Annotated in this window: 243 protein-coding genes, 8 tRNA genes and 1 riboswitch (2 of these 252 only partly in view); of the genes, 156 read left to right on the forward strand and 95 right to left on the reverse strand. The window is 55.7% G+C overall.

Annotated elements, in window-relative coordinates; all coding sequences use genetic code 11:
• Positions 1-336, forward strand: partial view of a HEAT repeat domain-containing protein gene (locus SYNCC9902_RS09610; RefSeq protein WP_011360660.1) — the final stretch only. 546 nt of this gene lie to the left of the window's left edge; only the last 336 of its 882 coding nucleotides appear in the window; its start codon lies beyond the left edge, outside the window; the stop codon is at positions 334-336.
• A gap of 71 nt (positions 337-407) precedes the next feature.
• Here the strand turns inward: SYNCC9902_RS09610 and cpeA are convergent, their stop codons facing one another.
• Together cpeA and cpeB are read right to left on the reverse strand one after the other, a co-directional pair.
• A complete protein-coding gene (gene cpeA, locus SYNCC9902_RS09615) occupies positions 408-902 on the reverse strand; it encodes a class 1 C-phycoerythrin subunit alpha (protein ID WP_011360661.1) in 495 nt (164 codons plus the stop codon).
• 53 nt (positions 903-955) lie between these two features.
• A complete protein-coding gene (gene cpeB / locus SYNCC9902_RS09620; RefSeq protein ID WP_011360662.1) occupies positions 956-1510 on the reverse strand; it encodes a class 1 C-phycoerythrin subunit beta in 555 nt (184 codons plus the stop codon).
• Positions 1511-1880: 370 nt separating this feature from the next.
• Between cpeB and SYNCC9902_RS09625 the strand changes: the two genes are divergently transcribed.
• The 10 genes from SYNCC9902_RS09625 (at position 1881) to SYNCC9902_RS09670 (ending at position 8005) form a co-directional block, all read left to right on the forward strand.
• Positions 1881-2114 (forward strand): hypothetical protein, encoded by a 234-nt coding sequence (locus SYNCC9902_RS09625; protein WP_011360663.1) that lies wholly within the window; start codon positions 1881-1883, stop codon positions 2112-2114.
• Positions 2111-2728, forward strand: coding sequence for a phycobiliprotein lyase (locus SYNCC9902_RS09630; protein ID WP_011360664.1), 618 nt, complete (start codon positions 2111-2113; stop codon positions 2726-2728). Before SYNCC9902_RS09625 ends, SYNCC9902_RS09630 begins: the two co-directional genes overlap by 4 nt.
• A gap of 2 nt (positions 2729-2730) precedes the next feature.
• Positions 2731-3438, forward strand: coding sequence for a 15,16-dihydrobiliverdin:ferredoxin oxidoreductase (locus tag SYNCC9902_RS09635; protein ID WP_011360665.1), 708 nt, complete (start codon positions 2731-2733; stop codon positions 3436-3438).
• Positions 3435-4208, forward strand: coding sequence for a phycoerythrobilin:ferredoxin oxidoreductase (locus SYNCC9902_RS09640; RefSeq protein ID WP_011360666.1), 774 nt, complete (start codon positions 3435-3437; stop codon positions 4206-4208). The genes SYNCC9902_RS09635 and SYNCC9902_RS09640 overlap by 4 nt, the downstream gene beginning before the upstream one ends.
• 184 nt (positions 4209-4392) lie before the next feature.
• Positions 4393-4911 carry a phycocyanin subunit beta gene (locus tag SYNCC9902_RS09645; RefSeq protein ID WP_011360667.1) on the forward strand — a complete coding sequence of 173 codons (519 nt, stop codon included), beginning with the start codon at positions 4393-4395 and terminating at the stop codon, positions 4909-4911.
• 42 nt (positions 4912-4953) lie between these two features.
• Positions 4954-5442 (forward strand): phycocyanin subunit alpha, encoded by a 489-nt coding sequence (gene cpcA / locus SYNCC9902_RS09650; RefSeq protein WP_011360668.1) that lies wholly within the window; start codon positions 4954-4956, stop codon positions 5440-5442.
• Between the two features lie 82 nt (positions 5443-5524).
• A complete protein-coding gene (locus SYNCC9902_RS09655; protein WP_011360669.1) occupies positions 5525-6127 on the forward strand; it encodes a chromophore lyase CpcT/CpeT in 603 nt (200 codons plus the stop codon).
• Positions 6127-6897 carry a HEAT repeat domain-containing protein gene (locus SYNCC9902_RS09660; protein WP_011360670.1) on the forward strand — a complete coding sequence of 257 codons (771 nt, stop codon included), beginning with the start codon at positions 6127-6129 and terminating at the stop codon, positions 6895-6897. The genes SYNCC9902_RS09655 and SYNCC9902_RS09660 overlap by 1 nt, the downstream gene beginning before the upstream one ends.
• The gene (locus tag SYNCC9902_RS09665) at positions 6897-7529 is read left to right on the forward strand and encodes a HEAT repeat domain-containing protein (protein ID WP_011360671.1); all 633 of its coding nucleotides are present in this window, start codon (positions 6897-6899) and stop codon (positions 7527-7529) included. Before SYNCC9902_RS09660 ends, SYNCC9902_RS09665 begins: the two co-directional genes overlap by 1 nt.
• Positions 7526-8005: a low molecular weight protein-tyrosine-phosphatase gene (locus tag SYNCC9902_RS09670; protein ID WP_011360672.1), complete on the forward strand. Its 480-nt coding sequence runs from the start codon at positions 7526-7528 to the stop codon at positions 8003-8005. The genes SYNCC9902_RS09665 and SYNCC9902_RS09670 overlap by 4 nt, the downstream gene beginning before the upstream one ends.
• Here the strand turns inward: SYNCC9902_RS09670 and SYNCC9902_RS09675 are convergent.
• Both SYNCC9902_RS09675 and SYNCC9902_RS09680 read right to left on the reverse strand, forming a co-directional pair.
• Positions 7989-9470, reverse strand: coding sequence for a bifunctional pantoate--beta-alanine ligase/(d)CMP kinase (locus tag SYNCC9902_RS09675; RefSeq protein ID WP_232179300.1), 1482 nt, complete (start codon positions 9468-9470; stop codon positions 7989-7991). The two genes, SYNCC9902_RS09670 and SYNCC9902_RS09675, sit on opposite strands and share 17 nt — an antisense overlap.
• A 41-nt stretch (positions 9471-9511) precedes the next feature.
• Complete coding sequence (locus SYNCC9902_RS09680; RefSeq protein ID WP_041425540.1) at positions 9512-10066, reverse strand: septal ring lytic transglycosylase RlpA family protein; 555 nt, start codon at positions 10064-10066, stop codon at positions 9512-9514.
• 319 nt (positions 10067-10385) lie between these two features.
• Here SYNCC9902_RS09680 and purM point away from each other — a divergent pair, with 319 nt between their 5' ends.
• Both purM and SYNCC9902_RS09690 read left to right on the forward strand, forming a co-directional pair.
• Positions 10386-11423 (forward strand): phosphoribosylformylglycinamidine cyclo-ligase, encoded by a 1038-nt coding sequence (gene purM, locus SYNCC9902_RS09685; protein WP_011360675.1) that lies wholly within the window; start codon positions 10386-10388, stop codon positions 11421-11423.
• Between the two features lie 118 nt (positions 11424-11541).
• Positions 11542-12162, forward strand: coding sequence for a hypothetical protein (locus SYNCC9902_RS09690; RefSeq protein WP_011360676.1), 621 nt, complete (start codon positions 11542-11544; stop codon positions 12160-12162).
• 7 nt (positions 12163-12169) lie between these two features.
• On the opposite strand, the gene SYNCC9902_RS09695 is transcribed toward SYNCC9902_RS09690, so the two are convergent.
• Positions 12170-13153, reverse strand: coding sequence for an aldo/keto reductase (locus SYNCC9902_RS09695; protein WP_011360677.1), 984 nt, complete (start codon positions 13151-13153; stop codon positions 12170-12172).
• Positions 13154-13179: 26 nt separating this feature from the next.
• Here SYNCC9902_RS09695 and SYNCC9902_RS12795 point away from each other — a divergent pair, with 26 nt between their 5' ends.
• Positions 13180-13344 carry a hypothetical protein gene (locus tag SYNCC9902_RS12795; RefSeq protein ID WP_011360678.1) on the forward strand — a complete coding sequence of 55 codons (165 nt, stop codon included), beginning with the start codon at positions 13180-13182 and terminating at the stop codon, positions 13342-13344.
• 179 nt (positions 13345-13523) lie between these two features.
• Here the strand turns inward: SYNCC9902_RS12795 and SYNCC9902_RS09705 are convergent.
• A tRNA-Cys gene (locus SYNCC9902_RS09705) sits at positions 13524-13594 on the reverse strand.
• A 60-nt stretch (positions 13595-13654) separates the two neighbouring features.
• Here SYNCC9902_RS09705 and SYNCC9902_RS09710 point away from each other — a divergent pair.
• On the forward strand, positions 13655-14863 hold the full coding sequence (locus SYNCC9902_RS09710; protein ID WP_011360679.1) for a lipid-A-disaccharide synthase-related protein: 1209 nt from the start codon (positions 13655-13657) through the stop codon (positions 14861-14863).
• Positions 14864-14888: 25 nt separating this feature from the next.
• Entirely contained in the window at positions 14889-15146 is a 258-nt protein-coding gene (locus SYNCC9902_RS09715; RefSeq protein WP_011360680.1) for a hypothetical protein, read from the forward strand.
• A gap of 14 nt (positions 15147-15160) precedes the next feature.
• Here the strand turns inward: SYNCC9902_RS09715 and SYNCC9902_RS09720 are convergent, their stop codons facing one another.
• Positions 15161-15805, reverse strand: a complete 645-nt coding sequence (locus tag SYNCC9902_RS09720) for a ribonuclease D (RefSeq protein WP_011360681.1) — start codon at positions 15803-15805, stop codon at positions 15161-15163.
• Between the two features lie 114 nt (positions 15806-15919).
• Here SYNCC9902_RS09720 and SYNCC9902_RS09725 point away from each other — a divergent pair, with 114 nt between their 5' ends.
• The 3 genes from SYNCC9902_RS09725 to SYNCC9902_RS09735 all read left to right on the forward strand — a co-directional run bounded on the left by SYNCC9902_RS09725 (position 15920) and on the right by SYNCC9902_RS09735 (position 17762).
• Positions 15920-16303 carry a helix-turn-helix transcriptional regulator gene (locus tag SYNCC9902_RS09725; protein WP_232179216.1) on the forward strand — a complete coding sequence of 128 codons (384 nt, stop codon included), beginning with the start codon at positions 15920-15922 and terminating at the stop codon, positions 16301-16303.
• A gap of 65 nt (positions 16304-16368) precedes the next feature.
• Positions 16369-16926: a cofactor assembly of complex C subunit B gene (locus tag SYNCC9902_RS09730; protein WP_011360683.1), complete on the forward strand. Its 558-nt coding sequence runs from the start codon at positions 16369-16371 to the stop codon at positions 16924-16926.
• A 5-nt stretch (positions 16927-16931) separates the two neighbouring features.
• Positions 16932-17762, forward strand: a complete 831-nt coding sequence (locus SYNCC9902_RS09735) for a hypothetical protein (protein WP_011360684.1) — start codon at positions 16932-16934, stop codon at positions 17760-17762.
• Here SYNCC9902_RS09735 and hemF read toward each other — a convergent pair.
• A complete protein-coding gene (gene hemF, locus SYNCC9902_RS09740; protein WP_011360685.1) occupies positions 17755-18843 on the reverse strand; it encodes an oxygen-dependent coproporphyrinogen oxidase in 1089 nt (362 codons plus the stop codon). The genes SYNCC9902_RS09735 and hemF overlap by 8 nt on opposite strands.
• A 116-nt stretch (positions 18844-18959) precedes the next feature.
• Here hemF and SYNCC9902_RS09745 point away from each other — a divergent pair, with 116 nt between their 5' ends.
• From SYNCC9902_RS09745 to SYNCC9902_RS09780, 8 genes are all read left to right on the forward strand, one after another.
• Positions 18960-20042 (forward strand): Mrp/NBP35 family ATP-binding protein, encoded by a 1083-nt coding sequence (locus tag SYNCC9902_RS09745; protein ID WP_011360686.1) that lies wholly within the window; start codon positions 18960-18962, stop codon positions 20040-20042.
• 2 nt (positions 20043-20044) lie between these two features.
• Positions 20045-21283 (forward strand): rod shape-determining protein RodA, encoded by a 1239-nt coding sequence (rodA, locus tag SYNCC9902_RS09750; RefSeq protein ID WP_011360687.1) that lies wholly within the window; start codon positions 20045-20047, stop codon positions 21281-21283.
• Positions 21280-22647 carry a sensor histidine kinase gene (locus SYNCC9902_RS09755; RefSeq protein ID WP_011360688.1) on the forward strand — a complete coding sequence of 456 codons (1368 nt, stop codon included), beginning with the start codon at positions 21280-21282 and terminating at the stop codon, positions 22645-22647. The genes rodA and SYNCC9902_RS09755 overlap by 4 nt, the downstream gene beginning before the upstream one ends.
• Before the next feature lie 113 nt (positions 22648-22760).
• Positions 22761-23192 carry a photosystem I reaction center subunit II PsaD gene (locus SYNCC9902_RS09760; protein ID WP_011360689.1) on the forward strand — a complete coding sequence of 144 codons (432 nt, stop codon included), beginning with the start codon at positions 22761-22763 and terminating at the stop codon, positions 23190-23192.
• Between the two features lie 58 nt (positions 23193-23250).
• Complete coding sequence (locus SYNCC9902_RS09765) at positions 23251-24771, forward strand: anthranilate synthase component I (RefSeq protein ID WP_011360690.1); 1521 nt, start codon at positions 23251-23253, stop codon at positions 24769-24771.
• On the forward strand, positions 24768-25910 hold the full coding sequence (gene gshA, locus SYNCC9902_RS09770) for a glutamate--cysteine ligase (protein WP_011360691.1): 1143 nt from the start codon (positions 24768-24770) through the stop codon (positions 25908-25910). Before SYNCC9902_RS09765 ends, gshA begins: the two co-directional genes overlap by 4 nt.
• Positions 25911-25940: 30 nt before the next feature.
• Positions 25941-28928, forward strand: coding sequence for a phosphoenolpyruvate carboxylase (ppc, locus tag SYNCC9902_RS09775; RefSeq protein WP_011360692.1), 2988 nt, complete (start codon positions 25941-25943; stop codon positions 28926-28928).
• A 3-nt stretch (positions 28929-28931) separates the two neighbouring features.
• Positions 28932-29387 carry a hypothetical protein gene (locus SYNCC9902_RS09780; RefSeq protein ID WP_011360693.1) on the forward strand — a complete coding sequence of 152 codons (456 nt, stop codon included), beginning with the start codon at positions 28932-28934 and terminating at the stop codon, positions 29385-29387.
• Between the two features lie 17 nt (positions 29388-29404).
• Here SYNCC9902_RS09780 and SYNCC9902_RS09785 read toward each other — a convergent pair.
• Positions 29405-29478 (reverse strand) — tRNA-Arg (locus SYNCC9902_RS09785).
• A gap of 85 nt (positions 29479-29563) precedes the next feature.
• On the opposite strand from SYNCC9902_RS09785, the gene recF reads away from it, so the two are divergent.
• The gene (gene recF, locus SYNCC9902_RS09790) at positions 29564-30679 is read left to right on the forward strand and encodes a DNA replication/repair protein RecF (RefSeq protein WP_071818416.1); all 1116 of its coding nucleotides are present in this window, start codon (positions 29564-29566) and stop codon (positions 30677-30679) included.
• A gap of 30 nt (positions 30680-30709) precedes the next feature.
• Positions 30710-31171, forward strand: a complete 462-nt coding sequence (gene speD / locus SYNCC9902_RS09795; RefSeq protein WP_011360695.1) for an adenosylmethionine decarboxylase — start codon at positions 30710-30712, stop codon at positions 31169-31171.
• 8 nt (positions 31172-31179) lie between these two features.
• On the opposite strand, the gene larE is transcribed toward speD, so the two are convergent.
• Positions 31180-32058, reverse strand: a complete 879-nt coding sequence (gene larE, locus SYNCC9902_RS09800) for an ATP-dependent sacrificial sulfur transferase LarE (RefSeq protein WP_011360696.1) — start codon at positions 32056-32058, stop codon at positions 31180-31182.
• 53 nt (positions 32059-32111) lie between these two features.
• On the opposite strand from larE, the gene SYNCC9902_RS09805 reads away from it, so the two are divergent.
• Complete coding sequence (locus SYNCC9902_RS09805) at positions 32112-33260, forward strand: cob(I)yrinic acid a,c-diamide adenosyltransferase (protein WP_011360697.1); 1149 nt, start codon at positions 32112-32114, stop codon at positions 33258-33260.
• 243 nt (positions 33261-33503) lie between these two features.
• On the forward strand, positions 33504-34259 hold the full coding sequence (locus tag SYNCC9902_RS09810) for a hypothetical protein (protein ID WP_011360698.1): 756 nt from the start codon (positions 33504-33506) through the stop codon (positions 34257-34259).
• A 424-nt stretch (positions 34260-34683) separates the two neighbouring features.
• On the opposite strand, the gene moeB is transcribed toward SYNCC9902_RS09810, so the two are convergent.
• Complete coding sequence (gene moeB / locus SYNCC9902_RS09815; RefSeq protein WP_011360699.1) at positions 34684-35850, reverse strand: molybdopterin-synthase adenylyltransferase MoeB; 1167 nt, start codon at positions 35848-35850, stop codon at positions 34684-34686.
• The gene (locus tag SYNCC9902_RS09820; RefSeq protein WP_232179217.1) at positions 35807-36373 is read right to left on the reverse strand and encodes a M67 family metallopeptidase; all 567 of its coding nucleotides are present in this window, start codon (positions 36371-36373) and stop codon (positions 35807-35809) included. Before SYNCC9902_RS09820 ends, moeB begins: the two co-directional genes overlap by 44 nt.
• On the opposite strand from SYNCC9902_RS09820, the gene SYNCC9902_RS09825 reads away from it, so the two are divergent.
• Positions 36360-36758, forward strand: coding sequence for a CAAD domain-containing protein (locus SYNCC9902_RS09825; RefSeq protein WP_011360701.1), 399 nt, complete (start codon positions 36360-36362; stop codon positions 36756-36758). The genes SYNCC9902_RS09820 and SYNCC9902_RS09825 overlap by 14 nt on opposite strands.
• A gap of 4 nt (positions 36759-36762) precedes the next feature.
• On the opposite strand, the gene SYNCC9902_RS09830 is transcribed toward SYNCC9902_RS09825, so the two are convergent.
• Positions 36763-37656 carry a fructosamine kinase family protein gene (locus SYNCC9902_RS09830; RefSeq protein ID WP_011360702.1) on the reverse strand — a complete coding sequence of 298 codons (894 nt, stop codon included), beginning with the start codon at positions 37654-37656 and terminating at the stop codon, positions 36763-36765.
• Positions 37657-37706: 50 nt separating this feature from the next.
• Here SYNCC9902_RS09830 and crtD point away from each other — a divergent pair, with 50 nt between their 5' ends.
• A complete protein-coding gene (gene crtD, locus SYNCC9902_RS09835; protein ID WP_041425186.1) occupies positions 37707-39209 on the forward strand; it encodes a C-3',4' desaturase CrtD in 1503 nt (500 codons plus the stop codon).
• On the opposite strand, the gene SYNCC9902_RS09840 is transcribed toward crtD, so the two are convergent.
• Complete coding sequence (locus tag SYNCC9902_RS09840) at positions 39199-40074, reverse strand: prephenate/arogenate dehydrogenase (RefSeq protein ID WP_011360704.1); 876 nt, start codon at positions 40072-40074, stop codon at positions 39199-39201. The two genes, crtD and SYNCC9902_RS09840, sit on opposite strands and share 11 nt — an antisense overlap.
• An 83-nt stretch (positions 40075-40157) precedes the next feature.
• Between SYNCC9902_RS09840 and SYNCC9902_RS09845 the strand changes: the two genes are divergently transcribed.
• The 3 genes from SYNCC9902_RS09845 to SYNCC9902_RS09855 all read left to right on the forward strand — a co-directional run bounded on the left by SYNCC9902_RS09845 (position 40158) and on the right by SYNCC9902_RS09855 (position 42348).
• Entirely contained in the window at positions 40158-41603 is a 1446-nt protein-coding gene (locus tag SYNCC9902_RS09845; RefSeq protein WP_011360705.1) for a helicase, read from the forward strand.
• Positions 41604-41669: 66 nt separating this feature from the next.
• Positions 41670-41918 carry a DUF2839 domain-containing protein gene (locus SYNCC9902_RS09850; RefSeq protein ID WP_011360706.1) on the forward strand — a complete coding sequence of 83 codons (249 nt, stop codon included), beginning with the start codon at positions 41670-41672 and terminating at the stop codon, positions 41916-41918.
• 85 nt (positions 41919-42003) lie between these two features.
• On the forward strand, positions 42004-42348 hold the full coding sequence (locus SYNCC9902_RS09855) for a DUF1815 family protein (protein ID WP_011360707.1): 345 nt from the start codon (positions 42004-42006) through the stop codon (positions 42346-42348).
• A 6-nt stretch (positions 42349-42354) separates the two neighbouring features.
• Here SYNCC9902_RS09855 and recA read toward each other — a convergent pair whose 3' ends face one another.
• From recA to SYNCC9902_RS09885, 6 genes are all read right to left on the reverse strand, one after another.
• Entirely contained in the window at positions 42355-43485 is a 1131-nt protein-coding gene (gene recA / locus SYNCC9902_RS09860; RefSeq protein WP_011360708.1) for a recombinase RecA, read from the reverse strand.
• Positions 43486-43571: 86 nt separating this feature from the next.
• On the reverse strand, positions 43572-44321 hold the full coding sequence (locus SYNCC9902_RS09865) for an HAD family hydrolase (protein WP_011360709.1): 750 nt from the start codon (positions 44319-44321) through the stop codon (positions 43572-43574).
• Positions 44322-44332: 11 nt separating this feature from the next.
• Positions 44333-44404, reverse strand: a tRNA-Gln gene (locus tag SYNCC9902_RS09870).
• 90 nt (positions 44405-44494) lie between these two features.
• Positions 44495-46114 carry an AAA family ATPase gene (locus tag SYNCC9902_RS09875; RefSeq protein WP_011360710.1) on the reverse strand — a complete coding sequence of 540 codons (1620 nt, stop codon included), beginning with the start codon at positions 46112-46114 and terminating at the stop codon, positions 44495-44497.
• Positions 46115-46136: 22 nt separating this feature from the next.
• Positions 46137-47168, reverse strand: coding sequence for an LdpA C-terminal domain-containing domain (locus SYNCC9902_RS09880; protein WP_011360711.1), 1032 nt, complete (start codon positions 47166-47168; stop codon positions 46137-46139).
• The gene (locus SYNCC9902_RS09885) at positions 47135-47596 is read right to left on the reverse strand and encodes an NAD(P)H-quinone oxidoreductase subunit N (RefSeq protein WP_041425548.1); all 462 of its coding nucleotides are present in this window, start codon (positions 47594-47596) and stop codon (positions 47135-47137) included. The genes SYNCC9902_RS09880 and SYNCC9902_RS09885 overlap by 34 nt, the downstream gene beginning before the upstream one ends.
• Positions 47597-47982: 386 nt before the next feature.
• On the opposite strand from SYNCC9902_RS09885, the gene rplC reads away from it, so the two are divergent.
• The 30 genes from rplC (at position 47983) to prfA (ending at position 64441) form a co-directional block, all read left to right on the forward strand.
• Positions 47983-48639 (forward strand): 50S ribosomal protein L3, encoded by a 657-nt coding sequence (gene rplC, locus SYNCC9902_RS09890; protein ID WP_011360714.1) that lies wholly within the window; start codon positions 47983-47985, stop codon positions 48637-48639.
• Positions 48639-49274, forward strand: coding sequence for a 50S ribosomal protein L4 (gene rplD, locus SYNCC9902_RS09895; protein ID WP_011360715.1), 636 nt, complete (start codon positions 48639-48641; stop codon positions 49272-49274). The genes rplC and rplD overlap by 1 nt, the downstream gene beginning before the upstream one ends.
• The gene (locus SYNCC9902_RS09900; RefSeq protein WP_009788932.1) at positions 49267-49569 is read left to right on the forward strand and encodes a 50S ribosomal protein L23; all 303 of its coding nucleotides are present in this window, start codon (positions 49267-49269) and stop codon (positions 49567-49569) included. The genes rplD and SYNCC9902_RS09900 overlap by 8 nt, the downstream gene beginning before the upstream one ends.
• Before the next feature lie 15 nt (positions 49570-49584).
• Positions 49585-50448, forward strand: a complete 864-nt coding sequence (gene rplB / locus SYNCC9902_RS09905) for a 50S ribosomal protein L2 (RefSeq protein ID WP_011360716.1) — start codon at positions 49585-49587, stop codon at positions 50446-50448.
• A gap of 35 nt (positions 50449-50483) precedes the next feature.
• On the forward strand, positions 50484-50759 hold the full coding sequence (gene rpsS, locus SYNCC9902_RS09910) for a 30S ribosomal protein S19 (protein WP_009788930.1): 276 nt from the start codon (positions 50484-50486) through the stop codon (positions 50757-50759).
• A 4-nt stretch (positions 50760-50763) separates the two neighbouring features.
• The gene (gene rplV, locus SYNCC9902_RS09915) at positions 50764-51129 is read left to right on the forward strand and encodes a 50S ribosomal protein L22 (RefSeq protein WP_011360717.1); all 366 of its coding nucleotides are present in this window, start codon (positions 50764-50766) and stop codon (positions 51127-51129) included.
• An 18-nt stretch (positions 51130-51147) separates the two neighbouring features.
• Positions 51148-51876, forward strand: coding sequence for a 30S ribosomal protein S3 (gene rpsC, locus SYNCC9902_RS09920; RefSeq protein WP_011360718.1), 729 nt, complete (start codon positions 51148-51150; stop codon positions 51874-51876).
• A 16-nt stretch (positions 51877-51892) separates the two neighbouring features.
• A complete protein-coding gene (gene rplP / locus SYNCC9902_RS09925; protein WP_011360719.1) occupies positions 51893-52369 on the forward strand; it encodes a 50S ribosomal protein L16 in 477 nt (158 codons plus the stop codon).
• Positions 52370-52371: 2 nt separating this feature from the next.
• Positions 52372-52581, forward strand: a complete 210-nt coding sequence (gene rpmC / locus SYNCC9902_RS09930; protein ID WP_011360720.1) for a 50S ribosomal protein L29 — start codon at positions 52372-52374, stop codon at positions 52579-52581.
• A gap of 15 nt (positions 52582-52596) precedes the next feature.
• Entirely contained in the window at positions 52597-52884 is a 288-nt protein-coding gene (gene rpsQ / locus SYNCC9902_RS09935; RefSeq protein WP_006169854.1) for a 30S ribosomal protein S17, read from the forward strand.
• Positions 52881-53246, forward strand: a complete 366-nt coding sequence (rplN, locus tag SYNCC9902_RS09940; protein WP_006169852.1) for a 50S ribosomal protein L14 — start codon at positions 52881-52883, stop codon at positions 53244-53246. The genes rpsQ and rplN overlap by 4 nt, the downstream gene beginning before the upstream one ends.
• Before the next feature lie 2 nt (positions 53247-53248).
• Positions 53249-53605, forward strand: coding sequence for a 50S ribosomal protein L24 (gene rplX, locus SYNCC9902_RS09945; RefSeq protein WP_006169851.1), 357 nt, complete (start codon positions 53249-53251; stop codon positions 53603-53605).
• Between the two features lie 41 nt (positions 53606-53646).
• Complete coding sequence (gene rplE / locus SYNCC9902_RS09950; protein WP_011360721.1) at positions 53647-54186, forward strand: 50S ribosomal protein L5; 540 nt, start codon at positions 53647-53649, stop codon at positions 54184-54186.
• 19 nt (positions 54187-54205) lie between these two features.
• On the forward strand, positions 54206-54607 hold the full coding sequence (gene rpsH / locus SYNCC9902_RS09955; protein ID WP_011360722.1) for a 30S ribosomal protein S8: 402 nt from the start codon (positions 54206-54208) through the stop codon (positions 54605-54607).
• Between the two features lie 14 nt (positions 54608-54621).
• On the forward strand, positions 54622-55161 hold the full coding sequence (gene rplF, locus SYNCC9902_RS09960; protein WP_011360723.1) for a 50S ribosomal protein L6: 540 nt from the start codon (positions 54622-54624) through the stop codon (positions 55159-55161).
• 33 nt (positions 55162-55194) lie between these two features.
• A complete protein-coding gene (rplR, locus tag SYNCC9902_RS09965) occupies positions 55195-55563 on the forward strand; it encodes a 50S ribosomal protein L18 (protein WP_011360724.1) in 369 nt (122 codons plus the stop codon).
• Between the two features lie 14 nt (positions 55564-55577).
• The gene (rpsE, locus tag SYNCC9902_RS09970) at positions 55578-56225 is read left to right on the forward strand and encodes a 30S ribosomal protein S5 (RefSeq protein ID WP_011360725.1); all 648 of its coding nucleotides are present in this window, start codon (positions 55578-55580) and stop codon (positions 56223-56225) included.
• A gap of 6 nt (positions 56226-56231) precedes the next feature.
• Entirely contained in the window at positions 56232-56687 is a 456-nt protein-coding gene (gene rplO / locus SYNCC9902_RS09975; protein WP_011360726.1) for a 50S ribosomal protein L15, read from the forward strand.
• A 106-nt stretch (positions 56688-56793) separates the two neighbouring features.
• Positions 56794-58113 (forward strand): preprotein translocase subunit SecY, encoded by a 1320-nt coding sequence (secY, locus tag SYNCC9902_RS09980; RefSeq protein ID WP_011360727.1) that lies wholly within the window; start codon positions 56794-56796, stop codon positions 58111-58113.
• Positions 58114-58159: 46 nt separating this feature from the next.
• The gene (locus SYNCC9902_RS09985; protein WP_011360728.1) at positions 58160-58711 is read left to right on the forward strand and encodes an adenylate kinase; all 552 of its coding nucleotides are present in this window, start codon (positions 58160-58162) and stop codon (positions 58709-58711) included.
• 46 nt (positions 58712-58757) lie between these two features.
• Positions 58758-58871, forward strand: a complete 114-nt coding sequence (gene rpmJ, locus SYNCC9902_RS12185; protein ID WP_006173336.1) for a 50S ribosomal protein L36 — start codon at positions 58758-58760, stop codon at positions 58869-58871.
• A gap of 106 nt (positions 58872-58977) precedes the next feature.
• Positions 58978-59343, forward strand: a complete 366-nt coding sequence (rpsM, locus tag SYNCC9902_RS09990) for a 30S ribosomal protein S13 (RefSeq protein WP_011360729.1) — start codon at positions 58978-58980, stop codon at positions 59341-59343.
• A gap of 36 nt (positions 59344-59379) precedes the next feature.
• Entirely contained in the window at positions 59380-59772 is a 393-nt protein-coding gene (gene rpsK / locus SYNCC9902_RS09995; protein WP_011360730.1) for a 30S ribosomal protein S11, read from the forward strand.
• Positions 59773-59818: 46 nt separating this feature from the next.
• A complete protein-coding gene (locus SYNCC9902_RS10000) occupies positions 59819-60757 on the forward strand; it encodes a DNA-directed RNA polymerase subunit alpha (protein WP_011360731.1) in 939 nt (312 codons plus the stop codon).
• Between the two features lie 46 nt (positions 60758-60803).
• Positions 60804-61154 carry a 50S ribosomal protein L17 gene (gene rplQ / locus SYNCC9902_RS10005; protein WP_009788913.1) on the forward strand — a complete coding sequence of 117 codons (351 nt, stop codon included), beginning with the start codon at positions 60804-60806 and terminating at the stop codon, positions 61152-61154.
• A 26-nt stretch (positions 61155-61180) separates the two neighbouring features.
• Positions 61181-62083 (forward strand): tRNA pseudouridine(38-40) synthase TruA, encoded by a 903-nt coding sequence (truA, locus tag SYNCC9902_RS10010; RefSeq protein WP_011360732.1) that lies wholly within the window; start codon positions 61181-61183, stop codon positions 62081-62083.
• Between the two features lie 139 nt (positions 62084-62222).
• Positions 62223-62675, forward strand: coding sequence for a 50S ribosomal protein L13 (gene rplM, locus SYNCC9902_RS10015; RefSeq protein WP_011360733.1), 453 nt, complete (start codon positions 62223-62225; stop codon positions 62673-62675).
• Positions 62672-63073 (forward strand): 30S ribosomal protein S9, encoded by a 402-nt coding sequence (gene rpsI, locus SYNCC9902_RS10020; protein ID WP_009788910.1) that lies wholly within the window; start codon positions 62672-62674, stop codon positions 63071-63073. The genes rplM and rpsI overlap by 4 nt, the downstream gene beginning before the upstream one ends.
• Before the next feature lie 15 nt (positions 63074-63088).
• Positions 63089-63328: a 50S ribosomal protein L31 gene (gene rpmE / locus SYNCC9902_RS10025; protein WP_011360734.1), complete on the forward strand. Its 240-nt coding sequence runs from the start codon at positions 63089-63091 to the stop codon at positions 63326-63328.
• A 15-nt stretch (positions 63329-63343) separates the two neighbouring features.
• A complete protein-coding gene (prfA, locus tag SYNCC9902_RS10030) occupies positions 63344-64441 on the forward strand; it encodes a peptide chain release factor 1 (RefSeq protein ID WP_011360735.1) in 1098 nt (365 codons plus the stop codon).
• Positions 64442-64446: 5 nt separating this feature from the next.
• On the opposite strand, the gene SYNCC9902_RS10035 is transcribed toward prfA, so the two are convergent.
• Positions 64447-64947, reverse strand: a complete 501-nt coding sequence (locus tag SYNCC9902_RS10035) for an HNH endonuclease (RefSeq protein ID WP_041425187.1) — start codon at positions 64945-64947, stop codon at positions 64447-64449.
• 72 nt (positions 64948-65019) lie between these two features.
• Between SYNCC9902_RS10035 and alr the strand changes: the two genes are divergently transcribed.
• The gene (gene alr / locus SYNCC9902_RS10040; RefSeq protein WP_011360737.1) at positions 65020-66147 is read left to right on the forward strand and encodes an alanine racemase; all 1128 of its coding nucleotides are present in this window, start codon (positions 65020-65022) and stop codon (positions 66145-66147) included.
• A gap of 38 nt (positions 66148-66185) precedes the next feature.
• A tRNA-Ser gene (locus tag SYNCC9902_RS10045) sits at positions 66186-66274 on the forward strand.
• Positions 66275-66328: 54 nt separating this feature from the next.
• On the opposite strand, the gene SYNCC9902_RS10050 is transcribed toward SYNCC9902_RS10045, so the two are convergent.
• On the reverse strand, positions 66329-67222 hold the full coding sequence (locus SYNCC9902_RS10050) for a serine hydrolase (RefSeq protein ID WP_011360738.1): 894 nt from the start codon (positions 67220-67222) through the stop codon (positions 66329-66331).
• 17 nt (positions 67223-67239) lie between these two features.
• On the opposite strand from SYNCC9902_RS10050, the gene SYNCC9902_RS10055 reads away from it, so the two are divergent.
• Together SYNCC9902_RS10055 and SYNCC9902_RS10060 are read left to right on the forward strand one after the other, a co-directional pair.
• Positions 67240-67968 (forward strand): C40 family peptidase, encoded by a 729-nt coding sequence (locus SYNCC9902_RS10055; RefSeq protein WP_011360739.1) that lies wholly within the window; start codon positions 67240-67242, stop codon positions 67966-67968.
• Between the two features lie 71 nt (positions 67969-68039).
• Positions 68040-69002: a glycosyltransferase family 2 protein gene (locus SYNCC9902_RS10060; protein ID WP_011360740.1), complete on the forward strand. Its 963-nt coding sequence runs from the start codon at positions 68040-68042 to the stop codon at positions 69000-69002.
• Here the strand turns inward: SYNCC9902_RS10060 and SYNCC9902_RS10065 are convergent.
• Positions 68960-69424, reverse strand: coding sequence for a HEAT repeat domain-containing protein (locus SYNCC9902_RS10065; RefSeq protein ID WP_011360741.1), 465 nt, complete (start codon positions 69422-69424; stop codon positions 68960-68962). The genes SYNCC9902_RS10060 and SYNCC9902_RS10065 overlap by 43 nt on opposite strands.
• Positions 69425-69513: 89 nt before the next feature.
• On the opposite strand from SYNCC9902_RS10065, the gene SYNCC9902_RS10070 reads away from it, so the two are divergent.
• The 3 genes from SYNCC9902_RS10070 (at position 69514) to SYNCC9902_RS10080 (ending at position 73404) form a co-directional block, all read left to right on the forward strand.
• Positions 69514-69630 (forward strand): photosystem I reaction center subunit VIII, encoded by a 117-nt coding sequence (locus tag SYNCC9902_RS10070; protein WP_009788901.1) that lies wholly within the window; start codon positions 69514-69516, stop codon positions 69628-69630.
• A gap of 43 nt (positions 69631-69673) precedes the next feature.
• The gene (locus tag SYNCC9902_RS10075; RefSeq protein WP_009788900.1) at positions 69674-70165 is read left to right on the forward strand and encodes a photosystem I reaction center protein subunit XI; all 492 of its coding nucleotides are present in this window, start codon (positions 69674-69676) and stop codon (positions 70163-70165) included.
• A gap of 107 nt (positions 70166-70272) precedes the next feature.
• Positions 70273-73404, forward strand: a complete 3132-nt coding sequence (locus SYNCC9902_RS10080; protein WP_011360742.1) for an efflux RND transporter permease subunit — start codon at positions 70273-70275, stop codon at positions 73402-73404.
• A 391-nt stretch (positions 73405-73795) separates the two neighbouring features.
• Here the strand turns inward: SYNCC9902_RS10080 and psaB are convergent, their stop codons facing one another.
• Both psaB and psaA read right to left on the reverse strand, forming a co-directional pair.
• A complete protein-coding gene (psaB, locus tag SYNCC9902_RS10085; protein ID WP_011360743.1) occupies positions 73796-76003 on the reverse strand; it encodes a photosystem I core protein PsaB in 2208 nt (735 codons plus the stop codon).
• 21 nt (positions 76004-76024) lie between these two features.
• Positions 76025-78328, reverse strand: coding sequence for a photosystem I core protein PsaA (psaA, locus tag SYNCC9902_RS10090; protein WP_011360744.1), 2304 nt, complete (start codon positions 78326-78328; stop codon positions 76025-76027).
• On the opposite strand from psaA, the gene SYNCC9902_RS12590 reads away from it, so the two are divergent.
• The 5 genes from SYNCC9902_RS12590 to SYNCC9902_RS10115 all read left to right on the forward strand — a co-directional run bounded on the left by SYNCC9902_RS12590 (position 78321) and on the right by SYNCC9902_RS10115 (position 85044).
• Positions 78321-78476 carry a hypothetical protein gene (locus SYNCC9902_RS12590; protein ID WP_156771122.1) on the forward strand — a complete coding sequence of 52 codons (156 nt, stop codon included), beginning with the start codon at positions 78321-78323 and terminating at the stop codon, positions 78474-78476. The genes psaA and SYNCC9902_RS12590 overlap by 8 nt on opposite strands.
• A 258-nt stretch (positions 78477-78734) precedes the next feature.
• On the forward strand, positions 78735-80168 hold the full coding sequence (locus SYNCC9902_RS10095) for a hypothetical protein (protein WP_041425188.1): 1434 nt from the start codon (positions 78735-78737) through the stop codon (positions 80166-80168).
• Between the two features lie 177 nt (positions 80169-80345).
• The gene (gene cobJ, locus SYNCC9902_RS10100; RefSeq protein WP_232179218.1) at positions 80346-81965 is read left to right on the forward strand and encodes a precorrin-3B C(17)-methyltransferase; all 1620 of its coding nucleotides are present in this window, start codon (positions 80346-80348) and stop codon (positions 81963-81965) included.
• A gap of 516 nt (positions 81966-82481) precedes the next feature.
• Positions 82482-83105 carry a Crp/Fnr family transcriptional regulator gene (locus tag SYNCC9902_RS10110; protein ID WP_011360747.1) on the forward strand — a complete coding sequence of 208 codons (624 nt, stop codon included), beginning with the start codon at positions 82482-82484 and terminating at the stop codon, positions 83103-83105.
• Positions 83106-83469: 364 nt separating this feature from the next.
• Positions 83470-85044: an iron uptake porin gene (locus tag SYNCC9902_RS10115; protein WP_011360748.1), complete on the forward strand. Its 1575-nt coding sequence runs from the start codon at positions 83470-83472 to the stop codon at positions 85042-85044.
• Positions 85045-85253: 209 nt separating this feature from the next.
• Here the strand turns inward: SYNCC9902_RS10115 and SYNCC9902_RS10120 are convergent, their stop codons facing one another.
• Both SYNCC9902_RS10120 and SYNCC9902_RS10125 read right to left on the reverse strand, forming a co-directional pair.
• Entirely contained in the window at positions 85254-85547 is a 294-nt protein-coding gene (locus SYNCC9902_RS10120) for a hypothetical protein (RefSeq protein ID WP_083756844.1), read from the reverse strand.
• A 23-nt stretch (positions 85548-85570) separates the two neighbouring features.
• Entirely contained in the window at positions 85571-86239 is a 669-nt protein-coding gene (locus tag SYNCC9902_RS10125) for a Fe2+-dependent dioxygenase (protein ID WP_011360750.1), read from the reverse strand.
• 121 nt (positions 86240-86360) lie between these two features.
• Here SYNCC9902_RS10125 and SYNCC9902_RS10130 point away from each other — a divergent pair, with 121 nt between their 5' ends.
• From SYNCC9902_RS10130 to SYNCC9902_RS10155, 5 genes are all read left to right on the forward strand, one after another.
• Positions 86361-87374 (forward strand): extracellular solute-binding protein, encoded by a 1014-nt coding sequence (locus tag SYNCC9902_RS10130; protein ID WP_041425192.1) that lies wholly within the window; start codon positions 86361-86363, stop codon positions 87372-87374.
• Between the two features lie 154 nt (positions 87375-87528).
• Entirely contained in the window at positions 87529-88116 is a 588-nt protein-coding gene (locus tag SYNCC9902_RS10135; protein ID WP_011360752.1) for a ferritin, read from the forward strand.
• A 216-nt stretch (positions 88117-88332) separates the two neighbouring features.
• The gene (locus SYNCC9902_RS10140) at positions 88333-89016 is read left to right on the forward strand and encodes a histidine phosphatase family protein (protein ID WP_071818417.1); all 684 of its coding nucleotides are present in this window, start codon (positions 88333-88335) and stop codon (positions 89014-89016) included.
• A gap of 290 nt (positions 89017-89306) precedes the next feature.
• Positions 89307-90080, forward strand: coding sequence for an alpha/beta fold hydrolase (locus SYNCC9902_RS10150; RefSeq protein ID WP_011360754.1), 774 nt, complete (start codon positions 89307-89309; stop codon positions 90078-90080).
• Complete coding sequence (locus SYNCC9902_RS10155; RefSeq protein WP_011360755.1) at positions 90073-91032, forward strand: NAD(P)/FAD-dependent oxidoreductase; 960 nt, start codon at positions 90073-90075, stop codon at positions 91030-91032. Before SYNCC9902_RS10150 ends, SYNCC9902_RS10155 begins: the two co-directional genes overlap by 8 nt.
• A gap of 53 nt (positions 91033-91085) precedes the next feature.
• On the opposite strand, the gene fldA is transcribed toward SYNCC9902_RS10155, so the two are convergent.
• From fldA to SYNCC9902_RS10175, 4 genes are all read right to left on the reverse strand, one after another.
• The gene (fldA, locus tag SYNCC9902_RS10160) at positions 91086-91595 is read right to left on the reverse strand and encodes a flavodoxin FldA (protein ID WP_011360756.1); all 510 of its coding nucleotides are present in this window, start codon (positions 91593-91595) and stop codon (positions 91086-91088) included.
• A gap of 118 nt (positions 91596-91713) precedes the next feature.
• Positions 91714-91944: a hypothetical protein gene (locus SYNCC9902_RS12595; protein WP_156771123.1), complete on the reverse strand. Its 231-nt coding sequence runs from the start codon at positions 91942-91944 to the stop codon at positions 91714-91716.
• Positions 91945-92249: 305 nt separating this feature from the next.
• The gene (locus tag SYNCC9902_RS10170) at positions 92250-92540 is read right to left on the reverse strand and encodes a hypothetical protein (RefSeq protein WP_156771124.1); all 291 of its coding nucleotides are present in this window, start codon (positions 92538-92540) and stop codon (positions 92250-92252) included.
• 5 nt (positions 92541-92545) lie between these two features.
• Entirely contained in the window at positions 92546-93094 is a 549-nt protein-coding gene (locus SYNCC9902_RS10175) for a Crp/Fnr family transcriptional regulator (RefSeq protein ID WP_037988725.1), read from the reverse strand.
• 373 nt (positions 93095-93467) lie between these two features.
• A riboswitch (cobalamin riboswitch) is annotated at positions 93468-93615 on the forward strand.
• Positions 93616-93732: 117 nt separating this feature from the next.
• On the opposite strand from SYNCC9902_RS10175, the gene SYNCC9902_RS10180 reads away from it, so the two are divergent.
• The 3 genes from SYNCC9902_RS10180 (at position 93733) to SYNCC9902_RS10190 (ending at position 96263) form a co-directional block, all read left to right on the forward strand.
• A complete protein-coding gene (locus SYNCC9902_RS10180; protein WP_232179220.1) occupies positions 93733-94257 on the forward strand; it encodes a HupE/UreJ family protein in 525 nt (174 codons plus the stop codon).
• Positions 94258-94350: 93 nt separating this feature from the next.
• Entirely contained in the window at positions 94351-95907 is a 1557-nt protein-coding gene (locus tag SYNCC9902_RS10185; protein ID WP_011360761.1) for an iron uptake porin, read from the forward strand.
• Between the two features lie 68 nt (positions 95908-95975).
• Entirely contained in the window at positions 95976-96263 is a 288-nt protein-coding gene (locus SYNCC9902_RS10190; RefSeq protein ID WP_011360762.1) for a hypothetical protein, read from the forward strand.
• Between the two features lie 96 nt (positions 96264-96359).
• Here the strand turns inward: SYNCC9902_RS10190 and SYNCC9902_RS10195 are convergent.
• Positions 96360-96433 (reverse strand) — tRNA-Pro (locus SYNCC9902_RS10195).
• Positions 96434-96505: 72 nt separating this feature from the next.
• Between SYNCC9902_RS10195 and lipA the strand changes: the two genes are divergently transcribed.
• Positions 96506-97375 carry a lipoyl synthase gene (lipA, locus tag SYNCC9902_RS10200; RefSeq protein ID WP_041425196.1) on the forward strand — a complete coding sequence of 290 codons (870 nt, stop codon included), beginning with the start codon at positions 96506-96508 and terminating at the stop codon, positions 97373-97375.
• Here the strand turns inward: lipA and SYNCC9902_RS10205 are convergent.
• Positions 97353-97661: a YciI family protein gene (locus SYNCC9902_RS10205; RefSeq protein WP_011360764.1), complete on the reverse strand. Its 309-nt coding sequence runs from the start codon at positions 97659-97661 to the stop codon at positions 97353-97355. The two genes, lipA and SYNCC9902_RS10205, sit on opposite strands and share 23 nt — an antisense overlap.
• A gap of 22 nt (positions 97662-97683) precedes the next feature.
• Positions 97684-102285 carry a glutamate synthase large subunit gene (gene gltB / locus SYNCC9902_RS10210; RefSeq protein ID WP_041425197.1) on the reverse strand — a complete coding sequence of 1534 codons (4602 nt, stop codon included), beginning with the start codon at positions 102283-102285 and terminating at the stop codon, positions 97684-97686.
• Between the two features lie 101 nt (positions 102286-102386).
• Here gltB and SYNCC9902_RS10215 point away from each other — a divergent pair, with 101 nt between their 5' ends.
• The 9 genes from SYNCC9902_RS10215 to SYNCC9902_RS10255 all read left to right on the forward strand — a co-directional run bounded on the left by SYNCC9902_RS10215 (position 102387) and on the right by SYNCC9902_RS10255 (position 110878).
• Positions 102387-104072 (forward strand): phosphodiester glycosidase family protein, encoded by a 1686-nt coding sequence (locus tag SYNCC9902_RS10215; protein WP_041425551.1) that lies wholly within the window; start codon positions 102387-102389, stop codon positions 104070-104072.
• Between the two features lie 37 nt (positions 104073-104109).
• Positions 104110-104436: an AIR synthase gene (locus tag SYNCC9902_RS10220; RefSeq protein ID WP_041425198.1), complete on the forward strand. Its 327-nt coding sequence runs from the start codon at positions 104110-104112 to the stop codon at positions 104434-104436.
• Between the two features lie 74 nt (positions 104437-104510).
• Positions 104511-104885 carry a 30S ribosomal protein S12 gene (gene rpsL / locus SYNCC9902_RS10225; protein ID WP_011360768.1) on the forward strand — a complete coding sequence of 125 codons (375 nt, stop codon included), beginning with the start codon at positions 104511-104513 and terminating at the stop codon, positions 104883-104885.
• Between the two features lie 48 nt (positions 104886-104933).
• Positions 104934-105404: a 30S ribosomal protein S7 gene (rpsG, locus tag SYNCC9902_RS10230; RefSeq protein WP_009788869.1), complete on the forward strand. Its 471-nt coding sequence runs from the start codon at positions 104934-104936 to the stop codon at positions 105402-105404.
• Positions 105405-105493: 89 nt separating this feature from the next.
• On the forward strand, positions 105494-107569 hold the full coding sequence (gene fusA / locus SYNCC9902_RS10235) for an elongation factor G (protein ID WP_011360769.1): 2076 nt from the start codon (positions 105494-105496) through the stop codon (positions 107567-107569).
• Between the two features lie 42 nt (positions 107570-107611).
• Entirely contained in the window at positions 107612-108811 is a 1200-nt protein-coding gene (tuf, locus tag SYNCC9902_RS10240) for an elongation factor Tu (RefSeq protein WP_011360770.1), read from the forward strand.
• Positions 108812-108929: 118 nt separating this feature from the next.
• Positions 108930-109250, forward strand: a complete 321-nt coding sequence (gene rpsJ / locus SYNCC9902_RS10245) for a 30S ribosomal protein S10 (protein WP_009788866.1) — start codon at positions 108930-108932, stop codon at positions 109248-109250.
• Positions 109251-109307: 57 nt separating this feature from the next.
• On the forward strand, positions 109308-109946 hold the full coding sequence (locus SYNCC9902_RS10250) for an LON peptidase substrate-binding domain-containing protein (protein WP_041425199.1): 639 nt from the start codon (positions 109308-109310) through the stop codon (positions 109944-109946).
• Positions 109946-110878 (forward strand): methyltransferase domain-containing protein, encoded by a 933-nt coding sequence (locus tag SYNCC9902_RS10255; RefSeq protein ID WP_011360772.1) that lies wholly within the window; start codon positions 109946-109948, stop codon positions 110876-110878. Before SYNCC9902_RS10250 ends, SYNCC9902_RS10255 begins: the two co-directional genes overlap by 1 nt.
• Here the strand turns inward: SYNCC9902_RS10255 and pheA are convergent.
• Positions 110859-111707, reverse strand: coding sequence for a prephenate dehydratase (gene pheA, locus SYNCC9902_RS10260; RefSeq protein ID WP_011360773.1), 849 nt, complete (start codon positions 111705-111707; stop codon positions 110859-110861). The two genes, SYNCC9902_RS10255 and pheA, sit on opposite strands and share 20 nt — an antisense overlap.
• A gap of 32 nt (positions 111708-111739) precedes the next feature.
• On the opposite strand from pheA, the gene SYNCC9902_RS10265 reads away from it, so the two are divergent.
• Positions 111740-112294: a DUF1997 domain-containing protein gene (locus tag SYNCC9902_RS10265; protein WP_041425200.1), complete on the forward strand. Its 555-nt coding sequence runs from the start codon at positions 111740-111742 to the stop codon at positions 112292-112294.
• On the opposite strand, the gene SYNCC9902_RS10270 is transcribed toward SYNCC9902_RS10265, so the two are convergent.
• From SYNCC9902_RS10270 to SYNCC9902_RS10280, 3 genes are all read right to left on the reverse strand, one after another.
• A complete protein-coding gene (locus SYNCC9902_RS10270; protein WP_011360775.1) occupies positions 112283-112882 on the reverse strand; it encodes a ribonuclease HII in 600 nt (199 codons plus the stop codon). The genes SYNCC9902_RS10265 and SYNCC9902_RS10270 overlap by 12 nt on opposite strands.
• A gap of 3 nt (positions 112883-112885) precedes the next feature.
• Positions 112886-114826, reverse strand: a complete 1941-nt coding sequence (locus tag SYNCC9902_RS10275; RefSeq protein WP_011360776.1) for an Rne/Rng family ribonuclease — start codon at positions 114824-114826, stop codon at positions 112886-112888.
• 249 nt (positions 114827-115075) lie between these two features.
• Positions 115076-117760 carry a TIGR03960 family B12-binding radical SAM protein gene (locus SYNCC9902_RS10280; RefSeq protein WP_011360777.1) on the reverse strand — a complete coding sequence of 895 codons (2685 nt, stop codon included), beginning with the start codon at positions 117758-117760 and terminating at the stop codon, positions 115076-115078.
• Between the two features lie 22 nt (positions 117761-117782).
• Here SYNCC9902_RS10280 and SYNCC9902_RS10285 point away from each other — a divergent pair, with 22 nt between their 5' ends.
• The 4 genes from SYNCC9902_RS10285 to SYNCC9902_RS11810 are packed head-to-tail and all read left to right on the forward strand — an operon-like array spanning position 117783 to position 122087.
• Positions 117783-119009, forward strand: coding sequence for an LL-diaminopimelate aminotransferase (locus tag SYNCC9902_RS10285; protein WP_011360778.1), 1227 nt, complete (start codon positions 117783-117785; stop codon positions 119007-119009).
• Positions 119010-119060: 51 nt separating this feature from the next.
• Positions 119061-119375 (forward strand): ATP-dependent Clp protease adapter ClpS, encoded by a 315-nt coding sequence (gene clpS, locus SYNCC9902_RS10290; protein WP_011360779.1) that lies wholly within the window; start codon positions 119061-119063, stop codon positions 119373-119375.
• 2 nt (positions 119376-119377) lie between these two features.
• On the forward strand, positions 119378-120241 hold the full coding sequence (locus SYNCC9902_RS10295; RefSeq protein WP_011360780.1) for a CPBP family intramembrane glutamic endopeptidase: 864 nt from the start codon (positions 119378-119380) through the stop codon (positions 120239-120241).
• A gap of 28 nt (positions 120242-120269) precedes the next feature.
• The gene (locus tag SYNCC9902_RS11810) at positions 120270-122087 is read left to right on the forward strand and encodes a tetratricopeptide repeat protein (protein WP_011360781.1); all 1818 of its coding nucleotides are present in this window, start codon (positions 120270-120272) and stop codon (positions 122085-122087) included.
• A 34-nt stretch (positions 122088-122121) separates the two neighbouring features.
• Here SYNCC9902_RS11810 and SYNCC9902_RS10305 read toward each other — a convergent pair whose 3' ends face one another.
• The gene (locus tag SYNCC9902_RS10305) at positions 122122-123699 is read right to left on the reverse strand and encodes a photosystem II high light acclimation radical SAM protein (protein ID WP_041425201.1); all 1578 of its coding nucleotides are present in this window, start codon (positions 123697-123699) and stop codon (positions 122122-122124) included.
• A gap of 182 nt (positions 123700-123881) precedes the next feature.
• Here SYNCC9902_RS10305 and psbA point away from each other — a divergent pair, with 182 nt between their 5' ends.
• The 5 genes from psbA to aroC all read left to right on the forward strand — a co-directional run bounded on the left by psbA (position 123882) and on the right by aroC (position 128539).
• Positions 123882-124961, forward strand: a complete 1080-nt coding sequence (psbA, locus tag SYNCC9902_RS10310) for a photosystem II q(b) protein (protein ID WP_009788850.1) — start codon at positions 123882-123884, stop codon at positions 124959-124961.
• A gap of 169 nt (positions 124962-125130) precedes the next feature.
• Entirely contained in the window at positions 125131-126096 is a 966-nt protein-coding gene (locus SYNCC9902_RS10315; RefSeq protein WP_011360783.1) for a hypothetical protein, read from the forward strand.
• Between the two features lie 46 nt (positions 126097-126142).
• Positions 126143-126925 (forward strand): aspartyl/asparaginyl beta-hydroxylase domain-containing protein, encoded by a 783-nt coding sequence (locus SYNCC9902_RS10320; protein WP_011360784.1) that lies wholly within the window; start codon positions 126143-126145, stop codon positions 126923-126925.
• Positions 126922-127380 carry a cupin domain-containing protein gene (locus tag SYNCC9902_RS10325; protein ID WP_011360785.1) on the forward strand — a complete coding sequence of 153 codons (459 nt, stop codon included), beginning with the start codon at positions 126922-126924 and terminating at the stop codon, positions 127378-127380. Before SYNCC9902_RS10320 ends, SYNCC9902_RS10325 begins: the two co-directional genes overlap by 4 nt.
• A gap of 64 nt (positions 127381-127444) precedes the next feature.
• Complete coding sequence (gene aroC, locus SYNCC9902_RS10330; RefSeq protein ID WP_011360786.1) at positions 127445-128539, forward strand: chorismate synthase; 1095 nt, start codon at positions 127445-127447, stop codon at positions 128537-128539.
• A 3-nt stretch (positions 128540-128542) separates the two neighbouring features.
• On the opposite strand, the gene SYNCC9902_RS10335 is transcribed toward aroC, so the two are convergent.
• The 7 genes from SYNCC9902_RS10335 to SYNCC9902_RS10365 form a co-directional block, all read right to left on the reverse strand.
• Positions 128543-128986, reverse strand: a complete 444-nt coding sequence (locus SYNCC9902_RS10335) for a hypothetical protein (protein WP_011360787.1) — start codon at positions 128984-128986, stop codon at positions 128543-128545.
• 62 nt (positions 128987-129048) lie between these two features.
• Entirely contained in the window at positions 129049-129750 is a 702-nt protein-coding gene (locus SYNCC9902_RS10340; protein ID WP_232179221.1) for a bifunctional 4-hydroxy-2-oxoglutarate aldolase/2-dehydro-3-deoxy-phosphogluconate aldolase, read from the reverse strand.
• Entirely contained in the window at positions 129722-131575 is a 1854-nt protein-coding gene (gene ftsH / locus SYNCC9902_RS10345; protein ID WP_011360789.1) for an ATP-dependent zinc metalloprotease FtsH, read from the reverse strand. The genes SYNCC9902_RS10340 and ftsH overlap by 29 nt, the downstream gene beginning before the upstream one ends.
• A 45-nt stretch (positions 131576-131620) precedes the next feature.
• Complete coding sequence (sat, locus tag SYNCC9902_RS10350) at positions 131621-132793, reverse strand: sulfate adenylyltransferase (RefSeq protein WP_011360790.1); 1173 nt, start codon at positions 132791-132793, stop codon at positions 131621-131623.
• A gap of 108 nt (positions 132794-132901) precedes the next feature.
• Complete coding sequence (locus SYNCC9902_RS10355; protein WP_011360791.1) at positions 132902-133729, reverse strand: photosystem II manganese-stabilizing polypeptide; 828 nt, start codon at positions 133727-133729, stop codon at positions 132902-132904.
• Positions 133730-133829: 100 nt separating this feature from the next.
• Positions 133830-135122: a bifunctional phosphopantothenoylcysteine decarboxylase/phosphopantothenate--cysteine ligase CoaBC gene (gene coaBC / locus SYNCC9902_RS10360; RefSeq protein WP_156771206.1), complete on the reverse strand. Its 1293-nt coding sequence runs from the start codon at positions 135120-135122 to the stop codon at positions 133830-133832.
• Positions 135123-135126: 4 nt separating this feature from the next.
• Positions 135127-135327 carry a DUF2555 domain-containing protein gene (locus SYNCC9902_RS10365; protein WP_049749493.1) on the reverse strand — a complete coding sequence of 67 codons (201 nt, stop codon included), beginning with the start codon at positions 135325-135327 and terminating at the stop codon, positions 135127-135129.
• Positions 135328-135389: 62 nt separating this feature from the next.
• Between SYNCC9902_RS10365 and SYNCC9902_RS10370 the strand changes: the two genes are divergently transcribed.
• The 5 genes from SYNCC9902_RS10370 to SYNCC9902_RS10385 all read left to right on the forward strand — a co-directional run bounded on the left by SYNCC9902_RS10370 (position 135390) and on the right by SYNCC9902_RS10385 (position 137981).
• Positions 135390-135462: transfer RNA gene (locus tag SYNCC9902_RS10370), tRNA-Ala, on the forward strand.
• Between the two features lie 5 nt (positions 135463-135467).
• Positions 135468-135608, forward strand: coding sequence for a hypothetical protein (locus tag SYNCC9902_RS12600; RefSeq protein ID WP_156771125.1), 141 nt, complete (start codon positions 135468-135470; stop codon positions 135606-135608).
• A 45-nt stretch (positions 135609-135653) separates the two neighbouring features.
• Complete coding sequence (locus SYNCC9902_RS10375) at positions 135654-135854, forward strand: hypothetical protein (protein ID WP_006850779.1); 201 nt, start codon at positions 135654-135656, stop codon at positions 135852-135854.
• Positions 135855-136041: 187 nt separating this feature from the next.
• A complete protein-coding gene (locus tag SYNCC9902_RS10380; protein WP_011360794.1) occupies positions 136042-136374 on the forward strand; it encodes a DUF565 domain-containing protein in 333 nt (110 codons plus the stop codon).
• A gap of 74 nt (positions 136375-136448) precedes the next feature.
• Complete coding sequence (locus tag SYNCC9902_RS10385) at positions 136449-137981, forward strand: NAD(P)/FAD-dependent oxidoreductase (RefSeq protein WP_011360795.1); 1533 nt, start codon at positions 136449-136451, stop codon at positions 137979-137981.
• On the opposite strand, the gene SYNCC9902_RS10390 is transcribed toward SYNCC9902_RS10385, so the two are convergent.
• Together SYNCC9902_RS10390 and SYNCC9902_RS10395 are read right to left on the reverse strand one after the other, a co-directional pair.
• A complete protein-coding gene (locus tag SYNCC9902_RS10390) occupies positions 137921-138970 on the reverse strand; it encodes an aspartate carbamoyltransferase catalytic subunit (RefSeq protein WP_011360796.1) in 1050 nt (349 codons plus the stop codon). The two genes, SYNCC9902_RS10385 and SYNCC9902_RS10390, sit on opposite strands and share 61 nt — an antisense overlap.
• Entirely contained in the window at positions 138967-139635 is a 669-nt protein-coding gene (locus SYNCC9902_RS10395) for a DNA-3-methyladenine glycosylase (RefSeq protein ID WP_011360797.1), read from the reverse strand. The genes SYNCC9902_RS10390 and SYNCC9902_RS10395 overlap by 4 nt, the downstream gene beginning before the upstream one ends.
• A gap of 110 nt (positions 139636-139745) precedes the next feature.
• On the opposite strand from SYNCC9902_RS10395, the gene SYNCC9902_RS10400 reads away from it, so the two are divergent.
• The 5 genes from SYNCC9902_RS10400 to gatC all read left to right on the forward strand — a co-directional run bounded on the left by SYNCC9902_RS10400 (position 139746) and on the right by gatC (position 143061).
• A complete protein-coding gene (locus SYNCC9902_RS10400; protein ID WP_156771126.1) occupies positions 139746-140486 on the forward strand; it encodes a queuosine precursor transporter in 741 nt (246 codons plus the stop codon).
• Between the two features lie 40 nt (positions 140487-140526).
• On the forward strand, positions 140527-141720 hold the full coding sequence (locus SYNCC9902_RS10405) for a glycosyltransferase family 2 protein (protein WP_011360799.1): 1194 nt from the start codon (positions 140527-140529) through the stop codon (positions 141718-141720).
• Between the two features lie 65 nt (positions 141721-141785).
• Complete coding sequence (locus tag SYNCC9902_RS12800) at positions 141786-141929, forward strand: hypothetical protein (protein ID WP_011360800.1); 144 nt, start codon at positions 141786-141788, stop codon at positions 141927-141929.
• Between the two features lie 53 nt (positions 141930-141982).
• Entirely contained in the window at positions 141983-142771 is a 789-nt protein-coding gene (locus SYNCC9902_RS10410; protein WP_011360801.1) for a creatininase family protein, read from the forward strand.
• Positions 142768-143061: an Asp-tRNA(Asn)/Glu-tRNA(Gln) amidotransferase subunit GatC gene (gene gatC / locus SYNCC9902_RS10415; protein ID WP_011360802.1), complete on the forward strand. Its 294-nt coding sequence runs from the start codon at positions 142768-142770 to the stop codon at positions 143059-143061. Before SYNCC9902_RS10410 ends, gatC begins: the two co-directional genes overlap by 4 nt.
• A gap of 9 nt (positions 143062-143070) precedes the next feature.
• On the opposite strand, the gene crtR is transcribed toward gatC, so the two are convergent.
• Positions 143071-144102, reverse strand: a complete 1032-nt coding sequence (gene crtR / locus SYNCC9902_RS10420) for a beta-carotene hydroxylase (RefSeq protein WP_041425558.1) — start codon at positions 144100-144102, stop codon at positions 143071-143073.
• 54 nt (positions 144103-144156) lie between these two features.
• Positions 144157-144238 (reverse strand) — tRNA-Leu (locus tag SYNCC9902_RS10425).
• A 58-nt stretch (positions 144239-144296) separates the two neighbouring features.
• Here SYNCC9902_RS10425 and SYNCC9902_RS10430 point away from each other — a divergent pair.
• Positions 144297-144839: a Ycf66 family protein gene (locus SYNCC9902_RS10430; protein ID WP_011360804.1), complete on the forward strand. Its 543-nt coding sequence runs from the start codon at positions 144297-144299 to the stop codon at positions 144837-144839.
• 24 nt (positions 144840-144863) lie between these two features.
• Complete coding sequence (ileS, locus tag SYNCC9902_RS10435; protein ID WP_011360805.1) at positions 144864-147785, forward strand: isoleucine--tRNA ligase; 2922 nt, start codon at positions 144864-144866, stop codon at positions 147783-147785.
• Here ileS and SYNCC9902_RS10440 read toward each other — a convergent pair.
• Positions 147770-148063: a hypothetical protein gene (locus tag SYNCC9902_RS10440; RefSeq protein ID WP_011360806.1), complete on the reverse strand. Its 294-nt coding sequence runs from the start codon at positions 148061-148063 to the stop codon at positions 147770-147772. The genes ileS and SYNCC9902_RS10440 overlap by 16 nt on opposite strands.
• The gene (locus SYNCC9902_RS10445; RefSeq protein WP_011360807.1) at positions 148063-148698 is read right to left on the reverse strand and encodes a DUF3177 family protein; all 636 of its coding nucleotides are present in this window, start codon (positions 148696-148698) and stop codon (positions 148063-148065) included. The genes SYNCC9902_RS10440 and SYNCC9902_RS10445 overlap by 1 nt, the downstream gene beginning before the upstream one ends.
• 45 nt (positions 148699-148743) lie before the next feature.
• On the opposite strand from SYNCC9902_RS10445, the gene SYNCC9902_RS10450 reads away from it, so the two are divergent.
• The 4 genes from SYNCC9902_RS10450 to SYNCC9902_RS10465 are packed head-to-tail and all read left to right on the forward strand — an operon-like array spanning position 148744 to position 152994.
• Positions 148744-150021, forward strand: a complete 1278-nt coding sequence (locus tag SYNCC9902_RS10450; protein ID WP_011360808.1) for an FIST signal transduction protein — start codon at positions 148744-148746, stop codon at positions 150019-150021.
• Positions 150022-150025: 4 nt separating this feature from the next.
• Positions 150026-150736, forward strand: coding sequence for a tRNA (guanosine(46)-N7)-methyltransferase TrmB (gene trmB / locus SYNCC9902_RS10455; RefSeq protein ID WP_011360809.1), 711 nt, complete (start codon positions 150026-150028; stop codon positions 150734-150736).
• Between the two features lie 3 nt (positions 150737-150739).
• The gene (locus tag SYNCC9902_RS10460) at positions 150740-152056 is read left to right on the forward strand and encodes an IctB family putative bicarbonate transporter (RefSeq protein WP_011360810.1); all 1317 of its coding nucleotides are present in this window, start codon (positions 150740-150742) and stop codon (positions 152054-152056) included.
• A complete protein-coding gene (locus tag SYNCC9902_RS10465; RefSeq protein ID WP_011360811.1) occupies positions 152056-152994 on the forward strand; it encodes a BadF/BadG/BcrA/BcrD ATPase family protein in 939 nt (312 codons plus the stop codon). Before SYNCC9902_RS10460 ends, SYNCC9902_RS10465 begins: the two co-directional genes overlap by 1 nt.
• Here the strand turns inward: SYNCC9902_RS10465 and glmM are convergent.
• Positions 152981-154375 (reverse strand): phosphoglucosamine mutase, encoded by a 1395-nt coding sequence (glmM, locus tag SYNCC9902_RS10470; protein WP_011360812.1) that lies wholly within the window; start codon positions 154373-154375, stop codon positions 152981-152983. The two genes, SYNCC9902_RS10465 and glmM, sit on opposite strands and share 14 nt — an antisense overlap.
• A gap of 53 nt (positions 154376-154428) precedes the next feature.
• Entirely contained in the window at positions 154429-154620 is a 192-nt protein-coding gene (locus SYNCC9902_RS10475; RefSeq protein WP_041425203.1) for a hypothetical protein, read from the reverse strand.
• Positions 154621-154668: 48 nt separating this feature from the next.
• Here SYNCC9902_RS10475 and SYNCC9902_RS10480 point away from each other — a divergent pair, with 48 nt between their 5' ends.
• On the forward strand, positions 154669-156771 hold the full coding sequence (locus SYNCC9902_RS10480) for a lytic transglycosylase domain-containing protein (RefSeq protein ID WP_011360813.1): 2103 nt from the start codon (positions 154669-154671) through the stop codon (positions 156769-156771).
• Here the strand turns inward: SYNCC9902_RS10480 and SYNCC9902_RS12190 are convergent.
• On the reverse strand, positions 156661-157164 hold the full coding sequence (locus tag SYNCC9902_RS12190) for a hypothetical protein (protein ID WP_011360814.1): 504 nt from the start codon (positions 157162-157164) through the stop codon (positions 156661-156663). The two genes, SYNCC9902_RS10480 and SYNCC9902_RS12190, sit on opposite strands and share 111 nt — an antisense overlap.
• Before the next feature lie 63 nt (positions 157165-157227).
• On the opposite strand from SYNCC9902_RS12190, the gene SYNCC9902_RS10485 reads away from it, so the two are divergent.
• Both SYNCC9902_RS10485 and thyX read left to right on the forward strand, forming a co-directional pair.
• Positions 157228-157785, forward strand: a complete 558-nt coding sequence (locus SYNCC9902_RS10485; RefSeq protein ID WP_011360815.1) for a thioredoxin domain-containing protein — start codon at positions 157228-157230, stop codon at positions 157783-157785.
• Between the two features lie 58 nt (positions 157786-157843).
• On the forward strand, positions 157844-158569 hold the full coding sequence (thyX, locus tag SYNCC9902_RS10490) for an FAD-dependent thymidylate synthase (RefSeq protein ID WP_011360816.1): 726 nt from the start codon (positions 157844-157846) through the stop codon (positions 158567-158569).
• A 55-nt stretch (positions 158570-158624) separates the two neighbouring features.
• Here thyX and dcd read toward each other — a convergent pair whose 3' ends face one another.
• Both dcd and SYNCC9902_RS10500 read right to left on the reverse strand, forming a co-directional pair.
• Positions 158625-159218: a dCTP deaminase gene (dcd, locus tag SYNCC9902_RS10495; RefSeq protein WP_011360817.1), complete on the reverse strand. Its 594-nt coding sequence runs from the start codon at positions 159216-159218 to the stop codon at positions 158625-158627.
• Positions 159218-159829 (reverse strand): cob(I)yrinic acid a,c-diamide adenosyltransferase, encoded by a 612-nt coding sequence (locus tag SYNCC9902_RS10500; protein WP_011360818.1) that lies wholly within the window; start codon positions 159827-159829, stop codon positions 159218-159220. Before SYNCC9902_RS10500 ends, dcd begins: the two co-directional genes overlap by 1 nt.
• 141 nt (positions 159830-159970) lie before the next feature.
• Here SYNCC9902_RS10500 and rph point away from each other — a divergent pair, with 141 nt between their 5' ends.
• From rph to SYNCC9902_RS10520, 4 genes are all read left to right on the forward strand, one after another.
• Complete coding sequence (rph, locus tag SYNCC9902_RS10505; RefSeq protein ID WP_011360819.1) at positions 159971-160702, forward strand: ribonuclease PH; 732 nt, start codon at positions 159971-159973, stop codon at positions 160700-160702.
• 75 nt (positions 160703-160777) lie between these two features.
• Positions 160778-161494: a global nitrogen regulator NtcA gene (ntcA, locus tag SYNCC9902_RS10510; RefSeq protein WP_041425204.1), complete on the forward strand. Its 717-nt coding sequence runs from the start codon at positions 160778-160780 to the stop codon at positions 161492-161494.
• 27 nt (positions 161495-161521) lie between these two features.
• A complete protein-coding gene (locus tag SYNCC9902_RS10515) occupies positions 161522-162673 on the forward strand; it encodes a DUF3084 domain-containing protein (RefSeq protein WP_011360821.1) in 1152 nt (383 codons plus the stop codon).
• Complete coding sequence (locus SYNCC9902_RS10520; RefSeq protein WP_011360822.1) at positions 162670-163116, forward strand: resolvase; 447 nt, start codon at positions 162670-162672, stop codon at positions 163114-163116. Before SYNCC9902_RS10515 ends, SYNCC9902_RS10520 begins: the two co-directional genes overlap by 4 nt.
• Here the strand turns inward: SYNCC9902_RS10520 and SYNCC9902_RS10525 are convergent.
• The 4 genes from SYNCC9902_RS10525 to psbH are packed head-to-tail and all read right to left on the reverse strand — an operon-like array spanning position 163094 to position 164421.
• Positions 163094-163351, reverse strand: a complete 258-nt coding sequence (locus SYNCC9902_RS10525; protein ID WP_009788807.1) for a DUF3146 family protein — start codon at positions 163349-163351, stop codon at positions 163094-163096. The genes SYNCC9902_RS10520 and SYNCC9902_RS10525 overlap by 23 nt on opposite strands.
• Positions 163351-163968 (reverse strand): aminoacyl-tRNA hydrolase, encoded by a 618-nt coding sequence (gene pth, locus SYNCC9902_RS10530; RefSeq protein ID WP_041425205.1) that lies wholly within the window; start codon positions 163966-163968, stop codon positions 163351-163353. Before pth ends, SYNCC9902_RS10525 begins: the two co-directional genes overlap by 1 nt.
• A gap of 9 nt (positions 163969-163977) precedes the next feature.
• On the reverse strand, positions 163978-164211 hold the full coding sequence (locus SYNCC9902_RS10535; protein ID WP_011360824.1) for a TatA/E family twin arginine-targeting protein translocase: 234 nt from the start codon (positions 164209-164211) through the stop codon (positions 163978-163980).
• A gap of 9 nt (positions 164212-164220) precedes the next feature.
• Entirely contained in the window at positions 164221-164421 is a 201-nt protein-coding gene (psbH, locus tag SYNCC9902_RS10540) for a photosystem II reaction center phosphoprotein PsbH (protein WP_006849996.1), read from the reverse strand.
• 86 nt (positions 164422-164507) lie between these two features.
• On the opposite strand from psbH, the gene psbN reads away from it, so the two are divergent.
• Positions 164508-164648, forward strand: a complete 141-nt coding sequence (gene psbN, locus SYNCC9902_RS10545; protein ID WP_011360825.1) for a photosystem II reaction center protein PsbN — start codon at positions 164508-164510, stop codon at positions 164646-164648.
• Here psbN and SYNCC9902_RS10550 read toward each other — a convergent pair.
• The gene (locus tag SYNCC9902_RS10550; RefSeq protein WP_011360826.1) at positions 164636-167575 is read right to left on the reverse strand and encodes an alpha-mannosidase; all 2940 of its coding nucleotides are present in this window, start codon (positions 167573-167575) and stop codon (positions 164636-164638) included. The two genes, psbN and SYNCC9902_RS10550, sit on opposite strands and share 13 nt — an antisense overlap.
• Before the next feature lie 71 nt (positions 167576-167646).
• On the opposite strand from SYNCC9902_RS10550, the gene SYNCC9902_RS12195 reads away from it, so the two are divergent.
• A complete protein-coding gene (locus tag SYNCC9902_RS12195) occupies positions 167647-167766 on the forward strand; it encodes a photosystem II reaction center protein I (RefSeq protein ID WP_006042333.1) in 120 nt (39 codons plus the stop codon).
• Between the two features lie 160 nt (positions 167767-167926).
• The gene (locus tag SYNCC9902_RS10560; RefSeq protein WP_011360827.1) at positions 167927-170806 is read left to right on the forward strand and encodes a DUF3769 domain-containing protein; all 2880 of its coding nucleotides are present in this window, start codon (positions 167927-167929) and stop codon (positions 170804-170806) included.
• Here the strand turns inward: SYNCC9902_RS10560 and SYNCC9902_RS10565 are convergent, their stop codons facing one another.
• The 7 genes from SYNCC9902_RS10565 to SYNCC9902_RS10595 form a co-directional block, all read right to left on the reverse strand.
• Positions 170807-171277, reverse strand: a complete 471-nt coding sequence (locus SYNCC9902_RS10565; protein ID WP_011360828.1) for a pentapeptide repeat-containing protein — start codon at positions 171275-171277, stop codon at positions 170807-170809.
• Positions 171278-171301: 24 nt separating this feature from the next.
• The gene (locus SYNCC9902_RS10570; RefSeq protein ID WP_011360829.1) at positions 171302-171916 is read right to left on the reverse strand and encodes a 3-isopropylmalate dehydratase small subunit; all 615 of its coding nucleotides are present in this window, start codon (positions 171914-171916) and stop codon (positions 171302-171304) included.
• Entirely contained in the window at positions 171916-173334 is a 1419-nt protein-coding gene (gene leuC / locus SYNCC9902_RS10575) for a 3-isopropylmalate dehydratase large subunit (protein WP_011360830.1), read from the reverse strand. The genes SYNCC9902_RS10570 and leuC overlap by 1 nt, the downstream gene beginning before the upstream one ends.
• 26 nt (positions 173335-173360) lie before the next feature.
• On the reverse strand, positions 173361-174620 hold the full coding sequence (locus SYNCC9902_RS10580; RefSeq protein ID WP_011360831.1) for a competence/damage-inducible protein A: 1260 nt from the start codon (positions 174618-174620) through the stop codon (positions 173361-173363).
• A complete protein-coding gene (locus SYNCC9902_RS10585; protein ID WP_041425561.1) occupies positions 174613-175755 on the reverse strand; it encodes a glycosyltransferase family 4 protein in 1143 nt (380 codons plus the stop codon). Before SYNCC9902_RS10585 ends, SYNCC9902_RS10580 begins: the two co-directional genes overlap by 8 nt.
• Positions 175756-175863: 108 nt before the next feature.
• Positions 175864-177153 carry a serine hydroxymethyltransferase gene (gene glyA / locus SYNCC9902_RS10590; protein ID WP_011360833.1) on the reverse strand — a complete coding sequence of 430 codons (1290 nt, stop codon included), beginning with the start codon at positions 177151-177153 and terminating at the stop codon, positions 175864-175866.
• 97 nt (positions 177154-177250) lie between these two features.
• Positions 177251-177324 (reverse strand) — tRNA-Arg (locus SYNCC9902_RS10595).
• A gap of 88 nt (positions 177325-177412) precedes the next feature.
• Between SYNCC9902_RS10595 and SYNCC9902_RS10600 the strand changes: the two genes are divergently transcribed.
• From SYNCC9902_RS10600 to SYNCC9902_RS10610, 3 genes are all read left to right on the forward strand, one after another.
• Entirely contained in the window at positions 177413-177658 is a 246-nt protein-coding gene (locus SYNCC9902_RS10600; RefSeq protein WP_011360834.1) for a hypothetical protein, read from the forward strand.
• Between the two features lie 30 nt (positions 177659-177688).
• Positions 177689-177976 carry a DUF3181 family protein gene (locus SYNCC9902_RS10605; RefSeq protein WP_011360835.1) on the forward strand — a complete coding sequence of 96 codons (288 nt, stop codon included), beginning with the start codon at positions 177689-177691 and terminating at the stop codon, positions 177974-177976.
• A gap of 80 nt (positions 177977-178056) precedes the next feature.
• Positions 178057-178317: a hypothetical protein gene (locus SYNCC9902_RS10610; protein WP_011360836.1), complete on the forward strand. Its 261-nt coding sequence runs from the start codon at positions 178057-178059 to the stop codon at positions 178315-178317.
• A 42-nt stretch (positions 178318-178359) separates the two neighbouring features.
• On the opposite strand, the gene SYNCC9902_RS10615 is transcribed toward SYNCC9902_RS10610, so the two are convergent.
• On the reverse strand, positions 178360-179976 hold the full coding sequence (locus tag SYNCC9902_RS10615; RefSeq protein WP_011360837.1) for a DUF3352 domain-containing protein: 1617 nt from the start codon (positions 179974-179976) through the stop codon (positions 178360-178362).
• A 17-nt stretch (positions 179977-179993) separates the two neighbouring features.
• On the opposite strand from SYNCC9902_RS10615, the gene SYNCC9902_RS10620 reads away from it, so the two are divergent.
• Positions 179994-180347, forward strand: coding sequence for a rhodanese-like domain-containing protein (locus tag SYNCC9902_RS10620; RefSeq protein ID WP_011360838.1), 354 nt, complete (start codon positions 179994-179996; stop codon positions 180345-180347).
• The gene (gene hrcA, locus SYNCC9902_RS10625) at positions 180347-181321 is read left to right on the forward strand and encodes a heat-inducible transcriptional repressor HrcA (protein WP_011360839.1); all 975 of its coding nucleotides are present in this window, start codon (positions 180347-180349) and stop codon (positions 181319-181321) included. The genes SYNCC9902_RS10620 and hrcA overlap by 1 nt, the downstream gene beginning before the upstream one ends.
• 16 nt (positions 181322-181337) lie before the next feature.
• Here hrcA and trpB read toward each other — a convergent pair whose 3' ends face one another.
• Positions 181338-182594, reverse strand: a complete 1257-nt coding sequence (trpB, locus tag SYNCC9902_RS10630) for a tryptophan synthase subunit beta (protein WP_011360840.1) — start codon at positions 182592-182594, stop codon at positions 181338-181340.
• 177 nt (positions 182595-182771) lie between these two features.
• Here trpB and SYNCC9902_RS10635 point away from each other — a divergent pair, with 177 nt between their 5' ends.
• Both SYNCC9902_RS10635 and cysC read left to right on the forward strand, forming a co-directional pair.
• Positions 182772-183098 carry a translation initiation factor gene (locus tag SYNCC9902_RS10635; RefSeq protein WP_041425563.1) on the forward strand — a complete coding sequence of 109 codons (327 nt, stop codon included), beginning with the start codon at positions 182772-182774 and terminating at the stop codon, positions 183096-183098.
• Between the two features lie 48 nt (positions 183099-183146).
• A complete protein-coding gene (gene cysC / locus SYNCC9902_RS10640; RefSeq protein WP_041425207.1) occupies positions 183147-183767 on the forward strand; it encodes an adenylyl-sulfate kinase in 621 nt (206 codons plus the stop codon).
• Here the strand turns inward: cysC and SYNCC9902_RS10645 are convergent.
• The 3 genes from SYNCC9902_RS10645 to purE are packed head-to-tail and all read right to left on the reverse strand — an operon-like array spanning position 183727 to position 186011.
• The gene (locus SYNCC9902_RS10645) at positions 183727-184818 is read right to left on the reverse strand and encodes an AI-2E family transporter (RefSeq protein ID WP_011360843.1); all 1092 of its coding nucleotides are present in this window, start codon (positions 184816-184818) and stop codon (positions 183727-183729) included. The two genes, cysC and SYNCC9902_RS10645, sit on opposite strands and share 41 nt — an antisense overlap.
• Positions 184819-185454: a hypothetical protein gene (locus SYNCC9902_RS10650; RefSeq protein WP_011360844.1), complete on the reverse strand. Its 636-nt coding sequence runs from the start codon at positions 185452-185454 to the stop codon at positions 184819-184821.
• Positions 185454-186011 (reverse strand): 5-(carboxyamino)imidazole ribonucleotide mutase, encoded by a 558-nt coding sequence (gene purE / locus SYNCC9902_RS10655; protein WP_011360845.1) that lies wholly within the window; start codon positions 186009-186011, stop codon positions 185454-185456. The genes SYNCC9902_RS10650 and purE overlap by 1 nt, the downstream gene beginning before the upstream one ends.
• Positions 186012-186044: 33 nt before the next feature.
• Here purE and SYNCC9902_RS10660 point away from each other — a divergent pair, with 33 nt between their 5' ends.
• Together SYNCC9902_RS10660 and bchM are read left to right on the forward strand one after the other, a co-directional pair.
• On the forward strand, positions 186045-187220 hold the full coding sequence (locus SYNCC9902_RS10660) for an N-acetylglucosamine-6-phosphate deacetylase (protein WP_011360846.1): 1176 nt from the start codon (positions 186045-186047) through the stop codon (positions 187218-187220).
• A gap of 27 nt (positions 187221-187247) precedes the next feature.
• Positions 187248-187961 carry a magnesium protoporphyrin IX methyltransferase gene (gene bchM, locus SYNCC9902_RS10665; protein WP_011360847.1) on the forward strand — a complete coding sequence of 238 codons (714 nt, stop codon included), beginning with the start codon at positions 187248-187250 and terminating at the stop codon, positions 187959-187961.
• A gap of 90 nt (positions 187962-188051) precedes the next feature.
• Here bchM and SYNCC9902_RS10670 read toward each other — a convergent pair whose 3' ends face one another.
• From SYNCC9902_RS10670 to SYNCC9902_RS10680, 3 genes are read right to left on the reverse strand one after another with little or no spacing between them, the layout of a single operon-like run.
• The gene (locus tag SYNCC9902_RS10670; RefSeq protein WP_011360848.1) at positions 188052-188999 is read right to left on the reverse strand and encodes a pseudouridine synthase; all 948 of its coding nucleotides are present in this window, start codon (positions 188997-188999) and stop codon (positions 188052-188054) included.
• On the reverse strand, positions 188999-189736 hold the full coding sequence (locus tag SYNCC9902_RS10675; RefSeq protein WP_011360849.1) for a response regulator transcription factor: 738 nt from the start codon (positions 189734-189736) through the stop codon (positions 188999-189001). Before SYNCC9902_RS10675 ends, SYNCC9902_RS10670 begins: the two co-directional genes overlap by 1 nt.
• A gap of 39 nt (positions 189737-189775) precedes the next feature.
• The gene (locus SYNCC9902_RS10680; RefSeq protein WP_011360850.1) at positions 189776-190390 is read right to left on the reverse strand and encodes a hypothetical protein; all 615 of its coding nucleotides are present in this window, start codon (positions 190388-190390) and stop codon (positions 189776-189778) included.
• 36 nt (positions 190391-190426) lie between these two features.
• Here SYNCC9902_RS10680 and SYNCC9902_RS10685 point away from each other — a divergent pair, with 36 nt between their 5' ends.
• Positions 190427-191491, forward strand: a complete 1065-nt coding sequence (locus SYNCC9902_RS10685) for a cysteine desulfurase family protein (RefSeq protein ID WP_011360851.1) — start codon at positions 190427-190429, stop codon at positions 191489-191491.
• A gap of 43 nt (positions 191492-191534) precedes the next feature.
• Entirely contained in the window at positions 191535-192341 is an 807-nt protein-coding gene (locus SYNCC9902_RS10690) for a hypothetical protein (RefSeq protein WP_011360852.1), read from the forward strand.
• On the opposite strand, the gene rsmH is transcribed toward SYNCC9902_RS10690, so the two are convergent.
• Complete coding sequence (rsmH, locus tag SYNCC9902_RS10695; protein WP_011360853.1) at positions 192328-193212, reverse strand: 16S rRNA (cytosine(1402)-N(4))-methyltransferase RsmH; 885 nt, start codon at positions 193210-193212, stop codon at positions 192328-192330. The genes SYNCC9902_RS10690 and rsmH overlap by 14 nt on opposite strands.
• 55 nt (positions 193213-193267) lie before the next feature.
• Here rsmH and SYNCC9902_RS10700 point away from each other — a divergent pair, with 55 nt between their 5' ends.
• On the forward strand, positions 193268-194452 hold the full coding sequence (locus tag SYNCC9902_RS10700; RefSeq protein WP_011360854.1) for an NAD(P)H-quinone oxidoreductase subunit H: 1185 nt from the start codon (positions 193268-193270) through the stop codon (positions 194450-194452).
• Here SYNCC9902_RS10700 and SYNCC9902_RS12805 read toward each other — a convergent pair whose 3' ends face one another.
• A complete protein-coding gene (locus SYNCC9902_RS12805; RefSeq protein WP_011360855.1) occupies positions 194453-194959 on the reverse strand; it encodes a DUF6790 family protein in 507 nt (168 codons plus the stop codon).
• Positions 194960-195082: 123 nt separating this feature from the next.
• Between SYNCC9902_RS12805 and SYNCC9902_RS10710 the strand changes: the two genes are divergently transcribed.
• Positions 195083-195418, forward strand: a complete 336-nt coding sequence (locus tag SYNCC9902_RS10710; protein WP_011360856.1) for a DUF2752 domain-containing protein — start codon at positions 195083-195085, stop codon at positions 195416-195418.
• A gap of 1 nt (position 195419) precedes the next feature.
• Here the strand turns inward: SYNCC9902_RS10710 and SYNCC9902_RS10715 are convergent, their stop codons facing one another.
• On the reverse strand, positions 195420-196097 hold the full coding sequence (locus tag SYNCC9902_RS10715) for a hypothetical protein (RefSeq protein ID WP_011360857.1): 678 nt from the start codon (positions 196095-196097) through the stop codon (positions 195420-195422).
• A 60-nt stretch (positions 196098-196157) separates the two neighbouring features.
• Between SYNCC9902_RS10715 and SYNCC9902_RS10720 the strand changes: the two genes are divergently transcribed.
• Positions 196158-196607: an acyl-CoA thioesterase gene (locus SYNCC9902_RS10720; RefSeq protein ID WP_011360858.1), complete on the forward strand. Its 450-nt coding sequence runs from the start codon at positions 196158-196160 to the stop codon at positions 196605-196607.
• Here SYNCC9902_RS10720 and SYNCC9902_RS10725 read toward each other — a convergent pair.
• The 3 genes from SYNCC9902_RS10725 to menA are packed head-to-tail and all read right to left on the reverse strand — an operon-like array spanning position 196578 to position 199653.
• Complete coding sequence (locus SYNCC9902_RS10725) at positions 196578-197744, reverse strand: AMP-binding protein (RefSeq protein ID WP_011360859.1); 1167 nt, start codon at positions 197742-197744, stop codon at positions 196578-196580. The two genes, SYNCC9902_RS10720 and SYNCC9902_RS10725, sit on opposite strands and share 30 nt — an antisense overlap.
• Positions 197741-198712: an o-succinylbenzoate synthase gene (gene menC / locus SYNCC9902_RS10730; RefSeq protein ID WP_011360860.1), complete on the reverse strand. Its 972-nt coding sequence runs from the start codon at positions 198710-198712 to the stop codon at positions 197741-197743. The genes SYNCC9902_RS10725 and menC overlap by 4 nt, the downstream gene beginning before the upstream one ends.
• The gene (menA, locus tag SYNCC9902_RS10735; protein ID WP_011360861.1) at positions 198709-199653 is read right to left on the reverse strand and encodes a 2-carboxy-1,4-naphthoquinone phytyltransferase; all 945 of its coding nucleotides are present in this window, start codon (positions 199651-199653) and stop codon (positions 198709-198711) included. Before menA ends, menC begins: the two co-directional genes overlap by 4 nt.
• Positions 199654-199724: 71 nt before the next feature.
• Between menA and SYNCC9902_RS10740 the strand changes: the two genes are divergently transcribed.
• Positions 199725-201152 (forward strand): isochorismate synthase, encoded by a 1428-nt coding sequence (locus SYNCC9902_RS10740; protein ID WP_011360862.1) that lies wholly within the window; start codon positions 199725-199727, stop codon positions 201150-201152.
• Between the two features lie 23 nt (positions 201153-201175).
• Here SYNCC9902_RS10740 and gshB read toward each other — a convergent pair whose 3' ends face one another.
• Both gshB and grxC read right to left on the reverse strand, forming a co-directional pair.
• Positions 201176-202099 carry a glutathione synthase gene (gene gshB, locus SYNCC9902_RS10745; RefSeq protein WP_011360863.1) on the reverse strand — a complete coding sequence of 308 codons (924 nt, stop codon included), beginning with the start codon at positions 202097-202099 and terminating at the stop codon, positions 201176-201178.
• A gap of 3 nt (positions 202100-202102) precedes the next feature.
• On the reverse strand, positions 202103-202360 hold the full coding sequence (gene grxC / locus SYNCC9902_RS10750; protein ID WP_011360864.1) for a glutaredoxin 3: 258 nt from the start codon (positions 202358-202360) through the stop codon (positions 202103-202105).
• A gap of 76 nt (positions 202361-202436) precedes the next feature.
• On the opposite strand from grxC, the gene prfB reads away from it, so the two are divergent.
• From prfB to SYNCC9902_RS10775, 6 genes are all read left to right on the forward strand, one after another.
• Positions 202437-203565, forward strand: a protein-coding gene (gene prfB, locus SYNCC9902_RS10755; protein WP_156771127.1) for a peptide chain release factor 2 whose coding sequence is annotated in 2 segments (ribosomal slippage) — positions 202437-202511 and positions 202513-203565 — 1128 coding nt in all. Because the reading frame shifts where the segments join, the coding sequence is not laid out codon by codon here.
• 6 nt (positions 203566-203571) lie between these two features.
• Complete coding sequence (locus SYNCC9902_RS12200) at positions 203572-203748, forward strand: DUF3285 domain-containing protein (protein WP_009788763.1); 177 nt, start codon at positions 203572-203574, stop codon at positions 203746-203748.
• Positions 203749-203751: 3 nt separating this feature from the next.
• Positions 203752-204294, forward strand: coding sequence for an rRNA maturation RNase YbeY (gene ybeY / locus SYNCC9902_RS10760; RefSeq protein WP_011360866.1), 543 nt, complete (start codon positions 203752-203754; stop codon positions 204292-204294).
• Between the two features lie 66 nt (positions 204295-204360).
• Positions 204361-204762, forward strand: coding sequence for a diacylglycerol kinase family protein (locus SYNCC9902_RS10765; RefSeq protein ID WP_011360867.1), 402 nt, complete (start codon positions 204361-204363; stop codon positions 204760-204762).
• 27 nt (positions 204763-204789) lie between these two features.
• Positions 204790-205383, forward strand: a complete 594-nt coding sequence (locus SYNCC9902_RS10770; RefSeq protein ID WP_011360868.1) for an anthranilate synthase component II — start codon at positions 204790-204792, stop codon at positions 205381-205383.
• 35 nt (positions 205384-205418) lie between these two features.
• Positions 205419-206141, forward strand: a complete 723-nt coding sequence (locus tag SYNCC9902_RS10775) for an MBL fold metallo-hydrolase (protein WP_011360869.1) — start codon at positions 205419-205421, stop codon at positions 206139-206141.
• A 722-nt stretch (positions 206142-206863) separates the two neighbouring features.
• Here SYNCC9902_RS10775 and SYNCC9902_RS12810 read toward each other — a convergent pair.
• Complete coding sequence (locus tag SYNCC9902_RS12810) at positions 206864-207079, reverse strand: hypothetical protein (protein ID WP_198001739.1); 216 nt, start codon at positions 207077-207079, stop codon at positions 206864-206866.
• On the opposite strand from SYNCC9902_RS12810, the gene SYNCC9902_RS11815 reads away from it, so the two are divergent.
• The gene (locus SYNCC9902_RS11815; protein ID WP_049749457.1) at positions 207072-207389 is read left to right on the forward strand and encodes a DUF3104 domain-containing protein; all 318 of its coding nucleotides are present in this window, start codon (positions 207072-207074) and stop codon (positions 207387-207389) included. The genes SYNCC9902_RS12810 and SYNCC9902_RS11815 overlap by 8 nt on opposite strands.
• Positions 207390-207555: 166 nt before the next feature.
• Here the strand turns inward: SYNCC9902_RS11815 and SYNCC9902_RS10785 are convergent, their stop codons facing one another.
• The 6 genes from SYNCC9902_RS10785 to mnmE all read right to left on the reverse strand — a co-directional run bounded on the left by SYNCC9902_RS10785 (position 207556) and on the right by mnmE (position 215720).
• Positions 207556-209337 (reverse strand): hypothetical protein, encoded by a 1782-nt coding sequence (locus tag SYNCC9902_RS10785; protein WP_011360871.1) that lies wholly within the window; start codon positions 209335-209337, stop codon positions 207556-207558.
• 123 nt (positions 209338-209460) lie between these two features.
• Positions 209461-210453 (reverse strand): asparaginase, encoded by a 993-nt coding sequence (locus SYNCC9902_RS10790; RefSeq protein WP_011360872.1) that lies wholly within the window; start codon positions 210451-210453, stop codon positions 209461-209463.
• Positions 210450-211553, reverse strand: a complete 1104-nt coding sequence (locus SYNCC9902_RS10795) for a pyridoxal phosphate-dependent aminotransferase (RefSeq protein WP_011360873.1) — start codon at positions 211551-211553, stop codon at positions 210450-210452. The genes SYNCC9902_RS10790 and SYNCC9902_RS10795 overlap by 4 nt, the downstream gene beginning before the upstream one ends.
• A 97-nt stretch (positions 211554-211650) precedes the next feature.
• Positions 211651-213423, reverse strand: a complete 1773-nt coding sequence (gene argS / locus SYNCC9902_RS10800; protein WP_011360874.1) for an arginine--tRNA ligase — start codon at positions 213421-213423, stop codon at positions 211651-211653.
• 76 nt (positions 213424-213499) lie between these two features.
• Positions 213500-214339 carry a carboxylating nicotinate-nucleotide diphosphorylase gene (gene nadC, locus SYNCC9902_RS10805; protein WP_011360875.1) on the reverse strand — a complete coding sequence of 280 codons (840 nt, stop codon included), beginning with the start codon at positions 214337-214339 and terminating at the stop codon, positions 213500-213502.
• Between the two features lie 25 nt (positions 214340-214364).
• Positions 214365-215720, reverse strand: coding sequence for a tRNA uridine-5-carboxymethylaminomethyl(34) synthesis GTPase MnmE (mnmE, locus tag SYNCC9902_RS10810; RefSeq protein ID WP_011360876.1), 1356 nt, complete (start codon positions 215718-215720; stop codon positions 214365-214367).
• 62 nt (positions 215721-215782) lie between these two features.
• Here mnmE and SYNCC9902_RS10815 point away from each other — a divergent pair, with 62 nt between their 5' ends.
• Positions 215783-216271, forward strand: a complete 489-nt coding sequence (locus tag SYNCC9902_RS10815; RefSeq protein WP_011360877.1) for a DUF2062 domain-containing protein — start codon at positions 215783-215785, stop codon at positions 216269-216271.
• Here SYNCC9902_RS10815 and SYNCC9902_RS10820 read toward each other — a convergent pair.
• Together SYNCC9902_RS10820 and SYNCC9902_RS10825 are read right to left on the reverse strand one after the other, a co-directional pair.
• On the reverse strand, positions 216229-217665 hold the full coding sequence (locus tag SYNCC9902_RS10820) for a protein adenylyltransferase SelO (RefSeq protein WP_011360878.1): 1437 nt from the start codon (positions 217663-217665) through the stop codon (positions 216229-216231). The two genes, SYNCC9902_RS10815 and SYNCC9902_RS10820, sit on opposite strands and share 43 nt — an antisense overlap.
• A 10-nt stretch (positions 217666-217675) precedes the next feature.
• Positions 217676-220006, reverse strand: coding sequence for a RelA/SpoT family protein (locus tag SYNCC9902_RS10825; protein WP_011360879.1), 2331 nt, complete (start codon positions 220004-220006; stop codon positions 217676-217678).
• A gap of 20 nt (positions 220007-220026) precedes the next feature.
• Here SYNCC9902_RS10825 and SYNCC9902_RS10830 point away from each other — a divergent pair, with 20 nt between their 5' ends.
• A complete protein-coding gene (locus SYNCC9902_RS10830) occupies positions 220027-221667 on the forward strand; it encodes a dipeptide ABC transporter ATP-binding protein (RefSeq protein ID WP_011360880.1) in 1641 nt (546 codons plus the stop codon).
• Between the two features lie 218 nt (positions 221668-221885).
• Here the strand turns inward: SYNCC9902_RS10830 and SYNCC9902_RS10835 are convergent, their stop codons facing one another.
• A protein-coding gene (locus tag SYNCC9902_RS10835) for an RluA family pseudouridine synthase (RefSeq protein ID WP_011360881.1) crosses the window boundary here: on the reverse strand, positions 221886-222756 show its 3' portion. The gene runs 149 nt beyond the window's last position; the window shows 871 of its 1020 coding nt (coding positions 150-1020); its start codon lies beyond the right edge, outside the window; the stop codon is at positions 221886-221888.

Here is a 222756-nt window from a genome sequence, read left to right on the forward strand (position 1 = left end):
GCAATTTCGGCCCTTGGAAGTCAAATACAATCCCTCGATGACGATCAAGCAAAGGAATTACTCACCAATGCATTGGGCGACCCTTGTTCAGAAATTCGTTCTGAAGCGGCAACTTTATTAGGCAAACTCGAAGATTCTGAATGGGCCGAACCACTACTTATTCCAGCCTTATCCGACCCTGACAATTGGGTTCGAAAAAATAGTGCTCTGGCGCTAATGAAGTTAGGCGCTATTAATTCGATTCCACACCTAAAGGGCCGGATCGCAATTGAAAACGATCAAATTATTCGCAACGTACTAGATCTTTCGATCAACCAGTTGGAAAAAATGAAGTAGAGCTAAAAAATAAGGTCAAAAAAAATGGGGTGCTCACGCACCCCATAACGACGATTCGATGTGATATTGGCTCAGGAAAGAGCGTTAATCACATAGTCCAGGTAGCTCTTGAATTCATTCAGAGCCTGAGGACCCATGTCACGAGGAGCGCAAGCGCGGTCGCGGGTGTAGGTCAAAGCTTCGACGTAAGGGCCGGTGGGAAGTCCCAAGCTGCGGTAAACCTCACGTGCACCTGCAATGCCCCACTCATCGAGAGGGCCGGTGCCACCAACAACTAAGCAGTAGTTGATGAGGCGCAGATAGTGGCCGAGGTCGCGGTAGCACTTGTCCACCTTGACCTGGTTTTCACCAGCTTCACCAGGCTGCTTGAGGTAGGCGTACTTGTTGAAGCAAGCATCGCCCGCTTCACGAGTCACAGCGTCAAGACCAGCAGCAAGCTTTTCAGCAGCTTCCAAACGTGCAGCTGCACGCTGGATATTGCCCTGAACAGCCTCGAGATCGTTCTGAGAGGGGAAGCGACCTGCTGCGTCAGCAGCAGTCACGACGGTGGTAACGACAGACTTCATTGTTGGATTCCTTTAAGAGGGAGAGTGTCTAAGAAGAAGGCGAGAAAGACCGTTCAGGAAATGGCGCCGATCACGCGATCGAAGTAGGCACCGGCTTCAGCAACCAAAGCGGAGCAGTCACCTTGTGTGGTCTCCATCTTGCGGAAACGCTTACCACCCAAGCCTGGGGTGTTGGTTTCGCCAATGTGAGCAGTGGCAGAAGCCTTCATGATGGCGACGGCACGACCTGCGGACTGGGTAGGAACGCCCAGAGCGATATAGGTCTCCTTGAGACCATTCAAGCAACGGTCATCGAGCACGGAAGCATCGCCAGCCAGCAGGGCGTAGCTGATGTAACGCAGAACGATTTCTCCGTCGCGCAGGCAAGCTGCCATGCGGCGGTTGGGATAGCAATTACCACCAGCCTGGATCAGGCCAGTGTTCTCGCAAATCATGCCTGTTACTGCATCAGAAACGATGCAGGAGGCGTTGGATGTAATGGCGTTAACAGCGTCAAGACGCTTGTTGCCTTGACTGACATAGGAGCGCAGACCAGCGAGGTCGCTACCACCGACAGGTGCAGTTTTGGCGTCAGCGCTGACGACCGAACGGGAAAATGCGTCGAGCATTGGGGCCAGACAGTTTTAGGGGGAGGGGGGCTTCTGGTGCCGCGAGTAGTCGAAGGAGAAGCATTCAACGAAGAAGCCTTGACCAGCGACTAATGAACTCAAAGGACTTGAAGCGCTCTAGAAAGGTAAACCGGTTGAACCGAGCAGTGGCAGTGGATCTGCGGATCACGCAAAAGTTCGTCATCTTCTGAGCTTCAACGTCCATCCAGTGGTATCGAGGTTTTATCTCTAAAGCTCTGCCAACAAACCCACGGATCATCCTTTGAGGCAGCCGCCTTCGTCAGTCGATCACCAATCGCAACGCTGAAGGCTCTTCAACGAAGGCTGGCGGGTTAATCTTCCAAAACTGGTTTACTTAGTAGTAGTCCGAATGACGGATCAAGCTGATCAGGCACCATCAGTAGAAGAATTGCAGGAGTCAATTGATGAACTTTCTGCTTACCGAGAGCGTCTTTATAACGATGTGATCGGCTTAGGCAAAAAGCTTCGATTATCCCAAAAGAAAATCGATGCAACGGTTAATGAGCATCCGGAATTAACGCGGATTGATGAGATCCTCAATCAACTCAAGCATCAGCGCGACAACCAGGCTCTGAGCTCATGAAGCCTCTGGTTTCTCCACCAATGACAATGGCGGACTTCTTTGAGGCGAGCCGTGGCACCTGGCTGAATCGACGCGTTGTTCATCATTTGGATAGCCAAGATGATGAGTTTGCCGATTCAAATTTGATCATTGAACCATTTGATTCGACAGATCCTGTTGTTGAAAACGTTTGCCAAGCTCTGAATATCAGTTCAAGCGAAGCCAACGGAGGCGCAAGATTTTGGTGGGAGAGCAACCTCATGAAAGAAGCCCAAAACGACGATTACGCAGCGGTCGTTGTTGATGCACCCAACCCAGATGACCCAACAAAGGGCTTTTTACTGAGAGATAAAGGATATGTAGAAAAAAAATCGGTTGTCAGTACCTATTACTTCGCAGACGATGGCGTGCTCACCATCAAAACCCGCTACGACACCAACGTTGGAATCGAACGCTGCTGGTTCGTGAGTGACCAGATCAGGATGCGCGTGAGTTCGATCCAATTTCTAGACGGTGTTGCCATGACGACGTATTGCACAGAATTTCGCTGCCCAAGCCAGTCCGACATTGTTGAGCTATCAGCCGCAGCGAAAGCACGAGCTGATGCTTCTCCTTCCGAAACCGCGAGGAATTAGCCGTGTTTGATCCTTTTCTCGACCAATTACACGCCGACATCACCGCACGGGGAGGAACACCGGCCGAGGTGCCTGATGGCTTAGCCGAATGTCATTCAGCAAAAGGAGCCAGCGTGATTCGAAGTTGGCTATGGCAAGTCCCGGGCTTCCGCCGCTGGCGCGTCACCCGCCTGGATGCAGGCGAAAGCCTTCAGGTGTTGAATTCTGTGGCCTATCCCGATTACGGCTTTGATCACCCATTAATGGGAGTTGACCTGCTGTGGTTTGGCGCCAGACAGAAACTTGTCGCAGTGCTGGATTTTCAACCGCTTGTTCAAAACGAGGCCTACTTCGATCGATACTTCGACGGGCTTAAAGCTTTGAATCGTCAATTTCCAGACCTCAATGGCGAAGAAACCATGCGGTCCTTCGATCCAAATCAATATTTCTCCTCTTGGCTGCTGTTTTGTCGTGGCGGAGCGGAACAAGCTCAAACGTCACTTCCACCGGCCTTCAGTGCTTTTCTGAAGGCTTACTGGGCGCTGCATGATGCCGCGAAAAACAATCCAGCAACGATCGCCGCGGATGAAGTGAAGCGGTTGCAAGAGAACTACGACGTGTACAGCGCTGAACGCGATCCAGCCCATGGGCTATTCACCAGCCATTTCGGCAAGAACTGGTCTGACCAATTCCTGCATGAGTTTCTCTTTCCTGCATCAGGCCAGTCATGACCACCACACGACACAGCAGCACTGATTCCGTCAACATTCCAGGCTGGGGTTGGCAACCTTTTCTTGAGGATGCCGTCCAAGCCCTTCAACCGCTGAATCTTGAGCCTTACCCAGTCGCGAACGACTTTTTATATAAGCAAGACCAAACGGGCTCAAAGGCAAAACCCATCACGGTGACCACCGCCACCTGGGCATGCAAAACAGACAAATTTCGCCAGGTGAGAGCAGCCTGCGTCTATGGAGGAACTGCCGCATCAGTTCTGAATTTCGTCATCAACCCATCCGCGAGGTTCGACCTTCCATTTTTTGGCGGAGATCTCGTCACACTGCCGTCTGGCCATCTTCTCGCCCTTGATCTTCAGCCTGCAGACAAATCGGATGAAGCCCACACCCAGCAAGTCTGGGAAAAACTGATTCCGATTTTTGAGCGTTGGCGCTCCAAGCTTCCCGATGGTGGGCCAATCCCTGAAGAAGCTCAACCCTTCTTTTCTCCAGGTTTTCTCTGGACGCGATTACCTCTGGGAGACGAAGGCGACCAACTCATCAACAGCGTCGTACGCCCAGCCTTCAACGACTACCTCAGCCTTTATCTGGAGTTGGCCGAAGCAGCGAAACCAGTCGGCGACGATCGCCGCGACCACCTGCTTAAAGGACAACGGCGCTACACCGATTACCGAGCCGAAAAAGATCCGGCCCGGGGCATGCTGACTCGGTTCCACGGGAGCGACTGGACCGAGAAATACATTCATACGGTGCTGTTCGACCTCTGATCCTTGGTGGATCACGGAAGGCCCGCAAAATCCCTGTCTCAGAGAGGGGGTTAAGCATTATGAACAGCAGTCGAAAGGCCCCAGTCCACTTCGAGAGAATGTTGAGAGACCCAGCAGGGACCTTCTCAAGATGTCCTTCTGGTATCTGTGATACCCACTTAGACGCAGCCAAGAGGAGTTCAAAATGTTCGACGCCTTCACCAAGGTTGTCGCCCAGGCAGACGCCCGGGGACAGTTCATCAGCACCAGCGAGATTGATGCTCTCGCCGCCGTCGTCTCCGACAGCAACAAGCGTTTGGACGCTGTGAGCCGGATCTCCAGCAACGCTTCGACCATCGTTGCGAATGCTGCCCGTCAGCTGTTTGCTCAACAGCCTGCGCTGATCGCTCCAGGTGGCAACGCTTACACCTCCCGTCGGATGGCTGCTTGCCTGCGCGACATGGAAATCATCCTCCGCTACGTCACTTACTCAGTGTTCACTGGCGATGCTTCCGTCATGGAAGACCGCTGCCTGAATGGCCTGCGCGAGACCTACCTGGCACTCGGAACTCCTGGCGCATCCGTCGCATCAGGCGTAAATCTGATGAAAGACGCTGCTCTCGACATGGTGAATGACCGCAGTGGCATCACCGCTGGAGACTGCGCATCACTCAGCAGCGAAATCGGCGTTTACTTCGACCGTGCCGCCGCTTCCGTCGCCTGATCAGGGCACAAGTTTTTCGTCTAAATCTTCTAACTCCCCACCATGAAAACTCCCCTTACCGAAGCTGTTGCAGCGGCTGATTCCCAGGGCCGTTTCCTGAGCAACACAGAAGTCCAAGCCGCATCAGGTCGCTTTAACCGCGCCAAAGCAAGTCTTGAAGCCGCGAAAGGCCTCACCAGCAAAGCCGATGCTTTGGTGAATGGTGCAGCCCAAGCTGTTTACAGCAAGTTCCCCTACACCACTCAGATGGATGGGGCGAACTACGCCTCCACCCCAGAAGGCAAAGCCAAGTGCTCCCGTGACGTTGGTTATTACCTGCGCATGATCACCTACTGCTTGGTAGCAGGCGGTACTGGCCCTATGGACGACTACTTGATTGCTGGTTTGAGCGAAATCAACCGCACCTTCGAGCTCTCACCTTCTTGGTATGTCGAAGCTCTGAAGCACATCAAGGCGAACCACGGCCTCAGCGGCGACGCTGCCACCGAAGCCAACAGCTACATCGACTACGCCGTCAATTCACTGACCTGATCTGATCAGGAACCCTTGAATTCCTGGAAAGCCCCCTCTGGGGGCTTTTTTTTATTGTCAACGACTGGGATGGATGAGAACCATGAACGCAACGATCACTCCAACCGTGCGGCGTTTTCTCACCCTGCTTTGTGGGGAGTACAGCAATGAGCAACAGGCCTTCGACAACCCACCTTTTTTTGCACACATCTATCTGAGATATCGACCGCTCGAACAGCTCCAACCGGGTTCCATCCTGCTCGAACAAACCTATGCAGTAGACCCCAAGAACCCTTATCGATTGCGCATGATTCGTGCGGAAGAACGTGGCCCGGGAGTGATCAAACTCTGGAACCACACCTTCCGAGATCCCAAACGCTTTGCCTCAGCAACCAAAGACGACGTCTGCCGAAGAGAGATTGAAGACAGCGACTTGATCTGCCTCGACCAATGCCACTATCAGGTCACCGAAAAAGAAGGTGGTTATTACGGGGAGTTAGAGCCAGGTTGCCGTTGCATGGTTCAGCGCGATGGCAGAGACACCCTCTTGCAAAGCAGCTTCAGGCTTAAGGGCGAGTGTCTGGAAACACTGGACCGAGGCCATGACCCTGAAACCAACGAACGCTGTTGGGGCTCGATCGCTGGTGAGTTCCGTTTCAAACGAAAAGCAAGTTGGTCGAACGATCTCCCAACAACCTGGGGCTAATGGAACCGCTCAGCGAGCACCAAGTGATCGCCAACCTGCGGCGGCAGGAGGATGCATCAGACCGGTATTACGCCGCCTGGTGGTTAGGGAAAATGCGCAGTCAGCATCCCGATGCTGTGCCGTTGCTGCTTGGAACCCTCTCAGCCTTAAGTGAAGACCCCGTGAATGAAGAGGACCGAGGCGTTGCACTCAATGCCATTCGAGCTCTTGGGCTTCTGCTCAATCCAGCCGCCAACGACCCACTGATTCAACTTCTTTCATCAACGGACTACACGGTGCGCGAAGAGGCCGCACGAAGTCTCGGCGCGATGCAAACGAAGGAGGCTCTTCCCCAAATGTGCCACCTCTTGAGAAGTGGGCCTGCCGCATCCGGAGGCGAGCAAGTGGGCTCATCAACATTGAACGAACCCTGTGAGGCCCTACTCGAAGCCTTGGGGAACATCGGCGTGAGTAGCCCAGACGTTCTCAACGTGATTACTCCGTTCACTCACCACCCTCGCCCTTTGGTTCGCGCAGCAGCCTGTCGTGCCCTCCTTCAGCTCATGAAAGAGCAGCGTTGGGCAGTTGAGTTGGAAAAGCTGCTTCAACATCCTGAGCCACTGGTTCGGCGTGGAGTGTTGTTGGATCTAGGCGCCACTGGCTGGACAGCAGCCCTTCCAGCGATCGAATCCGCCAGCGTTGAAGCCAGTCTCAAATTGGTGGCGTTGCGAGGTCTTGCCGAACAAAGCGAAGACACCAAGGTGTTGGATGCAATGGACCGACTGCTCTGATGTCAGCATCTGCTCTCCAGAAGGCCATCCTTGCGTTGGACCGCGCAACAACGACCTCCGAACTCGTTAAGGCCACGCAAACCATTTGTGGCTTGAAGGATCTTGAAGCAGCACCCACGCTGATCAAAGTTCTTGGCTTCAACAATCCTGCTGTAGGAGCCGTTGCAACCCAGGGCCTGATCGCCCTTGGCCGTGATGTTGTGCCGATCCTGGTTGTGAATTTGGATGTTGGTAATTACGGCGCAAGGGCTTGGGTGGTGCGAGCCATCGCCACGCTGCGAGACCCTCGCGGACTCGACCTGCTGGAGCATGCGCTCAACGCCGACATTGCACCAAGCGTGCGCCGCTCCGCCACTCGTGGGTTGGCGGAGATGGAGCTCGAAGGTTCGAACGTCTCCAAAGATTTTTCAAGGTGTTGTGAAGCCCTGTTCAAAGCAGCTGCGGATGATGAGTGGATCGTGCGTTACGCCGCGGCCTTCGGCCTTGAGCAACGATTCGGCCACAACTCAACAAATACCGGGCTGAAAACCCAAGCCATCGCTCATTTGGAGGAGCTCAGTTCGAATTCAGAGGCTGTCAAGGTGGTGAAACAGCGGGCAAAGCTCGCGTTGCAACGTCTTCAAGCCGGATGACCAAGACAATTCTGTTCGTCTGCCTCGGGAACATTTGCCGATCTCCCGCAGCCGAGGGGGTGTTCCTGCACTTACTCGCCGAGCGCAACCTCACCGATCAATTTGTAGTGGATTCGGCTGGAACAGGCGGATGGCATGTGGGGAACCCAGCAGATCGCCGCATGCAGGCAGCAGCCAATCGCCGAGGGATTCAGTTACCAAGTCGAGCCCGACAAATCAGTCTTGACGACCTGGTGGATTTCGATCTCGTGCTCACCATGGACGATGCCAACTTGTCAGCGGTACGAAGTTTGTCCGATGAGATGGGCGGCCGTGCCACAGCGGAGGTGAGGCCAATGCTGAGTTTTTCTCGAAACTTCACTGAACACGAAGTACCAGACCCGTACTACGGCGGTGAAGCGGGTTTCGAGCATGTCCTCGACCTCCTCGAAGACTCCTGTTCTGCGTTACTTGATGAACTCACCGCTGGGGAGTAGGCCAAGCCTCCTCGGCCACCCGTTCCCGAAACAGTCGCACCAAAGCTTCAATCACAGCATCAATGTCCATGCCATCCGTCACAAGCTCGATGGCATCATCAGCCTGCATCAGAGGTGCTTCCTCTCGAGTGCTATCAAGACGATCCCTCTCCGCGATCTGAGCTTCTAACTCCGCCCGCTCGGGCACCGCAAACCCTCGCTGCTCTAAATCCAGAGCACGACGTCGGGCTCTCTCAGTCACGGTGGCCGTCAAAAACACTTTGAGGTCAGCGTGGGGGAACACAGCGGTGCCGATATCCCGTCCTTCCGCCACCAGCCCCCCCTTCGAACCCATCGATTTCTGCTGCACAGTCAAGGCTTGACGCACGCAACGATGGGCAGCGACGGCAGACACCGATGCTGTGACGTCTGGAGAGCGAATAGCGCTGCTCACGTCCTCTCCATTCACAAGAACCTGCTGCACTCCACCGGGCAAAGACTGCAACTGCACATCTAAATCCTTAAGCAGAGGTTCGATGGCGACGCCATCCGATGGATTGACACCACGCTCCAGGACGAGCCAAGTGACTGAGCGATACATCGCCCCCGTGTCGAGATACACGAGCCCTAGGCGCTCCGCAAACGCCCGTGTGACCGTACTTTTTCCAGCTCCAGCCGGACCATCGATAGCAACAAGAGGCTGGCGAGTCATCAAAAACGCATGATCAATCAAACGCGTTGACCCACAACGAACAGCAGCTGCGAGCAATGAGATTGCTGTCTCATCGCCACAGGGTTGAAGCGTGCAGGGATCAACACGTTGAACGTATTCCACCTCAAATCCTGCATCAGAAAGAGATCCCCGTAGTGCTGGGATCGGATCAGATCCATCTCCCCGGGCCGCATGCAATGCCTCGGGCAATGCCGCCGCCATGCGTCGCTGATCAGGGGAAAGGTATTGATTCCTGGAACTCAAGGCCAGTCCATCGGCCTCCCGAACGGTGGCGACACCTTGAACAATCACCGGTCGTGCCAAATGGGCAACTAACCAGCGAAGAATCACAAGCTGTTGCCAATCCTTTTCACCAAGCCAAAGCTGGCGCGGACGAACCAGATCCAACAATCTGGCCACAACCGTCACAACCCCATCGAAGTGTCCCGGTCGCGCCGCTCCACAAAGGTGCTTCTGGAGACCAGGCGGAACTTGAATTGTTGATGGATGACGCTCCCCCCCCTGTGGGTAGATCTGTTCCACCGATGGTGCCCAAAGCGCTGCAGCACCCCATCGCTCTGCCACCACCAAATCGGACTCGAGACTGCGGGGGTATCGAGCCAAGTCCTCGTCAGGGCCGAACTGCAGGGGATTCACGAACACACTCACCAAGACCGGTCCCATCGCGGACGCGGCGCGGATTACGGTTCCATGGCCAGCATGGAGAGCACCCATCGTGGGCACAAATTGGAGATCACCCTGCTGAGTCGTGATCCAATCGTTGAGTTGAGCAGTGGTGCGTAGGAGGGGAAAACTCAGCGCAATACCTCGAGCCGAACTTGAGCAATGCCAGAGGCAGTTAAACCAAGACTGCTGGCGGCTCCATGGCCCAAATCAATCACCCGGTGGTGCACAAAGGGGCCACGATCGTTAATCCGAATCACTTCCGAACGTCCATTCCACAAATTGGTGACACGAACTTTGGTGCCAAACGGCAAGGTCCGATGGGCTGCGGTCATTGTTCCCCGCTGGTACACCTCACCATTAGCAGTGCGGTTCCCAAAAAACCCTGGTCCGTACCAACTGGCCTCCCCAGTGATGACGCGAACCACGGTCGGCACAACTTTGATTTTTGGTGGGGGAATGACCGCCAGCGGAGGAGCCGATTCCTCAGCCTCTTTCACATCAGCAGGGGTCAAGCTGGCCTCAATCGATGCCGATGGAATCACCGCAGGCGGTGCAATCAGATCACTTGGATCGATGGGATCAGCCAGCCCTTGATCTAAAAAGTCCGCTGCGTCGACAGGCAGAAGGGTCGCGCTGCCAGAAATCGCTCCACAAATGAATAGCAGCGTGAAAGGAACTCGCATGCCGGGCAAACCAACAGGAGCATGGGCCGAAATCACTCGGCACCAACTCCAGAGGGTTTTCAAAAGGAAATGGTTTCAAAACCTAATCAGGGAGGAGAAGCACCTTTCTGAAAAACCAACCTCTGCCCCAGCAGGGTTAAGACGAAGCGGGAACGCCTTCAATGGCCTCAAGCACTGAACAGACGCCAAAAAGAGGCCGGCACCCATTGATAAGCAGCAGACGTGATTGGCATAAGCAGGCATGATCAGCCTGCGGACACCTGCGCACCCGGACCACCAACTTGGTGAAGGGGCAGGATCATGAAACCGGATTCAATCCATGGACTACAAGAGTGCAGGTGTTGATGTAGAAGCTGGACGGGCTTTTGTTCAGCGCATCAAAGCTTCGGTAGAGGCCACCCACCGCCCAGAAGTCGTGGGAGGTCTTGGCGGATTTGGCGGCCTCATGCGCCTTCCAACTGGCCTGCGCAAACCTCTTCTCGTGTCCGGAACGGACGGAGTCGGCACCAAGCTGGAACTCGCCCAAAATCATCACTGCCATCACGGGGTGGGCATTGATCTTGTTGCGATGTGCGTCAACGACGTGATTACGTCTGGGGCCGCTCCACTGTTTTTCCTCGACTACATGGCCACAGGCGCCCTAAGCCCAGCCGCCATGGCCGAAGTGGTCGAGGGAATCGCAGATGGATGCCGTCAGAGCGGTTGCGCACTTCTAGGAGGCGAAACAGCAGAAATGCCCGGGTTTTATCCCCAAGGGAGATACGACCTCGCCGGCTTCTGCGTTGCCGTCGTCGAGGAAGACGACCTCATCGATGGACGATCCATTTCCCCGGGGGATCAAATCATCGGCATCGCTAGCAGTGGTGTGCACAGCAACGGATTCAGCCTCGTCAGGAAGGTTTTAGAAAAAGCAGGCATCAACGAAAACAGCCAATACGGACCAGACAACAGACGACTCCTCAACGACCTGCTCGCGCCGACAACGCTCTACGCCTCACTTGTTCAAGAACTGCTCAGCAACGCCATCAAGATCCATGGCATGGCCCACATCACTGGCGGGGGATTGCCTGAAAATTTGCCCCGCTGTCTGCCGGAGGGAATGACGGCCAAAATCGAGGCTGAGGCATGGCCTCGATCTCCTTTATTTCAGTGGCTGCAATCCGCAGGAGCGATTCCAGAACGTGATCTTTGGCATACGTTCAACATGGGAATCGGGTTCTGCCTCGTCGTTCCAAAAGAAGCGGAACAAACTGCATTAGATGTTTGTCATTTGAACAACCATCAGGCATGGGTCATTGGTGAAGTGCTGAAGACCCCTCCAGGGGAGCATTCAGCCTTACAAGGGCTGCCCAGCTGATTGCATCAGTTTCCAACCTGGTTGAATTTCAGCTCTCAACAGCTGAATTAAGTCAATATTGTGCAGTGAGCACATCGGAAAATTTCCGATAGCAACGCCGATACATCGTCTTGTTTCTATGCCATTTGATAAGCCACAGCGCCTTACTCGGCGTCGCTCATCGGCGGGCCCCGTACCACCTAGACGTCCCCTTGACTCTGGCCACGGCCATCGTCAGAGTCCACGCCCAACGTTTTTAACCCTTCGGGACCACGGCAAAGTATTTGTGGCAGACATGCCGCATTTGTCGGACGGCCAGCTATCCCATATTCATAAGGAAGCAGACGAAGTTTTCACCAGTCTTGAGCGCCGAATCCAAGAGCTGGAACAAGAGCTCAGCCATAGTCCGCAGGATCGAGACACGTTGATCAAGGCATCAACGAAACGCGACGTGACCCGGCGTTTTTTGCGAGCCATCCAAGAAGAGCAAGAGCAACGGCGTAACAATCCCGCAATCCGGCATGCAGCCGGTGAATCTCTTCCTCGAACGTTTCTTGAAGTTGCACGTCACCGCTTACCCGGCGCCACCTTCGATTCACTGCTTCAAGAGGCGCTCACGGCGTGCGAACAACAACAAGCTGCTGCCGCTGAAGCTGAGGCGGAGAAAGTAGCAACAGAAAAGGTCGTTCCCATTCGAAGCGACAGTGACAGCCTTCCCGTGGTTGTGAGTCCAGCCCCTGAATCGGTATCTGAAGCCTGAACCAACCTCAACGGCTTTGAAACGGATTCGAGGGCATGCGTGCAAGGCATCGCTCTCTGGCTTGGTTTAACGCAAAGCATTCAGCCTCCGACAATTGCCAGGTGAGTGCTGCTGCCGCATCCATGGCTTGCCGGGGCGATCGAATACCGGGAATTGGTGTTGTTCCAGTGGCTCGACACCAATTCAAGGCCACCTGAACCATCGATACCCCACGCTCTCTCGCGATAGCTGCGAGCAGCTGCCTGATTGGAAGACTCTCCGGCAAGAGTCGGCGAAACAGTCGTTGGCGTAGCCAGGTGGACGGCCGAGGTGTATCACCCGGAGTACAGCCCAGCACCCCGAAGGCCAATGGGCTGTAGGCCAACACTTCAATATCCAGCGCCTGACAAAGATCCAACAACTCTTGCGCTGGCGCCACTCCCGGAGAGAGCAATGACCATTGGATCTGCACACTGCTGAGCTTCACCCCTCGCTCCCTCAGCCGGGCCTGCATCCAAAGCAAACGGCGAGCCCCCACATTCGATACCCCCAGCTCGTCCACTTGCTGAGCCTGAACCAGATCAGCCAAACCATCCAAAAGCGCAGCTTCCTGCCAGGGCGCATACCGCGCTGTACTCCAGTGCAATTGCACCCGCTTCAGATAACCACCTAATCGCTTTTGGCTGGCATTAAAAGCACGATCCAGCCCCCTTCTCCCCTGACGCCAGGGGAAAGGAGCCAACTTTGTCGCCACCACTAACTGAGAGCGACGCGAAGCCGGTAAAGCCTCAATAAAGCCTCCCAGAAGACTTTCGCTGCGACCGTTTAAACGACCCGTCCCGTAAGAATCGGCCGTGTCGATGAGGTTGAGTCCTGAGCTAAGGGCTTGGCGAAACGTGGCAGCTAGGCGCCCATCGTCCCTGTTTGGGTCATACCCCCAAACAAATTCATTGCCCCAAGCCCAAGTTCCAAAACCGATGCTGTTCAACCGGCACGAGCCTTTGCCAGCCATGATCACCTTTCCAAATCAGATTTTCGATGTCTGACCACAAAGCGTCGGAATCCTCTCCGTGCCTCTCAAGCCAAACCGCCAGTGAAAGCGAGCCAGCGGAGGTCGAACGAGTTCTTTGCAACCACTGCCGTCGCACGGCAAGCAACGGAATCCGTTGCTTGGGTATGTGCGTTGCCGACAACGACTACTGATTCGGTGATCCCGTGAAAGCCACGGGCGCCCTTGACGCGTTGATGAAAAGAGTGATTCCCAAGAAGATTTGGGAGACTGGAACCAATGAAACGGTGCCCCACCGTTAAACCGCTTGTGGTGTCGCACCAAAGATCCCTTCAACAGCAAACCTTGCGACTCCTTCGGTCGATCTTGAAAAAGGCGGCACCCAGATTCGAACTGGGGATAAAGGATTTGCAATCCTCTGCCTTACCACTTGGCCATGCCGCCGCAGGGGAACGTCTAGTCCCTCAAAGCGATCGTATCAGCCACGGTTCAACAGCACTTCTGGTGATCTGCAACGGCCACGGAGAAGATTTCATCGCCCTACGCGTTCTGGAAGCGGTTCATCGCCGGCATCCTCAACTTCCCTTAGAAGTAATGCCTCTGGTGGGCCAAGGACGAGCTTTTGCAGACGCGGTGAGGGCTGGTTGGCTGCAACGGATTGGTCCAACAGCGACTCTGCCAAGTGGAGGATTTAGCAATCAAAGTCTGCGGGGACTACTCCGAGATCTTCGAGCGGGGTTACCCCTCTTGAGCTGGGGGCAATGGCGACTTGTTCAACGGCGGGCTCATCAAGGACGCTTTCTTGTGGCCGTTGGCGATCTATTGCCGCTGCTGATGGCCTGGGCCAGTGGCGCTGGCTTCGGATTCATTGGGACGCCAAAAAGTGATTACACCTGGCGAAGCGGTCCTGGTCGAAACCTGAGCGATCGATATCACCGCCTGAAGGGCAGTGAATGGGATCCCTGGGAATGGATCTTGATGCGCTCCAAACGGTGCCAATGGGTCGCGATGCGAGATCAACTCACAGCCCGAGGACTCCGTCGCCATCGGGTGGCTGCTCAAGCGCCCGGTAATCCAATGATGGATGGCCTCCAACGCAAGACGATTCCGAAAGCACTCGAGCGTTGCCGAAGAGTGCTTGTGTTGTGTGGGAGCCGAATGCCTGAAGCCCAGGCCAACTTCGATCGTCTGTTGAAGGCGATCGGCCTTGTGCAATCCGCGGTACCGATGGGCTTCCTTGTTGCAGCGGGAGCCGAGCCCTCACCGGAAGGGTTTCGAAGAAGTTTGGAACAACAGGGCTTCAGGCGAAGTTTGCCTCCATCCGATCAACTCAACGCAGAAAGCTGTTGGGTAAAAGGCCCCTGCATGCTGCTCATTGGACGATCCTGTTTTGACAGTTGGAGCGGCTGGTCTGAAGTGGGCCTTGCCACGGCTGGAACAGCCACAGAACAGCTTGTAGGCCTTGGCATTCCAGCCCTCTCGTTACCGGGTCCTGGCCCCCAGTTCAAGGCAAGTTTTGCGCGCAGGCAAAGCCGATTGCTTGGAGGCTCAGTCGAGCCTTGTTCATCACCGATTGCGCTGGCAACGGCACTCGAACGCCTGCTGGCAGACGCAGATTTACGGAGGAGGCTGGGGCAGATTGGCCAACGACGCATGGGAGCATCAGGGGGCAGCGATCGGCTCGCCAAGCTGATCCTTGACCACCTGCACTGATACTGAGGAGCCCAAGAAGAGAGCGATGGCGTCGATCCAAGATCCCGTATACGTAAAACTCTGCGCCCAGCTCGCCAGCAAACTGAGCATCAGCTTGGCCAGTGCTCGGCGCCAAGTGGATCAAGCCGCCGCCAAAGAGGGCAAGCGTGATGTTGAAACGCGACGGTTGCTCGTTCAGTCGATGTTGGACGCCCTTGATCAAGGCGACGGCGACCATGCCGCGACCCTTGACGAACTACTGAAAGACAGTGAGGGCGACGGCAACTTCATCCTTGAGGACTAACCACCAGCTCGAGCTCAATGCTCGAAGGTTTGGTTAAACCGCATCCGGTCCAATTCAGCCATCACGGGAATACAGGCAAAACAACGTTGCGCCAACTCCCAACGCCCCTCCCGACGCAGCATCGTTTCCAGCTTGTTCCTCGCTGGGAGGAGGTAACGCACATCATTAGCGGCATAGGCGAGCTGAACATCAGTGAGCTCATCCACCCGTCCCCAGTCACTACTCTGCGCTCCCTTGTCGAGCTCGACTCCCACCAGTTCCATTACGAGATCCTTGAGGCCATGTCGGGGCGTGTATGTCCGCCCCAAGCGGCTACCAACCTTGGTGCAAAACAAAGGCTGAACAGCAATATCAAGCCCAGCCGCGAGGGCTGCCACATCGAACCGAGCGAAGTGAAACACCTTCTCCACCGATGGCGCCTCAAACAAACGCTGAAGGTTGGGAGCAGTGGATTGACCCAAAGCGATGCGCACACACGCGACACGATCCTGTGCATCAGCGATCTGAACCAAACAGAGGCGGTCGCGGCCATGGATCAGGCCCATGGCTTCGGTATCGACCGCAAGACAAGGCATTTGGAGATAACGCTCCGTCCAAGACGCATCCAAGTCCCCATCGAACACAGCGAACTCGGCAGGAATGGAAGGAGAACCGGCCATGGACCCAGCAGATGAATCAGCCCAGTCTCGCCGGCGGAGATCTGAAAATCCAATCCAATCCCTCTTGAAACTCAAAATGAGATCGACTTTGATGGGGGGAGTGTGTTCCTCGTCGTGTTCTCTCGTAGCAAGCCCTCACGCACCTGCCTCGCAGACATCGAACAGTACTTTCATCAACCACCACCACAGTTTCTCGATCTGGAACTTGCGGTTTGCTGGATTTTGGAATGCCTTCTCAAGGACGACAGCTATCCCTCCTGCCTCCTGCAAAAGCTGATCCAAGCCGAACCCCAACTACGACTGTCTGAGACCGTGCTTCAGCAGGCATTGGACTTCCTCGAGCAACAAGGTTCGATCAGTAGCTACACCCAACGCTGTCCCTCACGCGGACGGCCACGCCGGATGTTGCACCTACAAGCTGAAGCGCGCAACGAAGCCGAACGCCTGATGGGGCCATGGAGAACATGGCTGGATTCCCATCGATTCGCATTGAACTGAATCGAATCGGACCCTCTTCGAAACGGGGCCCCTTAGAAAGGGAGCATCGATTTGAGGGGGGATCCATGCCGCCGGGGTTCCAGTCCGTCCTGCTGCTCACGATCCTCCTGGCCATTGGCCTGGTTTTTTTCTTGCGCGCTGCCAGCAAGGACAGAACAACTGTGGTGGACATCACCTCACCGCAATCTCCACTGGCAGTCCTAGAAGGACTCAGCAACTGGCTGGAACAACGCGGCTGGAGCCGCGATGGCGGCGATGCAGAACGACAAGTTCTTCGATTTCAAGGGCAGGTGGCCTCAAGCCAACCCCTCGCTGTTTTGCTCTCTGTTCTTGGCACCATCGGCTCAGCCTGCTTTGGATTAGTGCTGCAGCAACTCGCACCACAACTGGCCTGGTGGTCACTTCTACCGCTCGTGGGGCTGGGCCCCCTGGCTGGTGTGATCTACAGCAGCCGCGCCGCTCGCACCGAAACGTTGGAACTGCGCCTCCTCGACGCACCAGCCCAAGGGGGAAGCGCCTTGAGGCTGCGAGCCCATAGGGATGAATTAATTGCAATCGAACTCGAACTGGCCGAGACGCTCCAACTTGCCAGCGATGGATCCCTGCTGACATCACCCATCTGAATCACATGCCTTTCCCGAACTGGATGCGTCGCCCAACCATCACTGTTCCGTTTTCCATGGGCGTTCTGACCTTCACGGGGATGGTCTGTCATCAAGCTCAAAGCCAACAAAATTGGTTACCGGTGACGAAGCCCGTCGCCACAGAAAGCCTTGGATCCGATCTCAAGCACTGCCCGCCAGCAGCCAACCCGGATCCCTTGCTGGGCCGTCGCACCAAACTGTCCGGACGGTGGGTCGGCCGAGGCGCAGTGCCGTCAACCATCCCGATCGTTGTCATGGCAGGCCATGCCGACTCTCAAAACTTGGGGAGTGCTGGAACGCCTGGCTATGCCGTGGACGTCCGCAACCAGCCGCCGATGAACGGCTCCATGCGGGACGAGCTCTACTGGAATCTGCAAGTACAAAGCGCCGTCGTGCGTCTCGGGCTGGAGCAAGGTCTGAACATCACGTCGTACATCCCGCCCTTGCTCACCATCCGAGATGACAACGACCCAAGAACCAATTGGTCGCAAGCTCGCGTTCGCTCCAGCAAAGGGCACTACATCCTTGAGATTCACTTCGATGCCTACAGCCCCTATGGATTCGGTTCAGGACTCATTCCCGCCATTAATCGCCCTCTGAATGAGCTGGATGAGTCCATCGCCCAGTCCTTCGGTCGCTTCCCAAGATTGTTTCGAGGCGGCCTCGGAGGCCCCCGACGCGGCATCGGCATCCTTGAAATTGGAATGCTCGAGCCTCCTTTGGAGCAAAAACTTCGCGATCAAACAACACGAACCCAGACCATTGAATGCCTGGGTGCACGAGTTGTTAACGCTCTGATGAAAGGGATTAGTTGATCGCCTGATGAGGCCGGCAACGCTCCTCAAGCGATGGATCTCCCAACCAATCTTGGGGAGTGGTGAACAAGTCGGTTAGGAGGGCTTCGCGAGAGCCAGCCTCAGCGGTGTACCCGTACTCCCAACGCACCAGAGGTGGCAACGACATCAGAATCGATTCCGTCCGACCGTTGGTTTGGAGTCCAAAAATCGTGCCGCGATCCCACACCAGGTTGAACTCCACATAGCGACCGCGGCGGTAGAGCTGAAAATCCCGCTCGCGATCGCCATAGGACGTCGCATGGCGCTTTTCGACAATCGGTGCATAGGACGGCAAAAATGCTCTGCCATTGGCTTGACCAAGGCTGAACAGTTGTTCCCAACTCAGCGGGGTTGCACCAAGTTCCGATGAAACCTTGGCTGCTGCCCCTGTTGGATCCTGCCCCTTGTAGAGCGTTCCTCTCGAATCCTGGTAGTCATAAAAAATTCCACCAACACCACGGGTTTCATTGCGGTGTTTCAAGTAAAAGTATTCGTCACACCATGGCTTAAACACCTTGTGCAGGTTGGGATGCACAGAATTGCAGGCCTGTTGATGGGTGCGATGGAAGTGACGTGCATCGTCGAGAAAGGGGTAGTAGGGCGTGAGATCCGCTCCACCTCCAAACCACCAGACGGGACCAGCCTCGAAGTAGCGGTAATTGAGATGCACCGTCGGGATATAGGGATTACGGGGATGCAGCACCATGGACGTACCGGTGGCAAACCAAGGATGTCCCTTGGCTTCTGGCCGTTGTTTCAGGATTGAAGGCGGTAGTTCGTTTCCCTGAACCTCAGAGAAATTCACGCCCCCCTGCTCAAACACCCGCCCTTCGCGCATCACGCGGGAGCGGCCACCACCACCCTCAGGACGAACCCAACTTTCTTCTTGGAATCGCCCCTCCCCATCCAGGGCCTCAAGACCCGCGCAGATTTCGTCTTGCAATCCCATCACCATCGAACGGGCCCGATCCCGCGAATCGGTGGGAGGCAGCTCCAGCTGGGGTGTGGATTGATCGTTCTCCTGGCGTCCGAGAACGCGGCGAATCAGGGCGCGGACCATTCCTTCAAAATGAAACCAGTGAAAAAACTTAAACAGGTCAGACCAGGCCGCGACAAGACACCGTGAGGGTCTGTCATGGGAACCCCCCTAGAATTTGGGCCTGATCAGAGCAACAGATGACATCGGCCGAGCAGGCGACCAGGGCGCTCGAACAGATCAAAGACGCTGGAAGTGGCAAAACAACACTGGAACTTGGCTGGATTGATCAGGTCCGCATTAGCCCGCCACGGGCAGTCTTTCGACTCAATCTTCCTGGTTTTGCCCAAAGCCAGCGTGAACGCATTGCCGCTGAAGCTCGCGAGCTTTTGATGGGTCTTGAGGGAATCAACGACGTCCAAATTGAAGTAGGTCAAGCGCCCACTCCCAGCCAGGGCAGCATCGGCCAGGCGGGCCATGGTCAACCGGCTGAACGCCAATCGATTCCAGGCGTTCGTCAAGTCATCGCGGTGAGCAGCGGTAAAGGGGGCGTCGGCAAAAGCACGGTGGCCGTCAATCTCGCCTGCGCTTTGGCCCAACAGGGATTGAAGGTTGGCCTTTTAGATGCAGACATCTACGGCCCCAACGCTCCCACCATGCTGGGGATCGCCAACCAAACACCAGAAGTCACCGGCAGCGGAGACACCCAAAGAATCAAGCCGATTGAGAGTTGCGGCATCGCCATGGTGTCCATGGGACTCCTCATCGATGAACATCAGCCCGTGATCTGGCGGGGGCCGATGCTGAATGGCATCATCCGCCAGTTTTTGTATCAGGCGGAATGGGGTGAAAGGGATGTTCTCGTCGTGGATCTTCCGCCAGGTACCGGTGACGCACAGCTCTCCCTGGCGCAAGCGGTCCCCATGGCAGGCGTGATCATCGTGACGACGCCTCAACTGGTGTCGTTACAAGATGCGCGCCGTGGCTTAGCGATGTTCCGCCAACTGGGAATCCCGGTTCTGGGTGTTGTTGAAAACATGAGCGCATTCATTCCCCCCGACATGCCCGATCGGCGATACGCCCTATTCGGCAGTGGCGGAGGGCGCCAACTGGCCGACGACTATGAGGTGCCGTTGTTAGCCCAAGTTCCGATGGAGATGCCCGTTCAGGAAGGCGGTGACAGTGGCAGTCCAATCGTGATCAGCCGCAGCAGCTCTGCGAGTGCAAAGGAATTCACAGCCCTTGCCGAACTGGTTCAGCAACAGGTCGCCACGCCGGCCTGAGCATGTTCGCCAGGAACCACCGCCAAAAACATCAATGGGAATGGATTCTCTGGGGGTTACCGATCGGCATGGTCGCCATTGCTGGTCTTCTAATTGCGAGCACTCAGCGCCAAGCGGACTACGCGGATTGGTACCACCACTGGATCACGGCGGGCGTCGGCGTTGTCGTGGCATTGATCCTGGAGCGCTTACCGCTCCAGCGCCTTAAACCATTTCTGCTTCCAATCTTCGGGCTCACCGTCGCCAGCCTGGTTGCGGTTCGCCTGATTGGCACCACCGCCCTTGGCGCCCAACGCTGGATCAGCATTGGAGGCATTCATATTCAACCCTCGGAATTCGCCAAAATCGCGGCGATTCTTCTGCTTGCCGCTGTGCTCTCAAAGCATCCAGTGGAGCGACCTGTTGATGTCTTACGCCCGCTCGGGGTGATCTCAATTCCGTGGCTGCTGGTTTTCATCCAGCCCGATCTCGGCACCTCCCTCGTTTTCGGGGCCCTGATGCTGACGATGCTCTATTGGTCTGGGATGCCCATTGAGTGGGTCATTTTGCTCTTATCCCCGCTCGTAACAGCTCTATTCGCCGGCATTTTTCCGTGGGCGATGGTGATCTGGATTCCATTGATGGCACTTCTGGCCTATCGGTCGTTGCCCTGGAAACGCATCGCTTCAACCATCACGATCGCGATCCACGGAGCGATGGCCATCGTGACTCCGTGGCTATGGATGCATGGTTTGAAGGACTATCAACGCGACAGGCTCGTGCTGTTTCTTGATCCCAGTCAAGATCCCCTCGGTGGTGGATACCACCTCCTCCAAAGCACCGTCGGCATTGGATCTGGAGGCCTCTTCGGGGCGGGACTTTTGCAGGGTCAACTCACAAAATTGAGATTCATACCTGAACAACACACCGATTTCATTTTTAGTGCTCTCGGAGAAGAAACCGGCTTTATCGGATGCCTTCTCGTTGTTCTGGGCTTTGCTTTATTGATGGCACGCCTGCTTCAAGTCGCCAGACATGCACGCAGTGATTTCGAATCTCTCGTGGTGATTGGCATCGGCACGATGCTGATGTTCCAAGTGGTGGTGAACATCTTTATGACCATCGGCCTTGGCCCTGTGACCGGGATTCCCTTGCCATTTTTGAGCTATGGGCGATCAGCGATGGTCGTGAATTTCATATCCTTGGGCCTGTGCCTTTCGGTGGTCCGCCAAAGCCGTCGCTCCTTCGCTGGCCTCCGTTGAGCTCACCCACCTTCACCGACCTGCGGGAGCGACTTGCCGAAGCCGTACAACCAGGCCAATGCGACGAAATCGGTGTTCGTCGTTTGTGGTGGGCGGCCCTAGACACCCTCCAACAAGAACTGATTCGCCTCAACGTGAGCGAAGGGATCTGGCTCGCAGCTCCCCTTCCAGCACTGCATGAACCCGAGCTCCTTCAGCATCTTCAAGGATGGGTTTGGGCGCCTGAACATCTTGATCAACTCAGACGCGGGGTGGCCGCACTGCCGCCTCGCCTAGGACTCCCCATCAAAGGGAGCATGGACGCGAAAAGCGAGGGGCTTTTCAACTACCAACGCCTTGCCTTGCGGCATGACGATGGACAAGACCCTGTGTTGTTAGTGATCACACCCAGCTTGCAGGTGGCGCTGGCTCTCCATGGAGAACCTCAGCAACGTCAATTGCTGATGCGCTGCGACCCCACCAGCTTGGGCGACGTGTTGTCTCTGCTCGGACGACGCTTAAAAGATCAATCTCCAAACGATGCGGAGCAGCTTCATGCCGCCCTGGAAGCTCTTGGGCCTCTCCACAGCGATGAACAATTTAAAGAGCGATTTTGGCCCGGCCTTGCTGAACGGCTCACGGTGTCTGCGCCTGCGCTAATGCTGCAACCGGTTGTCTCCGCAGAGACAAAACCAGAGAACGCCTCAGACGACCTCAACTTGCTGGAAGCACTGACCCATGAGGTGCGAACGCCACTGGCCACGATCCGCACACTGGTCCGCTCCTTGGTCCGTCGAAAGGATCTCCCCGACCTGGTGATGAAACGCCTCCAACAAATTGATGTGGAATGCAGCGAACAAATCGATCGATTTGGATTGATTTTTCATGCCGCGGAACTCCAACGTCAGCCGACCGAAGCCAACTTGGCCCGGACCGATCTGGAGTCGATTCTTCGCAGCTTGGCTCCTGGTTGGAGCGAGCAACTCAAGCGACGCGACATCCGCCTGAGCTTGGATCTCGATCGCGGCTTACCCACTGTGATGAGTGACTCGCACCGCTTGGAAGCGATGTTGGGCGGCTTGATTGATCGGAGCAGCCGCGGCCTCCCGGGAGGAAGTGAATTACACCTCGGACTTCAAGCCGCTGGAGCACGCGTCAAGCTTCAACTCCACGTTGTTCTTCCGGGCAGTGCCACGGGCCCAGCCAATGCCTCTCCGGCCAGGGAAGAACTGGGCACCGTGTTGAGTTGGGATCCAACTACGGGAAGCCTTCAACTCAGCCAAGACGCCACCCGGCAAATGATGGCGAGTCTGGGAGGTCGGTATCAACCCCGTCGAGACCGAGATCTCACCGTGTTTTTTCCTGTACAGAACGACGCAGATTGATCCCAAACCATCGCGTTTGTTCAGGGGTGTGAAGCTTGCTATCGGCCCACTAATTACGGTCTGATCGCGGTGCTACTTTTCAGATCAATCAGCCCGTCTGGATTTTTTTAACCATGACAGCATCGGCGTTGAATGGTCAGCTGCCACAGCACATCGCCAGTACTGGTGGCTTGCTGAACTCCGCGGAAACAGAGGAGAAGTACGCGATCACCTGGAGCAGCAATTCAGCTCAGGCCTTTGAACTACCTACGGGTGGTGCCGCCATGATGAATTCGGGCGACAATCTGATGTACTTCGCCCGCAAAGAGCAGTGCCTGGCACTGGGTACTCAGTTGCGCACCAAGTTCAAGCCACGGATCGAAGATTTCAAGATTTACCGCATCTATCCCGGTGGCGATACCGAATTTCTACACCCCAAAGATGGTGTGTTCTCTGAAAAAGTGAATGAAGGTCGTCCCATGGTGGGACACAACCCACGTCGGATTGGACAGAACGTCGACCCATCCACAATCAAATTCAGCGGTCGCAACACCTACGACGCTTAAGTAGGGCAGCACTTCCCAGGGGCTCTGGCTCCTGGGATAGGGCTGTAATGATGCACGCATGTTCAGTCCTGATCGCGACGCCTTTCGCAAGGCTGCAGCCAACGGCGCCAATCTGATTCCCTTGGCCCAAAGTTGGCCAGCAGATCTGGAAACGCCTCTCACCACCTGGATCAAGGTTGGAGCGAACCATCCACCTGGTGTGTTGCTGGAATCCGTTGAAGGGGGTGAAACCCTGGGGCGATGGAGTGTGATCGCCTGTGATCCCCTATGGACAGCTTCGGCAAGGGGTAGCCAACTCGTCCGACGGTGGAGAGATGGACGTGAAGACAGTCTGGAAGGGAACCCACTCCAATCCCTACGCACTTGGCTTAATCCTTACGAGTGCGTCAATTTGCCTGGGCTGCCGCCCCTTGGGCAGATCTACGGAATGTGGGGCTATGAACTCATCCAATGGATTGAACCCACCGTCCCCGTTCACCCCAGGCTGAGCAGCGATCCTCCCGATGGGATCTGGATGATGATGGACGCAATCCTGATCTTCGATCAGGTAAAGCGGCAAATCACAGCCGTGGCCTTTGGTGACCTCACAAGCGGGGCCACAGAAGATGAGGCCTGGCATAGCGCCTTAGCCCGGATCGAAGGATTGCGGGAGCGCATGAACGCTCCACTCCCTGCGGTGGATCCCTTGCAATGGGATCCCAATGCTCGCGATCTGCCTGATGTCTCGAGCAATCGCAGCCAAGCTGAATTTGAAACGGCCGTTCGCACCGCCAAAAGCCATATTGCTGCTGGAGATGTTTTCCAGCTGGTGATCAGCCAGCGACTCGAGGCCCAGGTCCCCCAGAGCCCACTGGAGCTCTATCGCAGCCTGCGGATGGTGAACCCCTCGCCTTACATGGCCTTCTTCGATTTCGGTGATTGGCAGCTCATCGGATCCAGCCCTGAGGTGATGGTGCAAGCGGAACCAGCCGCCAACGGCATTCAGGCCAGCTTGCGTCCCATCGCTGGGACGCGACCCCGCGGACAAACCCCACTGGAAGACCGAGAACTCGAAGTGGACCTGCTCGCCGACCCAAAAGAACGTGCCGAGCATGTGATGCTCGTTGATCTCGGGCGCAATGATCTCGGGCGCGTTTGCTTGCCCGGAAGTGTTTCCGTCAAAGACCTAATGGTGATAGAGCGTTACTCCCACGTGATGCACATCGTGAGTGAAGTGGAAGGATGCCTTGCTCCACACCATGACGTTTGGGATCTGCTCATGGCCTCATTCCCAGCAGGAACAGTGAGCGGTGCTCCAAAAATTCGAGCGATGCAACTCATCCATGCTCTGGAACCGGATGCAAGAGGTCCCTACTCAGGGGTGTATGGCTCTGTTGATTTGGCCGGCGCGTTGAATACGGCCATCACGATCCGCACGATGGTGGTGCAACCCAACGGCAGCGGAGGATGTCGTGTGAAGGTCCAAGCTGGGGCTGGCGTCGTGGCCGATTCCCAGCCAACGGCCGAATACGAAGAAACCCTCAACAAAGCCCGCGCGATGCTCACCGCCTTGGCTTGTTTAAACCCGGCGGAATCATGACTTCACCTCTGTTGCTCAAAGGCTTCGAAGTCGAGTTGTTCACCGGATTACCTTCCGGCCAAAACGTTGGCGTCGCCAGTGATGTGGCGGCAGCTCTCGATGATTTCGTCACCGAACCCGACTGTCGCAATGTGGAGTACATCACAGCTCCAATTGCTGATTACCACCAACTCAGCGAAGCTCTCCTCCAACCGCGTCGCCGGCTGAGAACCTGGCTCGCCTCCCGCGATCTCACCTTGCTGCCAGGCAGCACGCTCAGCCTGGGAGATAGCAGCAGCTTTGAGCGTTCCGATCCCACGAATCCATATCACAGCTTTATCGAATCGACCTATGGGACGCGGGTTGTCACCGCCAGCATTCACATCAATCTCGGCATTACTGACCCAGAGTGGTTATTCGCAGCGGTGCGGCTTGTGCGCTGTGAAGCCGCGCTTCTCCTAGCGCTGAGCGCAAGCTCACCTTTTTTAGATGGACGGTTTACGGGACATCATTCCCAGCGTTGGCAACAATTTCCACTCACCCCCGCTCAGGTGCCCCTGTTTCGGGATCATCGCCATTACATCGAGTGGGTCGAAGCGCAATTGGCCTGCAAGAGCATGCGCAATGAGCGACACCTATGGACGTCCGTTCGGCCGAATGGTCCTGCTCGTCCCCATGACTTAAATCGCGTCGAGCTGCGAATTTGCGATCTCGTCACGAACCCCGATGAACTCCTCGCCATGACGGCGTTTCTCGAACTCAGATTGTTGTCGTTACGCGATCACCGTGAACGCCTCGATCCTCTGCTTGCTAGTTCCCTCTCAGCGGACGAGTTGGCAACACTCAGTGATGCCAATGATGCAGCTGTCGCTCACGCCAGCCTCGATGCTGAACTCCACCACTGGAAAGACGGTCAGAACATTCGCTGCAGGGATTGGATTCAATCGCTGATCGATGACGTCACACCATTGGCGGCACAACTCAACCTTGAATCAGTCCTCACACCACTTCATGCGGTCCTCAAGGACGGGAACCAAGCAATGCGCTGGGCCGCAGCACATTCAAAGGGTGTCGACATCCCGCAGTTACTTCAAAACGCCATCGAAGAGATGAAGGAGCAAGAGCTCGAACACCCCACGGCGCTCCTCTCTTTGGGATGATCATTGAATCCTGAGTAGCGCATAGTCTTCATGCCTGAGTCCACCGCCCATGCACTCCAAGGCGAACAGCCCAGGGAGAGCGGTGTGACTGCTGGAGCCGGCCGATTGCTGCAGAACCGCTTGGTGTTGGTCGAAGACCTTTGGCAAACGGTTCTCCGCAGCGAGTGTCCCCCAGAACAAAGTGCTCGCCTCCTCCGACTAAAACAACTGAGTGATCCCGTGGCCCTTGAGGGGCGAGACGGTGACAGCACAAGCGAGGCGATTGTTGAATTGATCCGTGCCATGGATCTTTCAGAAGCCATTGCCGCGGCCAGAGCGTTCTCGCTGTATTTCCAACTCATCAACATCCTCGAACAACGCATCGAGGAAGACAGTTATCTCGACAGCCTGGCCCCCCGGAAATCAGCAGCAGACGACGGCCGCGACGCCTTTGACCCTTTTGCTCCTCCTTTGGCGAGTCAGACCGATCCCGCCACATTTGGAGAAGTTTTTGAACGGCTCCGGCGGATGAATGTGCCGCCAGCACAAGTCGAAGCCCTACTCCAGGAGTTGGATATCCGGTTGGTCTTTACCGCTCATCCCACAGAGATTGTTCGGCACACCGTCCGTCACAAGCAACGACGGGTCGCGAATCTTCTGCAACAACTGCAGTCCGACTCGCCTATGGCGCTTCAAGTCAAAGACGACTTGCGTCAGCAACTGGAAGAGGAGATTCGACTCTGGTGGAGAACCGATGAGCTGCATCAGTTCAAGCCAACGGTTCTCGATGAAGTGGATTCAACCCTTCATTACTTCCAACAAGTGTTGTTCGATGCCATGCCCCAACTACGGCGACGGCTCACATCATCACTTCACCGGCACTATCCCGATGTCCAAGTTCCCCAGGCATCGTTCTGCACCTTTGGATCTTGGGTTGGTTCCGACCGGGATGGCAATCCCTCCGTCACAACGGACATCACCTGGCGGACCGCCTGCTATCAGCGTCAGCTCATGCTCGAGCTGTACATCAGCTCGGTCCAGGCGCTTCGTAATCAGCTGAGCATTTCAATGCAGTGGAGCCAGGTTGCTCCTGCGTTGCTGGAGTCCTTGGAAATGGATCGGCTGCGCTTCCCAGAGATCTATGAGCGGCGCGCGGCGCGTTACCGACTAGAGCCTTACCGACTAAAGCTGAGCTACATCCTCGAACGCCTGGAACGCACGCTTAAGCGCAACGATCAGCTCTCAGATGCGGGGTGGAAGAGTCCTAAAGATGCCATCCCAACCGATGGACCGCCTGGATCGGAAGCGCTCCACTACACCTCGGTCGATCAATTCCGAAACGACCTGGAACTGATCCGCAACAGCTTGATCGGCACTGAACTCACCTGCGAGCAGCTCGATACCTTGCTCCATCAAGTCCATATCTTTGGCTTCTCACTCGCCAGTCTCGATATTCGTCAGGAGAGCACCCGCCATAGCGATGCGATTGACGAACTCACGCGTTTTCTCGAATTACCACAGCCCTATGGCGAGATGGAAGAGTCCACGCGTGTGGCCTGGTTGATTGAAGAGCTCCGTACCCGGCGTCCGTTGATTCCAACGGCAGTTCGATGGTCGGACACCACCGCGGAGACGATGGCCGTCTTCCGCATGTTGCATCGACTCCAAGAGGAGTTCGGCCAGCGGATCTGCCACTCGTATGTGATTTCGATGAGCCACACGGCCTCCGATCTATTGGAGGTGTTACTGCTCGCGAAGGAAGCAGGACTCGTGGATCCAGCCGCCCGCAAAGCGTCGCTGCTGGTGGTGCCACTGTTCGAAACGGTGGAAGATCTACAACGCGCACCAGCCGTCATGGACGAGCTGTTCAATACACCTCTTTATCGCGACCTACTCCCGATGGTGGGGATCCAAGGCCAGCCCCTACAGGAGCTAATGCTTGGCTACTCCGACAGCAATAAAGACTCAGGTTTCCTCTCGAGCAACTGGGAGATTCACCAAGCTCAACTTGCCCTCCAAGAGCTGTCCAGTCGACAGGGCGTTGCCCTTCGACTGTTTCATGGTCGCGGCGGTTCCGTGAGCCGTGGCGGTGGCCCGGCGTATCAAGCCATCCTTGCCCAGCCCAGTGGCACCCTTCAGGGCCGCATCAAAATCACCGAACAAGGGGAGGTGCTGGCTTCGAAGTACAGCCTGCCGGAGCTCGCCCTCTACAACCTGGAAACAGTCACCACCGCGGTCGTTCAAAACAGCCTGGTAACCAATCAGCTCGATGCGACACCGAGCTGGAACCAACTCATGAGTCGTCTCTCTGCACGCTCCCGTGAGCACTACCGCGCGTTGGTACATGACAACCCCGACTTGGTGGCATTTTTCCAACAGGTGACACCAATCGAAGAGATCAGCAAACTGCAGATTTCCAGTCGACCTGCTCGACGTAAAACCGGAGCCAAAGATCTTTCAAGCTTGCGGGCGATTCCTTGGGTGTTTGGCTGGACGCAAAGCCGTTTTTTACTTCCCAGTTGGTTTGGCTTTGGCACAGCTTTAGCTGAAGAGGTGAAAGCAGACCCCGATCAACTCGATCTGCTCCGGCGGCTTCACCAACGCTGGCCCTTTTTCCGCACCCTGATTTCCAAGGTGGAGATGACCCTCTCCAAAGTGGATCTCGACTTAGCGCATCACTACATGAACAGCCTGGGGAAACCCGAGCAACGTGAGGCCTTCGAGGCGATTTTTGCGGTGATTGCAACGGAATACGCGTTAACGCGGAAATTGGTTTTAGAGATCACAGGACAACCGCGCCTACTCGGGGCTGATCAAGGGCTTCAGCTCTCAGTCGACCTGAGGAATCGCACGATTGTGCCTTTGGGCTTTCTCCAGGTTGCGCTGCTCAAACGGCTGCGGGATCAAAACCGTCAGCCACCAATGAGTGAAAGTCCAGGAGCACCCGAAGACACCCGTACCTACAGCCGCAGTGAGTTACTCCGTGGGGCCCTGCTCACGCTGAATGGGATTGCTGCTGGCATGCGCAACACAGGCTGAACCTTGCTTCCCTTCCTCAAACAGCCCGCTGTCCCCAAGCTGCCAAGCGGATACAGGCTCGACACCACCACAGTCCCAAGCCCAGCTGCCATCAACCGGCTGCTGGAATCGTGCCAAGAGACCACCCACGATGAACAACGGTGGCCCCTTGCCCTGGAGCGCAGCCTCTGGCAAATCAGCATTTTTGAAGAAGCGGGAGACGAACTGGTCGGATTCGTGCGAGCCACGAGTGACCTAGCCCTCAACGCCAATCTCTGGAACCTCTCAGCACGGCCGGGGCCCGACCAAGCCGCCATCTACGCGGTTGTTGTGCATCGAGCTCTTCATATCCTGCGCCGCGATCTGCCGGGATGCAGCCTGTCGGTGTCCGCACCACAATCAGCCCTCGAAGCATTGCGCACCAACGGATTTGTGATTGATCCGAATGGAATCCGAGCGATGGGACTCAGGCTGAACTAAGTCGTTACGCATTAATACGAGCATGGAGGGACTCGAACCCCCGACCCTCAGAACCGGAATCTGATGCTCTATCCAACTGAGCTACATGCCCACTGATCGGCTGGATGCCGCAGCAGAAGATCGGTCTACAGACCGGTCCTTAACAGGTACCTTAACCAAGCACCGCCTGATCACCCATCCGGCTTCACAAGCTCCAACTGCAGGGGTTCCGGAACCACTCCGTTCTGCAGTTGGAGCTGACCGAGTCGCGTTTGCTTGTGATTGGCCCCAACGGGATTGGTAAATCCAACCTTCTCGAAGCAGTGGAGCTACTGGGCAGCCTGCGCTCCCATCGCTGCAGCCAAGATCGCGACCTGATCCAATGGGATAGCCCGATGGCCCTGTTGCGGGCAGACGTGGGCGATGGCGACCGCTTAGAACTCGAATTGCGCCGGCGTGGGGGCCGCCAAGCTCGGCGAAACGGAAAGGTACTAGATCGGCAACTGGATCTGATTGGCCCACTGCGCTGTATTGGCTTTAGTGCCCTTGATCTAGACCTCGTGCGCGGCGAACCAGCCCTGCGCCGCCAATGGCTCGATCGGGTGGTGCTGCAGCTGGAACCTGTTTATGCAGACCTCATCAGCCGGTACAACCGATTACTACGGCAAAGAAGTCAGCTGTGGCGTAGCCACCGACTCAATACAGCAGAACGCAGTGGGCTCCTTGATGCCTTCGACGTTCAAATGGCCCTGATCAGCACCCGCATTCATCGACGCCGACGCAGGGCTTTGCAACGCCTTGAACCGATTGCCCAGCATTGGCAGTCGCATCTGAGCAGCGGGAAAGAACTCCTACAGCTCCACTATCAACCTGGAAGTCGGTTGGACGGTGAGGAGGCCGAAGAACCCTGGCGATTAGCGATTGAGGAACAACTTCGCGACCAACGGGAGGACGAAGAACGTCTCGGGAACTGCCGGATCGGACCGCATCGCGATGAGATCAACATGGTGCTTGGGGAAACCCCTGCCCGTCGTTTTGGGTCAGCAGGCCAGCAGCGTTCACTCGTCCTAGGCCTGAAGCTCGCCGAACTCGAGTTAGTCAAGGAACTTTGTGGAGAACCACCGCTCCTACTCCTCGATGACGTGCTCGCCGAACTCGATCCAATCCGTCAACAACTTCTTTTAGAAGCCGTCGGAAATGACCACCAATGCCTGATTAGTGCCACCCATCTCGATGGTTTTCATGGGGGCTGGCGTCAGGAGGCTCAGATTCTTGGGGAAAATGAACTCAAAGAAGCAATGAACGTCGGATAGTCTCATCACCTGTTTTTCAATTTTCGCCTGATGGAGCAGAGCTTGTCTGCCCTGCATCCCCACCCGGGATGGGGGGACACCTCCCTTCAAGCCACCGACATGGTGGGCAAACATTGCATTCTCGAGCTGTACGAATGTGATCCCAGCCGGCTCGACGACGAATCTTTTTTGCGGACCACCATCACAACTGCAGCAAAACGTGCTGGTGCCACGCTGCTCAACTTGATCACCCATCGATTCGAGCCCCAGGGGGTAACTGGATTGGCCTTACTGGCTGAGTCCCACATCTCCATTCACACCTGGCCTGAATCTGGGTACGCAGCCGTTGACGTGTTTACCTGTGGTGACCACACCATGCCCGAACAGGCGTGTGCCGTGCTGTGTGAAGCCTTGCTGGCCAAGCGTCATGCCCTGAAGAGCTTTCTCAGGGAAACGCCTGCGGACATCGCAACAGGAGTTCGCGAGCCGTCTGCGGTGTCGATCACTCTTTGAAGCTGGGTTCAGCCATCGCCGATAACAACCCGACCTGAGGGACGGTTGTTATCGGACCCATGCTTTCGATTCAGCTTTCCGCTCACGAGTCCCTCGAGGTCCAAGCTCACCGAGGTGAAACCCAGGGATTGGAAAAATGTCACCAGTCCGTCGGTGGAAGACAACGCCAAGACGGCACTGATCTGTTCCTCGGGGACTTCAATCCGTGCAGCAAGCCCATGGCTGCGAACGCGCACACGGTTAAACCCCCGAGCCAATAACCAAGCTTCGGCTTGCCCCACCTGGTTGAGACGTTCCGCCGTAATCCCCTCGCCATAGGGAAAGCGAGACGACAAACAGGGTTGAGCAGGCTTATCCCACCAGGGAAAACCAAGGGCACGGGATAGCTGACGAATCGTGGCCTTATCAATTTTCAATTCAGCCAGGGGAGAGCGCACTCCTGCCTGACGCGCTGCATCAATCCCTGGCCTGTGATCGCCGAGATCGTCCAAATTCACACCATCAATCACCAATGCATCACCAGCCGCCGTTGCAATCGGCTTGAGGTGTCGATGCAATTCCCGTTTGCAGGCAAAGCAGCGATCAACAGGATTGCTGCTGTACGCGGGATCCTCCAGTTCAGCCGTCGGCAGCTCCTGATGACGGATCCCAATCCAACCAGCTTGATGACGTGCTTCTTGCAAAAGGTGTGGCGCTAATGCCGGAGACACACCCGTCACCGCGACAGCAGATTCGCCTTTGCACTCGTAGGCAATCGCCGCAACAAGAGTGCTGTCGACCCCGCCTGAATAGGCGATGCAAAACGATGTCGACACATCCATCCATTGGCGAAGATCTGCCAGCTGCTGCTCCTGCTTTTTCGGCAATAACTCCTGCAACTGGAACATCAGCAGATGAAATGGAGTGATGTCGTTAGGCTCCAACGGTAAGAGCCGGCACCATGCCCCGAAGCATCGGCATTGTCACTGCCGCAGATAGCCGCGAACGCAGCCATGGTCAGCTGCACGTTTATGACGGTGAAGGCAAAGGCAAAAGCCAGGCAGCGCTAGGCGTCGTCCTGCGAACCATCGGCCTGGGGATTTGCGAACAGCGACGCACCCGTGTGCTGCTGCTGCGTTTTCTTAAAGGGCCCGGACGCGCCTACGACGAAGATGCCGCCATCGAAGCGTTGCAGCAGGGATTTCCGCACTTAATCGACCATCTACGGACGGGCAGAGCCGACCACTTCACAGCAGATGAAGCCACCCGTTTCGATCGGGATGAAGCCCAACGCGGCTGGGTGATTGCCAAGGGAGCGATTGCCAGCGCTCTCTATTCAGTGGTGGTGCTCGATGAACTCAATCCGGTACTGGAGCTCGGCTTACTGGATATCGATGATGTCGTGCGCACCCTGAACAACCGACCGGAGGGGATGGAAATCATCGTGACCGGGCGGGCCGCCCCTGCCGCACTCGTACAAGGCGCCGATCTTCACTCGGAAATGCGGGCCCACCGCCGTCCCGGCATGGAGGGCGACAGGGTGATTCCCCTCAGCGTGAACAGTGGGATCGAGATCTACACCGGAGAAGGAAAAGGCAAATCCACCAGTGCCTTAGGCAAAGCACTTCAGGCCATCGGCCGAGGCATCAGCCAAGACAAAAGCCATCGCGTGTTGATCCTGCAGTGGCTGAAGGGAGGCACGGGTTACACCGAGGATGCAGCCATTGCGGCGCTTCGGGAGAGCTATCCCCACTTGGTCGACCATCTGCGATCGGGCCGTGATGCCATTGTCTGGCGCGGGCAACAGGAACCCATCGACTACGTAGAAGCGGAACGAGCCTGGGAAATCGCCCGTGCAGCCATCTCAAGTGGTCTCTACAAGACCGTGATTTTGGATGAACTCAACCCCACCGTTGATCTAGAGCTTTTACCGGTGGAGCCGATTATGCAAACGCTGCTTCGAAAGCCAGCTGAAACCGAGGTGATCATCACAGGCCGCTGCAAGAACCAGCCCGCCTACTTCGATCTCGCCAGCATCCATTCTGAGATGGTGTGCCACAAGCACTACGCCGAACAAGGTGTTGATCTCAAGCGGGGCGTCGATTACTGAAGCATAAACAAGGTTTGTATAAAGTTTGTATACCGATAAGCCTCAACACAAACCAAAGGACGAAGGAACCTGCCGAGAATTAGCGCAAAATCTTTATTAGGAGAGATACGGATAGTTGTTGAGTTACTCAATATCTATCAGAATTTTAATGGTCTAGCGAACTTCTTGCTGACTCAGCAGCAGGGGCAGGTTTCTTTGACAAACTTTTGCATATGCTAATATTTAGAAGATTAAAATAAAGAGATGCGCCAAATTCAATTTGGCATGAGAGTGAATTGCTTTGGACGTTCAGTTCTCAATTGTGCCAGCAGCCTTAAATCACTTAAAAACTCAAATTGTTGCTGGTCTTTTCCTGCTGGTCGCATAGACGGATTAGTGTCATGGTTAAATAACTATAAATCTATGCCAAGCAACATATCTGAATTAGTTTCAAGAGATTTTGAGTCTCATCATATTGTTCACGAGCAGAGAAAACTAGAGATACCAAATATAATTATATGTGACACATGGTCAGACCTTGTTCATCAAAAATTCCTCATAAATGGCGAAACAATATATTGCAATCATGTTGAGCTTTCGGAGCTTGGAAAATCCAAACAGTCATCACTCGGAAGACTTGATTTACGGAACAAAAAGATACTATTTGATTATTTTTGGTCTTTAATTAACTTAGGGGTTGAAGCAATAATTATGATAGATTTTCCTGCATTGCATGACATCAGGCCAGAAATGAGAAAACGCTCTAAACAAATAACCAAATACTATTTAGAGCTCTCACAAATTAATAAAAACTTTAAGTTCGTACAAATTCCATATTCTGACATAGCTTTAAAAAATTCACTGCAAAGGCATTCTATTAAAAGATTAAATGATGAGAACCCTGTCGGGGATGTGTATCATTTTTCAGATCAAACAGTTTTGAAAATGTCTAGAAAATTTGACAATATACTTGCCGAAACTATGCTTGAATTATCGCAAAATAGATTAAAAATTATATAGTGCAAATTGGCTGCAATGCGTTATTACATTATGATCGTGTCGATTAACGTGAGTATCATTTTTGGAAGAAAATAATTTTGCGATGATGTGCGAATTAAATTTTCAGTGGGTCAATGGAACACTAGGCTTTTTGGTGGAGAGCCCAACCGCATCTAAGCTTACCAAGAGCGTAAGCAAGCATTGAATCAGATTTAAGCCTTTTCGCCTCCATTACTCAAGTTGACAAGTAAATATTTTCCTGTTATTTAAAAAGGCTCTCGATTGTACTTAGAGAAAATCCACGATAATTATCAAGTGGATAGCAATTTACAAGCTCCTTAGCTATGGAGGCACTTTTATACACCCAATAATGGTTGTAAAAGCATGCCTTTGGTTATCAAAACTTAGTCTCAAGTGTGAGTGGATGACTGATATAACGAGACAGTTAGTAACGGGGCAACGTTGGATCCACCTCTTGAGCCCAGGCGTCAATACCTCCTGTCACGTTGATTGCGAAGATTCCATGCTCAGCAAGCAGTTGAGCGGCTTTCGCCGATCGCATCCCTAACTTGCAGTGCACAAAAAGACGGCGCCCTTCTGCCAAGGATCGGACTTGCTCAATCGCTTCTCCGCTTTCGATCGTGGAGAGCGGAATCAGCACCGCAGAAGGAATCACAACAATCTCTGCTTCAGCCGGGTTACGCACATCAACAAGCGCCAAATCCCCAGCATCTCCTTCAAGAAGAGCCTTGAGCTCAGTAACACTGATCGTTTCCATCACAGAAGGATCCATCTCAGTTGTGGCTGCACTACAGAACTGCGAGTAGTCAATCAGGTCCTTGATCGGAGCACGATCAAGATCCCGCCGCAGCGTGAGTTCTCGAAAACGCATAGATAGAGCATCCACCACCAGCAAACGGCCATCGAGGCAACGACCAATGCCAGTGATCAACTTGATCGTTTCAGTGGCCTGAAGGAGGCCAATCAAACCCGGCATCACACCCATCACCCCTGCCTCTGAGCATGAGGGGATCGCACCAGGCGAAGGGGGAACAGGCAACAAATCGCGGAAATTAGGACTTTCAGGATTGCAATTGAAAACAGTGACCTGACCTTCAAAGCGTTGAACAGAGCCATAAATCAATGGCTTATCTGACAACACACAGGCGTCATTGATTAAGTATCGGCTGGCGAAATTGTCGGTTCCGTCGCAGACAACGTCGTAGTCCGCGATCAGATCCATCACATTGGTGATATCAAGCATCACGTCGTGCACATCAATCTGGCAATGAGGGTTGAGCGCATGAACACTCTCTGCGGCAGATCTGGCTTTAGAGCGACCGACAGCATCGGAGCGATGAATCACTTGACGCTGCAGATTCGAGAGCTCAACAGCATCTCCATCAACGATGCCAATACGACCAACCCCTGCTGCAGCTAAATAAAGGAGAAGGGGGGAGCCCAAACCTCCTGCGCCAACACAGAGCACTGCTGCAGCCTTAAGCCGCTCCTGACCAGCAAGGCCAACTTCCGGAAGAATGAGATGTCGGGCGTAACGCCCCCGCTCATCAGAGGACAGGCTCTGATTTGGGGTGGGATGACTTGGCTGCATAGGTGTGATTTTCCCAGACCTCAATCGGGATTTCGAGGGGATGCCGATCAGCACCCAACCACCAGGCACGCAGCTCTCGCATCCCAGACAAAATCAACATCAGCTGGTTGGGTTCCGCCCAAGCACAGTCCCGCGTTGACGGTTCTGGTGCCGTTTTGGGGTGGGAATGGCAGACACCCAAGACCTCCAACCCATGCACCCGGGCCCAACGCTGCGCTGCAATTTGTTCACGAGGATCCAACACAAACCGGGTCTCAAGATCTCCTAGAGCATCATTCACCCAGTCTGATTTTTTCCATGCATTGCAGGCAGGCCAAAGAGTTACGAGCCTCAGGCGTGGGGTTCGCAGACCTGTTCCGAGGAGCAAACCACATCCTTCTTGAGGCTTCACCGCCAGCAATGAACGCTCGAGAACAGTGAGGCATTGGAGATCCAAACCCAGGAGTGATGGCGCGAACGGCTCCCCACCGATACGCTCGGCTGAATGAGTTAAGAATTCCACCGACCCCATGAGTGACGCCACCACAGAAGTGAAGGATGACGCCACCGGCAACACCTGGACACCCGACGTCGGCGCAGCCGCATCATCCAGTGAAGAAACCACTTCATTTGCTGATCGCTACAGCGATGTTCTGGGAAAGGTGAATCAGACCCTTGATCAGGTCGATTGGAATCAAATGGGTCGCATCGGCAAAATCGTTGGGATTTTTGCCGCAGTGATCGTTGCCCAGATTCTGATCAAGGGAATCCTCGACACGATCAATCTGCTACCAGTCGTGCCCGGTTTGCTTGAGCTGTTGGGTGTTGTTGTTGTAGGCCAATGGAGCTGGAAAAATCTCGCAACCAGCGACAAGCGCAGTGCTCTTCTCCAACGCGTGCAAACCATTCGTCAGGAATATTTGGGCTAATCCATTAGGACATCATTTGCCGAGCTAGTCCTTGAAGACAAGCTCGGCTTTGGTTGATATATCCACCGCCAAACAAGTTGGCATGGTTCAACAGGTGATAGAGGTTATAGATCTCTAAACGCTCCTCGACTCCGGGTTTCGGTGGCAAGACTGCGTCATAGGAACGGTAGAAGTGTTGTTGAAATCCACCAAACAAACGGGTCATCGCCAGATCGACCTCAGCGTCAGCCCACCATGATGCTGGGTCATAAACCGTGCCTCGGCCATCCATCAATGAACTGGCGTTGCCACCCCAAAGATCTCCATGGACCAAGGTCGGAATCACCTCTCGCTGATTGAGTCGATCCGCCACACCGTTCAAGAAAGCCTCCTCCTCAGCAGGACTCATTCCCAACCGGTTGCACAGTTTCAGTTGCGGTCGAAGGCGTAGATCAGCAAAGGCGTCGCCCCAACGCATCCGCCACCCTCCCGGTTGCGCTCCTGCGCCGATGTATCCATCTCGGTGCCATCCAAAACGCTGGGGGTTCTGTTCTCGAGACGCCTGATGCAAAAGCGCTAAGCCACGTCCAAGAAATTGCTGATCACCTCCTCCCAATGGCAACCAAGGCAGGAGCAAAACTGCACCATGGGGCAACTGAACCAAGGACAAAGGCTGAGGAACAACCAGGACATCTGAATCCGAGTACTGGCCAAGAGCCGTCAGCGCATCAGCCTCCACTTCAAACAGATCGAAGGCATCAGCGGTTCCGGTTTTGGCGAACAATTGACGTCCATCGCTAAGCCTGAGCTGCCAGGCCTGATGAATACAGCCTCCTCCTACCGACGAAACATCGGTGATCTTGGTTCCTGCCAAAGGTCCATCCGCCGCGACGAGATCGAGCCGGAGACCGCTATGCATCCTCAAGCTTCCGTTGTTGTTGCCAGCATGGCCGCAATCAGTTCACGGTCTTGACGAAACACCGCGTGATTGTGATCGGTGGTGGCATCGCAGGCCTCACCGCAGCCGCCCTGTTAGCCCACGACGGGGTTGCAGTGACCTTGTTTGAGGCCCATCACCAAGCAGGAGGGTGCGCCGGCACCTTCCGCCGCGGCCCCTGGATTTTTGATGTTGGAGCCACTCAAGTGGCAGGCCTCGAACCTGGTGGCAGTCACGCAAGAGTTTTCCAGCATCTGGGATTGGCTCTGCCCAAAGCGAGCTTGCTCGATCCAGGTTGTGTCGTCGACCTTGGCGACGGTTCAGCACCCATCAGTCTTTGGCACGATCCGACGCGATGGGCAGAAGAACGGGTTCGTCAGTTCCCTGGCAGCGAGCGGTTTTGGCAACTCTGTGAGCTCTTACACAACAGCAACTGGGCATTCGCCGGGCGTGATCCAGTCGTGACACCCAGATCTTGGTGGGACCTCAGCACGCTGGTCTCAGCCTTACGACCTGAGACGTTGGCCTCAGGCCTATTTACAACGTTCTCAATCGCCAATCTCCTGCAGTTCTGTGGCTGCCAAAACGACAAGCGACTGCGACGTTTTTTAGATCTACAACTCAAGCTCTATTCCCAGGAGCCCGCAGATCGCACGGCAGCTCTCTACGGCGCCACCGTTCTGCAAATGGCTCAAGCCCCACTTGGGCTTTGGCATCTTCAGGGGTCAATGCAAGTGCTCAGTGCACAGCTCTCTCAGGCCATCGAAGCTGCTGGGGGAGAGATCCGACTCCGTCATCGCGTGCACGCTGTGCAGCCTTCAGCAGAAGGCTGGACCGTCTCAACGGCAGGGGCTAACGCGCCATCACAGGACTGGCATGCCAGCGACGTGATCTGCAGCCTGCCACCCCAATGCCTGCTGGACTTGTTACCAGCAGACGACACACCTGATCGTTACCGGCAACGGCTCACAACCCTGCCGGAACCCAGTGGAGCCCTCGTGCTGTACGGCGTCGTGCAGCGAAACGCACTGCCAATCGACTGTCCAGGCCATCTTCAACGGGGCAGCGAAAAGCCTGGTTCATTGTTTGTTTCGATTAGCCGAGAAGGCGATGGGCGCGCCCCCATCGGGCAAGCCACCTTGATCGCCAGCGTGTTCACACCGACGGCCGACTGGTGCGAGCTCGATGAACCCGACTACCAGAACCGAAAAACACAACGGCTAAAGACGATGAAGCATGAACTCAACGCGTGGCTCGGACTCAGCGATGACGATTGGCTCCATACGGAGTTGGCCACACCGCGCGGCTTCGCAGGATGGACCGGACGGCCCCGCGGAATGGTGGGTGGCCTCGGGCAGCACCCAAGCCGATTTGGACCCTTTGGCCTTGCAGGCCGCACTCCCTTGCCAGGACTGTGGTTATGCGGCGACAGTCTCTACCCCGGAGAAGGCACTGCTGGTGTGACTCTCTCCGCACTGAATGCTTGCAGGCAGCTGATGGAGCATCGGGGACTTCAGTTGAGTTTCAATCGCTGACGCCATCTGGCGTCTCCAGGAACCCCGGCCGCAAAGCCTGGGTTCTTTTCAATTCGATCTGGAGCTGAGGCCAGTTCTCCTGCAGCACAGCATCCTCAAGCTGTTCAAGACTCCATCGATACGCCGCGAGGCTCCGAAGCAACGCCCCACGATTCGTCGAAGCCATCGCCACACCGAGGTCGGGATTTCCACCACCAACCCGTGTTGTGTCGGCAAATCCACTGGACGCCAAAACAAGCGCTAAGCGTCGAATCTCTGGATCACGCTCATCTCCAACGGCCCGCAACAATGCCGCACTCACCAAAACGGGCATATGGGAGATCAGAGCCACCGCCTGGTCATGTTGTGCAGCGGCAGCCGTCAACCAATGACTCCCCAGGCTGAGGGCTAGGGACTGAACCATCGCTAACGCCGATGCATCCGTTTTTGGCTCTGGAGTGGCAATCCAAGGACGGCCTCGAAACAAACCTTTGATCCCTGCCTCGACTCCCGCCAACGCAGTTCCCGCCATTGGATGGCTGGCCACAAATCGAGGATGACGGTCTCGCCAGGCCTCCAGCACTGGCTGTTTTACCGATCCCACATCCGTAACCACCGCCTCTGCAGGCAACGCCTCAAGCAACGAGGGCTCGGGATGCAACAAAAGGGGAATCGGCAACGCCAAGATCACCAAATCACAGCCGGCCAAACAGGCGGGATCCGTACTCACATCCGACACCAAACCGCGCTCTTTCGCCCGTTCAGCCGTCACTGAACGATGGACTAATCCCTGCACATCCCAACCCTTGGCCTGCAGATCCAAGCCCAACGATCCCCCGATGAGCCCGAGTCCAACGATGCCGACGCGTTTTGTTTCCCTCGCCATCAAGCTTGTTTGCTCGTAACGCCATGTTGATCGATAGCTCGCAATGAGCCATCCAGAGCAACAACGCTGCTTATGGTTTCCCAATGCTGGAAGCCCAGGCCCACCACCGGCTTAAGACACTGCTGAGGCAGGAAGAGTCCGACTGGCCACACCACCTAACGCTGAGTCGTCTCGTGGGTCGAAGTTTGCGGCGTCGCGACACCAGCCTGTTGCAACTGCCCCCAAGCAGCGGGGAACGCTGGTGGCTGGGCGTGTTGGTGCCGTTATGTCTAAACCCAGGTGCTGCAGCCATTGTCTTAACGCCAGCCCAGCGAAAATGGCTACTACAACTCGAACTTCCCCGACTCAAAGAGCAAGGATTGCAACTGCCCTGCTGGCAAGGGCCCACACCCCCACCTGGCCATCAGCTTTGGATCCTGGATACCGATGAACTGATTGAAGTTCATCAAAACAATCTTTTGGGTGAGCGGCAGTTGCTCATTCCCGATGCAGATCAACTGAGTGATCGTTTGCGCCGAAGTCTGGCCATCCGGATTGATCACAACGATTGGGAGCGGCTACGCCAAGCCCATCCAGTGATGGACCAGGCCCTCCTTGATCTGCATGAACGACTCAGTCGACAGGTGTTCCAAGAAGCAGCGAGGGCCGACGATTGCATCCGTCTGCAAGGCGGAGCATGCCAATCACTGCGCGATCTCCTCCACCTCATCGAGCCTTGCCCAGAGCCCTGGACGGCCCTGCTCGCAACGGATCCTGTCCAGTGGGCTGAATGGGCAGAACTCGACCATCGGCTCCTGCAGTGGACTTGGCAGCTTGAACCTCTGGAGCCCCTGCAATTGCTCAGTGGTTTGCTCAAAAACCGACCAGTTCTAATGCTGAGCGAATCGGGGGAATGCTCTCGAATCGAACACGAACTCAGTCAAGCCAACGTCTCGATCACGGTGAAAGCCACGTTGCGGGAGCAGGAGCTGGAAGAACCCCTACCGCTCTATGCCCCTCGTCGGCAGCCTTTACCCAATACAGAGGTGTATGCCCAGCACCTGCTGGAACAAAGCCGCCGCTTAATCCTGGGCCGAACTGGCCTCACCATTGTTCTGGTCGATGACCAGCAATTACGACGACAACTCACCAGTGCCCTCGCAGCCGAGTTCGGGCGGCGCGTTGTTGAAGAATCCACAGCTCCAGAAAGCAATGGTGTGATCAGCGCCCATTGGGACTGGTGGCTGGAACACCACGAACAGGTTCCTGCCCCAGAACAGTTGATCGTGGCGCTCCTACCAATCGCAAGCCTTAGTTCACCTCTAACGGCCTCGCGGGTGGAACGGTTAAAGCGACGCGGCGAAGACTGGTTTCGCACATTGCTGTTGCCCGAAGCCCTCAGCCTGATACCCGGTGCTATCGCTCCACTCCGCAGAGCTGGCGGACGCCTGGCCGTTCTTGATGGTCGGCTCCGTGGTCGATCCTGGGGTGATCAGGTGCTGAAGCAACTGGAGCCATGGAGACCATTGCAACGACTACTCCCGGATTAAGGAGGCGTCTGGATTCAGCCAACCACAGCTTCCGTCCTTAACCTCCAACCATCACTAAAACCGTGAATGGGAGAAGCTCGTCGCCGCGCTGTTCAGGGGTTACCCCCACGTCAGCCCAAAAAAAACTCGAAAACCGTGGATACCTCTCCAAGGGTGGTGCCTTGGTTGCCACTCACGAAAAATCAGACTCAACAATTCGTGGCCGTTACCACCCGGGGAGCATGGTTTGGCATCGGTGCCATGGTGCTGCTTTGGATCACGGTGCGCTTTATTGGGCCAGCGGCAGGCTGGTGGACGTTGTCAGACATGCCCTGACCACCTGCTGCACCGGAGCAGCAGCAGCCCCATCAACCACGAATCAAAAGAAAACCTTTAGGGTTAGTCCACTTAAGACTCGGCCATGTTTCCTCGGCTTGCGGAGCACTACAAGTCCGTTGTGCAGGATCTAGTCATGAGTCTGCAGGCATTAACGAAAAGCCTGAAAAGCACTGGAACTAACGCCACTTGTTATTCATGTGGCGATGGCCGAGATGGCCATGGAGCCTCCTTTGTTGCAGAGATCGGAGAGGGGCACATGGTGCGCTTCCTGGTTTCCGATTTCGGCATTAGTTGGGTTGAATCCAGAAATGGCCGGGAGCTCGTCAAGCTGGAAGGAGCAGAGGCCATCCATGAGCTCCAACGAATGGCCGACCTGGTGCAAATGAGCCAAGGCGCCGTCGCAGCACCTGTGGCTCAAACGGCTTAGACGAACTTAAGCAGCAGCGTTGGCTCCTTTTGTTTCGACCGGCTTGTCCGTTGCGGCCCTTGCCGCAGCTGGTTCCAAGGATTTCACCGTATTAGCGGTGACTTCAGTGCCTTCATTGAGCTTTTGACGCACCAAGGTTTCAATCGTGGTTGCAGCTTCAGGGTTCTGCTCCATCCAAACGATGGTGTTATCGCGACCTTGACCAATGTTGTCGCCTTCATAGCTGTACCAAGCACCTTTACGAACCACCACACCTGTTTCTTCTGCAAGATCCAGCAGACAACCAACCGTGCTGATGCCACGTCCAAACAAAATGTCGAATTCGGCGATGCGGAATGGAGGCGCAACTTTATTTTTGGCCACTTTCACCTTGGCCCGAATTCCAAACTCTTCTGTGCCCTTTTTCAGCGTTTGAATTCGCCGAATATCAAGACGCACTGATGCATAGAACTTCAGGGCATTACCACCGGTCGTGGTCTCAGGATTTCCATACATCACCCCAATCTTCAAACGCAGCTGGTTCAAGAAAATCACCGTGCAACCGGACTTACCGATGTTTCCTGTGATTTTTCGCATCGCCTGACTCATCAAACGCGCCTGGGCACCAACGGAGACATCTCCCATCTCGCCCTCGATTTCTGAGCGAGGGGTTAAGGCGGCCACAGAGTCGATCACCACAATGTCGACCGCAGCAGAACGAACAAGCTGGTCAACAATCTCCAGCGCCATCTCACCGGTATCCGGCTGGGACACCAAAAGGTTCTCAACATCCACGCCCAGGGATGCCGCGTAATGGGGATCCAGTGCATGCTCAGCGTCCACAAACGCTGCAACACCGCCACGCTTTTGAACCTCGGCAATCGCATGGAGCGTCAGCGTGGTTTTACCCGAGCTTTCAGGGCCATAGATCTCGACCACCCGACCTTTGGGGTACCCACCACCGAGGGCTAAATCAAGGGTCAACGCGCCCGTAGAGATGGTTTCCACCCTCATGCGGGAGGCATCACCAAGGCGCATGATTGAGCCCTTGCCAAAATTTCGCTCGATTTGACCGAGCACCAAATTCAGCGCCTTATCGCGCTCTCCGGAGGAACGAGCATCGGAACCGGGAGCGGTGGTTTTCATGTCAGCAGGCATGGAATCAATCTGAAGCTAAGGAACGAGAGACCCAATGCCACAGAAGCGCCGAATCGTCTCAGGTAGTACAAACGTACGTTAACGACTTATTGCCAGTGCGCTAGGGGTTTCGCAAAAGCAATCAAATCAATCAGCTGGATACGAGGTGGCAATCCAATCAGGTCAGAGGGTTTCAGATAGCCCCATCGAACCAACCAGCACTGGAGTGACTCAAGCCCCGGCGTCGTGCAAACCGTTTCCAGAGTTGCGCGCCGATCTTCGATGAAGGAATGGACGCGACGCTGGGATTGCAAACGACGCAATACTTCAGGCTTCGCCCCGGCCTCTCGTCCATCAAGGCGCCAAGGCTTCAGGGTGAGACTCTCGAGCAGTTCAGCTGTAAAAGCCTCGCTCTTTGTTGTTAAAACCGCCCAATCAACTCCCTCACCATCCAGGGATTGCAGCCGCTCCACCAAGCCTGGGAAGGGGCGATGCAGCGCCAGCCATGCAGAGCGATCACTGCGGACCGCCTCCTGTCGCGTGTGGTCGAGAACAGACTGCAACTGATCAGGCTGCCAGCCTCGGAGATCCATCGCTCGGCGTTGCTGGCCGGCGTAATCGTTGATCCAGTGCTGGAGATCGAGCCCAGGGAGCTCAGCGGCAAGCAACACCATTTCCCAGCCGTGGTGGACCCAAGGGCGCAAGGCTCGAAACGCGTCAGGCACGACATCCGACGTCAGACCCGACCCATCGGCCCCAAGCGAACAACTGGCGTGCCAGGAGCTCCACCAATATTCAGCCATTCCGTCGACGATGACGCCGTCGAAATCGAAAACAAGGAGAGGACGTTCCGACATATCGGAAAAAACTGGGCCGCTAGGATTCGAACCTAGGAATGGCGAGACCAAAACCCGCTGCCTTACCGCTTGGCGACGGCCCATTGATACAGATGTGATGGCCTGCGCCTATCTCATCTGGGCCTACATAGTTACCCATACAACGTTGACCTTCGTCAATCCATCAATTCCACTTAGGGGGGAAACACCCTGAGGCGGCAATGTTCCGCCTGCCCAAAGACATCACATCGCAAGCGATACCGGTTCACCAATTCAGCCTGCATCCCTCGCACCCGTTCCGTTCGAGGCACCAGCTCAACAGGTCGGCCTTGAGGCATCACCACCTGTTCAATGGCCAAGCGGCATTCCTCTAACCCGGCAAGTTCATCGTCATATCCGCTCAACTCAACCCGGATAGAGCTTGGGTCTGGCGCCGAATCTCGTCGACTCAAAAGGCGCTCTAACGCACGCTCTATTTGCGGGAGGGTGTCCGCTTTGATCACCAGGATCGGCACGTGCTGATCTTTAGCTTGACGACGCAATGCAGACACGCGGCCGAGGCCTTGCCGCACGCTGAGAACCACATCAGCATCACAAAGGTCGTCGACAAGGCGAGCTGGCCAGCGATGACGTCGAATCGCCTGCTCCACCAATTGCGGCGTAATCCCACAACACAACACCTGAAGTGCACTGGTGCGCACGGCTTCGTCGCCTGGCTGGCAATTCGGAGAATCGAGAGGCGATAACGATGGTGGTATCGGTGAGGACGCAACGGCAAGAGAAGGACGGCGTACAGGGCCCTTTAAGTCCTCTGGCTCAAACCGTCGCATCCCTCCTTCGCTCGTGAGTTCACGCTGCTCAACTCTTGGTTGTTGTCCGCGAAGGAGCTGATCAACGGTGGCAGCCACATCGGCATGAATAGACCAACGATGGCGGCTATGCATCTCCACCGCTAACGGAAAGGTGGGTTCTGCAGCACGCTCCAGCACTGTTTTTTGCGTACGACGACGGCGGGCCTCGTCATCCCCAAGAGTGACTGACTGAATTCCCCCGACCAAGTCGCTCAGCGTGGGGTTTTTGATCAAATTGGCCAGTGCATTGCCGTGGGCCGTCGCCACAAGCATCACGCCTCGCTCCGCAATGGTGCGAGCTGCCATCGCCTCGAGTTCTGTGCCGATCTCATCAATCACGATGACCTCAGGCATGTGGTTTTCCACTGCCTCGATCATCACCTGATGCTGCTGCTCTGGACTTGAGACCTGCATCCTTCGAGCGCGGCCGATCGCAGGATGAGGAATATCGCCATCACCAGCAATCTCATTGCTGGTGTCGATCACGACGACCCGACGCTGCATCTCATCGGCCAGAACACGGGCAATTTCTCGCAATGCTGTGGTTTTTCCGACCCCCGGTCGTCCCATCAGCAGCAACGACTGGGCGCTGTCGAGAAGGTCTCGAACCATGGCCACCGTGCCAAACACTGCGCGTCCGACACGACAGGTCAGACCGACAACTTCTCCCTGCCGATTTCGTATGGCGCTGATCCTGTGGAGGGTCCGCTCAATTCCGGCGCGATTATCCGCACCGAACCGACCCAATTTGTCCACCACATCAGCCAGATCGTCTCGCGTGATCGCACGATCCCCTAGGGCGCTTGCACGGCCGGGATAACGCGCCTCCGGAATCCGCCCTAAATCGAGCACCACCTCCAGGAGTTGGTCATGACTCGCTTCCAAAGACAACGCAACCTGCACCGATTGCGGCAGCAGACCGAGAAGTCGATCGAGATCATCCGTGACCCGCTGCGTACCCATGAGCTCAAACACTCATTGCTTTTTAGCAAGGTCGATCCATCCATGGCGTCACCAACTCGCGCGCCAACGCCACAGCCTGTTCCAAACCCTCAGGCCACTCTCTTAGCGACTGACCTCGCAATTGAGCCTCTTTCAAGAGCGGAAGAAGGAGCCGTCGTGCCACTCCACCGAAAGCAATCCCTGCGGGACGTTCATCGCCATTGAGATGGTGCAGGGTGTGGTGGTTGGTTCCACCGGCCAACTGGAGAGGGCCAGGAGGCGCGATGGAACGCATTGCCCTCCACAGCTCAACCGCAGAGCGGGCGGTCCCAGCCCCCACATCACCGCTCATCGGCCGTCCATCGAGCTGCCACAACGGGCTAAAACCGCGACGTTGCAGATGGGAATGCCGCCGCCAAAACGTTGTTGCAAGTTCATCAACTGCCATGCCATGGGCTTCCAAACCACAACTCACGGCCAGGCGCCGCAACGGGAGTGATGCCTGATCAAATATTCGCAACAACGCCTCGAAACCTTCGTCATGACCGGGAGCTGTATGGATCTCAATGGCGTCGGGGCGGATGGAGTTCAGGAGCTCTGCAACTGCCCCCAACCCAAGGCGATGATCCCGTTCCTCAATCAGTCCATAGGGACATGCCGGCAAGCAGCGTCCGCAGCCGTAGCAAAGCAAAGGATTAACAGCTCCGCGATCACCAATGGCTTCAGCGGGACAAACCCGCTGGCAAGGGCGCTCACACTGAGGTGGACAGACTGCAGGATCGAACCAAGCCTTGCGAAAGTGGATGTCCAATCCATCGCTGAGGCTCACCATCAGCCATGGGCGCCAACCCGTTCGCGTCTCCGCCCAATCCAGACCCTGTCGGGCAGCAAGGACGACGGCTGGGTCAGCAGCCACATCCACACAATGAACTCCTGCAGTGGCGAACACCGCACACAGGTCTGCAATCGCAGGAAGGTCTTGGTTGCTGGCCCCACAAATTAATTTGACCCAACGGCCACGGACCAGCGCCTCCTCAGGGCTCAGGCGCCTAGGAGAGCTTTCATTGGCTGCCATCGGAGGCTCCGCGCTCCACCCATTTCCACGATGATGCGTAAGCGGGGTTCTCGCTTACAGAGATCGCAAAGAGATAACAGCTCTGAGCGCGATAAGACCTGACCCTCGAGAATCCACAGCGCCACGGAGTCGTCTCCGTCGAGGAGATCACCAATCAGAGGAACAACCTGTTGAACCTCGCCAACGGCTGCACCGCGTCCCACGCAGTTGTGACCGAGGTGTGGCGGGCGGATGCCGTGCTTTTGAGTCAAGAACACCTCTGGATCACCCAAGCCACGAGCCGACGTCATTCGTGTGCGATAACCAGCCCCGCGGAGGCGACGTAACAGACGCGTCTCAGCACCTCCTTCGAGGGGAGCATGGACCGCAAGGCATCCATTGGCTTCGAGATCTCGACGGAATCCCCGACCGGTGAGAAGCAGGGGCATGGGGGCATGCATGACTAGCGGGAGTCTGGCAGCTCAACAGGCGATGTCGGAAGGACACTCCTAGTGGTGGTGTAGGTTTGTTGTTTGTTCTGCGTTTCTGTGCCCGTCCGCTAGCCGGGCCTCCAGTTGGCAGAACAGATTCGGCGATTGCGCCGGATCTTCAGGCCAGAGTGGTTTTCAATTTTTTTTGAAATTCCGCCGAGAAACTTTTTGAGCAATTCGTTGCCCAAACAAGTCTCAGCCTCGCTGAATCGTTCGCTAGCTCCATTCGAACTCCTCCATTTATTGGACGACGTTCGAACCACGACTGCGTTACTCCGATCAGCACTTTTGTTCTATCCGAGAAATTGGATAGTTCTTGTCCCCGCTGGCGCTTTCTCCCCCCCATGTCAATCGGCATTCTCGGGAAGAAGCTGGGCATGTCCCAGCTCTTCGACGAGCAGGGCAGAGCGGTCCCCGTCACTTTGATCGAGGCCGGTCCCTGCCGCATCACACAACTCAAAAACGATGACACCGATGGCTATGCCGCGGTGCAGATCGGTTTCGGCGAAACCCGCGAGAAATTGATCAACAAGCCTTCCAAAGGCCATCTCACCAAATCCGGCGAGGATCTTTTGCGCCACCTGCGCGAGTACCGCGTCGACAACGTCGACGGACTTGAACTTGGTGGGTCCATCACGGTCAGCGACTTTGAAGCTGGTCAAAAAGTGGATGTAAGCGGCGACACCATGGGTCGCGGTTTTGCAGGTCTTCAGAAACGCCACGGTTTCAGCCGCGGCCCGATGACCCACGGTTCTAAAAACCACCGGCAACCGGGCTCCATCGGTGCTGGCACAACGCCAGGGCGGATCTACCCCGGTAAGCGGATGTCTGGCCGTTATGGCGGCAAGAAAACGACGACCCGCGGTTTGACCATCTTGCGCATCGATAGCGACCGCAACTTGCTGGTTGTTAAAGGTTCCGTGCCTGGCAAACCAGGCGCACTTCTGAACATCAAGCCAGCTGTGCGTGTGGGTGCAAAACCCGCCAAAGGAGGTAAGTGATGGCTAGTTGTGTAGTCCGCGATTGGCAGGGGAAGGAAGCCGGCAAGGCAACCTTGGACCTGAAAGTGGCGAAAGAAGCCTCAGCAGTTGACTTGATGCACCGTGCAGTTCTGCGACAGCAGGCTCACATGCGCCAAGGCACTGCGAGCACGCTCACCCGGTCAGAAGTCCGTGGTGGTGGTCGTAAGCCTTACAAGCAGAAAGGAACAGGCCGTGCAAGGCAAGGTTCTGTTCGAACCCCTCTGCGTCCGGGCGGCGGCATCATTTTTGGACCCAAGCCTCGGAGTTACAACCTTGCGATGAATCGCAAGGAACGTCGTTCAGCCCTGCGCACAGCGCTCATGGCTCGTATCGACGACATCACCGTTGTGAAGGACTTCGGGACATCCCTTGAAGCTCCAAAAACGCGTGAAATCACAGAAGCCCTCGGACGCCTCGGCATCGCCGCAGACACCAAGGTGTTGATCGTTTTAACGAACCCATCCGAAATGGTTCGTCGCTCCGTCCGCAACCTGGACAAGGTCAAGCTGATTTCAGCGAATCACCTCAACGTCTTCGACCTTCTCCACGCCAATTCTTTGGTCGTGGGAGAGGACGCTCTCACAACCATCCAGGAGGTTTACGGAGATGACTGAGCGTTTCCAATCCCGTCTGGCGGATGTCATCCGCCGACCACTGATCACCGAAAAGGCCACCCGTGCCCTCGAGCTGAATCAGTACACCTTCGAGGTGGACCACCGCGCCGCTAAACCCGACATCAAAGCCGCCATCGAGCAGCTCTTTGATGTGAAGGTCACCGGCATTAGCACCATGAACCCTCCTCGACGATCCCGTCGGATGGGCCGCTTCGCTGGCAAACGTGCCCAAGTGAAGAAGGCAGTGGTGCGCCTAGCGGAGGGCAACTCGATCCAACTCTTCCCCGAGTCCTGAGGAGTCTGAATCGTCATGGCAATCCGTAAATTCCGCCCCTACACCCCCGGTACACGCACCCGCGTCGTCACCGACTTCAGTGAGGTCACCGGCCGCAAGCCGGAGAAGACCCTTGTGGTGTCCAAGCACCGCAAAAAAGGCCGCAACAACCGTGGCGTCATTACTTGCCGCCACCGAGGCGGTGGTCATAAGCGGTTGTACCGCCTCGTGGATTTCCGCCGCAACAAGCACGGCGTAACCGCGAAGGTGGCTGCGATCCACTACGACCCCCATCGCAATGCGCGATTGGCCTTGCTCTTTTACTCCGATGGTGAAAAGCGCTACATCCTCGCTCCAGCAGGAGTTCAGGTAGGTCAAACCGTTGTGTCTGGGCCAGAGGTTCCGATCGAAAACGGCAACGCCATGCCGCTTTCATCCGTACCTCTTGGTTCGAGCGTTCACTGCGTCGAGCTTTATGCCGGTCGCGGTGGACAGATGGTTCGAACCGCTGGAGCTAGTGCTCAGGTGATGGCCAAAGAAGGCGACTATGTCGCTCTCAAACTGCCTTCCACCGAAGTTCGGTTGGTACGGCGTGAGTGCTACGCAACCCTTGGCGAAGTGGGCAACTCTGAAGTTCGCAACACAAGCCTCGGCAAAGCTGGTCGGCGTCGTTGGCTCGGACGGCGGCCTCAAGTGCGAGGCAGTGTGATGAACCCTTGCGACCACCCTCACGGTGGTGGTGAGGGCCGAGCACCGATCGGTCGCTCCGGTCCTGTGACGCCTTGGGGCAAACCCGCCCTCGGTCTTAAGACCCGCAAGCGGAATAAACCCAGCAACCAATATGTGCTCCGGAAACGTCGCAAGACGTCCAAGCGGAGCCGTGGCGGACGCGATTCCTGATGCCAACCATCACTTTGCCGCTTGCTTAAACCGCTATGGGACGTTCACTCAAAAAAGGACCGTTTATTGCTGACAGCCTGCTTCGCAAGCTTGAAAAGCAGAACGACAACGACGACAAGTCCGTGATCAAAACCTGGTCACGTGCTTCCACAATCCTGCCGATGATGATCGGCCACACCATTGCCGTTCACAACGGCAAGTCCCACATTCCAGTGTTTATCACTGAACAAATGGTGGGACACAAGCTGGGGGAGTTCGCTCCTACCCGCACCTTCAAGGGCCACATCAAAGACAAGAAAGGAGGCCGCTGACGCCATGACTTCGTCTACATCAACGGCTGCCACCGCTCAGGCCCACGGACGCTTCATCCGCGGCTCTGTATCGAAGGTGCGTCGTGTACTCGACCAAATCCGAGGCCGCACTTATCGCGACGCTCTGATCATGCTCGAGTTCATGCCCTACCGATCCACCGGCCCGATCACCAAGGTGCTTCGGTCTGCGGTAGCCAATGCCGAAAACAACCTCGGTCTCGATCCAGCCTCCCTGGTGATCTCGAGTGCCAGTGCCGACATGGGTCCTTCCATGAAGCGGTACCGGCCTCGGGCCCAAGGCCGGGCCTTCCAGATCAAGAAGCAGACCTGCCACATCAGCATTGCTGTGGCAGTTCAGACCGACTCCTGACCCCCGGACTCTGACCCAATGGGACACAAAATCCACCCAACCGGTCTGCGCCTGGGGATCACCCAGGAGCACCGGTCACGCTGGTACGCCTCCAGCAAGACATATCCGTCACTTCTTCAAGAAGACGACCGGATTCGCAAGTTCATCCACAAGAAATACGGTTCTGCCGGCATCAGCGACGTGCTGATCGCCCGCAAAGCCGATCAACTGGAAGTTGAACTCAAAACAGCACGTCCCGGTGTCCTCGTCGGACGTCAGGGCAGCGGCATCGAAGATCTTCGAGCCGGTATCCAGAAAACTGTCGGTGACAAAAGCCGCCAAGTGCGGATCAATGTTGTCGAAGTTGAACGTGTCGACGGCGACGCGTTTCTGCTGGCCGAATACATCGCCCAACAACTGGAAAAACGTGTGGCGTTTCGTCGCACGATCCGGATGGCTGTTCAGCGCGCTCAACGCGCTGGCGTTCTCGGCCTAAAAATCCAGGTATCAGGCCGTTTGAACGGCGCTGAAATCGCCCGGACCGAGTGGACCCGTGAAGGTCGTGTCCCACTGCACACCCTGCGTGCTGACATCGATTACGCCACCAAAGTGGGTAAAACCACTTACGGCGTACTCGGGATCAAAGTTTGGGTGTTCAAGGGGGAAGTCCTGAACGAACAGTCTCAAACAATGCCGGTCGGGGCGAACCCCCGTCGGCGGGCCAGCCGTAGGCCCCAACAGTTCGAAGACCGCTCAAACGAGGGTTGAACCGGAGGCCTAAACCATGCTGAGTCCAAAACGCGTCAAATTCCGTAAACAACAGCGAGGCCGCATGCGCGGCGTCGCCACCAGGGGCAACACGATTGCTTTTGGTGAGTTTGCACTGCAAGCCCAAGAGTGTGGCTGGATCACCTCGCGTCAAATCGAGGCCAGCCGCCGTGCCATGACCCGCTACGTCAAACGTGGCGGCAAGATCTGGATTCGGATTTTTCCCGATAAGCCAGTCACCATGCGCGCCGCTGAAACCCGTATGGGTTCCGGCAAAGGCAACCCAGAATTCTGGGTCGCAGTGATTAAGCCAGGTCGGATTCTCTTCGAGATGGGTGGTGAAGAAATCACCCCCGAAATCGCGAAAGAAGCCATGCGCCTGGCGCAATACAAGCTGCCAGTCAAAACCAAATTCATCGCCCTCGGTGATGAGGAGAAAACAGCTGGCGCCAAAACACCGGCTGCTTCTAAAGCCGTCACCGTGGAGTCCTGACCATGGCCCGTCCCAACACCAGCGAGGTTCGCAACCTCTCCGATGCGGATATCAATGAAAAAATCGACGGTTTGCGCCGCGAACTTTTTCAGCTCCGCTTTGAGCAGGCCACGCGCCAACTCGCTAATACTCACCGTTTCAAAGAGGCCCGCATCAAGCTGGCCCAGCTGCTGACGGTGCAGTCGGAGCGTCAACGCTCCACCGCGTCCTGATCCCCATCTCTAACCATGGCAGTTAAAGAACGGGTCGGCACCGTCGTCAGCGACAAGATGGAGAAAACAGTGGTGGTTGCGGTGGAAACCCGCTTCCCCCATCCCATCTATCAAAAGACGGTCAGCCGCACCACCCGCTACAAAGCCCACGATGAAGACAACTCCTGTCGCGTCGGAGACCGTGTTCGCATCACGGAAACCCGTCCGATGAGTCGCCAAAAACGTTGGGCGATTGCTGAAGTTCTCAGCCACAGCCCAAAAGCTGCGGCTGCTGAAGCGAAAGCAGAGGAGGCCAACCAGTGATCCAACAGGAATCGTTCCTCACCGTTGCCGATAACAGCGGTGCCAAACGCATCCAGTGCATTCGTGTTCTGGGTACCAACCGTCGCTACGCCCACGTCGGCGACGTCATCGTCGCCGCTGTCAAAGATGCGATGCCCAACATGGGCGTCAAAAAATCTGATGTGGTCAAAGCTGTGGTGGTCCGCACCAAAGCAACCCTGCGTCGTGAAACCGGCAATTCAATCCGGTTTGACGACAACGCTGCGGTGATCATCAACGACGACAAAAACCCAAAGGGCACTCGCGTCTTCGGACCTGTGGCCCGCGAACTGCGTGAGCGCAGCTTCACCAAAATCGTGTCCCTCGCTCCGGAGGTGATCTGACCATGGCGACAGCAACCTCCAAACCGAAGGCCGTTGAGCGCATCAAAATGCGTATCCGCAAAGGCGACACCGTTCAGGTGATTGCCGGAAAAGACAAGGGCAAAACCGGCGCAGTTCTCCGGACGCTGCCCAATGAAAATCGCGTCATCGTGGAGGGCGTCAACATGCGCACCCGTCACGAGAAACCCTCCCAGGAAGGTGAAAGCGGTCGCATTGTCACCGAGGAAGCATCACTGCATGCCTCCAACGTGATGCTCTATTCCACCGATAAAAAGGTGGCAAGCCGCGTTGAAATCGTTGTCGAAAAAGACGGCACGAAAAAGCGCAAGTTGAAGAAAACCGGTGAAGTCCTCGACTGATCCCGACTTCTGACCAAGCCCAGAAGCACCTCACCCCCGTTATGTCACTCAAGAAGCGCTACCGGGAGACCATTCAGCCCAAACTGCTGAAAGATCTCTCCCTCACCAACATCCACGAAGTCCCGAAGGTGATGAAAGTCACCATTAACCGCGGACTCGGCGAAGCTGCTACCAATGCCAAGTCTCTCGAGGCTTCGGTCAAGGAGCTTGCACAGATCACCGGCCAAAAAGTGGTTGTGACCCGTGCCAAAAAGGCAATCGCAGGTTTCAAAATTCGCCAAGGCATGCCAATTGGTTGTGCCGTCACCCTTCGCGGTGATCGGATGTACGCCTTCCTCGAGCGCCTGATCAACCTTGCGCTGCCCCGAATTCGGGACTTCCGCGGGGTGAGTGCCAAAAGCTTTGACGGACGCGGCAACTACACCCTCGGGGTGAGGGAACAAATCATTTTCCCTGAAATTTCCTTCGACAAGATCGATGCGATCAGAGGCATGGACATCACCATCGTGACCACTGCCCGTTCTGACGAAGAGGGCAGGGCCCTCCTCAGCGAGATGGGAATGCCATTCCAGAGCAACTGAGCCCTCCCCGTCTATCCCTATGGCCAACCACGATCCAATTTCAGACATGCTCACCCGCATTCGTAATGCGAGTGAAAAGCGTCACGAGACCACCAAGGTTCCCGCTTCACGGATGACCCGCAGCATCGCGAAAGTGTTGCAGCAAGAGGGTTTCATCTCCGAAATCAACGAAGAAGGCGAAGGCTTCAGAGCCGAATTGGTGCTCTCCCTCAAATACAGCGGTAAGCACCGTTTGCCCACCATTCGCTCCATGCAGCGTGTGAGCAAGCCAGGCCTCCGCATCTACAAGAACACTCGTGGCCTGCCCAAGGTCCTCGGAGGGCTTGGTGTCGCGATCATCTCTACCTCGAAAGGGGTGATGAGTGACCGCGATGCTCGCCGAGAGGGCGTCGGCGGCGAAGTGCTCTGTTACGTCTACTGATCCGGAGCTGAACCATGTCACGCATTGGAAAAAACCCTGTCCCCGTCCCGGACAAAGTCACTGTTTCCCTCGACGGTCTAACCGTCAAAGTGAAGGGACCAAAAGGTGAGCTCGAGCGCACTCTTCCAGAGGGCGTCAGCGTTAGCCAAGAAGCCAACACGATCGTTGTCGCACCCACGAGCACCAAACGGATCTCACGGGAACGCCACGGCCTGAGTCGCACCCTCGTCGCCAACATGATCGAAGGCGTTCACAACGGCTACAGCAAAGCCCTTGAAATTGTTGGTGTGGGCTCCCGAGCCCAGGTCAAGGGAACAACCCTCGTCGTGAGTGCTGGTTACAGCCATCCCGTCGAGATGCCAGCGCCAGCCGGCATCACCTTCAAGGTGGAGAACAACACCAGGGTGATTGTTTCCGGGATCGATAAAGAATTGGTTGGCAACGAGGCCGCCAAGGTTCGCGCCATTCGTCCTCCCGAGCCTTACAAAGGCAAAGGCATCAAATACGAGGGCGAGCACATCCTGCGAAAGGCAGGCAAGTCCGGCAAGAAATAACGCTCTTCCTGACCTTCCTCCCCTTCACATACCATGTCCAAACTTTCCCGCAAACAACAGACGCAGAAGCGCCATCGGCGCCTCCGTCGTCACATCACCGGCACATCCAACCGTCCGCGGTTGGCTGTGTTTCGCTCCAACAATCACATCTACGCCCAGCTCATCGACGACGCTGCTCAGAGCACACTCTGTTCAGCATCCACCGTTGACAAGGAACTTCGTTCTGGACTCAAAAACAACGCTGGAAGTTGTGACGCCTCCGTTGCTGTCGGTGCACTTGTCGCCAAGCGCGCGATCGCCAAGGGCATCGAGCAGGTGGTCTTCGATCGTGGTGGAAACCTCTATCACGGTCGGATTAAAGCCCTTGCCGACGCTGCCCGGGAAGCGGGCCTTCAGTTCTGATCCCTGCTTTACCCATGACAGATTCTTCTCCTCAATCCAATCCCAACGCCGTACCTGGCGCAGCTGATGTACCAGCGGCGGCCCAAGGGCAGCAACAAGAGCAGCGTCGTGGCGGCGGCGGCGGCGGCCGTGGTGACCGACGTGGCGATCGTCGCGGCGGTCGTCGCGGCCAAGACCGCGATTCCGAATGGCAAGAGCGCGTCGTACAAATCCGACGGGTCTCCAAAACCGTTAAGGGCGGCAAAAAGATGAGCTTCAGAGCCATCGTTGTTGTCGGCAACGAAAAGGGACAAGTCGGCGTTGGTGTTGGCAAAGCTGGCGACGTGATCGGTGCCGTCCGCAAGGGCGTTGCAGATGGCAAGAAGCACCTGGTGAAGGTGCCTCTGACCCGTCACAGCTCAATCCCAACCCTGTCGAATGGTCGCGATGGTGCAGCTAGCGTTTTGATTCGTCCCGCTGCCCCTGGTACTGGCGTTATTGCCGGTGGTTCCATTCGAACTGTGCTTGAACTGGCCGGCATTAAAAATGTTTTGGCCAAACGTTTAGGCAGCAAAACTCCCCTCAACAACGCAAGGGCTGCCATGGTGGCCCTATCCAGTCTTCGTACTCACAAGGAGACTGCAAAAGAACGGGGAATCTCCCTCGAGCAGATCTACTCCTGATTCGCGATGACTCTCCGACTCGACTCCCTCAAAGCCAACAAAGGCGCTCGTCGCCGCAAATTGCGTAAGGGCCGTGGCATTGCCGCTGGTCAGGGCGCTAGCTGCGGCTTCGGTATGCGTGGCCAAAAATCCCGCTCCGGCCGACCAACCCGTCCTGGGTTCGAAGGTGGACAGATGCCTTTGTACCGCCGGGTACCAAAGCTGAAGCACTTTCCTTTGGTTAATCCAAAGCACTTCACGGTGTTAAACGTGTCCGCCTTGAAAGATCTCAAGGACGGAGCAACCGTGAATCTGGACTCCCTCGTCAAAGACGGCATCGTGACGAGCCCCAAGCATCCCCTCAAGATGCTCGGTAACGGTGAGCTCACCGTTAAGAACCTGACGGTGCAAGCCTCGGCGTTCACAACCTCCGCCCGCACCAAGATCGAAGCGGCCGGCGGCACCTGCGAAACCCTTGACTGACTGATCGGGCTTCATTGCCTTTTCAGCTTTAGGGTCTGAGCCGTCCGCTGGACTTTGGTCCACGGGCGGCTTCGCTGCATCAGCCCAACCTTTTTCTCTTCCGGACATGCTTGTCAGTCGGGGACGCAACCCCAATGCCGCCGAAGTGATCAGCCAGCTGGTCACCAACCCTGGGTTGCGCAGTCGGGTGCTTACCACCCTTGGCCTGCTGCTTCTGGTCCGTCTTGGCATCTACATCCCCATGCCAGGGATCGATCGAGAAGCCTTCAAACAATTCATCGATCAAGGGGGCCAACTGATTGGCTTCCTCGACATTTTCACGGGTGGAGGAATCTCCACTTTGGGAATTTTCGCTCTTGGAATTCTCCCCTTCATTAATGCATCGATCATTCTTCAGCTGCTAACAGCTTCGTTGCCGCAGTTGGAAGACCTTCAAAAAAATGAAGGCGAAGCAGGACGACGCAAAATCGCACAAATCACCCGCTATGTCGCCCTTGGCTGGGGACTCATCCAAAGCGTGGTGTTCGCAATGATTTTGCGCCAATACGCCGTAGAGGGTTTGAGCGAAGTTGTCTTCGTGGTTCAAACGGCCTTAGCCCTTGTCACCGGATCCATGGTGGTGATGTGGATTGCAGAGGTCATCACCGAAAGAGGGATTGGCCAGGGGGCTTCTTTGGTGATCTTCTTAAACATCGTTGCGACCCTTCCTCGCACCCTTGGAGCAACAATCGAAGCCGCTCAAACGGGTGACCGCGACACCGTTTTGGGAATTGTTGTTCTTGTTCTGGTGTTTCTGGCCACGATTGTCGGAATCATCTTTGTTCAAGAAGGGGCCCGTCGTATTCCGATTGTTAGTGCCAAGCGCCAAGTTGGTGGAGCTGGTGCTCTACCAACGCGTCAGAGCTACTTACCTCTCAAATTGAATGCCGGTGGGGTGATGCCAATCATTTTTGCTTCGGCATTGATTTTCTTGCCCGTCACCGTCGCGAATCTCACCAAGAGTGAATGGCTGATTCGAGCCGCGAGCATGCTCAATCCCAGCGCATCGAATCCCTGGCCCTACGCCCTGGCTTTTTTCACCTTGATTCTGGGGTTCTCTTACTTCTACGCCTCGCTCACGGTGAACCCGGCAGACATCGCCACAAACCTCAAACGAGGCGGTGTGGCGATTCCTGGAGTTCGTCCTGGAAGCGCTACCACCAACTACCTCTCGGGAGTGCAAAACAGGCTTACTTTGCTTGGTGGTCTCTTCCTTGGCTCCGTTGCGATTATTCCTGCCGCAGTGGAACGCGCCACCAATGTGCAGACATTCCAAGGACTCGGTGCGACGTCATTACTCATCCTTGTGGGTGTTGCCATTGACACCGCAAAACAGGTTCAGACCTACGTGATATCTCAACGCTACGAAGGCCTCGTGCGCCAGTGAGCTCCCGCCACTGCACCTGCTGTTGTCATTCCTTTCCAAACCCTCGATGAAAAACCGCCTCCTTTTTCTCGGTCCACCTGGTGCTGGTAAAGGCACCCAGGCAGCACGCATCTGCGATTCCAATGGCATGAAACACCTGTCCACAGGTGATTTGCTGAGAAGTGAAGTCGCTGCGGGATCAGAGCTTGGCAAAGAAGCCGAAGCCGTCATGAACCGAGGAGAGCTGGTCAGCGACCAGCTGGTGCTGGCAATCGTTGAAAGTCAGATGAAAGCCCTCTCTGGTGAGGGTTGGCTCCTCGATGGTTTCCCGCGCACTGTTCCACAGGCTGAAGCACTGGAACCTCTACTGAATGAGCTCAAGCAACCCATCGAAGCGGTTGTCCTGCTCGAGCTGGACGATGCAGTCTTGATTACGCGCATGCTGAGCCGCGGCCGTGCCGATGACAATGAAGACGTGATCCGGAATCGCCTCGAGGTGTATCGAGACAAGACCGCTCCCCTGATCAGCTATTACCAAAACAAGGGACTGCTCATCAGCGTTCCAGCCCAGGGTTCCGTAGAGGAAATCACTGAGCGGATCTGCAAAGTTCTGGATTGACCCGCATGGTAAGTTTGTCGTTTGGAAATTGGGAGAGCCACGCCTCATGAAGGTGCGCGCTTCTGTTAAAAAAATGTGCGACAAGTGCCGGGTGATCCGTCGCCACGGTCGGGTCATGGTGATTTGCACCAACCCAAAGCACAAGCAGCGTCAGGGCTAATCCCCAACGTTCTTTTCAACAACTGATCAATCCACCGTGTTTGCTCAGTTGCCGTCCAATGCCTCCGATACACCGGAGGCCTTATGTCCCTTTCGATTGAACCTCCGTGGCACGGATCGCCGGCGTTGACATCCCCCGCGACAAGCGGGTTGAAGTGTCCCTCACATATATCTATGGAATTGGCCTCACAAGGGCCAAAGCCATCCTGGCCAAAGCGGGGGTTAACCCCGACATTCGGGTCAAGGATCTCGAGGATGGCGACATCCAGAAGCTCCGTGGTGCCACCGAGGCTTTCACCATCGAAGGTGATTTGCGTCGTCAAGAGGGCATGGCCCTGAAACGACTGCAAGACATCGGCTGTGTGCGAGGCCGTCGTCATCGGATGAGTCTCCCGGTCCGCGGTCAGCGCACCCGCACGAACGCCCGTACTCGCCGCGGTGCTCGCAAGACTGTGGCTGGCAAGAAGAAGTAATTCACCTCCGTCCCTTACCTCGTCTCCTAACGGCCCATGGCCAAAACTGCTAAAAAATCAGGCCCTAAGAAGGCCAAACGCAACGTCCCCAATGGTGTTGCGCATATTCAAAGCACCTTCAACAACACGATTGTGTCCATCAGCGACACCGCTGGGGAGATCATCGCTTGGTCGTCAGCCGGTGCCAGCGGTTTCAAGGGCGCTCGCAAAGGAACTCCCTTTGCCGCACAAACAGCTGCTGAAGCTGCTGCCCGCCGTGCCCTTGAACAGGGCATGCGTCAGATTGAAGTCCTGGTTCGTGGACCAGGGTCTGGCCGTGAAACAGCCATCCGTGCCCTTCAGGTCGCCGGCCTTGAGATCACGTTGATTAGAGACGTCACGCCTCTACCCCATAACGGTTGCCGCCGGCCTAAGCGCCGCCGCGTCTGAACCCACCTCGCCTTTCCGGTTCTCGTTCCCTACCTCGCTTCAGACCGTGCTGCAGTACCAGATCGATCGCATCGAGCATCAAATCGCCGAGGATCGCGCCCAAACAGGCGTCTTCCTGATCGGTCCACTCGAGCGTGGCCAAGCCACAACCTTGGGCAATGCTTTGCGCCGTGTCCTGATGGGCGGCCTTGAAGGCAGCGCCGTCACCGCAATTCGCATTGCCGGCGTTAACCACGAGTACGCCACAGTCCCTGGGGTTCGTGAAGACGTCCTCGACATTCTGCTGAACTGCAAAGAGCTGTCTGTTAACAGCCGTTCAGCGGAACTCGAGATTGGTCGTCTGGTGGTCGCTGGTCCTGCTGAAGTAAAGGCCAGCGATCTTCAGTTTTCATCTCAAGTTCAAGTTATCGATGGCAATCGCACCATCGCAACCGTCGCAGACGGACACAGCCTGGAATTGGAAGTTCACGTCGAGCGTGGCATCGGCTATCGCCCAGTCGACCGACACAACGAAGACACCAGTGCCATTGATCTTCTACAGATCGATGCGGTGTTTATGCCGGTGAAGCGAGTCAATTTCAATATTGATGAAACAGCCGTTGCAGAAGGCGGTTCAGCCCGCGAACGCCTACGGATTGAGATCAGCACCGATGGCTCCATTACTCCTGACGACGCCCTGGCTCAGACGGCCAATCAACTGCTCGAGCTCTTCCAACCTCTAGCGACCGTCACCCTCGTAGAAGAAGTGGGTGTCGAGCCGGAACCATCTGCAGAGGCACAGATTCCTCTCGAGGAATTGAACCTCTCGGTTCGGGCTTACAACTGCCTCAAGCGTGCCCAGGTCAACTCCGTGTCTGACCTCATGGGCTTCAGCTATGAGGATCTCCTCGAAATCAAGAACTTCGGTTCTAAATCCGCCGACGAAGTGATCGAAGCCCTCGAGCGCATCGGCATCTCTATCCCCCAAAGCCGCACCTCGGCATAATTTGAGCCGCCTGCTCTTCCTTCATTACTTCGATTAAGACAGACCCATGAGACACCAATGCCGAGTACCCCAGCTGGGTCGTCCCGCTGACCAACGCAAGGCAATGCTTCGCGCCCTGACCACCCAACTCATTCGGGAAGGTCGGGTCACCACCACCAAGGCCCGTGCGAAAGCTCTTCGCGATGAAGCTGAGCGGATGATCACTTTGGCCAAGGACGGCAGCTTGGCGTCCCGACGTCGTGCCATTGGCTACATCTACGACAAGCAGCTGGTTCACGCCCTGTTCGACAAAGCTCCAACCCGTTACGGCGAGCGCAAAGGTGGCTACACCCGAATTACCCGGACAGTTCCCCGCCGTGGCGACAATGCCGAGATGGCCATCATCGAACTGGTATAGCCCTGATCCTTGTCAGGGTCTGACTTTTGACCGCTGAACCCTCGTCTGCACCCCCTGAGCAGCCAATCCTCCGACGGATTGCCCTCAGCCTGCAGTACGAGGGTTCAGATTTTTGCGGGTGGCAACGGCAAAACAATGCCAGGAGTGTGCAAGCCGTTCTAGAAACAGCGATTGCTCAACTCGACCCCCTAAGACCAATCCAGAGCTTTGCTGCTGGACGAACGGATGCGGGCGTTCATGCTGCAGCCCAAGTGGTGCATTTCGACTGTTCAGGACCCATTCCAGCCGCAAAATGGGCCCCTGCTCTGAACGGTCGACTACCAGCTTCGATCAGGGTGCGTGAATCTGTTGAGCGACCACGGGATTGGCATGCCTGCTACTCCGCTGTTTACCGGCGTTACCGATACATCATTCACAACGGTCGGCGACCCAATTTGTTTCTGACCCCTTGGACTTGGCACCGATACCACCATCGACTCAACGAAGAGAACATGCGGGTTGCCCTTGAAGGGATGATCGGCCTCCATGATTTTGCGGCCTTTATGCGCGCTGGAAGCCGACGCCCCCACTCACGCACAACCATCCAGGACGTTCTGGTGGAACGCGAGGGTGACCTCATCCGCGTGGAAATCCAAGCCAGTGGATTTCTATATGGAATGGTGCGGCTCTTGATGGCGCAGCTCGTTGCCGTCGGCGAGCATCGCCTCAGCGTGAAGGCCTTTGAGCAACGCTGGAGAGACCGGCGCCGAGACCAAGTGAGGGAAGCCGCGCCTGCTAGAGGACTTTGCCTGTTAAGGGCAGGGTACGCCGAGCCTATTTTCAGCGAAGCTGGCTGGTACGATTGCCAACCGTGGTTTTCTTTGGCGACGGATGATCCCCCCCCGGATCCTCCTTGTTTTGCTAAGGACGAGCAACAAGAACTCCAATGACCATCCCCGCTCCTAGGAGAGGGTGTGTTGGGGAGTAAGCTCGATCTTTGATCCACGGTTTGGTCCAGTCATGGACCAAACCATCCTGTACAGCTCCGCCGTCTTCGACGGGGCACCACCGAACCGGCATGCCGGCGAGATGAACAAGACCTCCCTTCCTCCAATCGATTCGATCGACCGCCAGTGGTATGTGGTGGACGCTGAGAATCAGACCCTTGGCCGCCTTGCAACCGAGGTCGCCTCAATTCTGCGCGGCAAAAACAACCCCAACTTCACGCCTCATCTCGACACAGGAGATTTCGTGGTGGTGGTGAACGCTGAAAAAATCCAAGTCAGCGGGAAAAAGCCACAGCAGAAGCTTTACCGCCGCCATTCAGGACGTCCTGGTGGAATGAAGGTTGAAACCTTTGAATCCCTTCAGGAGCGCATCCCAGAACGGATCGTGGAAAAAGCCATTAAGGGCATGCTTCCCCACAACGCCTTGGGCCGCCAGATGTACCGCAAGCTCAAGGTCTATAAAGGCACCGAGCATCCCCATTCAGCTCAAAAGCCCCAGCCCCTTCAGCTCAACCCCTCAGCTACCGCAAAATGAGCAGTAATTCCGTCGTCTACTGGGGTACTGGTCGTCGTAAGACTTCAGTTGCTCGCGTACGTCTCGTTCCAGGCAACGGCACGATCACCATCAATGGTCGCCCGGGAGATAACTATCTCAATTACAACCCGGCTTACATCGCTGCTGTAAAAGCTCCCCTCGAAACCTTGGGACTCAGCACTGAATACGACGTTCTTGTGAACGTTCACGGTGGCGGTTTAACCGGTCAATCCGGTGCCATTAAGCAAGGTGCAGCTCGGGCTCTGTGTGAATTATCCGCAGACAACCGCAAACCGCTCAAAACCGAAGGCCACCTAAGCCGCGACCCTCGCGCCAAGGAACGCCGTAAGTACGGTCTGAAGAAAGCCCGTAAGGCCCCTCAGTTCTCCAAGCGCTGATTTTTTTACTTTCCCATGCCTAAGTCCGACATTCATCCCACCTGGTATCCCGATGCCAAGGTGATCTGCAACGGCGAAGTGGTGATGACCACTGGTGCCACCCAGCCAGAAATTCACGTTGACGTCTGGAGCGGCAACCACCCCTTCTTCACCGGGACCCAAAAAATCCTTGATACCGAAGGTCGTGTTGATCGCTTCATGAAGAAGTACGGCATGGGCAGCACCAAGGGAAAAGACGACGACGCCTCATCCTGAACCTGAGGCGGGGCCATGGATGCCTCAACTCTGACCAGCCGATTACAGACGGCTACAGCCAGCTTCCGCAGCCTCGAGCGGCAGCTGGCAGATCCTGATGTCGCCAATGATCCCAAGCGACTTGAAACGATTGCTCGAGAGCGATCGAGGCTCGAGCCGCTTGTGCTCGATTTTGAGGCGCTCCAAAAATTAGAACAGGAGCAGGCCGATGCCCGGGAGCTTCTAAGGGAGAGTCGGAGCGACGCAGCAATGCAAGAACTCGCCCAAGACGAGCTCAGCGAGCTAGAGGCTCAACACACCGCATTGCTCCAACGCCTCACCCTGGCGCTGCTTCCCCGAGATCCGCGTGACGATCGAAGTGTGATGTTGGAAATTCGTGCTGGGGCGGGGGGCGATGAAGCCTGTATTTGGGCTGGAGATCTAGCCCGCATGTATGAGCGGTATGGCCAAAAACTTGGATGGTCAGTGCAACAGCTGAGCTGTACTGAAGCTGATCTCGGCGGTTATCGAGAACTGATCGTTTCTGTGAAAGGCACCAGCGTCTTCAGTCAACTGAAGTTCGAAGCCGGGGTTCATCGTGTGCAACGCGTGCCGGCAACGGAATCACAAGGTCGGGTTCACACGTCCACAGCAACGGTGGCCGTCATGCCAGAAGCCGATGCCGTTGAAGTGGAATTAGACCCCAAGGATCTCGAGATCAGTACCGCACGATCCGGCGGAGCCGGCGGACAGAACGTCAACAAAGTGGAAACAGCAGTGGATCTCCTGCATAAACCCACAGGTATTCGCGTGTTCTGTACACAGCAGCGCTCTCAGTTACAGAACAGAGAACGTGCCTTGGAAATTCTTCGCGCCAAGTTGCTCGAACGGGAACTGGCGGCGGCGGCTGAACGCGAAAGCAGTCATCGGCGATCCCAGGTGGGTAGTGGCGATCGCTCTGAAAAAATTCGCACCTACAACTACAAAGACAACCGGACAACCGATCACCGACTAGGGCGTAATTTCTCGCTTGAACCAGTCCTTCAAGGGCAACTTGAGGATCTCATCGGAGCCTGCATCGCCGAAGAGCAACGCCAAAAACTTGAAGCACTCAGCGAAGAAACAGACGACTGAGTTAATTAGGCCCCAATGACATATTTGGCCCACTCGCCGTGATGTCCGGCATGTATTTGGCGTGTCGCTTCAAAACTCAGGCTGCTCAATGGACGACGGGGCACACGCTTCAAGGGCATCTCAGCCTCCCCAGGCGTGCGATTTCCCTTGCGGACGTTGCAACTGAGACATGCCGTTGTGATGTTGTCCCAGTCATCGGGGCCCCCTCGACTCCGCGGAATCACATGGTCGATCGACAGCGGCTCACCTGAACAGCCGCAGTACTGACAACTGTGGTTATCGCGATAGAACACATTGCGACGGGTCAGAGGAACCTGTCGGAAAGGAACCCGGACGTATTGACGCAATCGAATCACCGTAGGGAGGTGCGTACCCCTTCGAATTTCGCGACTTTCATCCTGTTCGAGACTCTCCGCTTTTCCCTTCAGCATCATCACCATGGCTCTCCGCCAGGTCGTGATGTTGAGCGGCTCGTAGGACGCATTGAGAACGAGAACCTGGCCCATGCCAGCTCCCTGAATAAACGTCATGCTATTGGGCACACCACGTTTGTCTCGGTAGCCCCGAGCACAGTTGTCATGTCGGATCAAAATCCACGCCAGCGTGCCTGGGTGGAGGTATCACCGGCAGCGATTAAGGCCAATGCGAGCGCGTTGTGCCAGCACTTGACCCCGGGTACTGAACTCATGGCCGTGGTGAAGGCCGACGGCTACGGCCATGGGGCTGTCTCCGTGGCCAACGCAGCCCTTGATGGAGGAGCTGCCAGTCTTGGCGTCGCCACGCTGCAGGAAGGATTAGAGCTCAGACGTGCAGGCCTCAAAGCCCCAATCCTTCTCCTCAGCAATCTCTGCGACCCCGAAGACTTGCGGACCTGCCTGGAGTGGCAGCTCATGCCAACCCTCAGCAGCCTTGCTGACGCCAAGCTTTGCCATGCCCTGGCAGAAGACAGCGGTCGACGCTTCAAGGTTCAGCTCAAAATTGACACGGGCATGAGCAGGCTTGGGTGCGCACTCGACGATGGTGCAGAAACCACTCAAGCCATCCAACACCTCAAAAACTTAGAGCTGAAGGGGATTTACAGCCATCTGGCCTGCGCAGATGATCGCAGTACCACCGTGACGCAACAGCAGCGGCAACGCTTCCAGTCCGTGATCGAGACCCTCCCCCAAAGAGGCGTTGGGCTCTGCCGTCATCTCGCCAACTCGGCGGGAACCTTGTTGGAACCGAACTTGCATTACGACCTAGTAAGGGTGGGACTGGCCCTGTACGGCCATGCACCCGCCGATCATTTGAGGGATATCGTGCCCTTGCGATCCGCACTATCGGTGCGCGCCAAGGTGACTCTGATCCGCGAGATCAAAGCCGGTACTGGCGTGAGCTACGGGCATCAGTACATCAGCCCCAATGCCAGACGCCTTGCTGTCGTCGCCATCGGCTATGCCGACGGTGTTTTGCGATCCCTCAGTGGGCAGATCGATGTGCTCCATCGAGACAAACGGCTCCCACAAGTGGGCGCGATCACCATGGATCAGCTCTTGATCGATGCAACCGACGCAACCGACCTTCATCCCGGCAGCATCGTGACCCTTCTGGGACGAGATCAAAGCGTTGAAATCACCCCGCAGAGCTGGAGTGACCGCTGCCAGTCGATCCCTTGGGAAATTCTCTGCGGGTTCAAACATCGGCTGCCCCGCGTTGAGGTCTGACCAATTGCCCAGCACTTGATAGGATCAACCTGCCCCCTGGAGAGGTGGCTGAGTGGTTGAAAGCGGCTCCCTGCTAAGGAGTTACAGGCGGCAACGCTTGTCGAGGGTTCGAATCCCTCCCTCTCCGTTCCAAGAGTGATTCAAGAGGTCTAAGGACCTCCCAAGTCCTCACGCCAGTCCTTCAGCCCGCAAAAGCAGACAAGGCCCTCGCCAGTGCTGGGAGTAGCTGCTCGTCTTTGGCATGGTCTGGCCCTGAACTGAACGCCACAAGCAACATCGGTGGTTGATCCGGCAGCTGCCACCAGGCCGCATCGTGGCGAGCTTGACTCATCCAACCCGCCTTACTCCAGAGCGTCACTCCCTCAGGAAGGCCTTCACCCAAAAATCCATCCACCTGATTCTCCGGATCAGCACGACGCTGATCCGGATCGAGGGAGCGCTGCAACAAAGCACGCAGGCGACGGCACGCAGGGGGAGACACCACTGCTCCTGTCATGACCGCCTCCAGCATGCGAGCAGTTCCCGCAGTCGTCAGGGCATTGCGATTGGCGTTGTCGTTTCCATAGAACGCTTTTTCGCGTCCAAAGGGCCCATCGCCCCAGGTTTTCTGGCAACAGTTCACCAGTTCCAGCTCAGGCCACACGAGAGTGTCTAGCCATTCATTCACCAAATGCCGCTGTCTCTGCCACATCAGCCAATGCTCCCCATGGAGCATTGGCCCACTGGTGGTGCCAGTAAGTAAATCCAAGACCAAGCCAGTGGCATCGTTACTGGAATCAGCGATCATTTCCCGCAGGGCCCGTTCCAATTCATCGCTATCGGGGATGAGATCGCGCTGCAACCATTGCTCCGCCGCGACGGCGTAAAACAACTTCACCACGCTGGCGGGATAGATGGGCTTCTGATGATTCCAAGACACACCCATTCCATCACCGGCCTCTGGATTCGCATCCGAGTAACGAATCCAGGTCAAACCCAAGCTGTTGCGGAGTCCTGGGCGACCTTCCGCGTCCAGTTCATCCAGCACGGATTCCAGGCATAAAGCCATGGCGGGATCGAAACGGTAGAACGCCATAGCAAGAGCAACTGGCCATGGCGACGTTAGGCACTCTTTTGGCTCCGGACTTGCTGGCGACACAGAGCTGTTGGCGCCTGCGATCAAACGTGAATGGTTATTCCCGTGCCACCGGCCATGGATTAACAACCCAGGCCAATCAAGGCAGGAGCTTTCGCATCCTCAAGGTTGTGGGTTCACGGCTTCAGGTGATGCTTCTCGACGATGGATACCAGTGCTGGATTGATCAGGATGCCGTCATCGGCAAGGCAGAGCTGCGAGGAGCGTGGAAACCGAGGCTGCTGACAGCAGCCGAGATTGAACGACGCATTCCAAACGTCTTGGCCTGGAGCGAGCGCGTCGAACAACAGCCCAATTCCTATCTATGGGGTGGCACAACAGAGCCAGACATGGACTGTTCAGGACTGATGCAAATGGCTTTTGCGAGCCAAAACATCTGGATTCCACGCGACGCCTATCAACAAGAGCAGTTCTGCCAGCCCATTGCCGTGACGCCTGGAGCATGCCACTTGCTTCGACCGGGAGATCTCATTTTTTTCGGTAGCCGTCAGCGATGCACCCATGTGGGGCTCCATCTCGGCAATGGCCGCTACCGCCATAGCTCTGGGGAAGAGCATGGCCGCAATGGCATAGGTATCGACAGCCTTCAACCCCAGGACAACCACCCAGTGGCATGCCACTACAGAGCCGAACTTCGGGGTGCTGGACGGGTTGTGCGCTGCCATGACGGCCAAGCTTTGGCTTAAAACCACCACGGATCCCCACAAAATCCAAGGAAGTCGCCGATTAAGTTGAAATCTCCAGCAAGGAAACCGGCATGAGTGCACCCCTAGACCTATCGGTGGTGGTGCCCCTCTACAACGAAGAGGAAAGCCTGCCTCACCTCGTAGAGCAACTGCTGGCGGCGCTCCGTCCAAGCGGCGAACGCTTCGAACTTGTCCTGGTGAATGACGGCTCCAGTGACCGAACTGCCGAGGTGCTCGAGCGCTTAAGCCGAGACATCCCTGAGCTCGTCGGGGTGCTGCTTCGTAAAAACTACGGACAAACCGCTGCCATGGCCGCTGGCTTTGATGTGGCTCAGGGCGAAGTGATCGTGAGCCTGGACGGCGACCTTCAGAACGATCCAGCCGACATCCCGATGCTGCTGGCCAAACTGCGTGAGGGATACGACCTCGTCAGCGGTTGGAGGCACCAACGCCAGGATGCTGCACTGCAACGCAAGCTTCCCTCCAAGATCGCCAACCGTCTGATCGGTCGTGTGACGGGGGTCCGCCTTCACGACTACGGCTGTTCACTCAAGGCCTACAAACGTGACGTGCTCTCCGACATGCGTCTCTACGGAGAACTGCACAGATTTTTGCCAGCCCTGGCCTTCATCGAGGGTGCTCGCATCACGGAAGTGAAGGTGAACCACCGGGCCCGTCAGTTCGGCAGCAGCAAGTACGGCATCGACCGCACCTTCCGCGTGCTGATGGACCTGCTCACGGTGTGGTTCATGAAGCGTTTCCTAACCCGACCGATGTACGTCTTTGGTTTCGGTGGGCTCATTGCCATCCTTTTGAGCCTCGTGGCCAGCAGCTACCTCCTGGCGGTGAAACTCATGGGGGGTGATATCGCGAACCGGCCTTTACTCACTCTTGCTGTGGTTCTTGGGCTGGCGGGGATCCAACTGTTCTGCTTTGGGCTCCTTGGCGAACTACAAATCAGGACGTATCACGAAAGTCAGGATCGACCGATCTATCGCATCCGTGAAACGTTGCGAGGCGGACGAGATGCCTGAACAACCTTGCGATGTGGTGAAGAGCGGAACGGTTCGATCGCCAGAGCCGCTGCTTCCACCACCCGCGGGTCAGAGTCATGCAAGGCACGACGCAACAACGGAAGGACAGATCGATGCCCCCAACATGCGGCCTGACGCACGGCCAAAAGCCGTTCCTCTGGGCCTGCATTCATGCCAAAACGCAAGGCTTGTTGAAGGCTGATCGTCTCTTGAACGGTGACTGGAGGCGTCCAATTGGACAAATCATCGTCTTTCGTTTTTGAGCGCTGCTCGGCTTCGATGACCAATTCAAGTTGCGTGCGATTGAGCTGAGCAATGGCGCTGGCGTCAGTGCTGGACAGCATTGGCTTGACTGGCTTCCGTTGCAGCCAAAGAAAAACCGCGAGCAAACCAACAGCACCAGGGAGGAGAACGTTCTGCATTTGGATTGACTTTTATGTCGCCGTAACGGCTAAAGAGAGGCCGTTAGATCGGTGATCTATACAGTAAACGCGAAGCTTTTGGCCTCGACATGACTGGAGAATTCGCTGCTGCCTGGCTGCCTGCGATTTTCGTGCCCATGACCGGAATCGTTTTTCCCGCAGTGTTCATCGTCCTCGTTGGTCGCGTGATCACCGCTGCCGAGTGACCGCAGGCTGCGGATCGCCCCAAACCCTCAGCATTCGTTTTCAATGACTGTGACTCCTGCTTCTGATCCCTGTGTTGGCAACCTCGCCACACCGGTTAATAGCGGCTATTTCATCAAAGGCCTGATCAACAACCTGCCCTTGTACCGCGAAGGAATTTCACCAAATTTCCGCGGCCTCGAAACAGGTGCTGCTTTTGGTTATTTGCTCTACGGCCCCTTCACAATCTGTGGCCCGCTGCGGGCTACGGAGTTCCAAGACACCGCCGGTGTCTTGGCGGCCATTGGAGCCGTTCATATCCTCACCCTGCTGTTCCTGCTCTACAACCAGCCCGGGAAACAGCCCCACATTCCACCCTCCGACGTCACAGTCAACAATCCCCCGTCTGATCTGTTCACCCGTACGGGTTGGGCAGACTTCACCAGCGGTTTTTGGCTAGGCGGATGCGGTGGAGCTGTCTTTGCATGGTTCCTGTGCAGCACGGTTCATGTTCAAGACTTGTTCAACATCGCTGCTGGCGTTTGGAGTGTTGGCTAAACCCACACGTCTCTAAAACGATTCATCGATTCACCCCCCTGAAATGCACCTGATGCTTTTCGGGGGGTTTTCATTGCAAGGTCCTCTCCATTTCTGAATCGTCCCGGATGCGGTCGATCTCTCAGCCCTTCCTTCGGCGCCCCGTTTTCACGGTGGTGTGCAGCCTGCTCATTCTTTTGGCTGGGCTGACCTCCATGGTGGGACTTGGACTCGAGGATCTTCCTCAACTTGCGCCGACAAGGGTGAGCGTGAGTGCAAGCTTCCCAGCGGCCTCCCCAGACGTCGTTGAGCAAAGCGTTACGGCTGTCTTGGAGCAGCAGCTCAACGGTCTTGAAGGGGTTGAAAGCATCAGCTCCACCAGCCGTCAAGGCGGAGCAAGTATCAGCCTGCGGTTCAGCGCGGGGGATCCCGAACTCAATGCGATCAAGGTTCAAAACGAAGTAAACCTGGCGACACGCCGCTTACCAACAGCGGTTGGTCGGCAAGGCCTACAGGTTCGACGCTCATCGAACGACCTACTGATGATCCTCGGATTTAGTCATCCGACTGATCAATACGTACCAACATTCCTCACGGGATGGCTTGATCAATCGCTGAGAGAATCTCTCCTCACCACGCCAGGGGTAGGGGATGTCGTTGTGTTTGGTGGGAGTGAGCTGTCCTTTCGGATTTGGTTAGACCCCCAGCGATTGGAGCAAGCGAAGCTCACCGTCACGGACGTGACTCAGGCACTCGCAGAACAAAACGTCCTCGCAGCGATTGGAAGCATTGGTGCCTCACCCGCACCAACTGGACAACTCATCAGCCTGCCCGTTGAAGCAGAAGGACGTCTTCGCAGCCAAGACGACTTTGAGAATCTCGTCCTACGTCGATTCGACAACGGAGGACTACTCCGACTCAAAGATGTCGGCCGGGTGGTGCTGGGACAGAAAAGCTATGGCCGCACCGCCACGAACCTCCAGGGGGAACGTTCAGTTGCCGTCGGTCTTTATCAGCGGGACGGAGCCAACGCTCTGCAGGTGAGTCGATCGATCAAGGATCAACTCCAACAATTGGAATCGAACTTTCCACCGGGCGTTGAACTGTCGCTGATCGTCGACGTGGCTGACACGGTTCAAGACAACCTCGACCGCACGCTCGGCACCTTGCGCGACGCCGTGATTCTGGTGTTGCTCGTCCTGGTGTTGTTCCTTGGACGTTGGCGGTTAGCCATGATTCCAGGGATCGCCGTTCCGGTTGCTTTGGTCGGCAGCCTGATTGTTGTCCGACTGAGCGGATCGGAGCTGAATAGTTTGATCCTGTTCGGCCTCGTGCTGGCCACTGGCATCGTGGTCGACGACGCGATTGTCGTCACGGAAGACATCGCAAGCCGCATCGAACGTGGTGAAGCCCCGCAGCAAGCCGCAGAAAATGCCATGGCCGAGCTTGCCGGCGCAGTGGTCGCAACGTCACTCGTTCTGGCAGCCGTTTTTATTCCAGTGCTTCTCATTCCAGGATCCGTTGGCCGGTTGTACCAACCAATCGCCTTAGCCATTAGCGGGGCCATTTTGTTCTCCACCGTCAACGCACTGTCATTCACACCAATGGCAACAGCCAGAGTTCTGGGGACATGGAGCGGAGGACTCCCAAACCCGATTCAACGCTTTAGCGCGGGTTTACAACGCGGAATGACGCGCCTGCAAACGCTGTATGAACGACTTTTAAGGCAGTGGTTGAAGCGCAGCCAACTTCTCGCTGTGCTCCTCACGATCGGCTTGATCGGCACCTCTGCAGGTTTAGCCACGATTCCGACGTCGTTCATTCCCAATGAAGATCAAGGTCAACTCCGTGGCTACTTCACGCTTCCCGAGGGAGCGAGCCTGGAACGCACGGCGAAGGTGATGGACCAAATCCGAACCATCGTTGCCAAAGATCCCCTCATCAGAACCGGCAACTTTTACGCAGGAAATTCATTTGGAGAAAGCGGCGAAGACCGTGGATCCTTCTATCTGCGTTTAGCCCCCATCCAGGAGCGAAACCAGCCAAACCAAAGCAGTGCAGCGATTCAACGTCGCCTTTCGCGAGCGATCCGAAGCCAAATCCCGTCCGCACGTGTGATCGTGACCACCCCTCCCACCGTTCGCGGGTTTAACAGCGAATCGGGCTTGGTGGTGGAGTTGTTAGATCGCAGCGGTGGACAACTCAGTCTTCCGGAATTTGAAGCGGTCGCTCAACGATTCATCGCGACAGCGCAAGCCGGTGGTCAATTTGAAAGGATTGGCACGCGATTTGATGCGTCATCGCCACGCTGGCGACTTGAACTTGACCGCGACCAAACCGCAGCCCTTGATCTGGACTATGGGGCCACATTGCGCGAAATCGGCACCGCCATCGGGGGCCGCTACGTGAACGACACCTATGAAGGAGGGCGTGTTCGAAGTATTTACGTTCAATTAGAAGGGGACGAACGCAATAGCCCAGCAGATCTCACAAACTTGATGGTGCGGAATCGCCAAGGAGAGATGATTTCGGTTGCATCCATTGCTCAATTAATCCGTGAGGAAGGTGCCAACAGCATTAGCCATTACGGCCTGAATCGTGCCATTCGAATTACTGCTGTACCGAAACGAACAATCAGCAGTGGCCAAGCCATTCAAATGCTGGAACGCACGGGCGATCAGATCGGAGGAAACAATATTGGCCTGGCGTTTACTGGCTTGGCAAAAGAGGAACAGAAAGCACGAAGTGTCACCTGGCTGCTATTCAGTTTAGGAGTGTTGGTTGTGTATCTACTACTGGCAGGACTTTACGAGAGCTTCATTGATCCATTCATAATTTTGCTCACAGTACCGATAGCACTCATGGGGGCACTGATTGGATTAAAGCTCAGGGGGTTGCCACTTGATGTCTACGGGCAAATGGGCTTCTTGGTTCTGATTAGCTTGGCTGCAAAAAATGGTATTTTGATCGTCGAATTTGCCAATCAAAGACTTTCGCAGGGGCTCAAATTAGGCGACGCAATCCTGAGTGCAGCGGTCAATAGAATGCGCCCAATTGTACTGACAGCCGTTACATCACTTGCTGGATTCTTACCACTATTATTTGCCAGTGGCACGGGCTCAGCAAGCAGAATCAGCATTGGAACAGTGGTTTTTAGCGGTTTACTTACATCGACCCTTCTATCTCTTTTTGCGATACCCGCGCTATATCTGCATCTAAAAAAAAGAACTGGAACGCCATCTTCATCTCCTCAAGACTGACCTACCAACGATCAACACAATGGCCTCGGCGAGACACTCCTGATCATTGACCTTGCAGGAAAAGCGGCAACTAATCTACTCAGGTATTAAAAATCAGCTCCACCATCACTGGAGACTTTAGGAGAACAATAATATTCAACCTCAAAAAATAATCACCTCAGCGGCCAATAGAATGCAAAAGTGCAGAGATTCGTTAATTTGATGCATAAACAAGGGTGCGAGGCGTCCGCATCAAGACTCAATCAGGCGAGCATGGTTTCAATAATGACCAGGCACATCTGAGAAATCAGCTCATCACTATGGCGATGCAAACAAAAAGCCCCGTCCGATAAATCGGACGGGGCAGTAATCGAGGAACGACTCGTGAATCAGACCGTTGAACTGATATAAATCAACCGAACTTGCCTGAGGTCGAGGCTATGAGGAAGGCCGCGTAGGTGAGTACGTAACCAACCGAGAAGTGAGCAAGACCCACAACCCTTGCCTGGACAATCGAGAGAGCCACAGGCTTATCACGCCAACCCATCATGTTGGCGATAGGGCTGCGCTGATGAGCCCAAACGATGGTCTCAATCAGTTCCTGCCAATAACCTCTCCAGGAAATCAGGAACATGAAACCTGTCGCCCATACCAGGTGACCGAACAGGAACATCCAAGACCAAACGGCCAGGTTGTTGCTGCCAAACGGGTTATACCCGTTGATCAACTGGGAGGAATTCAGCCACAGGTAGTCGCGGAACCAACCCATGAGATAGGTGCTGGATTCGTTGAACTGGGCAACGTTGCCAGACCAAATCGCAAGGTGCTTCCAATGCCAGTAGAAGGTGAGCCAACCCACCGTGTTCAAAGCCCAGAACACCGCGAGGTAGAACGCATCCCAAGCTGAGATGTCGCAGGTACCGCCACGGCCAGGGCCATCACAAGGGAAGGAATAGCCGAAATCCTTCTTGTCGGGCATCAGCTTGGAACCACGGGCATCCAACGCACCCTTCACAAGGATGAGGGTTGTGGTGTGGAGTCCAAGAGCGATGGCGTGGTGCACAAGGAAGTCACCAGGACCAATCGGCAGGAACACATCGGTGTTGCCGTTGATTGCGCCCATCCAACCGTCCATGTAAGCGGCATTGGCATTGGCAGCCGCGCCTCCAGCATTGGAGAGCAGCACATCAAAGCCATAGATCGCTTTACCCGAGGCAGCTTGAACAAACTGAGCAAACACAGGCTCCACCAGGATCTGCTTCTCAGGCGTACCGAAGGCAACAACAACGTCGTTATGGACGTAGAGGCCCAAGGTATGGAACCCGAGGAAGAGAGACACCCAGCTCAAGTGACTAATGATCGCTTCCTTGTGCTCGAGCATCCGAGCCAGGACGTTGTCCTTATTGGCTTCGGGGTCGTAATCACGAATGAAGAAGATCGCACCGTGAGCGAAGGCACCACACATCAAAGCGATGGCGATGTACTGGTGGTGGGTGTAAAGCGCTGCCGAGGTTGTGTAGTCCTTCGCGATGAAGGCATACGACGGCATCGCATACATGTGCTGCGCCACCAAGCTGGTCACCACGCCGAGTGAGGCGAGGGCCAAGCCCAACTGGAAGTGAAGGCTGTTGTTGATGGTGTCGTACAGGCCTTTATGGCCAGCCCCCAAATCCCCAGGAGTGCCCTTGGGAGGATTGTGGGTTTCGAGGATCTCCTTAATGGAGTGACCAATACCGAAGTTGGTCCGGTACATGTGACCGGCAATCACGAACAAACAACCGATCGCCAAATGGTGATGGGCAATGTCCGTGAGCCAAAGAGCCTCTGTTTGGGGGTGAAAACCACCCAAGAAGGTCAAAATCGCAGTACCAGATCCTTCTGTACTCCCGAACACCTGATTCATGGAATCGGGGTTCTGGGCGTACACGCCCCAGTTGCCGGTGAAGAAAGGGCCAAGTCCTGCGGGATGAGGCATCACGCTGAGGAAATTGTCCCAACCGACGTGCTGACCACGGGACTCAGGGATCGCCACGTGAACCAGGTGACCGGTCCAAGCGATGGAGCTGAATCCAAAGAGAACAGCGAGGTGATGGTTCAAACGCGACTCAGCGTTTTTGAACCAAGCAAGAGAAGGACGGAACTTGGGTTGCAGATGCAACCAACCAGCGAACAGGGCCCAAGCCGACAGGATCATCATGAAGATGGATCCTTGATACAGCTCGGCATTCGTGGTCATGCCGATTGTGTAAAACCAGTGATAAAGGCCTGAGTAGGCAATGTTCACTGGGGAGGAAGCACCAGCTTGGGTAAAGGCGTCAATGGCGCCTTGACCAAAGTGGGGATCCCAAATTGCGTGAGCGATGGGGCGCACGTGCAGAGGGTCGGCGACCCACTGCTCGAAGTTGCCCTGCCAGGCGATGTGGAACAGGTTTCCCGAAACCCACAGGCCGATGATCGCGAGATGGCCGAAATGTGTGGAGAAGAGCTTTTGATAAAGCCGCTCCTCCGTCATTCCGTCATGGCTCTCGAAGTCGTGAGCCGTGGCGATCCCGTACCAAATACGGCGGGTTGTCGGGTCCTGGGCCAGACCCTGGCTGAACGAAGGAAATTTCGTTGCCATAGAGGGGGAGGTCAGGTGAGGTCAGCCGACCACAAGAATGTGGGCGTGGAAGAAAGCCCAAGTGGTCGCAATACCACCCAAGAGGTAGTGGGCAACACCCACTGCACGGCCTTGGATGATTGAAAGCGCACGGGGCTGGATGGCAGGAGCCACCTTCAACTTGTTGTGGGCCCAAACAATGGACTCAATCAACTCCTGCCAATAGCCGCGGCCACTGAACAGGAACATCAGGCTGAACGCCCAGATGAAGTGAGCACCTAGGAACATGATTCCGTAGGCACTGGTGGAGGATCCATAGCTGTTGATCACCTGCACGGCCTGAGCCCAGAGGTAATCACGCAGCCAACCATTAATGGTGATGGCGCTCTGCGCAAAGTTTCCGTTGGTGATGTGCGCAACAGAACCATCCGCATTCACCGTCCCCCAAATATCGCTTTGCATCTTCCATGAGAAGTGGAAAATAACAATCGACAGGGAGTTGTACATCCAGAACAGGCCAAGGAACACGTGGTCCCAAGCCGACACCTGACATGTACCGCCACGGCCAGGGCCGTCGCAGGAGAAGCGGAAGCCGAGGTTCGCCTTATCTGGAATCAGACGGGAACTACGGGCATACAGAACACCCTTCAGCAGGATCAACACCGTCACGTGAATCGTGAAGGCATGGATGTGGTGCACCATGAAATCAGCGGTGCCCAATGGCATTGGAGCAGCCGCGACTTTTCCGCCGACAGCGACAACAGAACCGTTGAACACTTCACTCACGCCAGCCAAAGCGTTGGGAGCAGTGCTACCCGCCGCGGCCGCGTGTGCGTTTTGAATCCACTGAGCAAAGATCGGCTGAATTGAAATCGCCTGATCGCTGAACATGTCCTGGGGACGCCCCAGGGCACGCATGGTGTCGTTGTGGATATAGAGGCCGAAGCTGTGGGCTCCGAGCCAGATGCACACCCAGTTGAGGTGGCTGATGATCGCATCGCGAGCCTTGAGAACACGATCGAGCACGTTGTCGATGTGTTTCGCAGGGTCGTAATCACGAACCATGGCGATAGCGGCGTGAGCCGCGCCACCAACAATCAAGAAGCCACCAATCCAGATGTGATGGGTGAACAAACCGATTTGAGTTGGGTAATCAACCGCCATATACGCGTAAGGAGGCATCGCGTACATGTGCTGAGCAACGATGATGCTCAACGAACCCAGCATTGCCAGGTTCACGGCCAATTGGGCATGCCAGGAAGTGGTCATGAACTCATAGAGCCCATCGTGACCATTGGGTGCGGGGAACAGGAGGGGATCGCCCTTCTGACCTTCGTGGATCTCCTTGATGGAGTGACCAATGCCCCAGTTGGTCCGGTACATATGACCGGCAACAATGAACAAGACAGCGATCGCCACGTGGTGGTGAGCGATGTCGGTCATCCAAAGGCTTCCGGTCACAGGGTTCAAACCACCTTTAAAGGTGAGGAAGTCCCCGTAAGCCGCCCAGTTACCTGAGAAGAAAGCGGAAATACCAGACCCAATGCCTGGATAAAGCTGTGCCAATAAGTCCTGATTAAAGAACTCATGGGGAAGAGGGATGTCTGCCGCCGAAGCGATGGTGGTGCCGTTTAAAACCAGCGGTTCGCCGGCATCAATGGCATCCATCAACTTGGTGACGGGGAGGGACACATGAATCAAGTGTCCAGCCCATGACAGAGAGCCAAGACCCAGCAAACCTGCCAGGTGGTGGTTGAGCATGGACTCAACGTTCTGGAACCACTCCAGCTTTGGAGCTGACTTGTGGTAATGGAAAACTCCAGCGTTGAGCATGAGTCCGGCCATCACCAACGCACCGATGGCCAAAGCCATGAGCTGGGTTTCGCTGGTGATGCCCCATCCACGCCAAACGTGGAAGAGACCTGAGGTGATCTGAATGCCGTTAAATCCGGCACCCATGTCACCGTTCAGGATTTCCTGGCCAAAGATCGGCCACACCACCTGAGCACTTGGCTTCACGTGGGTGGGATCAGCTAGCCAACCGGAATAGTTGGAGAAGCGAGCGCCGTGGAAGAAGGCGCCGCTCAGCCAGATGAAAATGACGGCCAAATGGCCGAAATGAGCTGAGAAGATTCGCCGAGAGACCTCTTGAAGGTCACTCGTATGAGCGTCGAAATCGTGAGCGTTGGCGTGAAGGTTCCAAACCCAGGTTGTGGTTTTGGGACCCTTTGCGAGGGCTCGGTCGAAATGTCCGGGCTTGCCGAACAATTCAAAGGTTGCAGGATTGTCAACCTTTTCGACCTGGCTCTTCGCGTCACTCCCACGTTCAGGTGGGCTGATGGTCATCGAGTCGTTCCTCGAGGGACGGGATCGAGGTGGTGGGCCACCCCTCCGACGAACCGAAGCTCGTCGGGGCCCCGAACACAGCTCCGCAAGGGAGCCATGGCCGGGCGTCAATGCTTTAAAGGAAGCCGAAACCCCTTTACTGCACTGAAGCTAGGGCCCCAAAAGAGGGGACCGCTGAAAAAAGCATAGGGGCGGACGATGACCATTCCGCCACATGAGTTACAAAGGTTCAATCCTGCTGTTAAGCAGTCAGCAACAGGACTCTGCAGAACCCCAACAACCAAGCAAAATCGAAAAAAAGAAGGGATTGTTTTACACAATTCAGACCAATTAATCGGCCTGTTTAACAACAACTCTTTTCAATGGCGTCCCACCCGTCAAAATGAACTCATTGCACTGACACGCCATGTCACGCCCGGGCCTAATGCCATTTATGGGGTTGCTGATGGCGATGCTGCTCATCACAGGCATGCCAGTCGCAGGTTTAGCCCTGCCCACTTGGATGCTTGGAAAGGACAGTCGTCAGGAAACGCCCCTGGCAAGCCAGGTTCCATCGGGACGATTGCAAGAAGTTGCCCCCCCTGGAGCGGTGCAACAACTGCGCGAAAACCTGCAGCGTTATCAACCGAATCTGCGTCTCATTAGCCCAACTGACGACAGCGAGATCAACGCCGACAGCATCGATCTCGTCCTGGAAGTGAAGGACTGGCCTGTGAGCCGAGATCTAGAACTCGGTCTTGGCCCCCATGTCGTCGTGCAAATTGACAATCAACCGCCACGTCAACTGGACGAACTCGATGGCAATCGTGTGCATGTGCAACTGGACGACCTCTCCCCAGGCAGCCATCGGTTCAGCGCTTGGACGGCATATCCCTGGGGAGAAGCAGTAAAAACGCCTGGCGCCAACCTTCAAGGACGATTCCATCTCTGGCAACGCATCGAAGGGACCCAGCCAAAAGACGACGCGCCATGGATTGTTCCCGTGACAAGTTCGGCCAGTCCAGCCCTACAACCATTGCTCTTGGACTGGATCATTTGGAATGCTCCCCTCCAAAACCTGCGTGATGGGGACGGTCGGTGGCGATTGCGGATCAGCGTGGATGGGGACAGTTTTTTAGTGGATCACCAAGAAGCGCTTTGGCTGAAGGGGAGTTCCTCCAGCCGTGGGAATTTGGTGCAGATGGAGCTGCTCAATGGAGTCGGAGAGCCGATCACGCCTGAATTCAACAATCAGCTCATCCATCAATCAGGCCGAAGAACGGGAACCCCACCGTGGATGAAAGCTCAACTCACGCAGGAGGAACTCACACGGCTCAGCGGAGCGCCACGCATTCCCTCCGCAGACCTGGTGCCAGAGGCAAAGGCAAAACCAGAACCAATAGAGGAGAGAGAAACAAAACCAAAAGCCCAGCCAGTTGTCACGGCAGAGAACCTGACTGAATCACCCGATGAAGGTGAGGTCACAGCTTCGCCCAAGCCCGAGGCATCGCCGGAGGCCGCACAAGTGGAAGATTCAGACAAGGGAGTCAGTGATCTCATGGGATCTGAGCCCGAACCGAAACTGAATGCTGATGCGTTGGGCGATGAACAAGACAGCACAGACGACTCGGACGACTCCACCTTCGAAGAAGCAGCTGACGATGTCAGCAAGGACAACAGTGACGACCTCGCACCCCCAGCCGAGCCAATCGCCTTGGACGACCAAGGTCCACTCCCGAAGAGCGAAAAACCATCCATGCCTGTTCCTTCAGCATCGGAAGAGCGCGTCATACCAACCAGTCGCCTGGGAGGATCAGCACGGGAGTTGCTGAATGACGACGGCAGCTTGCGCAAGCCCTGAACAAATCCTGAAGCCCTGACTACCTCCTCAGATTTCAACTTCGCGGGTTTTGGCCTGTCCTCCAGCAGCGACGCTCTCTTACAACGACTCGCTGATCAAGGCCTCGTCCAACGCGTCATTTCGCATGATGCCGATCTGAAGTCTGAACTTGCCCATCAATGGCAACCAGGCCAAGGAGTGCTTGTGGTGGGAGCGATCGGAGCCGTAACGCGGTTAATTGCCCCCCTGATACGAGGAAAGAGCATCGACCCTGCGGTGTTGGTGCTTGATCCCAAAGGGGACTACGTGATCCCACTGCTTGGTAGCCATAGCAGTGGGACCGATCAACGCGCGCTGGAAATAGCCGCGAAAATAGGAGGAACGGCTGTGATCACAGGCGCTTGCTCCCACGAGCAACGCATTCCAATCGACTGTTTTGGAGAAGGCTGGGGTTGGCGCCGCAGCGGAACGGTGGAAGCTTGGCGGCAATTGATGAAAGATCAAGCCAACAAAAAGGTCTTACAGGTCAGACAAACCAGCGGTCCACAACATTGGCTGAAAACTTCTGTGCGATCCAGGGTCGATCTCGTTGAAACAGGTCATTGCGACCTTTCCATCGGCCCCCAACAACACAGCAGTTGCTCGTGGCATCCGCCGACCCTTTGGATTGGCGTGGGCTGCGAACGCAACACGAGCAAAAGCCTCATCCATCGAGCGATCGGCCAATCCCTCAATGACGCGGGATTCGCAATCGAAGCGATTGCCGGATTAGCAACTGCGGATCGCAAGGCAGATGAGCCAGCACTACTCGATCTTTGCCATGACTACGACTGGCCATTACGCACTTACAAGGCTGAACAATTAGCAGTCATTCCTGTTCCAACTCCGTCTGAAGCGGTGCAGAGGGAGATGGGCACAGCATCCGTGGCCGAAGCAGCGGCTCTTCTAACAGCTGGGGACAGCGGAACCCTTCATCAGAGCAAACGCATTCACCATGCGCAAGAGTCGGAGCAAGGAGCCGTCACGATTGCCATCGCGGAGAGTGCGGTGCCAATGGCCCCGCATCGCGGGGAGCTTCACCTCATTGGGAGTGGTCCTGGAGATCCGGCTTTGATGAGTGGTGATGCCACCAGCGCATTGAGACGCTGCACAGCCTGGGTGGGATACGAGCTGTATCTCAACTTGCTGGAACCCCTACGACGGCCAAATCAAATTCGATTCGATGGGCAACTCACCAAGGAGTGGGATCGATGTTCGCAAGCACTCGAACTGGCAAGCCAAGGAGCAAAAGTTGCTCTGATCTCCTCAGGAGACAGTGGGATTTACGGCATGGCAGGTCTCGCCCTCGAACTCTGGCTCCAAAAACCAGAGGCCGCTAGGCCTCATTTCCAAGTGCATCCAGGCATTTCGGCACTGCAACTCGCGGCGGCAAAGATCGGCGCGCCACTAATGCACGACTTCTGCACGATCAGCCTCAGCGATCGACTCACGCCATGGGACGTGATTGAACGACGGATCCAAGGCGCAGGGCTAGGAGATTTCGTCATTGCTCTCTACAACCCAAGGTCGAAAGGAAGGGACTGGCAATTCGCAAGGGCAACGGAGATCTTGCTTGAACATCGAGAACGTTCAACCCCTGTGGCGATCGCTCGGCAGCTCGGCCGAGACAACGAAGAGATTCGACTTACCACTCTTGGCGAGGTCAACCCAGAGCAGATCGACATGCTCACAGTTGTATTGGTCGGAAACAGCAGCAGTTACAGCAAGGATGGACGAATGGTGACCCCCAGAGGATATCCAGGCGCCGAACTCAGCTAAGCGGCAAAAACAATTCCAGCGAAGGAGAAGCAACAAATATCACGAGCATCTGCAAGATTTAAAAGACTAGGAAACTCAGCGAAAGCAATGATTGAAATCAAGTATAAATAACCAATGAAAATCTCAGAGCATGAACGATCTTTTGCAAGAATTAACCATTTAACAGGGATTAGAAATTGGTGCCTCAGCAGGATATCGATGCATTCTCTGGCCGGAGATCACGAGACCGCCCAGGCACTAACAAATGAGCACATGGAGCTACTTAAACAAGTCGATTCGTCACAGGTGTTATGGATAACTGGCAAGACGATTGATCTCTAGAGCTTGAGGCAAAACGAAACGACTCATATCTAACCCAGCAGAACGTCGAAACAACAATCACAAAAAGCAAAGGGAAAGCAAATCGTGATATAACCATCCAGGACGACATCAATTAGCAAAGACATTAATGGCACAAGGAAGAACAAATCCATGCTCTTATGGCACTTTGCTGCGTATCAATTGCTACAAGCGTGAATGGCAATAAGCACAAACGAAAATGAACGCAAGGGGCCGCTCAAGCCATGCTCACTACAAGCAGGGCAGAGGCTCATACTCACCAAGCCAATTCACAACTGGCCAACAACAATCGTTGCCACGCAAGGAATAATCCGATTATCGACCGTTGAAAATGAAAGCCATCCAGAAATCACAGTGGCGCTTATGTCGTCGTTAGACGACTGCAAGTTCTGCCATCCCGGCTCAGAGAATCTACAAATCGAAGCCATAACAGACTGCATCATCAAGATCAACAATGAACAAAAAGTCCATGCTGCTAACGATGACTTTCTCCAGGAATGGATTTTTAGACTGTATACAGTAAGACATCCGATCAAGTCAGAAGATCGGCTTAAGTCTTTACTCCAGCTTTTAATTATCAGGCTTGGCAAACGAACGCCAGAAGGTTACAAGCTTCAATTTTTACTATCTCATTCTCGACTCGCAGAGATGATTGGTACGACAAGGTCAACAGTGAGCCGGTCGCTCGGAGCACTTAAGGACAAGGGAATTATTTCAATCGATGAAATGAAAGAAGAACTCGTCGTCAGAGATTCAGAACTAATCCCGACCACAGCGACAAGAGTTACCCTTCCACTTTGAACATTTTGACTTTTTGCAACCTTTTTTTTTGCTCACCTTGCCCAGATTATTTTTAGGATTCGTAGAGGCATTCATTCAGCCAGCAACTCCTACTGCTGTTCTCGACACCTAAGTTACAAGACCCTGGCCTTCGGATAAAAATGGGTTGCAAACAAATGAAAGAAAAGCACTTCAGGATGAATCAATCGGCACATCCATCACGGTGTCCGCGGGAATAGCGAGCCTTGGGAGCGCTAAAACGGAACCCGAAGAGCGATCAAATGAAACATTGGATTAAGGGGTTTTGTTACGTCGAATACCTTCTGAACAAATCAAAATGAATGAGCCCAAGAATTTGGGCATTTCCTGTGTGAGGAACCATTCAATGAAGCTTTTCCAGCAAATGCTGGTGGCTCCTGCCGCCCTGGGCCTTCTGGCCTCCGGCGCCAATGCCGCCGAGCTCAACATCAACGGCGTTTCTGACTACGCGGCTTCTGCCGACCAAGTCACCAGCGTTACCCAATTCTCCGACGTTTACCCAACTGACTGGGCCTATCAGGCGCTCAGCAACTTGGTTGAGCAGTACGGCTGCGTCGCTGGTTACCCCAACGGCACCTTCCGCGGCAACCGGGCGATGACCCGTTACGAGGCTGCAGCACTGCTGAACGCATGTCTCGACCGCGTCACTGAAGTGACCGACGAACTGCGTCGCCTTCTCAAAGAATTCGAAACCGAACTCGCCATCCTCCGCGGACGCGTTGACGGCCTCGAAGCTCGTGTTGGCGAACTGGAAGCAACCCAGTTCTCCACCACCACCAAGCTGCAAGGCAAAGCCGATTTCTTCCTTGGCGCTGTCAAATACGAAGACCGCAATAAGTGCAACAACAAGGGCGGTGATTGCAACAGCGACGGCACCAACATGTCGTACCGCTACACACTCAACCTGAACACATCCTTCACCGGCAAGGATCGCTTGTATACCCGTCTGCGCGCGGGCAACATGGCAAACGTCTGGACACAAACAGACTCCTACCTGGCTGACGCCAAGAAAGGGGATAACACCCTGAAAATTGACAAGCTCTGGTATACATTCCCGATCGGTTCTGAGTTCACAGCCACCATTGGTGCGCTGGTTGAGAACTACTACATGATCGAGACACCGACTCGCTACAAGCCCATCCTCAAAGCATTCAAGCTTGGTGGATACGGTTCTGTCTTAGGTGCAAGCACAGGCCAAGGCTTCGGTCTGCAGTGGCGTCAAGACGTTGATCCAGGCGAAGCAGCTTTAAACATCGCTGCTAACTACGTGGCCGACGGCGGCGACGGTGCCAAGAGCGACCCTAAAGAAGGCATGTTCGGTGAAAACACCGATGCTTACTTCTTAAGCCAAGTGGGCTACGGAAATCGCCAGTGGCATGTTTCAGCACTTTATTCGCTGAAAAATGCCGGCCAGCACTGTGCCGTAGAAAACGCCAGAGGCCGATGCATTGAAACCAGCAGCGGTGCAAAAGCTGCCATGGGTTATTCAACGCCCTTAGCTAAGGATCTTGGCCATCCGATGCACGCCATCGGTCTTCGTGGCTATTGGCAGCCCGAAGATTCTGGCTTCATTCCCACCATCAGTGCAGGTGTCGACTTCGGTTATGCCGAAGGTGAATACCGCGGCAATGCCGAAGCTCTGAAGGGCTGGATGGTTGGCCTCAACTGGAACGATGCATTCATCGAGGGCAACAAACTGGGACTGGGCTTCGGCTCTTACTCCAGCTACGCCACTGATGCCAAAGACGTATCGACCGGTGATGAAGCCAACTTCGCCATTGAGGGTTACTACGACTTCGCAGTCAGCGACAACATCACCATTACTCCTGCGATCTTCTGGGTTGACAACGCTTACGGCGAAGCTCAAATCAGCGGCCAGAACAAATTTGGTGGTCTTGTAAAAACCACTTTCAAATTCTAGTTTAACGACTAGTTCTTGATTGATTTAACTCATAATCAAAGCGCCCTTTAGGGCGCTTTTTTATTGGAAATAAGAATAACAGGGCAACGATGAGTTACAAGCAGGCAAAGAATCGCAAGCAATTAAAAAGAGCTGGCACAAAAAAAGCGCCTAAAAGGCGCTTTTAGCATTAGTTGATTCCATAACCAGCAGAACCAACAATTAAAAAACTACCAACAGTTTTCACCTTCGCCAATAGGCACACAAACATCTTCGGCCATCGCTTTTTTCTTCAAGGCCTTGGCATCTGAATCAGGGATACTCTTTTCATCCACCGCCTGATCAGTCGACCATTCCTGGAGACCGCCAGCAGATTGCGCCTGAACAGCGATACCTGAGGTGGCAGAAGCAACAAGCAACGATGTGGCGGCTAAAAACAGAGATACAGGTGAAGTCTTTGGCATGTTCAGCAGGTAAAAAACTATTATGAAAAAGGAGGGGAGACAAAAGACAACATCAGACACTTCACCAAGTAACAAAAAGCACTTTAGCGGCCAGAGAGGCGTCTGACGGCATTGGCATACGCTTGAAAAATTAAGTCGAGTTCATCGGATCGTCCGTGACGAGCCAACAAACCTTTCGCCCCTGCATCTAAATTAAATAAAAGTGAGCGATCTTCAGTGGATTGAATGTAACTTTCAATCCAACCTACACAGACCAATCTCACACCACTTGAAATAGGTTGGACACAATGCAATGATGAGCTCGGATAAAGAATAATCTGCCCAGCGGGAAGACGAATTTCTTTCGAACCCTGCAAAAGCTGAAATGTAAGCTCCCCCCCTTCATAGTCAGAGAGATCACTGAGAAATAGGGTAAAAGAAAGATCACGACGTCCATGCTTCGAAAATGGGTTGTCCACGTGCCATCCATATCCGTCTCCAACTTCGCTTCGAGAAATCAGGATGCTATGGACCCTACGAATCAGTGCAAAGCTCTTCAAAAGAGGACTGTCAATAATTTTTTGTTCAACAATCTCAGCAATCGATCGTGCCAAAGGCAATGAGGGATCAAGTTGACGATTGTGCTTAACAAGGGCTGCATGCTCACCAGCCGTAAGCCGGCCATCAAGCCAAATCGACTCACGGTTGGTGAGTTCACTCGTCAACTGAAGCGTCTCCTCGACGCCCAAAAGCTCCGAGGTCAGAAAATCCATGGCGCGGAAAAAGAACAGAACACAGCGAAACAGGCTTGTATCATTTGATCCATGAAACCGCGTAACATTCGACAGGCCCAAAGGCCATCAATCAATAGGATCTTATAAACAAAAAGCTGTAATGGGTCAATCATCTTTGTTAGTTGCGTTCTTAGCAATAGGAATGCCACTAGCCAATACACTACCTGGCTTCGCGAAAGAAGTTCGCGTCTACTCAGGTCGGCACTACAACACTGATCGCCAGGTTTTTAAAACATTTAGCGAAAACACTGGCATTAAAGTTCGCTTAATTGAAGCAACTGGCATCACACTAATCGAAAGATTAAAACGCGAAGGAAACAACTCAAACGCAGATGTCATTTTACTCGTTGACTCTGCTCGCATTAATAATGCCGCAAAAGAAGGATTATTGGCACCTATCCAATCCGAACAAATTAAAAAAAATGTTCCAGCAAGATATAGAGATCCAAGTAATCGATGGTTTGGGCTCACAAGGCGGGTAAGAGCAATCATTGTCAATCCAAAACTCGTTGATCCGAACAGCATCAAAACCTATGCAGATTTAGCCAAACCAAATCTGAAAGGTAAACTCTGCCTCCGAAAACGTAAAAATGTATACAACCAATCCCTTGTTGCAGATCAAATCGTCTTAAAGGGAGAAGCCAGCGCAACAAACTGGGTAAAAAGCATGGTTAGAAATGTGAATCAGCCATTTTTTGGTGGAGATACATCACTAATCAGAGCGGTTGGACAAGGCAAATGTGCTGTGGGTGTTGTTAATCACTATTACTTGGCCAGGATGCAAGCTGGCGCAAGCGGACAAAACGATCAGCAACTCACCCAGTCAATCAAGTTGATCATGCCAAACCCGGCCCATGTGAATATCAGTGCGGCCGGCATGGCAAAATCCGCCAAAAATAAAAAGGAAGCAATCGCATTGATTACATATCTAACATCGCCAAAAGGTAGTGCATCGATTGCTGGACCAACCTACGAATATCCTTTGAATGGTTTTGGAACAGCGAGCCAACTGAAGAATTTTGGTCGCTTCAATCCAGACAATGTATCGATCAGCCAACTAGGAGAAACACAAAAAAGGGCCATCCAGATCATGGCAAACAGTGGATGGCGTTAATCTCAGAAAGTAATTAACAGTGGACCATGGCGACGAGCATCGCCATGGTTTCTGATAATGACTATCAATAAACCAGGTGAAATTAACACCACATGCATGCATTAATGATGCAATCGGTTATGTTGACAAGACAAATAATTGGAAGAATTTAAAAATGACGCAATCAACTGCAGCATCAACCTCTCGTAATTCTGTTCTCGTTGGGCCTTCTGGTCGAGCTCTCGCAGAGCCCATAGCGGAGGATTTACTCAACGGGCTGCAACATCATCTCAATATGGAGCGTCAGGCCCATGCCAATTATTTTGCAGCGGCTGTCTGGTTTGCAGAGCGTGAACTGAGGGGATTTGCACGTTATTTCCGCGAAGAATCACAAAGCGAACACGGACATGCTGCACAATTTGCTGAGTACTTAATTGCCCGTGGACAATCTGTCGATTTACAACCACTTGAGGCACCAAATCAAGTGTGGGATGCTCCAACAAACGTATTTGCAACATCGTTTTTGATGGAAGCTGATATCACCGCCTCCCTCCATCAGCTCTATGCACTTGGCGAACATGCATCAGATGTAAGAACGACCGTCTTCCTGGATCCCATGGTTGATCAACAAACCCAGGCTGAGAACGAGTTTGCCTATCTCCTGGGTCGGGTGCGCTTTGCAGGAGACGATAAATCGGCATTGCTGATCATTGATAATGAGCTTTATCAAGGACAACATCAACCAGCCACACTCAAAGAATAGAATTGAATGCATCAATAATACATAAAGGCTTGCATTTAAATCGTGTAAGCCTTTTTAATTGCAGTACAAAATTAATATTCAGAAAATGAGAATAATCAGAGAATCATTTAGCACGTCAAGATCTGACAATGAATACTCGCGCACTACTCAATACTCGCCGCTCGATACACGGTTATTTTTTATTATATATCTTGCGAATAGGTTGTTTTCAACAAGATGCGTTTCTGCACTTCATTCTCAAGGATAAGAGGAAGCATATTAAAGATTAGCTTATTATCAACTCTTTTGATGGGTGCTGAGAGCAAAGCGCACCAATTCTTCGATGAAGCTAAACACGAATCAACCTACAGCTTGATCCAGGAACTACAGAAAGGGGGAAAGATCATATATATGAGACATGCAGCAACAAAGACTGACTGGGCTGATCAAGCATCTCTTGAATTATCACTGGATGATTGCTCAACACAAAGAGAGCTCAGCGCGGCGGGGAAATTACAAGCAATGAAAATCGGCGATTCACTCAGAAATCATGATGTACCGATAGGTCGTGTCATATCAAGCGAATATTGCCGAGCGATTGATACGGCACAACTTTCATTCGGAGAACATGAAACAAACAAAGCACTTAATTTTCTTCCATGCGAGGTATGTACAGAAAGTGATAACGAGATCTATCGACAGAGACTTTTGCCCCTACTTTCCCAATCCATCGATCAAAAACAAAATCTGGTTTTAGTCGGTCATGATGACCCATTTGAAGCCATTACGGGGATCTATCCAGAGCCTATGGGCATTATCTTTATTATCGAACCAAAAGAGAAGCAGACTTTCAACATACTGGGATCAATTCATCCAGAAGACTTGATCAAGTTTAAACCCAACAGGAGAGATGAAAAATGATTCAGCCAAATACAAAGTCCAAGATCATTGACATTTACCTGGCCTCAATAACATCCAGAAGAATTACACGCAAATCACATCAATCAGTGTTGAAACTATGCCGGTCGGCAGATAGGTCGGAGCAAAAACTCATAAAATATCTAGAGACCAAAATAGCAAATGGGACAATTCAAGTGAAGGAAGAAGATGCCTGAATGACATCGTTAGAGGTATCATTCGAAACATCAGAATGTAGAAGGGTGTAACTACCGCTTACATGCGCGGGCATACTAATAAAAATCGCATTTATAATGAGTCCATCACCGATCCTATGGATTGATTTACAGCCCACTCTTCACTGCTTTAATCAACGCCTTGCCAAGAGACTCTCAAAAAATAGACTGGTAAAACGTTGGTCATTCCAACATGATTTAGATGAGGCATGTAGCATAGAAACAATACATTCAATGATGCTTGAAACAATTAATGAAGGGAAGGAAAGATATCATCTAGTTGGGCATGGAATTAGCGGCGGCATAGCTCATCTATTTTCATGCAAATACCCTAAATTAGTACGCTCAGCAACTTTACTGTCAGCCGATACGGCAATAACAAACCAATGGACATCTCATTATCTAGAAATGAGAAGTCAGCTGCCATGTAGCCGAGAGAGAATTTTGTTTCATCTCTCTTCTCAACTATTTGGGAGTGACTTGTCTAGGAAGTTTCCTATTTTCGCATCACTGCTCGCGAAGTGTTTAGATGAAGAATATATTCTTGGATCGATCGCCTCTCAAATCAAGCGAGGCAGATTCAAAGCATCGGATATCCCAACACTCGTTATCAATGGGAATGACGACTTCGTCATCGATCGAACGACTCACACCCGATGGAGCGAACAACTTAAGCCTGGTGACCACTATCGCGCCATAGACAATGCTCGTCATTTCTTTCACCACCAGGAAGCAAATCAAACTGCAACCATTATTGAGTCATTCCTAGACATGGTTCCCGAAGAGGAAATGATCAATAGCTTAACGATCAAAAGCGACTGCTCGCCTACAAAAATCACCAACAATGACTGACTTCATCGACTCAGACGTACTCATTATTGGCGGAGGGCCTGCCGGATGTGCTTGCGCTCTATACACAGCAAGATCATCAATCAAAACACAAATACTTGATAAAAACCCTGCCGTGGGTGCTTTGGCCATCACCCATCAGATCGCCAATTATCCAGGAGTAACAGGAGCTGTATCAGGAGCAGATCTATTAAAATCAATGCGAGATCAAGCCGTAGGCTATGGAGCTAACTATCAGCAGGCTCAGGTATATGGTATCGATCTAAGCTCAGATAAAAAGATTGTATATACACCGGAGGGAACATTTCGAGGGAAAACTCTTGTTTTAGCAACGGGAGCAATGGGACGCGCATCTACACTTCCCGGTGAAAGTGAATATCTTGGCCGAGGAGTTAGTTATTGTGCCACATGTGATGCTGCCTTCTATAAACAACAAGAGGTGGCTGTCTATGGGGCAAATCAGGAGGCAATTGATGAGGCTATGGTATTAATTAAGTTCGCATCTAAAGTACATTGGATCACGAAGAGTAAGCCTAGGCCTTCAATACAGGGCGTCGAGACGTTACTGAACTCTCCAAACATTCAGTGGTGGAAGCGTACACAACTGATGGAGATAGAGGGCGACGAGTCAGGAGTTAATCAGATCAAAATTTTAGAGGGTGGCAAACAAGAACCGCAAATATTAAAAACCAACGGAGTCTTCGTTTATTCAACTGGGTCGATGCCAATTACTGAATATTTGCAAGGGCAGATTCCCTTAAATAATGAAGGTGGAGTTCAAGTTGATGAAAACATGAAAACCAATATTGATGGTGTTTGGGCCATCGGCGATATTAGAAATACTCCATTTAAGCAAGCCGTCGTTGCCTGCTCTGATGGATGCATTGCTGCAATGTCGATTGACAAATACTTAAACCAGCGCAAAGAGATTCGGGTGGACTGGGTTCACCGATAAAGAGCCTGTATTGACTACAAGATCTTTATCGGCCACACAATCAAAAAAGGAGTCTATGCCTCACTATTAATCTGTTGAACCCAAGCCGCTAAGCGCTGATCCGATAGCTCAGATTCGTTATCTTCATCAATCGGTAGTCCACAGAACTTACCATCTATAACACTCTTAGAGGCATCAAAAGTATAGCCAGCCGTAGGTACTTTCCCAATAAGTTTGGCTCCAGATTGAAGAAAAGCTGTATATAGTTCTTCCATGGCATCGCAGAAAAAATCTGAGTAGCCAGAGGAATCACCTAGCCCAAGAATCGCGACAGATTTGCCAGCAAAATCAAGATTTGGAATTTCTTGAGCAAGATCATCCCATGCCGTTCCAGACCTTGCTTCGTCGGCTCCCGTGTTCCATGTCGGGACGCAGCACACGAGTGCGTCAGCCGCGACAAGTTCATCAGAGGAGCCAAGATTATCAACATCTTTTGCTTCTGCACCCGGAAGAAGCTCTTTCAAACGGTCTGCGACGTCTTCGGTTTTACCAGTTGATGTCGCAAAAAAAATGGTGAAAGTCATGACATTATTTGAACTCAATTATTCTGACGTCAGGCTCTACCACCATGTTTTTTTGTGATGCATTTAAAAGTCATTATTACTACATACGATGCCCTCATTGTTTCAGTGTATAGGGCACTCAATTGAGATTAAATCTTGGTGTATAGGGTTCCGAAAAGGCTCGCTCTATCCGGCCCCATTTCCTGACAAGCCAAGAATTACCAGGCTCCATCAGCAACTCTGCAAACTCTAAAAGAGCTTGATCGAACCCTGCTGTTCTCACCCGATTCAGCCAGCGCTGACGTTCAAGCGACGACGTCTCAATGTGATCGACAAATATTTCTACGACAATATTTTCAGTAAGGTTCATCAGCGGAGCTGCTTAGGAACCCAACATAAATATTCGATCGACATACCGATGTTTATGATGAACATAATCTGGTATCTTTTTATTCAGACCGAACAAGTGAATTGCATCCCATTAAAATTCCACGATAATGATTACATTGGCCATTGAAAAAGCCAAGACGCTTTGACAAAATAAATAAATACAGCCCTCGTTAATCGTATGCACTATAAATTAATGCTTGAAAATATAATTAACTGCAATGAGCCGGTTTGAATTTAAAATCTTTATTGCCACATCAAGCAATCAAGCGAGGAAGGCTTGGATTGTCAATTTCTTGACATCAATAATGCATAGTTTTCATTTACTGCCCTATTTATGAGCTCTTTCATCAAACGAAGCTGACAAGATTCAGAGAATCCAAAACCCTCGAGACGACGAACAACACCTTGCATCTCTAAACAGCGTTGAAAATGTGCGTTGAGTTCAAAAGAAAATCGACGCCGAAGGCCAGCGTTATTACAGCGATCTAATGCAACATGAACAGTGGCCAGTCTTTTCCAAAGATATTCGGCTTCCCCACACAAATCACCAAGAAGTCCCATTGTTCCATGAGTCATGGTGCTCAAAAGGTCAGTGGGGATGATTCAACTAAGGCTGGCGAAAGCCTGGTTGTGAGATCGATCGACGACATTTCGACCAGATCAGACTGACGCCATTTGGAGAGCAATCGAGTCGTTGTTACACGAGTGGCACCGATGAGCTCACCAAAGCGTTCGTGGGTCAAACGAAAGGGCAATTGAAAACAATCACTTCGCCGCATCCCCAAGCGATTCACTAAGAGAACCAACAACGCATGCAACCGCTGCTCAGCCTGGCCTAGGTGGCGAACACGCAATAGCTGCAATGTCCATTCGTTGACGGCATCCATGCCCAGCTCGTCGGCACTCACGGCATCTCGCCGAAACTTCAGAGCGGTTAAGGCTTCGACGCAAGCACCATCACTACAGAGGCGATCCGTTCGTAGACGATCCCCGGATTGCAGAAATGCCAGGGTCATCCCTTCGGTTTCCTCGCATGGGCAGTACACACGACAAACCCCTTCCATCACTTCAAGAACTGTGGCCTGCTCACGACCAGCCGGATCCAGCAACACAGTCTGCTGGCGAGGCATCGACATCGGAGCAACCGAATCATCGGGCAAAAAACGGTAGGCAGAAGCCGTCACAACTATTGCGATTGAGAATTGGTTGCAAGAGTACAAGCGCGCTGCTGAAAATGCAAGTCATTCTCAATAAGAGGAGGGTCTTGAGATTTGTTGTGTTGAAAATGTGACAGAGGCTCGCGCAGCGACTCAAGCAAGAGTGTTTTCAACAGCTGGGCGTCGCCCTGAATTCGCAACATGGGGCCAATCGGGTTACGGAGATCGAATCAGTGTCTGCTCTCCGCAAAACAAGCCGATAACGCATCCCACATATTTATGTAATGAATGAGTGCAGAGCTTGTACCAACACTTGAGAAGCATTTATGGCAGAAGCAAGAGCTGCCCTTAATGTGTGTTTTCTGGTTTCAGCAGTGAGCAGCTGCTGATGGAAACGGGGAAAGAGCGGTGAAAGTCCGTCGCTGTCCCGCAGCTGTGAAGCGTCTCCGCGAGGGCCGTCAGTCAGAACGCCCGCCAGACCTTCAAACGACGAGGATCGACTTTTGACTTTTTCAATCCAGGGCTGCCAGCGGCCAATCAGGTGGGCTGCCCTAGGAATCATTCCGCTGCTTCTTCTCGGAAGCCCCGCCTTCGCTCACCACCCTTTCGGAATGGGTGACAGCAGCCAGCTCACCGGATGGACCGGTCTTGTGAGCGGTATTGGCCACCCCCTCCTAGGGCCGGACCATTTGCTCTTTCTGCTGGCCATCGCCTTCATCGGCCTCAAGCGACCAGTTGCCTGGATTTTGCCAATGCTGGCTATCGGCTTGGGCGGCAGCTTGATCTCACAGTTCGTCCCCCTGCCCGATGTCGTCGCACCCTGGGCTGAAGCTCTTGTGTCGTTAAGCCTCGTGGTGGAAGGACTCATCGCCCTTTCGGTTGCACCAGCAACCTGGCTTTTGCCATTGTTCGGACTGCATGGCTTTCTTCTGGGGAGCACCATTGTTGGGGCTGAGCCCACTCCTCTTCTGGCCTATTTCTTTGGCTTACTGATTGGCCAAGGTGTTCTGCTAACCCTTGTTTGCTCCGTATCGCAAACCGTCATCAGTCGCCTTGGAGAACAAGGACGTCGACTCGGTGCTGGGATCTGGATTGGCATTGGAATTGCATTTGCCTGGGTGGCACTGATCGACTAATAACGCCGTTATTCAGACAAACAAACTTCATGCCATCTCCTCCTTATCGTTCGATAAGGAGGTTTTTTTATTCAACATTGTTCCAACACGGTCATGGAATTCGTCCAGTCAATCCTCATAGCTTCTGCTGTCTTCGGTGGTCTGGCCTCGACGGGAGAGCCCAACCTCAACGGCGTTTCTGACGACGCGGCGCGTTCGCTTGAAAACAGCCGCGACCAAGTCACCAGCGTTACCCAATTCTCCGACGTTTACCCAACTGACTGGGCCTATCAGGCGCTCAGCAACTTGGTTGAGCAGTACGGCTGCGTCGCTGGTTACCCCAACGGCACCTTCCGCGGCAACCGGGCGATGACCCGTTACGAGGCTGCAGCACTGCTGAACGCATGTCTCGACCGCGTCACTGAAGTGACCGACGAACTGCGTCGCCTTCTCAAAGAATTCGAAACCGAACTCGCCATCCTCCGCGGACGCGTTGACGGCCTCGAAGCTCGTGTTGGCGAACTGGAAGCAACCCAGTTCTCCACCACCACCAAGCTCAAGGGTGTCGCCACCTTCGTGGTGGGTGCCAATCAATTTCGAGGCTCGGCCAATGCTCTGAAACAACACAGCAATGGAGGCTTCGGAGCTACAAGCTTGAACAACGACCTTCAACTCAATCTCGAAACGAGCTTCACCGGTGAAGACCAACTCACCAGCGTGCTGCGCGCTGGCAACTTCAATGGGGATAACAATGTTTTTAGCGGAGCCGGCCCTACAACACTCTCAACCCTGGAAACGGCATTTCAAGAGGGAGACCACCCAAATCAGTTAACACTCGACAAACTTTTTTATTCGTTCCCTATTGGATCGCACCTGACAGTGACCGCAGGTCCACGCGTGGGTCAGGAAGACATGTTGGCGATCTGGCCAAGCTTCTACCCGAGTGATGCAATTCTCGATGTGCTCACCCTGAATGGTGCGCCGGCCGCTTACAACAAAAACCTCGGCGCTGGAGCCGGCCTCCGCTGGGATGCCCCCACTGGCTTCCGCTTTTCAGCCAATTACGTAGCAGCCAACGGATCGAGAAGCACAACAAGCGAAGGGGGGCTCGCAACAAAGGATGCAGGGAGCACTGGAACGGTACAAATCGGTTACGCGCGAGAGGAATTGACCCTTGCCGCGATTTATACCGCGATCCAAAACGGCGACGATCTCATCACGTATGCCAGCCCATTCACCCAAACATCATTGAGTGCCACGGGCATGACCCATGCCTTCGGCCTCGGCGGAGCCTGGCAAGGACTGGACGAGCGCTGGATCCCCTCAATCTCGGCGGGGTGGGGCATCAACGTGAGCGATACATCCCAGAACGGCGACGTTCAAACCAGTCAGTCTTGGACGGCAGGCTTGGAGTGGGACAACATTTTTATGGATAGCACCAGCGTCGGCATCGCCGTTGGACAACCTGTCTTCGCAACCGATCTCAAGGGTCAAAACACCCCAAACGATGGTCAGTTCATCTGGGAGGCATGGCTTCAGATGAACGTGACGGATGCGATCACAGTGACGCCTGCCTTGTTTTATTTGTCACGCCCACTGGGACAAGACACTCCCAGAGGAGAAACCTTTGAACAACTCGGAGGCCTTGCTAAAATTACATTTAAATTCTAAAATATCACCATAACTTAAGCTAAGTTGAGCATCTATTTTTTTCAAAAAATTTATCACGCACCAAGCTCATGATACGCCTTAGCTTTCTTCTAGGAGCAGCATTTATGACAACTCTGTTCAATGCCGGAATGCCAGGGAAAACATCGTCGGCGATGGGAAAATGCAACCCTCCTAAGGCAGTCAAAATCATGGAGATGGAATTATCTCGAAGCAAAAATCTGCAACAGGCCTTTGAACTTGTGATCAAAGAAAAGGCATTTGATGGATCAAAAGCTTGCATCACGTTCATTCGCGAAGAAGCCATGAAGTCTCGAGACTCAGCTCCGCTTATTTTTAAAAAGCTATGGCTGGAGTAATCGACACATCAGCCTTAAACATTAAACTTTTGTCGACTACTTTTCCTCCAAAACGATCTAGAATCAATCAAGATTTAAGACCACAAAATTCTGCAGTCGGGATGACAGGATTCGAACCTGCGGCCCCTTCGTCCCGAACGAAGTGCGCTACCAAGCTGCGCTACATCCCGTCTTCACCATCTTAAGAGACAACACCAGGTGAGCAGAGCCGTTTAGGGTCGGTGATAGACCCGAATTCAGCAGTGCTCAAGCCCGAGTGGTTGCGCGTTAAAGCCCCGCAGCGGGAAAGGATCGGTGCTGTCGCAGATCTACTGCAAGACCTCAATCTGAACACGGTCTGCCAAGAGGCAAGTTGCCCGAACATCGGCGAATGTTTTGCCGGTGGAACAGCCACTTTTTTAATCATGGGTCCGGGCTGCACCCGCGCCTGCCCCTACTGCGACATCGACTTCGACAAAAGTGTTAGGGAGCTTGATCCGAGCGAACCAGAACGCCTTGGAGAAGCTGTTGCACGCCTTGGGTTAAGCCACGTTGTAATTACATCCGTCAATCGTGACGACCTGCTCGACGGCGGTGCCTCTCAATTTGTGGCGTGTATTGAGCAGGTGAAGCAGCGGTCCCCGCTCACCACCATTGAATTACTCATCCCCGATCTTTGCGGGAACTGGGACGCACTAGCCACCGTGATGGCAGCCGCACCTCACGTACTGAATCACAATATTGAGACGGTCCCACGGATGTACAAAAAGGCAAGGCCCCAGGGCATTTATGAACGCTCCCTGGACTTACTTCAACGGGTGCGAAAGGGCTGGCCAAAGGTGTACACAAAGTCGGGGCTCATGGCGGGCTTGGGTGAAACCGATGACGAGGTGATCGGCGTCTTAAAGGACTTACGCGACCATCAAGTCGACATTGTGACCATCGGGCAATACCTCTCACCTGGGCCCAAGCACCTAGCAGTCGATCGATTTGTCACGCCCAGCCAATTCGAGTCGTATCGCAGCATTGGGGAAGACGAGCTGGGCTTCCTCCAAGTGGTGAGCAGTCCACTCACCCGCAGCAGCTATCACGCTGGTGAGGTGCAACGGCTTATGGCCAGTCATCCCCGCTAACAGGGATCCACTCCTGAAGCTGCCACGCCACAAGACCCTCCACAATCATTGGATCCTGGCTCACCCAGGCCAGGGCATCGGCATAGGACGAGGCTTGAAAAATCAGCATTCCTCCACCGCCAGGACGCCGCTGATCATCGACTAAAAAGCCACTGCGAATGCGTCGTCCAAGCCCGATGTGTTGATCCAGCCAATGGCGATGCGCCTCCAAAAATGGACGCCGCTGCTCGATCGAGAGAGCAGCGGTTTCAGCCGTAAAGGTTTCTGTCTTGACGAACCAAGCCACCCGGTGACTCCGAAGATCGTGATTAGGCCGCGACGGCCTGTTTCTCGGTGAGCCCCATGGGAGCCCGTTCGCTCGGAGGCACCAGCACCTTGAAGCGGGATTTAGCAGTAGGCCAGTCCGCCAGAAGTTCGGAAGCTTTTTCACTTCCAGTGACCGCCAAATAGCGCTCCAACAAATCCTTGAGCATGGCGTCTTGCTCTCCCGTTGTGAGAGCGCAGACCTCAACAATTTCTGGATTCACGCGAGGCGTCACACCACCCGTGTCATCCAACAAAAAGGCGACGCCACCGGTCATCCCAGCACCGATATTTCGCCCTGTGCTGCCGAGTACCACGACCACACCGCCCGTCATGTATTCACAGCAGTGGTCCCCGGCACCTTCTACGACGGTTTTCGCACCGCTGTTACGCACACCGAAGCGTTCGCCAGCTCTGCCGTAGGCAAACAACTCACCTCCTGTTGCCCCGTAGAGACAGGTATTGCCAAGGATCACCTGCTCACCAGGATTTGGGGTGCCATCACTGGGGACCAATGTGATCCGACCACTATTCATCCCTTTACCCACGTAATCGTTGGCTTCTCCTTCGAGACGCACATTCATCCCTTGAACGAGGAAGGCACCAAAACTTTGTCCGGCAGCTCCACGGAATGTGAGATCAAGCTGGCCCTTGAAACCTCGATTGCCATGGAGCTGGGCCAACTCCCCAGCCAAACGAGCACAAACACTGCGATCGGTATTGATGATTTCAGTGATGCGACTCAGATCGCTGTGGTTCTCAACGGCCTCCATCAACTCACGATCTGCCAGAAAATCATCTTCGAGGATGGGGCCATTGCCGTGAGCCGTAGCGCTATGGGTGAGCCAAGAGCGATCTTCAGAACCGGCAATGGGAGCCAAGAGGCTGGATAGATCAACACAGCTGGTTTTCGCCAAATCAACGGCACGGGTCTGCAATAGGTCGGTTCGACCGATCAAATCCTCAAGCTTGGCCATCCCCAAAAGGCTCAGCAGCTGGCGAACCTCTTCGGCCACAAACCAAAAGAAGTTCACCACATGCTCAGGCACTCCCTTAAAGCGTTTTCGCAGTGCTTCTTTCTGAGTCGCAACACCGACCGGGCAATTATTGGTGTGGCAAACGCGGGCCATGATGCAGCCCTCAGCAATCATCGCCACCGAACCAAAGCCAAATTCCTCGGCACCCAACATCGCTGCGATCACAACATCCCAACCCGTTTTCAGGCCCCCATCGGCCCGAAGCAGAACTCGATCACGCAATCCGTTTTCCAACAGAGAGCGATGCACTTCAGTGAGGCCAAGTTCCCAAGGGCTACCGGCGTGCTTAATCGAACTGAGGGGTGACGCTCCTGTACCGCCGTCATGGCCAGAAATCTGAATCACATCGGCGTTGGCTTTCGCCACGCCAGCGGCAATGGTGCCGATCCCTATTTCAGACACCAATTTGACGCTGACTGGAGCCTTGGGATGCACCTGGTGCAAATCATGAATGAGCTGAGCCAGGTCTTCAATTGAGTAAATGTCGTGATGGGGAGGCGGAGAGATCAAGGCCACACCCGGTTTGCTGTTGCGCAACCAGGCGATGTAGTTATCAACCTTGGGACCTGGCAGCTGGCCCCCTTCACCCGGTTTGGCGCCTTGGGCCACCTTGATCTCTAACTGTTTGGCACTACGGAGGTATTCCGCTGTGACCCCAAACCGCCCTGACGCGATCTGCTTAATCGCCGAACTTGCGGTGTCGCCATTGCGCAACCCTCCGATGCTCGGAAACGCTGCGGACCTGCCTTCCGCATCGACATCACTCAAGACCTGGAAACGAGCTGGATCTTCACCACCTTCACCACTATTGCTCTTGCCACCGATGCGATTCATCGCCACGGCAAGGACCTCATGGGCCTCCCGCGACAAGGCACCAAGACTCATGCCACCGGTGCAAAATCTGCTGCACAAACTTTCCACGCTTTCCACCTGATCGAGGGGACGTGGGGTTGAAGCGATCTTGAACTCCAACAAATCGCGTAACGCAGTAACTGGACGGTTCTCCAGCAGTGTTTTGTAGGTGGAAAAGTGGTCGTATCCAGGGCCAGTTTTCACGGCAGCGTGCAGCGCCTTCGACATATCTGGACTGTTCAGGTGGAATTCACCACCCGAGCGGTACTGCACAAAACCCATAAATTCGAGCTTGCTGCGGTTGAGCTCGGGGAAAGCCTTGGCATGCAACGACAGGGTTTCGTTGGCGAGTTCAGCAAGGGTCATCCCGGCCACACGACTGGTGGTGCCGGAAAACGCCATCTCAATCACGTCTGCACCGAGGCCGATGGCCTCAAAAATTTGTGCACCGTGATAGCTCGCTAGCAAGGAGATCCCAATCTTTGAGAGGATCTTGCGCAAGCCATTTTCCAGAGAGATGCGAACGTTCTCTTGAGCTTTGACAGCGTCAAGGGAGGGAAGTTTGCCCTGCTCAATCCGCTTTTGAGTTTTGGGATGCTCCAACCAGTGGCGGGTCGTTTCCCACGTCAGCCATGGGCATACAGCACTCGCCCCATAGCCGATCAAACAGGCCATGTGATGCGTGCTCCAACATTGAGCCGTATCGGCAACCAAAGAACATTGCAACCGCAGCTTTTGGCGCAGGAGGTGGTGATGCACCGCTCCAACGGCCAAGAGGGCGGGCATCGCCACCGTTGTGGCACTGAGCTCTGAAGGTTGGCCATCCGCCCGAACACGGTCCGATAACACCAACACTTGTGCCCCATCGCGCACGAGCTGTTCAGCGTTTTTGCATAGATCGTTCAGAGCAGTGCCCAATCCGCCAGCACAGGCTTCAACGGCCACTTGAGTGGACAGCATCCTGACCGGAAGGCCTTGCTGAGAGAGAGCCGCTAACTCAGTTTCATTGAGCACCGGGCTATCGAGGTGAATCACTGCAGCAGCCTTGGCCTCAGGCTTCAAGGCTGGGCGACGCTCACCCAGATGCATTTCCAGACTCATCACCAACTTCTCGCGAAGCGGATCAATGGGCGGGTTCGTGACCTGTGCGAACCGTTGCTTGAAGTAGTCGTACAGCAAATGGGGGCGGTCAGACAGAACTGCTAGTGGGATGTCGTCCCCCATGCAGTACGTGGGCTCCTTGCCAAGGCCAGCCATGTCTTCGATCACCAGATCGAGGTCTTCGGCGGTGAAGCCCATCGCCGTCTGCAGACGCAACAGATCGAGCTCTCCCATGCAGCGCGCCTCAACCCACGGCTGCGCTGATACAGAGGAACGGTGTTGATGCAACCAATCTGCATAAGGAAAACGTTGGGCAGCGTCTTCCTTTACAGCCCAATTATCGAGAAGTTGGCCGGTTTCTAAGTCGACGGCCAACATTTGACCAGGGCCCAATCGACCTTTCTGGACGATGGTCTTGTCGGTTAAATCGACCACACCGGTTTCTGAGCCCATGATCACGAAACCATCGCTGGTGGTACACCAACGCGCTGGTCTCAAGCCATTGCGATCCAACGTCGCTCCAACCCGTTTGCCATCGGCAAACACCAGCAGCGCAGGGCCATCCCAGGGCTCCTGAATCCCCGCATTGAACTCATACATCGCGGTCACATCAGGACGGCGATCGAGGTCCGGCTGATTGCGGAAAGCCTCCGGCACCAACGTGATCAGGCTGTCCGTAATGGAACGGCCACTGCGGACCATCAACTCCAACGTTGCATCGAGATTCGCCGAATCACTGAACGCCGGATTCACGACAGGGATCAGATCAGCCGATGCCTCACCCCAAACGTTGTGGAGATTGGCTTCCGATGCTTTCGCCCAATTGAGATTGCCCAGAAGGGTATTGATTTCACCGTTATGACCCAGCATTCGCATGGGCTGCGCCAACGGCCAACGAGGAAGAGTGTTTGTACTGAAGCGACGGTGGTACACCGCAAAGCTCACTTCAAAGCGCGGATCACGAAGGTCGGCGTAATAACGCTCCAACACCTCTGAACGCACCATGCCCTTGTACACAACGGTGCGGCTGCTCAGGGAGGTGACATAGAAGTCTTGAACTTGGTCGGAGCCCAACTCCTGACGCGCCCGTGCACCGACTCGCCTGCGAAGGCGAAGTAAGAGAGCTTCAAGGGCATCTCCATCATCCGCTCCATCCAATGCCCACTGCTCAATAGCGGGGGCGGTCTGCCGTGCCAACTCCCCCAAAACCGATGGGTCGATCGGCACCTCACGCCATCCCAAGGGCGACAAGCCCAAAGCTTTTGCTTCGGCATCGCAACAGGCGCGCACAGCGGCGCGGCTGGCCGGATTGGTTGGCATGAACATCATGCCAAGGCCCTTAGCAGCACTGGCTTCTGGCCAGACCGCCCTGAGGTAATTCCATGGAATGCCACACAAGATTCCGGCGCCATCGCCGGAATCACCATCGCCGCCACAGCCACCGCGATGTTCCATACACCCAAGTCCTCGCAGGGCTTGTTGCAACACCCAATGACTGGCTTTCCCTGACAGCTGAGCAAGAAAACCAACGCCGCACGCGTCCTTCTCACCAGCCACGGCATCAGGAGCAGCGCTGTCGCTGTATGGCCAAGCTGAGGGACGGATGGCTTCAGACATAAACATCAACTAGACAAATGCGTGGACTGCAACGACGTCTCCTGCAGAAACCAGCGCGTTTGACGATCCTAGGCAGGCGACATTCCGCACCCAACCACCGCATGCTCCCCATCGCTCCGCCGCCAGAGCCTCTGCCGCAAATTCGTGCCGTCGCGCCAAGGAGAGGAAATACGGTTGCGATTGACGGTGAACGCGTCAAAGCAATTTGGGAATGGCGTGGGAATAACAGCACTCAACCCGATCAGCTTTGGCTGCCGCTGGATCTTCTCGAGGCACGGATGGGGTTCAGACGCCAGGAAAGACCTGGTGGTGATGCATTGGAGTGGTTTGGCCGAACAGTGGCTTTGAGTCGGCTAGACAGCCGCTCCCTCGGCGACGAAGTCGGGTTCGACGTTGGAGATTGGTTGACCAGCGTTGGAGTTGACACCAAGCGCAAGGGAGGAACCTTGATCCTCAGCCTGCCCGCGCCTGCACTGCAAGGGTTAAGGCGGGGCAAAGGAGCCACCGCAAAGCGTCTCGTGCTGGATCTCGATGGGCCGGCTTTTGCGCAACGCATCGGGACTGATTGGGCCTTCGCGCTACAGACCACCTCTCGACAGCGCAACATCCTCAAGCAGCTCGGCTTACACCCTCTCCAAGAGGGGCGTCTCTTGAAACTCCGCGGCCAGGCCATTCGTCTACGCAGTTTGAGCTTGGCCACACCGTGGCGACTGGTGCTTGATGGGGTGGGGGGGCGATCAGTGGCGATACAGCCACGAAGAGAGCTTCCGATTAACAACCCAGCTCTTGCCCCCTACATACAACAGGGCCTCGTGATGGAGGAACGCACCATCAACGTTGGCGTCAAACCACTTCGAATTTTTCGCATCGGAGGCAGGCTCAACGCACTGGGGCTAAGGCTCCAACCCCTGGCACAAGAAGACCGACAGCAAGGACTGAGCTTCCTTCCAGAACTCTCTAGATCTGCCAAGGCACTCGTCTCCATCAATGGCGGGTTTTTCAACCGCATCAATCAACTTCCCCTGGGAGCGCTGCGGCGCAATGGCACCTGGTTGTCCGGACCGATCCTGAACCGTGGCGTGATCGGCTGGAGCCGCAACAGCACCCTTCACTTCGGGCGGCTTGAGCTCCTGCAAGAACTCCAGGTGAACAGCTCCAAACGTTGGCGGCTTGGCTTTTTAAACAGTGGGTATGTACAAAAAGGTCTGAGCCGCTACACACCCAGCTGGGGATCGAAATATCGCGCCATCAGTGGCAAGGAGCAGGCCCTGCTGATTCGCAGAGGTGTTGTGGAACAAGAATGGGGGCATAACTCGCTGAGACAGGGCGTCCCCATCCCACCGGGAACGGATTTGATTGTTGCCCGAGGTGGTGCAGCACTCCCTGCAGGCGTTGGCGATCGGGTGAAGCTCTTTTTGTGGTCTCGCTCAGCGCTCGGCACACATCCCAACGTGCTGGGTGGAGGACCACTCTTGATGCAACACGGTCGCATCGTGCTGAACGGCCGAAGCGAAGGGTTTAGTCCAGGCTTTCTGCGTCTCACGGCGCCTCGCACCGTGGTGGGGCAAGGCCGTGATGGCCAGTGGATGCTCACGGTGCATGGCGCGACGACCAGTGATCCCACGTTGCTCGAAACAGCCCTGGCAGCCCAACAACTTGGCTTCACAGATGCTCTAAATCTGGATGGAGGAAGCTCCACAACCCTTGTGGTGAGCAACCAAACAGTCATGAATGGGCGGGGAAGCACCCCCAGGGTTCACAACGGCCTCGGACTCATACGGTCATGAACACCTGCAAAACTGTTTATCCATTGATTTGTTTTGCATGGCTGCCAATCTGCGATTAACCGCAGCAGCAGCTGCCGAGCTGGGGCGCCAAGCAGCAGTGGCTGGAACCCCAGGGCAAATGCATTTGGATGTCATCCCCGGTGAGTGCGCGCAGCACATCATCCGAATCCGCCCTGGCCACCTTGCGGGCATTGCCATTGCCCGGGCCGATGGCATCACCCTGCATGCACCGCAAGAGCAGGTCGGAGTTCTTAAAAATCTTTGTCTCGACTACCGAGGCGACCTCAGCGGTGGTGGATTTCTGATCCGGGCCGCGAAGGGAATTGAGCCGTGCGCTTGTGGAAGTGCCTTCAGCCGTCGTTAACAATTGGCCCATCACCCGGTATCGTGATGGATTGTCGAATTAGGTCGGGGTGTCCGGCCGCACACCGACCCTCGATGCCAACCATCCAACAGCTAATCCGCACTGAGCGCTCACGTCTCAAAGTCAAGACGAAATCGCCTGCTTTGAAGTCCTGCCCTGAGCGCCGCGGTGTCTGCACCCGCGTTTACACCTCCACGCCGAAAAAACCCAACTCGGCGCTTCGCAAGGTGGCTCGTGTGCGGCTCACCTCCGGTTTTGAGGTGACTGCTTATATCGGTGGCATCGGACACAACCTTCAAGAGCACTCTGTTGTGCTGATTCGAGGAGGACGTGTCAAAGACCTGCCAGGGGTTCGATATCACATCATTCGCGGAACCCTCGACACATCTGGCGTCAAAGACCGCCGCCAATCCCGCTCCAAGTACGGCGCTAAAGCACCAAAAGAGTGATCTGACATCACCCTCTATTCATTTCTGACCACAACGCTCTGAGTTTTCATGTCCCGCCGTAACGCCGCTGTAAAGCGCCCAATTCTTCCTGATCCACAGTTCAACAGCCGGCTCGCAACGATGATGGTTGCTCGGCTGATGCAGCACGGGAAGAAATCAACGGCTCAGCGCATTCTTTCTGACGCCTTCGGTTTGATCAACGAGCGCACCGGTGGGGATCCACTGGAACTCTTTGAAACTGCCGTCAAGAACGCGACTCCCCTCGTTGAAGTGCGTGCACGACGTGTCGGTGGCGCCACCTACCAGGTGCCTATGGAAGTTCGTCAGGAGCGCGGTACCGCGATGGCTCTGCGCTGGCTCGTGAGCTTTTCACGCGCGCGTAACGGGCGCAGCATGTCTCAGAAGCTTGCTGGCGAACTGATGGATGCCGCCAATGAAGCTGGAAGTGCTGTTCGCAAACGCGAAGAGACGCACAAAATGGCCGAAGCCAACAAAGCTTTCGCCCACTACCGCTACTGAGCCCTATTAGCCAGTCCATCAACACGATTGTTCATGGCTGACATGTAGAGTCGGCCCGCCTTTTCACGCTTCACCCCCGGAGTACTCCTGTGGCCCGCGCCTTTCCCCTGGAACGCGTCAGAAATATTGGTATCGCTGCGCACATTGATGCCGGCAAAACCACCACGACAGAACGGATTTTGTTCTATTCAGGCGTGGTGCACAAAATCGGCGAGGTGCATGACGGTGCTGCCGTCACCGACTGGATGGCCCAGGAGCGGGAGAGAGGAATCACGATCACGGCAGCGGCCATTTCCACGAGCTGGAAAGACCACCGTGTGAACATCATCGACACCCCCGGACACGTCGACTTCACCATCGAAGTTGAACGCTCCATGCGTGTTCTCGACGGAGTGATCGCAGTGTTCTGCGCCGTCGGCGGTGTTCAGCCCCAATCGGAAACAGTCTGGAGACAGGCCGATCGCTATTCCGTTCCTCGGATGGTGTTTGTGAACAAAATGGACCGCACTGGTGCGGACTTCCTCAAGGTTCACGGACAAATCCAGGATCGTTTGAAGGCCAATGCCGTGCCGATTCAGCTCCCAATCGGTGCTGAAGGTGAGTTGAGCGGCATCATCGACCTCGTCGAGAACAAAGCGCACATTTATAAGGACGACCTCGGGCAAGACATCGAAATCACCGATGTGCCTGAAGCGATGAAAGACCAGGTTGAGGAATGGCGCGCTTTCTTAATGGAGAAAGTTGCTGAGACAGATGAAGCGCTGATTGAAAAATTTCTAGATACCGGCGAGCTCTCCAACGATGAGCTCAAGCAGGGGATCCGCACTGGCGTGGTGAAGCACGGTTTAGTTCCTGTGCTTTGTGGTTCAGCCTTTAAAAACAAGGGTGTACAGCTGGTGCTCGACGCTGTCGTCGACTACCTGCCAGCCCCCATTGATGTGCCTCCGATTCAGGGAATTCTTCCCGATGGCACAGAAGCTGTGCGTCCTTCAGACGACAAAGCTCCATTCAGTGCCTTGGCCTTCAAAGTGATGGCTGATCCCTACGGCAAGCTCACCTTCGTTCGGATGTATTCGGGTGTCCTTGAAAAGGGCAGTTACGTGATGAACTCCACGAAGGGGATCAAAGAGCGCATCTCGCGTTTGGTTGTGCTTAAAGCCGACGATCGCGAAGAAGTGGATCAACTCCAGGCTGGCGATCTTGGTGCCGTGCTGGGCCTGAAAAACACCACGACCGGCGACACGCTTTGCTCAGCCGATGAACCCATTGTTCTCGAGACGTTGTTCGTCCCAGAACCGGTGATTTCCGTGGCGGTTGAGCCCAAGACCAAAGGTGATATGGAGAAACTCTCCAAAGCCCTGGTGTCTTTGGCGGAAGAAGATCCCACGTTCCGGGTTCGCACGGATCAAGAAACTGGCCAGACCGTGATTGCTGGCATGGGTGAGCTTCACCTGGAGATCCTGGTGGACAGAATGATGCGTGAATTCAAGGTTGAAGCCAACATCGGCGCCCCTCAGGTGTCGTACAGAGAAACCATTCGTGGTTCTTCCAAAGGTGAAGGCAAGTTCTCCCGGCAAACGGGTGGTAAGGGCCAATACGGTCACGTTGTGATCGAAATGGAGCCCGGCGAACCCGAATCCGGATTCGTGTTCGTAAACAAAATTGTTGGTGGCATTGTTCCGAAGGAATTCATCAAACCTTCCGAGCAAGGGATGAAGGAAACCTGCGAATCAGGTGTGATCGCTGGATTCCCCCTAATCGACGTCAAAGTCAGCATGGTTGATGGGTCTTACCACGATGTGGACTCATCTGAAATGGCCTTCAAAATTGCAGGCTCGATGGCCTTCAAAGATGCGGTCAGGAAGTGCAACCCTGTTCTTCTTGAACCGATGATGAAGGTGGAGGTCGAAGTCCCCGAGGATTTCCTTGGCTCCGTCATCGGCGACCTATCCTCCCGACGAGGACAGGTCGAAGGTCAGGCAATTGACGATGGCACGTCAAAAGTCTCGGCCAAGGTGCCCCTGGCCGAGATGTTCGGCTACGCCACCGAACTCCGATCCATGACTCAGGGTCGGGGTATTTTCTCAATGGAGTTCAGCCACTATGAGGATGTTCCTCGCAATGTGGCCGAAGCCATCATCTCCAAGAATCAGGGCAATTCCTGATCTCTACAATCCTTTAATCCAACCCTCGATTCTTTAATTCAAATGGCACGCGAGAAGTTCGAAAGGAACAAGCCCCACGTCAACATCGGCACCATCGGCCACGTTGACCACGGCAAAACCACGCTGACTGCAGCTATCACCAATGTGCTCGCCAAGAAAGGGCAAGCGCAGGTTCAAAACTATGCCGATATTGACGGTGCTCCAGAGGAGCGCGAGCGCGGTATCACCATCAACACTGCCCACGTTGAGTACGAAACCGAAAAGCGTCACTACGCCCACGTTGACTGCCCTGGACACGCTGATTATGTGAAAAACATGATCACGGGTGCTGCCCAAATGGATGGCGCAATCCTGGTTTGTGCCGCCACAGATGGCCCGATGGCGCAAACCAAGGAGCACATCCTCCTAGCTAAGCAAGTTGGCGTGCCCGCACTGGTTGTTGCTTTAAACAAGTGCGACATGGTCGATGACGAAGAGATCATCGAGTTGGTGGAAATGGAAATTCGTGAGCTGCTGTCCAGCTACGACTTCCCCGGCGACGACATTCCCGTTATCCAGGTCTCTGGCTTGAAAGCCATTGAGGGAGAAGCTGAGTGGGAAGCCAAGATCGATGAGTTAATGGACGCTGTGGATGCAAGCATCCCCGAGCCCGAGCGCGAAGTCGATAAGCCGTTCTTGATGGCTATTGAAGATGTGTTCTCCATCACGGGCCGAGGCACGGTTGCTACCGGTCGTATCGAGCGTGGCATCGTCAAAGTTGGCGAAGAAGTTGAAGTAGTCGGCATCCGCGACCCCCGTAAAACCACCGTTACTGGTGTGGAAATGTTCCGCAAATTGCTCGATGAGGGCATGGCGGGTGACAACGTTGGTCTCCTGCTTCGCGGTATTCAGAAGGAAGACATCGAGCGCGGCATGGTGTTGGTGAAGCCTGGCTCCATCACACCTCACACCAAGTTCGAAGGTCAGGTGTACGTCTTGAAGAAAGAAGAAGGCGGTCGCCACACTCCTTTCTTTGCTGGCTATCGCCCGCAGTTCTACATCCGTACAACGGACGTGACTGGCCAAATCACCGCATTCACAGCGGAAGACGGCTCCAACGTGGAAATGGTGATGCCTGGTGACAACATCCAGATGACCGGTGAGCTGATCTGCCCAGTGGCCATGGAAATGGGCATGCGCTTCGCAATCCGTGAAGGCGGCCGCACCATCGGTGCTGGTGTGGTGTCCAAGATCATCGAATGATCAGTTTCGACTGATGCCTTAACGGGATGGTGGGCTCCGGCCTGCCATCCCTTACATTGATTTCGAACCTCGACAACTGAATTCAGGGCTCCTCCCGGAACCTGTTCCCGCTTTCCTTATGTCCACTGCAATTGCTCAGCAGAAGATCCGCATTCGCTTGAAAGCGTTTGACCGCCGAATGCTTGATCTCTCCTGCGACAAAATCATCGAAACGGCCGATACCACCGCTGCATCAGCGATCGGTCCGATTCCTCTCCCAACCAAACGCAAGATCTATTGCGTTTTGCGCTCTCCCCACGTTGATAAGGACTCTCGGGAGCACTTCGAAACGAGGACTCACCGTCGAATCATCGATATCTACAGCCCATCGGCAAAAACCATCGATGCGTTGATGAAGCTGGATCTTCCCAGTGGTGTAGACATCGAAGTGAAGCTCTGATCACTTCGATCAGATCAACCTCTTCCTAGGATTAGAGGATCCTTGAACACGGCGTCCGTGTCTGATTATTCGGTCAGGGAACTTCCCCTGTTCCCCCTGCCGGACGTCGTGTTGTTCCCACAACAGCTTCTGCCCCTTCATATTTTTGAATCGCGCTACCGGATGTTGCTCCAATCTGTTTTGGAGTCCGATAAGCGCTTCGGCATTGTCCGAATCGATCCTGAAACCGGCGAAATGGCCGACATTGGCTGCTGCGCGGAAGTTCTTCAGCACCAAACCAGTGAGGACGGACGGAGCTACGTCGTAACCCTCGGGCAGCAACGTTTTCGGTTGCTGAACATCACTCGCGACACGCCCTACAGAACGGCAATGGTGAGCTGGATTGAAGATGGGCCAGTCGCAGACATGGAATCGCTCACAAGCTTGAGAGATCAAGTGAGTGGGGCGCTCAACGACGTGGTGACTCTGACGGCGAAGTTACAAAATCGAGACGTTGAACTTCCCGACGACCTACCCGACCTGCCCCGAGAACTCTCCTTTTGGATTGGCGCCCATTTGGATAATCGCGCTGCTGCTGAACAACAAACCTTGCTCGAGCTCACCGACACGCACGACCGTCTTCATCGACAGTTCGAAATGCTTGATCACACCCGGCGGCAACTGGCCGCACGCACCGTTCTGATGGACCTGAAGTAATGCTGGCGTCTCTACTCCTGCTAACTGGTGCCACAGCTGCCCTTAGTTGTTGGCTCTGGCTGAAACGTGATCGAAAATATCAATCATCGGAAAGTGTCGCTGCCGCTTACGACGCCTGGACGGATGACCGCTTGCTCGAACGGCTTTGGGGTGACCACGTGCATCTCGGCCACTACGGCGATCCACCACGACGTCAGGATTTCCGTGAAGCAAAAGCAGCGTTCGTTCATGAACTCGTGCGTTGGAGTGGGCTCGATCAGCTCCCGGCAGGTTCGAAAGTTCTCGATGTGGGGTGTGGCATTGGTGGCAGTGCGCGCATCCTTGCCCGGGATTACAACTTGGAGGTTGTCGGAATCAGCATCAGCCCTGCACAAATTGCTCGCGCCACAGAGCTGACACCCCAAGGGCTTCCTTGTCGTTTCGAGGTGATGGATGCCCTCGATTTGCAGCTAGCTGACCACAGTTTCGACGCGGTTTGGAGCGTGGAAGCAGGGCCTCACATGCCAGACAAGCAGCAATATGCCGACGAACTCCTCAGAGTGCTGAAGCTCGGTGGCTTGCTGGCCGTAGCGGATTGGAACCGTCGAGACCCGTCTGATGGCGCCATGACCAAAACAGAACGCAAGGTGATGCGCCAGCTCCTTAATCAGTGGGCCCATCCCGAGTTCGCCAGCATCGCTGGATTTCAACAAAACCTTGAAACCAGCCGATATGGCCAAGGTGGTATCAGTACAGGTGATTGGAGCCAAGCCACACTCCCCTCCTGGATTGATTCAATCGTGGAAGGTCTGCGACGTCCAAAAGCTGTGCTTGGACTGGGTCCCAAAGCGGTTATTCAAGGTTTAAGGGAAACTCCAACACTCCTTTTGATGCATTGGGCTTTTGCCACCGGACTGATGCAATTCGGCGTATTCAAGTTGAAACGTCACTGAGTTCAGTGCTCGGATAAGCACCGAAATGGGAGAGGTGCTCACAAAAAGGCTCGAGTTGTGCGATCAACTCAGGCAGAGCCTCTGCTCGATTGCTCGGAAGATCAACATCGACAAAAAAGACGTATTCACCAAATTCACGCTTCGACGGTCGCGACTCAATGCGGCTCATGTTCAGTCCTCGATCCGCAAGACAAGCGAGAGCCTCCAATAAGGCCCCTGGGGCATTTCGATGGAGTGAGAAGGCCACACTGGCCACCGAGCCTTGTTCACGACGTTCACCACGCTTCAGCAAGAGGAAGCGGGTGCAATTTCCGGCCACATCATTCACCGGATACGCCAACTCCTCCAAGCCGTGTTCGATTCCGGCCACCCTGGAAGCAATGGCGGCTCGGAAATGACTCCCCACCACCAATCGTGCAGCTTCCGCAGTTGAGGACGTGGGGAGCTGCAATGCTTGCGGCACATGCTTGGCCAACCAACCACTGCACTGGGCCAAAGCCTGTGGATGAGACAACACCTCATTAATCCCGGACAAATCCCCTTGGCCCAAGAGTGCATGACGGATGGGCAACACCAGAGCGCGACGAATACACAGGTCGCGATGAGACCACAACGCATCCAAGGTGGCCGTTACACCACCCTCCACAGAATTCTCAATCGGCACCACAGCCGCGTCGCACATCCCGCTTGCCAACTGCTCAACAACGGCGCGCAAGCCAATACAGGGAACGAATTGAACATCACCCATCGCTTCGAGTTGCACCAAAGCGCGGGCGGCTTGCTCTCCATAGGTCCCTGTTGGGCCGAGGTAAGCGAGACGTGTTGGCATGGAAAGCCTGGCCGCATGGACTCGATAGGATCATGCCGCGTCAAGTGATGCGCATGTCCCTGGCCTTCGAAGCCAGTCAGAAGTTGGACCTTCCAGTCCGATGCCACGCAGAACGGTTGCCGGACTATCTGCAACAAGAGGAACGGGTTCTTGGAGCACTCCTTGATTCCCGGCAACTCACCAAGATCAGACCCGGGCACTACCGCTATCTCGTCACCAGCCTGCAGGTGTTTCAACTGCAGGTGAAACCGGTCGTCTCACTGCAAATAGAAACCGAATCCGACACGCTGGTGATGAAGGCGGTCGATTGCGAATTGGAGGGTCTTGGCCTCGTTGACGACTTCCAGTTATCGCTGGAATCCAGGCTCATCAGCGATGAACATGGATTGAGCGGCCATGCGCACTTGTCGGTTGAAGTGAGCCAACCACAGCTTCTCCGCTTGATTCCACGCCGTGTCTTGGAATCCACCGGTGAGTCGATCTTGAACGGGATTTTGATTGGCATTAAGGCTCGCGTTGGCAAGCAACTCATCAGCGATTTTCAGGACTGGTGCAAACCTGTTCCATCCGACGCACTAACCCAATAACCGTCGAAGAAAGCTTCGGCGATGTAGGGACGTAGGACCCAAGGCCAGCAAGGCTTTCTGATGCAGAGCCGTGCCATAGCCAGCATGGCGTTCAAGGCCATAGCCCGGAAATTGATCCGACAACCGCCGAATCAATGCATCACGCGCTTCCTTCGCCAACACGCTGGCAGCAGCGATCGCGGCCGAGCGCGAGTCGCCTCCCACAACAGTTTGCTGTGACCCACTCCAAAGTCGAAGGGGAAGATTTCCATCAACAAGAACAACATTTGGGGGATGCGCCAATTTCTGTAGAGCGCGAAGCATCGCCCGTTCTGTCGCCCCTCGAATCCCCACAGCATCAATTTCATGGGCCGATGCTTGACCCAGTCCCCTGGTTAAACAATGTTGCTCAATCAACGGCACCAATCCTGCGCGCCGCTTCGCAGACAATTTTTTACTGTCGGTTAGCCCCGCTTGCCATAGCCGTTGCTCTGCGACCTCATCCAAAACCACGGCGGCAGCAAACACCGGACCGAACAAACAACCACGGCCGACTTCATCGACACCCGCAACCCGAGAACCACTGGGGATTTCCTCCAGCCGCGTCATCAATCAGCTAGACGATGGGGCCGAAGAACGCCGACGACGGCGACGGGGCTCCTCAACATCCTCCGCCGGTTGCGTGGTCTCGACGACCTCAGCAACGGGCTCTTGATCCAGAACGACGGTAGCCGGAGAGACACTTTCCAAGGGCGTGATCTCCACCATTAGGGGCTGATCATCCTCACGCTGCTGAGAGCGATCTGCCTCTGGCTTTAAAGAAACGGGTATGGGCTCGGGCGGTGCCGAGTCAGCACGGACCACACTTCGCCCCCCCGCACCACGACTACCGCGACGGCGACGGCGTCCAGCACTGGCCGCTAATTGCTGACGTGCTTCTTCAAGGACCTCCGCCTCATCCTCGCCAGGACGAACAACGCGCACCACAACATTGTCCGATTCGGGTGGTTCGTCTAACAGAAGGGCCGGATTCAACCCAAGCCAGCTGTACACCTCCTGCTGTTCGTCTGTCATCGGCACAGCAACAAGCTCTGGATCTTGACGCCTGGCAATTGCTGGCTCGTGCGCCTCTTCCGTGGAAACCTGTGGAGCTTCGCTTTCAGTGGGGAGTTCAACAAAGGAGGATCCTCCTTCTGTGGCGGTTCGACTACGACCGCCCCGTCGACGTCGATTGTTGTTGGCAGCGGTGTCAGCAGGCGAGACAACTTCAGAACGCGCCGATGCAACCGAACGAACCAAACCTGTTTCAGCTGCCAACGGCTGTGAAAGATCTTTTCCAGGCAAAACGGCCACATGCCCAAGGCCACCACAACTGGGGCAGGCACGACCGAACAATTCATAGATGTTTTGACCCTGGCGCTTCCGGGTGAGTTCCACAAGACCCAGCTCGGTGAGTTGGGCAATTTGTGGACGAGCAGAGTCATCCCGCGTCGCCGTTGTGAAGTGCTCCAACAATTGGAGCTGATCACGGCGGGAGTCCATATCGATGAAATCGATAATGATCACGCCGCCGATGTTGCGCAGTTTCAACTGCCTTGCAATTTCGATCGCTGCCTCGACGTTGGTCCAGAGCACCGTCTCCCGAGCATTGGCAGATCGGGTAAACGAGCCGGAGTTCACATCAATCACGGTGAGTGCTTCCGTGGGCTCGATGATCACGTACCCACCCGAGGGCAAATCCACCCTGGGTCTCAATGCATCACGAATCGCGGCATTGATCTTGTAGTGCTCGAGCAGTTCCGTGGACTCGTCATGGCACTCCACCACAACGTTTCCGAGCTCAGAGCCAAGGAAACTCCCGACCCTTGAAACCGCTGCAGGTTCATCAACGACGACGCGCGCCAGGTCTGGACCCATGTGATCGCGAAGAATGCGATGAATGAAGTCCTCATCGCGATTCAACAGCACCGGCGGAACGGCTGTCTCTGCCGCTTGTTGGATGGCCTCCCATTGACGCAATAGCGCCTCTAAGTCGTCAATCAGAAGCTCTTCACTAATGCCCTCTGCTTCCGTTCGAATCAACAAACCAGCGCCTGGGGGCTTAATCAGAACTCCTAGGGCTCTGAGCCTGTTGCGTTCCGCTTCGGCGCTAATCCTGCGGGAAATATTCACCCCCAACCCATGGGGTTGAAGAACCAAATAACGGCCGGGGAGCGCGAGATTTCCGGTGAGTCTTGGCCCCTTGGTACCCGTTGGCTCCTTCATCACCTGCACCAGAACTTTCTGGCGAGGTTCCAGCAATTCGGTAATTCCGGCAGATCCTTTTCTTAGACGTAACGGACCAAGATCAGTGACATGAATAAAACCATTTTTTTCACTTTCGCCGATATTGACAAACGCGGCATCAATCCCCGGAAGAACATTTTCAACCGTACCTAAATAAACATCGCCAATCTGATAACGACCTTGGGCGACGATGAGCTCATCAACTCGCTCATCGGAGAGCACAGCAGCGATGCGCAGCTGCTCCGCGATGACAATTTGTTGGGACATAAAAGAACAGGCATGAGCCCACTCGAGGCTCTGATCCGATCAGATGCCAGCCGGCAACCTGCATCGGGTTATTGGGTGAATTGGAGCGTCCTTGAAGGACTGAAATGATGCGGAGTCGAAACTCCTCTGAAAACGGGCTCGGGGTTCTAGTGGAACCGGCTCGCGAGCCATGGACCTCGATATCCAATGAAGGATCAGCAAGACCAGGATCAACCAGTGCAGTAATCGCACTAGCTATCTGAAATCAACTTAACACCGGGCAAGCTCTAACCGATCCCTTTTCAACGACTGCAGGGCAATGGGCGCCGACACTTGCTCTTCCAACCAATGCTGAATTTGAGATGGGCGCAAACTTCGCCCCATGGAGTCCACGTCCGCCTCTAGCCGCAAACGCAACCGAGAATCACCTGGATCAGACACCACATCGAGGCGACGCAACACCGATCGACAATCACGGGAGCGAGGACGTCCTTTTTTATCTGTGTCGTGCCACATCAGCTCCTCTGCAGCCAGAAGATTGGCAATGGCAGAGGACCATTCCATCGTCCTGCCACTTTTGAGTTCCACATCAAAGCTCCACACTGCGGCTCGAATCTCCTGGGACAAACTGGGGCCACTTACAGGCACCTCAGCCACTGAGAGCAAGGTGATTCCTGGAGGTAGAAGTGGCTGTAATCCCTGCTGCAGTTGAAGGGGATCCAGGGCTTTGGTGAATTCCATATCCATCCATTCACTGTCTGCTTCGGCCCCGAGAGGCAACGCCAAAGCAATTTGCACCCTGGGCAAGGGATGAAATCCACCGGTGAAGCTGATGGGGAGACCACTTCGACGTAAAGCTCTCTCCAACAACCGCATGAGATCGAGGTGGCTGAGCAATGCCATCGACCCCGTTTTTGAAAACTGAATGCGCAATCGGCAAACCCGTTCGCTGGGTGGTGCTTGCGTGGGTACCTGCGAAGGCACCACAGGCGCTTGCACCACCACGTTGTGACCGAGCTCAGGTCCACACACTCCGCAACTGCTGCAGCCATGGAATGAACAATCGGGAACAACCGAAGCAGCCAAAGCCTGTTGAAGGTCCTCCATCAGCCACGTTTTATCGATCCCGGTATCGATGTGATCCCAAGGCAGGGGCTGGCGACAAAACACTTCGAGATCTTTGCGATCCAAAGCATTTACAGCGCTCCAACTGCCAACTTCCATCTCCCGATATCGCCCCTCAAGGCCTGCTTCTGAAATCGCACCCGTCCAAGCCGCGTAGGTGCGATCCAACGATTCAAACCATGCATCCATGCCGGCCCCAGCGCGCCAAGCAGCCTCAATCACTGGGGCGAGGCGACGGTCGCCCCGGCCGACAAAATCCTCCATTGCGGAAAGACGCACATCCGTGAAATTCACCTTGAAGCCGCGCAGACGCTTAAACGCTCCGCGTAGGAGCTCTTGACGGCGCTGAAACTCTTCCGTCGAAACGCTGTGCCACTGGAACGGTGTATGCGGTTTCGGGGTGAAATTGCTGATGGTGATATTCAGATTGAGCCGTCCCAAATCACGGCAGCTCTGCTGCAACATCGTGCAAGTTTCAACAATTCCAAGAACGTCGGCGTCCGTCTCCCCGGGCAATCCGATCATGAAATAGAGCTTCACTTTGCGGTAACCGTTTTGCATCGCAACACGGATGCCTTTTAGAAGGTCGTCATCGGTGAGGCCCTTATTCACAATGTCTCGCAAGCGCTGCGTGCCAGCTTCTGGGGCAAAGGTGAGCCCCGATTGGCGCGTCCCGCCGAGAATGTGGGCAATGTCGTCATCAAAACGATCCACCCGTTGGCTGGGCAGCTGCAAGGTGACGTTCTGATCGGCCAATCGATTCCGCAGCTCAACGCCGACGGCGGGCAAAGCCAAATAATCGCTGCAGCTCAAGGAAAGCAGCGAAAAATCGCTGTAGCCCGTCTGCTTCATCCCCGTCTCGACGGCCTCGATCACCGCTTCAGGCTCCACATCCCTTGCGGGGCGAGTGAGCATTCCGGGCTGACAAAAACGACAGCCTCGGGTGCAGCCCCGTCGAATTTCCACCGTGAGTCGGTCATGCACCGTTTCCACGTGGGGAACGAGGCCCATGGCGTAATGGGGCATCGGTGTCGCGACGCGACGAATCACCCGTGGTGGCAACTCTGAATGCAAGGGCTCTAGAGACACCCCATCAGTGGCAAAGCCATAGAGCGATGGCACATAAACCCCTGGCACCTGGGCCAAATCCCTTAACAGCTGAGAACGAGACCATCCTTTGGATTTCGCCTCTGCCACCACCAAACCAATCTCTGGGAGTAGCTCCTCTCCATCCCCCAAAGCGATGAAGTCGAAAAAAGGCGAATAGGGCTCTGGATTACTGGTGGCGGTTGGACCGCCCGCAAAAATCAACGGAACTGAAGCCGGATCATTGAGGGGCAAATCAGCACGATCGGCCGCACGGATCGGAACCTGGCACAGGTCCAACATTTCAAGAATGTTGGTGGCCCCTAGCTCGTAGCTCAGGCTGAAACCAAGAACATCAAATGCCAATAAGGGACGACGACTTTCGACGGCAAACAACGGCTGTTCACGCTCCCGCAGGCGCTCCGCCAAATCTGGGGCAGGTAAATAGGCGCGATCACACAACTGACCCGGAACGGCATTGAGGATCGAATACAAAATGATGTGCCCCAGATTGCTGGAACCAACCTCATAAATTTCTGGATAGGTCAAGGCCCAACGCACGGAAGCCTGGTCCCAGTCCCGAGGAACCACCCCCAACTCGTGCCCCATGTACCGGGCGGGCTTGTTGATGCCTTGATCAACCAGAGCGTGAAAATCAACTGGGTGGTCCACAGCAGATACGACCACAACGATGACCTCGCTCCTCCCTTCATCGTATGGAGCTGTCGACACGGCAAAATGCATCGACAGAAACCCCCTCCGGTCCGTGGTGAAGGTCAACGGCAATTACCTCAAGCTCAAGGCGGGCTATCTCTTCCCCGAGATCGGACGACGGGTTAAAGCTTTCAGCGCTGCCAACCCTGAAGCCGCTTTAATTCGTCTCGGCATTGGCGATGTCACCGAACCGCTGCCTCTGGCCTGTCGCGAGGCGATGAAAACAGCCATCGACGCGATGGGAACAGCGGAAGGATTTCACGGTTACGGACCAGAGCAGGGTTATGCCTGGCTCAGAGAAGCAATCGCTCAGCAAGATTTCCAATCCCGTGGGTGCGAGATCAATGCCGACGAAATTTTTGTTTCCGATGGCTCGAAATGCGATAGCAGCAACATCCTCGACATCCTTGGTGAAGGCAACAGAGTTGCTGTGACAGACCCGGTTTACCCCGTGTACGTCGATAGCAATGTGATGGCTGGCCGCACCGGTGATGCTGGTGCCGAGGGGCGCTACGCCGGTCTCACCTATCTACCCATCAGCGCAGACAACAACTTCTCAGCGGAAATCCCCAGCGAACCGGTGGATTTGATCTACCTCTGCTTCCCGAACAACCCCACAGGTGCCGTAGCAACGAGGGCCCAACTAAAAGCATGGGTGGATTACGCCCGCAGCCATAACGCACTGATTTTGTTTGATGCCGCCTACGAGGCGTTCATTCAAGATCCAGAGATACCGCATTCAATTTTTGAAATTGAAGGAGCTCGGGAGTGTGCGATCGAATTCCGCTCGTTCTCGAAAAATGCGGGATTCACCGGAACTCGCTGTGCTTTCACCGTTGTTCCCAAAGGCTTGAAAGGGACGGCAGCGAATGGAGAACTTGTGGAACTTTGGGGCTTGTGGAACCGTCGTCAGAGCACCAAGTTCAACGGCGTCAGCTACATCATTCAACGCGGTGCCGAAGCGGTTTACTCCACGGCAGGCCAAGCCGAGGTGAAGACTCTGGTGAGCTTCTACATGGAGAACGCATCAATCATTCGCCAGGAGCTCACGTCGTTAGGTCTCCAGATTTATGGCGGCGAACACGCGCCCTACGTTTGGATCAAAACCCCAAATGGCATGGACTCATGGGGATTCTTCGATCACCTTCTCAACAAGGCGAATGTGGTGGGAACACCGGGAAGCGGTTTTGGTGCGGCCGGCGAAGGCTATTTCCGTCTTTCCGCTTTCAACAGTCGAAAGAATGTCAATGAAGCCATGGCAAGAATCAAATCGCTTTGAATCAGCTGTGATCAAATTTCCCTTACATTTCAACCAGTGAGTTGCCGAGTGATGGCAGAGGAGACACCCACCCGCAGTCCAGGAGGGGCTGCGGTTCTCGATAAGGCGCCTGAGCGTGTTCGGAAACGTTCACCTCGATACAAGGTGCTGCTTCACAACGACCCTGTGAACAGCATGGAGTACGTCATGACGACATTGCGCCAAGTGGTTCCTCAGCTGAGTGAACAAGATGCAATGGCCGTGATGTTGGAAGCCCACAACACCGGCGTTGGCTTGGTGATCGTCTGCGACATCGAACCGGCTGAGTTCTACTGCGAAACTTTGAAATCCAAGGGTCTAACGAGTTCCATCGAACCCGAGGACTGAGCTTGATTTCAGCGCTACTGGACAGGTGTCTCCTGGTTCGTCCGCGCTGGCTACCACTGGTTTTGCTTGTGCCAGTCCTTTACGGACTGGGTTGGCTAATTGCATCAGCACTCATTCCACTGGGAATCCCCAACAGCAGCGTGTCTCTTATTGGAACGCTGCTCAGTTTTTCATTGTTCCTCGTCGTGATGCCCCACTGGGTGCAACGTCGCTGGCAACGAAAACAATGCTGGATTGCCTTGGGAATCCTTCCATCCCGTAACCAAGCGTGGAAGGTTCCCGTCGTAGCGCTTTGGCGCGGTTTATGCCTGGCAGTTGGACTGTTGGGAATACTGGTTATTCCAATCCTGCTAAGTGGCTGGGGAACCTGGCGAGGCGATTGGACTCTGACAACCGCAATGAATGCGCTCAGCCTCTGCCTTGGGGTGGGGATTGCCGAGGAAATAATTTTCAGGGCGTGGTTATGGACAGAACTCCAACACCTCACTAGCCGGTTCGGTGCCGTCGTAGGCCAAGCACTGGTCTTCAGCGTGGTTCATACCCGCTTCAACCTTGGCGTCATGCCCATGCTGGGACTGTTAACAGGTCTTTTCCTGCTCGGGATGACGCTCGCCATACAGAGAAATCACGACCAGGGATCCCTTTGGGGATGCGTTGGAATGCACGGAGGCCTTGTCGGTGGCTGGTTTCTTTTAACGCAAGGACTCTTAGACCTCTCTGAAGCACCAGCGTTTCTCGTGGGCTACCCAACCGCACAACCCAATCCCCTCAGTGGGCTTATTGCAATCACAGCTTTAGGCCTGCTTCTGATCTGGCAATGGCCATCTGTACAGCGCATCAGCCAGCCAGAGAGATTGGGGTCGTAATGGAGACCTCAAGCTCCATTCAATCGGTATGAGTTCAACCAACCAACCACTTCAAGCTCTCGAAGCTTCCATACAATTAGCCCGCCAAAACTATAAAGAAGCGAAAATCGACTCAGCCCTCCAACACATCAAAGAAGGGCTACAGATTGATGAGCACAATGCCCAATTACTCGAGATTGCTGCCAGCACTCATCTTCGTTTCAATAATAACAATGAAGCCATTAAATATGCTCAAGAATTAATCACACACCATCCAAGAAATCCGCATGGATACAGCAGATACGCACAAGCCCTGCTGCAACAGAAACAACCTTTTAATGCCAATCAAATGGCACTTAGCGGATTACAAGAAGCTCCACACAATCAACAGCTCCTGGCATTAACTAGCGAATCTTATCAAGCGCTAGAGCGCTGGGATCAATCACTAGAACTGGCAAATCAACTTATTGAATTCCATCCAAGCCTGCACATGGGATACCTCAAGGCAGCACAAAACCTTCTAAAACTCAACAAACCCAACGAGGCTTCTTCTATCGCAGAACGAGGCTTAAAAGCAAAGCCGAACCACCCTCATCTTCATAGCATTGCCAGCGAAGCCTACCGAGCCAGACACCTACACAATCACTCACTCAATCACGCAAAAGCCTTAATTGAAAATCAACCAGACTCCATCGAAGGGCATAAACGAGCAGCCCAAGACTTACTGAAACTAGGGCTAAGGAATGAGGCAATTTTAATCATCGAGCAACTCATTCAACGAAACAAGTCCAAGAAAGCCGCGGCAATGGCCAGCAAGCTCTTCAAAGTAGCCGGACAAACATCAAGAAGCCTCGTTCTTACAACACAACTCGCCAAAGCAAACGATGCAACAGATGATGATCAACGGCAATGGATTAGCAATTTATTCTCATGTAGACAGATTGATCTTGCACTATCTAAAATTGAATGCAACAACCCAATCGATGCAGAAATACAGAGCAATACTCTTCGAGCTCTCCTCAGCCAACCACTCAATACATTTAAGAAACTATCAAAGCATGAGCGGAACTTAATCAGAGAATACGATATCTATTATCACCTATCTCTTCCTAACTTTAATCCAACTCTGGAAGATTTAGAACAACGGCTCAAATCCACCAACAAGATCATCCTACTTGTGGTGCATGTTGGGAAATGCGCAGGCGAATCAATCATCACCGCACTAGAAGAAACCTTCACCTCAAACGAAGTGGAAGTCATCGAATATCACACTTTTGATAGCAATATGCTGATCAGAGAAAGTCTTCCATTGCTCCACAAGCATTCCGATCGAATCCACATTGTGACTTGCACTCGCAATCCTGTGGATCGCTGGATATCTGCTTTCAACTGGGACTACCACACATTTTTCTTATCAAGCCAATTCTATTGTCCAGACCACATCATTCAATTACATCGCCAATACTTCTCCGCCCTAGAATTAACCAATGGCTTGATGCGGAAGGAAATAGAGGCCCATGAATTGGCCACATTCAAACACCTTGCCTATGGACACATGGCGAAAGGAATCTCCTGGTACCTACCAGAAGAAATTATCGACAATCTTCCTAAGCAAGCAATATCGACAATCAATGTTGAAACAATCCAAAATGACTTCAATCAATGCATTCATACAATCACAACAACTTTCAAACAAATAGGTAAACGGGAACCAACACCCATCCCAAAAACCAAGCAAAATTATCAACACTGGTACAAATCAGGGGCATTTAGTGCCGCCAGACAATTCAGCGATGCACAAAGACAGTTCCTCGAACAATTCCTAAATGAAGATTACAAAGTAAACAATAAATTGAATAAGATTTAGCCAATATCAATCAATACTACTGAATCGAAACTCTCTATTTCACCGCATCAGCGATTGCAGCTCTGCCCAAGACAGGTGCCCTTAAGGCTTCTTTCAAGGGAGAAATGCCATAATCTCGCTCAAGAATATTCATCACAGTGCGGCCAAAATCGGCCGCATTTTGATCAAAAGCTTCCAAACAGACGCGGCCGAATGTACTACCCATCGGCTCAGGGTTCCATAGCAATTTTCTAGCGGTCCAGGGCATCATGCTCATAGGGTTATAACCGGGTTTGATCAATCCTTGATCGAAGCCATATTGTTCAAGATGCGTATGAGGCTGTAATCCAATAAAGAAAATTGCCGGCTCAACTCGATCCGCACCAAAAATCTTTTCTAATTCTCTGTGATACGCCACGGTTTGGCGGATAGTTCCGGGCCTTTCGTCGATCACATTGAATGAATAATTGACTGATACGTGATCTTTAAAGCCAGCCTCCGCCAACATCCGACAACTCTCAAGAACAGTTCGGAGGTTGTAACCCATTCGCATCTTGCGAACCAACTCTTGGGAACCTGACGTAATACCAATCTCGAAATAGCTCATCCCAGTTTCAACCATGAGTTGAGCGAGCTCAGGATCGAGGTTATCGGCGCGGATGTAAGCAGCCCAACGAATTCCAGTCAGTCCTTCAGCTTTAATCGCGCGTAACAGCTCTTTTGCATCTTCGATATAACGACGTGCTGGAATAAATTGAGCATCGGTGAACCAAAAGCCACGAACGCCACGGTCATAAAGCTGGCGCATTTCAGCCACAACTTCATCAACCGGATTCAATCGAACCTGCTTTCCTTCCACAACGGTATAAATGCAATAGCAGCAGTTATGGGGGCAACCACGCTTGGTTTGAACGCCAACGTAGAAATCACCAGCTTCTAAATACCAATCAAGTTGGGGCCAGATAGAAGCGATATAGGAATAATCGCAAGCCGTTTTGGGTCGACTCTCAGGCTGTTCATGGATTAGTCCTGAGCGAGGGGGCTCACCAACTTGAAAGCAGCGTTCGCCTTCGAGCGACTGACCCAGAAGAAGCTTTTCAAGTAGCGGCTCTCCCTCTCCCACAGAAACAATCGTTCCCTTCGGCAGGGAACGACTCAATTGCTCATAAAAGACACTGACGGCACCACCGCCAAGCACCGCACGGGCTTCTGGATGATGGCGGCACGCACGTTTCAGGCCACGACGAACAAGCGACTGATTGCGATGCAACTCGCCGTAATGGCTGGTCATCAAGCGCAAACCCCCAAGGGCACCATGGAGGCGCTTTAGGGGATTGCGGGCATAAAAGACCTCAAAGGAATTTTGAAGAGGGTTACCGCCGCGACCATCAACCGGGGCATAAATCTGAATATCCCGCCAGGAAAACACCAACAAGGTGGGTCGAAACTGATCCACGGTGGCCAGAAGAACCCTCTGCACATCCAGCACAGGAAGTGCCGCCAAATCAAGGATGCGCTGGGGCATCCCTGGAAAACATTTGTGCAGGTGGTCGGCCAAATACACGGGGCCGATCGGGAAAATTGGATTGCACGGCAGCCGCACCAGCAGCACCCGTTCCTGTTGTGGAGACAAAGCAGCTGCTGCAGGGCTTCCGGGACGCTAACAAGCCCATCCGCTAGTGGCGCGCCCCGCCTCTTTACAAATGCTTCGTAAAGCCATGATCACAGAACTCAATATTCCTTTACATTGGTGGGAGGCAGGGATTCCTGTCCCTTCCATAAACCGTCCCCTCGGGGGCATTTCTTTCCGTTCTCATGACCACCACCATCCAGCAGCGCTCCGGCGCTTCTAGCTGGCAGTCCTTCTGCGAGTGGGTCACCTCCACCAACAACCGTCTGTATGTCGGTTGGTTCGGTGTGCTGATGATCCCAACTCTGTTGGCTGCCACCATCTGCTTCGTCATCGCATTCGTCGCCGCTCCTCCGGTTGACATCGATGGCATCCGCGAGCCTGTCGCTGGCTCCTTGATGTACGGCAACAACATCATCTCTGGTGCTGTTGTTCCTTCCAGCAACGCCATTGGCTTGCACTTCTATCCCATCTGGGAAGCAGCTTCACTCGACGAGTGGCTGTACAACGGCGGTCCTTTCCAGCTCGTCGTCTTCCACTTCCTCATCGGCATCTACGCCTACATGGGTCGTGAGTGGGAACTCTCTTACCGCTTGGGCATGCGCCCTTGGATCTGTGTTGCATACAGCGCACCTGTCGCTGCTGCATCTGCAGTCTTCCTCGTCTACCCCTTCGGTCAGGGTTCGTTCTCTGATGCAATGCCCCTGGGCATCTCTGGAACCTTCAACTACATGTTGGTGTTCCAGGCTGAGCACAACATCCTGATGCACCCCTTCCACATGCTGGGTGTTGCAGGCGTCTTCGGCGGCAGCTTGTTCTCCGCCATGCACGGCTCACTGGTGACCTCCTCCTTGGTGCGTGAAACCACCGAAAGCGAGTCCCAGAACTACGGCTACAAATTCGGCCAAGAAGAAGAGACGTACAACATCGTGGCTGCTCACGGCTACTTCGGTCGCCTGATCTTCCAATACGCCTCCTTCAACAACAGCCGTAGCCTCCACTTCTTCCTGGCTGCCTGGCCCGTTGTCGGCATCTGGTTCACCGCCCTTGGCGTGTCAACCATGGCCTTCAACCTGAACGGCTTCAACTTCAACCAGTCCATCCTTGATGGTCAGGGCCGCGTCCTGAACACCTGGGCCGACGTGTTGAACCGTGCAGGCCTCGGCATGGAAGTCATGCACGAGCGCAACGCTCACAACTTCCCCCTCGACCTGGCAGCTGCTGAGTCCACACCTGTGGCACTGCAAGCACCTGCAATCGGTTGATCTGGAATCAACCTGTTCCTTCTGGAACAGCAAAAACGATTCAGATCAACTGAATCGCAAAGCCCCCGCCTCACAGCGGGGGCTTTTTGTTGCTGCCTCTACAGCAACATTGATCTGAGTTTTCGCGAGACACTTCTGAACGAACGCTCAAACCAAAGCCGTCCACCCCATGGATCACGCTCTCAAATGCGCCATGCAGGAACAAGCCAAGGCGGCGGTTCTTGATGGCAAATGGGAGCAACTGCGCTTTCTTGGCAACCGGTTTGAACGCGCCGGTTGTTACGCCGAGGCATGGAATGCTCTCGCTGAAAAAGTTGAAAAAACATCCACTCAGACCCTGCCGATCTGGCCAGGGCCTAAAGAAATCAGTAACGGAGTGCTCGTGCTGCCAAGGTCTCGTGACTTGGGAGATGAACTGCGCATTCTTCGCTATCTGGGCAACCTCCAGGCCCACACCCAACGGGTGACGGCCCTCGTCGATCCACGTTTAGCGCCACTCCTCGAGCGAAGTTTTCCTGGTTTGGTGTGTACGGACCCAGCTCAACCTCCACCACTTCATGGAATCACGCACATGGCGGCACAGGAACGCCTAGCCCTGTGGTTTGGTGCCAACGCAGAGCAAATCAAAGCTGATTTTCGTCCCTTGATTTCGAAGAAAGAACCACAGCAAAAGTGTCGTGGCATTGGCATTAGCTGGTTCTCTCGGTCAAAAAACAAAAGCTTCCCAAGCATCGAAGACTGGTCAGTCCTGCTCAAAAACGTTCGTCAACCCATCCGTTCCCTCCAATACCTGGAGAAGCCTGCTCGGATTCGCCAACTCCAAGAACTCAGCGAACAACGAATTCAGAGCTCGCGACCCATCGATCAGCTCAACGATCTCGATGGTTTTGCTGAGCAAGTCAGTGAGGTTCGTGGGGTGCTGACGATTAGCAACACGACCGCTCATATGGCTGGGGTCTTGGGTGTGCCATGCGTGGTGATCCTCGACAACGGCTCGATTACGAACTGGCCAGACATTGGCGACCAATCACCGCTTTATCCACACACCCGTCTCGTACGGCGGGGGAACGACCCATGGGTGACAACCCTGCAACGGGGATGGGCCGCCCTGAAACCCATGCTGCAGAAACGCTGAGGTGAATCCGATCTGCAAAGCTCCAGGGATCACAGAGGCTCGGTCGATGCTCACCTCGCCAGATGACGCGACAACCCCAAAGCAGCGCCGAAAGCGAAAGCGGTCGACGATCGAACGTGTTATCCGCTGGGGGCCTTGGCACTATCGCTTTTGGCGAGAAATCGCCCGTTGGTGTTACGAACAATCCCTCCACAATCCTGCTGTGGTGGACGAGGCTCTTGGGTTTCCTAACCATGTGGAACTCCTACAGAGCTACGACGCCATTCGTCGAGAAACCTTGGAGATCGCGCTTTCAGGTCGGCTACCGGCCAACCACGAAATCATGGAGCAGCAACGCACCCTGTACGAATTTGATCGCAAAGCTTGGGGAATGCTGCCACTACGGGGCTACGGCTACAACTACCCGGCCAATCAAGACCTCATCCCGACGCTCAAATCTTTTTTAAAACGGCACCCCGATGTGGTGTCTGCTGCAGTAAGCCTGTTCCCACCTGGAAAAATATTGCGGCCACACAAAGGACCGTTCAAAGGAGTGTGGCGTTTTCACCTTCCCCTGTATGTGGAAACGCTTGAGAACGAAACAACATCCTGTGAACTGATGATCGATGGAGTGACGTATTACCTCCAGGAAGGCGAGGGATTCCTCTGGGACGACACGTTTCTCCACTCCGCAGTCAATCGTTCTGAACAACCTCGGGTGGTTCTGTTATTTGATGTCTTCCGGCATGACCAGCCGTTTTGGTTGGTCGGCATGAGTTGGGTCTTCCTCTGGGTCGCCCAAATTTGGCAACACCTTCAAAACATGCGCGAGCGTGCCCTATTGCGATGAACAACCTTGAGGGACTCATCCAACAACACCAGCTCAAACGCCATCCAGAGGGAGGTTGGTATCGAGAACTGCATCGCAGCACAGCGCTCGTCCAACGGCCTGATGCGGCGAAACGCCCTGGTTTAACCGCCATTTTGTTCCTACTACCAAAAGACGAAATCAGTTGCTGGCATCGGGTAGTCGGCGCTGATGAAGCATGGATCCATATCGATGGCGCTGATCTCAACCTGTTCCAATGCAAGCCAGATGGTTCAGGACTGCAGGAGACCAGTCTGAACAGGAACAATCCACTCCATGTAGTGCCTGGTGGATGCTGGCAGGCAGCTCGATGCGACGGCTCTTACGCCTTGGTGAGCTGCTGCGTCGGTCCAGGTTTCGACTTCGCCGACTTTGAAATGTTGCGGCAACAGTTGGAATCGAAACGTCCGGTGTTGCCCCATCCAGAACTGATCTGAGGCCGTCACAAGGTGAGCGGAGCAGTCGACGGCTTCGTAGCCTCTATTTGACCGACTATCAGCCATGGGCAGCAGCTTCGGCGATCTCTTCCGCATCAGCACCTTCGGTGAATCCCACGGCGGAGGCGTTGGTGTGATTGTGGAGGGCTGCCCGCCAAGGCTGGAACTGGATTTAGACGAAATCCAAGCAGAACTCAACCGTCGCAAACCAGGACAAAGTCACATCACCACACCCCGAAAAGAAGCCGATCAGGTGGAGATTCTGAGTGGCCTGCTGGACGGAAAAACCACCCTGGGCACCCCCATTGCCATGTTGGTGCGTAATAAAGATCAGCGACCCGGGGATTACTCGGACATGGCCGTGGCCTTTCGACCCTCCCATGCAGATGCCACCTATCAATCCAAATACGGCATCCAAGCCCGTAGCGGTGGCGGACGAGCATCAGCCCGAGAAACCATTGGCAGAGTGGCGGCTGGCGCCATTGCCAAACAACTTTTGCGTAAAGCAGCTGGAACTGAAATCCTGGCGTGGGTGAAGCAGATTCACACAATCGAAGCCCATGGCATCGACCCATCCACGGTTTCCATGAATGACATTGAAGCCAACATTGTGCGCTGTCCAGAAGCCTCCGTGGCCAACCAGATGATCGAGCGCATTGAGGCGATTGGCCGAGAAGGCGATTCCTGCGGTGGAGTGATCGAGTGCGTTGTCAGGCAGCCTGCCGTGGGACTAGGGATGCCGGTCTTCGACAAATTGGAAGCCGATCTCGCCAAGGCGGTGATGTCGCTACCAGCCACGAAGGGATTTGAGATCGGCTCAGGGTTTAGTGGAACCCTCTTAAAAGGCAGCGAACACAATGACGCCTTCATCCCAGGAGACGATGGCCGCCTCCATACCGCCACGAACAACTCCGGGGGCATCCAAGGCGGGATCAGCAACGGAGAACCGATCGTGATCAGAGTGGGATTCAAACCAACGGCCACCATTCGCAAAGAACAGCAGACCATCGACTCTGATGGCAATGCGACAACCCTGGCCGCAAAAGGGCGTCACGACCCCTGCGTACTGCCTCGGGCCGTACCCATGGTGGAAGCGATGGTGGCCCTGACGCTGGCAGATCATCTGCTCAGACAACAGGGCCAATGCAGCCTGTGGTGAACGTCAGCCAGCCTTCGATGCAACAGCTTTATCGCGCGTTGCAGACGGCGAATCAGCCATTTTTTTCACGGATTTAGACGAGCTACGCGTCCGCGTACGACGTGCTGGTTTCTTAGTAGCAAGCTTCTTGTTCACCGTCTTCCGCGAACGAGAGGCAGTTGACCGGCTGCGATGACTCAGCACTAACGCCCACTCTTCATCGGTGAGGGTAGAGGGCTTGCTGCCATGGGCATACGCCAACTTGGCGGCCTTCTCGATGTCTTTAATCAAGTTGGTCCAGGACGTGGCAAACCTCTTGTCGGATTGCGACTTAGCTCCACTCTCCACAAGCGTTTCAACGACCCCTGCAGCAGTGACCTTTTTGCGGCGTCGGTTGAAGATTTCCTTCTGAAGCTGAGCAATCAGAGCATCAGCCTTATCGCTGAGCTTGATCGTGATCTGAGACATCACACCATGAATCGACTATCTCATCTGTAGCATTCCGGACTCACTGCGACCACCAGGCGCCTTCAGGCTGAAGACGGCGACCGGGTCAGCCAGCCGAGCAGCGCGGGATCGACGCACTGATCGCCGAAACCGTGATCGCCGATGGCTCGACGCCCAAGAGCAACAGCGTCGTGGCCCGCACCGAGCCAATCGGAAAGATCATTGGTCGTCAGGCCACCTGCTGCAACCACAAAGGGCAACGGCCCCAGCGGGGCCTCAAGCCTTTTCCAGTAGGCAACACCAACCGTGACCGCTGGGAATAACTTCACGAGACGACAACCAAATGCTGCGGTCTGATGAACCTCAGTGGGACTCAAGACGCCTGGAATAATCAACTGGCCTAAATCCCGAGCTTCACTTACCAACGAAGGGTCCCAACAGGGGGCCATCGCATAGGAAAGATCAAGCAACTGCAGGTCTTGAAGAGCCTCACTCCCCACAACCGAAGCAACTCCAAGATGAAAGCGGGGACAACACCCTTGGATTTCCCGCACAAAAGATTTCCAACCCGCATGGGAGCTCCAAGCCACCTCGACATGACGCAGGCCTGCATCATGAAGAACTTTCAGCTGATCAAGAAGCCTTTGGGAGCTCAAGGCATCGTCCAACAAAGGACGCACTACCAATAAAAAAGGCTGACACCGCAAGGAGGCAATGATTGCCTCTTGCCGTGTCAGCCACTTGGAATGATTGGAATCAGACGTATTCAGCAACTCGTACGTCACGCTTGATCAAGAGCTCCTGAAGCTCCTCCGCATCAACAGTTTCCTGCTCGATCAACATTCCCGCAAGCTCATCGAGAACAGAGCGGTTATCCACCAAAACCTTGGTGGCACGCTTGTAGGCGACGTCCACAAGTTCGGAGACTTCCTGGTCGATCGTGGCGGCAGTTTCCTCAGAGAAATCTCGTTCAGCAGCGATATCTCGGCCTAGGAACATCCCTCCTTGGGCACGGCCGAGGGCCACTGGTCCGAGAACATCACTCATGCCAAAACGCGTGATCATCTGACGGGCTGTGGAAGCCACCTGTTGAAGGTCGTTCGAAGCACCTGTGGTGACTTCGTCTTCGCCGTAGACAATCTCTTCAGCAACGCGACCACCCAGGGCAACCGCCATTTGATTTTGGAGATAAGCGCGGGAGTACAAACCTGATTCCATCCGTTCTTCACTTGGCGTGAAGAACGTGAGACCGCCGGCATTGCCGCGAGGAATGATCGAAATCTTTTGAACGGGGTCGTAATCAGGCATCAGAGCACCGACGAGGGCATGGCCTGCCTCGTGATAAGCCACCAAGCGTGCACGGCGTTCACTCATGACCCGATCCTTTTTCTCAGGACCGGCCATAACGCGCTCAATTGCATCACTGATCTCGTCGTTGCTGACTTCCGTCAACTCACGGCGAGCCGCCAAAATTGCGGCTTCATTTAAGAGGTTCGCAAGATCAGCACCGGTGTACCCGGGTGTACGACGCGCAACTTTGTCGAGGTCAACGTCCTTCGCCAAGGTTTTTCCACGGGCATGGACCCCCAAGATCTGGAGACGCCCGGAATAGTCAGGGCGATCGACGGTCACCTGACGGTCGAAGCGACCTGGGCGCATGAGTGCTGCGTCGAGTACGTCAGGTCGGTTGGTGGCAGCAACGATGATGATGCCGGTGTTCCCCTCAAAACCATCCATCTCAGTCAGGAGCTGGTTGAGGGTTTGTTCGCGTTCGTCATTACCACCGCCAAGGCCGGCACCACGCTGGCGTCCAACCGCATCGATCTCGTCGATAAAGACGATGCAAGGAGCATTCTTTTTCGCCTGTTCGAACAAGTCGCGCACGCGGCTTGCACCAACGCCAACGAACATTTCGACAAATTCTGAACCGGAAATCGAGAAGAAGGGAACCCCAGCTTCACCAGCGACGGCTTTGGCGAGCAACGTTTTACCAGTACCTGGAGGGCCGACTAACAAAACGCCTTTGGGGATTTTGGCTCCAACGGCGGTAAAGCGATCGGGATTTTTAAGGAAGTCGACGACCTCTGTGAGCTCGAGCTTGGCGCCCTCGATCCCGGCAACATCGCTGAATGTGATTTGCGTTGACGGCTCCATTTGGACCCGTGCCTTGCTTTTCCCAAACTGCATGGCGGGATTGCCACCACCGCCACCCTGGGCACGGCGGAACAAGAAAAACAAGCCACCAAGTAGGAGAAGCGGGAAAACCAGACTTCCCGCCGCCTGCTGCCAACCCGGTGTTTGACGGGAGGGCTGGACAGCAATGTCGACGTTGTGCTGAGTCAGCAGACCAAGCAACTCACGATCGGGGGCAAGGTTGACTTGAGCCCGGCGACCGTCGTTCTCAACCACTTGGGCTGTGCCTTGATCGGGTGCGATCAGCACACGGCTGATCTGGTCATCCTTGACGGCCTCAACAAATTCGCTGTAGCGAATGGTGTTGACCTGGGGCTGATTTCCACCGCCGCCACCGCCAAAGAAGGCTGGTGCAATCACGACAATGGCCAAGACCAATAGGGCACCAAGCCCGATGTTTCGCCAACGCTTGTTCACAGGTTGCCTCTACAAGATGAAGGAATGTTAAACGGGGTTAGCGAATCATGAGGAACGGAGCACCTCAACGACGCTCTTGAAGGCAAACCACTCAGGAATCTCCTCACCACCACGCAGCATCTTGCGGAACTGTGTGCCGCTGAGCTTTTTCACATGGAGTCCACGCGCTTCCGCATGTTCAGCGGTGACGTAGCCCTCCTCCTGCGTGTAAACAAGATTCAGAGAAGGCACCGTCTCCATGGTGAGCTCTGGTGCACACTCCTTCGCAAAGTTCTGAGCGTCATAGGGGCCGTAAAAATCGTCGCCAGTCAGAGAGGACTTACAACCCGCCATATCGCGGCCAATGATGAAATGGGTGCACCCATAATTCCTGCGAATAATCATGTGCTGGAGGGCTTCCCGTGGCCCTGCCATGTGCATGGCATAGGGGAGATAAGCCCACCGAATTCGATCATTGTTCACCTCGGCCGCCAAGCGCTCGTAGGTCTCAAAACGAACCGACCCTGGGATGTCGTCCTGCTGGGTTGGTCCACAGGTGGGGTGCACTAACACCACGGCGTTCTCGCTCACATTTTGGGCATGTAGAGCCCGGGTAAACAGTTCGTAGTGGGCGCGGTGAATGGGGTTACGGCATTGGAAGGCCACCACGTCTTCGCCATGGGGCAAATCAGAACGAACTTCGGCCGGGGTTTTGCAGGGGAAAACGCGGCTTGGCAGCTCCAAACCCTTCAGCGTGCCGCCTAGATAGAAGCATTTGCGTTCCATCGCGATCATGCGCACAGCGGGGTGTTCAAGCGATGTCGTGCCGTAACACCCCTGGGCCTCAACCACCTTGTTGGGTTCCCACTTGTCCTCAACCTCGAGAAGAGCAAGCTCTTGCCCCTTGTAAGTCAGCAAGAGTTTGTCTCCCACCACCACGTCGTCGCGATCGGTGTCCATCACGATTGGCAAACCGAATAAATGGCCTGCTGACGTGCGATGACCGGACACAACAGCGTCGTAGTCCTCCTGGTGCATAAAGCCGCGTAAAGGGGAAAACCCTCCGACCACCAGCAATTCCACGTCACAGGCGTTGCGGTCTGAGCATTCCAACGTTTTGGTAGCTGATGCCTTCAACGCAGGTTGATCCGCGCTCGGCACCATGAGATCCACCAGCGTGCCGCCATAGGGAGCGATCACTCCGGATCTCTTGGCTGAGGCAGAAGCACTGGCGGTCATGGAAACTCACTAAGACCGCGCGATTCTCACAGATGATCGCTGAAACGCACAGCCCCAAAAAAAAAGGGGGCTTTCGCCCCCCCAAGATTGCTTGATCAAACCCAGCGATCAAGCCTCTTCTAAACGGCCATAAAGTTCGCCAACCACTTTGATATCAACCACTTCACGACCACCCATGTCGGAGTCGGAGGGCTGGATCGCAGTGAAGACACCTGCAAACTCACCGGTTTCGGGATCCACCTTGGTGATCGACATGCTCATCGTGCCGATCCCATCGATGTAACGCTTGTTGTTGTCTTTCTCGAGATCTTTCTCATCTCCGCCAAGAGCAATCAGTCCTTGGGCGTACTGAACACCAGTGGTGAGAGCACGTCCCTTGGGATCGATGAAGTTGCTCGTGCGATAGCTCGGGGTGCGATAAGTGCCTTCGAAATCGGTGCTGGTGGTGATTGCGGCACCATCAGCCAGGGCTTTCAAAGACTTGCTAGAGAACGAGAACGGGAATTCTTCACCGCCGGGAACAAGCACCGTGATGGGCTGAAAGTCGATCCCACCTTTTTCCTGAAACTGAAGGCCAGATTCAGTCACCGTCAGATCGCCATACACCTCATCAAGGCTGGAGGTGTAACGGGTGAGAATTTTGCCCTCAACGAATTCAGCCTGCTGGCGAGCATTTTTAGGCTCTTCCTTGGCATAAACCTGAACGGGATGCATGCAGATCCCGCGAAGTTCGTATTTCTGACCAGCGGTTAGAGGGATGGAGCCACGGGCAGCGTCGCCGATCGTGGGGCAATCATTGGCTTTACCAGTGTTGCGAATGTCGTCATAGGTGACGTTGGACTCACCACGGTTTGCATCAGTGCCACCGCTGCAAGCCGTAGTGAAGAAAGTGAGGCATAACGCCAGCACAACGGCCAGCAGGGAACGAATGCGCATGGGAGGAGCCTGACGACTTAACGCTATGAGGAACGGCACTGCCGTCGATTCTTGATCTTACAGGGCTTGAAACTCGAGCCAGAGCCAGCTTTTGCAGGTCTCAACAACTCGTTTGATTACTACCGTCCACCGGGGCTATCGCAGCGATGTGGGACTGATGCATCGCATCGAGAAGCTGGTGAGCCATCGACAATTTGGACATCAATGGCATCTCACGAATCGTGTCACGGTCCAATAGCCACCCACCATTGGCCTGGTCACCAAAGCCTTGGCCAAGGCGATCGATGGGATTCACCATCAATAAGTCGCACCCCTTCGCACTGAGCTTGGCCTTGCCTTGAGCAATCAAGGCTGCGTCCTCGCCTGCCAACGCGGCAAAACCAAGCAGGATCTGTCCTTGGGGTCGACGCTTCGAAAGCGACGCCAACAAGTCTGGGACCTGACTCCAGCCCGAGGCCAGCAATTCGGGCAATCGCTGTTTTGACACCTTGGTTTCTGAGCTCTCCACACGTCGCAGATCAGCCACAGCAGCCACCATCGCAATCGCATCCATGGACGGCTGTCGATCAACAAGCACCCGCGCCATGTCATCAGCTGTGGTGACAGGAATGCACTCAATCCCTTCGCACCATGGCTCAGGCACAGAGAGCGGCCCATGAACCAGTTGAACGATGGCTCCCCGCAAACGCGCAACCTGGGCCAGTAAGACCCCCATATGCCCGGTACTTCGATTGGTAAGAACCCTGGCTTGATCAATGGGCTCATGGGTGGCCCCAGCGGTGACCAACAGATGCTTTCCTTCCCAATCACGTTCAGGAACGACACACTCTTGACCCCGGCTGAACAAGGCTGCCGCCGCCAATTCGATCAAGATTGGATCTGCCATCCGGCCATCCCCTCGGCGATCACAAGCCAACAATCCAGACGATGGAAGAAGGGGAACAACCCCCGGGAAAGCCTGAACCAATTGCCAATTCTGCTGAACAGCGGGGTGACTCCACATCGCCGTATTCATCGCTGCGGCGACCAAAACCGGCACCTCAGTTGCCAAAAGCACGCTGGCCAGTAGCCCGTCACCCGATCCCTGTGACCAACGGCTCAGCGTGCTGGCACTCATCGGAGCGACAACGACTAGTTCCGCCCATTCAGCCAGTTCAATGTGCAGTGGTCGGCTTCTGGAGGGATCCCATTGATCCCCATCGCAATAGCAGGGATGGCGACTCAAGCTTGCGAGGGCGACTGCACTCACTAAGCGTTCAGCACTTGGGGTGACCAAACAGCGCACAACAGCCCCAGCCTTAACCAGAGCACTCACCAATAACGGTGTTTTCACCGCAGCGATACTTCCGCTGGCCGCCACGAGCACATGCCGCCCAGCCAACGGACCAGGCATTGAGTCAGTCCTCATCGAACGGTTCCTGATCCACAAGATGGTGATACGGAAGGGTCAACTCAGGCCGATGAATGGCCAAGGCTCGCAACAGATGCCAATCCTTGAGGCTGTCGAAGGGGGTGGGGTAATCGTCGTCTTCAAGACGCCGTGCCAGCGCCGCCGTCGTGGCGTCATCAAATGCTTCGAGCTGTTCCGGCGTAACCATCAGCTTTCGCAAAGCGCCATGCTCCAGTTTGACGCAATCCCTGACAGCTAGCGTTTGCTGGCGGGGAATTAGCTCAGCTGGTAGAGCGCTGCGATCGCACCGCAGAGGTCAGGGGTTCGAGTCCCCTATTCTCCACTCAAATGAGACGCCATATCCCCCTCCTGCTGGCGCTCGGCTCTGTGGTGTTTCTGAGCACCTTGGCCCGCCCAGCAGCACTGCTGACCTTCACAGCGCTGGCTATGGCTTGGGCTGTTGGTCACCAACAAATCCGACGTCCTTAACCCCCTATGGGGTAAAAGGGGGGTAAGTATCCCCCCCTGTGATCGATGTCGCAGTCGAAACGCGAGCAGGTCGTGAGTCACCTGCGCTACATCCGGCAGGAGCTTCGTGAAATGCATCAAGGCGTGATGGAAGACGGTCTCTTGCCTGAAGCGGGAGAAGTTCGCGGCGTAATGGCACAAATGGAAGCTCTCTTAGAGCTTCTCGAAGGCAAATCATCACGCAAAGCGAAAGCTGAGTCCAAATAGGGCCGAACACATCGCGATGCTCAAGCCCTGTCAGGACCAGGGCTTTTGGGGTGGAATTGTCGTTCAGTCGGGCATGAAACCGGTCAGGTCCAAACGTTTGAGGTAAACAGGGTTCGAAACGTTGGCCAGGTGATGGGGATCCCTGGTTCCTGCCTCATGGGCTTCACCTGAATCGGGAGTGTGACCCTTGCGACGACTCCAATCCACTCGACTTCAAACCCAGTGGGGTGAAGCGATCAATCGTCTTGAGCAGTGGACGCAAAATCCATGGCGGAGATTGTCGCTCCTCGCCATTGCACTTTTCAGCGGCTTTTTGTTGGGTAGTGCTGTGACTTCCGTCGCAGGTGTTCTCTCCCAAATGGATCCCGTGGCATCGCTGATTGTGGTTCTTGGAACCGAATTCACCCTGCGCCGCGTTCGCAGGTCGGGAGCGTCATGGACGCTCCCAGAACAACTGCTAGACCTCAGCCGAATCGGCTTTTTGTATGGCCTCTTTCTTGAGGCCTTCAAGCTGCTTTAACAGCACACCACGCGTAACGCAGACAAATTCATTAGAGCTCCATACCCTTCGGATTGGCTCCTCTGCTGCCATCTATGGCCGGCGATCACTACTTTCTGGAACTTGAACCGCCTGAAGAGCGGCTTCGCCATGCGCCCCATGTGGTGATTGTTGGTGGTGGCTTTGCTGGAATTCAGGCTTGTCGAGCCTTAGCTCAATCAGAGGTGCGCATCACCCTGATCGACAAACGCAATTTCAATTTGTTCCAGCCGTTGCTCTATCAAGTGGCAACGGGATTGGTCGCCAGTGGCGATATCGCAACACCCCTACGCGAGCTCGTGGGGAAGCAACCAAATGTGCAAATCCTGCTCGGCGAAGTCACCGAATTGATCCCCGATGAACACCAAATCGTTTTCAACGGAAAGACCCTGAGCTACGACCATCTCGTACTCGCGACGGGATCTGGCAGCAGCTTTTTCGGAAAAGACCAGTGGCGCACATTTGCGCCACCGATGAAAATCCTTGAGCACGCCGAAGAAATCCGCAGACGCCTGCTCATGGCGATGGAGCAAGCGGAGCAAACTCCTAATCCCGAAGCACGGCAATTTCTTCAAACCGTTGTTGTGATCGGCAGTGGTCCCAGTGGCTGCGAAATGGCCGGCGCAGCTTCTCGAATGCTGCGATGGTCCCTGAAGGATGCCTACCAGCAGCTGGATCCAACCAAAACCCGAATTCTCCTCATTGACCCGGGCGAGACAGTGCTGCGAAGCATGCCTGAGGAGCTCTCCAAAGAAGCCCTACAAGCACTGCAAAAAGCGGGCGTGGAATTCCTGCAGCAAAGTCGTGTGCAAAGCATGCGCCCAGGGGAAGTGGTGGTGAGCACTCCTCATGGAGAGCAATGCATTCGAGCCGCCACTGTGATCTGGACCGCAGGAGTTCGTGCCTCACACCTTGGTCAAGCATTAGAAGCCGCAACAGGTTGCAGCGTGGATCGTGGCGGACGTGTTGTGGTGGAACCTGACTTTTCCATTGCCAGCCATCCTGAAATTCGCATCGCCGGTGATCTCTGCAGCTACAGCCACACCCAAGATGGCCACACCCTTCCAGGCATGGCAGCACCCGCCAAACAGGCAGGCAGCTTTATTGGCAAAGACATTGCCGCAATGGTGACCGGTCGTTCACGCCCGAAGTTTCGATATTTAGATCTTGGGAGCATGGCCATTGTCGATGGGTCGAGCGCAGTTGCCGACTTGCGAGGCCTCAAATTCTCAGGACTGATTGGAGTGCTGCTTTGGGCTGGAGTGCATTTAGGGCTCATCCACGACATGCAGCAACGGGTCTCCCTCGCCACAAAGTGGATTTTTGCTCTGCTAACTCGGCAGCGGGCGTCCATGTTGCTAACGGGCATGCCAAGCCAGCACATGGCTCTCAATGCAGCGGACGCCCACTTTCCAATGCGCGCCGGGGAAGGGCCTTCCATTGCTTCACCAGATGCGGCCTTGCAAGCGGCTATGGAGTACTACTCCAAGGAAATCTCAGGCCTATCGACTACTCAAATGTCGAACACTCAAGAGCTGATCGATACCAATGAGGATTCCGCGGCGGACTCAGCTGCTGCCATCAAATAAAGCAGCGCCATGCGAACAGGAACCCCATTCCTGACTTGCTCTTCCACAAGGCATATGGTTGGGTCATCCAACAACTGACTCGTCATCTCAACGCCCCGGTTTACAGGTCCTGGATGAAGAACGGGAACCTGTCGACCACACAATTGAAGGCGCGCATGGCTCAAGCCATAGTCACGGTGGTAGCGCTCGAGACTGGTCAACAACTGCTGTGTCATGCGCTCCTTCTGGAGTCGCAGTGTCATCACTGCATCTGCACCGGGCAAGGCTTGTTCAAGACGGCGTTCAACGGTGACCTTTCCGCGCTGAGCGACGGGATCGCACGACAGCCCTGGCGGTGGGGCATCAACAAACGCAGCAAACTCCTCTGGCAACAAACTGGTTGGCCCACACAGCACCACATCCGCGCCACAACCAGTCAGTGCCCAAAGATTGGAGCGGGCCACGCGGGAATGCAGGATGTCTCCAACAATCACGATTTTTTTACCGTCCAAAGCTTGTGGGGTTGGCTTCTGGGCATCGAAGTAACGGGCCAGGGTGAGCAGATCCAACAAACCCTGACTTGGATGGCTATGAAGACCATCTCCTCCATTCAGCACCACGGTGCGCTCCCCCAGCTGATCCAAATCAGCGGCAAGTTGCTGAGGAACGGATGTGGAGCGATGACGAACCACCAACACGTCAGCACCCATAGCGACGTAGGTGCGAGCGGTATCCAAAACGCTTTCTCCCTTACTCAGCGAACTACTTGAGGGAGAAAAACTCATGACATCGGCTGAGAGCCGCTTTGCCGCTAATTCGAAACTGCTTCGCGTGCGAGTACTGGGCTCAAAAAACAGCGTGGCCACTAGACGTCCCTGCAGCGCCGGCAACTTGCGTACACCCGTGACGGGAAGGGATCGAAACCGTTGAGCCAGCTCAAGGATCGAGGCAAAATCGTCCCGAGAGAATGAGGCCAGATCAAGGATGTGACGGTGATGCCAACCGCTCATAACGTCCCCTCATCACACGGTGACCAAGCCTGATCAAGGGATGGCTGGCGATTCCCGATGGCACGACGACTAATGCTGCGACTCAGCTGTAAGTACCAACGCCAGGGGAGCTCCTGCCCCTGAGAGATTCCAATTCGCGTTGTGGTCACAAGCACTGGGCTAGCGAGGGATGCCGGTCTTGGTGCCAGCCAAACGTCATGTTCGCCCGTCACCGGACAACTGTCATCTCCCCGATCAAGACCAAAACGCCGAGCCAGCAGCCCTGGACCAGCGGCAACGCGCTCGAGCTCACCTGGCATCGCGATCGCCCGAAGCAAAACGCCGTTGGCCCAATCAGAGCGATCCGTCACCACATTGACGCAGTGATGAATGCCATAGCTCACATACACATAAAACCGCCCCGGCTCACCAAACAGTGTTTCGTTGCTTGGGGTACGGCGGCGGAAGCCATGGCAAGCAGGCTCTTCCTGCGAATACGCCTCCGTCTCCACAATCACACCCCACAACAACGTTCCATCCGTCTGCCGTTTCACCAACCTGCAGCCCACCAATTCAGGTCCCACCACTTCTGCTGCACGGGAGAAGAACGAAAACGGGAGAGCTTGCGTGATGTCGCTCTGGATAACGATGCCAATTTCAATTGATCCGCCTTTAAAACTAGACATCTGTGCAAAGGGGAAGTCAGCACAAACGTTGAGTCAATGTTTTTTGAAGAACACAATGGCGTAGGGCCGACCAGCGATTCAGCCACGACGCCCCTTAACTCTCCGAGCGCATGCCCGCCTCAACCGATCACACATCCAGAACACTTCAAGCCCGAAGGGACAGCACTTTTTTAGTGCTGGCGGGACTGTTCTTGGGAACACTAGGGATGCTCAACATCCTGGGACTCACCCGCTTCCTACAACTCGGGCACATCGGCACATGGCCAATCGTTGTAGCCATTGGTGCGCTCCCATACCCAATCACGTTTCTCTGCACAGACCTGATCAGTGAGTTGTGGGGAGAAGAGAAAGCCAACCAGTTGGTGTGGGTGGGGTTACTGCTCAATGGCTGGGTTGTGCTCATTCTCTGGCTTGGAGGCTTACTCCCGGGCTTACCAGGGAGCGACGACAGCACCTTCCGCACCATCCAAGAACTCAGCTTTGGCGCGATTGGGGCCTCCATGGCGGCGTACCTCACGGCTCAATTCATTGATGTGCGCCTGTTCCATTTTTGGAAACAGCTCACCAACGGCAAAGCCCTTTGGCTCCGCAACAATGGCTCCACTTTGGTGAGTCAACTCGTCGATACAACTGCCGTGGTGTTAATCAGCCACTACGGAGCCCATGTTCTACCCATCGATACGGAGAGTCCACTCATTCCACAACTTGGCAGCTTCATCGTGGGCGGATATTTGTTCAAAGTATTAGCTGCCCTTGCCGACACGTTGCCCTTCATCTGGCTCACGGGATGGCTGAGAAAATGGCTTGAAATGAGCGACACCACAATGAGTACAAGCCAATCAAGCTCGTAAGCTTTAAACGATCGCTAGATGCCATATCAGGCCAGAACTTATGCGACCATTCGGCATCCAGAAACTTTACCTCAAAGACGAACCTACGAACATAGTTCAAGCTGCTTCTGCACGATTAAGAAACAGACAAACAATCACACCAAATAGTTGCGATATCATCACAATTACAGGTAACGAAGAATGCTATATCGCCCAGTTTATTCACCACTATCTTTACTTGGGATTCAGCAATATATTTATCGGGATCAATAATTGCCAGGACAAAACTCCAGCCATTCTCAAGAAAATTGCCAAGATATATCCGAAAATTTTTATCTTCAACACCGATCAACCGCAACGCCTCCATCGGCAAAGCGGCTCCTATGCGGCACTGATCGATGAGGCATCTCATCGCACTAAGTCGAGCCATTGCCTCGTGGTCGATATCGACGAATACTGGTTCTCCAACAAGCCGAACCGATCGATTGCGAGCTACCTCAGACAATTCGATCGATTTGATTTGATGTTTACCAATTGGCTTTGCACCTATGGGCAAAGCTATCAGACATGTTTTACAGACCTAACAAAGGCCAAGATTGAACTAAAAAAATCACAGGGGAAAAGTATTTTCAACTACTCAGTACCACTACGCAAACTTCGAGCACATGTGCCCGATGTGGAATCTCCAGAGAGAGCCGTTTTTGTTGGCAACAATGGCAAAAAAATTAATTGGATGAATGAAGCCAACAAACTGCATGTAAATCCATCCCTGCCTCAACACCTAAGAACAGTGAATAAATTGCACCAACATCTCGAGGAATCACAAAACTCGGCATGGATTCTGCATCAGATTGTTCGCAGCGAGCTGGAATATTCATTAAGACTCTTTGAACCTAGGGTTGCCAAGCATCCAGAACCATTTAAAACCAATCGCCACGGCTGGATCATGCCGAAAGAGAGTCGACAAGAGCGACAATTTTTCAAATTAATCCTTTCAAAAAAATCTTTCAACAAACGCTACATAAAAACCTATGAGAAATTCCTTCGTCAATGTCAAATCAAGAATATTGTCGAAAAAAGCTTTAACCGCATCACCGAGAGACAAGTCTTTTGTAAAATTAACCAGCTAAATCATCAAAAAATTGAAGCTTATCAGTCTATTTGGAGAGAAATATTTCAAGGAACCCGCTTTCTCCCCTATCTAGAGCTGCGCCTAAAAACAAAAAAGCGACTCCGAATCAACGATTGTTCTTGAGTTCCTAAAAGTCGGCCCACAAAGCCTGGAACAGCCCCAAAATGGTTGGAGATGGGTGCACATTGATGGAAGCTGCTTTAGCTGGGTTCAATCTCGGAACAGTGCTCTTGGCCAGCATTGTGCTGTTTCCCTTGGCCTGCTTGTTCTTTGGCACCCGGGGCGGTTACTACAACACCGATAAGTACGACGGCAACGGCACGGCCCACTAGTTGTATTTCAGGGCCTAATAACCCGATCGATCAACACGCCACCATCCCTTGAGATGCCTGCTTCGCTTCCCAACCCTGCTGACAGCACGGACAACATCCGCTTAGCACTGCGAAGTTGGCCTGAAGTGGAAACGTATCTCCAAACCTGCAAAGGCGTGATTATTCCTCTGGGATCCACGGAGCAACACGGTCCAACGGGCGCCATCGGAACTGATGCGTTAACTGCGGAAGCCATCGCCCTCGAAGTCGGCCGGCGAACCGGTGTTCTTGTCACGCCGGCCCAAGCTTTTGGCATGGCTGAGCATCATCTGGGATTTGCCGGAACGATGAGCTTGCAACCCGCCACGCTGCTGGCGGTCATGCAAGACCTCGTCTTGTCGCTAGCGCGCCATGGCTTTGAACGGGTGTTCGTGATCAATGGCCACGGTGGAAACATTGCTACCACCAAAGCTGCCTTTGCCCAGGCCCACGGCACAGCAGCAAGTCGCGGCCTGCCTGCATCGCCACACCTGCGCTGTCGTCTCTCAAATTGGTTTATGGCAGGCCCAGTGATGCGGCAAGCCCGTGATCTTTATGGCGACAAAGAAGGTCATCACGCCACACCAAGTGAAATCGCCGTCACGCTTCAGGTTGAACCAAGCTTGCAAAGCAAACAGCGCCCCTTGGAGGATCCAGCACCGGCTGGACCCATCCATGGTCCTGATGACTTTCGTCGCCGCCATCCAGACGGCCGTATGGGATCCCATCCATCGCTGGCAACAGCAGACCATGGAGCGGCCATCATCGAGACAGCTGCCACCGCGTTGAGCGAAGATCTTCGTAGTTTTTTGAGCGACCCATGAGCCATATCTCCGCCGATGACGTCCGCAAGGTCGCCAAATTGGCCCGCCTCAATCTTCCCGACGACAAAATCGCCACCTACACGGGGCAACTGGAATCAATCCTGGGCTACGTGAGTCAACTGGAGCAGGTCGATACAACCGGCGTACCAGAAACCACTCGGGCCGTGGAAGTCACCAACGTGACGCGTCAAGACGGCGTGGATCCGACGCCTGTGCGCGAAGAAATTCTAAATCAAGCTCCACAAAGGGAAGGAGACTTTTTCCGAGTACCTAAAATTTTGGCTGATTAAACCAATTTCTCAAAACGATTTCCAGCGTTTTGGTTCGGTTTTAATCGCCAGGGAATCAACAAATGAAAGCCAGCCACGCTGCATACGTCGATCTGGCAACACTTTTGCAACACGACGCATCTTTCCACGACGTCGTTTGTGACTTCTCACACCAACCAAAATGTCGTAGAGAAAATTGTATCCATCCCGTTGGGTTTCAAAAATACCTAAGCGTTGCGGAGAACCTTTTGAATCAAGTAGTGGCTTCGTTGCTTCATAGGCTGGCTTATATTCAAACCACGGAATAGAAGGCCAAAGATGATGAACTAAGTGATAATTTTGGCCCATAATCAACCAATTCATCAGTTGACCGGGATAAATCCTCGCATTGGTCCAGCGGTTTCTAGATGTGAAGGGTCGGTGGGGCAAATAGTCGAAGAAAAGCCCAAGAGTGACGCCCACCATTAGGGCCGGAGCGAACCAGCAATTAAAAACAAATGGAAGGAAATCGAAGCGAATCGCAGCCAGAACAATCACCAAAAAGATGCTGCGTTCAAAACCCCACTGCATTAACTCCCAGCGCTTCCAAAGGCGACGCTGAAAGAAAAACCATTCGTGATAGAAAAAACGAGGAGCAATGAGCCAAAGAGGTCCGAACGTACTAACGATGTGATCTGGGTCGTTATGGGGATCATTCACATGGGAATGATGCTCAAGATGGACGCGCGTAAAAACAGGAAAACTAAAACCCAATAACAACGCAGAACCGTGGCCCATGAGTTGGTTGATCCAACGATTCGGATGGGCTGCGTTGTGGCAGGCATCGTGGATGACCGTGCCTTCAAGGTGCAGCGCTAAGAAGCCTGTACACAACAACAGGGGCAAGGGCCACCCCCCTTGAAACCAGCCCCAAATGGTGAGTGCGGCAAGGGCATATCCACCGAAAAACAACCCCACCGTGGGGTTCCAAGCCGATGGCGGATCAACAAATTCGCGAGGAACAGAGCGATACCCAGCTCCGGCCAGACGTGTCTCCTGTTTTTGAGCAGGGGTCTGGGTCATCCGGTGGTCAGGCAACGCATGAAAACTTTCCTCCAACACAACGTAGGTAAGAAATGCCCACCGCGAGACTTGAACTCGCACAACCGAAGTCACTGGTACCTAAAACCAGCGCGTCTACCAATTCCGCCAGGTGGGCAATGCACACACTTTAAGGAGCGCCGCAGAATGGGGGAAGCGATTCGCAGCGTCGAACCATGCTCGCAACCCTCAGTGGAGACATTTGCCTGCTGTTCGGCCTCGCCTTACTTCTCCTCCCACTGCTCGCTGTAGAGCTAAGCCGTCCACGAGACGGGGTCTGGGGAGCGGTTGTGCTGATCCTCGGCCTTGTGCTGGTCACCAGCAGCGACCGGATGCGAGGAGCTCCGATGCTTGCCGTGCTTTGCGGCAGCCTCTTGATCAGCCGCCTCAGTGCCGAAGTGGGGCAATCCCGGTGGCGAGCGTTAAGTGATGAGGAGCAAAAAAAACTTGGATCACCAGATCACTGGCTCAACAACCTGCAGCAACTTGGCTCCGCTGTGGCAAGCCTGGGGGAAGGCCTGACCGGGATCGTCAAACAACTGAAACCGGCCGGAAAATCAGGAGTCACCTCAAAAAAATGGGTTCGACCCGAGCTGGAACCCTCCAACGCTGCTGAAGCTGAACCTGGGCCCAGCTCCTCCTCTGAGGCCCCAGCCGAAGAAACACCTGAAACCACACCGGCCACAAGCGCACCAGAGAGTGAAGGCGAAGCCCGATAATTCTTTAATCAGACCAGAGAGCCTGTGAATAAAGAAACACGCGGTGCCGCTGAGGAACGTCCCTCTTACAAAAACACCCTCAACTTGCTGCAAACCAGTTTTGGGATGCGTGCCAATGCCGTCACCCGGGAGCCTGAACTTCAGAGCTTTTGGGCGGAACACGGGATTGATTTCAAGCTTGGCGTAACCAACAAAGGGCCGACCTTCACCCTCCACGACGGGCCTCCCTATGCCAATGGCGCCTTACACATGGGCCACGCTCTTAACAAGGTGCTCAAAGACATCGTCAACAAGCACCAAATTTTGAAGGGGCGCCGGGTTCGGTTTGTCCCAGGTTGGGACTGCCATGGCCTACCCATCGAACTGAAAGTGCTGCAGTCGATGGATCAGGAGCAACGACAGGCGCTGACTCCAATCAAGCTGCGCAAAAAGGCTGCTGCTTACGCCCGAAAGCAAGTGGAGGGGCAAATGAAAGGCTTCCAGCGCTGGGGGATCTGGGCCGACTGGGATCAGCCGTACCTCAGCCTGCAAAAGGACTACGAAGCCGCTCAGATCCGGGTCTTCGGCGACATGGTTTTGAAGGGACATATTTATCGCGGCTTGAAACCTGTGCATTGGAGCCCCAGCTCCCGCACAGCCCTCGCCGAAGCGGAACTGGAATATCCCGATGGCCACACCAGTCCAAGCGTTTACGCCACATTCCCCGCCGTCGAACTTCCAGCGGTCCTGCGCGACGCTTTGCAAACAGACGGCATCGTTCTCCCCAGCCAAGCCGAGGAACTTGGCAAAACCCTTCACGTTGCGATCTGGACCACAACCCCTTGGACCCTCCCCGCCAATCTGGCGGTGTCCGTCAACGAGCGACTCGACTACGCCCTCGCCGATGACGGCAGCGGTCGTCTGCTCCTCGTCGCAGCAGAACTGATTGAGTCCCTGAGTGGAACCCTCGCCCTCCCTTTAAAGCGAAAAGCCACGGTCAAAGGTGCGTTGTTGGCTGGCCTGATCTATCGCCATCCCCTCCTGGACCGGACAAGCCCCATCGTGATTGGCGGCGAATACATCACCACCGAATCAGGGACTGGCCTCGTGCACACCGCACCGGGCCATGGCGTGGATGACTTCCATACCGGCCAGAAAAATGGCTTGCCGGTGCTTTGTCCTGTCGACGAGGCGGGCACCCTCACCGAGGAAGCCGGGCCGTTTGCCGGCCTCAACGTGCTGAAGGATGCCAACCCAGCCATCATCGAGGCCCTTCAGCAGGCTGACGCTCTGCTGAAACATGAGCCCTACGGCCATCGCTACCCCTACGACTGGCGCACCAAAAAACCAACGATCTTCCGCGCTACCGAGCAGTGGTTCGCCTCCATTGATGGATTCCGTGACGATGCACTCGACGCCATCGACAAGGTGAATTGGACGCCTGCATCAGGTCGAAACCGGATCGAATCGATGGTGAAAGAGCGCGGAGACTGGTGCATCTCCCGCCAGCGCACCTGGGGCGTTCCGATTCCGGTTTTCTACAACCGCACCAATGGGGAGGTATTGCTCAACGCCGACACCTTGGCTCATATCCAGGGCCTCATTGCTGACCATGGCGCAGATGTTTGGTGGGAAAAAGATGAATCGGAGCTCCTACCAGCGGCCTACGCAAGCGAAGCCGACCAATGGCGGAAAGGCACGGACACGATGGATGTGTGGTTCGACTCAGGCTCCAGTTGGGCCGCTGTTGCAAGCCAACGCGACAACCTCAGTTACCCAGCAGATCTTTACTTAGAGGGTTCCGACCAGCACCGTGGCTGGTTCCAGAGCTCTCTTCTCACCTCTGTGGCCGTTAATGGCCATGCTCCCTATCAACGCGTTCTCACCCATGGCTTCGCCCTGGATGAGAAAGGTCGCAAAATGAGCAAATCATTGGGCAATGTGGTGGACCCAATGGTGATCATTGCTGGGGGTAAAAATCAAAAACAAGACCCTCCCTACGGCGCAGATGTTTTGCGTCTTTGGGTGAGTTCAGTGGATTATTCAGCCGACGTTCCGATCGGAGCAGGAATCCTGCGACAGCTGGCTGACGTGTACCGAAAAGTCCGCAATACCAGCCGCTATCTACTCGGCAATCTGCATGATTTCAATCCAAGCCGTGACGGGATTCCAGTCCATGAGCTACCCCTACTCGATCGATGGATGCTTCAACGCTCAGCGGAAGTTATGGACGACATCAATGCAGCATTTGAGAATTTTGAATTTTATCGCTTCTTTCAACTGCTCCAGAACTATTGCGTTTCCGACTTATCAAACTTTTATCTAGATATCGCCAAGGATCGTCTTTATGTAAGCGCGCCTGATGATCGGCGCCGGCGAAGCTGTCAAACAGTCATGGCCTTAATTATTGAACGCCTGGCTGGCCTAATCGCTCCCGTCCTCTGCCACATGGCAGAAGACATTTGGCAAAACCTTCCCTATCCAGTAGCCCATACGTCGGTGTTCCAAAACGGCTGGCCCAGTGTTCCTGCCGATTGGCGAGACCCCGCACTGACAGCTCCAGTGCAGCAACTTCGCCAGCTCCGAACAGCGGTAAACAAGGTGCTGGAGGACTGCCGAAACCAACAAGAACTCGGCGCTTCTCTGGAAGCAGCCGTTCGTTTAGAAGCCCACAGCCCTGAACTCCAAACCGCTCTGCAATGGCTCGATGAGCACGGCGACGCTGAAGTTGATGGCCTACGCGATTGGCTGCTGGTCTCTCAACTCCAAATTGGCGGTGAGCCATGGGCAGAACTCTTGGCCAGTCAAGACAATGAACAAGCTTTGATTGAAGTGGCCCATGCCCGCGGCAGCAAGTGCAGTCGCTGCTGGCACTACGAAGCCGACGTTGGTCAGCACACCGACCATCCCGACCTATGCGGACGTTGCATTGAAGTGCTGAAGAGAGGCGATTACCAACTGGCTTGAGTTAGCAACTCAGCCGGAGGCATCGGTCCTGCCAAGACACGCTCATCGCCAGGCATGATCGGCCCCATCAACAGCTCAGCACGATCAAGCACGGCGCCATCCGGAAGCACCGAAGCATCCGGATCGAATCGTGTGGGATGGGTTGTGCTGCTACTAAAACCACGAAAAATCAGCAATTCAAAGGGCTCCGCTCCCACGACACCCATCAGGCGCAACACCCGATCCCCATGGCTCCGACTGCGCTCTTCAAGCTGAGAAACCAGTTCGACATCGGTCATCAAAAATCCCCTGCTACGCGTCCATAGCGCGGTAGACGGATCAACAGCCACTGCAGCAAGCCAGCCAAGTAAGCCACCAACGCCACATAGCCCACAAAAGCAGCAAAGGCTTCAGTCCACTGCCCGCCAAAAATGAAATCAAACACCGTTGCCGCGAGACCGTGCAAACCCTGAGGCGCCTCAAGCCATGCCAAACAGTTGGTCGTTTGCCCCCCTTGAAGACAGCTGAGGCCCGTGGTGGTCATCGCCACGCTGATGACACCAAAGCCACTCAACGCCCAGCGCCACAAGCGAACAGTGAGCGGTAGAGCTTTCCACGCCGGCTGATCAGCAAGTTCTTCATTGAGATCCACCCAGAACCACACACTCACCACCATCAGCACTGGAGCCACAACTGCCGTGAGATATCCGAGCGGTCGCTCGTCCACCAGCAGCAGCACACTGATTCCCATCAAGCTGGCCACTTTCCAGTACAGGCCAAGCAAACGCAAAACCATGGCATCGCGCCGCCATGCAGACCAAACCAACAAAACGAAGGGCAAACCCACCGCAAACGTGGCAGCCAGCCGGTAAGTCAGCCACACCAATGCGCGGTAAGACAGCTCGTTCACAGATGGGTTTGAAGTTGGCGCCATTATCGACGCACCCGGCTGCCCTGCAGGATTGATAAGGTCCAAACCATGCCGACGTTCTCTCCCTTCAGCTGGTTGCAGGGCGCTTCCCCAGCGCCCCAATGCCGCACTGGCTTGTCATGCAAACCATCCCTCGATGAGGCGGTTCGTGATGTGGTGAATCAGGTGGGTCGCCGTGGCGAGGCGGATCTAGCCCTCGTCTTCGTTTCAACTGGCTACGCCAGCGACTTGCCCCGTTTGCTGCCGATGCTCCAAAACGGCCTACGTGCCAAACACTGGTTTGGATGTGCAGGCGGAGGTGTGGTCGGAACCAACGCGGATGGCAATGCCTCCGAGCTTGAACAGGGGCCGGCCCTCAGCGTGACGCTGATGTGTCTCCCAGGTGCTGACATTCAAACCAGCGTTCTCAGTACCGATCAATTACCAGACCTGGATGGAGCCTCCATCGACTGGCAGGACTGGGTGGGCATTCGTCCCGATGCAAGCCGCAGCCAAATCGTTCTGATCGATCCCAGCTGCCGAGGCATCAACGACCTGATCAGTGGTTTGGATTACGCCTACCCAGAAGCAGAAAAGATCGGTGGCATCGCAGCTCCCCATAACGCGCCCCATGGCTCGCTTCTAGTCGACCAAAACGTGGTGACGGGTGCAGCGGTCTGCTCAATCGGCGGCGACTGGTTGTTCGACACCGTGGTCGCCCAAGGATGTCGTCCGATTGGGCCAGTCTTCGCCATCGAACAGGTTCAACGCAATGTTCTGCTCGAGCTCAACGACGGGACCACAACGTCGAGTCCAGTGGCCTGTCTGCAACGAGTTCTTGCCGACCTGAGCGAACCGGAACGGGAGTTGGTGCGGCACTCGCTCTTTCTTGGCATTGAGCGCCGCAACCTCCAACTACCAACCGCAGGCGTTCAACCCAAAGACAGCGCGTTTTTGATTCGCAACTTGATTGGTGTCGACCCCAACAATGGAGCCGTGGCTGTAGCCGAACGGGTGCGGGCTGGCCAGAACGTTCAGTTTCATTTGCGGGAAGCCGAAGCCTCCCGTCAAGAGGCCCTTGCGCTGCTCAACCAACACTTGGGTGAGGTAGAGGAACCGATCAGGTTCGGACTGCTGATGGCTTGCCTCGGCCGCGGCCAAGGACTGTTCGGCTCCCCGGACGGTGATGTGAACCTGGGCCGCAGCGTGATGCCTGACTTACCCGTAGCTGGTGCCTTCTGCAACGGTGAGATCGGCCCCGTGGCGGGAACCACCCATTTGCATGGCTACACCGCCTGCTGGGGGCTGCTTCGTTATGCCCCCATCTCAGGCTCGAGCAACCAATAGGCCCTTGCGACAGCACGTCAATCCCCTCAGTCGTTCTTTTCAGCTACCCCTGCGGTTGCCCCCACCCAGCGAACTTTTCACTCACCCTGAGCACCCCATCCATCTCGACATCGGTTGCGCACGGGGCCGCTGCATTCTCGACTTGGCCGACCGCCATCCGAATTGGAACCACATCGGGGTTGAAATTCGTCGCCCCTTGGTGATCCCTGCCGATCGCGAAGCACTTGAGAGCCCCCACGGGAACGTTCGGGTGTTGTTTTGCAACGCCAACATCAGCCTGGAAGGGTGGATGGAAACGCTGCCCAAAGATCGTCTGCAACGGGTCTCCATTCAGTTTCCAGACCCTTGGTTCAAGCGACGCCATCGCAAACGGCGGGTCTTACAACCCCGCCTTCTCATGGCAATCGCCTCGGCCCTTCAGCCCGGAAAAGACTTTTTTATTCAGAGTGATGTGCGGGAGGTGATTGATCCGATGGTGGCCCTCACAGAACTGTCTGGTTGTTTCGACCGCCCTGAAAATGATGCGCACCCCTGGCGCAGAACGAACCCCTTAACGGTGCCAACCGAGCGAGAGCGTTATGTGATGGATCAGCAGCTTCCTGTGTATCGAGTGCTCTTTCGTCGCAACCACACCCATCAACCTCCAATCGAAGAGTTTGAGCAGCACTGGCAGGAGATCGATAATCCAGGCAATGCTCCAACGCCAGACGCCTGAAGGATGCCCGCAACGGATGTGTCCAGTCACTTGCTACCACTTCTGTTGCGCTGGCAGGGCCTCCTGAAGGCAGGCCCTTCAACTCTGCACAGATTGGAGCCACTAGCAGGCTGCATTTTGTTCGTTCTGCTCGGCGGTCTCCCGTTCTTCACGCGTTCGGGGCTCGCACTTTTGTTGTTGAGCAGCGGCCTTCTCTGGGTGCTTTGGAGCCTCGCCACGCCGGCCGCTGCGATCGACAAAATCACTATGTGGCTCCTGATCATTTTGGGAGTGGCCGTTCTGGCCACAGGGTTTTCAGCTGTACCGATCGCAGCGACAAAAGGACTGTTGAAACTCCTGAGCTACCTCGGGGTTTATGCCTTAACCCACAAGCTGCTGATCCATCATCAGAAGTGGTGGGACCGCCTCCTGGCTGGCTTGCTCTGCGGTGGACTCCTCAGCAGTGTTCTTGCTCTCAGGCAGCTCTATGCCAGCACTGAAGAACTGGCGCGTTGGGCTGATCCGAACTCCATGAGTGCCGGCACTATCCGGATCTACGGACCACTTGGCAACCCAAATCTGCTGGCCGGCTACTTGCTGCCCTTGCTGCCGTTCGCGGCTATTGCCCTCTTGCGCTGGAAAGGGTTTGGTTGCCGGCTCTTTGCAGGTGTCACCTTGGTGCTCACCACCGTGGCCACAATGTTCACCTACAGCCGCGGAGGGTGGTTAGGGCTCATCGCAGGCCTTTCCGTTGTTGTGCTTTTGCTCTTGGTGCGCAGCACACAAACATGGCCGTTGATCTGGCGACGGTTACTCCCGCCAACCGTTCTGCTCCTCGGTGTTGTTGTGCTTGTTGTCGCCGCCACTCAATTCGAGCCCATCCGCACAAGAATCAGCAGTCTTCTGGCTGGTCGGGGGGACAGCTCCAACAATTTCCGCATCAACGTTTGGTTCGCTGCTGCTGAGATGGTGCGCGACCATCCCTGGCTGGGCATCGGTCCTGGCAATGCCGCTTTTAACAGTATTTATCCGCTGTATCAGCAGCCCAAGTTCAACGCTCTCAGCGCCTATTCAGTACCCCTAGAAATCCTGGTAGAGATGGGAATCCCAGGCCTAATCGCCTGCTTTGGGCTTCTCAATGCTGCGGTACGCAAAGGCTTGGCCAGCCTTCACCTTGATCGACCAGAAGCCCTTGCCGGCATCGCATGCCTAGCTGCCATTAGTGGAATGTTGGTGCAAGGCATCACCGACACGATCTTCTTTCGTCCAGAAGTCCAACTCACTGGCTGGTTTGCCCTGGCGACCCTATCCAGCCAGGGCGGACAGTCCAAGGAGGCGTAATGCTGCTCGCAGGATTTGACGCCGGACAGACCAGTACGCGTTGCCGCATCGGTCGATGGCAAGACGGTCGATGGGAGCCGGTCGGTGATGGGTATGGCCCGGGTGTTTGTCACCTGGCATCAGCCGGAGGTGTGGACCGTTTCCAGGACGCCATCCGCGTTAGTAGCGCAGAAGCAATGAACGTCCACCCGGACTTAACCCTCGATGGCGCTGTGATGGGCGCTAGCGGCATCGAGCAAGGATCCATCGTCCAAGAGCAAGCAACGGATCTACTCGCCAGAACCCTGGCCCTGCCAACGGCTCAGGTGCTGGCCACCGGTGATGAACGGACGGCTCTACGCGGAGCTTTTCCAAACCATGCCGGCATCGTTGTGATCAGTGGCACAGGAATGATCTGCTTAGGGCGAAACGATCAAGGTGTGGAGCATCGCTGCGGGGGGTGGGGCTGGCTCTTGGATGGGGCTGGCTCCGCTTTTGATATTGGTCATCAGGGTCTGCAACTGACCCTTCAAATGGCAGATAGCAGGAGACCCGACCATCCCTTGCGCAACCAAATCTGGACAGCCCTCGATTGCACAACCAGCGCAGACGTGAAAGCCAGAGTGGTTCAGCCAAACTTTGGGGCTGCAGATTTTGCAGCACTGGCACCTTTTGTCGCCGCAGCTGCAGTGCAAGACCTGGCTGAAGCCCACTGCATTCTTGAGCGGTCAGCCCTGGCCTTAGCAACGTCCATCCGCATGGTGGCTGTGAAGCTCCAACTCGATCGTCCAAATCTGGTGGGCCATGGTGGAGCTCTCGAGCATCTCGATGGCTTCAGCAGTTTGGTCAAAACAGCCGTAGAAACCGTTCTCCCATCAAGCCGATGGATGCCGGCCGCAGGAGATGCCTGTCACGGCGCCTTGGTGATGGCCCAAGAACGCATCGTTAAGCAGCGTTGAGGGATTGATCAACCACGGATGCCAGGTGGTCAGCCCAGTGATCGACAAGGGAAGCATCAGCAGCCTCGACCATCACTCGCACCAAGGGCTCCGTGCCACTCGCTCGAACCAGAACACGACCATCTGAGCCCATGGTTTCCTCAGCAGACCTGATCGCAGCCACTAACGGCTCACAACTCGACCACGCCTTGCGGCGAGCTTGACTTGGCACCGTGACATTCACCAACTTCTGCGGGAAGGGCTGAAAACTGCGATCCAACCAATCACCCAGGGTGATTCCCTTGGCATGACACAACGTGGAGAGCTGCAAGGCAGTGAGCACCCCATCCCCACACAAGCCATGGGATGCCGCAAGGATGTGACCCGATTGCTCTCCGCCAAGGGCTGCTCCACTCGCCACCATCGCGGCATGGACATGTTGATCTCCAACGGGGGTGCGCTCGAGGATGCCGCCCCGCTGTTCCCAAGCGCGCTGAAAGCCGAGGTTCGACATCACGGTTGCAACAAGCCGTTGATCCGGAAGAGCTTGTTGTTCCTGAAGAACCGATCCCCAGAGGAACATCACGTGATCACCATCCACGATCCGACCCCGACCATCCACGGCCAACATCCGATCCGCATCGCCATCAAAGGCAAAACCCATCACAGCGCCTCGCTCTTTCACGGCTTCTTGCAACGGACCTAGGGCTGTTGAGCCACAGCCCACATTGATGCGGGAGCCATCGGGCTCACCATGCAAAACAGTCAGATCCGCGCCAAGAGCTTGAAATGCATCCGCCGCACAAGCTGTGGCAGACCCCCAACAGAGATCCAAGACGATCGGGACCCCATCGAGGCGATGGCTCCCAACAGCGGAGAGGAGCAACTCTCGATAATCCGCCATGAGGTCGGAGCTTTGCCGCAATCCTGCACAAAGTGAGTGGTCATGGTCGGAATGGTCGATCTCACCACGGAGCCCAGCCTCGATCCGTGCCTGCCGCTCAGGGGCCAACTTCGCCCCATTCGCACCAAAAACCTTGATGCCATTGTCCGCTGGTGGATTGTGGCTCGCCGAAACCATCAGGCCGCCTGCTGCGCCGAACTTTCGGATCAACAACGGAACGGCTGGGGTGGGACACAAGCCCAGATTCCAAACCTCACGCCCAGCGGCGGTAAGTCCAGCGGTTAACGCTGATGCAACCATGCTGCCGCTGGTGCGCGAATCCATCCCAATCAAGACAGGCCCTTCGACGGCCAACACCCGTCCAACCCAGTAACCCACTTGCAAACAAAGGGCTGGTGTCACGACGCTGCCCACGCGACCACGAATGCCATCAGTGCCAAAACCAGGGATGGCATCCCCAAGGGTCGGACCAACAGGAGAAAACGCCGCTTGAACCATGGGCCTCAATCGTGGACAGCAGATTACGGAGGCGCCGCCCTCACTCCTCAGCTTCAACGCCAACGATGGGGGTGGCGCAGCAAAACGATGAGTTCAAGGCCAGACCAAATCACAAGACTCACCACCACCCAGCCTGGAACCAGCTGAAGGGGCCATAACCAGCGAAATCCCCACACCACGCCACACATCACTACCGCCAACCCTGTGCGCCTTCGCTGCCAGCACCCTGGTCGAGAAGACGGCATTACTGATCTGAGTAGAACCCACAGAATGACAGCAGCATCAGGACGCGCTTGAACGCAGGCCCCCGACTTGGGACCCTTCTCCTGCTGGGGACCACAGCCCTGAGTGGCTTCGCCGCCTGGGGTGGGCAGCGGCTTCTCGTGCATAGGCATCAGCCCTTAACGCCGGATCAATCTGCAGCGCAACTTTGGACGACCTACCGCTGGGCGATTGATCCCCAACAGCGCCGCGAAGCCGCGCTGTTGATGGCTGCTCAAACGGGTTCATTCGACGCCTTACAAAGCCAGGCTTGGGGAACGAATCCACTGGGAGCGGTGGCCTTAGAACAAGAGGCGGAGACGGCCACCAGACGGGGAGATCAAAGCCACGCCCGCAAGCTTTGGCACGATCTGCTCAAACGTTTCCCATACGCAGCTGCATCCGCATCGGCCCGCCACGTTCTCGGGGACCAAAACCCAGCACTGCATCAAGACTTACTGAAGCAACAGCCGAGCCATCCAGCGGCGTTGAGTGTGGCGGCATCCATGGATCCAAATCCAAACACGGGCCATCAGGGAGCGATTCACCTCGCCCGCTGGGGAGCACGTTGGCCAGGTGCGTTCAAGCGCATCAGCCAGGCATGCAACGACACCAGTTCGATCGCTCCAGCAACCAAGGATCGCGACGTACTGGCTCGGGGCCTAGCCAGCCTGGGGGATGGCCCAGGAGCACTGGAGTGCCTTCAACGCCAACAACCTGGGGCAACGTCCCAACGTTCCAGTGATCCCTCCACGCAACTCGCGATTGGACGAGCCTTACTTCGAGGCGGACAGACCGAAGAAGGCACGGAACTGCTTTTGAGCCTCACCCGTGATCACCCACAGGCTTCGGCCAGCATTGAGGCTGCTCGCCTGCTGAGCGAACCCTTGCGACCCTCGAGGGAGGTGCTCGATGCCATTCCGGTATCTGTCAAAAAGCGTTCCGCCGCCCTAGCGGCAGCCCGCGTTCGGCTGGCCAACGGTGAAGGTGCGGGGGAGGTTCTGCAGCAATGGCCGGATGATCCAGACGTTTGGCAACTGCAATGGGACCTCGCCAGAGAAGCCCTGCTGGCGGAGAACTGGGACCGGGCCAAAACCATCCTGACCCGTGAGCCAAGCTCACAAGCCTTGCCCGATCCGCTGGAAACTCGACGGCTGTACTGGCTTGGCTGGAGCGAAGCACAACTGGGGAATCAAGACCGGAGCAGAGCGATCTGGCAGCTGCTGACCAGCCAATTCCCCCCTGGCTATTACCACTGGCTTGCAAGCGAAGCGCTTGGAGATGCCGAACCCCTCAACCTGACCAAAGCCTCAACGCCAAGGCCATCACAGGAGATGTCCTGGGCCCCCTTGAACAGTGACAAGTCCTTCGTCAATACGCTCTGGCGTCTTGGGCTCGAGCGCCAAGCCTGGGAGACCTGGCGCAGCGGGATTGATCCCAGCACACCACAACCCAAGCCAGAACAATTGGTCGAAGGCAGGCTTCGCTTGGCCGTTGGAGACAGCTGGATGGCTCTCGATCAATTGCGGTGGCTCAACCTGCGCTGGCGGTCAGCCAACTGCCGTGCACGAATCGACCTTCAACACAGCCAACACCCGCGCATCTTTGAAGAGGTCCTCCGTCCAGCAGCGAACTCCCAAAAACTGCCTCTCGAGCTGCTCTTCGCCGTCAGCAAACAAGAATCTCGATTCGCATCAGGCGTGACCTCCACTGCGGGAGCGATTGGCCTCATGCAATTAATGCCAGCCACCGCCAGAGAACTCGCGGGAGCTCAGCTGACAGAGGACGAAATCAGAGAGCCGAAGCAAAACGCCGAACTGGGTGCGACCTACCTACGGCAACTACTTCAGCAATGGCAAGGAGATCCCTTTCGCAGCATCGCTAGCTACAACGCTGGCCCCGGAGCTGTGGGGTCATGGTCGACTCAAGATCTCAACGATGCACCTGCCCTATGGGTGGAGCGCATTCCCTATCCGGAAACGCGCTACTACACCAAAAAAGTTCTCGACAATTTGTTTGGCTACTTAGGTAGGGACAAGGTTTTTTGCAAACCAACCCTGGGCGGGGTTGGGCAACAAATGACCCAGACCAATGCCCGTGAACACAATGAAGGCCATCAAGAACATCGACGTTGATGGCCGAAAGGAAATCCCAATACGAGCTAGATCAAGGCGAGCCAAAAGCACCGCAGATGCCAGCACCAAAAGGTCACTGAGCATGTTGAGAAACAGCACATAAATGCCCACTGTCACCACAACCAAAAGATTGACCATCAAGGTCATGACCCGGCTGTAGGCCATCAACAACGAAAACTGCCGCATCACCAGGGACGGCATTGTGCACACCACCACAACAGTGAGTACCTGGATCAGCTCCAGAGACCAAAAGAGTTCTGGGGTGATGCCCCGAGCGTTGCTGAACAAGGGTTGGACAAGGTTCCAGTGATTGCCCAAGACCACGGCAACACAAAACAGCAACGTCAGGAACGGTGCCCGCACCGGCAGGCTCAGCAAACGCAACAAAGCCATGGGCTCACGCTAAGCCCGTTGCCTTGAAGTAGCTGCCAAAGTGACGTCACTTGCACACGACTGATGACCGGTAGCCCTCAGCCCATGCCGCTGGGCCGGCTTCAGCAGGTTGTCCTCGTGGTGATCGCAGTCGCACTGGCCATTGGACTTCTATTCATGCGGGGAGGAATCCAAAGTGAAACCCCGATGGAACAACTTGCCCGACGCTCGGTTGAACCGGAGGTTGCTCTCACCAACGGCAAACCAACGATGATCGAGTTCTACGCCGATTGGTGCCAAGTGTGTCGGGAGATGGCCCCAGCGATGCTGGAGCTTGAGCGATCGACGCAAAACCGTCTTGACGTTGTTTTGGTGAATGTTGATAACCCCCGTTGGCAAGACCTGGTGAATCGCTACGAAGTGAATGGGATACCGCAACTCAATTTGTTTTCGGCAGACGGCCAACCCCGCGGCAAATCGATTGGCCTACGAAAACCAGAGGAACTACAAGCCATCAGTGCAGCACTGATGAATGATCAACCGCTACCGCAACTTCGAGGCGTGGGAAGCGTCAGCAGCCTCGAAGGTGAGAACACATTTCAAGCATCGGTGGTGCAAACCGGTCCTCGAAGCCACAGCTGACTTGAGAGAGTTCGGCTCTGTCGCCATGATCAGTACACAATGACAATCTGCTAGCTCCATGGATCCCCGCTTCCGGGTCGACCTCATCGCGGCAACCCCAAATCCCCAACAGTGCGTCTACGTGGGGATGCACCAGGACTACAGCGAGGGTTTTGTTGCAGCCGACCGCGAACAATGGCCCGACGAAACCAAAGCGGGCGAAGTCTGCGTCAAGCGTCTGCTGGCTGGGGAGCGAGGCCACTACGGCCCCATGGAACATGCCCAGATCGTTTTAAACGTGGGCTGGTTTCCTCATTCAGTGATGCAACAGGCGCGGACCCACCGGGTGGGTGTGAGCTTTGATGTGCAGTCGATGCGATACACCGGCGAACGCATCTGCAGGGCTGCAGCTGGTGAACTCGACCTTGAGGAGGTGTTCTATTTGCGCCCGGTGGGGCAATACAGCAACCGCCAAGGCAAGAAATATGCATACAGCCAAGCTGAACGGGATAAAGATCTCCATCACTGCAAAATCAGCGCTGATCGATACCAAGAATTACTCGAAGCAGGCTTCGCAGAAGAACATGCACGCGGGATTCTTCCTTTCGATTATCGACAGCATTTTGTGGTGAGCTTCACGCTCAGAGCTTTCCTACATTTCATGGATCTAAGGGCCAAACTCGATGCCCAACAGGAAATCCGCGAGCTTTGTGATCTGATGTGGCCCCATCTCCAAGCCTGGACGCCAGAATTTGCCGCTTGGTATGAAAAAACAAGGCTGCACAAAGCCCGTCTCGCTCCATAAAAACAGATAAGTAGCGAAGTTAATTAATAATTTTTAGTTGAAAATTGAAGCATTATTACACCTTGGCTAAGGTGACACGTTCAGGCTGATGTTGATATTTTCCTTGACGATCGCTGTAGGTAGTAGAACAAGGCTCGCCTTCAAAAAATAGCAACTGACAGATGCCCTCATCTGCATAAATACGGCAATCAGCCCCTGAACTATTGCTGAATTCAAGGGTGAGGTGACCTTCCCAACCCGCCTCTGCAGGCGTGGTGTTCACGATAATTCCGAGCCGAGCATAAGTACTTTTTCCAAGACAAATAACTGTGATATTGGGAGGAACTTTCATCTTCTCTAAAGCCACACCGAGGCCATAGGAATGGGCCGGAAGAATGAAATAACGACCGTCTTCATCTTCATGCAACGGTGTGGGTTCAAGGTTGGCTGGATTGAACCGTTTCGGATTCATCACCGTGCCAGGTACGTGCCTAAAAATCAAAAACTCTTGCGGCGACAGCCGAAGGTCATAGCCATAGGACGAACACCCAAAACTGAGCACAGGGCTTTCGCGCTTATCGGGATCAAGGTGGCGAACCAGCCCCGACTGGAATGGCTCGAGCATGCCCTGCCCGGCTTGTTCCGTAATCCAACGATCACACTTGAGCATCAGAAACCTCGGCGTAGTTCCGTGACTTGATCAGCCATCGCCACAACATTGGAAGGGATGGCGGGCCCAGTGATGATCACATCCATCGAGCCTGGTCGTTGCTCAAGAGCTGAAAGCACTTCAGCTTCATCGATGTAGCCAAAGCCGATGGCCAGGCCAATCTCATCAAGAACGAGCTGATCAAGATCTCCAATCATGAGGTGCTGACGACAAATCGCCCAGACCGCTTGCACCGCATCACGGCAACCATCCAAGTTCGGCTCCGCTACGCAAGCGGGAACATCAGGGCGCAGCCAGACAAGTCCTCCACATAACTGCACATGGCCCGATGGGCCCTGTTGCACACCCCCCTTCAAAAACTGACTTATCAAAACGCGGCTACCGAGCCCAGCTGCTCGCACCGCCTGGCTCAGCACATTGGAAAAACTGCCGCGATAAGGAGCTGTATGCACCTGAAGCTGACCCTCTGGAGCGACTAGATGCAGGGCTGGCGGCGGCGGTTGCGTTGCATTCGGAACTGGCCTCAAACCAACTCGTTCTGTGGAACGCTGATCGCCATCGAGAGAACGAATCTCTTGGGATTGATGGCGGTCGGTCAGGCTTGCGATCATCGGCTCAGGTCACGCCGGGACAACCCGGAAGACCTTGAATGTAGCGGCGTTATGCCATTCCACAAGGCAATCGACACTACCCATGGTGGCTCAAGCGCAAAGCGGAGGGAACTGCGAGGCTGACGTCACTTCTTCTGAGCCATGAGCGATCCATCCCAGTCCCGAGCCGATGGCCGCTGCCGCAATGCTCTGCGCCCGTTTTCCGTGACTTGGGATCCAATGGGATTCGCCTTGAGTTCAGTCACTGTGAGAACCGGTCGAACAACTGTTCTCTGCAGCGTTTGCCTCGATGACAACGTGCCGCGCTGGCGTCGAGGCGAAGGGCTCGGGTGGCTCAGTGCTGAGTACCGCCTCCTACCCGGGTCAACACCGCAACGGCAAGGGCGTGAGTTGATGAAGCTGTCCGGCCGCACCCAAGAAATTCAACGTTTGATCGGGCGCAGCCTTCGGGCCGCCGTTGACATGGCACAACTGGGAGAGCGAACCTTGCTGATCGACTGCGACGTGATCCAAGCGGATGCAGGCACCCGCACAGCGGCCATCACCGGGGCCTGGCTGGCGTTGCACCGGGCCTGTAGCCGCCTCGTTTCCCAGGGGATTCTTGAGAACTCCCCTCTTCAAAGCCAAGTTGCTGCTGTCTCCGTTGGGTTAGTGGACAGCCAGGCGCTGCTAGACCTCGACTACAGCGAAGACAGTCGAGCTGAGGTCGATCTCAATGTGGTGCAAGCGGACGATGGCCGACTGCTTGAAGTTCAGGGAACCGCCGAGGGCGCGCCATTCAGCCGTGCCCAGCTGGATGCACTCCTGGACCTGGCTGAACCCGGCCTCCGACAACTGATGGAGGCTCAGCGGCAGGCCCTTGTATCTGAGTGAACACTCAATGCGTAATAACCGCTACAGGACACATCCAGGCAGATCCGTAACTTTCAAAGCAATCGCGAGCCAGTCATGAGCACCAGCACTGGTTTTACCCGCTATGCACCTCTTAGTAACGCCGTAGCGAACACTCAGCCCTCAGGTCCTCGATCGTTGATGGAGGTGATCCGTGGGCTGGAAGGTGCCAGCACGGAGATGGTGGAGCGAAATAAAACAATTTTTTTCCCGGGAGACCCGGCGGAACGCGTTTATCTGATTCGACGGGGCGCTGTGCGCCTTTCAAGGGTTTACGAATCTGGTGAAGAAATCACGGTTGCTCTCCTCAGGGAAAACAGCCTGTTCGGTGTGCTGTCTTTACTCACTGGTCAACGCTCGGATCGCTTTTATCACGCAGTCGCCTTCACCCGCGTTGAGATGGTGACGGCACCTGCCACCTCAGTGCGCAACGCGATTGAAGCGGATACGGCTGTTGGACTCAGGCTTTTACAAGGCCTCTCCAGCAGGATCCTGCAAACCGAAACGATGATCGAAACGCTCACGCATCGGGATATGTCGTCCCGGCTGGTGAGCTTTTTACTGGTGCTTTGCCGAGACTTCGGAGTGCCTGATGAACTAGGAATCACGATTGATCTTCGGCTGTCTCATCAAGCGATCGCTGAAGCCATTGGCTCAACCCGCGTAACAATCACGCGTCTGCTGGGAGACTTGCGTCAATCCGGTCTCGTACAGATTGACCGCAAGAAAATCACCGTTCTCGATCCGATCGCCTTGGCCAAACGGTTCAGCTGATCGCATCTGCAGCCGAGGGCTAATGCCATGAGTGGCTGGCTGCTGATTCTGTCCCTCCTAATCCTCGGGGGCATTCTGTCCACCCTCGGCGATCGCCTTGGCAGTCGAGTCGGTAAAGCTCGTTTGAGCTTGTTCAACATGCGACCCCGGCGCACTGCTGTGGTGATCACGGTGCTGACGGGCAGCCTGATCAGCGCCCTCTCGCTTGGCCTCATGCTTTTGGTGAGTCGGCAACTGCGGGTTGGGCTATTCGAACTCGATACCCTCCAAGCGCGACTGAAAGACAGCCGTGAGCAACTCGATGCCGCCGAACGCGAGCGCGTCGAAACCCGCAGAGCAACCGTACGGATCGAAGCAGAGCTCAAGGCAGCGGAACAACGGGCCAACACCCTTCGGCAGGAGTTGGCTCCTTTACAGAAGCAACGTCAAACCCTCGAGGCCGACAGAGATCGCCTCAGCCGCGACATCGCTGCTCGAGATCTGGATATCCAAAGAACCGAAGCCGAACTCAACACGGTGCGCAACCGCATCAAGTTGGGGGAACGAGAATTGAAGGATCTGGAACGCAATCTTGTCGCCCTTCGCCGCGGTGCTGTTGTTCTGCGCAGTGGGCAAATACTTGCAACCGCGACCGTGCGGATGGAATCACCCGATCAGGCCAAACAAGTGGTCGATCGCCTGCTGCAAGAAGCCAATTTCAATGCCTACGGCAAAGTCTTGCCAGGCCAAGCCCCTGATCAACAAATCATTCGTGTTCCTCGTAGCGACGTGAACCGCTTACAGGGAATCATCAGCAAGCCAGGAACTTGGGTGATCTCGCTGCGATCCGCCACCAACGTTCTTAGAGGAGAAACGGTGGTTTACGCCTTCCCGGAGGTTCATCCCAACCGTTTAGTCACCAAAAAAGGAGATGTGCTCGCCTCCGTCAGGCTTGACCCCAGCGAACGCAGTAATGCGGCCATTCGCACCCGACTCAATTTGTTGCTGGCCTCGGCCTACGCAGAAGCCAAACGACGAGGCTCGCTTACCGCTGGTTTGCAATTCGATGGCCAAGCCCTAGCGCAACTTGGCCAAACACTGATGGAGCGGTCGGAGCAGGGAATCACCTTGCAAGCCATCTCCACCCGCGACAGCAACAGTGCTGACCCAATCTTCGTCGCCGTGGAGTCCAACCCTTGAGCCGTCTGGTTGCACTGGATCCAGGACGCAGCAAATGCGGATTGGTGTTGATTGACAGCGAACACAATCGTGTGTTGGCCGGCAAGGTGGTGCCACCTGAAGCCGTTATGGCGTGGGTGGATCATTGGCACGAGCAACACAACCTGGATCAAATCATCGTTGGCGACGGCACAAGCAGTGCCCAGTGGGTTCAAGACTTCAACGGATTTGCCAATGTTCAGTCAGTCAATGAGCACGGCACCACCTTGAGGGCTCGCGACCGGTATTGGGCTTTGTGGCCAGCCAAAGGCTGGCAACGTCTTCTCCCAAAAGGGTTAAGGCTGCCCCCCCACGAACTGGATGCAATCGCCGCCCTCGTGATGGCAGAAGACCACCTCAAGCAACGCTGTTCATGGTCTGGGCCACCCCCAAATTTCTCACTTAGAACTTGGCCCGAACCGTAAAGCTGTAATCACCACCGGGCTCGAGGCGGTAATCGGTGCGCACCAAAAAACGAAACAGGGCATCTTGAATCAAGGCTCGTCCGAGCGATGGTTCCACCGTGAGTTCTCCACGATCAAACGCCCAATAGAACTGCCACTGAAAACCACCAGCAGCGACCTCGCCTTCCACACACTGGTCTTGAAAGCACTGACGCAAAACGCGGAGATGGGCTGTTGTGGCAGGGAGGGCCGCCATCAAGTTGCAGAAGGGGATTCATACCGGAACCCATTGATCCAGGTGCCAGCCCGTTCCATGCCCTGCGTTTTCAGGCGATCTAAACCATCCAAAACTGCATCCAACACTGCATCAACACAGGGCTGTTCAGCTCGACTGAAGGGACCAAGCACATGGGACACCGTGCGAGCTCGTCGTTCCGCTGGATTCTCTGCGGGGGCACCGATTCCAATTCGTAATCGAGGGAAGACTTGCGTTCCAAGATGCTGGATCGTGCTGCGGAGACCGTTGTGTCCCCCGGCACTTCCCTGCGCACGCAGCCGTAACCGTCCAAGAGGGAGGTCCATATCGTCGACAAGCAACACGATTTCTTCTGGCTGAAAGCCATACCAATCGAGAGCTGCGCGCACGGAACGTCCACTGTCGTTCATGAACGTTTGAGGCATGAGCAAGCGCAAGCGCTGATCCCCAAAGCCTTTATCAGCCGATAGTCCATGCAACTTGGCCTGTTGCCGAAAACTGAAGCCTTCTCTGCGCGCCAAACGCTCGAGGGCCATGAAACCAATGTTGTGTCGGGTGCCGTCGTACTTCGACCCAGGGTTTCCCAAACCAACCACAAGGCTGAGCTGATGGGGCATCACGACGGATCAAGCTCCCGGAGGTCGCTCATCGTTGGGCTGTTGTTCCGCCGAGGGAAGAGCTTCTGGCTCAGCCATTGCTTTATTAATTTCACGCTCAAATTCCTTGGAAGCAGATTGAAATCCCTTCAAGGTTTTGCCGAGGGTTTTGCCGAGCTCAGGCAGTCGCTTCGGACCAAATACCAATAAGGCCACGGCGCCGATCACCGCCATTTCGGGAAGGCCGACGCCGAACACGTTCATGGTGTCTTGTTAACCCAAGCCGTTCCAATTGACATTGATGCCTTCGAGGATCAATGACTTGTTGTACAGCTGAAGGATCACGAGAAGGAACACAAGGAAGAGCACCATGAAGATGCCCATCACTGGCGTGGTGCCCCAACCGGGAACGACCTTGCCGTACTCGGAGTTCAGAGGGCGGAGGAGGTCTCCCAGACGGGTGCGTTGGGCCATGGCGACGCTTGGGTCTCGGGTTAAAGGAAGTGCGGATACTGTAGGGGCCAGCTCCGGTTAGGGGCTGGTCCTGCCGAAAGATTGTGATGGAAACGTCGTCCCCTGCCCTATCTGTTGCCCTCGGCGTCATGGCCGTTGTGCTTGGACTCACCGGCTTTGGCGTCTACCAAGCCTTCGGTCCACCGTCCAAAGAATTGGATGATCCGTTTGATGATCACGAAGACTGACGCAGCTGCAGCGCCGCCAATTCTCCCGGCGCAAGCACCACTTGCTCAACGAATGGGTCATGCGCCCCACGCCGAACCAGCCAAGGATGTCCCGGCCGCCACAGGCAACGGGCAGGGCCAGCGTTTAAGGCGCGACAGGAAATCCCATCCGTACTCTTCTGAACAGAAATTGGAGTGAGGGTGACGGGCAAGGCCGGAAACCATTCCTTTGCTTTGGCTGGTTGTGGTCCCCACCATCCCGGCTCCCGAAATGCAATGGCAGCCTGAGTGACGCCCGCCGCGTTCCAGGAGCCAGTGATCGGCATCAATGCCATGCGCTGACGATGCCAACCGCGATCAGCGCCGGGATCAGGCCAGGTTGGCCCTCGCAACAACGAAACACCCAGACGATCAGCGTCCCAATCGACCCCTTGCGGTCCATCGAGCAAAACCGCCAGGCCGCCGCCAGGGGCTGCTGCCTGGGACGCCATCCATGAGATCACTGGCAACTCCCAACGGGCACGTTCCCTTGCAGTGATCGGTGATGCCGGGCGCTCAATGACGCCGCCACTGGTATCAGCCGCCACGCGCACAGCCGGCCGAGCCAATGGCATCGTCAGCCGCAACAGTTCATGGCGTTGAGACCAGTGCGTACTACAAATCAATTCCAACCAAGGCCGATTCGCCTGCAAGCGCAAATCCATCCGCAAAGCACTTGAGCCAAACCGTCGTCTGAGCACCGCATGCGCCACCAATGGGCCTTGCTCAATCCAATGGAGCCCATCAGGAACGTCAACGCCTAATGAATGCTCGCTGTAGTCGGCGGCAAGATCCCAGGCATCCCAAAACTCACCCCGATCCTGATAACGCTCCAACCGCAGTGGTGCAGAAAGTTGATCACAACCGTTTGAATCTCGGATTTGAAGGATGCCCTCAGATGAGCAATCCAGCTCAACCAAGCCATTGCCCATCCGCCAGACACCATCACCCAACTCCTGAATCAGCACAGGGCCGATGGTGGATGGTGAATCGACGGGCTGAAGCGGCTGGTGCTCGAGTGACACAGAAGTAATGCCGCGCTGAAGCGGCAATTGCACCCAAGTGCCACCCATCGACGACGTCTGCTGAGGAAGGCGGTGGCCTTCCACACTCCAGCAACCCTTCGGGAGGCGAAGCATGGGCGACCAAGCTGCCAACGGTTGAAGTGAGCACCAAGACCAGTGCTGCCCCGACAAATTCTCGTTGGGGACCTGAAGAAGTTTTGCCAGGCTCAGATCGCGCTGTTGTTTCCCCTTCCGACGGGCGTCGCGCCAAAGTGTCTCGGCGTGATCAAACACTTCTGGAATCGATGTACCAGGGAGGATGTCGTGAAATTGTTGAAACAACAGTGGCCGCCAATCGCTAGAAGGCGACGGTTCGCCGGTGAGGGCTAGCAAGGCAGACGCAGTGTCCGCCTCACGCAACAACCGCTCCAGAGTTTTGTTGTGCCGCTTTTGATCAGGACGACTTGTTGCGCAGCCCCGGTGGAGCTCGAGATAGAGCTCGTCGCGCCAAACCGGCCAATGCTCGACTGACGGTTCAAGATCAGCCAAAAATTGTCTGACCGTTCCACTTCGCATGGACACAGCTGCTGGATTTGAGTTCCAAAGCTGCATTTGTTCCAGCATTTCTTCAGTAGGACCGCCACCGTGGTCTCCCACACCAGGGATCCAGAGAGCTGCGTCCCGGCCGGTTTGATCTCGCCAACTGCGCTGCTCCTCGAGCATGTCCACCGGATCACCTCGTCGACCAATCGGGGGAAGCATCAAGCTGTTCACCTCATAATTCCCACGGCTGCGCCAGCGAAACAACCGATGAGGGAACGGGTTAACGGCATTCCAAGCCAATTTGTGCGTGCAGAACCAACGCACCCCAGTCGCCGCAGACACGGCCGGTACACCTGCTCCAAACCCAAAGCTGTCGGGCAACCAAGCGAGCTGATGGGTCCAAGTCGGGAAGGTTTCGTAGCTGTACTGCTGACCGAGTGAAAATTGCTGCCACAGCGATGCTGTACTCACCAGCACGCAATCGGTCTCGACCCATGGACCGTTAATCGGCTCCCATCGACCTGCCTGGCTCGCGGCCTGGATTTCAGCAAAGAGAGCCGGTCGATGGTGCTGCATCCAGGCATACAAAGCCGGTGTGGAGTGAGCAAAACGAAGTTCAGGCCAACGCTTCATCAAATCGAGCACCGAGCGAAATGTTCGTTCTGCCGCTTGCCACGTATCAGCCACGGGCCAAAGCCAAGCCAAATCGAGATGCGCATGGGAAATCCAAAGGATTTCCCCCTGGGCGGGCTCCGCAGCGTTGAGCTCCTGAACCACTGCCTGTAAAGCCTCTGGGCCTCTGGGCTCCAACCCCTTCCATTGCGCCGGTAAATCTCCCCCTGCAGCCAAGTGCAACATCAGGGCATGGGGAGCCAAGCTGAAATCCGTATCCAGATTTGGCGCATCGGGTTCGAGGTCCAAATCAGTGCTGATCAAGGCCCCGTCGTCATGGAGAGGGCTGCACAGTTCGACCTGAAGATGAAGGGTGCCTCCCAATCGACACGACTCCGGCACACGCCAGCGACAAGCCGTATCGAACAGGTCTCCTTCATGGATCAGGACACCATCCACCCAAAAGCGCATCTGCTCTGCCCACCAACTCATCCCCAAACGGGCATGACTGGCTTGCACTTGATTCCAGGCCCTTGGCCAAGCCAACTGTTGCTCCAAACGCACCCATTGACGGCCGCGAGGCCAAATCAACAAACCCCGAGAAAACCAGTCAGGACGATGGTTTTTACCCCATGGCTCCTCAACAAATGGCCTCGATTCCGCCGCACCTGAACGGCGCCATTCACGGCGCAAATCCCGATGTGCACGACTGCGAAACGTTTCAATCCACTCCGATCGTCCTACCGACATGGGGTACTTCCCGGTTGAGACCCTGTCATTCCCCATAGGATGATCGCTGTGTCAGACGCCGGTCGGTCTCCATGCTCGCCCTCAAGATTTCCGTTTACTCGGTCGTCTTCTTTTTTCTCGGCATCTTCGTCTTTGGCTTCCTGGCTAGTGACCCAAGCCGCACGCCAAGTCGCAAAGACCTCGAGGATTGAAGCGATCCGGATCAGACCGCGCCAAGCACTGGTCTGATCATCAACCCGGCATTGGTCCTGAGCTGTCACACTCACGGGCCAATGCAGAAATTCATTGGCGGCGTCCCGCCTCGCTATTGCCCTAACGGGACTTCTGGTATCAGGGGTGTTTTCGGCAGACTTGTCGAACCCCGCGACAGCAGAAGACAATGGTGTGAGAACGCCTGCCACCGAGGCGGGCTCCTCTGCTGATGGTGGGGCTTCTGCCAACGTTGAAGCCTCCACTAAAACGGTCCTTGTTCCTGAGCAGCTCGAGCTCAAGGCCGACCGTCAGTTTTATGACAGCAAGCGCAAGATCACTATTGCTGAGGGCAATGTGACAGCTCGGCTGGGTGAGGCCCAACTCCAAGCCGATCGAATCGAATTCGACACTGCCTTTCGCACTCTTTTTGCACGCGGTTCCGTTCGACTGCGCCGCGGAAACCAGTTTTTTCAAGCCTCTGTCCTGCGTTACAACCTCGTTCAAAATGAGGGTGAGCTCGATGATGTCTATGGCGTAATCGACCTCGAGGACACCCCCGCAGCACTGCCAAAACCAGCAAACAAGCCAACGGTCGGTCGATCCTCAACGGAATACAACAGCCAATCAGCAGAAGAAAAACCCCAAAGCAACTCTGAAACGGACAGCAGCATGGCCTGCACTCCGTTCTTACCTCCGGTACCCGATTGGCATCCGCAACCCTGGGCCGTCACTGCCTGGGGTGGCCAGATGATCGATGCTGCTTTTGGCGACACATTTCTGTTCAACGGCAGGATGCGCCCGGAAGCCGTGATGGGCGTTGGGTTGCAAAAACGGATTGCGCGAGCTGGCCCCATTGCCTTGGAACTTGAAGCTGATTTGTTCAGTCATGTGGCCAAACAACAGCAAGGCGGCGAATACAACCAAGACACTCCCTACGCCGACTTACCCGCCCAAAGCTTTGGAGAAGGCGTGCTTGGCATCGGTGCCCGTCTTTGGGTTCAGCCGTGGCTGAGCTTCAGCCTGATGGAAGGCGTCAGCTACAACACCGATCAAAGCCTTTACGAAAAAACCTTCCGCAAGAACTACTCACAGCTTCTGAATTACCTGGGTTTTGAACTCGAAGCGGCCGTGTCTAAAGACCTTTCACTGGTCGGACGGATTCATCACCGATCAGGTGCTTTTGGCACCTACAACGGCGTCACGGAAGGAAGCAATGCCTATCTACTTGGCTTGCGCTACCGCTGGGGCCGCGATCTTCCCAACTTCGACGTGGCTGTCATGCCACCCCCAGACGGTTGTCCAGATCCCGATCGGGATCAGCGCATCAATCCCAGTTCGTTGTCGGAGCGCCTGGAGTCGATTGCTCTTGGAGACGGCGGAGAACCGCAACAACATGTGCCACTGGCAAAAAGCACAAAGCCAGCCGAGATAGCTCCGGCCGAACAGCAGGCCATGCGAACAGCAGCAATTCAAACCATTGATCAGCGTGTCTCCGACATTGACCTGACCGGTAGTTTTTCAATCGAACGCCGCAGCGGCGTGCCAATCCGTCGCCTGAACTCATCCGTTCAAGATGAAAATCGCTTCGGCGTGGTGAAAGTGCCGCAGCTGAAACGTTTAGGCAGCACCAAGCTGCTGAATGGAACCATCAGTCGCTGGCGAATCCAGGCCAATCGCATCCGCATTACCGCCAAAGGCTGGCAATCGGATCGAATGGGATTTAGCAACGACCCCTTCACACCATCACAGTCTCGGATCGATGCTGAGGGTGTGATTGCCAGGGAACAACCAAATGGCGACCTACTGATCTCAGCGCGTCGAAATCGGTTGATCATTGATGAACGGCTGCCCATTCCAGTCACCCGGCGCCAACTGATCGCAAAAGAAGAAGAGATCGAGAACCGCTGGGTTCTCGGCATTGATAACGAGGATCGCGGTGGCCTCTTCGTTGGACGAACCATTCCACCAATCACGATTGGCAACAGCACGGAGTTGGCACTCGAACCCCAGGTGCTTCTTCAACGTGCCTTCAGTGATGGCGGCGAAAATTTGGGGGACATTTTTGGACTTGAAGCCAAATTGACGAGTCGAGTGGGTGGCTATCGCCTCAACTCAGAAGCCGATATCAGCTCATTTGATGGCGACTCATTCTTAGATAACAGCCGTTACTGGGTGGACTTAGGTCGCAACGTTGATCTGGGTTTTCTTGGAGAGGTCCAAACAAAATTGTTCGGTGCCTACCGCTATCGCACTTGGAACGGTTCCCTTGGTGAAACCGACATCCAAGCCGCCTACGGCATGTATGGAGAAAAGAGTGGTGAATGGTCGCAAGGTGATATCAAGCATCGCTATTTGGTTCGAGGAGCAGTTGGTGATTACTACGCAGATCGATTCAAGAAAAAACGGATGCTGCGCACTGGTCGTGGAAGTTTGTTCGCATCACTCACCAGCAATTTCCCCCTTTGGAAAGGGAACAGAGCCGAACTAACACCCACACAGGCCTATCGCTATTCACCCGTTGCCATCGTTCCTGGGGTCAGCCTGGCCACCAACATCAACAGCACAGTGGCGATGTACGGCCAAGGGTCTCAGCAATCAAGCCTCAGCTTTAGTGGAGGTCCTACAGTCACTTTGGGCACATTCAGCAAGCCATTCCTGGATTTCACCCAGATCTCTGTGATCGGTGGGGGCACTCTTCAAAGCGGAGAAAGCCCGTTCGAGTTCGACAGAATTGTTGACTTTGGAACCCTTGGAGTAGGTATTACGCAGCAAATCGTTGGGCCTTTGATGTTCAGCACAGGAGTGAATCTGAATGTTGATCCTGGCTCGGCCTATTACGGAGAGGTGATCGACTCCAATTTTGAGCTGCGCTGGCAGCGCCGCAGCTACGACATTGGCTTGTATTTCAATCCCTACGAAGGAATTGGAGGCGTACGATTCCGATTAAATGATTTCAAATTCAAAGGAACAGGTGTTCCCTTCGTGCCATACGCCCCAACAGACTGGCTCAATCACAACAGCAAAAATCAACCCTTTTAATTAATCACCACCACCAATAATTAGATGACTTCCTGTTAAGTTAGCCCCTGCAAAACGAACTCCTTCAACCATCACATCAGGCGCGAAGGCATTAATCACAACAGCATTGCGAAGGTCTGCTCGCCGAAGGTCAACACCTGAGAGTTCGGCATTCGTGAGGTTGGCCCCGCGTAAATCAGCGCCCGACAGCCGAGCCCCGCTGAGATCCGCTCCCTCCAGATTGGCGCCACGCAAGTCAGCACCCCGCAGATCTGCCTCCCGCAGATCAGCACCAATGAGATGGGCATCCTGCAGGTTTTGGGATCGGAGATCACAGCGCGGACAATTGCGGTCAAACGCTTCGTAGGACTGAACCTGGAGCTGCAATGGGGATGAAATAGCAGGGGTGGCCGCAACCAGAGCGACCACAAACAGCCGAACACTCCACAGAACACCGTCCATAGCCACTACCAGATCTCTTGTCTCATTCATAGACGAAAGAGACCAGGGCTGCCATTAGCGTCTGCTGAACTGATTGAGGTATGGAATCTCATCCATCAAGGCCTTCACCTTGGGGCTGTTGTCGAGCAACTGCGATGTGGCATCCCAGCGCCCACTCAGCAGCATGTCTCTCGGGCCTGGATCAATGCTCACATCCCAGCGATCTTGATCCGAAGCAAGCGCCATCTCATCAAGATCAAGCGTCCAATGACGCGTTGCATCTTCCTCTACGGAAGCCTGAATCGCCAAAATTTGATCGGGCGATGCAGATGCACAGGGAATACCCAAGGCAAGACAATTGCCGAAGAAGATCTCCGCAAAACTGACACCAACAACGGCACGAATGCCCCATCGCATCAACGCCTGAGGCGCATGTTCCCGACTGGATCCGCAGCCAAAATTACCATTCACTATCAAGATTGAAGCGCCTTCAAAACGCCCTTGATCAAAGGGATGTTCGCCAGCCAACTCAAGACGATCATCAGCAAAAACCTGATCGCCGAGGGCATCAAAACTGACACATTTCAGAAACCGAGCCGGAATGATCCGATCGGTATCAATATCCTCACCTTGGATGATGAGAGCCGTTCCAGAAACATTCTGAACAGCACCATTCGGGAACGTAGACATCAAGACGCCGAGTGAAGAGCAAGGGTGCGGACATCAGTCACCCGACCATGGACAGCCGCTGCGACGACCATCGCCGGACTCATCAACAGGGTTCTGCCACTTGCTGATCCCTGCCTGCCCTTGAAATTGCGATTGCTAGAGCTGGCACTGATCTGCCGCCCCTCCAACCGATCTGGATTCATGGCCAAACACATGGAGCAGCCTGGTTCCCGCCATTCGAAACCAGCCTCGGAAAACACCTGATCCAAGCCTTCAGCTTCAGCCGCACGGGCCACCTGTTCGGAACCCGGCACGACGAAAGCCTTGACTCCTTTGGCTACCTGACGACCACGGGCGACGGCTGCAGCGGCACGCAGGTCACTTAAACGACCATTGGTGCAACTACCGATGAAACACACGTCAATGGGGACACCAGCGATGGGGGTACCGGGATCGAGATCCATGTACCGATAAGCCTCCTTCGCAATCGGACGCTCACCGGGATCAAGCATCGACAGGCTTGGGACGCACTCATCAATCCCCAATCCCTGACCCGGCGTAATGCCCCAAGTCACCGTTGGTGCAATCACCGTTGCATCGAAGACAACCTCGTCGTCCACCTCAGCAGCGGCATCCGTCGCAAGAGACAGCCACCAATCGACCGCAGCATCCCAGGCCGCGCCGCTTGGAGCATGGGGCCGCCCCTTGAGGTAATCAAAGGTGGTTTGATCTGGATTCACATACCCACAACGCGCTCCGCCTTCGATGGCCATGTTGCAGAGCGTCATTCTCTCTTCCATCGACAACGCTTCGATTGCCGAACCCGCGAACTCATAGGCGTAACCAACCCCCCCTTTAACGCCCAGCGTGCGGATCACATGAAGAACCAGATCTTTCGCCGAAACCCCAGCAGAAAGCTGTCCATTCACCAAAATTCGTCGAACCTTGAGTTTGTTCATGGCCAAGCTCTGGCTGGCTAGAACGTCTCTCACCTGACTCGTACCGATCCCGAAGGCGATCGCTCCAAAGGCCCCATGGGTGGACGTATGGGAATCACCACAGGCCACAGTCATTCCGGGCTGGGACAAGCCGAGCTCAGGCGCAATCACGTGAACAATGCCCTGTCGGCCACTGCCGATGCCATTCAAAACGATCCCGCTCTCGGCGCAGTTGCGTTCCAAGGTGCTGAGCATTTCCTCCGCCAAAGGATCGGCAAACGGACGCGCTTGAGAGGTAGTGGGAACAATGTGGTCCACCGTTGCCACAGTTCTTTCAGGGCAAGCAACTTTGAGCCCCTTGTCGCGCAGGCCAGAAAACGCCTGGGGACTGGTCACTTCGTGAATCAGATGGAGACCCACGAACAGTTGTGTAGACCCCCCGGGCAAATCTGCCACCCGATGAAGGTCCCACACCTTGTCGTAGAGGGTGCCGGAACTCAACAGTGCTGCTGCAATGACTGACGACCTTACGACTGGGCCAGAAGACGCAACCGCAGACGATCAAGAGCACGAATCACGCTGAGCTGTTGCACAGCCGATCGACCTCGACGGGCGCCAAATCGCTGCACCCACAGATCACAACCCTCTCGCCCGGCCAACGCCAAACAAACCATGCCAACAGGCTTCTCAATGGTTCCTCCCCCGGGGCCCGCCACACCACTAATCGCGATGCCCCAGTCGCAATGAAACCGAGAGCGCAGCCCCTCTGCCATCGCCTTCACCACAGGCTCTGACACAGCACCATGCTCATCAAGCAGGGCCGCTGGAACTCCCAAAAGCTGTTGTTTCACCGCATTGCTGTAAGCAATCACGCCACCAGAAAAGACGGCCGATGAACCTGGTACCGCCGTAAGGGCAGCACCGAGGGCACCCCCAGTACAGGATTCGGCAACAGCCAGGGTTTGCCCAGCCTCTCCGAGCAAACGCAACACCACCGCCGCCAAGGTGTCGTCATCACGGCCGTAACAGAACCGTCCTGTGCGCTGGAGCAACTGCTCCTCCATGGGATGCAGCACAGCCTCCGCTTGGCCGGGCGACGATCCTGAAGCAGTCAACCGCAACGTCACATCCCCCAGCGCGGCATAGGGAGCCACGGTGGGATTTGCAGAGTCCAAGAGATCCCCCACCTGCTCTGCCAAATCAGACTCTCCAATTCCGGTGAAATGAAGCCTTCGACTCACAAACGCAGAGGGAGCGCCAGCGTTCTGACGTAGCCAAGGTTCCGCTGTCTCCACCCACATGCTCCGCATCTCAGAGGGAACTCCCGGGAACGTGAGGATTGTGAAGTCGGGACAAGGGGACCAAATCATCCCGGGAGCAGACCCCAGAGAGTTGGGCAAAACGTCTGCACCAATCGGCAAGAAAGCCTGTGATCGATTACTGGCAGCCACGGCGCGTCCACCCGCTGACAACTTGGCCTGAATCTCTTCCCAGAGCTCTGGACGCTCTTCAAGGGGGGTGTCAAACGCCGCGGCCAAGGCAGCGGTAGTGAGGTCATCGGGAGTCGGCCCTAACCCTCCGGTTGTGATCAAAATTCGACACCGCCCAGCCGCCTCACGCACAGCGCCCATCAGCCGTTCGGTGTTGTCGCCCACAACGGTCTGGCGAAAATGCGGGAGGCCTAAATCCGCCAGTCTCTGGGCAAGCCAACGGGCATTGCCATTGAGGATGTCGCCCAACAGCAGCTCCGTGCCCACACACAGAATTTCAACTCCGGTCTTAGCCATGGCGATCTCCGGGCTGTGTTGATCCCCCAGAACAATCCTGGGGAGTTCTCTCTCGCAAAGCCTTTTCAGCCTGAAGTTGACGACGACTCACGACCACCGTGGCCACAAGAATTGCCGTCGCAAGAGCCAACCAGAGAAAACGCATTTCTGCATTCGCCACCACCAATGCGATGGATGCCAACCACTGCGTAAACACGTAAATCAGCAGAACAGTGCGTCGGTGACTGAATCCTGCCCGTAGCAAGCGGTGATGAAGATGACGGCGATCTGGATAAAACGGGGATCGGCCTTCCCGCAACCGCCCCATGATCACTGCCGACATGTCGGCTAGCGGCAAGGACAGAATCAGCAATGGCAACAACAAACTCACCGTGGTGAGGCCCTTCGCTGGGCCCACAATGCTGATGGAAGCGAGGGTGAAACCAAGAAAATAAGAGCCACCATCCCCCATAAAAATCCTGGCCGGATTGGAGTTGTGCCGCAAAAAGCCCAACGAGCATCCAGCCAATGCCGCCGCCAAGAAACCTGCTGCAACTTGATGCAAAGAAAAGCTGACAGACACCAAGCCGATGGCCGCAATTCCAGCAACGCCTGCGGCAAGCCCATCCAAACCATCAAGCCAATTAATGGCATTTGTGATGCCCACCAACCAAATCACCGTGGCCAACAAACTGAGGCCATCGGATAGATGAATCACTGATCCCGTGGAGCTAAGCCAGGGCAAGTCAATGGCGCCTATGCGAACTCCCTGGCTCCAGATCGCAGAGGCCACAAGGATTTGACCCGCCAAACGGGGCCATGGTGAGAGGGCATATAAATCGTCGGCCAAACCGATCAGGAAGAAACAGAGTGAGCCAGCGAGGGTGCTCCAAATCAGCTGATCACGTTCGGGAGCCACAAGGCCAAAGCCTCCCAAGAGCCAAATGGCCGACAACGACAAAACAAAACCGCTGACCATCGCGATCCCACCAACACGCACGATGGGCGTGCTGTGTTGCTTCCGAGCATCGGGCTGGTCGGTGAAGCCGAAGCGAAGACCGAGACGTCTTACGAGAGGAACCAACCCGATGGTGAATCCAGCTGCCACCAGAAAACTCACCGTGGCAACCACAATCGGGCTGGCTGGAAAGTTCACTGAAGCTTCTGAGATGAAACGGCTCTCCGGATCCAACGAATTGCCCGAATCTTAGGGAGCTTCAACAGTGCACACCATCACGATTGGATGACGTCACACCAACCCACGTCATACGAGCGCGGGCTCTTTGCTGTCGGCGTAAAGAGGGAAGCGGGAGCAAAGGATCGACACGCGCTCAAGACAGCGCTGACGAATCGCATCGTCCTCAGGATGGTGCAAGCGGTCGGCAATCACATCCGCCACCTCCCTGAATGCATCGACATCAAAGCCGCGTGTGGTGAGTGCAGCGGTGCCTAGGCGGAGTCCACTCGTGACGAAAGGGGACTCTGGGTCAAAGGGCACGGTGTTCTTATTGGCCGTGATGTGCACATCACTCACGAGCAGGTCGGCCACCTTGCCGGTCATGCCGATCGAGCGTAAATCGAGCAACACAACGTGGTTATCGGTTCCGCCACTCACCACGTTGATCCCCCGGGAGATCAACTGCTCTGCTAAGGCTCCGGCGTTGGCCACCACCTGCTGGCTATAGGTTTTGAACGACGGTTGAAGCGCCTCACCAAAGGCAACAGCTTTGGCCGCGATCACGTGCTCCAACGGTCCCCCCTGCGTGCCTGGGAAGACGGCTTTGTCGAACTTCTTGGCGAACTCCGCATCCCGACACAGAATCAAACCACCCCTGGGCCCGCGCAAGGTTTTATGGGTCGTGGTGGTCACGACATCGCAGTGAGGAACTGGGCTGGGGTGGACACCAGCTGCGACGAGTCCCGCGATGTGGGCCATATCAGCCAACAAAAAGGCTCCAACCTCATCGGCGATGGAGCGAAAAGCCGCGAAATCGATCGTGCGTGGATAAGCCGAGTAGCCGCACACGATCAGTTTTGGTTTGTGCTCGAGAGCAAGCTTCCGAATCGCCTCCATATCGAGACGCTGGGTTGTGGGATCAACGCCGTACTGAACAACGTTGAACCATTTGCCGCTCACGTTGACGGGCGACCCATGGGTGAGGTGACCGCCATGGGAAAGATCAAGCCCCATGATCGTGTCGCCGGGCTTCAACAACGCCAGAAACACTGCGAAGTTGGCCTGCGCACCACTGTGCGGCTGGACATTGGCCCATGCAGCATCGAACAACTGCTTGGCGCGTTCAATCGCCAAGGTTTCGATGGCATCAACGTGCTCACAACCGCCGTAATAACGCTTGGCGGGTAGGCCCTCGGCATATTTGTTGGTGAGCACAGAACCCTGCGCTTGCATCACGGCCTGCGACGCAAAATTCTCGCTGGCGATGAGCTCAAGGTGTGTTTCCTGACGATGACGCTCCTGATCAATCAGACGGGAAATTTCGGGGTCAGCCGAAGCCAGACCTGCATTAATGGCCCGTTCGGAGACCTGGCTCATGGGGAAAGGACATAACCGGTGAACTAATCGTAAGAAACGGTTCTTGGAACGGGATGGGCCAAAACAAAAAAAAACTGCCTAATTGGCAGTTTTCAAGCGCGCCTGGAGAGATTCGAACTCCCGACCCTCTGATCCGTAGTCAGATGCTCTAATCCGCTGAGCTACAAGCGCTTGCGTGAATCCATGAGACTCCATCAAGGTACCGATCGTCAACTGGGGCGACGCCGAGCCAGGATCACAGCACGACCCTTTTAATGCGATGCCGATCCGCTGGTATGGCCCTGCCAACCCTGAAGACCCGACTTATCGGCACTTTGAACGCATCGTCAACTTTTGTTTGCACGCTGGCGCATTTGCTGCAATCAATAGCGGTGCTTGGTTTTTCCAAGAAATGAAACACCCGTTTCCTGAACCCTCTCTCAGTTGGATTACAGGGGTATGGGCTGGCGCTCTCGCCATTCAATTGGTGAGTGTGATTGCCAGGCGCCCAAGGGAGTCCGATTAGAGCCACCATGAGACAGCTCTGATCTGCGACATGTCTCTACCCGCATCTGACCTAAAAGATTTGCAAGCAGCTGTTGCTGATCGGCTGTACCTGCAGATCAACGGCTGGCACCTCTACCTCGGTGATGCCGGTCTTGCTGAGTCCCTTGCCATTGAATGCAGCGCCCTCATCAACCAAGGGGCCACTGTCGCAGCACGACAAGCGATCGAAGCGGTAAAGGTTCCTGTGGCTGGCGGCGCTAGTCAGCTAACGCTGGCACGGCTAATGCCTCCGTCCCAACTCAGAGACCTTGAGGAGATCCTGGAGCCGTACTGCTAACCGACAAAGCAGTTCGGATGGATGGCTTCATGCCTGTGGAAGGGAGATCCCATAAAGTCGCATGACGACAAGGGTCCTCCGTGCTGCTAATCGAGGTCACCAACGCACGCGAAGTTGTGCAGCAACGCATTGGGAAACTCGGCGCGCGACTGATTGGGAAAGTGGTCGATCCTGAAAAGCAAGTGGAAGAGGCTTTGATGCAGGAGATGGAAACAGCATTCAAGGAATTCGGAATCGAAGCCAAGATCTCCTCAGTCGCCAATGCGCAAACCATCGGCACAGGTCTGCTGGAACTTCCGATTCAAGTGAGAGGAACCAAAGAGGTGCATCGCGACGATTAAGCGAACCGAGGCTGCAAAAGCACTCGTTCAACCAGTGCCAGTTCAGCCAAGGTCAAGCCGCGCATGCAGGGGCAGCTTGGTGCCCACATCATCCTGTTGATCAACATCCGCCACAAGGCTGAGACCTTGGACTTGTCCTTTCAAGGATTGACCCGCAAGGGCCTGAATGAAGGCCCAGGGCTGCCATGCAGCAAGCAGAGTTTGGGTGGGTTCAGCTCCCAATAGAAGCGCATGGGACGGACGACCGTCGCTGCTGATGGCCTGCCACTGCCTGAGCCTCGGCTGCAACCCGCGCGAGTCCTGACGATGCTTCAAGCCAGTGAGGGTCTCGCCCCACCAATCCACTGATGCGGAACGAGCTTGGGCTACAGCCAACTGCGCCTCAAGGCCAGCCGTGCGACCACGCTGACGCACGAGGCGCGTCCAAACCGCAAGCTTTTCTCCATCACCATCCAACTCTGATCGCGATAGTCCTTGCTCTTGCAGCTGAGCATCCACAACAGCCTGCTGCGGCTGGTCACGGGATGTTGTTAGGAGCCAACCATCGGACTGATGTTGCCAAAGCAATGGCCCCTCATCGAGCTCCACAACGGTTGCGGCAGCCGCTTGCTCCTTTAGGTGGGATCGCAGCAGCGGTCCCAGCCACTGCGCCAAAGGGTGCTGGTCATCGGCATCCAGCAACCGAGATGGGTTCTGGAACTGAGCTAGCCAGAGAGCCCGACCACCGGCCGTGTCCGACAAATCTTTGAGGGGTTGCCATGGCTGTGGCGACAGTTTGTTGCGGAATGCAAGAACAGCATCCGCAGCCAACGTGGCTCCGTCCGGACGCAGTGAAGCCACCAACCCCGCCAGGTCGGAACGCTCGGTGAGTACCGCAGGGAGCTGCAACCATCGCTGCATGGCAGCAGGAGAAGCCGTTAAAACCGCAACTCCATCACCCAGATCAGCCACGGTCTGCTGCAGCCGTTGATCCCCCAACTGATGTTGATCCTTGAGCTGGGAAACATCGAGAGATTGCTCGAGCACGCCGCGGCCCGAGGCCAGCAACAGGAGATCGTCATCGATCAGTGCGGTCGCTAGAGGCTGGGGATCGCGACCGATCAAGGCACCACGACCACTGATCACGCCGATGCCGCGATAGCTGCTGATCTGCAAATCGGTGCCAGCCAAACTTCGGGTTTGCCAGAAGCGCTGCAAAAAGCGGCGGGCTCCGTCGTTATCACGACTGGTGAGGGCGAGAACCCACCCAGGATCTGAAGCACCATCAAGCAGGGTCAGGCTGATTTCCGAGCCAATCCAAGGTGCGAGTTCTGCATCAAACTCAAGGCCAGCCAAGGCAAACGCACCATTGCGCCAGGCACGGGCTCCATCTCGGGCCGCACGTCGTTCAGAAGCAGGAGCCACAGCTTGGGCATAGGCGGGCAAACGCGAAGGATCTGCCAGCCAATGCAACGCCAAAGCAGCATCACGGGGCACAAAGCGGGCTGATCGCGGCAATTGCAACGGCTGCTCCGCCAGATGAAGCGGGCTACGCCGATCCATGGTCCAAATAAGACCCGTAGCTAGCAGCACTAGCGACAACAGGGCGGCACCAACCGCGGTAAGAAAGGAGCGGGCCTTCATGGGCCTGCGATCGCGAATCAACTCATCTTTGTCCATCACCGCAGAATGGCGCCATGAGCCTTGTTCAACCACGTCCGATCAGCGCCCCTGACCTACAGCTTTGGCTTCAGGGAGATGCGCCTTCACCACAGGTTGTGGATGTGCGAGAAGCTCAAGAATTGATGATGGCCAAATTTCCCAACGACGTGCTGCACTTACCCCTAAGTGCGTCGTCTGAATGGATCGAAACACTGCAATCACGGCTTGCACCCGACCAACCCGTCGTGGTGCTTTGTCATGCCGGTGTGCGCAGCCATCACTTCGGTCTATGGCTCCTCGATCAAGCCTGGGGCCTAGAGGTTTGGAACCTAGAGGGGGGAATCGACGCCTGGAGCACCCAGGTGGATGACACCGTGCCCCGCTACTGATGAAGCCCTTATCGCGTCGTCAAGAGCAAGTTCTACAGGCCACGGTGCATCACTACGTCGACACGATGGAGCCGGTGGGAAGCCGAACGCTGGTGCAACGCTTCTCGATGCCCGCCAGCTCAGCCACCATTCGCTCAGCGATGGGTGCCTTGGAACAACGTGGACTCCTCACCCAACCCCACACGTCCTCTGGCCGGATTCCAAGCGCCCTGGGATATCGCCATTACGTGGACTGCCTCCTTCCTGAACCTGCAGCCACCGTCTTGCACTTGGAGCGAGAGCTCACAGGACTCAGCCTTGGCTGGGCAGCCCTTGATGATCTGCTCCTGCAGCTCGCACGCCGACTGACTGATTTCACCGGTTTGATGAGCCTCATCACCCGACCAACGCGGACACAACCTCAGCTCGCAGCGATTCGACTCGTGCAAAGCGGCGAACGGTTGCTGGTCATGCTGGTGGAGAACAGTGGTCATGCCAGTCATCTGAACTTGCGGTTACCGCATGCAACGAGCGATGAGCTGGACGCGATAGAACGCTGGGCCGAACAGCAATTACGAGGAGGAGCCCTGAACTGGGAGAAATTGCCCACCCAACTCCAACGGAGTGGGGATGTGCTGCGTCATGCCCTCGAACATCCATCGATCTCTGCCGAACCGACAACGCTGGTTCATGGTTTATCGCGACTGGTTGCCGAACCAGAATTCCAAAGCGCCCAAGATCTTGGCCCCTTGCTTCAGCTGATCGATGATGAACCCATGGCCCTGATTAGCCCTGGGGCTGAAGCGCGAGTGTTAATCGGCCAAGAGCATCCCCAATCAGCGCTGGAGGCGTGCTCAGTGGTGCAGGCTCCCTACCGATGTGGGCAAGAGGGGACAGGCCACATCGCTCTCATCGGACCCATGCGAATGGCTTACGCCACGGCGTGTTCCGCTGTTGAACGTGTTGCCCGCCACCTAGAGCTACTGCTCAGCTAACGGGCGACTTAACCACTCAGAGCTTGTCGCCAAGCTTCTCAGCGACTGTGTTGACATCTTTGTCGCCACGTCCCGAGCAGTTGATCACCACTTCACAGCCCTGGGGAAGGGTGGGGCAAAGCTGCTCCAACCAAGCAAAGGCATGGGCTGTTTCAAGGGCCGGAATAATCCCCTCCAACTCACTCACCAAGCGCAATCCATCCAGGGCCTGTTCGTCGGTGACTGCTGCGTATTCAGCCCGGCCAATCTCCTTGAGATAGCTGTGCTCAGGGCCAACACCGGGATAGTCCAAACCAGCACTTATGGAATGGGCTTCTTGCACCTGACCATCACTGTCTTGCAACAGCAAGCTCATTGCACCATGCAACACACCGGCGCGGCCTTCGGTGATGGTGGCGGCATGGCGAGGGGTATTCACACCGTCACCAGCGGCCTCTACACCAATCAGACGAACCGAGGTGTCTTGCACAAAGGGATGGAACAGCCCCATCGCGTTCGAGCCCCCTCCCACACAGGCCATCAACACATCTGGCAGGCGGCCAAAGGCTTCCTCACACTGCTGTTTCGCTTCCTGACCGATCACCGCGTGAAAATCGCGCACCAACATCGGGTAGGGGTGCGGACCAGCAACAGAACCGAGGATGTAGTGAGTGGTTTCCACATTCGTCACCCAGTCGCGAATCGCCTCGCTGGTGGCGTCCTTCAACGTGGCTGAGCCAGCTGTGACCGGTGCCACCGTGGCGCCAAGAAGACGCATACGGAACACATTGAGGGCTTGTCGGCGCATGTCCTCCGCGCCCATATAAATCACACAATCGAGGCCAAATCGGGCACAGACGGTTGCTGTGGCAACACCATGCTGACCAGCCCCGGTTTCAGCAATGATTCGTTTTTTGCCCATCCGCAGGGCCAAAAGCGCCTGGCCGAGAGCATTGTTGATTTTGTGAGCGCCGGTGTGGTTTAGATCCTCACGCTTCAGCCAAATGCGCGGGCCACCATCGTCTCGGCGGTAATGAGCCGTGAGTCGCTCGGCTTCATAGAGGGGAGTGGCCCGACCGACGTAGGTCTTGAGGAGATGGTTGAGTCGCCCCGTAAACGCTGGATCTGCCCAGGCTTGAGCTGCCGATTGCTCCAACTCCGCCAACGCTGGCATGAGAGTTTCTGGAACGTACTGGCCACCGAAGCGTCCGAAACGTCCATGGGCACCTGGACGGGCCGACGGTTGAAGGCTGGAGGGATCCGGTTGGGAGGCTTTCGGCAGAGTGCTGGTCACGGATCCAGATCGAAGCGTTAAGCCAGCGTAAGCAGGCAAACACGCGATGACGTGGCTCTCAAACTTTGATTCGTAGATCTGAAGCTCGATAGGGGGGCTCAACGCTGTTGAAGGTGAAGCCCACCAGGGCACTGACGTTCGTCATTGAGAATGGAGCGACGTAGCGAACAGCGGGTGATGCCGAAGGGCAGCTGGCAGGAATTCAGCAGCGCCGACAGTCTGCAAAGGCCCAAGGGGCCGGCAGCGGCGCCAACTCCGAAGGCGGATCAGATGGTGCGAGTCCAGCCCACCCGTGGAGGGAAAGGGGGGAAAACGGTGACGGTGATTCGTGGCTTGGAACTCGAACCAGATGGCTTCAAGGCTTTGCTGAAAAAACTGAAGAGCCGTATCGGCAGCGGGGGCACCACCAAAGACGGCGTGATCGAACTGCAGGGAGACCAAGTGGATTTGAGCCTGACCCTGCTCACGCAAGAGGGCTACCGACCAAAACGTGCGGGCGGTTAAGGAACAGCATTCACTTGGGTGAGAATGACTGCCTTCTTGCCCTTTGTTATGACCGCGTCCACACCCAAGGCCACCAACATCGTCTGGCATGAGGCCTCAGTCGATCGGGCCGCCAGGGCAGACAAACGCGGACATCGCAGCGCCATTCTTTGGTTCACCGGGCTCTCTGGCTCTGGCAAAAGCACCCTGGCCAATGCCGTCAATGCCGCCTTATTTGAGCGCGGGCTGGCCACCTACGTATTAGACGGAGACAACGTTCGCCATGGCCTCTGCAAAGACTTGGGCTTCTCCGACGCCGACCGTGAAGAAAATATCCGTCGCATCGGCGAAGTCGCGAAATTATTCCTCGATGCAGGCGTCATCGTGCTCACCGCCTTTGTATCGCCGTTTCGGGCCGACCGAGACAAAGCACGGGACCTCGTGGAGGCCGGCGATTTTTTCGAGATTTTCTGCGCGGCGGATCTAGAGGTTTGCGAATCCCGTGATCCCAAGGGTCTGTATGCGAAGGCCCGCTCAGGTGCCATCAAAGAATTCACAGGCATTTCAAGCCCCTATGAGGCTCCTGATACCCCGGAACTAAAGATCGACACCGGTGCTCAAGAGCTGGCTCAATCGGTTGAGGTGGTGATTAAGGCTCTACAGGACAAGGGAGTGATTCCGGCTGCTTGACCTCCGGCGAACCCAAATCCGAGCGTGCTGCGTCGGCCAGCGTTTTGATACAGCTGGCCACCGGCACCGCCAACAGCAACCCCAGCAGTTCTCCCAAGCCAAGAAGTCCAGCCAATCGGGCACCGACAGGGAGAGCAATCAGAAGCCAGGCTGGTTGCAAGCCCACGATGCTGCCCATCAAACGGGGCTGAATCACCTGATCCACGATTTGGCCTACCGCAATGGCGGCGGCGAGGAGCTCCAAGCCCGTCCGGGGATCCTGCACCCCAAGGATGGCGCTCACAAACACAATCGTTAGGGCACTGGCATAGGGAATAAGGGTGCTGAAGCCGATCAACACGGCGAACAACACTCCATAGGGAATCTCCAAAACGGTGAACACCAATAGCTGGCCCCCGCTGAGGATCAAAGCCAAGACCACCTGACCGGCGAAATACCCGCGAAACGTCCGACCCAGCGTGGTGGTCACCAGCTCCCGCCATCGAGCTGGCAACCATTGGGCGAGACCAGCCGTGATCGAGTCGGCCCCTAAAAGCAGGAACACCGCCAAAACCAACACGATCACGGTGTTGATCGACGTGCCAACGGTGGCCCCAAGGATGCTGAGCAAGCGTTGGCTGAGCTGGGTCGCCACCCGACTGATTTGAGAGACCAAGTCACTGCTGAGATCAGCAAAGTCTGCAGGGAGCCCATGGGCAATCGCCCATGCCTGACCATGGTTAATGCCCTGTTCAGCGGCTGTGAGTAACGACGGTGCAGCACTGATCAATTGGCTGAGCTGCACAACTAACAAAGGCAACAGCTCAACAACCGCGAAGCCAAGCAATCCCGCAGTGAGCAAGACCACCACAGTGATTGCCGGTAAGCGCGGCAGTCCACGGCCCATCAGCCAACGGCAGGGGATGTCCAACAAAAAGGCGATCAACGCTGCCGTAATAAACAGGCCCGGGAATGGAGCGAACTGCACCAGCACCCGTTTCAACACAAACACGTTCAACCCGATCACGGGAAGCACCAAACCAATCCGAAACCAGGCGGGCCATGCGTTCACTTAGCGGGTCTCTCCGGGGAGCGAAGCGCTGGAGGCAAGAGCAACGTATTGACACCAAAAACCCAGCCAAGCGGCAATCCCGAGCAACTTGAACCCCTCTTCAGTGAGTTGAACCGTTGTAGGGGGGAAGGGCAAATAGTTCTGCAGCGCATCGATCAACACGGAAGAACCCAGAAGCAGCACCGACAACAAAAATGAGTCCCCTCCAAACCGTCGTAAGGGTTTGCGGAAGCAAACCAACAGCAACACGCTGAACACGGTGTAGGTGATGTAAAGCGTTGCCTCCCCGAGATAGCGGTCATGGACGAGAAACATGTCGTCCAAGCACAACCAAAGCGAAAAGCCACCCCCGCAAAAAGCAAATTGCCTCCAAGCGATAGGACCTCTTATTTGGCCCGAACCCGCCGCAAACAATGCAATCGCAGCCGCTGCCATCCAGAGCAAATAACCGACGCTGGAGATAAAACCCAAGCCCAAGGGCGCGTCGCATGTTTGAGCCAAATCACGCACGACGAGTTGAAGGTCGATTCCTTCAGCCGAACTCCAAACCAGAGAAATGGCGTAGAGGACCGCTGCAGGGACCAGCGTCCACCGAATCGTGGAGCGGAGGGTGGACATCACGATTGAGCGCTGCATCAGCTCATTTGCTCCAAATAAGCGCTGCTACCCAGATCGAGAAGGCGCGCGTCTTTTTCCACCACTCCATCGTGCAGGCTGCTGCGGTAGTCCGCTAGCCGTTGCGTCAGGTCGTTATCGGAGGTGGCCAAAATCTGAGCCGCCAACAAACCTGCATTGAGGCCCCCTCCAATCGCCACCGTGGCCACAGGGATACCGGCGGGCATCTGCACGATCGAATGGAGTGAATCCACCCCAGACAAAGCACGGCTCTGCACTGGAACCCCGATGACAGGAAGGGTCGTGAGAGCCGCCACCATGCCGGGGAGATGCGCAGCACCACCGGCACCGGCCACGATGACGCGGAAGCCACGCCCATGGGCTTGCTCTGCGAAAGCCACCATTTCCAAAGGGGTGCGATGGGCTGACAACACCCGAACCTCGACCGTGACGCCAAGCTGCCGCAAGATCGCTGCTGCAGGTTCCATCGTTGGCAGATCGGAATCGCTGCCCATCACCACGGCAACACTGGCAGAAAGAGAGGGTGCTGTCACGTCAGATTCCGGCGAGACTGCCATCGTCTCCCCCACCGGCCTGCAGCGCCAGCCCTGATGCGACGGATCACCAATGTGCGCCTGCCCGCACCCTTGGGCGGTGCAACCAAACAACGCCATTGGCTGAGCCTCAGCGTTGATGACACGATCACTGGAATCGGCCGGATGGGACCGAACGACAGCCCAAGCGACAAGGCACGTCCTGACACGGACGCCGAAAACTGGAACGGCGACTGGATTAGCCCTCGCGCAATCGATCTGCAAATCAATGGCGGCTTGGGCTTGGCCTTCCCCGAACTGACACCCAGCGACCTACCGCGACTCGTGGAACTGCTGGATTTGCTATGGAGCGATGGCGTCGAAGCGATTGCGCCAACGTTGGTGACGTGCGGAATTGAGCCCCTTCGTAATGCCCTGGCCGTTTTACGAGAGGCCAGGACGCAGCATTGCGCTGGCCGCTGTCAGCTTTTGGGGGCCCACCTTGAAGGTCCATTTCTGGCGGAATCACGCCGGGGCGCCCATCCCCGGGAGCACCTGGCCAGCCCAACCCTGACGGCCCTGGAGGCACGCATCAACGGCTTCGAATCCGAGATTGCCCTGATGACCCTGGCCCCAGAACTGGTGGGGGCCGATGCAGTGATTCAGCGGCTGAAGGATTTGGGAATCATGGTGGCCCTCGGGCACAGCGCCGCCAACGCCAACACCGCTGGCCAAGCGTTCGAGAGAGGGGTGGGCATGCTGACCCACGCCTTCAATGCCATGCCAGGACTCCATCACCGCGCGCCAGGACCGATCGGCGAAGCCTGTCGAAACGGCCACATCGCCCTAGGACTGATTGCTGATGGCGTGCATGTCGACCCCACCATGGCGGTGTTGCTTCAACGGCTGGCCCCAAGCCAAATCGTGTTGGTGAGCGATGCCCTAGCGCCCTACGGGCTCGCCGATGGCACACACCGCTGGGATGAACGAACCCTGCTGGTGAAGAACGGCACCTGCCGCCTCGAGGACGGAACCCTGGCGGGGGTGACCTTGCCACAACTCGAGGGAGTGAAGCGCCTTGCCCGCTGGAGCAAGGACGGATCAGCCGCCATCTGGAGTGCCACGGTGGCCCCCCGCGGCCTCATCAACGGCCCTAACGGGGTCGTCGACGCTTTGATCGGGAAACCCCTTTCAGCACTTCTGCGCTGGCATCAACCCGAGCAAGGAGACCTTGACTGGACCTGCGCTGCTTAGGATCCCGCGGATAACGACCTTTCACCAATGGCCTCCGATTCACTGCTGACGCAGATCCAGGCCGAAAAGGACGAAGTGAAGGGATACTTCGAAACGACTGGCTTTGATCGCTGGAACCGCATCTACAGCGAAAGCGACGAGGTGAACAAAGTGCAGCGCAACATCCGTATCGGTCATCAAAAAACCGTGGATGAAGTGGTGAGCTGGATCCAAGAGAGCGGCGCCGTGCACAACGTGAGCTTCTGCGATGCCGGTTGTGGAGTCGGCAGCCTCAGCCTGCCGTTGGCGGCGATGGGGGCAGGATCCGTCCATGCGAGCGATATTTCCGCCGCCATGGTTCAAGAAGCAGAGCGTCGCGCCCGCGAAGCCGGCCTCGACATGGGCAAGCTGAATTTCTCAGCCAGTGATCTGGAGAGCCTCCAAGGCTCCTTTCACACTGTCTGCTGCCTGGATGTCTTCATCCATTACCCCCAGCCAGCGGCGGAGGCGATGGTGAAGCATCTCTGTGGACTAACTCAAGAGCGATTGATCGTGAGCTTCGCGCCATACACGCCCCTCCTGGCTCTGCTCAAAGGGATCGGCCAACTGTTCCCAGGCCCCAGCAAAACCACGCGCGCTTACACACTGAAGGAAACCGGGATCGTGAAAGCTGCAGAAGACTGCGGCTTCAAGCTGGTGCGGCGCAGCCTTAACAAGGCACCTTTTTACTTCTCTCGTTTAATCGAATTCAACAAGATATAGATCACCTGATTTCATCATTTCTAAACAATAAATATCTCCTTTTCTTTTAGTAAGCAAAGCTTGCAAAGTTTCTAACCGCAAACTTGTTGGTTAAAAGTCGAATTCTTTCGGCAGGGGAGCCGTAAACGACAACCCTGCCGCAGTTAGTGCGTTTAACCGCCAGGAATGCAAGCCATATCCACCATCCCCAGGGGTTGCTGTCTCAGAAATCTTGCGATTGAGCAGGTACAGCGGATCTCCCAATAAAGGACTGCCCAACTGGGCCAAATGAATCCGGATCTGATGGGGCCGCCCCGTGCGGATTGTCACCTCGAGACGATCTCCAGCAGCGCAACGGTCCAACAAGCGCACCGTGGAGTGAGCCGTGAGCCGCTTCCTTGTCGGCTCCTGGTCCAAAGGTTCTGGTCCCCAAATCCAACCCAGCAACGGATGCTGGCGTTCCACCACATCAGTGCTCACCACCAAGCTTTGGCCGGGCTCCAACCCCTCCACCCGACGCGCCCACGCCTGATAGATCTTCTGACAACGACTTTCTGGCCGGAACTGTTTCGACAACGCTGCCCGGGTTGCTGCCGTCCTGGCACAAACCTGTAAGCCCGACGTGAACCGACCCAGCCGATGCACGGGTTTAGCCCCAGTCGATGCGAGCAATGCGGTGAGTGTGTGCTCCAAAAAGCCGCCACCAGGCATCACCGGCAACCCCGATGGCTTGTTGATCACCAACAAATCACCATCGTCATGAATGGTGTCCCATTGATCCGGAATGGCCTCCTCAAGCCAAGGTGGCCTCTGCCAACAGATGTCATCTCCACTGGTCAGCTGCATATCTCCAGCCAACGGCTCACCGTTGCGATGCATTTCCCCGGCTGCAATCCGCTCCAACCAAACGGCCGCTGCTGAGTGCTGATGGCGGTTCGCCATCCACTGGCTTAACCATGCACCTTCGCCATGGGACTGCACACGATCGTGATGGGCCCAACCTGCATTGAATGCCGCCGGCCTCCAGCCCTGCTTCGAGCAGGCAACCCCATCCACCATCAAGTCACCAGCCGGTGTTCCAAGGCGTAGCGCACCAGTTCCGTGCGACTGGACGTGCCCGTCTTGTTGAACAAACGGCTGACGTACTTCTCGACATTGCGGATCGACGTTTCCAGCTGACGGGCGATCTCCTTGTTCATCAAGCCCTCCGCCACCAACTGCAGCACGCTTGCTTCCCGCGGCGTGAAGCTGTGCGCCACCGGATCCTTGGAAGGCAAGGCCTCAGCTTGGGCCAACAAAGAGCGAATCTCTGTGATCTGCTTGGCCATCTGCCCCATATCCGTATCCGCGAAGCGCGCTGCCTCCTGCAAAAGCCGCTGCTGGCGTTGCGCCACATTGCGCACCCGCGCCACCAGCTCATCGGGATCGAACGGCTTCGGGATGTAGTCGTCCACCCCAGCCATGTAGCCCTGGGTGCGATCAGCCGTCATGCCTTTCGCCGTTAAGAAAATCACGGGGGTGCCGCCGAGCCGTTCGTCGTCTCGCAATTTCTTCAATAGGCCGTAACCATCCAGCCGAGGCATCATCACGTCGCTAATCACCACATCGGGCAACATCTGCTGCGCCTTCGTGAATCCTTCCTCCCCATCCACCGCGGTGGTGACATCAAAACCCTCATCCTCGAGGTATGCCTGGACCGCCGTGCGCAACCCGGGCTCGTCGTCTACCAGAAGCAACCTTGGCGCCGGGGGCGGTGCTTCTTGCTCTTCACTAGGGGGGGTTTGGGCGTCGCTCATGGCTGGAGTCGCTCTCCCATCAATGTATGGAGGTTGCGCTTAGGGGGCCAGTGCGGGTAACTGCTCCTGGCGTTCGGAGAGCAGCGTGGAAAAGCCCAATTCCAGGGCTTTTTCACGCAAGGTTGCAGGGTCGGTTCCCGCGACCTCCGGTACACACGCGGCCCACCACACCAGATGATCTTCTCGATTGCCCTCCAAGATCGGCCCACCGGGATTCAAATGCCGAACGAACACCGCCGAAAGCGTTCGCTTCACCCGGAGTGGGTTATCAACCCCGCAATCCACTGACTCCACATAAACATTCAGGTCGGACGGCGATTCTTCCCAAAGGCTGTAGCTGCGCAAGGTTCCGCCGCCCCCTACGGACTTGATCCCATAGATGCCAATGATGCGAGGCCCTCCAGCATCCGGCTCCTCCATCAGCACCTGCAGATCCTTGGGTCGTGAATTTTTCATCTGTTCCAGCACCTCCTTACGGCTGATCGCCTCTGCCGCCAATGGAGCCAGTAACAGCGCTAGCCCAAGGCCAAGGCCCAAACCCAACCGAGCCATCGGGAAACGCAGACCCATGCGAAGACGGACGACAACGCCAATCATGATCGCAATAGTTGCCATACCCAGCTGAACGGCGCGCCCCTCGCTTTTGACTTCCAAGCCACCACCCCCTGCTCAGCGGAGGTGGTGGAAGCGATGGCGCCCTATTGGAGTGACCATTGGGGCAATCCCTCGAGCCGTCAACATCGCCAGGGCCTCACCGCCTCCGCTGCCGTGGCCCTAGCGCGGCGCCAGATCGCAGAGGCCCTCGACATCGATCCCAATCGATTGATTTTTACTAGCGGCGCCACCGAAGCCAACAATTTGGCCCTGCTTGGCCATGCGCGAACCCATGGTTGCGGTCATGTGATCAGCGTGAATACGGAACACCACGCTGTGTTGGATCCCCTCGCACAACTGCAACGGGAAGGATTCCAGGTTTCGCTGCTCCAAGCCCAGTCCAATGGCTTGATCACGCCAGCCCAACTTGAGGAAGCGATCAGGCCGGACACGCGTTTGGTGAGCGTCATGGCCGCCAACAATGAAATCGGCGTCTTGCAGCCCCTGAAAGAACTCGCAGAGATCTGCCGAAATCGCGGGGTCGTCTTTCACAGCGATGCAGCGCAAGCCTTTGGACACATCCCGCTCGAACCGGACAACCTGGGGCTTGATCTCGTCAGCCTCAGCGCTCACAAGCTCTACGGCCCCAAAGGCATCGGCGCCCTGGTGATCCGCGAGGGGGTTCAGCTACAGCCCCTGCAATGGGGGGGTGGCCAGGAGGCAGGCCTTCGCGCTGGCACGCTGCCCAGCCCTTTAATCGTGGGCTTTGCCGCGGCCGTGCAAGAGGCGATGGCGGATCGAGATGAACGCCACACACGGCTTGGTGGGCTGAGGGATGAACTCTGGAACGGGCTCAACGATCAACTCCCCGCCGTGGAACGCAACGGCGCCGCAGCTCCCCGCTTAGCCAACAACCTCAACATCACTCTTCCTGGCATGAGCGGCAGCCGCCTGCATCGCAGCCTTCGGCCCCATCTCGCCTGTAGCAGCGGTTCCGCCTGCAGCAACGGCGCCCCCTCCCATGTGCTTCTGGCCATCGGACGTTCACGCGCCGATGCAGAGGCCTCCCTCCGCCTCAGCCTGGGACGTTCGACCACCGCCAACGCGGTCGAACAAGCCATCGCAAGCATCGTTGAAGCCGTGGCTGCACAACAAACCTGAGCTCCCTACGGTCCGCCCAGGCTCCTTTCACCGTCTCTCGACCATGAGCACCGAACGTGCCCAACTATCCATCGGCACTGCCATTCAGGAGGGATGGGCCGCGTTCCGCCGAGCTCCCTGGTTCTTTGTTGGTTTTGTACTCCTCACTGGCGTGCTCAGCCAGCTATTGGCGGTTCTCCCACTCCCTGGAGTGGGCAGCTTGTTGAGTGCTTTGGTGAACCTTTGGGGGGCAGTTGGTTTAATTCGCGGATCGTGGATTGCGCTCAACGGTGAGGCACCTCGGTTCCAAGACTTCATTCAGGTGAATTGGCCTGCTATTTGGCGACTGTTCAGCAGCCAAATTGTGCTCACCCTGCTGCTGGTGCCGATTGTTATCGGTTTGATGTTCGCCAGCCTCACCGCAGCCGATGCCTGGGGTTTATTGACCCCAATCGCCAACCTGGCTCTCACCGTGGACCCCACAGACCCACGGTTAATAGAGGCCTTCAGCGACATCGGGCCGCGTTTGCTGCAACAGGTGGCCACCAATCCCTTTGCGGTGGTGATTGTTGTTTTCACTGCGCTTGTAGGCCTTTATATCCAGGTGAACCAAAGCTTTCTTGGCTTCATCGCGCTCCTCGACGGTCGCGGCCCTATCGCCACCATCCGGCATGGCTTGATGGTGGTTCAGGGCCAGTGGTGGCAAGTGTTCGGCCTGTTGGTGCTGCAGGCGCTCATCTTGCTTCTAGGCGTTTTGGCCTGCTTGGTCGGCCTTGTAGCCGCAGCACCCGTATGCCTGTGCATCACCGGTGCCGCTTACCGACAACTGTTTAAAGCTGACGACCAAACGGGCCTACTCAACAACCGTTGACCCGACGCGCCAAGCGCCACTTGGCACTTCTGCTGCGGGGGTTGCGGTTCTGTTCATCGTCCGTTGCCACCGTTGGTTTGCGCGTGATGCGCTCCAGCCGCTCATCCTGCAGAAAGGCCGTTTTTACGCGCCGATCTTCGAGCGAGTGAAAACTAATCACCCCCATCACCCCTCCAGTCTCAAGCCAGTCTGGTGCCTGTTGCAGCAGGCGATCCAACACTGCGAGCTCATCGTTCACCGCAATTCGCAACGCCTGAAACGTCCGAGTGGCTGGATGAATACGACCCCGGCGCGCCTTCGGCGGGTAGCAACCGGCCACGGCGTAGGCCAACGCTGCCGTGCCCTCATAGGGGCCCTGGGCCGCCAAATCAGCCTTAATCCGTCGGGCGATTCGGCGGGATAGGCGCTCTTCCCCATAGCCATAGATCAGATCGGCCAAGGCGTTCTCCTCCAACCGGTCGATCAGCTCAGCCGCAGTTTCACCATCACTGCCTGGATTCATCCTCATATCGAGGGGGCCATCCAAACGAAAGCTGAAACCCCGCTCCGCCACATCAAGCTGTGGACTGCTCACCCCGAGGTCGGCGAGCACCATCAGCACCGGGGCGGGTGGGGTGTAGCTCGCGAAGTTGGTCGCCAAAATTTCAACGCGATCAGCAAAAGCAGCCAATCGCTCCGCCGCCGCGGCCCTGGCCGTGGGGTCTTGGTCGAGCCCGATCAAACGCAGGCCAGGGAAACGCTCCAGCAACAGGGCGCTATGGCCGCCACCCCCGAGGGTGGCATCGATCAACACGCCGTTGTGATGGGGCAAGTGCTCAGCTCCAGCCACCACGGCATCAGCCAAAACAGGTACATGGCTGAAAGGAGGCACAGGCCATCGGCAAGGACTACCTAAGATCTATACATCGATTGCACCTGGGCTCCCCATGACGCAGCTGGAAACGCGCACGGAGCCCATGGTGGTGAACTTCGGGCCCCATCACCCCTCCATGCATGGGGTGCTGAGGCTGGTGGTCACCCTGGACGGTGAAGACGTAGTGGATTGTGAGCCGGTGATCGGCTATCTCCACCGCGGTATGGAGAAGATTGCCGAGAACCGCACGAACGTGATGTTCGTGCCTTATGTGAGCCGCATGGATTACGCGGCCGGCATGTTTTACGAAGCTGTCGTCGTGAACGCGCCGGAAAAACTGGCCAACATCCCAGTTCCAAAGCGCGCCAGTTACATCCGTGTGTTGATGCTGGAGCTCAACCGGATCGCCAACCACCTGCTTTGGCTTGGGCCCTTCCTTGCAGACGTTGGCGCCCAAACACCGTTCTTCTACATCTTCCGGGAGAGGGAGATGATCTACGACCTCTGGGAAGCGGCCACAGGACAGCGGCTGATCAACAACAACTACTTCCGGATTGGTGGCGTAGCAGCAGATTTGCCCTGGGGTTGGCTTGAAAAATGCCGTGATTTCTGCGACTGGTTCGCCCCCAAGATCGACGAATACGAAAAGCTGATTACCAATAACCCGATCTTCCGCCGCCGAATCGAGGGTTTGGGCACGATCGAAACCAAAGATGCCATCAACTGGAGCCTGAGTGGTCCGATGCTGCGTGCCTCAGGCGTGCCGTGGGACCTTCGCAAAGTGGATCACTACGAGTGCTACGACGACTTCGACTGGCAAGTGGCGTGGGAGAAGGAAGGCGACTGCTTCGCGCGTTATCGGGTGCGCATCGAAGAGATGCGTCAATCGCTCAAAATTCTTCGCCAAGCCTGCGACATGATTCCTGGCGGTCCAACGGAAAATCTCGAAGCCAAGCGTCTGAATGAGGGCAAAGGCAGCGAGGCTGCTGGTTTTGACTTCCAATACGTGGCGAAAAAGGTGGCTCCCACCTTCAAGATCCCCAATGGAGAGCTCTACACAAGGCTCGAATCAGGCAAAGGCGAAATTGGCGTGTTCTTGCAGGGCAACAACGACGTCACCCCTTGGCGCTTCAAGATCCGGGCTGCCGATAGCAACAACCTCCAGATCCTTCCCCACATTCTCAAGGGACACAAGGTGGCCGACATCATGGCCATTCTTGGCTCCATCGACGTGATCATGGGATCTGTAGATCGCTGATCAACGCAGCCGGCAACGCTGCTTTCGGCTGAGCCACAGCAGAAGCACTACCAGGAATGGAGTGAACAAATCGGTGTAAAGAACCGACCCGGCATTGGATGGTGCGACATCGTTGCTGACCAATAGCGACACCACGTGGCCGACACCGTCGGCAAAAAACCAGCTGCAGTAGCCGACCATGGCTGCAAGCAGATAGTCGTGGCGGCGGTAGAAGAAGCTGGAAAGCCCCAGGATGCCAATGGTGAGATTGGCGTAAGCCACCTCATTCTGGAAAGGGCTGTTGGGCCAACCGATCTGCTCAGCAATAAACGGACCAAACGCCAGATGGCAAACAAAGCCGTACACCCCAGCAACTCCAAGAACCCAAAAGGCAATCCACAGCAACGACGCCTCGGCCCAACGTCCAACGTCCCACTGACGCCGGGTTTGTATCCAACCCAGCAGTAGGGCGATCGCCAACGTCCACACCGGGACATCAGCCAAAAGAAATCGGATCAAACGTTCCATTCCCAGCCGGCTCCAGACTCATCACACTGTTAAGACCTCAAAGCAAACCGCTCAACACTGAATCGTTTCCTTCAACAAATTCAGCGCACAGGTTTTCTGCTGCCCTCGGCGCTCACAGGAACGTTGTGGCTGAAGGGATTGCACCCTCAGCTTCCGGGGTTCAGCTGCCCGCTACGGGCCCTCACCGGCATCCCCTGCCCCACCTGCTTTCTCACCCGCGCCATCAGCACGGCCCTCACCGGAGACGTCCACAATGCCCTGCACTGGCATTTATTCGGCCCAGTGATGGCAGCGGTCTTGGTCGGTTGGTCCGTCGTTTCCATTCACCAACGGCGGCTGGTGCCCCGAGGTGTCCTTCAGGGCGCCGCAACTAGGCCAACCATCGCCCTCGGCACTGGTGCGCTGCTGGCCTACTGGCTACTGCGTCTCAGCCTCAACGCTTGGCCCTCCAGCGCCTAAATCAGCGCAAGAGCCCACGCTGATAGGCCGTGTTTTGAAGGTAAAAACTGGCCATCGGAATCACCACAAGCCCAGCAAGACCACAGGTGATCGCAGCCAACACCGCCACGACGATGGCTGCAAGCACTTCAAGCCCCACAAAACTCATGCCGTTCTCGGAGCGATACACCACCTGGAATGCTTGGGAAAACGCCTCGCCGATGCTCATCTCGGTGACAAAAATCCGGTTCACATACACCGGAGTGACAAGGGCCACCGCGAGGCCAGGAAGAATGCAGAGCAGGAAGCCAATCGTCATCACGATGGAGAAAAACAATCCCGCCAACACATAACGCCAGAACCGTTCCCTCAACAACGCCAGCGCCGCACCAATGGAGACCACCTCACCACGTTCGTAGTACACCGCAGGGATCGCCACCATCAGCACACTCAGAAGGCTGGATAGAACGGAAAAGGGAATCTGAGTGAGTTGACCCAAGATTGCGCCAAGGGAAAACGCTGAATCACTGGAACCACCCAAGCTGCCCACGGCCATCACGATCAGCATCGAAACGGCGAGGCCCAAAACAGCCAAGGCGATGCTGCCCAGCCAAATCACCAGGAGCACTGGAATGTGTTTTTGGAAGGCATCCCAAGCCTTTTGGATCGATGGCTGTTCAAAGGCGATGGATGCAGCCATGGGTCTGGGCAGATTCGGTGTCAGGGTGGCAGTCCCTCAGAGCAGCGACAACGCATCGCAATGAACGCCTACCCATGGCTGGAGATCCCCAGAACGGTGCGCTTCAGCGACACCGATGCCGCTGGGGTGATGCACTTTCAACACCTTCTGGGCTGGTGCCATCAGGCGTGGGAAGACAGCCTTGAACAGTTCGGAATTCCAGTTGGTGCCGTCTTCCCCGGTGGGCGCTCCGATCAACCCAGCGTGGCCCTACCGATCGTGCATTGCCATGCAGACTTCCGGGCCCCCATGTATGTAGGGGATGCTGCAGTGATCCACCTTTTACCCAAACGGATTGATCCCGGTTGTTTTGAAGTCGTTAGTGAGATAAGCCTCAACACTCAAAAAGTTGCAAGCGGGTGCCTACAGCACCTCGCGATTGATGCCGTAACTCGCCAACGCTGCAGCTTGCCCGAACCGATCGAACGTTGGATCGAAGCCTCAACCCTGGGCCAAATCCAACCGCTTTAACCAGTCGCGCCAGGCTTGCCGTTGCCATTTCCCAGCATCCGTCGGAGCCAACTCAGGACACAACACCCAGCGTCGAGGGCGGTCTGACGCTGGCCAATCAGCCGTCATGGCTGCCAACTGCTCCAGCACGACGGGATTGGATGCGCGCGCCAAGGTCACCAACCGCTGTCCCCATTCCGGGTCGTCCATTCCCAAAAACAAAACGGACTCAACCGGTAAACCAGCCACGCGAATCTCACGCATCAATCGATCTTCAAGCTGCTCGGGAAAAACGGTTTCACCACCACAATTCAAGGCCGTATCAAGCCTTCCACCGATCACTAATCCTCCATTGATCTGAGCCCGGTCTCCTGAACGCCACCAACCCATGGAATTCGCAACAGGCAACAACACGTCGGGCTGTTCATCACGCCATGAACCCAGTGCCAGGCGCTGGGTTCGGACCTCTAAAGCTCCATCGACTCCAAGCCGCAATTCCACATCGCACAAGGGGGCTCCGCAGGATGAATCCCCAGCCAAAAATTGTTGAGGGGAAAGCGCCGTCACCATCGCCGCCGTTTCAGTCGCCCCGTAGCAGGGTGCCAAGGGGATTCCAACAGCCCGTGCTTGCGTCGCCAGGGGCTTCGCCAACGACGCCCCGCCAACCCAAATCACCCGCATCTCGCCCAAGAATTCCCGGCCAGCTGGATCAGATAGCAACCGACCCAACTGCGTTGGCACCAACGAGAGCAAGACAGAACGATTCGACCACTCCGGCAAATCCCTGCAATGTCGGAGCAGTTCTCCAGGCTGCTTCATCAACTTGGAAGGCAAGCGGTGATGAGGCACCCCCCAGCTGCGGGCGCGCCACCAAGGCATCAGCCCACTGACGTGATGAATCGGCAAAGGATTGAGCACCAGGGACCGCTTGGGATCCATCTCGATGCCCTGCAGCCAAGTGGCCGTAGCAGCAGCGGAAGCATCGAGATGATGGCGAGGCTGCAAACACCATCGACGACCACCGCTGCTGCCTCCACTCCTCACCGCGACTCCAGGACCTGGCGGGAATAAATCCTGGGGCAGCGGCACTGGTGCATCGGCCAATGGCACCCATCGACCGGCATCCAAGGCCTGCAAGATGTGGTCGGGATCAATCACCCTGCAGCTGCCCAGACCAGCTCTGGATTGTGAGAGAACAAGGCACCTTCAGGGCACCATCCCGGCGCCAGGCCAGGGGCAGCAGGCGTTGGGCCAACCCACTGCAACGCCGCCAAATGGTGCACCCAACGGCGAGCGATCCCGGATTCGAACGCCGTACTCACCATTCGATAGGGAACTCCAGCTTGGATTTGCCGCAACAACGGCCGTGGATCGCCATCTACCGCAGGGCGCCGCACCTGCCACCCCATCCAGCTGTCACGGAGCTCGGGTCGACGCTCAAGTGATTCATCGAGGGCCACCGACCCGCGTTTGGCCAGTTGCTCGAGCCCTTCGTGGTCATCAACCGCCAATGGCTGCTCCAGCCAATCAAACCGCGACTCCTGCCGCAACCGCTCCAGCCAAACTCCTGCGGTAGAGCGGTCCCACCCGCCATTGGCATCCAACCGCAGCCTGGCGTTACGGGGAAGACGCACGAGAAGCTGCTCCAACCAACGTTGTTCACGTTCCGATGCTTCTGTAGCCACCTTCCACTTGAAGGTGAGCGAGTGGGATGACGGGCAATCCATGAGAACTTGATCCAACGCCATGAGCATCTGATCGCCCGCTGGCAGGAGGTGAGCCGGGGAAGGCGCTTCTTGCCAAGGCTGGGAGGACAAATCCCCAACGAGTCCATCCAGCTCTGCTAACGCTGAACCCAAGCCAAAGCCAAACGCCCCTGGCCCCTGATGGATCAACACCTCAAGCTGATGACGACTCACCTCTTCAGGCAGCGCTCCCATCAATATTTTGCAGTGCAACCACTGCTCCGTTCGCAACGGCGCCACCTCGCCCCAACCCACGGCTCCGGTATCGCCATCGCACAACCGCAGTAGCCAACCGCGCCGCTTGGCCACCACACCCGTGGCGGTCCGCAACGGGTGCAGGAGCGAAAAACTGAAGGAACGCACCAGAAGCTGAAGCGTCATCCCAACGGCCACAACGGTGCAAGGGCTAAGCCAAGGGCAAGCCCTAATCCATTCCAAGCCTGAAAACGCAAGGCCAAGAATTTGCTGGTGCAGGTGCGCTGCGGCTGATCGTGATAACGCCGCATCAAACGAATCAAAGCCCATCCAGCCGGCAAGCCCAAACCACTGAGCAAAGCGGTAGGAGGCCAATGGCCTAAAGCCACAGGTAACCATTCCAAGGTGAGGCTGAGGCCCACAAACCAAGGGATCAACGCTGCGGCCCGAGCCGTCCCCAGGCGCACCACCGGTGAACGCTTGCCATGGGCTGCGTCTTCCTCCACCTGATGGAAGTGGGAACAAAACAGCACCAACGAGGTGGCTAAGGCCGGCCCAGCGCCTAACTCCAATGCAGTTGTCCAAGGCACCTCCCCCGATCCGGTTGGAGCGAGTACCAACAGAGCAGCAGACGTCGCCACCGGACCGAACGCCAACCAACAGAGCGGTTCACCCAGCCCCTGGTAGCCCAAACGAAATGGCGGACCTTGGTAGACGTAGCCCAAGCCACAACTGAGCAACACCAGTAGCAACACAGCGGGATGGCTACGCCAGGCCAGCCATCCCATCAAGCTCAAACCGAGAAGTAGGGCTGCAGATGACAGCCAGGCGATGCGATCCCGACGGCCCGTGAGATTCACAACTGAATGGGGCTTGCCAACCGCATCGACACCTGTATCGGCATCAAATAAATCGTTGCTCAGGTTCTCCCAAACCAATAAAAGAATGGCGGCGAGCAGAAAACCGAAGAGCTGGTCCCACCGCAGAATTTCCTTAAAACCAAGCTGCCATCCAGCGGCCAAAAGCACCGGCATCACCGCAACCGAATACATCGGCCACTTGATCGCGGCCTTCCATAACGCCCGTCGTTGGGCGTAACGGGTTGCGACAGCCTGCGGCTCTTGCATGGACAGGACCCGTGTCAACCAGGGGGAGGGCCCATACATTTGAGCAGTACCTCGGGCCAACGACGCAACAGATGTCTGCTGATCTGAGTTTCAGCAACCTGATTGCCACCGCGCAGCGGGGCTGGCTTGAACGCCAGCACGACGACGGGCTGCTGAGCTTGGCCCTGCCTTTGGATGGCATCGATCCACTCCAGGGCCTGCCTCAACTGGCCATCGACCACGCATTCCGTGTGCTTTGGGACAGCGCGCCCGGCCTCTGCTTTGCCGCCGCCGGCCACTGCCAGCAGCTCGAATTGGCGGGTGCACGCCGCTTCGAGCTGGCCCAACGGTTCGCCGACCTGAGCCTGAGTCGGCTCACTGACACCAAGCCCGACACGCCAGCTCTCGCCCGACCCAGGGTGTTGCTGTCGTTTCAATTTTTTGATCAAACCAGTGAGCGCGACCACAACACCCACGGCTGCCCATCCGTGCAAGCCGTGTTGCCCCGCTGGCAACTCAGCCGCCAAGGACGACGGGGATGGCTTCGTCTGAACGGTGTGGTGAGCAACGCCGCCGAAGCCCGTGAACTGGCCGAGCAACTGTGGTTGAAGCACCTCGACCTGCAAAACAGAGAATCCGACCAACCCAAACCAAGCTCGGCGATTCAACTCGACACCCCCGACAGCAGCTCTTGGCAACAGCGCTACGCCAGCGCCCTGGAGCGTGGTTTGGAGTTGGTGAATGGCGGTGAACTCCACAAATTGGTTCTGGCGGTACGCCAATCCATCGATGTGGGCACAAGCTTCGATCCCTTGCCGCTCCTCACCCGCTTGCGGAGTCAACAGGCCGGCAGCTGCCGCTTTCTTTGGCAACGCAAGGCCGACGATGTGTTCTTTGGCGCTTCCCCAGAACGGCTCTTAAGCCTGCGCGGCGGTTTTCTTCGCAGCGATGCCCTGGCTGGCACCGCCGGACCAGGGGACGACGGCCAGCAATTGCTCCGCTCCGACAAAGACCGACGCGAGCATGAACTGGTGGTGGAAACCATTACCGACCAGCTACGCCAAAGCGGTCTATCTCCCTGGCGCCGGTCCCAGCCCCAGCTAGCGCGCCATGGGCGCCTCACCCATCTCCACACACCCATCACTGCCGCTGCGCAAGGGAAATCGGTACTGGCACTCGCCGAACAACTGCACCCCACCCCGGCCGTTGCCGGACTACCCCGCCGCGAAGCGATGGCCTGGTTACGAACGCTGGAGCCGTTTGAGCGGGGCAATTACGCCGCACCGATCGGCTGGATCGACAGCGCTGGAGATGCCGAACTACGGGTTGCAATCCGATGCGGCCATGCCCAAGGACGTCGTTTGGATCTCACCGCAGGGGCTGGTCTCGTCCGCGGCTCCATCGCCGAGCGGGAACTTCAAGAAGTGGGCTTAAAGCTTGCTGTTCTCGCCGATCAGCTGGTTTTGGGGTCGATGGAGCAACGCCCCCAAAACACAGGCAGTCTTAAAAAACTGCTTTAAGAGCTCGCTTCAACAAGCGGAGCTCAAAAAACAGAGTGCAACCGTTCGATCGTTTGATCGGCCAATGGTTGCTGCATGAGGCGTTCCACCTCCCGCACGCCCGTAGGACTCGTGACATTGATCTCACTCAGCATTCCAGCGATCACATCGATGCCGACAAAGAACAAGCCTTCTGCCCGAAGCGCAGGGGCTAACGCAGCACAAATCTGCCGTTCGCGATCGGTGAGTTCCGTCGCTTCCGCCTGACCACCGACGGCCAAATTGCTGCGGAACTCTCCCGCTAATGGACGACGGTTCACCGCCCCCAAAGGTTCACCATCCACCAGCAGGATCCGCTTGTCACCGTCTGTCACCGCAGGTAAAAACGCCTGGGCCATCACCGGCAATCGCTCCTGCTCCGTGACCAGCTCCAACAACGCCTTCAGACCAGGCGCTTCAGCATTCACACGGATCACACCCAAGCCAGCCCGACCGCCGAGAGGCTTGAGCACCACCTCTCCTTGCTCTTGGGCAAAGGCTTTGAGCTCTGCCACCCGTCCGGACACGGTGGTGGGAGCCATCCAACGGCAAAAGCGCAACGCACCAAGCTTTTCGTTCCATGCCCTCAGGGCACTCGGACGGTTGAGCACCCGCACCCCGGCACGTTCTGCGACCTCGAGCAAATGGGTGGCATACAAATACGCCTCATCAACGGGTGGATCTTTGCGCATCCAAATCACGTCAAAACCTGTGAGGCACTGACGTTCACTGGCACCAATCGTGATCCATGGTTCCGTGGCAACCGGGAGCGCCATCGCCAACGGTTCATCACCTCGGGCAATCAAGTCGGCAGGCGTACATGCCCACACCTCATCACCAGCCCGCTGAGCAGCCTGCATTAAGGCCGCTGACGAGTCTTTAAGCGGATTGATCTGCTGAAGCGGATCCAGCACAAACAGCTGACGCATGGATCAAGCGTTCAGAAGGGCGTCGAGCTCTCCGGCTCGCTCCAAACCATGCAATTCATCACAACCACCCACATGGGCGTCGTTGATGAAGATCTGAGGCACACTGCGGCGCCCATTGCCACGGGCAGCCATGGCATCACGCCCGGGCTCGTCGCCGTCAACGCTGATCTCCGTGTAGGCAGCACCCTTTCCATCCAGCAATGCTTTGGCACGAATGCAGAACGGACAGGTGCGCCAGGTGTAGATCTCAACCTTGGCCATAGCAAAAAAAGCACCGCTGCAGCGACTCTATGCAGCAAATGCGCTGATAGCTTCAGAGTTGATTAGGGCCGAGTCCTTGCTGGATCTCACCGACTTCAAACGCGACCTGTCTGAGCTCACTGACCGCCTGGGCCATGCCCAGGACTGTCTTTGACGTACCTGCACTGAACGCTAGGCAGCAGGATCTCGAACAGCTCGCTGCACAACCAGACTTCTGGAACGACCAGCAAAACGCCCAAAAACAAATGCGTCGCCTCGATGAGGTGAAGGCCCAACTACAGCAATTAGCCGACTGGCGCAGCGCCATTGATGACGCCAAGGCGACACTCGAGCTGTATGAGCTTGAGGCGGATGAAGAGATGCTGGGGGAAGCACAGCAGGGCCTCACGGAACTGCGTCAGGGGCTCGATCGCTGGGAACTCGAACGGTTGCTCAGCGGTGAGTACGACAAAGAAGGCGCTGTCCTCAGCATCAATGCCGGTGCCGGCGGCACCGATGCTCAAGATTGGGCCCAAATGCTGCTGCGCATGTACACCCGTTGGGCCGAAGACCACGACATGAGGGTGACCATCGACGAAATCAGCGAGGGAGAAGAAGCAGGAATTAAAAGCGCCACCATCGAAGTGGAGGGCCGCTACGCCTATGGCTACCTCCGCAACGAAAAAGGCACCCATCGATTGGTCCGGATTTCGCCGTTTAACGCCAACGACAAACGCCAAACCAGCTTCGCCGGCATTGAAGTGATGCCAAAACTTGAGGAAGACGTCGATATCGACATTCCTGACAAGGATTTAGAGGTGACCACATCGCGCTCCGGTGGTGCCGGTGGTCAGAACGTGAACAAGGTGGAAACAGCCGTTCGTATCCAACATTTACCGACTGGCCTGGCCGTGCGGTGCACGCAAGAGCGATCACAACTGCAGAACAAAGAAAAAGCCATGGCTCTGCTGAAGGCCAAATTGTTGGTGATCGCCCAAGAGCAACGGGCCGCTGAAATCGCCGACATTCGTGGCGACATCGTGGAAGCCGCCTGGGGGAACCAGATCCGTAATTACGTGTTCCATCCTTATCAAATGGTGAAAGACCTGCGCACTCAGGAGGAAACCAACGATGTGCAAGCGGTGATGGATGGCGCACTTGACCCGTTCATCGACGCCTCTCTGCGGCAGGGTGTCGACCGACCCGGCGACGATGCCGACAACTGACCACCCATGAGCACCGAGTCCAACCAGCCCACCACTCCGCCGCCCAGCTTCGTGAAACAAGCGATGCGCAACATGGTGCGCAAGGGACGTCAAAGCTTGCTTCACTTCGGCCTGACTGCCGTTGGGTTCCTGGGTTTCATCACCCTGGTGGCTTGGTTAGGCCGGCCAACCCTGCCCCAGTAGGCCATGGAGCTAGACCTCTCCCTGGATGCGAGTGGTGTCGAGATTCCGGAACCACTGAATGGGAGCTTGTTCGCTCATGACAGCTGGGTACCTGTATTGCAGCAGTGGATTGAGCTCGTCCGTTCGAATCCCGATCTGTCTTGTCCATCCGTCGTCCGACAAGCACCAGAGGTGAGCCTTGGATTGCACTTCACCAACGATGCAGGAATCGCTGAACTCAACAGCCAATGGCGGCAGAAATCAGGCCCCACCGATGTGTTGTCCTTTGCTGCACTCGACGACACACCCGACTGGCTTGAAGGCGAAGCAGTGGAACTCGGGGACATCATCGTGTCGGTTGACACGGCTCAACGACAGGCCCAAAACCACAATCACAGCTTGGGCTATGAATTGCATTGGCTGATCAGTCATGGCCTCCTCCACCTTTTGGGCTGGGACCATCCCGATGAGCGACGACTCAGTGGAATGCTTGCTCTTCAGGAGCGTCTTCTCGACAGTACGGGTAACGTTCTGCCTAAGGGCCAGCGTCCTGTGGAGATCGAGTGAGTCCTTATGCGTACACCAACGAGAAGGCCTCACTCCACCGAACCAGCACCTCGTGAGGTTGCAGTGATGGCACGTTCCCTCCGACACAGAAGTTGGCGCATCGCTGGGGATTTACCTGCCAGCTTCCGTTATGCCGCCCAGGGATTGGGCTACGCCTTCGCCACCCAACGCAACTTCCGAATCCACGTGCTGATCGGTTCGGTGGTGTTTGGGTTGGCCGGCTGGCTTCAGCTTGATCTCATCCGCTTAGCGGTACTGGTGCTGACCGTGACAGCCGTTCTGGTGTTGGAGCTCCTAAACACGGCCATGGAAGCAGTGGTCGACCTCGCCATTGGCAGGAGATACCACCCCCTCGCCCGCATTGCGAAAGACTGTGCAGCAGCTGCTGTTCTGACAGCAGCGATCAGTTCGATGCTGATCGCCACATTCCTGATTTTGCCCCCCCTAATTGTTCGATTGGGGCTCTAACTCCACCCTTTCGCCACCTCCTCGCTGATGTTGCTGGTCATTGATAACTACGACAGCTTCACCTTCAACTTGGTGCAATATCTCGGCGAACTCGCCCCGCAGCATCCAATAGCCGCAGATCTCAGGGTGGAGCGGAATGACGCCCTCAGCCTTGCGGAGATTCGTCGTCTCAATCCCGAGGCCATTCTCCTATCCCCAGGCCCTGGCGATCCAAACCAATCGGGCGTCTGCCTCGACGTTTTGAGGGATCTGTCTCCAACCACTCCCACCTTGGGAGTTTGCCTTGGCCATCAGGCCCTCGCCCAGGTGTACGGGGGAACGGTGGTGCGTGCTCCAGAACTGATGCACGGCAAAACCTCACCGGTTTTACACAACGGTGAAGGGGTGTTTGCAGGACTTCCCCAACCCCTCACAGCCACCCGCTATCACAGCCTTGTGGCAGATCGAGACAGCCTTCCAGCCTGCCTCGAGGTCACCGCATGGCTTGCCGACGGCATGGTGATGGGTTTACGCCATCGGGACTATCCCCACTTGCAGGGGGTGCAGTTCCATCCAGAAAGTGTGCTCACAGACTCTGGGCACCAGCTCCTCGCCAATTTCTTGAAGGAAGCTGCGAGTTAACGCTGTTAGCTTCAAACTCAATTTTTAAATCTTCCATGACCCTCCTGCGCTCTGCTGTGATCGCTGCCGCAGGCATGGCGCTATCTCTACAAGGGGCAGCCCATGCCGGTGGGGGGGCGACCATTACCAGCTACGGCCAGCGTGCTCTTTTGATCCAGGGCGGAGGACAGTCCGTCCTGCTGAACCCCTATCAGGCTGTTGGCTGTGCAGCAGGACTTCCAGAGCCTCGGGTGAATGCAGGAATCATTTTGGCGAGTTCTCAGCTCGCCGATGAGGGAGCAACGGGCATCGCGGGTGGCCGATATTTGGTGCAACCAGGGGCGTACCGGATCGGTGGTCTCAACCTCGAAGGCTTTGGGAGTCCGCACGACCGCATGGGTGGTCGACGCTTTGGTAATGCCACCATCTGGCGCTGGTCACAGGGGGGCTTGAACTTTGCCCATGTCGGGGCCACGGCTGGCCCAATCTCCGGTGCCGATCAGGTCCTGCTTGGCCGGCCAGATGTGCTGATCCTTGGTGTTGGCGGGGGTAGCAAAATTTTTGATGGAGATGAAGCCGCGGCCCTTGTGAACCAGCTCAACCCCAAGCGCGTGATCCCTGTGCAATATGTGATCGGCGAGCCTCCCGAGGGCTGCGATCAAGGAGGCGTGCAACCCTTCCTTGATGCCATGGCCGGCACCACCGTTCGCAAGGTGGGGCGATCCATCTCGCTTCCGGGACAGCTCGATGATTCAACGGTCGTCACCGTGATGAATTGAGTGATGGTGTAACTGCCCTTAGATCGTCACCCAAAGGCGTAGAGCACCATCTCGAGGGCACCGAGGCCTACGAGGAACGTACCTGCCAGCAATCCAAGGTCCTTAGGGGAATTGGCCATGGCGAGATTGGGAGCTCCAACCAAATCGTTCCGCCAAACCTAAAGAAAAAATAAAGCCTCGACATGTTGTTTCGTAACAAGGCCGATTCAGAAATGTAAACCAACTGGAGCGCCTGGCTTTTCGAGGAAAATTGCCGCGCGCAAGCAGCTGGTCAACCCATCCGTTCTTCGCAGTGAGCGCGTCCCAATGCTTCTACAGCTTCGATTTCAGCCTATGGGCAAGCCTATGCAAACTGCCCCCAACGCACACCACCCATAGCGTGCAGCCAAAAAAAACCTGTCTCAAGGACAGGCCGAGTGATGGGGGATTTCACATTAACGCGCATAAACACCAGATGCAGTGGTTCAACATCTGTGAATCACAGCTTTTCTAAACTTCACACAAAGAGGCCAGATTCTTGAGTGAATCAAAACTCACACCACATAAAGAGATTTTTGATTACTATTACGCCAACACCACAATATGTGGTGCAAATGGCCGGGTGATGGGGATCGTCCAGGCATCTAATAACCGCTTCATATTTGAGGCGGTTTTTTAGTGCTCAACGCTTGATTTATACCCAGCTGCTCAAGGGAGGTCCATGGCCGAACATCACTACACAGTCAGCTTCTGAGCTGCACCTGGGGGGCTTGTCGTCTTTCACAGATACGCAATCGCCTCCATTCAGCCGCAAATAGGCCGTGGCCGTTGAGATTGAGTGATTTCGCTCTCCCCTCTGCGTCCATTCCTTGGCCATGAATGGTGTGGAGGTGCAAACCGTTGACCACCAAACGCACAACCGATAGAACACTTGTACTGATACAGGGTGGCATGGGCATTGGTGGCGTGAAGATTCCGTCAGGCGTGACGGCTGGTGCAAGGGCTACTGCAAGGAAGAAGCGGCCCTTGGTGCTGTCTGTGCAAGCAGGCGATGTCGTCATCGTCTGGGCAAGCCAAGAAGCGAAATCGACTCAGTCGAAAGATTGGTGGATGGGAGAAGTGTTGCGCGTGGAGACCGAAGGCATGGATGGCGAGCCGTCGCCCTTGCTTCAAGTCGCGGACGTGGAGACAGGCATGGTCTGCCTCGTGGAATGCGATCAGGTGCAGCGCGTGCGGATCCCGATTCATGCCCCCCTCACAACGAAGTAAATCGCTTCACCCAGGGACGCCAAAGGACTGAAATAAAGATCGACGACGCAGAGAAAGCCGAGGCGATGTACATCAGTTGGCCCCGAAGGATGTGATTAAGGGGGTGTGCAGCCGTTCCTCTCCCCTTTGATCCTGTCAACGTCATTCCACATCAACTTGAAGCCATTCAAACTGACCAAATGGCTCCTTGCGAGACGTATCCCAACTCAGTAAATCCGACTGCATCTGCCTCTAACTCTGAATATCCATAGGCGCCGGTGTTGGGATTGAAATACCCAATGAATTGAACATCTCCTTGCATCGGCGCCAGCGCACGGAAGGCTTTAACAGGATCTGAATACCCACCGGCCTCCATGAGGTCGTTCGACAGTCGTTTTCCACGCACGATCCGACTCGTTCCAGTGGCATCGTGGGTTAAGGAAAAATAGTTTCGACCGCCATCCTTTTTAGACACATTGAAAAAGGAGCTGGGCATCGACACATATCCCCCATCCTCATCTGCCAGTAACGCGATGGTGTCACCCAAACTGCTGGAGTAGTGAGTATCAAAAGTAGAAATAGAATCAGCACGCGTGACCACATTCTGACCAGTAATCACATCAGCTCGACTGGAAAGTCTGAGGTTCTTGGCACTCTTCTTCGGCTTTTCGTCGCCAAGAAAGCTCACACGAGCTCCACCGTATTCATAGGCAGATCCGATGATCTGTCCGTAAGGATCTCCAGCTCCAGTTGCACTGATCCAAAGTTGATAGCCCGTAGCATTTGCGATGCCACCATGGGCACGAAATGCAACGGGCAACTGCTGGAGATTCTCCGACAAATGAGGAATATCCATAGCGCCGGCGATGGTGTCGGTGTACTCGACAACATTTCCGCCCATGTCGTACGCCAACCAAGGGGATGGACTATCAGAGCCACCAACATCTGTGACATTTGCATTTCCATAGGTCTTGCCCGCTGGCGCATACCAAGGCTGCCAAAAAACACCTAAATCGTAGTTGGAGTAACCCTGATTCCTCGTAATTTTTGGATTAAGCTCTTCAATCTGAACGTCACCCGTATCACTAACATTTATTTGAGCAAATGGGCTGTCAGCAGCTTCCCCCTTAGCTAGATCTTGATTTTTACCTTCCTGGGTGAACAGGGGAATCGGAGCCTCGTTGCTAACAGTTGGGAAATAGAAGTAGTTCGTGCCATTCCCCGTACCCTCACCCGCATAGTAAGCAGCCTTGATCCACTCATCCTGGGAAGGGAAAAACAGACCATCGACATTCTGACGAGATAAAAATGCATAATTTGAATCGCTTAAATTATAGGAACCATTATCAATCGTCTCAGAAAATTTATAATAACGATCTGTCACATCAACATCAAATCCGAGAGGACTCTTTCGCTTGAATTGCTTCTGTCCAACAGCCCCACCATTAACAAGGGAATTAATAAAGTACGCGAATTGAAATCCGTTGATCATCATCACTGGCTTTTCCGCCCAAACCGGATCAGCCACGGCATAGTGCCCACCATCATTGGCGTGGTCAACGTATAAAATTTGGCCCTGAAAATGATTCACTAAAGGGTTATTTTTTTCATTCCAAAGTGAAACCTTGGTCCACGGCTGCTTTGGATTCTCACCCTCAGGATCAACAGCATTTAGAAATGCACAATACTGAGCTGCGGTAATTTCAAACTGGCCAATATCATATTCATAGGGAACACCTCCAACGACCTGGTAGTTAAAGAGAAGTTCCGACGTTGTATCAATGGCAAGGGGTGCCACTGGCGAATTTATGGGGTCCGCTGGAATGGTTTCTTCTGAAGGAGGAACAAAGCCGCGAATCGCAACCCCTTCATTCCCCGCTTGATCAACGCCCGCAAAACTGAGCTTGATGTCGTAAGTCTTGTTCGCCTGGCTCCTCGAGCGTCGCTTTCTCTGGATGCTCACGAGCACGTTGCATTTTTTCTATTAAACCCTCTCCAAAAAGAAGGCCGCAAAAGCACAGAACTGATTCAGATCGGTGAATAGCAAATCAGCCAAATGCTTGAGCGAAGCAACTGATGGCGCCGAAGGGAATCAATTCACTGGCTCGAGCTTGAGCAACCGAGCCGATAAACCACCGCGATCTACCTCGGCAAGAAGACACAACAACAGCAGAACCCGTGCTTTCTGCGGGTTAAGGCTGCCTGCGGACAGCAGCCCGAGCCGTTCATCATCGGAATGGCTTTGCACGGGGCCAGACCCGCAGCGGTTGGCCCGCAGCATCAGGGGCCGCTTCCCTGACCAAGCCTGAAGAGCAGAACGCTCAGCCGCCGACAGCTGACCCGCACCAGTGCCGGTGAACACCAGGCCCGGAACACGGGCGTTGAGACATGCGGTGAGCAAGAGCGGCTCTGGCTCCACAGAGCCGTAAACGATCGGCACCTGCGGCCATTGCTCGGGTAACGCGAGCCCTGCGAAGGGCACCTGCCAAGATCCGCTCGCCATTGGCAGATGAACGCCAAAGTCGTCCACTCGGCCCAAGGGCCCGCTGCCGGGACTCGCAAAGGCACCGACCCCCTGGGTTGCAGCCTTGGTGACGCGCTGGGCTCCATGGATCTGGCCATCCATCACCACCAACACGCCATAGCCGCGGGCTACTGGGCTCAAGGCCACTTGCACGGCCTGCAACAGATTCAACGGCCCATCGGCACTGAGAGCGGTGGCCGGCCGCATCGCTCCCACCAGCACAACGGGGCGGGGATCGTCGATCAACAGCTGCAGCAACCAAGCGGTTTCCTCCAGCGTGTTCGTGCCATGGGTGATCACCATCCCGACCAACTCGGGGTCTGCTGCAAAGGCATCCCGAATGCGCGCCACCAGCGCGCGCCAGTGCTCAAACAGCAGGTCGGCGCTGTCGACATTGGCGACCTGCTCCACCGTGATCGTCGCCAGGTCCTGCAGCTGCGGCACCGCTGCAAGCAGGGCGTCACCCCCGAGCACGCCAGCGGTGTAATCATTCAGCGTTGCACTGTCGTCTGCACAGCCGGCGATGGTGCCGCCGGTGGCCAGCAGCAGCAAGCGGTTCATTGCTCCAGGAGGAGGAACGCCTCCATGAAGCGCTGCATCTGGCTGGTGGTGCCGATGCTTACCCGAAAACATCCATCAATCAAGGGCTTACCCGCCATCGAGCGCACCAAGATGCCCGCCTCGCGCAACGCCGCATCCACCTCAGCCACCGGGCGTTGAGGCCAGATCAGCAGATAGTTGCCGCCATCGCAGTGGTGGCGCACCCCCGCGTCCCGCAGCGCCTGCAGGGTCCAATCACGAGCCCGCAGCACTTCAGCCACATAAGCATCCACATACGACTGATCAGCCAAGGCAGCAAACGCCGCGGCCACGGCAACGCTGTTGACGTCGTAGGGCCCCGTGACGCGGCTCACCCGATCGACCACATCGGCGTGGCCGATGGCAAAGCCAATACGCAAACCCGCCAAACCGGCCGTTTTGGCCAGGGACCGAAACACCAGCAGGTTTGGTGTGGCCGTGAAATCAGCGCTCGGCAACACGCTGTCTCCGGTGAAGGCCTCGTAGAGCTCGTCCACCACCACCAGGGTTCCCGGCGCTGAGGCCGCCAAGGCGATCACCTCGTCTGCCGCCAAACGCGTACCGGTGGGGTTGTTGGGATTGCAGATCAACAGCAACCGGGGCGAGTGGGCCGCCAACGCCTCCTGAATAGCCGCCAGGGGAAAGTCGAACGTCTCACCTTGATAAGGAATCGCCTCGATCGTCATGCCCTGCATCCCGGCACAGGGGCTGTAATAACCAAAGGTGGGCGCTGTGGTTAGCAACGTCTCACCGGCATCGCCATAGGCCTGGAACACCGCATGGATGGCGGCATCAACGCCGTTGAACAGGCCAATCTGATCAGGATTCAATCCCGGCCTACAGCCGGTTTCCACCAGGTTCTGGATCAACGCTTCCCGCAGGCCGTCGTACTCCGGATAAACGGCAATCTCCTCGGTGCTGAAGTTGCGCAATGCTTGGGCCACCAGGGGGCTGGGGCCGATCGTGTTCTCGTTGAAATCCAGCCGTAGAAGTTGCCGCCGCCCTTCCAACGGAGCGCTGTAAGCCCGCAGCTGCTCGACAGCCGCACGAGCTGGAGGCGGAGCAGAGCTGTTGGGGTTCACAAGTCCTTGGCTTTCGGATCAAAGTCTGGCAGGACTGTCTTGAAAAGGCCGAGTTGCCACTTGGACAGCAACTGAGGCTGCTCCGACAGGCCTTGCATCACATTCGCTCCAAGGTTGGAATCCCCAAAAGAGCCAAACCACAACGCAACGTATCTGCCGTATGTCGGCAGAGGGCCAAGCGAGATGACAACGCTTCTGGTTCCGCTTTGAGCACAGGAACCTGGTCGTAGAAACGGTTGAACACCTGACTGAGTTCAAATAAGTAGCTGCAGAGGCGATTGGGTAAGAGCTCGTCTTCCACCTCGACAATCACCCGATCAAATTTGAGTAGCTCCCGCACCAAAGCCCACTCTTGGGGTTCGCTGAACTGCAAGGCAGCATTGGACACGCCGAGATCTCCGCCCTTGCGAGCAATACCAGCAATACGGACGACGGCGTACAACAAGTAAGGCGCCGTGTTGCCCTGCAGGGCCAGCATTCGATCGAAGGAAAATTGATAGTTGGTCAGACGGTTTTGGCTGAGGTCGGCGTACTTGACAGCCGCCAGGCCAACGGTGGTGGCCACATGGGAGATGAACGCATCGGACTCCGTGCGCTCCTCCTCCTGCAGGCGAGACCGCAGATCCTGTTCCGACCGCTCCACCGCCTCATCCAATAGATCGCGAAGCCGCACGGTGTCGCCGGCGCGGGTCTTGAGCTTTTTGCCATCTTCCCCTTGGACCAGCCCAAAGGGCACATGCTCAAGACGGGCCCCGTCGGGAATCCAGCCCGCCCGTTCAGCCACCTGAAACACCCCAGCAAAGTGGTTGGCCTGGCCTGCATCGGTTACATAGATCACCCGTTGCGCCGCATCCCCAGTTGGCGGGGATGCAAACCGAAAACGAATGGCAGCGAGATCCGTGGTGGCGTAATTAAAACCACCATCACGCTTCTGCACAATCACAGGCAACGGATTGCCGTCTTTGCCGGTCACGCCCTCAAGGAATACGCACTGGGCGCCGTCGTCGGTCACCAGCAAGTCGACCGCTTTCAGCCCGTCCAGCACCGCAGGCAAATAGGGGTTGTAGAACGATTCGCCTCGCTCAGTCAGGCGAATATCAAGCCGGTCGTACAGCTTCTGAAACTCACGACGGGATTGGTCGCACAGCAGGCCCCATGCCTTGAGCGACACCGGATCCCCACCCTGCAACTTCACCACCTCATCGCGGGAGGTGGCCTGAAAATCATCGTCATCATCAAAGCGTTTTTTCGCTTCTCGATAAAACGCGACAAGGTCTCCTAAATCCACCGCATCGGCGGTGTCCAAGGTTTCTGGTGCCACCTGCTTGAGGTGCGTAATCAGCATCCCGAACTGAGTGCCCCAGTCCCCCACGTGATTCAGCCGCAGCACGGAATGACCGCGAAACTCCAGTACCCGCGCCAAGGAGTCGCCAATGATCGTGGAGCGCAAGTGCCCCACATGCATCTCCTTGGCAATATTGGGGCTCGAAAAATCCACCACAACCGGCGCCACGTCTTCGACAACGGGAACCCCAAGACGATCGGTCCCTAAGCGTGCGGCAAGTTCCTCCGCCAGCCGCTCCGGGCGGATGGTGAGGTTAATAAAGCCTGGACCTGCGATTTGAGGCGCCAAACAAAGCGCATTGAACGCCTCATCGCCGCTGAGCTGGTCAACAATCGCCGTCGCAATTTGACGCGGCGGCTGCTTCAAAGGTTTGGCCAACGGAAGCGCACCGTTGGCCTGAAAATCGCCAAACTCCGGTTTGCTCGCCGCTGCGAGTTGCGGATCCAACGTGGCCTCCGCATCCGGAAACGCCCGTTGCATCGCTGCCCGCAGCTGGGCGTCCAAGGTCTGGGACAGGCTGAGCATGTTCAGTGCAGGGCCGGAAGGATCCGGCTCTGATCATCCCCTGCCGTCGATCGCCATCCACTTATCACCGGCTGTTTCAACTGAAGCGCATGCTCAGATCCAGCCAGCGACTGCGGGTCATCGGGGCACTGGTCGAGATTAGGTCGATCCCAGTGGTTGCATAGGCACTGAGTTGTTCGGGCTGCACTCCGGACGCCTCCAGCACAACACCACCAGGAGCCAGCTGGCGCAAGCGCGGCACCAACGCCTGCAGTTGCTCGGGGCTGAACTCATCCAGCAACACCCCATCGGCCCCTGCTTGCACCGCTTCACAGGCCTGATCACCGGTTTCCGCCTCCACAATCACGCGGCATGGCCAGGGGGCCTGATGACGAACCACGTCGATGGCTGCGGTGATGCCCCCAGCCCAGGCCAGGTGGTTTTCTTTGAGCATCGCCGCATCATCCAAGCCCATGCGGTGGTTGATGCCACCACCACAACGCACGGCATATTTTTCGAATAAGCGCAGCCCTGGTGTGGTCTTTCGCGTATCGGCCAATCGAACCCCAGTGCCGTCCAACTGCGCCACCAACTCGCCGGTCGCCGTTGCGATCCCAGAAAGGCGCATCGCCAGGTTGAGGGCTGTGCGCTCCCCGGCCACAAGCGCTGTGGCTGGGCCCTCAAGCTCCAGCAGGCGCTGCCCTGACTGCACGGGCTCCCCGTCGGCCACCAGCAACTGAACCTTGCAGGCGGGATCTAAGCGTTCGAACAACGTCTGCACTAACGGACCACCACAGAAGCGGCCCGACTGTTTCGCCAGCCAATGCGCCGCCGCGTGCTGCCCCTGCAGAGCAATGGCTGTTAGATCGCCGCGGCCGATGTCCTCATCCAACCAACGATCCAAAGCACGGCTGATTGCCGGGGCCTGCCAGTCCACAGCTCAACACGTCGGGCCCTTGAGCCTATTTCCCGATACAAAAACGGGAGAAAACACGCTCTAAAACAGCCTCCGTGAGCTCTTCTCCCGTGATTTCACCAAGGCCACGGATCGCCTCCCGCAGATCAATGGTCCAGAAATCCCAAGGCAATTGCTGCTGCGCCACCTCGTGACTGCGCTCCAATGCCGCTGCAGCCACGGAAGCTAAATCGCGCTGGCGGGTATTCAACGACAGCACAATTCCAGCCGCATCCCCTGCACCACAACGCTCGAGCAACACCTGCACGAAGGCGTCTTCGCCCGCTCCATTGAGGGCTGAGAACTGCACATCCACCAGCCCCGGCAACGGCGGACCGTCGAGATCAGATTTATTCGCAACAACAACGCGGGGAACATCGTTGGGAATACGGGCCAACAACTGGGCGTCGGTCTCGGTCCAGCCGGCGTGACCATCCACGATCAGCACCACGACATCAGCCGAGATCAACGCTTCCTCACTGCGCGCGATCCCGAGCTGTTCCACGGCATCATTCGTTGCACGAATCCCAGCCGTATCCATCAGCGTGATCGGCACCCCATCCAGCACGATTTCACTCTCCAACAAATCGCGCGTGGTGCCTGGCAGTTCGGTCACGATCGCCCGCTCCCGACGGCTGAGGCGATTCAACAACGAACTTTTCCCAACGTTGGGGCGACCCACCAATGCCACCCGCAGGCCATGCCGGAGGGCATCGCCTCGCTCCCCATCCGCCACCAAAGCCAACAACTCAACTCGGACCGCTTGCAGTTCGTTCAACAAGGCAGTTCCGTCGAGCGGCGGCAGATCGTCCTCAAAATCAACCCGTGCCTCGAGCTCCGTGAGCTGGTCCAACAACCGCTCCCGTAGCACCGTGATTCGAGCCTGAATCCCACCGTCCAGTCCGGCCATCGCGAGATCGGCAGCCCGCCGACTTCGTGCCGACACCAACTCACTCACCGCTTCCGCCTGGGTGAGGTCGAGCCGCCCATTCAGCACCGCCCGCTGGCTGAACTCTCCCGGCAGAGCCCTCCGCACCCCAGGGTGCTCCAGAACCCTCTCCAACACCTGCTGCACAGCCATTACTCCGCCATGGCAATGGATCTCCACCACGTCTTCCCCAGTGAAACTGCGGGGGGCGCGCATCAATAACAGCAGCACCTCATCCAACCGACGTTGGCCGTCAACCGCCATCACATGGCCATAGAGGATCCGATGGCTACCCCACTCCTGATGACCGGGGCACTGCACAACCGCCTGAGCAACCTGCTCAGCCACAGGCCCCGACAACCGGATCACAGCGATGCCTCCCTGGCCAGGAGCCACAGCCGTGGCAACCGCCGCAATGGTGTCGAGAGGAGGCACAGCAAAGGCAAGGTGTGTAGCTCCATACCTAAGATCCGAACCTCTTTGTCTGGCAAGTGCTGATGCGCCGGCTGCTGCGAGTCAGTCGCCACCGACTCCGACGGAGTCTTCAATGGCTTTGGGCGCAAGAGGGAACTCCTGGACAGCGCGCCCGCGGCCTGGCTGCAGGGGTGTTTTGCGGTTGCTTCCCCTTTTTCGGCTTGCAAATCGTGGTGAGCGTTGGCGTCGCATCGTTGTTAAAGGGCAACCATTTGCTGGCCGCTGCCGGAACACTGGTGAGCAATCCACTCACCTATCTCCCGCTGTACTGGTTCAACTATTTGGTGGGAGATCAACTGCTAGGGCCAAGCGCTGGCGCAGATACTCTCAGCTCGATCAACCGCAGCAACCTCTGGCTCCAGGGCTGGGGCTTCACCCAACGCATTTTGCTGGGTTCGAGTCTGGTGGGTTTGATCTTTGCGGTCGTGAGTGGCCTTGTGGCCTACAAACTCTTTCAGCGCCGTAGCGCTCAGCCACCCCGCCCCATCACGGTGTCCAACCAGGCGCCATAGGGCGCCCAATCGTCGTGCTGATCAATGGCCTCCCACAGGGTTTCAATCAACGGCCGCGTGGGAGGACGCAACAGATTCCAACGCTGCAAACGCTGCATCACATCCGCTGCCGAGCGTTGTTCGATCCACCAGACATCCCGCCAGGACTGCCAGACATCCCGAGGCGGCTCAGGCGCGTCAAGAACAAATGGCTTTAAAGCTTCCGCTTCCTCCGGTAGTCCATGCTCAACGACAGATCGACACAACGACGCAAAAAAGTCGCCGTACCCCACCGGCCAAGCCGCTAGTAAAGCCAAGGCATGGCGCACGACCGCATCATCACCGGCATCGGGCAAGCCCAACCGACGCCGCATCCGGGCGCAGTAGTGCTGGCTGTAGATCTCTGCGAATCGATCGAGCCGTTCCTCCATCGCCTCCCGGGGGAGCAGCAAGGCGAGGGGCTCTTGCAACATTTGCAGATTCTTCCGACAAATTGCAGGCTGACGACCGTAGGCATACAAGCCGGTCTGGTCGAAATAAGCCGCGGTAAAAGAAGGGTCCCAACGGTCGAGAAAAGCAAACGGCCCGTAGTCGAAGCTTTCGCCAACCAACGACATGTTGTCGGTGTTGAGCACCCCATGGACGAAGCCCGCCGCCATCCACTCAGCCGCCAAACGCGCCACCCGCTCGACAAGTTCGCCGTAAAAAGCCAAGAGTTGACGTTGCATGGCCCCACGGTCGCCATCGGCAGCGGGATGGGCTGCCGCAATCACGGGGTAATAGACAGCCACAACGTGGCGCAGCAATCGCTCCAAACCACGGGCATCGCGGAGATACAAAAGACGTTCGCAAGTACCAAAACGCAAGTGCGTGCGCGCGATGCGCACCATCACCGCACTTCGAGTGGGCGAAGGCTCATCGCTGCGATACAGATCCTCTCCGGTTTCGATCAACGACAGAGTTCGACTCGTTGTGACGCCAAGTGCCTGCAAGGCTTCCGAGGCGATCACCTCCCGAACACCTCCTTTCAAGGTGAGTCGTCCATCACCAGCACGACTCCATGGCGTCGTTCCTGAGCCCTTGGTTCCAAGGTCCTGAAGGTCGCCATGGCGGTCGCGCAGCTGCCCGTAGAGGAAACCTCGGCCATCGCCAAGTTGGGGGTTGTAGTTCCCAAACTGATAGCCGTGATAACGCAGCGCCAAAAAAGGCACCCGGCCTTCAAAGCGTCCGAAGGCCTCCTCCAGATCGGCATCCGACACCTGCTGGGCATTCATTCCCAACTGATGCAGCACAACGTTGTTCCGGAAGCGCAGTTGCGTGCGCGGAAACTTTGCGGCCTCCACCACATCCCAATACGCCGCACCCAAGGATTCAATCGAAACCTCGAATGGCAACGCCAGTAAGAGGTTGGTCAAGCCAAAATCCTCAGCTCACACCAATGCGCGCGATCCCGATCACATCAGCCATCGAGCGGATCTGGGCAAGGGTGCGGGTCAACTGATCAGCACCCTGAAGTTCCACCCGCAAATCAATACAGGCCGGCCGGCCGACGGCCGTTTTAACCCGCGCATCACTGACGTTGATCCCCCCATCGGAGAGACGCATCAGGATGTCTTTCAAGATGCCAACGCGATCAATCGTCTCAATGCGCAGCTGCACCGGAAAGTTCTGCCGGTCGCCATCGGGCTTGGGATTCCAACGCACCGGCAAGCGCCGTTCCCGCGGGATCGACTCCACATTGGTGCAATCCTGACGATGAATCGTGATGCCGTGATTGCCAAGGGCAACGGTGCCCACAATCGCCTCGCCCGGCAACGGACTACAGCACCCGCCGAGTCGGTAATCCAATCCCTCGATCCCCAAGATGGCCCCCGCTCCACTGCGTTGAGACGGGGCCGACTCCTTGGGTGCCACCAGAGCACGGGCCACCTCTTCGTTGCTGAGGGGCTCCTCCTCCTCTTGGGCCTGAAGCCTGATCTCCTCACGGAAACGGTTGAGAACCTGCTGCAGGGTCACCGCACCAAATCCCAACGAAGCCAGAAGGTCTTCCGTGGTGACGACATTGCAGCGCTGGGCCACCCGCACCATGGTGTCGCCGTTCAAGAGCAGATCGAAGCCATCACGACCGAGTTCCCGCTCCAGCAGATCTTTGCCCCGCTCGATCGTTTCATCACGATGGCTGCGCTTGTACCACTGGCGGATCCGATTGCGCGCGGTGGGCGTCGCAACGAAATTGAGCCAATCCAGGCTGGGGTGCGCTGTCTTACTGGTTAATACCTGCACGAAATCGCCGTTTTGCAGCGGTGTCGCCAAGGGACACAGACGATCATTGACGCGCACACCATTGCAATGGTTGCCCACCTCGGAGTGAATGCGATAGGCAAAGTCAATGGCGGTGGCGCCTTTGCGTAAACCCACCACATCACCTTTTGGCGTGAACACAAAAACCTCCTCATCGAAGAGGTCTTCCTTGATCGATGAGAGGTAATCGTTGTGATCGTCGTTACCCCCCTTCTGTTGCCAATCGACCAGTTGCCTCAACCAGTTGAACCGTTCCGCATCACTGCTGCAACTGGCGGGTGAGCCGCCCTCCTTGTATTTCCAGTGGGCAGCAATCCCGAATTCGGCAACTTGGTGCATCTCCAAAGTTCGAATCTGCACTTCGATCGGTCGATGACGACCAATCACCGCTGTATGCAGCGACTGATAGCCATTTGGCTTCGGCAAACCGATGTAGTCCTTAAACCGTCCTGGGATCGGGCGAAATGTGTCGTGCACCACAGCCAAGGCGCGATAACACGTCTCGACGCTGGGCGTAATGATGCGAAGCGCTGCCACGTCGTAGATCTCGTGGAACGCCTTTTGTTGGCGCTCCATTTTGCTCCAGATGCCATAGAGATGTTTGGGCCGCCCACTCACCTCACAGCCCTCAAGGCCGGCGCGCTGCAACCGTTCATTCAATAAACCAACCGTGACCCCCAGCCGTTGCTCCCGCTCGCTGCGCTTGGTAGCAACCTCTTGCTGAATTTCCCGAAAGGCCTCGGGCTCCAACAACTTGAACGCCAGATCCTCGAGCTCCCACTTGAACCGTCCGATACCAAGACGATTGGCGAGGGGGGCATAGATCTCGCGGGTCTCCCGAGCAATCCGTTGTCGCTTTTCCTCCTTAAGGGCACCCAGGGTGCGCATGTTGTGGACCCGATCCGCCAACTTCACCAACACCACTCGAATGTCACTGGCCATCGCCATAAACATCCGCCGCAAATTTTCGGCTTGTGCCTCGGTGCGGTCGTTGAAATGAATGCCGCCAAGTTTGGTGACCCCCTCCACCAGCTCTCGCACTTCCGAGCCGAAATGCTCTTGGATCTCGTCGAGCGATACATCGGTGTCTTCGACCACATCGTGGAGGAAGCCCGCGGCGATCACCGGAGCACTGGCTCCGATATCCCGCAGCAGATCAGCCACGGCAACGGGATGAACGATGTAGGGGTCGCCACTCGCCCGGAATTGCCCCTCATGCAGCTGAAAACCAAAGTCGAAAGCCGACACCAACAATGCTTCTGGATCGGTCGGACAACTTTGACCAGCACCTGGGGGCACGTTGGCAATGCATTGCCGTAACCATTCCGGCAACTCGATCTGATAATCGTCTGGATTGCGAATCGGACGCTGCCTTAATTCCGGCAAACCGCGCGTGAACTGTGCCGAGCCCCGACTGGCCCTTTGTTCATCCGATGTTGAGGCGGCGTGTCGCATCCGGCCCAGCGGGTCGTTCCATGGTATTCAGTGCTGGTCCTTCCGTCTCCCCGTCCGTCCTCGATATGGCACGGCCAGTTTTGGAGCTCAATCAGCTGAAGTTGCGGTATCCGGGCAGCGACAGTTGGACCCTGGATGGGCTGGATCTCTCCCTCGAAGCCGGCGAAACCCTGGCGTTGGTGGGATCGTCTGGATGTGGCAAAAGCACTGTGGCCCGGGCGGTAATGCAGCTGCTCCCGGCAGGCACCATCTGCGAAGGGGGATTGAAACTCACCGGACAAGACCCGCGCCAACTCAATCGCCCCGCCCTGCGCAGGTTGCGCGGACAAGCGGCTGGTTTGGTGTTTCAAGACCCAATGACACGGCTGAATCCGCTGATGCCCGTGGGAGAGCATCTGCTCGACACCCTGAAGGCGCATCGTTCTTCCACGAGTGCCCAATGGCGCAAAACGCGGGCGTTCGACCTATTGGAACGCGTTGGCATCGGTGCCCAACGGTTCCGGGCCTATCCGCATGAGCTCAGTGGAGGAATGCGGCAACGCTTGGCCATCGCCCTGGCCATCGCCCTCGAACCGCCGCTGCTCATTGCCGACGAACCCACCACAAGCTTGGACGTGGCCGTGGCCGGGCAGGTGATGGCGGAGCTGAGTGGACTCTGCCGTGAATTAGGCAGTGCCTTGCTGCTGATTAGCCATGACCTCGCCATGGCCTCCCGCTGGTGCGAACGCATGGCGATGCTCGATGGAGGGCGCAGGGTGGAAGAGGGCCCAAGCCGCCAACTGCTCACGCAACCACAATCCTCTGTGGGAAAGCGACTTGTCGCTTCGGCCCTGGCTCGAGAAGGGGGCCAATCCCCGGAACGTCCAAGCAGCGAACCCGTCCTACGGGTGGATGCGATGCGCTGCTGGCATGGCATCGGTGGGATGCCATGGTCGCCGGTGTGGCTCAAAGCGGTCGACGACGTGAGCTTTGAGCTCCTCGCCGGCGAAAGTCTTGGAGTGGTGGGGGCTTCGGGATGCGGCAAAAGCACCCTCTGCCGGGCCCTCATGGGACTGAACAGCATCCGCGGAGGCCAAGTTCACCTGCTTGGCCAAAATCTGCTGCGCTTGCGTGGGCCGTCATTACGGGTTGCCAGACGGGCGATTCAAATGGTGTTTCAAGACCCACTGGCCTGTCTAAATCCAGCCCTCAGCGTGGCGGATGCCATCGCCGATCCGCTTCTGATCCATGGCCTCTGCTCGAAGGCCGCTGCCCGGGAGCGAGCCCGAAACCTGCTGGAACAGGTGGGCTTAAGTCCGGCCGATCAGTTTCAAGACCGCTTCCCAAAACAACTCTCTGGCGGACAGCAACAACGGGTAGCGATCGCCCGCGCCCTGGCGCTGGAACCCAAGGTGCTGATCTGTGATGAGAGCGTGAGCATGCTCGACGCCGAAGTTCAAGCAGAGGTGTTGGACCTCCTGCGGCAACTCCAACGCAAGCTTGGGCTGGCCATGATTTTTGTAACCCACGATCTCGCCGTCGCCAGTGGGTTCTGCCATCGGGTGATCGTTCTCGACCGCGGCCACATCGTGGAAGAGGGGCCAGGCGATCGCATTTTTCAGAAGCCACAAGCGGAGATCAGCCGCACCTTGGTGGACGCCTGTCCTCGACTACCGCGTTGAATCAACAAGCAGGGAGCTATAGATCCACGACGATCAGGGCTTTACGCATCCGCACAGGGATCACGTCATTCCGCAACGTCCGCATCAAGGCTGAGAACCAAGGCTTCCGGCAACGAACGCGAATCACCATCGGACCCTAATAAAGCTGGCCTTATCAAAGGGAACAATTCGCCTCTGTCTAGGGGAAACCACAACAACGTCTCAAGGTATTTGTGGAACTAACTCGCGGGTGATGCCCCGGAGCGTCGCCGTAACACCAACAACAGCTTCTCCATCACTGGGGGCAATGGCGCCTCAAACACCATGCGCTCTCCCGTGATCGGATGATCCAATCCCAACTGCACGGCGTGCAGGGCCTGGCCGGGAAGATCCAGGGGAAGCTTGCGGCAACGGCTATAGGTGGGATCTCCCACCACGGGATGATTGATGTGGGCACAATGCACCCGTATCTGATGCGTTCGACCCGTATCAAGCTTGAAGCGCAGTAAAGAATAATCGCCAAAACGTTCGATCAAGGTCCAGTGCGTTCGGGCATAACGCCCAGATTCATCACTCACCACGGCATATTTTTTACGGTCTACAGGATGACGACCCACCGCACCAATAATTGTTCCACTATCTCCATCCGGAACCCCGTGAACCACAGCAAAATATTCCCTTGAAGCCACCCGCTTTTGAATCTGGACTTGTAACTTTACGAGGGCTTCTTGAGATTTTGCAACAACAATGCAGCCGCTTGTATCTTTATCCAACCGGTGCACAATTCCCGGCCGCAATTTCCCACTAATGCCAGGAAGATCTGGGCAATGGTGAAGCAATCCATTCACCAATGTGCCGTCTTTATTCCCCGGAGCTGGATGCACTGTTAGCCCAGCGGATTTATTCAGAACGATGATGTGCTCATCCTCAAAGAGCACATCAAGATCCATTGGCTGGGGCTTTAAGTACGGCAGTGGCTCCGGTGGCGGCATCCACAACTGCACCTGATCGCCCTCGCGGAGTGGTGTTTTGGCCTTGCCCTGTTTGCCATTGACGCGTACATAGCCGGCATCAATGAATTTTTGAATCCGAGCACGGCTCTGCTCCGTG

Origin of the sequence: Synechococcus sp. CC9902 (assembly GCF_000012505.1) — a bacterium.
In the GTDB taxonomy this organism is placed as follows: Bacteria; Cyanobacteriota; Cyanobacteriia; order PCC-6307; family Cyanobiaceae; genus Parasynechococcus.

Coding starts and splice junctions, on each gene's coding strand:
- SYNCC9902_RS09670 (WP_011360672.1), top strand. CDS start 7,526: ATGACCAAGACAATTCTGTTCGTCTGCCTCGGGAACATTTGCCGATCT.
- SYNCC9902_RS10525 (WP_009788807.1), bottom strand. CDS start 163,351: ATGGCGGCCCTCCCTGCCACAACAGCCCATCTCCGCGTTTTGCGTCAG.
- SYNCC9902_RS10570 (WP_011360829.1), bottom strand. CDS start 171,916: ATGTCTACGTTCCCGAATGGTGCTGTTCAGAATGTTTCTGGAACGGCT.
- crtR (WP_041425558.1), bottom strand. CDS start 144,102: ATGACCCAGACCCCTGCTCAAAAACAGGAGACACGTCTGGCCGGAGCT.
- SYNCC9902_RS09825 (WP_011360701.1), top strand. CDS start 36,360: ATGAGTGACGCCACCACAGAAGTGAAGGATGACGCCACCGGCAACACC.
- rplD (WP_011360715.1), top strand. CDS start 48,639: ATGGCTAGTTGTGTAGTCCGCGATTGGCAGGGGAAGGAAGCCGGCAAG.
- SYNCC9902_RS10500 (WP_011360818.1), bottom strand. CDS start 159,829: ATGATCGCAAGCCTGACCGACCGCCATCAATCCCAAGAGATTCGTTCT.
- SYNCC9902_RS10675 (WP_011360849.1), bottom strand. CDS start 189,736: ATGAGCGACGCCCAAACCCCCCCTAGTGAAGAGCAAGAAGCACCGCCC.
- SYNCC9902_RS10265 (WP_041425200.1), top strand. CDS start 111,740: ATGCCGCGTCAAGTGATGCGCATGTCCCTGGCCTTCGAAGCCAGTCAG.
- SYNCC9902_RS09745 (WP_011360686.1), top strand. CDS start 18,960: ATGACATCGGCCGAGCAGGCGACCAGGGCGCTCGAACAGATCAAAGAC.
- SYNCC9902_RS09730 (WP_011360683.1), top strand. CDS start 16,369: ATGCCGCCGGGGTTCCAGTCCGTCCTGCTGCTCACGATCCTCCTGGCC.
- SYNCC9902_RS10135 (WP_011360752.1), top strand. CDS start 87,529: ATGACGCAATCAACTGCAGCATCAACCTCTCGTAATTCTGTTCTCGTT.
- psaA (WP_011360744.1), bottom strand. CDS start 78,328: ATGACCATCAGCCCACCTGAACGTGGGAGTGACGCGAAGAGCCAGGTC.
- SYNCC9902_RS10615 (WP_011360837.1), bottom strand. CDS start 179,976: ATGGACAAAGATGAGTTGATTCGCGATCGCAGGCCCATGAAGGCCCGC.
- SYNCC9902_RS10535 (WP_011360824.1), bottom strand. CDS start 164,211: ATGAACGTGTTCGGCGTCGGCCTTCCCGAAATGGCGGTGATCGGCGCC.
- cpcA (WP_011360668.1), top strand. CDS start 4,954: ATGAAAACTCCCCTTACCGAAGCTGTTGCAGCGGCTGATTCCCAGGGC.
- rplP (WP_011360719.1), top strand. CDS start 51,893: ATGCTGAGTCCAAAACGCGTCAAATTCCGTAAACAACAGCGAGGCCGC.
- SYNCC9902_RS09865 (WP_011360709.1), bottom strand. CDS start 44,321: ATGTCGGAACGTCCTCTCCTTGTTTTCGATTTCGACGGCGTCATCGTC.
- hemF (WP_011360685.1), bottom strand. CDS start 18,843: ATGGTCCGCGCCCTGATTCGCCGCGTTCTCGGACGCCAGGAGAACGAT.
- SYNCC9902_RS10720 (WP_011360858.1), top strand. CDS start 196,158: ATGAACGCCTACCCATGGCTGGAGATCCCCAGAACGGTGCGCTTCAGC.
- SYNCC9902_RS09845 (WP_011360705.1), top strand. CDS start 40,158: ATGCTGGAAGCCCAGGCCCACCACCGGCTTAAGACACTGCTGAGGCAG.
- SYNCC9902_RS10670 (WP_011360848.1), bottom strand. CDS start 188,999: ATGGTGGATGGGGTTGCCTGCTCGAAGCAGGGCTGGAGGCCGGCGGCA.
- SYNCC9902_RS10660 (WP_011360846.1), top strand. CDS start 186,045: ATGCGACGGATCACCAATGTGCGCCTGCCCGCACCCTTGGGCGGTGCA.
- SYNCC9902_RS10255 (WP_011360772.1), top strand. CDS start 109,946: ATGCTGGCGTCTCTACTCCTGCTAACTGGTGCCACAGCTGCCCTTAGT.
- rph (WP_011360819.1), top strand. CDS start 159,971: ATGAGCGATCCATCCCAGTCCCGAGCCGATGGCCGCTGCCGCAATGCT.
- SYNCC9902_RS09875 (WP_011360710.1), bottom strand. CDS start 46,114: ATGGGTACGCAGCGGGTCACGGATGATCTCGATCGACTTCTCGGTCTG.
- SYNCC9902_RS10740 (WP_011360862.1), top strand. CDS start 199,725: ATGTCTGCTGATCTGAGTTTCAGCAACCTGATTGCCACCGCGCAGCGG.
- coaBC (WP_156771206.1), bottom strand. CDS start 135,122: ATGCCTGGTCCGTTGGCTGGGCGGCATGTGCTCGTGGCGGCCAGCGGA.
- SYNCC9902_RS10405 (WP_011360799.1), top strand. CDS start 140,527: ATGCGACCATTCGGCATCCAGAAACTTTACCTCAAAGACGAACCTACG.
- SYNCC9902_RS10130 (WP_041425192.1), top strand. CDS start 86,361: ATGGGTCAATCATCTTTGTTAGTTGCGTTCTTAGCAATAGGAATGCCA.
- rplO (WP_011360726.1), top strand. CDS start 56,232: ATGACTCTCCGACTCGACTCCCTCAAAGCCAACAAAGGCGCTCGTCGC.
- rpmC (WP_011360720.1), top strand. CDS start 52,372: ATGGCCCGTCCCAACACCAGCGAGGTTCGCAACCTCTCCGATGCGGAT.
- tuf (WP_011360770.1), top strand. CDS start 107,612: ATGGCACGCGAGAAGTTCGAAAGGAACAAGCCCCACGTCAACATCGGC.
- SYNCC9902_RS12805 (WP_011360855.1), bottom strand. CDS start 194,959: ATGGAACGTTTGATCCGATTTCTTTTGGCTGATGTCCCGGTGTGGACG.
- SYNCC9902_RS10515 (WP_011360821.1), top strand. CDS start 161,522: ATGAGTGGCTGGCTGCTGATTCTGTCCCTCCTAATCCTCGGGGGCATT.
- SYNCC9902_RS10815 (WP_011360877.1), top strand. CDS start 215,783: ATGCGCCGGCTGCTGCGAGTCAGTCGCCACCGACTCCGACGGAGTCTT.
- SYNCC9902_RS10565 (WP_011360828.1), bottom strand. CDS start 171,277: ATGAATGAGACAAGAGATCTGGTAGTGGCTATGGACGGTGTTCTGTGG.
- glmM (WP_011360812.1), bottom strand. CDS start 154,375: ATGGTTCAAGCGGCGTTTTCTCCTGTTGGTCCGACCCTTGGGGATGCC.
- SYNCC9902_RS10180 (WP_232179220.1), top strand. CDS start 93,733: ATGGGTGACAGCAGCCAGCTCACCGGATGGACCGGTCTTGTGAGCGGT.
- rpsK (WP_011360730.1), top strand. CDS start 59,380: ATGGCCAAAACTGCTAAAAAATCAGGCCCTAAGAAGGCCAAACGCAAC.
- SYNCC9902_RS11815 (WP_049749457.1), top strand. CDS start 207,072: ATGGGCATTGGTGGCGTGAAGATTCCGTCAGGCGTGACGGCTGGTGCA.
- SYNCC9902_RS09765 (WP_011360690.1), top strand. CDS start 23,251: ATGTTCAGTCCTGATCGCGACGCCTTTCGCAAGGCTGCAGCCAACGGC.
- psbA (WP_009788850.1), top strand. CDS start 123,882: ATGACCACCACCATCCAGCAGCGCTCCGGCGCTTCTAGCTGGCAGTCC.
- SYNCC9902_RS10605 (WP_011360835.1), top strand. CDS start 177,689: ATGTCTCTACCCGCATCTGACCTAAAAGATTTGCAAGCAGCTGTTGCT.
- sat (WP_011360790.1), bottom strand. CDS start 132,793: ATGACCGCCAGTGCTTCTGCCTCAGCCAAGAGATCCGGAGTGATCGCT.
- SYNCC9902_RS10550 (WP_011360826.1), bottom strand. CDS start 167,575: ATGTCGGTAGGACGATCGGAGTGGATTGAAACGTTTCGCAGTCGTGCA.
- SYNCC9902_RS09855 (WP_011360707.1), top strand. CDS start 42,004: ATGTTTCCTCGGCTTGCGGAGCACTACAAGTCCGTTGTGCAGGATCTA.
- hrcA (WP_011360839.1), top strand. CDS start 180,347: ATGAAGCCCTTATCGCGTCGTCAAGAGCAAGTTCTACAGGCCACGGTG.
- rplE (WP_011360721.1), top strand. CDS start 53,647: ATGTCACTCAAGAAGCGCTACCGGGAGACCATTCAGCCCAAACTGCTG.
- SYNCC9902_RS10335 (WP_011360787.1), bottom strand. CDS start 128,986: ATGTCTCAGATCACGATCAAGCTCAGCGATAAGGCTGATGCTCTGATT.
- SYNCC9902_RS11810 (WP_011360781.1), top strand. CDS start 120,270: ATGAGTTCAACCAACCAACCACTTCAAGCTCTCGAAGCTTCCATACAA.
- dcd (WP_011360817.1), bottom strand. CDS start 159,218: ATGCTCAAGTGTGATCGTTGGATTACGGAACAAGCCGGGCAGGGCATG.
- SYNCC9902_RS10445 (WP_011360807.1), bottom strand. CDS start 148,698: ATGGCGCCAACTTCAAACCCATCTGTGAACGAGCTGTCTTACCGCGCA.
- rplQ (WP_009788913.1), top strand. CDS start 60,804: ATGAGACACCAATGCCGAGTACCCCAGCTGGGTCGTCCCGCTGACCAA.
- SYNCC9902_RS09625 (WP_011360663.1), top strand. CDS start 1,881: ATGACGGATCAAGCTGATCAGGCACCATCAGTAGAAGAATTGCAGGAG.
- secY (WP_011360727.1), top strand. CDS start 56,794: ATGCTTGTCAGTCGGGGACGCAACCCCAATGCCGCCGAAGTGATCAGC.
- SYNCC9902_RS10690 (WP_011360852.1), top strand. CDS start 191,535: ATGAGCACCGAACGTGCCCAACTATCCATCGGCACTGCCATTCAGGAG.
- SYNCC9902_RS10215 (WP_041425551.1), top strand. CDS start 102,387: ATGCTCCCCATCGCTCCGCCGCCAGAGCCTCTGCCGCAAATTCGTGCC.
- SYNCC9902_RS10280 (WP_011360777.1), bottom strand. CDS start 117,760: ATGCATTTTGCCGTGTCGACAGCTCCATACGATGAAGGGAGGAGCGAG.
- SYNCC9902_RS10110 (WP_011360747.1), top strand. CDS start 82,482: ATGGCAATAAGCACAAACGAAAATGAACGCAAGGGGCCGCTCAAGCCA.
- rpmE (WP_011360734.1), top strand. CDS start 63,089: ATGCCTAAGTCCGACATTCATCCCACCTGGTATCCCGATGCCAAGGTG.
- argS (WP_011360874.1), bottom strand. CDS start 213,423: ATGCTCAGCCTGTCCCAGACCTTGGACGCCCAGCTGCGGGCAGCGATG.
- rpsL (WP_011360768.1), top strand. CDS start 104,511: ATGCCAACCATCCAACAGCTAATCCGCACTGAGCGCTCACGTCTCAAA.
- SYNCC9902_RS09830 (WP_011360702.1), bottom strand. CDS start 37,656: ATGCATAGCGGTCTCCGGCTCGATCTCGTCGCGGCGGATGGACCTTTG.
- recA (WP_011360708.1), bottom strand. CDS start 43,485: ATGCCTGCTGACATGAAAACCACCGCTCCCGGTTCCGATGCTCGTTCC.
- SYNCC9902_RS12195 (WP_006042333.1), top strand. CDS start 167,647: ATGCTCGCCCTCAAGATTTCCGTTTACTCGGTCGTCTTCTTTTTTCTC.
- rplV (WP_011360717.1), top strand. CDS start 50,764: ATGACTTCGTCTACATCAACGGCTGCCACCGCTCAGGCCCACGGACGC.
- glyA (WP_011360833.1), bottom strand. CDS start 177,153: ATGAGCCAGGTCTCCGAACGGGCCATTAATGCAGGTCTGGCTTCGGCT.
- SYNCC9902_RS10070 (WP_009788901.1), top strand. CDS start 69,514: ATGACTGGAGAATTCGCTGCTGCCTGGCTGCCTGCGATTTTCGTGCCC.
- SYNCC9902_RS09900 (WP_009788932.1), top strand. CDS start 49,267: ATGACTGAGCGTTTCCAATCCCGTCTGGCGGATGTCATCCGCCGACCA.
- SYNCC9902_RS10685 (WP_011360851.1), top strand. CDS start 190,427: ATGGCGCCCTATTGGAGTGACCATTGGGGCAATCCCTCGAGCCGTCAA.
- SYNCC9902_RS12795 (WP_011360678.1), top strand. CDS start 13,180: ATGTCTGACCACAAAGCGTCGGAATCCTCTCCGTGCCTCTCAAGCCAA.
- SYNCC9902_RS12800 (WP_011360800.1), top strand. CDS start 141,786: ATGGAAGCTGCTTTAGCTGGGTTCAATCTCGGAACAGTGCTCTTGGCC.
- prfA (WP_011360735.1), top strand. CDS start 63,344: ATGGATGCCTCAACTCTGACCAGCCGATTACAGACGGCTACAGCCAGC.
- SYNCC9902_RS09665 (WP_011360671.1), top strand. CDS start 6,897: ATGTCAGCATCTGCTCTCCAGAAGGCCATCCTTGCGTTGGACCGCGCA.
- gshA (WP_011360691.1), top strand. CDS start 24,768: ATGACTTCACCTCTGTTGCTCAAAGGCTTCGAAGTCGAGTTGTTCACC.
- gatC (WP_011360802.1), top strand. CDS start 142,768: ATGAGCCATATCTCCGCCGATGACGTCCGCAAGGTCGCCAAATTGGCC.
- SYNCC9902_RS10185 (WP_011360761.1), top strand. CDS start 94,351: ATGGAATTCGTCCAGTCAATCCTCATAGCTTCTGCTGTCTTCGGTGGT.
- ntcA (WP_041425204.1), top strand. CDS start 160,778: ATGAGCACCAGCACTGGTTTTACCCGCTATGCACCTCTTAGTAACGCC.
- psbH (WP_006849996.1), bottom strand. CDS start 164,421: ATGGCCCAACGCACCCGTCTGGGAGACCTCCTCCGCCCTCTGAACTCC.
- SYNCC9902_RS10150 (WP_011360754.1), top strand. CDS start 89,307: ATGAGTCCATCACCGATCCTATGGATTGATTTACAGCCCACTCTTCAC.
- SYNCC9902_RS10635 (WP_041425563.1), top strand. CDS start 182,772: ATGCCGAAGGGCAGCTGGCAGGAATTCAGCAGCGCCGACAGTCTGCAA.
- SYNCC9902_RS10440 (WP_011360806.1), bottom strand. CDS start 148,063: ATGACCGATGTCGAACTGGTTTCTCAGCTTGAAGAGCGCAGTCGGAGC.
- SYNCC9902_RS10270 (WP_011360775.1), bottom strand. CDS start 112,882: ATGACGCGGCTGGAGGAAATCCCCAGTGGTTCTCGGGTTGCGGGTGTC.
- SYNCC9902_RS10220 (WP_041425198.1), top strand. CDS start 104,110: ATGGCTGCCAATCTGCGATTAACCGCAGCAGCAGCTGCCGAGCTGGGG.
- SYNCC9902_RS10825 (WP_011360879.1), bottom strand. CDS start 220,006: ATGCGACACGCCGCCTCAACATCGGATGAACAAAGGGCCAGTCGGGGC.
- SYNCC9902_RS10075 (WP_009788900.1), top strand. CDS start 69,674: ATGACTGTGACTCCTGCTTCTGATCCCTGTGTTGGCAACCTCGCCACA.
- SYNCC9902_RS10580 (WP_011360831.1), bottom strand. CDS start 174,620: ATGGCTAAGACCGGAGTTGAAATTCTGTGTGTGGGCACGGAGCTGCTG.
- SYNCC9902_RS10650 (WP_011360844.1), bottom strand. CDS start 185,454: ATGCAGCGCTCAATCGTGATGTCCACCCTCCGCTCCACGATTCGGTGG.
- rpsH (WP_011360722.1), top strand. CDS start 54,206: ATGGCCAACCACGATCCAATTTCAGACATGCTCACCCGCATTCGTAAT.
- pth (WP_041425205.1), bottom strand. CDS start 163,968: ATGCCCCATCAGCTCAGCCTTGTGGTTGGTTTGGGAAACCCTGGGTCG.
- gltB (WP_041425197.1), bottom strand. CDS start 102,285: ATGTCTGAAGCCATCCGTCCCTCAGCTTGGCCATACAGCGACAGCGCT.
- SYNCC9902_RS10620 (WP_011360838.1), top strand. CDS start 179,994: ATGAGCCTTGTTCAACCACGTCCGATCAGCGCCCCTGACCTACAGCTT.
- rplF (WP_011360723.1), top strand. CDS start 54,622: ATGTCACGCATTGGAAAAAACCCTGTCCCCGTCCCGGACAAAGTCACT.
- rpmJ (WP_006173336.1), top strand. CDS start 58,758: ATGAAGGTGCGCGCTTCTGTTAAAAAAATGTGCGACAAGTGCCGGGTG.
- ybeY (WP_011360866.1), top strand. CDS start 203,752: ATGGAGCTAGACCTCTCCCTGGATGCGAGTGGTGTCGAGATTCCGGAA.
- SYNCC9902_RS10355 (WP_011360791.1), bottom strand. CDS start 133,729: ATGCGCATTCGTTCCCTGCTGGCCGTTGTGCTGGCGTTATGCCTCACT.
- cpeB (WP_011360662.1), bottom strand. CDS start 1,510: ATGCTCGACGCATTTTCCCGTTCGGTCGTCAGCGCTGACGCCAAAACT.
- pheA (WP_011360773.1), bottom strand. CDS start 111,707: ATGCCAACACGTCTCGCTTACCTCGGCCCAACAGGGACCTATGGAGAG.
- SYNCC9902_RS09805 (WP_011360697.1), top strand. CDS start 32,112: ATGCCCCGAAGCATCGGCATTGTCACTGCCGCAGATAGCCGCGAACGC.
- SYNCC9902_RS09645 (WP_011360667.1), top strand. CDS start 4,393: ATGTTCGACGCCTTCACCAAGGTTGTCGCCCAGGCAGACGCCCGGGGA.
- SYNCC9902_RS09810 (WP_011360698.1), top strand. CDS start 33,504: ATGCGCCAAATTCAATTTGGCATGAGAGTGAATTGCTTTGGACGTTCA.
- rplB (WP_011360716.1), top strand. CDS start 49,585: ATGGCAATCCGTAAATTCCGCCCCTACACCCCCGGTACACGCACCCGC.
- SYNCC9902_RS10450 (WP_011360808.1), top strand. CDS start 148,744: ATGCCGACGTTCTCTCCCTTCAGCTGGTTGCAGGGCGCTTCCCCAGCG.
- grxC (WP_011360864.1), bottom strand. CDS start 202,360: ATGGCCAAGGTTGAGATCTACACCTGGCGCACCTGTCCGTTCTGCATT.
- alr (WP_011360737.1), top strand. CDS start 65,020: ATGTCGGATCAAAATCCACGCCAGCGTGCCTGGGTGGAGGTATCACCG.
- SYNCC9902_RS10830 (WP_011360880.1), top strand. CDS start 220,027: ATGGTATTCAGTGCTGGTCCTTCCGTCTCCCCGTCCGTCCTCGATATG.
- SYNCC9902_RS09840 (WP_011360704.1), bottom strand. CDS start 40,074: ATGGCGAGGGAAACAAAACGCGTCGGCATCGTTGGACTCGGGCTCATC.
- SYNCC9902_RS09695 (WP_011360677.1), bottom strand. CDS start 13,153: ATGGCTGGCAAAGGCTCGTGCCGGTTGAACAGCATCGGTTTTGGAACT.
- SYNCC9902_RS10385 (WP_011360795.1), top strand. CDS start 136,449: ATGGCCGGCGATCACTACTTTCTGGAACTTGAACCGCCTGAAGAGCGG.
- SYNCC9902_RS10125 (WP_011360750.1), bottom strand. CDS start 86,239: ATGGATTTTCTGACCTCGGAGCTTTTGGGCGTCGAGGAGACGCTTCAG.
- SYNCC9902_RS10465 (WP_011360811.1), top strand. CDS start 152,056: ATGCTGCTCGCAGGATTTGACGCCGGACAGACCAGTACGCGTTGCCGC.
- SYNCC9902_RS12810 (WP_198001739.1), bottom strand. CDS start 207,079: ATGCCCATGCCACCCTGTATCAGTACAAGTGTTCTATCGGTTGTGCGT.
- SYNCC9902_RS10375 (WP_006850779.1), top strand. CDS start 135,654: ATGTCGCAGTCGAAACGCGAGCAGGTCGTGAGTCACCTGCGCTACATC.
- rplC (WP_011360714.1), top strand. CDS start 47,983: ATGTCAATCGGCATTCTCGGGAAGAAGCTGGGCATGTCCCAGCTCTTC.
- rpsG (WP_009788869.1), top strand. CDS start 104,934: ATGTCCCGCCGTAACGCCGCTGTAAAGCGCCCAATTCTTCCTGATCCA.
- SYNCC9902_RS10095 (WP_041425188.1), top strand. CDS start 78,735: ATGTCACGCCCGGGCCTAATGCCATTTATGGGGTTGCTGATGGCGATG.
- speD (WP_011360695.1), top strand. CDS start 30,710: ATGGAGCAGAGCTTGTCTGCCCTGCATCCCCACCCGGGATGGGGGGAC.
- SYNCC9902_RS10155 (WP_011360755.1), top strand. CDS start 90,073: ATGACTGACTTCATCGACTCAGACGTACTCATTATTGGCGGAGGGCCT.
- bchM (WP_011360847.1), top strand. CDS start 187,248: ATGGCCTCCGATTCACTGCTGACGCAGATCCAGGCCGAAAAGGACGAA.
- fldA (WP_011360756.1), bottom strand. CDS start 91,595: ATGACTTTCACCATTTTTTTTGCGACATCAACTGGTAAAACCGAAGAC.
- psaB (WP_011360743.1), bottom strand. CDS start 76,003: ATGGCAACGAAATTTCCTTCGTTCAGCCAGGGTCTGGCCCAGGACCCG.
- SYNCC9902_RS09640 (WP_011360666.1), top strand. CDS start 3,435: ATGACCACCACACGACACAGCAGCACTGATTCCGTCAACATTCCAGGC.
- SYNCC9902_RS09655 (WP_011360669.1), top strand. CDS start 5,525: ATGAACGCAACGATCACTCCAACCGTGCGGCGTTTTCTCACCCTGCTT.
- ppc (WP_011360692.1), top strand. CDS start 25,941: ATGCCTGAGTCCACCGCCCATGCACTCCAAGGCGAACAGCCCAGGGAG.
- SYNCC9902_RS10060 (WP_011360740.1), top strand. CDS start 68,040: ATGAGTGCACCCCTAGACCTATCGGTGGTGGTGCCCCTCTACAACGAA.
- SYNCC9902_RS10775 (WP_011360869.1), top strand. CDS start 205,419: ATGACCCTCCTGCGCTCTGCTGTGATCGCTGCCGCAGGCATGGCGCTA.
- SYNCC9902_RS10700 (WP_011360854.1), top strand. CDS start 193,268: ATGACGCAGCTGGAAACGCGCACGGAGCCCATGGTGGTGAACTTCGGG.
- psbN (WP_011360825.1), top strand. CDS start 164,508: ATGGAAACGTCGTCCCCTGCCCTATCTGTTGCCCTCGGCGTCATGGCC.
- SYNCC9902_RS12590 (WP_156771122.1), top strand. CDS start 78,321: ATGGTCATCGAGTCGTTCCTCGAGGGACGGGATCGAGGTGGTGGGCCA.
- SYNCC9902_RS10365 (WP_049749493.1), bottom strand. CDS start 135,327: ATGGTTACGCCGGAACAGCTCGAAGCATTTGATGACGCCACGACGGCG.
- thyX (WP_011360816.1), top strand. CDS start 157,844: ATGGATCCCCGCTTCCGGGTCGACCTCATCGCGGCAACCCCAAATCCC.
- SYNCC9902_RS10790 (WP_011360872.1), bottom strand. CDS start 210,453: ATGAACCGCTTGCTGCTGCTGGCCACCGGCGGCACCATCGCCGGCTGT.
- SYNCC9902_RS10765 (WP_011360867.1), top strand. CDS start 204,361: ATGGCACGTTCCCTCCGACACAGAAGTTGGCGCATCGCTGGGGATTTA.
- SYNCC9902_RS10055 (WP_011360739.1), top strand. CDS start 67,240: ATGGCGACGTTAGGCACTCTTTTGGCTCCGGACTTGCTGGCGACACAG.
- SYNCC9902_RS10460 (WP_011360810.1), top strand. CDS start 150,740: ATGCCCGCAACGGATGTGTCCAGTCACTTGCTACCACTTCTGTTGCGC.
- SYNCC9902_RS10170 (WP_156771124.1), bottom strand. CDS start 92,540: ATGACTCATGGAACAATGGGACTTCTTGGTGATTTGTGTGGGGAAGCC.
- cpeA (WP_011360661.1), bottom strand. CDS start 902: ATGAAGTCTGTCGTTACCACCGTCGTGACTGCTGCTGACGCAGCAGGT.
- SYNCC9902_RS09715 (WP_011360680.1), top strand. CDS start 14,889: ATGGCGTCGATCCAAGATCCCGTATACGTAAAACTCTGCGCCCAGCTC.
- SYNCC9902_RS10315 (WP_011360783.1), top strand. CDS start 125,131: ATGGATCACGCTCTCAAATGCGCCATGCAGGAACAAGCCAAGGCGGCG.
- SYNCC9902_RS10770 (WP_011360868.1), top strand. CDS start 204,790: ATGTTGCTGGTCATTGATAACTACGACAGCTTCACCTTCAACTTGGTG.
- SYNCC9902_RS10080 (WP_011360742.1), top strand. CDS start 70,273: ATGCGGTCGATCTCTCAGCCCTTCCTTCGGCGCCCCGTTTTCACGGTG.
- larE (WP_011360696.1), bottom strand. CDS start 32,058: ATGTTCCAGTTGCAGGAGTTATTGCCGAAAAAGCAGGAGCAGCAGCTG.
- SYNCC9902_RS09690 (WP_011360676.1), top strand. CDS start 11,542: ATGCCATTTGATAAGCCACAGCGCCTTACTCGGCGTCGCTCATCGGCG.
- rpsS (WP_009788930.1), top strand. CDS start 50,484: ATGGGACGTTCACTCAAAAAAGGACCGTTTATTGCTGACAGCCTGCTT.
- SYNCC9902_RS09630 (WP_011360664.1), top strand. CDS start 2,111: ATGAAGCCTCTGGTTTCTCCACCAATGACAATGGCGGACTTCTTTGAG.
- SYNCC9902_RS10475 (WP_041425203.1), bottom strand. CDS start 154,620: ATGCCGTCTTCTCGACCAGGGTGCTGGCAGCGAAGGCGCACAGGGTTG.
- SYNCC9902_RS10715 (WP_011360857.1), bottom strand. CDS start 196,097: ATGGCTGCATCCATCGCCTTTGAACAGCCATCGATCCAAAAGGCTTGG.
- SYNCC9902_RS10325 (WP_011360785.1), top strand. CDS start 126,922: ATGAACAACCTTGAGGGACTCATCCAACAACACCAGCTCAAACGCCAT.
- rodA (WP_011360687.1), top strand. CDS start 20,045: ATGTTCGCCAGGAACCACCGCCAAAAACATCAATGGGAATGGATTCTC.
- rpsQ (WP_006169854.1), top strand. CDS start 52,597: ATGGCAGTTAAAGAACGGGTCGGCACCGTCGTCAGCGACAAGATGGAG.
- SYNCC9902_RS12600 (WP_156771125.1), top strand. CDS start 135,468: ATGAGACGCCATATCCCCCTCCTGCTGGCGCTCGGCTCTGTGGTGTTT.
- SYNCC9902_RS09880 (WP_011360711.1), bottom strand. CDS start 47,168: ATGGCAGCCAATGAAAGCTCTCCTAGGCGCCTGAGCCCTGAGGAGGCG.
- rpsC (WP_011360718.1), top strand. CDS start 51,148: ATGGGACACAAAATCCACCCAACCGGTCTGCGCCTGGGGATCACCCAG.
- aroC (WP_011360786.1), top strand. CDS start 127,445: ATGGGCAGCAGCTTCGGCGATCTCTTCCGCATCAGCACCTTCGGTGAA.
- SYNCC9902_RS10050 (WP_011360738.1), bottom strand. CDS start 67,222: ATGGCGTTCTACCGTTTCGATCCCGCCATGGCTTTATGCCTGGAATCC.
- SYNCC9902_RS10485 (WP_011360815.1), top strand. CDS start 157,228: ATGACCGGTAGCCCTCAGCCCATGCCGCTGGGCCGGCTTCAGCAGGTT.
- SYNCC9902_RS12190 (WP_011360814.1), bottom strand. CDS start 157,164: ATGGCTTTGTTGCGTTTGCTGAGCCTGCCGGTGCGGGCACCGTTCCTG.
- SYNCC9902_RS10140 (WP_071818417.1), top strand. CDS start 88,333: ATGCGTTTCTGCACTTCATTCTCAAGGATAAGAGGAAGCATATTAAAG.
- SYNCC9902_RS10190 (WP_011360762.1), top strand. CDS start 95,976: ATGATACGCCTTAGCTTTCTTCTAGGAGCAGCATTTATGACAACTCTG.
- SYNCC9902_RS09660 (WP_011360670.1), top strand. CDS start 6,127: ATGGAACCGCTCAGCGAGCACCAAGTGATCGCCAACCTGCGGCGGCAG.
- SYNCC9902_RS10390 (WP_011360796.1), bottom strand. CDS start 138,970: ATGAGCGGTTGGCATCACCGTCACATCCTTGATCTGGCCTCATTCTCT.
- SYNCC9902_RS09760 (WP_011360689.1), top strand. CDS start 22,761: ATGACAGCATCGGCGTTGAATGGTCAGCTGCCACAGCACATCGCCAGT.
- SYNCC9902_RS09985 (WP_011360728.1), top strand. CDS start 58,160: ATGAAAAACCGCCTCCTTTTTCTCGGTCCACCTGGTGCTGGTAAAGGC.
- SYNCC9902_RS10035 (WP_041425187.1), bottom strand. CDS start 64,947: ATGGGCCAGGTTCTCGTTCTCAATGCGTCCTACGAGCCGCTCAACATC.
- menC (WP_011360860.1), bottom strand. CDS start 198,712: ATGACGCTTCAGCTTCTGGTGCGTTCCTTCAGTTTTTCGCTCCTGCAC.
- SYNCC9902_RS12595 (WP_156771123.1), bottom strand. CDS start 91,944: ATGAACCTTACTGAAAATATTGTCGTAGAAATATTTGTCGATCACATT.
- SYNCC9902_RS09735 (WP_011360684.1), top strand. CDS start 16,932: ATGCCTTTCCCGAACTGGATGCGTCGCCCAACCATCACTGTTCCGTTT.
- SYNCC9902_RS10275 (WP_011360776.1), bottom strand. CDS start 114,826: ATGTCCCAACAAATTGTCATCGCGGAGCAGCTGCGCATCGCTGCTGTG.
- SYNCC9902_RS10065 (WP_011360741.1), bottom strand. CDS start 69,424: ATGCAGAACGTTCTCCTCCCTGGTGCTGTTGGTTTGCTCGCGGTTTTT.
- SYNCC9902_RS10400 (WP_156771126.1), top strand. CDS start 139,746: ATGCCCGCCTCAACCGATCACACATCCAGAACACTTCAAGCCCGAAGG.
- SYNCC9902_RS10175 (WP_037988725.1), bottom strand. CDS start 93,094: ATGCCTCGCCAGCAGACTGTGTTGCTGGATCCGGCTGGTCGTGAGCAG.
- SYNCC9902_RS09720 (WP_011360681.1), bottom strand. CDS start 15,805: ATGGCCGGTTCTCCTTCCATTCCTGCCGAGTTCGCTGTGTTCGATGGG.
- clpS (WP_011360779.1), top strand. CDS start 119,061: ATGGCAGAGGAGACACCCACCCGCAGTCCAGGAGGGGCTGCGGTTCTC.
- SYNCC9902_RS10320 (WP_011360784.1), top strand. CDS start 126,143: ATGCTCACCTCGCCAGATGACGCGACAACCCCAAAGCAGCGCCGAAAG.
- gshB (WP_011360863.1), bottom strand. CDS start 202,099: ATGCGTCAGCTGTTTGTGCTGGATCCGCTTCAGCAGATCAATCCGCTT.
- SYNCC9902_RS09885 (WP_041425548.1), bottom strand. CDS start 47,596: ATGCCCCTGCTTCTCACCGGTCGGGGATTCCGTCGAGATCTCGAAGCC.
- menA (WP_011360861.1), bottom strand. CDS start 199,653: ATGCAAGAGCCGCAGGCTGTCGCAACCCGTTACGCCCAACGACGGGCG.
- cysC (WP_041425207.1), top strand. CDS start 183,147: ATGACCGCGTCCACACCCAAGGCCACCAACATCGTCTGGCATGAGGCC.
- SYNCC9902_RS10115 (WP_011360748.1), top strand. CDS start 83,470: ATGAAGCTTTTCCAGCAAATGCTGGTGGCTCCTGCCGCCCTGGGCCTT.
- SYNCC9902_RS10430 (WP_011360804.1), top strand. CDS start 144,297: ATGCTCGCAACCCTCAGTGGAGACATTTGCCTGCTGTTCGGCCTCGCC.
- rpsJ (WP_009788866.1), top strand. CDS start 108,930: ATGTCCACTGCAATTGCTCAGCAGAAGATCCGCATTCGCTTGAAAGCG.
- purE (WP_011360845.1), bottom strand. CDS start 186,011: ATGGCAGTCTCGCCGGAATCTGACGTGACAGCACCCTCTCTTTCTGCC.
- rplX (WP_006169851.1), top strand. CDS start 53,249: ATGGCGACAGCAACCTCCAAACCGAAGGCCGTTGAGCGCATCAAAATG.
- rpsE (WP_011360725.1), top strand. CDS start 55,578: ATGACAGATTCTTCTCCTCAATCCAATCCCAACGCCGTACCTGGCGCA.
- rplR (WP_011360724.1), top strand. CDS start 55,195: ATGTCCAAACTTTCCCGCAAACAACAGACGCAGAAGCGCCATCGGCGC.
- SYNCC9902_RS12200 (WP_009788763.1), top strand. CDS start 203,572: ATGAGCACCGAGTCCAACCAGCCCACCACTCCGCCGCCCAGCTTCGTG.
- rplM (WP_011360733.1), top strand. CDS start 62,223: ATGAACAAGACCTCCCTTCCTCCAATCGATTCGATCGACCGCCAGTGG.
- SYNCC9902_RS09850 (WP_011360706.1), top strand. CDS start 41,670: ATGGGAGAAGCTCGTCGCCGCGCTGTTCAGGGGTTACCCCCACGTCAG.
- moeB (WP_011360699.1), bottom strand. CDS start 35,850: ATGCAGCCAAGTCATCCCACCCCAAATCAGAGCCTGTCCTCTGATGAG.
- purM (WP_011360675.1), top strand. CDS start 10,386: ATGGACTACAAGAGTGCAGGTGTTGATGTAGAAGCTGGACGGGCTTTT.
- rpsI (WP_009788910.1), top strand. CDS start 62,672: ATGAGCAGTAATTCCGTCGTCTACTGGGGTACTGGTCGTCGTAAGACT.
- SYNCC9902_RS10600 (WP_011360834.1), top strand. CDS start 177,413: ATGCCGATCCGCTGGTATGGCCCTGCCAACCCTGAAGACCCGACTTAT.
- SYNCC9902_RS10395 (WP_011360797.1), bottom strand. CDS start 139,635: ATGTCTAGTTTTAAAGGCGGATCAATTGAAATTGGCATCGTTATCCAG.
- SYNCC9902_RS10410 (WP_011360801.1), top strand. CDS start 141,983: ATGCCTGCTTCGCTTCCCAACCCTGCTGACAGCACGGACAACATCCGC.
- SYNCC9902_RS09680 (WP_041425540.1), bottom strand. CDS start 10,066: ATGCGAGTTCCTTTCACGCTGCTATTCATTTGTGGAGCGATTTCTGGC.